Origin of the sequence: Blautia fusiformis (assembly GCF_020686995.1) — a bacterium.
Taxonomy (GTDB): Bacteria; Bacillota; Clostridia; order Lachnospirales; family Lachnospiraceae; genus Blautia_A; species Blautia_A fusiformis.
The window spans coordinates 1-230,686 of record NZ_JAJEPT010000003.1 but is presented as its reverse complement, the minus strand read 5'-3'; the positions used below and the strand labels follow the sequence as shown (position 1 = coordinate 230,686).

Here is a 230,686-nt window from a genome sequence, read left to right as displayed (position 1 = left end):
TTGCACACATAGGTACGCAGCCCCTCACTCTCCCCGTCCTGCCACTCACTGCCGGCCTCATCCGACCAGCTCATATCCTCAGGCTGCTCTTCCTCCACAGTCTGGGCATATTCCGATAACGTACCAACATCAAACTCCGTATCACAAAACGGACACTTCATCTTCTGCACAGAACTGTCAAACTCTATGGAGCCACCACAGCACGGACACTTAAACTCCTGCATCTTCGCCATATATTCACCTCACTTCATCATTCTGTATCCAACAACCGGCAGGAGTTACCCTGCATTTTGCTCCTGACCATCTCTCTTTCTGATCTATACTGCATCCTCCGGTCCGAACGGATCACCGCACTCCGGGCAGAATTTCGGTGGATTCTCCGGATCTGCCGGTTCCCATCCGCACCTGCTGCAACGATACTGCATCTTCTTCTCCGGCTTCTTCGCTCCGCAGTTCATACAGAACTTGCCTTTATTCACCGTACCGCAGGAACAGGTCCAGCTGTCCTCCACCGGACGCGATGCACCACACTCCGGACAGAATTTCCCCGAAGAAACCGCACCACAACTGCAGGTCCAGGAACCAGCCGCAGCCGCAGCCCCTGCTCCGTTCCCTGCCGGCGAAACCGGCTGCGCTGCCTGCTGCTGTACACTCTGCTGCTGCGCCTGCTGCTTCTGGCCCATCTCAAACAACTGCTGCGCATTCAGACCACCTGCATTAGCAGCCATACCCATGCCCATAAAACCAGTCATAGCCCCTGCTGAATTAGAAGCCGCAGCCTTCATAGCATCCGCCTGGGCCCCGGTCAGAGTAGCCGCAGCCATAGCAGGATCACGCATCATAGCCGTACGCTGAGCCTGCTTGATCATCTCGGCATCCTCATCCGGCAATGTCACAGAACCAAGTGCCACACTGACCACCTTAAGCCCACGAAGCTCCTCCCACTTGGCAGAAAGCACCTCATTCATGGCATTCTCCAGCTCCGTATTATGAGTCACGATCTGATTCGGACGCAACTCCAGCTCCGAAAGCCTTCCGAAAGCAGGCTGCAGCGCACTGATAAACTCCGCCTTCAGCTGTCCGTCCAGCTCCTCTCTGGTATACTCCCGCTCCACATTTCCACACACATTCGTATAAAAAAGAAGGGGATCCGCGATCCTGTAGGAATAAACACCATGACATCTCACAGCCACATCCACATCCAGCCCGATCCTGGAATCCACAACCCGGAACGGGATCGGATTAGCAGTACCAAACTTGTTATCCACAAGCTCCTTGGTATTAAAATAATACACCCTCTGATCCTTACCCGTATCACCGCCAAAAGCAAACCTCTTCCCGATCGTATCAAAGGTCTTCCTGATTCCGTCACCCAGACTACCTGAAAAAATACTCGGCTCCGTAGAAGCATCATACGTATACTCTCCCGGATCCGCACAAACCTCAACAACCTTTCCCTGCTCCACGATCATCATACACTGACCATCCGCCACAGCGATCCCGCTGCCGCTGGAAATGATATTATCACTCCCATGTTTATTGGAAGACCTGGAAGAAGACCTCTTCGTCCCCTTCACAACCATCACTTCTTTATCCATAGCCTCACAGTAAAAAAACTCCTTCCACTGATCCGCCAACGTACCACCCGCTGCACCCACAGCCGCTCTGATAAGACCCATAAATCCAACCCCTTTCTGAAAATTCATTCTTATTTACAATTTTACGATATTCCAAAGCCATCGTCACTCTCATTTCTGATAGTAACATCATTATTACACGAATTTTACCAAAAATCCACTTATTTCTATACAATATTACAATTGTTATATTCCCATCACATCCGCAATCTCAGCACATCCACACAATCCATCTGCGCTGGCATCAAAGGCTATTCTCCCATCACATCCGCAATTCTAGGCACATCCGCAACCCCAGGCTGACAGCGCAGCGCCTCAGCCGTCCCCACCCAACCAAACACAAACTCAGCCATTGCAGTCGTCCAGCGCAGCGCTGACGACCCACAACCAACCGTCAAACGACACTATTTTCTCACCGGAAGCACCAGCCGGGGAAGGGGATGCTGGATGGCTCTGCTTCTGCAGGAGGGGAGCTGATTCTTGGACGACGGGAATCTGCGTTGTTTTTCAAAAGTCCGCTGTCTGAGCGGCAGCAGGCCGCGAGTTCGGACTTTTTAAAAACGCTTTTAGCAGATTTCCGGCGTCCTAGAAGCCAGCCCCCGACGAAGCCGCAGACCAGCCAGCATCCCCTTCCCCGGCGTCCCTTCATCCGTTCGTTCGTCCGTTCGTCCACATACAAATACAAAAAAAGACACCACGTCACAAAAAACGCAGTGCCTCTCTCATATTCAAGTTATTGCGAAAAAAGCATCAAGCAGAAGCCTGATCAGCCTTCTCAACCTCAGCAATCGCCTGCTTCCTCATAGGAATACGGCAATTCTTATTATTACCAAACTCAACAATAACATCTTCCTCAGTCATATCAATAACAACACCATAAAAACCACTGGTAGTAACAACACTGTCACCAACCTCCATGCTGTTCAACATAGTCTGAGTTCTCTTCTGCTCCTTCTTCTGCGGACGGATCATCATAAAATACATAATTCCAAACAGAACTACGATCCAGACAATACCAAGACCCGCGCTAAGTCCGCCAGCTGCCGCTGTAGATGATGCGATCATTTCAAATTCCTCCTGCTAAAAACAAATAATCTGCGGTACCCCCGCCGTTACTGACCTCTAAAAGTGTCACTTCGTATTATCATACACAAAAACCAAAAAACCTTCAAGAGTTTTCTTATAAAATCAAAGTAATTTACACAAATTTTATAAATAAAACTTACCGGTTCCCGTTGATCCTGCCTTCCTCAAAGCCTTCCAGACGCATCTTCTTATAAGCCGCAAAATTCCCTGCATCCAGCGCATCCCTGATCTCTTCCATCATATGATTATAGAAATACAGATTATGCAGAACGCAAAGCCTCATGCCAAGCATCTCCTTCGCCTTCAGAAGATGACGGATATACGCTCTGCTGTAATGACGGCAGGTCGGGCACTGGCACTCCTCATCGATCGGTTTGGAATCCAGCTCATACTTTGCATTAAAAAGATTCATCTTGCCATGGTTGGTATACACGTGACCATGACGGCCGTTACGGCTGGGATATACACAGTCAAAAAAGTCAATACCACGCTCAACCCCCTCCAGGATATTGGCCGGGGTACCAACCCCCATAAGATACGTCGGCTTGTTCTGCGGCAAATGCGGAACTACCTCATCCAGGATCCGGTACATCTCCTCATGACTTTCACCAACTGCAAGGCCGCCCACTGCATAGCCGTCCAGATCCATCTCCGCGATAGCCTGGGCATGCTCAATACGGATATCTTCATAAACAGCCCCCTGGTTAATGCCAAAAAGAAGCTGGTTCTTGTTAATGGTATCCGGCAGACTGTTCAGACGAGCCATCTCATCCTTGCATCTTTTAAGCCAGCGTGTTGTACGCGCTACCGATTTCTGTACATAATCCCTGTCTGCCACACTGCTTGGGCACTCATCAAAGGCCATTGCAATGGTAGAGGCCAGATTTGACTGGATCTGCATGCTCTGCTCCGGTCCCATAAAAATCTTATGACCATCGATATGAGAGTTAAAATACACGCCCTCTTCCTTGATCTTACGAAGCTTCGCCAGCGAAAACACCTGGAATCCGCCGGAATCGGTAAGGATTGGTCTGTCCCAGTTCATAAATTCATGAAGACCTCCCAGCTGCTTTACCACCTTGTCGCCAGGGCGCACATGAAGATGATAGGTATTGGACAGCTCTACCTGTGTACCGATCTCATGAAGATCCACAGTGGAAACTGCACCTTTAATTGCTGCAATTGTTCCTACATTCATAAAAACAGGAGTCTGGATCGTTCCGTGGACCGTCTTAAACTCGCCCCTTTTCGCTCTTCCTTCTGTTGTGATCAGTTTATATTCTGCCATTTCATTTCCCTTCTAAAAACATTTTAAAGTTGTCTCTGCCCGGCATCTGCGTCGCAGATACAGCCATAACCAGCTACCGATGCAAATATCTTTCAAAACTTTTAGTCAATATCATAACACATTTTTTTCTTTACGGCTACTGATTGTTAAACTTTTACATTGCCATTTTTTAAACGATATCGTATAATATAGAATATTCGCTTAAAAATCCTTTATAATAAGAAGAAACAACTCCCATCTGACAGAAATGTCAGAGTCGGGCAACCCCTGTATAGATACAACGAGGAGGAAATCAATTTTTTATGAAGAAACACACACTTGGAATTGACATTGGTTCCACCACTGTTAAGATTGCGATCTTAGACGAAAACGATACGCTTGTCTTCTCCGACTATGAGAGACATTTTGCAAATATCCAGGAAACCCTTGCAGATCTTCTTCAGAAAGCTGAGGATCAGCTTGGTGAACTGACACTCTGTCCGGTCATTACAGGTTCCGGCGGACTGACACTTGCCAATCATCTGGAAGTACCTTTTGTACAGGAGGTTATCGCCGTATCCACTTCCCTGCAGAAGCTGGCACCAAAGACGGATGTTGCTATCGAGCTTGGAGGCGAGGATGCCAAGATCATCTATTTCGAAAACGGAAATGTAGAGCAGCGTATGAATGGCATCTGTGCCGGCGGTACCGGTTCCTTCATTGACCAGATGGCATCTCTGCTCCAGACCGATGCACCAGGTCTTAATGAATACGCCAAACATTACAAGGCACTTTATCCCATTGCGGCACGCTGCGGTGTTTTCGCAAAAACAGATATCCAGCCACTGATCAACGACGGAGCAACTAAGGAAGACCTTTCTGCCTCCATTTTCCAGGCAGTTGTCAACCAGACCATTTCCGGTCTTGCCTGCGGTAAACCGATCCGCGGACATGTTGCCTTCCTTGGCGGGCCTCTTCACTTCCTTTCTGAGCTGAAGACTGCTTTTATCCGAACCCTGAAGCTGGATGATGAACATATTATCGCACCGGACAACTCTCATCTGTTCGCAGCCATCGGCTCCGCCCTGAATGCAAAGCAGGATGTTACCGTTTCCCTGACTGAACTGAAGGAACGCATGCGGACTACCATCAAGCTGGATTTTGAGGTAGAACGTATGGAGCCGCTTTTTGCCACAGAGGACGACTACCAGGCTTTCCATAACCGTCAGAGTGCCTACAGGGTAAAAACCGGAGATCTTTCCACCTATAAGGGAAAATGCTTCCTGGGGATCGACGCCGGCTCTACCACAACAAAAACCGCGCTGGTAAGCGAAGACGGAACTCTTCTTTATTCCTTCTACAGCAGTAACAACGGAAACCCGCTGAAAACCACCATCAACTCCATCAAAGAGATTTACAGCCTTCTTCCGGAAGATGCAGAAATTGCTTTTTCCTGCTCCACCGGTTACGGCGAAGCCCTGATCAAAGCGGCACTTCTTCTTGACGAAGGTGAAGTCGAAACCGTTTCCCATTATTACGCAGCTGCTTTCTTTGATCCTGAAGTAGACTGCATCCTGGATATCGGCGGTCAGGATATGAAATGTATCAAGATCCGTAACCAGACTGTTGACAGTGTACAGCTCAACGAAGCATGTTCCTCAGGCTGCGGTTCCTTTATCGAAACCTTTGCAAAATCTCTGAACTACACAGTACAGGACTTTGCAAAAGCAGCTCTTTTTGCAAAACATCCCATTGATCTTGGAACACGCTGTACTGTATTTATGAATTCCAAAGTTAAGCAGGCCCAGAAGGAAGGCGCTGAGGTTTCCGATATCTCCGCTGGTCTTGCCTACTCCGTTATCAAAAACGCCCTCTACAAGGTTATCAAGGTTTCCGATGCTTCCGAGCTTGGCAAGCATATCGTTGTACAGGGTGGTACCTTCTATAATGACGCAGTTCTCCGCAGCTTTGAGAAGATTGCCAACTGCCAGGCCATCCGCCCGGATATCGCCGGGATCATGGGTGCCTTCGGTGCTGCTCTGATCGCAAGGGAGCGCTATCAGGAGGGTGAAAAAACCTCCATGCTTTCCATCGATCAGATCAACAGCCTCCAGTACACCACCTCCATGGCAAACTGCCGCGGATGTACCAACAACTGCCGTCTGACCATCAACAAATTCTCCGGCGGCCGTAAATACATCAGCGGAAACCGCTGTGAGCGCGGACTTGGAAAAGAAAAGAACAAGGATCATATCCCGAACCTTTTCGATTACAAATATAAGAGGCTCTTTTCCTATGAACCACTTTCCGCAGATAAGGCTACCCGTGGACAGGTTGGTATCCCACGTGTTCTGAATATGTTTGAGAATTACCCGTTCTGGTATACCTTCTTCACAGAGTTGAAATACCAGGTGGTGCTTTCTCCTACTTCCACACGTAAGATCTACGAGCTGGGTATTGAGTCCATCCCAAGTGAATCCGAATGCTACCCGGCCAAGCTTGCTCACGGACATGTCACATGGCTGATCCGTAACGGTGTGAAATTTATCTTCTACCCATGCATCCCTTACGAACGCAACGAGTTCCCGGATGCGGTCAACCATTATAACTGCCCGATCGTTACTTCCTATGCGGAAAATATCAAGAACAATGTGGACGAGCTCAGTGATCCATCCATCACCTTCCGCAACCCGTTCCTGGCATTTACTTCCGAGGATATCCTAACAAACCGCCTTGTGGAAGAATTCCAGGATATTCCTGCCGCCGAGGTCAAAGCTGCTGCCCACAAGGCCTGGGAAGAACTTGCAGCTGTACATACGGATATCCAGAAAAAGGGTGAGGAAACCCTGCAGTACCTGAAAGAAACCGGCCGCCGCGGAATCGTTCTTGCAGGCCGTCCATACCATATTGACCCGGAAATCCACCACGGTATCCCGGATATGATCAACAGCTACGGAATCGCCGTATTTACCGAAGACTCCGTTGCACACCTTGGACATCTGGAGCGTCCCATCCGTGTCAACGACCAGTGGATGTATCACTCCCGTCTCTACTCTGCCGCAAATTTTGTAAAAACAAGAGAGGATCTGGATCTGATCCAGTTGAATTCCTTCGGATGCGGACTTGATGCCGTTACCACCGATGAGGTTTATGAGATCCTGGATGGAAGTGACAAGATCTACACCTGCCTGAAGATCGATGAGGTCAACAACCTGGGTGCGGCAAGGATCCGTATCCGTTCCCTGATCGCTGCTATCCGTGCAAAACAGGCACAGAATAAAAAAAGGAACATCAATCCGGCTTCCATTGAGAAAATATCCTTTACCAAGCAGATGCGTAAGGAGTACACCATTCTCTGCCCGCAGATGTCTCCATTCCACTTCGGAATCTTTGAGGCTGCTTTTAAAGCATCCGGCTATAACCTGGAAGTCCTCCCCAACGACAACAAGCATGCTGTTGATGTGGGTCTTAAATATGTAAACAACGATGCCTGCTATCCGTCCCTGATGGTTGTGGGACAGATCATGGATGCTCTTCTTTCCGGCAAATATGACCTGAACAAAACTGCAGTCATCATGTCTCAGACAGGCGGCGGCTGCCGTGCCTCCAACTATATCGCATTCATCCGCCGCGCCCTGAAAAAAGCCGGTATGGAGCAGATTCCGGTTATCTCCCTCAACTTAAGCGGACTGGAGAGCAACCCTGGCTTTAAGCTGACACTGCCGCTGATCAAGCGTATCGTTTACGGTGCCGTATTCGGTGATATCCTGATGAAATGCGTATATCGCATGCGTCCTTACGAGCTGGAAAAGGGTATCGTAAACCGTAAGCACAAGATCTGGGAGCAGCGCGTCATTGCCTTCGTAACAGGCAGCAGCGTCAGCCATGGTACCTTCAAAAAAATGTGCCGTGAGATGGTCCATGATTTTGATACGATCCCGATCTCCGATGAGAAAAAGCCTCGCGTTGGTATCGTAGGTGAGATCCTTGTCAAGTTCCTGCCTGCTGCCAACAATCACCTGGCAGATCTTCTGGAGGCAGAAGGGGCAGAACCGGTTGTTCCGGATCTTATCGACTTTATCTGCTACTGCTTCTACAACCAGAATTTCAAGGTTGAAAAGCTTGGATTCAAGAAATCCAAGGCAACCATCGCAAATCTTGGTCTCAGAGCCATCGACTGGCTGAGAAAAACAGCAAATGAAGCCCTGGAGCAGAGCCGCCACTTTACACCGGCCGCAGATATCCGTGATCTTGCAAAAATGGCTGCGCCCATCGTTTCTGCCGGAAATCAGACCGGTGAAGGATGGTTCCTGACCGGAGAGATGATGGAACTCATCCACGGCGGTGTCCCGAACATCGTCTGCATCCAGCCTTTTGGATGCCTGCCGAACCACATCGTAGGAAAAGGTGTCATCAAGGAAGTTCGCCGTGAGCATCCGGAAGCCAACATTGTTGCCATCGACTACGATCCAGGTGCCAGCGAAGTAAATCAGCTGAACAGGATCAAACTTATGCTTTCCACAGCACAGAAGAATCTGCATAAAGACGATAAAAAAGACGCATAACAAGAAATGTAGGTTACAAACATCTTTTTCCCAAAAAACAAATTCAAAGCTGCACAGCCGCAGGATTCCTGCCGGCTGTGCAGCTCTTTTTATTTCAGATATGATTCCTGTCAGACAGATTTTTTCTCTGATCCATCACTCTTCACAGGAGGCTTTGCACGGAGCATCAAAGCTCGGGTTAAAGGCATAGAAATTTTTGGCATCCAGCTGCTCCTGCACGGATCTCAGTGCTTCACCGAAACGCTGGAAATGGACTACCTCTCTTGCCCGAAGGAAACGGATGGGATCTGCAACCTCCGGGATATTTTTCACCACCCGGAGGATATTATCGTAGGTGGAGCGTGCCTTCTGTTCTGCCGCCAGATCTTCAAACAGATCCGTGATCGGATCACCCTTACTCTGGAATTCGCAGGCATTAAAGGGCACTCCACCTGCAGCCTGCGGCCAGATTCCCACCGTGTGGTCAATATAATACGGCCCAAGTCCGCTGTTCTCGATTTCTTCCATAGAAAGATCCTTTGTCAGCTGATGGACAATGGTGGACACGATTTCCAAATGTGCCAGTTCTTCTGTTCCCACATCATTGAGCACTGCCGCGACCATCCGGTTCGGTGCGGTAAAACGCTGGGAAAGATACCGCATGGAAGCTCCTATTTCTCCGTCCGGTCCGCCATACTGGCTGGATATAAACTGTGCCAGCTTTGCGTTAGACGTCTTGATATTTACAGGATACTGGAGTCTTTTTTCATAATTCCACATACCTTATCTGCACCCTCCTTCCTGTTCCCATGGAAACGGCTGTTCCATCCACTGCCATGACTTAAGATTGCTGTCGTTTCCGGTATCAATGGTCAGCGGTCCATAAAATTTTGCATATTTTTCCAGAAGCTCATTTCTTCTTGCTGAAAGCTCACTGTAATATTCAAGAGCTCTTTTTTCTTTTGGATGCGTATCCAGAAAAAGGAGAAGATCGTCAATGGCAAAGCTTACCTGGTCAATAAACTGCAGCAGTTCTTTTTTGGAAGTACAATTTCCATACATCATCGACTTCCTCCTCTCCTGCCGCAGAACGGCTTGCAAAGCTCAGGGAAAATAGTTCCGACCTGAAGAGCTTTTTTCAGCTCAAAGGTAGGCGCAAATTCCTGGTATGGCACATACGCCATTGCAGGAACCTGTTTTGCCATATCAGAAAATGATCGATCCGTCCGGCCTGCCATCCCGCTATTCATCCCACAGGTATACTGATATGGCCGGCAGCCCGAACGATTCATCTGAAATCGGTCCATAATCGAAATCCTTTCATTCATGATCACGCTATATTTTATGACCGTTTTTTAAACTTGTGAAAACAGGAATGTTCACTTTCCTTCATATATATCTATCTTTCTGCCATTTTTTTCTATATATACAGGAAAATATTACTGTTTAAAAATCAGATATACAGTGCTATAATATCCTTGCCTATCTTTACACGGATGGGCGCTTTTACTTATGATTTGTAGCCCTGACCGGCTATTGAAGGAGGAAATTATGCAGGTAATTATTGTAGGCTGCGGAAAAGTCGGTAGAAATCTTGCAGAGCAGCTTCAGGCAGAGGATATTGATATCACTCTTGTCGACGTTATTGCCGACAAGATCAATGATCTCTGCGAAAATATCGACGCTATGGGAATCGTCGGTAATGGTGCCAGCATCAATACTTTAATGGAGGCAGGTGTTGATACTGCAGATATTCTGATCGCAGTTACCGCTTCTGACGAGTTGAACCTTCTCTGCTGTCTGATCGCGCAGAAGGCCAACCACTGTCAGACCATCGCCCGCGTCCGTAACCCCATTTATGAAAAAGAAATCGGATTCATCAAAGAACGTCTTGGTGTTACCATGATCATTAACCCGGAGTTTGCCGCTGCCCAGGAAATTTCACGGCTTCTCCGTTTTCCATCTGCGATCAAGATTGACACCTTTGCACGTGGTCGTGTAGAACTTCTCAAGTTTAAAGTTCTCCCGGAATTCAAGCTGGACGGAATGAGCGTTTCCCAGATCTCAGATGCTTTCCGAAGTGATATTCTGGTCTGCGCGATCGAGAGCCGTGACAATGTATCCATTCCTGGTGGTGATCACATTATACACGACGGAGATATGGTTTCCATTCTGGCCTCTCCGCTTAATGCAGCGGCATTTTTCCGTAAGATCGGTCTCAAGACCAATCAGGTCAAAAACTGTATCATCGTAGGTGGCGGAACCATTTCCTATTATCTTGCCCATGCACTTCTGGGTATGAAGATCAGTGTCAAGATCATCGAGCAGAACAAAAACCGCTGTGAGCACTTAAGCGAACTGCTTCCAGATGCGACTATCATCAATGGTGACGGAACGAACCGTTCTCTTCTGCTAGAAGAAGGACTTTCCGAGTCCGAATCCTTTGTCACTCTGACAAATCTGGATGAGGAGAATGTATTTCTTGCTCTCTTTGCCAAAAGCATCTCCGATGCCAAGCTGGTTGCCAAGGTCAACCGTCTGGAATTTGATGATGTCATCGACTCCCTGGATATCGGAAGTGTCATCTACCCGAAAAATATCACTGCTGATTATATCCTGCAGTATGTCCGTGCCACTCAGAACAGCATCGGCAGCAATGTAGAAACCCTTTATCATATTCTGGATGGCAATGCAGAAGCACTGGAATTTGCGATCCGTGAGGAATCTGCCGTAACTTATATCCCTCTTGCAGAGCTGAATCTCCGCAAGAATCTTCTGGTGGGATGCCTGAACCGCAACGGCCGCATCCGCATTCCCCGTGGTCAGGATATGATCCAGGTGGGAGATACCGTGATCATCGTAACCACTCACAAGGGGCTTCGCGACATCACAGATATACTTGAAAAATAGAGGTACTGCCAAATGAATTATTCGATTATTATTTATATCCTGGGATGGATCATGAATGTGGAGGCTGTCTGTATGCTGGTTCCCGGCATCACTGCCCTTATCTACCGCGAAAAATCCGGTATTGCCTTCCTGATCACGATTCTGGCATGTCTGGCCATCGGTGTTCCACTGGTCAGCCGCAAACCGTCCAAGAAAGCGTTTTACGCCCGTGAAGGCCTTGTGACTACTGCTTTAAGCTGGATCGTCCTCAGTATTGTCGGTGCTGTGCCGTTTGTGCTCAGCGGGGCTATCCCGAATCCCATTGATGCTTTTTTTGAGATTGTTTCCGGTTTCACTACAACCGGTTCCAGTATTCTCTCCGATCCATCACAGATGCCTTACAGCATCAATATCTGGAGATGCTTTTCCCACTGGATCGGTGGTATGGGTGTTCTGGTATTTATCCTGACACTGCTTCCGCTTGCAGGTGGCTATCATATGAACCTTATGAAGGCAGAAAGCCCCGGTCCTTCCGTAGGAAAGCTTCTTCCAAAAGTCCAGTCAACTGCCAAGATCCTGTACAAGATCTACATTGCACTCACTGTTGCACTGATCATCCTCCTGCTTCTTGGGGGGATGCCTCTTTACGACAGTCTCTGTGCAGCATTTGGAACTGCCGGAACCGGTGGGTTCGGAATCAAATCCGACAGTATGGGAAGCTACAGCTTATATATTCAGATCGTCATCACCATCTTTATGATCCTGTTTGGCGTAAACTTCAATGTCTATTTTCTTCTTCTCACCAGGAAGTTTTCTCAAGCATTGAAATCTGAAGAGGTCCGCTGCTACTTCTTTGTGATCATCGCTTCTGCCCTGATGATCACATTCAATGTCCGACATCTGTTTGACAATGTGTGGGAAGCACTTCAACAGGCATTTTTCCAGGTTGGTTCTATTATCACCACCACCGGTTATGCCACTACGGATTTTAACCAGTGGCCTGCGGTATCCAGAACGATCCTGGTACTGCTTACCTTCTGTGGTGCCTGTGCCGGCAGTACAGGCGGCGGAATCAAGATTTCCCGTCTTCTGCTTCTTGCAAAATCCGTCCGCAAGGAACTGCATCTTTATCTGCATCCCAATGCAGTAAAAAAGATCAAAATGGACGGAAAAGCGGTGTCTCACGAAGTTATGCGTGCCACCAATATTTATATGATCGTTTATCTGATGATCGTGGCTACATCTATCTTTATCATCAGTTTTGATGAATTTGATCTTGTAACAAATTTCACAGCCGTAGTCACCACTTTAAACAATGTGGGTCCCGGTCTTTCCCTGATCGGTCCTACCGGAAACTTCGGGATCTTTTCTCCGCTGTCCAAGCTGGTCCTTTCTTTCGATATGCTGGCCGGCCGACTGGAGCTATTTCCGATTCTGATCCTTTTCCTTCGTGAAACCTGGAAGAAATTCTGATAAATATTCGTCATATTTTGCTATGTTTGTGGCATAAATTGTTCTTTTCACATTTATTTCAAATGTTAGACACACTTTCTTCACATTTTTACTGTATATTATAAACCATAGAAGGTGATGAACTTTCTATAATATTTTTCTTTTTCATACGCGCCGGTACGAAAGTACCGGCCTCCTTCCATTTATGGAGTATTTTTTTCCACTCCCTCATAATCGAAATCCGGAATAAAGCTTTCTGAAGCAGTTTCTCCTTCCTGTATAAATCCATTCTGAATCCCCATATCCACAGCAGCATCCAGAACTTTTTCATACTCTCTTTTTGTAACTTTCCGGTTTAATTCCTTAAATTCCACAAATTTTCTCACCGGCGTATACTGATTCATAATACTGATATAAATATCTTCCCCATAGGTTTCATGAAGATACCTCAGAGCCTTTATGGAATTTCCTGTATGTCCCGGCAGGATCAGATGACGGACAATAGTTCCTTTCCGGATGTATCCATCCTCTCCAAACTCACATTTCCCGGTCTGACGCACCATCTCTCCAATTGCAGCCTTTGCAGCCTGCACATAATCCGGCGCATAAGAAAATTTCTGTGCAAGCTCCGGATCCAGATATTTCAGATCCGGAAGATAAATGTCCACATATCCTTCCAGAAGCTTCAGGGTTTCTGTTTTTTCATACCCGCTGGAATTATACACCACCGGAATATCCAGACCATTCCTTCGGGCCATATCCAGTGCCTCTATGATCTGTGGTACATAGTGTGCACCTGTTACCAGATTGATGTTTGCAGCTCCTTTTTCCTTCAGTTCCAGAAAAATCTCTCCAAGCCGTTCCACACTTACAGCCCGTCCCCTGCTCCCGATGGCAATATCATGATTCTGGCAGAAACAGCAGCGCAGCCCGCATCCGGAAAAGAACACCGCTCCGGAACCTTTTGTTCCGGAAATGCAGGGTTCCTCCCACATATGCAGTGCTGCTCTTGCCAGATAAATTCTCTCATCCATGCCACAGAAGCCTTTTTTCCCTGCACCCCGGTCTGCCAGGCATTCTCTTGGACAAAGAGCACAAGCTGACATAATTTCTTCCGTACAGTGCGCGCTCCCTGCCATACTGCTGATTTTATTTTCATTCTCCACTTTCACTTTTCTCCTGATCTTTCTTCCACTATCGTTATTTTCTGTTATCTAGTACTAGTTTAGCACATCACGTCTGCTGCCAACAAGGCTTTCTCTGTTTACACTATATCCTTAATATAGTACAATGGATTTCATGGAATCTTAAGAATTTACCCCTTTCGTCTTAATTTCCGGCTGCTATTCTAATAACATCAGGGAGGTACAAAAAAGTGGCTAACATACTTGTTTGCGATGACGACAAAGACATCGTGGAAGCTATCGAAATCTATCTTACGCAGGAAGGCTATCACATTCTGAAAGCCTATGACGGACAGGAAGCACTGGATATCCTGAACAGCGAAACTGTAGATCTGCTGATCATCGATGTGATGATGCCCCGTCTCGACGGGATCCGGGCAACGGTCAAGATCCGGGAATGCAATCCTCTGCCCATCATCATCCTGTCCGCAAAATCTGAAGACACGGACAAAATCCTTGGCCTTAACATCGGTGCAGATGACTATATCACCAAACCTTTCAATCCTCTGGAGCTGATCGCCAGGGTAAAATCCCAGCTGCGCCGGTACACACAGCTTGGCTCCGCTGCACCGGCAGCATCGGAACACATCTACACAACCGGAGGTCTTACGGTAAACGATGACAAAAAAGAGGTGCTGGTAGATGGAGAAGCGGTACGGATGACGCCCATCGAATATAATATCCTGCTTCTTCTTATGAAAAATCCCGGACGTGTTTTTTCCACCACGCAGATCTACGAGAGCATCTGGAATGAAGATGCTCTGGCCGCGGATAACACGGTAGCTGTCCACGTCCGTCACATTCGCGAAAAGATTGAGATCAACCCCAGGGATCCCCGCTATCTGAAAGTTGTCTGGGGCCTGGGCTATAAAATCGAAAAACTGAGCCGGTGAGCCAGCCGGCCATGAAGTATCTGTGCTTCAGAAAGGGGTATTATGAATAAAAATAAACATACGGAAAAAAAACGTTCATTTATGCGCATTCCTGCTCTTGTCCTTGCACTTATCCTGCCTCTGATCATGGTCTTTTCAGCGGCACTGGTGATCCAGGCAGGTATCCGGATGGACTCTGCCGAGGATCTTAAAACAAAGGATTATTTCCAGACCTCTGCTTTTGCTGACAGCTTTTACTCAAAAGCTTCCACGATCCTGTCCGGAATCTCAGCCAGAGAAATCCTGGATAAAACAAACGAAGCTGCATACATTGATCTCGGAGAGCTTTATAACGGAGATTCTCTCTCCTTCAAAAACACCTCCGGACTAGCCTATTCCTTCAATGATCTTAAGGAATGGAGCTCACAGACGATCCATTCCAATGATAGCTGGATCGTCCTGAGCCTTACCACCCCGGAGGGTGAAACAAAATATATGTACTATTCCGATTTCAAAAAAGCTCTGGAAGACGGAACCCTGCAGCTAAATGCCAACTCCGGTGCCCTGAAATACGAGGGAATTTCCCAGAAAGACTGGACTGAGCGTATTCTTTCCTCTCTGAGCGCCGAATATGCAGACGGCGGCATCCAGTCACAGGAACCTCTGAAAAACATCACAGACAAAAACGGAAACGTGGTTTACACAGATGTGGCAAATATGCTCACTCCGATCCTTGAAATCCCCTGTGCACCGGAAGGTTACGACAGTCTCCTGGATTACATGAATTCCACCTCATCCAAAACCAGGAATTTCAAAGGGAACCTGAACGATGCCTTTGAGCAGCTGGATAATGCCCGGGATCTTTTTTCCAGCTGGACAGAAGCTGCTCAGACACTGGAGGAGTACAGCAGTGATAATTCCAATATCCATTATGCCTATACGGATAACACCTCACAGAAAATCTTCACAAATACAGATGCAGCCTATACTTCCGACCTGACTGATATTTCCGGTTTTTCAGACAAAAAGCCTTACGTGTTCCTAAGTGTCAACGAAGCTGCCACAGATGAGAAAAATGCCCGGAATGGTCTTATGAATCTGAACCTTTCCGCTGCTGCAAACTCTTCTGTAGGAAGCTGGATCGATCTCCTTCGAAACTCCACATACGATGAAAACTGCAGTTTTCTTGCCTGGATCGATGATACCAGCCTTCCTGTACAGGATTCCATTAAAACTGACAGACAGCATTTCCTGACTTACCGTACTTTATTTATCCCGGCTGCTGTGATCACCATGATCAGTTTTCTGCTCTTTATCATAGATTTTATCTGGCTTACTGTCCACACCGGAAGAAGAAATTCCGCTAGCGGTAATACAGACACTGCTCAACCAGAACTGAACTTTTTTGACAGGATCTATACGGAAGCAGCAGCAGGACTTGTGTGTATCCCGGCACTTGGTGTATTGACCGCAGGACTGAGCGTGCAAGCTTCCACCTATAACCTTGTCTCCTCCCTGATCATCCTGGGTATCACGATTTTCCTGATCACGTGCCTGTTCTGGATCGGCTATTTAAGCCTGATCCGCAGGATCAAAGCTCGCACCCTGTGGAAAAACAGCCTGCTTCGCAAATGCCTGAAGCTTCCCCGTCTGTGTCTTTGCAAAGCCGGTAAGCTGATCGATTTTTTCTCCAGGAATACCATCAGCAGAATACGCATGATAGTGGGACTTGGCGTATTTCTATTCCTTGAATTTTTCTTCAGTGCCCTGCTCGCGGCATCTGATGGATGGTTCCTGATGTTTTTGCTTCTATTCCTTCTGGATCTGGGTGCGCTTTTCTGCGTCTACAAAATTGCTCTTGGGCGTGAACTCCTCCTTGATGGCCTGAAACGGATCACCAATGGAGAGCTCACTTACAAGATCCCGGAAAAGGAACTCCGTGGTGATCAGAAGGCAATGGCACAGTATATCAACCGCATTGGTGACGGGCTGGACGCTGCCGTGGAAAAAAGCCTCAAAGATGAGCGTATGAAAACCGAATTGATCACCAATGTCTCCCATGATCTGAAAACGCCGCTGACTTCCATCATCAATTACATTGATCTGTTGAAAAGGCTGAACCTCAAAGATCCGGAAGCACTGAAATATCTTGAGATCCTGGACTCAAAGGCACATCGTCTGAAAAGTCTGACCGAAGATGTAGTGGAAGCTTCCAAAGCCAGTACCGGAAATCTTTCTCTGGAAATGACGGAACTGAACTTTGTGGAAATGCTTTACCAGGTGATGGGTGAATTCGAAGAACGGATGGAAAACAGACATCTGACCCTGATGACACATCTGCCTGATTCTCCTGCCATGATCTATGCCGATGGCAGACGGATGTGGCGTATCCTTGAAAATCTTTTCGGCAATATTCTGAAATATGCCATGGAGAACACAAGGGTCTATGCAGAAGTTCTTCTGGAAAAAGATCAAGTCATCTTTACCCTGAAAAATATTTCCGCACAGCCTCTGAACATTCCGGCTGAAGAACTGACCGAACGTTTCATCCGCGGCGATGTTGCCAGAAATACAGAAGGCAGCGGACTTGGATTATCCATCGCACAGAGCCTTACCCAGCTTCAAGGTGGCACCTTTAAACTTTATCTGGACGGTGACCTTTTCAAAGTCTGCTTAAGGTTTCCACAGAAGATCTCTCCCACAGCCTTATCCGCACCGGAAGATCCACATTCCGAAACACCTTCTTAACCATTCATAAAAAAACAGCAGCGGAAGCCCTGATGATATGATGAATCAGGAGCCAGGCTGCTGTTTTTCTCTTATTTTTGTTCTCTTTTACACTTTAATGGTGATCTCACGGTCTGTCCGGTTATATTTATAATACCGGACTCCGGCTGCATCCAGCATTTTTTTGGATGCGATCACCGACGGAGTATCTGCATATTTATCACAGTCGTATACGATAGTCCTGATCCCTGCCTGGATAATAGCCTTGGCACATTCGTTGCAAGGAAACAGGGACACATAAAGCTTGGCACCTTCCAGACTTCCTCCTCGGTAGTTCAGGATGGCATTGAGCTCACTGTGTGTCACATAAAGATATTTGGTATCCAGCGGATCTCCTTCTCTTCCCCAGGGAAACTCATCATCGGAACATCCATTTGGAAATCCATTGTACCCCATTGACAGGATCTTGTTATCTTCACTTACGATACAGGCACCAACCTGTGAATGCGGGTCCTTGGAACGCATGCCGGAAAGCATGGCAACACCCATAAAATACTCATCCCAGGAAAGATATCCCTGTCGTTTCTGTCCTTTTTTATCCATACAGAATCCTCTTTTTCTATTGGTTTCTTACTGATCGATCAATCCTCGATCATGTTGATCCTTCTGATATGACGCTCATCCCCGGAAAATGGTGTATCCAGGAATGTATCCACGATCTTCAGAGCAAGTCCCGGTCCTACTACACGACCGCCCATGGCCAGAATGTTGGCATCGTTATGAAGTCTTGTTGCCTCTGCAGTAAAGCAATCTGTACAAAGTGCAGCACGGATTCCCCTGAATTTATTAGCAGTGATAGAAATTCCGATACCTGTTCCGCAGATCAGGATTCCTTTCTCACACTCACCGTCCACGATCGCCTGTGCTACTTTCTTTCCATAAACAGGATAGTCTACAGATTCCGGACCATTGCATCCAAAATCTTTGTACTCCAGTCCTCTCTCTTCCAGATGCTTCTTTACCTCCTGCATCAGCTCATAGCCGCCATGATCACATCCCAGTGCTATCATTTTCTTTCTCCTCCTCAACGTTGATAATTTTATGACCAGCCGCTTTCAGTAAGCGGTTCATGATCGCCTGTCCCATTCTTGGTGTAAAAAATGCCTCTGAATAAATGGCACTTACATTACAGCTGTCAAAATCACGCAGGACCTCGTACAGATGATGCGCGATGGTTTCTTCCTGCTCCCGGCTTCCGATACTCTTTACGATTCCATGTGAATATCGGCCTTTTGTTTCATCTGTTGCGATGATCCCCACCGTCAGTCCCTTCTCCTCAGCCTCTCCGGCTCTTTTTTCAATCTCCGCGATCACACCCTCTGTGGACCCCTCCACAATGGCAAGATCTGCCTTTGGTGCATAATGACGGTATTTCATTCCCGGTGCTTTTGGATGGACCTTGCTGTCCGGTTTGATCAGCCCCTTATCCATCCTTACATCTCCAAGTGTTTCCCGGAGCATTTCCAGGGAAATATATCCCGGCCGCAGGACTACCGGTATGTCTTCTGTAAAATCTACGATCGTAGATTCCAGACCGATATTTACCTGTCCTCCATCAATGATCATATCAATGGCTTCTCCCAGATCCTCTGCCACATGTCCCGCTGTCGTAGGACTTGGTCTTCCGGAAGTATTGGCACTTGGCGCTGCCACATATCCGCCAGCCGCAAGAATCAGCTCCTGTGCGATAGGATCACTTGGAAAACGTACTGCCACACTGTCCAGTCCTCCGGTTGTTTCCTTTGGCACGATATCTGCCTTGGGAAGGATCATTGTCAGCGGACCCGGCCAGTATTTCTCAGCCAGTATTCTGGCTTTTTCAGGAACCTCCGTAACGATCTTATCCAGGTCACGGATATCTGCGATATGTACGATCAGCGGATTGTCCGAAGGTCTTCCCTTGGCTGCATAGATCTTCATCGATGCTTTCGGATCCAGGGCATTTCCTCCAAGGCCATATACAGTCTCTGTGGGAAATGCCACAAGCCCGCCGTTTTTCAGGATCTCGCCACCTCTGGCAATTGCCTTTCTGTCTATATTCTCCGCTGTCATAACTGCTATTTCTGCTTTCATTTTACGCTCCATTTACTGTCTGATATAAATCCCCTGCTCTTCAATAAAATCTTCCAGATCCTGAAGGGCATCCTGTGCCCAGGTTTCGGATTTCTGAAAAGTCTCCGGGAAAAACATGTCTTTTACTATTTTTTTACCTGTTTCTGTTTTAAAGATCTTCTCTGCACTTTTCTTTATATGTTCTTTATCCAGTCCATCTTCAAAATAATTAACCAGAAAATCAGCTTCCACAAGGATCTGATAATCCAGCCCGTCAATATCCTTATAGGTATGATGATGTCCTACCAGATATTCCACTCTGCGGATCACCCTCTCCTGAAAGCCCAGTGCGGTAAGCATCTCTCTGGCAGCTGCCGGACCTTCTGCTTCCTGCGTCTTTCCATCAGAGCGTCCGTATTTTTCCATACCGACTTTGATCCCGATATCATGAACGAGAGCCGCAGCTTCCAGAACATGCATCGTATCTTCATCCAGACCTTCACTCTGGCCGATCAGCCTTGAAAGATCATGCACCTTCACAAAATGCTGGATATGCTTCGGATCCCCCTGATAATAATGGATCATTTCCATATAAAGTCTGTCGATTCTGTTCATAATATCCTCCTCTCTGCTGCCATCCTGCAACTGTCACTTTTTTCTGTATACTGCTCAGCAGAAATCTCCTGCTGAGCATATCCGTTAACAGATAGCTACATAATAGTTACATTATAGCGTTATTATGGAAAAAATGTCAATCCTGCTCCACTTTCACAATGTAGGTTCCTGACATATCATCTTCAAAGACAATGCTTCCCAGACTCTGAAGAACACGGTCATTAAGCTCTGTTCCGTATTTTTCTTTTTCCTGTCCTCCTACAAAGATATAGGAAATATCATAACGGCTGATCAGTTTTTTTACCGTCTCTGCATCTGTAGATGTATAAATAGTCTGGATGTCCGCACTTTTTTCATTGAGGTCAGGTACATTATTTCTCCAGAGCCATTCATGCACATACCATCCCAGTACGGTCGGAAGCCCCGTAGATGCAGAAACTCTCTCATATCCGGTATAGCTGTCCCCGTTAGCCTCGAGCACCACAGGAGAGCCTTTGATATTCTGCTTCAGCCAGCGGATTGCCGACGCATCCTGAGGAAAATCCTGCTCAAGAAATGTAGTTGCATCCAGTCCCTGATACTCCGAAACCTTCCAGACATCCCCAAACCAGGAATGTACGGAATTTCCGAAATAGCCCACGGTCCAGAGCAGTACAAAAAGCCCCACACCTGAAAGGATCCGGATGATCTTCTGTCTGGATATCACCAGCATACGATAAATCCCATATCCCATTGTCATTCCGAAAAGTATATATGCCTGATACGTCAGCTTGAACATAGTATTGGCTCTGGCATTTCCATTTTCATAAATATCCCGCACATATACAAGCTCCGGGATCAAAACCAGTCCGATAGCACATAAGCCCATGATCACTGCAAAAAGATCCGGAACTGTGATCGCCTCCAGCAGCCTGTAAAGACTTTTATGCTTCAGTCCCTTCATTTTTTCTGTGATGACAGACAGGATCAGCAAAACAGTAAGGAGCACCGGAAGTCCCCAGAGGATCAGAAGCTGATACCACAGTGAATGATGCTGTGCCAGTGCCACCCCCTGTACCATCGTATCAAATTTCAATGTAAAGGGCAGGATCACCAGATAAGAGAGACCTATGATCTCCACTGCCTGTACGATCGTCACTGCCAGGATCCTGATTATCTTTCCCTCAAATCGTATGATATTTGCGATCAGGACAACTCCACCGGTCACTACAAAATAGATCACAAAATCCCAGTAATTGGTCCACTGGAACATGCCAAGAAAAACGGACGCCAAAAGGATATGCGGCATCAGAAGCTGTCTCAGCCAGAAAACACTGCGTTCCTGTTTTTCAGGCTCAGGCCCTCTTTTTCGGATCATTTTCAGCCATGCATAGAGCATTCCCACCAGAAATGTCACAAACATCACATTTACCACATGGGCATGAAGATCTCCCAGAACAAAGGAATAGCATGGGAATTCATGTATGGTCTTATCACTGTCATTCACCGGATTATACCCTATGTAACGAGTTGCATCCGGGAACCAGTAGCTGGCTGTTTCTGCCACTCCCTGTATCTTCCGGATCAGCGGCAGTACACAACGGTAGACGATATAATGTACATTTCCCGCGATAGATACTGCAATACTTGCAGTAACTCCTGCTAGTGAAGGAATATATTTCTTCTTTCCATCCAGTCGTCCATACAGCCTGTCCTTCGTCATCTGACGGACCAGGGAAAACGGATATACAAAGGCAAACGCTGCCACAAAGGTACGCATCAGATTATAAGTCACTTCCACTCTGCTTCCTGTAAGCTTCGTAAGAAATACTGCAAAATACTGCCCGCCATAGTAATAATTGATGGTTCCCTGTGAATACCAGAGATCACGTGCAGGAAGAGTTTTGCTCCGCATCATGGCCTCCATGAAGCCATAATCCATAAATTTCTCTGTTCCATATGCCTGCGGCCGGAATCCTGCCAGATAAGTCCACAGCAGAAAGATTCCAAAAAACAAAAGCTCCTCCCGAAAGATCAGCTGCATCTTTCCTGACGGATAACATTCAATGCCATGCTTCAGCTGAACATGAAAAAGTACTGCACATAAAATGCCAACAGCCACAGATACTCCTACACACACTGCTGCTGTAAAAGGAAGGATTTCCACCGCTACCAGAAGCCAGGTGAGAAATCCGGTAACCGCAATGGCAAGTACCTTTGAAAAAAGCCAGCCCCGGTCTTCAAAGCCACCAAAAAGCCTTCCTGTGACCGGCATTGCCACCATTCCCATGAACAGTGCAAGCAGCCACCAGGTCCAGAATGTCCATACATCTCCTCCCAGGAGATACGCAGAAAGTACTGTCAGGAGCACTGCTGCAGTCAGCTCCGGAAATAATTCTCTGATCTTTTTTTTCATCTTTTTTCTGTTCCTCCTGTATCAGATCCTGCCCCGCAGACGGATAAAGTCCGCAAATGCCTGTCTTCCGATCTTTATGATCCGTTTCATGTTGATAGAGTTTTTTCCGGCCTGTCTCGGTCGGAATGTGATGGGGATATATTCCACATAAAGATGATGTTTTTCATAGATCACGGTCATCAGCACATTGGAAAGGAAAAATCCGCCTGGGATACGCTTCAGTACTTTGGCGAGCTGTTTTCCCTCCATCAGCCGATATGGCGTATTTGCATCTTTTACCCAGGTTCCAAAAATAAGGAAAAGCACAAGCCGCAGTATTCTTGTCACAAAAATCCTGGAAAGCCCATCCTCTCTCTTCTGCCGGTAACCGATAAGAAGCCCGCACTTTTGACGTTTTTCCCAGAACTGCCAGAATTCCTCCGGAAGTGTCTGGCCGTCTGAATCCGTCTGAAAAATATAATCGGCACCTTTTTCTACTGCGTAACGATATCCCCTGAGTATTGTTCCTCCATGTCCTTCATTCGGTTTATCGATTCCGATAAGACGGTCATGATTTTTCTGATAATTCTGTATTTTTTGGTAGGTCGCATCTTTGCTGCCATCATTCAGGATCACCAGGCGGCTGTCCCCGCCGATCCTCTCCACTACCGGATACCATTGCTCGATCACGGTCCCGATATTTTTTTCTTCATTATATGCCGGCATAATGATATATACGCTGTCATGTTTCATAGATTCTTATTCTCCCATCCTCTGAGGTATACACCAGTGGATATGTCTCCCTGATGATATCCTCACGACATTCCTGCTGTTCAAATTCCATATCCTCCTCAAACAGGATATATGTGATCTTTTCCTGTTTTACGGTAGCTTTCAGTAGCTCCGGATCATCCGTGGTATATATGAGCACTGCCTGGCCGGCACGATAGCCCGTATCGTACCCTGCAGACCATGCATAATAAGGCCATCCGCAATACAGCATGGCACCGGACATAGTGACCTCGTTCATGGTATATTCCGGTGTCAGCAGAAGATCATTTTTCTTAAGATTTGCACTGAGCCAGTCCGTCAGGCTGCTTTCCATATTTACAGTCATCCTGTGTGCGGAATCGTTGTCTCTTAAGATGATCACGTAATCATAGATCCCCGTTGCACTAAGACAGATACAAAGGACCGCTGCCGCTGCGCGACCGGCCCATTTCTTCCAGCTGTTTTTCCCTGCAAGGAAAACACATCTTACGATCCATCCCCAGAAAACTGTCACAAAGGCATAGGAAATCATCACATATTTATGATTGACATTGATGTCCGGAGTCAGAGATACCAGAAATGCAAATGCCATTGGAAGCAAACAGCCCATCAGCACTGCCCGCTGACCTCTCTTCAGAAATACTGCTGCCACGATCATTCCCACAAAGAAAAATCCACTGATCTCCACCAGATACCAGAGTACACCGGAAATGCTTTTATTGTCTGCCAGAAAGCCCCAATAAAAGGATGGACTCATAACACTTCCCGACACAAAGATCTTCGACTGCAGTTCCGAAAAAAGCACCGCCAATCCGGCACAGATCACATAATCTAGCTTACCGTCAGAAAACACTGCCAATCCGGCAAGGATCAGAAGTCCGCCGATCAGCGCAGCTCCGTTCCAGAAGGCAGTTAATCCCAGAAACAGTCCCAGAAGGATCGCCGTATCCACATTTCTGCAGATCCAGGCTTTTTTTGTAAAAAAACGGTTACGGACCCACAAAAATCCCTGCTCCTTGTGACTACATCCGGCTTCCACCCAATCCATAAAGGTCCATACCGCTACAGCTGCCATCAGAAGGCCGAAAGCCAGATGACGCTGGTTCAGATATACATTGAAATTCCATAATCCCCAGTTTTCATTGGTAGTATAACCGATAAACGCCGTATTTTCTTCCAGAGTCCGTACAAGGTCCCCCGCCTGAAGATGTTCCCACAGATAACGCCAGAACGCTGTTCCGCTGCGGAAAAAAAAGAAAACAATGGCAGCTACCCCTGCCCAGAAGCTTTTGAACATCCGGTAGCTGATCCCGTAAAGCACCATAAGAAATCCCGCCAAAGACAGGATGCTTACCAGATTATATCCCAGATCAAGACGAAGGCCCAGATACTCCAGATTTCCCACAAGGAACTGGAACATAAAATGATATTTCACATCCTGCCCGCCATAATGCGGATACTGGGTAGGAAAATTATTTCCCCGTGAAAAAGATCGCATCATTGCCGTGTGGGGTGCATAATCTCCGTATACCGAAAAGCCGGAGTACAGAATGCCGTCTTTCATATGAAAAACGTAAAACATCATCCAAGTCACAAAAACCGTCAAAATGCCAAAAAGCAGAAGCTCTTTTTTCAGGATCCATTTTCTGCTGATCATCCGTTCGGATATCACAAACATTTTTTGCTGTTTTTTCTTTTTCCACCGGAAGATTCCCGAAAGCAGCAGGATATCTACCAGAAATACGATCAGATTTCCATAAAAAAGAGGATGCTCTGCCCCCGCGCATATGCTGAACATCCAGGAAAGAATATAGACTGCCCAGGTCAGCATCAGGATTCCCATCCCAAACGCTGCCGGCAGGACCACCCATATCCTGTTTCCTCTTTCAGTTGTTTGACGCGGAAACAGACATCCTGCCATTTCCATTCCTGTTAACATACATAATATAAGATAAATGATTCCAAGCATAGGATTCTCCTTAATTCACGTAAAGTATAGCAGAATCACCTTCCTATGAAAAGGCTATTCACATTTTTTTCAATTATTTTCGTTTTCCTTCTGTTTTTTCAGATATGTAACGATTCCATCAGCCACAGCCTCTGCTACCCTTCTCTGATACTTCTCTGTCTGAAGCAGGGCGGCTTCCTCCGGATTTGTAAGAAATCCACATTCTACGATATTGATCACACCCGGACTTCTCTTCAGAAGATAATAGGTTCTGTTTCCTTTTGCCACCCGCGGCCGTGCAATGGAAAGCTTCCGGTTCATGTTTTCCTGGATCGCAAGTGCCAGTTCTTTTCCGCCTTCTGAATCCTCATAATAAAATACCTGCGGGCCTTTTACTCCGGGATCACTGTAGCTGTTCTGGTGGATACTCACAGAAAGCACCGGTTCATATTTCCGGATCTGTTCAATACGATTCTGCAGATCCTGTGCTTTCATATTTTTTGTACCATTTTCATAAAGACCTTTATCTTCTTCCCGGGTCATTACTACGGCAAGGCCTTTTTTTTCCAGGATCGTTTTTAGCTTCAGGGCAATATCCAGATTGATTCCTTTTTCCTTCAGTCCACCGATTCCCACCATTCCGGAATCCACACCGCCATGACCGGCATCCACCAGGATCACCTGATCTGCTTTTATATTTCCAGATACATCTATAAGTCTGCCTGCAGTTTCTGCCGCTTCCCATGACAGAATATAAAAACAGACCAGCATAAGAACTGCCATTGCCAATTCTATGAAATGTTTTTTCAACACAAAACACCCCCGGCATATTTATTTTAATATATGTTGCCGGGAGTGTTTTTAGCATTGTGAAGATCACAATGTTTTCTTCTGTTTATGACAGGTTTTCTGTGATCACGCTCCAGATCCCGCTGTTCTCGAATCCAAGCTTCCACTCTGCCACACCTGCCAGTTTGTATTTTTTGATCAGTTTAACCTTTTCCGCAATAGACTTAGAGTCCTCCAGCCAGATCTGGTATGTGGCACCGTCTCCTTCATAGGTTCCATAATTCTGACTTGTCTTCTTGTCCCAGTATGTTTCTGCTCCGTTATCACTGATCGTCTGCTGTGCCTGATCCATACCGATGGCCTCACTTGTCAGTGCACCGCCATCTGTAGTCTTCCAGAGCCTTGTGTAGAACGGAATCGCAAGGATCGTCCGTTGAGCCGCTACTTCTGAAAGCGTATCCTTAACCCCCTGTTCTACCCATGGCAGAGATGCCACAGAACCGGCATCGGAGCCTACGTAATGCTCATCATAGCCCATAATGATCACATAATCCACAACCTTGCCCTGCTCCGCACGGTCATAATGACTGGTAAAATCTTCCGGAACCGGATTATCTACAGACAGTACCAAATTATTGGCGTGACACTGGATAGAAAGCTCTCTTAAAAACTGAAGGAAATGGATTCCTACTCCTTCGCTCAAAGATTCAAAATCAACATTGATTCCATCCAGTCCTGCTTTCAGTGCATAAGTGATCAGCTGATTCTCCAGATTCTGCCTTGAACTGGTTTTTGAAAGAACTTCTGTGGTACTCATGTTCTCATTAAAATTATCCACCAGTCCCCATACCTTCAGTCCTTTTTCATGTGCCTGCATCACATACTCCCCAGATGCAAGACTTGAAATATTTCCGGAGTTATCTGTTACAGAAAACCAGGTTGGAGAGATCACATTCACGCCTGTCATATTCTGTACCGCATCTGCGAAATAGCTGTTTGCATCTGTGCTGGTAACCTGGTGCCATGCCAGGTTCACCGGCTCATCCATGGTAAGATATGTATAGGACTCTGTTTTAAAATCCCTTTCATAATCCGTTGTATCCACAGCACTTACTTTTTTCTTCTGAATATAACCGATGTAACCGTCATCGGTTGCCACCTGATCCCAGTCCTCTCCTTCATTCATCAGCCGGAGAACTGTATTCTTCGCCAGTTTGGAAAGGATCGGCGCCTTGATCCCGCCCCGGTAACGGATCACGGTATCTTTCTTCGTGGTCACGGTCTCCACATTGGTAAATTTGTACTGTATCGCAACCCTTGCAGGATCCTGCTCTATATAAGAATCGATATCTGTATACTTTTTTACATAATCCAGTTTCAGATAAACCGTGTCATCCTTCAGCCACACGTTTCCGTCTGCCTTATCTGAAGCCGGTTCCTCCGTGAGACTGGATGGTGTTGCATACAGTATCTTCTTGTTTTCGCTATCCCAGTAATATCTCTGATTCAAATATCCGTTCACTACATCCAGCGGAAGATATACATCTTCTCCTAAGATAAGTGCCTTCTCTTCCAGTTTCTCAGTTCCAAGTATCAACGCAGCCTCACCGTCTGCATTCTGGCCGTAGTATTCTGTCAGATCCATCTGTTTCCTGCTTGGTATAAGCTTATTGATCCCGTAAACAGCCCCTCCGGCAAGAGCGACCAGAACGATCAGCAGACCTACCACAAGGACCGGTATGTGTTTTTTTATCATGTTTTTTTCCTTTCGGTATAAAATGTCATAATTTGTTTCATTATAACATATCTTGTCTACATTTCGTTATAAAAATCGACTTTTAATAATTTTTCACAATTTCTTTAGAATTTCGGTTCCCCGTATGGTATGCATGAGTGCAGGGGATGATCGTTATCCGGGGAACCGTTTTTTCTTATGTACGGTCATTCTTTGCGAATAAGATCAAAGCTTACACAGGCGATATGGCCGTCTTCATCTTCCGTATAATCCCGCATATAGACCCCGTTTTCCGCAATCTGACAGGCTTTTGCGATTTTTTTCGGAGTGCTTGGTGCTCCATCGAGATAAAGAGAAACTCCGTTCTCACGATAAAGCTCCAGCTCCCTTCGAAGGGGTTTTGCGGATTTCTTTTTTTCCTGTGATATATTTGGCGTATCCCGACCTCCTTTCCTGGTTAGATTTTCAGAAAACACCAGCAATGGTTCTCGAAAAGCTGCAACTTCCCTGTTAGGATGATACTTGTAATAAAATATAAATAATAAAATGGGGGAAAATTTCTCTGTGTACCGACAGACTCGCCGATGAATTTCACACAGAATCCTTATCTTCAGAAAAATATGACTTTAAGTTATCGTTACTGTCTTCTTGCTTCCGGGAGGAGACAGCTTTTCTGCTTTTCATTATACCTGATTTCCCTTCAGATGCAAGTCTTTTATAAAAGAATCAGAAATTTTCTTTTTTCTCCGGTTTCTACATCTTTACATCTTGTGTATAACTGTTATATAATACAGTATGTAAAAGATTAAATTTATTTACCTATAGGATGTGATCATATGAAAATAGAAAAAATCAATGAAAATCAGATCCGCTGTACCCTGACGAAAGAAGATCTGGACAGTCATCAGATCCGTATCAGCGAACTTGCATACGGTACCGAAAAAGCCAAACGTCTCTTTCGTGATATGATGCAGCAGGCACAGATACAATTTGGTTTTGAAGCAGATAATATTCCTCTGATGATTGAGGCTATTCCTGTCAATGCCGAAAGTATTATCCTCATTATCACTAAAGTGGAAGATCCTGAAGAACTGGATACACGTTTTTCCAAATTTGCACCCTTCAAGGGCAACAAACCTTCCGATACCGTAGAGATCGATGGCGCTGACAATATCATCGATATCTTCCAGAAGCTCTGTGAATCCAAGCTTAAGGATCTTTCACAGAAACCGGAAGAAAAAAGGGCGGAAACTTCCGCCCCTCAGGCAACAGAAACTCCGGATGCATCACAGCAGCCGGCTGAGAGTTCTGTAAAGCTTATACGCCTGTACTCTTTCCCGGGGCTGGATGATGTTATTGCCGCATCTCATGGTATGAATGGTTTCTTTACCGGTGATAATACTCTCTATCGTGAAGGAGAAGACGGTGTCTATCAGCTGGTACTTCATCAGTCAGACTGTACACCTGAAGAATTTAACAAGGTCTGCAATATCCTTTCCGAGTATGGCATCGGCCGCGCATTCACACCAGCCGGTGAAGCCTACCTCAGAGAGCACTGTGCACTGATCGCTGATCATGCACTTCAGAAGCTTCTGAATATCTGACAAACCAAATATCCTACAGACAAACAAACCGCTGTCGGAATGCGATCCATATGATCTGCATTTCCCGACAGCGGTCCTTTTGTTTCAGCAAAAAAGCTTCTGTTTATTACTCACCAAGAAAATCATTGATCTGAGCTACGAGGACATCTGCGTCCAGGCCATGGACCATTGCTGCTTCTTCCAGAGATTCCATCTGTGAAGACGGGCAGCCAAGACAATGCATTCCTGCTCTCATCAGGATCGGTGCGATATTCGGGTCTACAGTGAGCAGTTCTCCGATCAGCATGCTCTTTGTAACTTTTGCCATGATTGTATTCTCCTTTACTGTTTTATCGAAATATTTCATTCCGTTCTGCTATTATAATACGAATCCGGAATGGAATCAACGGGTTACGAATTTTCAGTTTTGTTTATAAATTTATACTTGTATTCTTTATGCAGATATATTAGAATGGGAATAGAATCCCTGGTAGGGGATACATACAATACACAATTTAAAAGGAGGATATCAATTATGGCATATGTAATTTCTGACGAGTGCGTTAGCTGTGGAACATGTGAGGGTGAGTGCCCGAACGAGGCTATTTCTCAGGGAGACGAGCATTATGTAATCGACGCAGACGCTTGTGTTGACTGCGGAACATGCGCTGAGGCCTGTCCAGTTGGTGCTATCTCTGCTGAGTAATGCATCATTAGCTTGATAAGCTGCTATAATGAATGAGGCTGCCGGTTTACCGGCAGCCTTTTCTGTTTTTTTTATTCTTTTTTCCCTCACAGGAAGCTGCCGCTTCTCTTCTTGCCTGCTGCTGCCTGCGGATCGCTTCATCCAGAGAACGACACCGGTACTCTCCTTCTTTCTTTCTCTGCATTTCCTCACGGATCAGGCGTTCCATGATTTCCTGAAACTCCAGTATCTTATCGTTATCTGCTCCGCACTTCTCTGTATTCCCGGATTCCGTTTTTTCCATGAACTCCTTTTCAGATCCCGTTTTTTTCATTGGGATATCTTCAAGCTCAACAGCTTCTCCATCCAGGATCCTGATACCAGATTCTGAAAAATCCGGTGTATCTGCCTTTCTTGCCTCCGGTGGGATCAGTGTACGGATTGCTTTCAACTGAAGTCCTTTACTTTTCAGCTCATTTATTTTAAGAAAAAGCTGGATATCAAACGGTGTATAATAGCGATGTCCCAGTTCATTGCGTCCGATCCGAAGCTCCAGTTCTTCCTCCCAGTAACGCAGGACATAAGATTTCACTCCGGTCAGTGTTACGGCCTGTCTGACTGTATATCTTTTTTCCATTGTGAACGCCCCCTTATATAGAGATTCACTGCTGCTGTCTACAGTATAACCCCTGAGATCAAGAAATAGCAAGAATAATCGGTTGACATAATTTTACCAAATATGACTCTTTGCCTATATCCATAGCATCCCGAACTCCACGATCACACAGACAAAAATACAAAAGGCCATCAGGATAACTATAAGCTTTCATCCTGACAGCCTTTCATTTACCGTCTGCACGGCTCTATTTTTTCATATTTACAAACTGGGTATATCTCGGCAACCATACCAGCTCCACAGTTCCGATCGGACCGTTTCTCTGCTTGGCTATGATAATTTCCGCAATGTCTTTCTTCTCGGTATCTTTGTGATAATAATCATCTCGATAGATAAACATGACCACATCCGCATCCTGTTCAATAGCTCCGGACTCTCGAAGATCCGAAAGCATCGGCCTGTGATCCGGTCTCTGTTCCACTGCACGGCTAAGCTGTGATAACGCAATTACCGGTACATCGATCTCTCTTGCCAACGCTTTCAGCGATCGTGAAATATCTGAAATTTCCTGCTGTCTGGAATCCGATTTTCCACTTCCGCTCATCAGCTGAAGATAATCGATCATGATGATCCCTAGATTATGCTCAAGCTTATATTTTCTGCATTTGGAACGAAGCTCCGCAATGGAGATTCCAGGTGTATCATCAATAATAAGATTGGAGCCACCGATAATATCCGCTCCTTCTACCAGCTTCGTCCAGTCCTCATCTTTCAGATTTCCGGTACGGAGATTCTGGGAATCCACGTGAGATTCCATAGCAAGAAGACGATTTACCAGCTGCTCCTTGGACATCTCCAGACTGAAAATAGCCACGGTCACATCTTTACGAAACGCCATATACTGGGCAATATTCAATACAAAGGCAGTTTTTCCCATGGAAGGTCGAGCTGCGATCAGTACAAGATCGGACGCGTGCATACCGGAAGTCTTATAATCCAGATCCACAAATCCGGTCGGGATCCCGGTAACGGAGCCCTTCAGCTTGGAAGCCTTCTCAATATTGCTGACTGCATTCAACACAACCTGCTGGATTGGCACATAATCGCTGCCATTTGTTCTCTGCAAAATATTAAACAGCTTTTTCTCGGATTCCTCAAGTATGGTTTCCGTACTGTCCTTTTCCAGATAACAGGCATTGGCAACTTCTTCCGTAGTCCGTATCAGCCGACGGAGAACTGCCTTTTCGCTTACGATATTGGCATAGTATTTCACATTGGCTGATGTAGGAACTGCTGCGATCAGATCACGGACATATTCCATACTGCTGATGTCCGGCGGAAGCTCTTTCTCCTTGAGACGATTCTGCAGAGTGATCAGATCTACCGGCTGTCCTTCATTACAGAGCTCCACCATAGCATCAAAAATGATGCCGTATTGTTTTTGATAAAAATCATCACTGGTCAGGATCTCGGAAGCCACCAGGATCGCATCACGATCCAGGATCATGGATCCGATCACTGACTGCTCTGCCTCAATACTGTGAGGCAGAATCCTCTTGATCAGTGCTTCTTCCATTGATTACGCCTCTTTTACCCAGACTTTGAGACTTCCGGTTACCTTCGGATGAAGTCGTACCGGAACATTGGTAACACCCAGGTTACGGATCGGATTCTCCAGCTGGAGCTTTTTCTTATCGATATCAAGATTCAGCTGTTTTTTGGCTGCCTCTGAGATTTCTTTTGAGGATACAGAACCGAATGTTCTTCCGCCTTCACCTACCTTCAGAGTAAGGATAACCTCCTTTGTGGAAAGCTCCTCTGCAAATGCCTTGGCAGCGTCCAGGTTTTCCTGTGCAACCTTTTCTTCATTTGCCTTACGGAGTTTCAGGTCATTGAGATTCTTGGATGTAGCTTCAACACCAAGCTTTTTTGGCAGGATCATGTTTCTTGCATATCCGTCACTTACATTTACGATCTGTCCCTTTTTACCCAGGGATTTAACATCTTCCAGAAGAATTACTTTCATTTCTATTTGTCCCCTTCCTGATATAACTGGTCTATAATTTCTTTCAGCATTCTTTCGGTCTCATCCATGGTGTCTTTCACCTGTGCACCGGCAATATTCAGATGTCCGCCGCCGCCCATCCGTTCCATCATGACCTGTACATTCACTTCATCAATGGCTCTGGCACTGATGTAAACCTCATTATTATAGCTGGTAAGAACAAAAGATGCCTTGACTCCTGCGATATTGAGCAGCTCATTGGCCGCCTGTGCTCCTACAACGGTAGGACTTTCCAGACCTTCACTCGGACATCTTGCAATGGCAAAATAATCTCTGTAGATCTCCGCAGTACGAACTGCCTCCGCTCTCGCCTTATAGGAATCAATATTATCCCGGAGCATCTTACGTACACGTGTCACATCTGCTCCGCATCTGCGCAGGAATGCTGCTGCCTCAAAGGTACGCACACCCGCTCTTGTTGTAAAGTTGTTGGTATCGATCATGATACCCGCATAAATACAGTCCGCCTCAATACTTCGAAGCTTCAGCCCGTCTGCAAAATACTGCAGGATCTCTGCGATCATCTCGCAGCTTGAGGATGCATATGGCTCCACATAGGACAGAACTGCATTCTGGATCACCTCGCTGCCACGGCGGTGATGATCCAATACCACAATGGTCTTTGTCATATAGAGAAGATCCTGGCATTCGGTATAGCTTGGCTTGTTGGTATCCACCACAATTACTACCGTATTGTTATCCACCAGTTCTTTGGCCTGATTACTGTCCACAAACATGGACGGCTCATAATCCGGATTCTCCATAAATCCACTCATCAGCGGCCGAATGGATGTGGTCGGATCATTGATCACAATATGCACCGGCTTACCAAGAGTCTTACCGGCACGGTAAATACCGATCCCAGCTCCCAGAGCATCCACATCTGTGATCTTGTGTCCCATAACCACCACTCGATCCTTGGTGCTCATAAATTCCTTCAGAGCCTGAGCCTTCACTCGTGCCTTCACTCGAGTTGATTTCTCCATCTGCTGTGCCTTGCCGCCAATGTAGGTAATATTATTTTCATTTTTGATCACTACCTGATCACCGCCACGGCCCAGTGCCATCTCAATGGCAATTCTGGCATATTCATAATTCTGGATATACGTAGAAGCATTCAGACCGATTCCGATACTTAATGTCACAGCCATTTCATTTCCGATGTTAACCGTCTTAACCTCATCCAGGATATGAAAACGCTGTTCCTTTAGTGTTTCCAGTGAACTCTGGCGCATGATCAGAAGATATTTATCTTTCTCCAGTTTCTTCACAAGGCCGTCAAAGTTGGAAAAATACTTGGTGATCTTTCGGTCGATCAGTGCGATAAGCAGAGATCTTCTCACATCCTCCACGCTCTCCAGTGCTTCTTCATAATTATCCAGATAAGCCAGTGCTACAACAAGCTTGTTATCCTCATTTTTCTGGATGTATTCCTTAAGCTCTGTTTCATCATAAAGATACATGGCGATCAGACTGACATTCTGGGACATATTCTCCAGAATATCCGCATGGCTGACTACTTCACCCATAGTCACCCGCTGCATGGAAACCCGATAGATCCGATCCCCGAAATGTATACTCATCTCGGAAATTTCCGGTTCATCGGCTACAGGAAGCTTGTCCGGAGTAATATCCGGGAAAACTGTGCTGATATTTTTTTTATAAAACTGATCTCTCCCCGTGATCTCCGAAAAAATACGGTTGGACCAGATCATGCGGCCTTCCATATCCATAATGGCATAAGGAAGCGCCAGTTCTTCCAGCATCCGCTTTTCTACCACATCATACTGATTGGCAAATGCGATCATATCATTGACGATCAGCGGTTTGTGATATCGAAAAAGCTGTACTGCAATAAAAATATAGATCACAGTACCTGCAGACACCAGAATTCCGGCCTTTACACTTACAATAAACACCAGCAGATCCAGCAGCACAACCAGGACCGAAAGGTACAGCGGCCAGCGCATGAAGTGTTTCATAGGCCCCTTGAATTTAACTTTGTTGTTCATTGCTTTTTCCTGTTCTTAATGTAATTTAACCCACAAGTTATTTAACATTATACCAGATTCCTTATTATAATTCCATAGCAATGATAAAATCTGTTTCGCTCATAAGAAAGAATCCTGCATATAAAAAAACAAGGCCGCTGCCTTCAGATGACTGCTCATCTGTTTCGCAACGACCCTGTATAAGATCAGAATTAGTCCTGAACGTATGGCATCAGGGACATATGACGTGCTCTCTTAACAGCAACTGTCAGTGCTCTCTGATGTTTCGCACAGTTACCTGTAATTCTTCTCGGGAGAATTTTACCTCTCTCGGAAACATACTTTCTTAACTTTGCTACATCCTTGTAATCGATCTCGTTATTCTCTTTACCGCAGAATACACAAACTTTTTTTCTTCTGCGTCCGCCTCTTCTCTTCATCGGAGAATCTGGTCTCTCGCCTCTATTGTAAGCCATGATTGTTTCCTCCTATCTTATTCGTCTCATCTGTCTTGATCAGATGTTCTAATTGAACGGCAGCTCCTCATCAATTCCGTCCGGAATGTTCATGAAGCCGTCGGCGCTTGCTGCGCTCGGACTCGGCATAGACGGTGCAGGTGCTGCCTCTGTTCTCGGATGAGATGCTGCATAGCTGTCGCTTGATGCTTTGCTCTCAGCAAATTCCTGATCCTCAACAACAACCTCAGTCGTATAAACCTTCTGTCCCTCACGGTTCGTATAGCTTCCTGTCTGGATACGTCCCGTAACTGCAATTTTCAGTCCCTGTCTGAAATACTTTTCCGCAAATTCTGCTGTACGTCCGAAAGAAACACAGCTGATAAAATCAGCACTTGCCTCTCCGTCACGACGGAATCTGCGATCAACTGCCAGTGTATATCTGGCGATTGCCAGGGCATTTTCTCCTGCGGAATATCTTACCTCAGGATCTCTTGTCAAGCGTCCCATTAATATTACTTTGTTCATCGTTCTACCTCTCTTATGATTTCACTTAACTGAACAGGTTCTTAATGGTGTTTTCGAAAATCCGCTGCAAAAATTATGCCTCTTTCTTGACAACCAGGTATCTTAATACATTGTCCATGATGCGGACATGTCTCTCGATCTCCGCCGGGCACTGAGAATCTGCTTCAAACTGAATAAAATAGTAGAAGCCTTCATGCATTTTCTGAATCTCGTAAGCTAATTTCTTCTTACCCCATTCTTCAACTTCTGTGATCACGCCGTTGTAACGTGTGATGTAGCTTTTTGCTTTCTCAACTACAGCGTCACGTGCTTCATCCTCAAGCTTAGCGCTCACAACTAATGCTAACTCGTACTTGTTCATGCTTGTCTTAACCTCCTTATGGTCTTTTGGCCCTTTGCCTGTCAAAGAGCAAGGATATGAAATATATCACGATTGTTGATTTTATCACATCTCTCCCGTGATGTAAAGCATAATTTTATTTTTTTTCGAATTTTTTCAAATCTCGTGTATTTTTCTCAACCAGCTTACGTGCCACCATGATCTGATGTCCGCAGCCCTTGCATTTCAGGCGGAAATCCGCTCCTACGCGAAGGATCTCCCATTCTTTACTGCCACAGGGATGTGCCTTCTTCAGTGTGACAATATCTCCAACTTCATAATTTAATCCCATTTGATACTCCTCATTTTTATTTTTGCAGATCATCCCGGGTTCCCATATTTTCAGACTCTTATCTGAGAAAACACCTGCCCGATCGGTTCTTTAATAAGAAGATCCGCATATTTATCCCTCGGTGTCGGTGCCTTGTTGATCACTACCAGATGATCTCCCCGGAAATAATCGATCAGGCCTGCTGCCGGATATACTGCCAGAGAAGTTCCCCCGATGATCAGCACCTCCGCCTCTGAGATCACTCTTACTGATTCCTGGATCGTATAGTCATCCAGCCCTTCCTCATAAAGGACCACATCCGGCTTGATCATGCCACCGCAGCTACACCGCGGAACACCTTCAGATTCCTTCATATATTTAAAATCATAGAATTTCCCGCATTTCACACAATGATTTCGGTAAACGCTTCCGTGAAGCTCCAGGACCTTTTTACTTCCTGCCATCTGGTGAAGATTATCGATATTCTGAGTGATCACAGCCTTCAGCTTTCCTGTTTGCTCCATCTCCGCCAGCTTCAGATGTGCTGCATTCGGTTTTGCAGTATCACAAAGCATCTTATCTCTGTAAAATTTAAAGAATTCCTCAGGTTTTCGCATAAAAAATGTATGGCTTAAGATTGTTTCCGGCGGGTAATCATATTTCTGGTTATACAGTCCGTCCTGGCTTCGAAAATCCGGGATCCCGCTTTCTGTTGAAACACCTGCACCGCCGAAAAATACAATATTTCTGCTCTCATCAATGATCTTTTGTAATTTTTCTATCTCATTTCCCATATCATTTCCTCCCAAACTTATCCGCAAAAGCTCTACTGTGGGTTCACCGCATTCACTCTTTTTCCCTGTACCACAAAACGTGTTGCCTGATTGCCGGTACAGGTTGATAATGTAACGATCTTATCCTTCACATTGGCTTCACTTGCAGTGGCATCTGTTCTGATCTCCGAATTCTGGAACATTTTTTTCTCATATTCCAGAAACTCTTTGCCAGGTCCCTTAAATAAGGTATACGTATCGCTGTTCACAGAAGTCGTATACGCTGCAATGATCTCATACCGGTAATCTTTTTCCGGTGTGAGGATCCAGAAATATTTGCTGGCATTGTAAAGCGTCTCATCAGCTCTGTATTTTTTCAGCATTCCAAACATGGAACCATTCTTCATATTATGTCCGTACACCAGGGTATTACAATCGCTGAAATCCCTTTTGTTCTCATAATCAATAAAGATCGTTCCCGCAAAATTATAATTTTTCTCATATGTCTGGTGCAGATAAAAATTATTATCCTCTCCCTGTACCACCGGATAACTGATCTCAGGCAATGCCTCCATATAGATCCAGCCGATCACATCCTCATTGATACTCCTGAGAGAATCAAAATCAACACTCACAGGTGCTACAGGCTGTTCATCCGGCTGATTCATCTCTTCCACCTGGTCCGGATCACGTTCTGTCACTGCCATTTCGGAAATGCTGTTATATTCATCGGTTCCTTTTTTATATTCTGTATAAATATGATAAAGGTTAAAAGCTGCATAACAGAAAATACAGATTGCCACGATCAGAACGATCGTCAGAATATGATCTCCCACTGTTTTTTTCTTTTTCACCTTGTTTTTCCTGCTCATAATCACACTCCTTTAAATCTGTCAGGATCATCTGGTTTCTGTATTTATTATAAATATCCCTCCGTTTTCTTGCAACCGTTTTGTTTTTGTCCTGTTTTATAAAGAAAGAAGCCGCCTCGGAATGGGCGTCCGAAGCGGCTTGTAAGGTATGTTCTATTTCAGAACTGCTGTTATTTTCAGGCCAGTTCTTTTCCTGTAAGCATTTTGTATGCCTGGAGATATTTTTCAATAGTCTTGTCAACGATTTCCTGAGGAAGTGTCCAGTCGTTATCCGGATTGGCTTTCAGCCAGTCACGTGCAAACTGTTTGTCAAAGGATGGCTGACCATGTCCTGGTTCATAGCCTTCTGCCGGCCAGAAACGGGAGCTGTCCGGTGTCAGCATCTCATCACCGATGACCATGTTTCCGTCCTCATCAAGACCAAACTCGAATTTTGTATCTGCAATGATGATTCCCTTGCTGAGTGCATACTCTGCACATTTTTTGTAAAGAGCAATTGTATTGTCACGAAGCTTTTCTGCATACTCGCGTCCTTTTCCCGGGAAGTATTTCTCAAGATGATCGATACTCTGCTCAAAGGAAATATTCTCATCGTGATCACCGATCTCAGCCTTGGTAGATGGTGTGTAGATCGGCTCAGGCAGCTTGTCGGATTCCTTCAGTCCCTCCGGAAGCTTGATGCCACATACAGTGCCGTTCTCCTTGTAGCTTGCCCATCCACTTCCTGTGATGTATCCACGTACGATACACTCGATCGGCAGCATGTTCAGTTTACGGCACATCATGGATTTTCCTTCGAATTTCTCCTGCTGGAAAAACTCCGGCATATCCTTGGTATCTACAGAGATCATGTGGTTCGGAAGAATGTCCTCAGTCATGTCAAACCAGAATTTGGACATCTGGGTCAGTACAGCACCTTTCTTTGTAACTTCGTTATTCAGAATTACGTCAAAGCAGCTGATACGGTCTGTTGCAACCATGATCAGACTGTCTCCATTGTCATAGATCTCACGTACTTTACCTTCTTTGATTGGTTTTAATTCCTGCATGTTCTCACACCTCATCATTCGGTTATTTGATTTTTGTTTTCGACACCGTTACCGTATCACCTCACAAGCCCTCCTGTCAAGATGTCAGGCCCCTTTCAGTCATAAGTATTCGTTAAGGGATCATTCATATTTCTAATAGTGACGCACATTCCTCCTGAAGCTTTTTCTCCTGTTTCCGGTAAAGAAGCTTCTCACTGCAGGCAAAATAAGGATCACAGCCATACTCCCGGATAAAGGCCGCCGCATGGGTGTTCCGGGTCAATCCGGTAACAAAAAGCACCGTTTCCTGTCCGTCCCCGAAGCATTCCTTCATAAATGCAAATGCCTGTTCCAGCTCCCCGGTGATCTTTTTCGCACAGGCCTTTCTCTTCTCCGCCATTTCCGTAAAAAGCTGCCGGATCCGTTCAAAGCCAGCCTCTGTTTCTGTGATATGCTCCTTGCGGATAGTAAGGCTGAATTCCTCCAGAATGCGGATCACAAGCTCTTCCGTAGTCTGCTGATCTGCGGTAAGAAGCTCCGCCTCCAGACGGACAGCCAGACTTTTCTTCTTCATATCTGTAAATTCATCCAGCGCCGTCATGTCCTTTTTATCCTGGAGAAAAGCTTTCAGATGCAGAAGTTCCTGATAAACAGCACCTGTCTCACCATCCATCTTCTCATAGGTCAGAAAACTTCCGTTCAGGCCGTCAAGCAGAAGCCCTGTCACAAGGAAGCGTTCCTCAAAGGAAGCATCCTTCGCCATTTTTACCTTTTTCTGCTGCTCTTCCTCCGGCATCTCTCCGGAAAGCAGGCGTTCCAGTCCATAGTCCTCTCCGTACTTCCGGTACAGCTGATAGCTGGCAAAAAAGCTTCTTGCGATCTCATCTCTGCATAAATACTCCCCGACCAGATTCTCCGTGATCTCCACGCCCAGTTCCTCATAAGCCTTCAGGATCTCAGACAGGTCTTCCCAGCCTCTTGCTGTCACGAAGAATTTCCCGTCCACTGTATTCTCCACAGAATAAAAATGATCCTTTTTCATGCCGAGATAAGCCAGGATCGATCCGTGGATCTCCTTTTTCCAGGCATACTCCATCCACACATCAAGATCTGCCTCGATATCCATCCTCCGCACACGATCCAGTGTTACAATATCAAACTCCCGGACCGATTTATTATATTCCGGAGGATTTCCTGCTGCCGCGATCAGCCATCCTTCCGGCACGCTGTGACTTCCGAAGGTCTTGTTCTGAAGGAACTGCAGCATAGTGGGTGCAAGTGTCTCGGAGACACAGTTGATCTCATCAATAAAAAGGATTCCCTCCTTTTTCCCGGTACGTTCCATACAATCATACACAGAAGCAATGATCTCACTTAAAGTATACTCTGTGATGCTGATCTCTTTTCCGTTGTAGCACCGGGTCACGATCCTTGGCAGTCCTACCGCACTCTGTCTTGTATGGTGGGTGATAGTATAGGATACCAGACCTACCCCGCATTCCTCTGCCACCTGCTCCATGATCGCTGTTTTTCCGATTCCGGGAGGTCCCATAAGCAGGATAGGACGCTGCCGGAGTCTGGGAAATGTATAGCGCCCGGCTGCATCCTTCCGGTTGTAAGCCAGTAAGGTATGTTTGATCTCTTCTTTTGCCTCTTTTATATTCATGTTCTGTAACGCACTCCTTCCTGCTCTGCCACAAGCCGGATCGCCCAGGGCGGAACAAGCTCCATTTTTTCTGTTTTATGCAAAAATACAAAGGCCGTTTCATAATCCGGTTTGCTTCCGGGATATATCCCGTCCCCGTCTGTAAAATAGATCAGAGCCTTAAGACTGCGGATTTCTTTTTTCTCCTGCTGCTCCTTCACATACCGGAACACCGGCCGGAAATCTGTTCCGCCCCGGCCCTGTATGGTGATATTTTTGCTGTATTCCTTCCATTCTTCCTCGGAATGGATCACCTTAACATCCTGGATACAGCAGTCACACTGGATCAGGTACACCTTCATTTTATGGAAAAAATTCTCTTTTTCACTGAGAATGGAATACGTTTCTCCAAGGAATCTCCGCACAGTCTCTCCATCACAGGAGCCGGAAGTATCAATGGCGATCACCAGCTCCTCCAGACGGTTCACTTCCTTATATTCCAGTGGCTCGATCAGCGGAAGATTTCCATAATGCTCCATCCCGTAATTATAAAAAATATAATCAAAGCTTTCCGTATCCAGTTCCACCTCTTCCCGCAGCACAGAAAACTGACGGAGAAATTTTTTGTAATCGTACCTTCCGGATCTTACCGTTCCTGTTTCTTCCTTCTGGTCCCCTTTCTGGCTTCCCCGCCGTTTCCGGTGATCCTGACGGTTAGCGGCAGTATAAGAAAGAAGCTTGTTCCATTTTTCCTTTGTTCTTTTTCCTTTTTCTCCTGTGCAGATGTCCCACAAGGTGTGATCGTCAAAATGAAAGGCTTCTTCCAGTTCTTCCAGGTGAAACGGAAAAGCCTGTTCCTTCAGCTTCCGGCAGATCTTTTCTGCGGAATCCGACCTGTCTCCCAGAATATGAAAAACCTTTTCACGGATTTTTTTCGCATCGCCGCCTGTCTCCAGAATCGGAATCTTTTCCCTGGAAATGATCTGTTCTACTGCAATATCACAGGCCAGGTTCCATAAGCGTCTGTCCTCCTGATCTTCCCGAAAAAGATGCAGATACAGGCAGTGCAGCAGCATGTGCAGATAACCTCTTCGTACTGCCTCCGGCCTTTTTACATAAAGCTCCAGCAGATATTCCGGGGAAAAAAGGAAGAAAGCTCCGTCTGTTCCAATGGTTCCGGTCTGCTCTGAGCCCTTCCCGGAAATACAGGCAAAAGCACCGTCCAGATATGGAAAATAGTAGTACAGCTCGTTCCTTATATTTTCCAGGATATGTATTCCAAGCTCTTCCTGCCTCCGGTCCACCGAATGCCTCCTTTCCTGATTTCCTGAAAAAAAATCACAACTCGAATTTTTTCTCTTTAAATCCATAATTTGCTTTTTTCAAATGGAGAAGTCCCATCAGCGCCGCAGGTCTCCTCCACTCTTCGGCCAGTTTCAGGAACACTTCCAGTTCCTGTTCCCCAAACCATTCGTTCTCATAAAGCTTCTCGATCTTTTCCCAGTCATCTTCCAGGATCAGACGTTCCACAGCCGGACGGATCCTTTTCTTAAGATATGCTCCATAATGCGCGCGTTCCTCTTCCTCCACACCTTCCTCCAGAAAATATCCCCGCAGGGCAACTGCCAGCCGCAGCGGCTCCTGCTTGGTACTTCCGAATTTCCGGTAAAGATGAATGGCCTCTTCTTTGGCATCCTCGTTCTCTGCCCGCATTTCAAGAGCATTGGCAGCAACTTCCACATCTTTTTGAAAACGGCTTAATTCTGTCATAGTGATCCCTCCTGTCTGCTGTCGGTTTATAGTGTTCGAGAAAATGCTTTTGTATGACATTATCATATCACGTACCGTTTTGTTTGAACATTATTTTTTGGTAAAAAAGAAGCCGCCACTGCCTTTTTACGACAATGACGGTCTGAAGATTTTTCTCAGATTCCCTTTTTATAAAGAATAAATGAATAGATCATTGGCACAAGGATGACCAGCAAAATTACCGCAAAAACAATTTCCGTTTTCAGGAGCAGCGAATTCATAAGAAAAAGCAGCCCTGACAGGATCAGTATCCAGCCTGTCATACGGTTGGTACGGTTCCAGTTCTCCTCGCTGTTCAAAGTCCAGGGAAGCTTCATTCCCACTGTATAATTCTGTTTCACCTTATGAACGTAATTTCCGAGAATGATAAACATGATACCTACCATGATATTCACGATCACACCTATATCAAGTTCCATTCCCAGAGCAAGTCCGTAGATCGTCATGCAGGTGATCACAGACACCACCGGAACCAGCCACAGAATCATGGTAAAAATACGCCTGTTGATATTTTTTCTCTTTGGATCATTGGCTGTAAAAAACACGCAAAACAGATGGATCAGCAAAAGCAGAAACGGAATTCCAAAAACTGCCAACGGCTTGCTGCTCCAGCCGTTGGCCACATTGTGCTGATCAAAATGTGTTGCGATCTTCTCCGGCAGACGGTCCCACAGCAGGATCCCTGCCAGTGACGGTGAGATCGTAAGGATACTCCCGAAGATCAGGGACATTTTATATTCCTTCAGAAACTCTTTTCTTTCTTCACCTTTCATCATTCTTTCCCCCTTTCAGATCACTGAGCCACAGAAGCAGCTCCTCTACAACTGTGGTATTCAGTTCGTAATACACGAAATTCTTTACCTTCGTTTCCCACACAAGATCTGCTTTCTTCAAAATTTTCAGATGATAGGATATGGTTGCACCTGTCATGTCAAAATGTCCTCCGATCTCACCGGCTGACATTTTCCCGTTTTTCAGAAGCTGCAGGATTTCTCTCCGCACAGGATCCGAAAGTGCCTTGAAGGTTTCTGCAAACGCCATCGTGTATGGCTTCCTCCTTTCGGATGGTATTTAGAAATATTTCTAAATAGAATATATCATTTTCGGCTTTTCCAGTCAATAACTATTTAGATTTTTTTCTAAATAGTTGTATTTGTCATATATCAAAAATGAGGATACCGAGCATCGCCTCTGCGACCTTACGATATCCTCATTCACCATCGATCAACCATTATTTATTTTTTCTCCTCTTAAACCTACCTCATGCAAAAACCAAGACTGGATGTGATCTCCGGCGCAAGCTCCGGCACATGTGCACAAAAGTCCATCTCTCTTCCAAGGCCAATGGATGCAACTCCAAGAATGGATTTGCCATTTACTGTTCTGCTTCCCCTTTTCAGATCCACTGCAAACGGAAAATGCTCCGTCACATCAAGAAAACGGTTCACTTCATCCATGCTCTCAAACTGTACTTTTCTTACTGTCATCGTTTTTTCACCTCTTTTCTCTGTTTATACTATTATATTACTATGATATAACCATTTGCTAGAGTAATTTTTTTATAAAAAAGGTGATTTTTTTAGATGTTATCTTCTCCTATTTCTGTTACAATATAAAAAACAACACCCAGGAGGTATCAAAATGTCAAAAAAGAACCTTATCGCAGGACAATCCGGCGGACCAACCGCAGCTATCAACAGCAGTCTTTACGGTGTGGTATCTGAAGCACTTAAACATACAGAGGAGATCGACCATGTTTATGGTATGGTCAACGGCATTGAGGGATTTTTAAACGGAACAGTCCTTGATTTCCAGGAAGCACTTCCGGGAGAGCAGCTTCTCGCTCTTACCTGGACACCCGGCGCCTATCTCGGTTCCTGCCGTTACAAGCTTCCGGAATCCCTGGAGGATCCGGTTTATCCGAAGCTTTTTCAGAAATTCGAGGAGATGAACATCGGCTGGTTCTTTTATATCGGCGGCAATGATTCCATGGATACCGTCAGCAAGCTTTCCCGCTATGCCGAAAAGATTGGCAGTGACATCCGTATCCTCGGTGAGCCGAAGACCATTGATAACGACCTTGTAAACACCGACCATACTCCCGGATTCGGAAGTGCTGCCCGCTACGTAGCCTCCACCGTCCGTGAGATCACCCTGGACGCCTGTGTCTACGAGAAAAAATCCGTCACTATCATCGAGATCATGGGACGTCACGCAGGCTGGCTCACCGGAGCTGCTGCCCTTGCCCGGAAATACGTCGGAGACAATCCGCTTCTCATTTATCTTCCGGAAACCGATTTCGATGTAGAAGAATTTCTCCTGAAAGTTAATGCTGCCTTTGAGAAAAACTGCAACGTCGTAGTCTGTGTATCTGAGGGAATCCACGATAAAGACGGCACATTCATCTGCGAATACGACAGCGCTGCCGGAACCGACGCCTTCGGTCACAAGATGCTTGCTGGCTGCGGTAAATATCTTGAGAATCTTGTACGCAGCCGTCTTGGTGTCAAAGCCCGCTCCGTAGAGCTCAATGTAAGCCAGCGCTGCTCTGTCTCCATGCTCTCTGAGACAGACCAGCAGGAAGCAATTCTCGCCGGTGAATTTGGTGTACAGGCCGCCCTGAACGGCGAAACCGGAAAGATGATCGCATTTAAACGTCAGAGTGATTCTCCATACTCCATGAAATGCACACTGGAGGATGTCAACGTTATCTGCAACGAAGAAAAGACTGTCCCTGTAGAATGGATCACAGAAGACGGCTCCGATGTCACCGAAGACTTTATCCGCTATGCCCGCCCTCTGATCCAGGGAACTGTAAATGTTCCGGTTGGCGAGGACGGACTGCCGGCGTTCGTGTATCGGAAATAAGATTTGTGGTAATGCGGATAAAAATATCCACATTTGCTGCGTAACTCTGTCCTGAACAGATGTATCCGTCATTCGATAAAAATGCACCGGGAATTTCTTAACAGTTCCCGGCGCATTTTCTTTATTTCTCTATATATTTTTCTTTTTTATTTCTTACTGCGGTATGCTTCTGCTTCCCAGTGTGTGATAAAATATGTGATCTCATCGGTCATCTGCAGCGGGCCGCCAAAGCTCTCCGCATACACTGCAAGCTTGATCGCATCCTTTACCAGAAGCTGTGCCTTTGCTGCCTTTCCTTTGTCATCTTCCATGATAAATGCGCCAACGCCCTGTACCAGGATCAGTCTTGGCTCTTTATCATGCTCTGTCATAAATGCATCCATCGCATTTTTCGCCTCATCAATATTTTCTACAAATAACGGATAAGGTCCGCAATATACAATATGATCTGGAGTAAACGGCTTCAGAAGAGGTGCTGCAGCAGTTTTGTCTTTTACAAAATTATCAGCCTCCGCAGCCGGTACGACTTCCACCGCATGTCCAAGCAGACTGGAAAGCTTCTGTGCTGCCTGCTCTTTTTCAGGTGTAACTGCATCACTTACATCCGCAGTTCTCTTTACCTGCTTTTCCAGCTTTCCGATCACACCATCGAATAAAACGCCAATCTCCTCTACAGTATCAGCCGCAACAAAAATTCCGTGATTCTGAAGCAGAAGGATCTGCACGTCTTTTCCTGTTTCTTCTTTATAGGCATTCATTTTCTCGAAGCAGATGCGGGCAAGTGTGTATCCCGGTTTGCAGATATCGATCCAGAGTACATCTTTTCCAAGAAGCTCTTCGCAAAGAGCCTTTGCGCCCTTTCCGCAGGTCAGTCCATTGATAAGTGTCGGATGAACATGCAGGACATACGTATAGGCAAACAGATTGTGGAGCAGCGCTTCCACGCTGGGACGCTTGGTTTTATCCTCATCGGTCACTGCCGCCATTACATCTGCAAGATATGCCGATTCACGCTTCACATCATCCGCCGGATATTCCGTTTTCATGATCTCATTCAGACGGGCTCTGTCCATTTTGACAAATTCCTCTGCCTTAATGGTAGCAAGCTGTGTACCGGATCCCTTTACATACAGTGTTGTATCGTCTTTTACAGAAGTATTACCGCCTCCTGCCAGAACATAAGCCGGATTGCTTCCGTAAGTGTTTGACATTTTTACCAAAGTTGAAAGCTCCATAGTAAAATCCTCCCTTTTGTATCATTATATATTTTTTCCATATATTTATAGTACACGATACAAAGTGAATTATCTATATGAATATTTTTTCCAAAATTAGTACTTTCGTATCCTTTTATTACTTTTCCAAATGTAATATCTATACATCTTTCCATTGAGTTTCTTCTGCGATCCGGGAAATCGTTTTTTCTTTATATATAAATAATAAGCAGCATACATGATCAAAAAAACAGATCATCTCACGTCAGCAACTCAAAGGTATGATACAGATCCACCCTCCCATACCCCCACTCCGGGTTTGGGTACTGCATGTTTTCTTCTCTTCTTGCGCCTCTCTGCAGATAATATTTCACGCTGCTCCCGGTAAAAAACGGCTGATTATTCCGTATGATCGCCCATTCAAACAGAAGTGCCGCGATGCCGGCGGTCTGTGCAGCGGATATACTGGTTCCGGAGCGGGTTCCAAATCCGCCTCGTACCAGCGGCACTTTTACGTTAACGCCAGGAGCTGCAAGATGTGGAGTTATCATGCCATCTGGCGTATAGCCTCTGCCTGCTGCAATGTAGATGCTTCCGTCACGGTGCTGGTAGGCGGTTGCCGTGATGCTGTTCCTGGCATCTCCCGGCGCTGTCACCGTAGTATAGGGGGATGGTTCCAGAAAATAAGTATCCTGGGAGATCAGCCCTTCCACAGGAAGCCACATATGGAACTTTACGTTCTGCTGATTTCTTGCCTTGGTAAAAATTTTCCAGATACCGGACGCCGGATGGAAAAATCGAATATACACCAGCGAATATCCGGTCTGACGCTCGATCAGGATATAATTCACATACACCTTTGTTTCCACAAAAACAAATGACAGCTCCTGAGTCCTGAAACCGATGGAGCTGCTTACCTCCAGTATCTCTCCTGTAGGTGACTGAATGGAAAGCCCGTAGATTTCCGGCGGCTCACCCCAGAATTCCATGGTAAAGCCCTGCTCTCCTTCCGCCACACGAAGCTCCGTCACGATCTGCTCCCTTCCCTGAGAAAAAAAGCCTGCACTGTGGTTTCTGGTATTTCCTTCGTTTCCTGCTGCCACAGATACGGATACTTGGGAAAAATTTGCCACATAGTCCACATACTGGCTTAACGCATTGGTCCCCAGATGTGCGCCCTGGCTGCTTCCGATTCCCAGACAGATAGAAAGTGGCATCTTCAGCTTTTTGGCCTGGGTAATCGCAAAAGCAATGGCCATCATCACATCATTTTCCTGAAAAGCTTCTGCCTCCGGAGGATAAAGATAAAAATTCCGGAGATATTGTTTTGCCGGCTTTACCTTGATGATGATCAGGGTTGCCTCCGGCGCTGCTCCGGTAAAATTTTCTCCGGGTACCATATTTCCGGCAGCAATACCTGCCAGTGCCGTGCCATGGCCGTTGGTATCTCTGGATGGCACGATGGCAAACGGATCCTCGGAATCCAGTGCCCGGTCAATATCCTTTTTCCGGAATAATTTGCCATATGGAACTTCTGTATCTGTTATATCATCCCCCTCTTCCGGCAAATTATCTGCATCTCCATTTTCAGCTTCCGATTCCCGCCCAGACTGATTTTGTTCTTCATCTTCTATGGACTGATCCCATAAATAAGCGATTCTGGAGCCGCCTGCATTTCGAAACACTTCATTCTGATAATCAATCCCCGAATCGATCACCGCCACCGCAGTACCTTTTCCACGCAGCTTCAGATAGGGGTGATCGTGCAGCCTGTTGATTCCTGATTTCCCTGCTGCCTCCATATCCATGTAGGTATAGCATTTCGGGATTGAATTATAGGAGATTCCCGTGACCTCGATCTCTCCCATACTTTCCAGCGGAACATAAAGAACACCGAAAATTTCATTGATTGCCTGAAAAGATGTCCCCGGGAAAAGTTCCATAGTATCCTGGACATCCTGCATATATTTCACGATAAAATCCCCGAAGCGCTGACTCTGTGCCGGATTTTCCGTCTGCGCTCCGGGGATCTTATCCTCTGTTTTCATATTTGGTTCAAAATCTTCTTTTCTGAGCATGACAGGCCTGCTTTCGCCTTTTTCATAGATGTATGCAGCGAAAGCCTGTCCTTATACCACTATTGTCCAACTTTTTCCTGATACATGGAACTTCCCTGATTCATTTAAACGCAGCTCTTGCTGTCTCTTTTTTTCCTGATCAATGTCAGCAGCACGATTCCCGCAATCCCGGTAAAAATACTGATAAACTGGGATGTCGACAAAATCCCCACACTTCCACGGATAATATCCCCACGGAAAAACTCGATTACAAACCGTCCAATGCTATAAAAGATCAGATAACAGGCAGTGACCTGACCATCTTCTTTTTTGTTCCGTGCGATCAGCAACAACAGAAGAAAATGCAGAAAATCCAGTCCGCTGGAATACAACTGCGTCGGGATCAGCGCCACGTGATTGGGCGCATATTCAGAATTCTGAAATATCACAGAAAAAATACTCTCTGTCTCTTTTCCATAACAGCAGCCCGCCAGGAAACATCCGATCCGTCCAAATCCCTGGGCCAATGCCACAGATGGCAGGATCACATCTGCATATTTAAAAAATACAAGCTTTCTGATCCTGCAGTACAAAAGCCCCGTCAGTATCCCGCCGATGATACCGCCAAACACCACAAAACCAGAGCTTAAAGTTTCCATTATAAATTTCGGATCCTGAACAATTGATTTCCACTCTGTGATCCAGAAGAGAAGCTTTGCACAGAAAAATCCCCCTACCAGGCACCACAGGATCATTGGAAAGATCTGTTCACTGTCAAGCTTCTGTTTTCCGGCTCTGTATTCTGCAGTCAGGCAGCCTGCCACAATTCCAATGGCGATCATCAGACCATAACCGTATACCGTAAATGGCCCGATGGTAAGAAGTTCATTTTTCATCGGTTTCCTCCTGTTATCTCATTCTTATTTCCGTCATGATCTTCGCTCCCGTATGCGGACAGAAAACACTCCAGCAAAGCAGCATTGGCCCGGTCATTCAAGGCGCTGTTTCCAGATTCTGCCACATCACATTCACCACAGATATCCACGCCCCGGATTCCCTCTGCACATATTTCTCTGACCCTCTTCAGACATTCCAGCAGAGTATTCAGGCGCATGTCTCCCTGGCTCCAGTTCGTGTCCGCATCATTCTTGCAGAGAACATCTTTATCCACAGAAATGTACAGCGGCAGCTTTCCCACATGCTCACTTACAAACGCACACATTTGCGCTTCTTCCATTTCCAGAAGCTTCTCTCTGCTCAAGAACTCCACCTTTTCCTGAATCTCCGATTCCACTCTGGAAAAAGCCTCCTCATCCGGGCCGATCAGGATCACTCTTTTAAGCAATGGAAGTTCCATGACAGAATCGTAGATCCATCCTCCGCAGGAAAGCAGACCTCCGAATGCCGGCGGCTGCATATCCGTGTGATTGTCAAATACAAGAAGCGAGAAAGGCTCCGATATCTTTTCCAGCCAGATCCTTGTCATATAGTGATAGTTTCCGGAATCAATAAAATGGATCCCTCCGGAAGAATAAGGGGCAATACGGCTGCGAATGGTATTCATCGCATCCTCATCGCAGTAGCAGTTGGTTCCGGGAATGTCCCTGGCCTCCACCCGGGATACTTCTTTTCCCCTCCAGAACTGCTGATCCTCATATATTCCGGAAAAATCCATCATCAGTATCTTTATGTTTTTATCTGTATTTTTCATGTGCACATCTTACCACGGAATGACAGATGATGCAAGAGAAGGGTCAGTCCTTCCACTCTTCCAGGTCTTCATCGGAACCATCCAGAAGATTCTTCAGGCTGCCGGTTTCCGCCTGGTCTTTGCCTACATCCCAGAGCTTCATCTCCACATCCTCCGGTTCTTTTTCCCAGCGGGAATTCTCCTGCTTTTGCTCTTCTTCCGGTTCTGTCGATTCTTCTGTCTCTTTTCTGTCCGCAGAATATCCGTCTGTGTCTGTTGGATATTCTGTTTCATTCCCGCTCTGCTGCTCACCTGGCGCGTTTTCATCCTGGGTTTTTGTATCATTTGGCATATCCATATCTGCCGTTTCATTTACAGCATCTGAACTGTCTGCACCAGAATCTTCCTTCTCTGTCTCTGCTTTTTTTGCAATCTTCCGAAGCCCCAGCTTCATAATAGTATAGAATACGATATCCGCAGCTCCGTCACACACCAGCACCCAGCCGGAAAAGATCAGCAGAGTCATGATCTTCGGAAATCTTCCAAACAGCATCACGATTCCAAGTACAATGAAAACAAGACTTCCGATCAAAAGCACGCTCCATGCGCCGTTTCCTCCTTTTTTCAGAAGGAAAGCTCCTTTAAACTTCCACAGACTGTCAACCAGTACAAATGCGCTGAGCATCCATGGAAGCAATTTGATCACGATGGACGGTGTCATAAAAAGAAACACACCCAGTACAAAAACAACCACACCACTTAGAAGATCCATGATCGTAGCTTTCGCTTTTCCACGTATGTAAATATAAATATGATAAATGCCAACTCCGATGAGGATCAGCCCGAATACTACTTTGCAGATCACATCCACCGTCTGCGTGGGGATCAGGATCAGGCAAAGTCCAAGCAGTATATAAAATACTGAGGAGATGATCTCACCCTTTAGAATGTTATTAATTTTTTCACCCATGTTCATTCATACCTCCTCTGTTATTCCAACAGTATAGCTCTTTTCCACTGGTCAGTCCACCCTGAACCGTCAAAAAAATTTCTTTTTTTCAGAAAAATTTTCTTATAATTCAATACAGCCCGAAGGACTTTTCCGGCGTCATTTCGCCTTGTTCCTTCAGGCTGTATTTTACTTTTTATGTTTCTTCTTTTTTGTCATAAGACCACCGATCCGTCCGGTTTCTTTTGCAGAAAGGCTTTTCCACCCGTCTTTGATCACTTTATCCAGAACTCCCATCTCATCGGCAATCTCGTATTTCAGTTTTTCCGCCTGGGAAAGCTTTCCCTCAAGATATGCCTTTACTTCTTTCTCCCTGTTCATCTTCCACACTCCTCATCTTTTTTATGGAGTATGAACAATTTTCGGAGAAATTATGCATTCTGAAAAATATGTCCGTCCTTTACAGATACTGTCATTTTTAATCCGGGATAATGATCGCTGCAATGATATACGCCAGGATTCCGGCTCCGCCCATCAGCGTGATGATCACCCATACCAGCCTGACAAGAGTCGGATCGATATCAAAGTATTCTGCAATTCCGCCACAGACACCACATAACATACGGTTTACTGATGATTTGTAAAGTTTTTTGTTGCTCATAATGCTTTCTCCTTTAATCTTCTTCAAATTCAACCTGAACGTTTCCCATTCCGCAATCCAGTTTTATATTTTTCGCAGCACCTTCATTTGTGATCTGTTTATTTCCGGAAGTGATGGAGGTTTCCAGAGAATCATCCACCTCCAGATTTCCAAGACCACATTTCAGCTCATAATTATAATCAGCTGCTTTTCCTGTAAGTGTAAGCTCCATATTTCCCATGCCACAGCTGCCATTTAATTTTTCCACCTGAATTTCACTGATGTCGGCAGTTCCCACTCCGACTGTAAAGTCTGCTTCCTTTATATCTAGGCTGCCGGAATTTTCAATGGTTCCGGCTCCCACATTTACTTCCATCTGCTCCGCTTTAAAATCACCATCCAGTTCGATGGTTCCGGCTCCCATCTGAAGTTTTATCTTCTGAAAGCTTAAGTTTTCCGGGCAAAAAATTTCTATGGAACGGTTTCTCACTTTTTGATTGCTTGCAATTCTCAGACTACCGTTGTTATTGCTGATCTGAATGCGATTGTGATCCTTCCCTGAAACTTTCACCTGGACTTTATCCTCATTCCATGTTTTCAAAACCAGTTCTTCGTATCTCAGATCACAGAAAAGGTCTGACACAGCCGAGGCCTCATATACTTTCGTATATGCGGAACTGTCTGCACTGTCTGCCAGAACGCCCTTCTCAGTTACCGCGCTCTCTGCAGCTGCCTGAAAATCGTCCTCCTGCTCATCCATATCTTCCTCGGAATCTTCCACTTCCCAGCTGTCTTCATGATCCAGAACACGAAGCACCTGCGTGATTCCTTGATCCAGAACACTCACATCTCCCATAGTCGCTCCCATGGCAGCTCCGCCGGCAGTAAGTCCCAGGCCTGCCACACCGAATACTGCTGCAAGGATCAGAATTACCTTCAGAAAACGTTTCATACTTTTTCCGCCTTTCTTCCATTCAGGAGATTGCTGCAGAATCCCGTAAATTTCCGCAGGATCGCAGGCAATATCTTACCTGTAAACCACACCGTCAGTAACAGTAACAAAAGTCCAAGTGCCATCATCAGGCATCCGATACCGATAGTCAGGATCCCGGCCGGCGGAAGAGACACCGTCATGGCAATCCCAACAACAATGCACGCAGCTGCACCGATCACAAGGATGATCGATCCCGCTCCTGCAAAAAATGTCAGCAGGAAAGGCAGCAATGCCAGTGTCACCAAAATCCCCAGTACTCCGCCAAATAATCCTTTTATCAGAGGAGCCGCAAAAACAAGAACGATCAGCGCAAGAATGATTCCTGCCTTATTCTGCTTTTTCTCTGCGTGATAGCCGCGCTGGGCACGTCTTTTCCTGCGGTCTTCGAAATTTTCTGTATTTCCCGTATCACGATGGGCCTCTCCCTGTCCATTTCCGTATACGGTTACTTCTGTATAATGGTCCGGCATTTCCCCGTTCTCTTTCACACGGGTATCCTGATATCCGTTCTCTGTGTATTCCCCGTAATCTTCACTGTTCTCCTGAAGATCTGCCTTAATGATCGCAGCAACTTTCCCCGGATTTCCCAGTTCCCGGATCACTTCTCCTTCATTCTCAGGACCTGCATCATCAAAATATCCTTCATAATATTCCAGTGCTTCCTGTCTCTCTGCCTCTGAAATATCGGAAAGCAGCCGTTCAAGCTGTTCCATAAACTGCTTTCTGTTCATAATCAAACTCCCTCCTCAAACATCCTGGTGATCTTGGATGAATAGATCTCCCATTCACTTCTGTAAAGATTCAGCTGCGCTGCGCCCTTATCTGTCAGCTTATAATATTTCCGGTTTCTGCCTGCATATTCCATATTGTAGGCTTCCAGACATTCATCCTTCTGAAGCCTGCGAAGGACCGGATACAGCGTAGATTCTGAAACCTCCAGAACACTTCGCACATCCTGGGTGATCTTGTACCCGTAGGTACCGTCCTTCTCTCTGGAAATAACAGCTAGGACGATCGCATCCAGGAGGGCTGCTCCTGTATTAAATACCATCTGCTCACCTCTCTATGACCTGTAAAACGGACATTCACATTCCGTCTTACTACATGCTGATGAACGCGATCACTTCACGATCCAACGCTCACATGATAAGTCATGTAATATTGTTCTGTGAATAATACTATATATCGTATAATATAGTTTTGTCAATAGTATTTAGAAAAATCCCTCTATACTTTATAATATTTTTCGGAAACCACTCTTTTCACACAATATCCGAGAGAGTCAAGTTTATATTATGGAGGAAATTATGACAGATTCAGATAAAATACAGACATTACCGCTTCCTTTTCTGGAGCGTATGAAAGAAATGCTGGGAGATGATTATGATGCTTTCCTGAAAAGCTACAAAAATCCCCGCACCTACGGTCTACGTGTAAACACCGCCAAGCTCTCCTGCCAGGATTTTCAGGCGCTTTCCCCTTTCCCTATCCGGCCGATCCCGTGGATCAATACCGGATACTTCTACGAGGAGGAAAGCCGCCCTGCACGATGTCCTTACTACCAGGCGGGCCTTTATTATCTTCAGGAACCAAGTGCCATGACACCAGCTTCCAGGCTTCCTATCGAACCTGGAGATTTTGTCCTGGATCTCTGTGCAGCTCCCGGAGGAAAAGCCACTGCCCTGGGTGCAGCCTTAAATGACACCGGATTTCTCCTTGCCAACGATATCAGTACTTCCAGAGCCAGAGCCCTTCTTAGGAATCTGGAGCTTTTTGGCATGAAAAATATGCTCGTCACCGACGAAAAGCCCGCCAAACTTGCCCAGCGTTTTCCTGCTTTCTTCAATAAGATCCTTCTGGACGCTCCATGCTCCGGGGAAGGCATGTTCCGAAAAGAGGAAGCCCTTGCCCGCGACTGGACACCGGAAAAATCTGCTGAGCTTTCTGATATCCAGAAAGACCTGGTCTTAAAAGCTGCCGATATGCTCCGTCCGGGCGGAATGCTGCTTTATTCCACCTGCACTTTTTCCCCATGTGAAGACGAAGAAGTGGTAGCCTATCTTCTCAGACAACGCCCGGATATGGAACTTATGGAAATGCCAGGATATGAAGGCTTCTCCAGCGGCCGCCCGGAATATGCCGGCACAGCAGACACTTACGATTCCGAAATCGCGTTAAGCTTAAATGCATTTAATCCGGAAGAACTTCAAAAATGCGTCCGAATCTTTCCACACAAAATGGATGGCGAAGGTCATTTTCTCGCCCTGTTCTGCAAAAAAGGTGACTCTCTTCCACCTGTTTTCCGCTTTTCCGCAAAAGGACCGGACAAAAATACCCGGAAATGGCTGGAGGAATTTTTCTCTGAGATCGGCCTGAAAACCATTGGCGGTCAGGAATTTGACTGGAACCGTGTGGAAGTCCGCAAAGATAAAGTATACTATCAGCTGCCCTTCCCGCTGGATCTCCGCGGAATCTCCTTTCTTCGAAACGGCCTCTACCTGGGTGATCTGAAGAAAAACCGTTTTGAGCCGTCTCAGCCTCTGGCGCTGGCGCTTCACAAAGGAGATGTGGAAGCAGTTATCTCCCTGCCGGTTTCTGATGAACGGCTTACCCGTTATCTGAAAGGCGAAACTCTTATGATCGAGCCAGAAGAGGCCGCTCACAAAAAAGGCTGGCATCTTCTCTGCGTGGACGGTTATCCTCTCGGCTTCGGAAAGCTTGTAAACGGAATCCTGAAAAACAAATATCCTGCGGGCTGGAGAGTATAACCTCTCCGCCGCAGGATATCTGCCCACATTAACATATCTTTTCATTTTCAGATCAGAGACTGAACGCTTCTCCAAGAGTAAACGAATAAATATACCGTTCCTTCACCTTCCGGCCTGTCATCCGTTCCAATGCCTGGGCGTAATCCTCCAGCTGTACATGATAACGGTCGATCAGCTTCTTTTCTTCTCCACGTCTCACAAAGTCCGTTTTATAGTCCACCAGAACGATTTCTTCATCCTCTATAAAATACGCATCAATGATTCCCTGTACCAGAACATTTTCCTCACACTGCCACTGCGGATCAAGCTCCGAAGCTTTTCTTGCGATCACAAAAGGCTGCTCCCTGAACAGAAGTCTCTTCTCTGAAGCTGCTTTCATCCGCTGTCCGAGAGGTGTTTCCACAAAATTCCAGACATCTTTTACCCGGACCGACTCAGCCTCTTTTCTTTCCATCTTCCTGGCGTCAACCCATTCTCTCAGCTGTCTGCGGATCTCATCCCTGTTTGCTGTCTTCTGATAGTCCAGGCATTCCATTACACGATGATAAGCGGTTCCACGAAGTGCCCCTGTATATCCTTCCTCTTTCTTCTCCTCGATAAATCGGGGAACCAGCGGCTGGATCTCTTCTTCCGTCTCATAATCCACCGTTTCTTCCAGATCCTGCTCACTGTGGTAGCTTCGCTTTTTCAGTTCTGATACACTGACCTTCACAGGAAGATCTTCCAGATATTGATATGGATATACAAAGGAAAAACGTCTCTGGATCTCCTCCCGGATCTCACTGTCAAAAACTCTACCCGTATCCCAGTTCTCCAGTGTTTCCTTCTTCATTTCCCGCTCCGCCTGTTCCATAACCTCACTTTCTGTCAGTTCCCGTGCTGTGACCCTTGTAACTATGAATTCTGCCGGATCTTTGTACAGAGGATTTGCGGTATTCATAAAGATGCCATATTCATGAAATAATGGTGCCATGCAACGATGTCTTACCAGTGCCGGAAGCACATAATCCCAGTAAGTCTTCCCGCAAAGCCTTCTTCCCAGAGAAAGCAATGGTTCCTCACTATCCCTTAATGCGGACAATTCTTCCAATTCCGGACGCAAGGCTCCAATAGTTCCACTGAGGATCAGTTTTTCCTTTGCACGTGTAAGCGCTACATAAAGTACCCTCAGCTCCTCTCCGAGGCTTTCCATCAGGAGCGTTCTCCGTATGATCTGCTTGCACAGGGATGGAGCGATGATTCTCTTCTCCGGCAGGATCGCATCCGCACCGATCCCCAGCTCCGGATGGATCAGGATACTTGCGTTCATATCCCGGAAATTAAAACGTTTTCCCATTCCTGCTGCAAACACTACCGGAAACTCCAGTCCCTTACTCTTGTGGATCGTCATGATCTGTACCGCACTTTCCCCGGTTCCGGAAAGATTTACCTCCCCGTAATCCACCTGATACTGCTGGAGCTTCTGGATATATCTTACAAAATTAAAAAGACCTCGATAGCTTGTCTTCTCATATTCCATTGCTTTTTCCACAAGCATGTTCAGGTTTGCATTCCTCTGTTCACCATTTGGCATTGCCTTTGCATGGTCTCCATATCCGGTGCGTGCAAGTACCTCCAGGATCAGCTGATGGACCGGCGTGTAAGCCGCCTTATCACGAAGTGCATTCATAGTGTCCATAAAACAGGACAGCTTCTCCCCGAGGATTTTTTTGTTTTCCTCAAAGCTCCCATGCTCTCTGTAATCCTCCACAAACCTGCACACACATTCATAGATCATTCCTTCCGGATATGCGATCCGAAGCTCAGCCAGCTCTTCTGTGGTACATCCAACGATCGGTGAACGCAGTACGCCGGTCATGGGAATATCCTGCAGCGGATTATCCAGGATCCGGAGATAATTCAGCAGTGTCACAACCTCTGTTGCAGAAAAATATCCGGTTCTGGATGCCGTATATACCGGTATCCCTCTTGCACTCAATACCTCCCCAAAGGTTTCTGCCCAGCCTGAAGCAGATCGGAGCAGAATCACGATATCTCCATATTGAAGAGGTCGATACTCTCCCGTTTCCTTATCCAGCACCCGTTCATGCCCTACCATAGATCGGATCCTTCCTGCAATGGCAAGAGCCTCCAGCTCTCTCTCATTCTCCGTTACTTCTTCATCCTCATCTTCCAGCAGCGGACTGTATTTATCCACAAGAAGGATCTCTGTTTTTACAAATTCCTGATCCTGGCCTTCCGGAAAAGAAGCTCCAGGATACAGAGCTGCCGCCTCGTCGTAGGCAATTCCTCCCAGATCTTCCCCCATGATCTGCCGGAAAATAAAGTTGACACTTTCAAGGACTTCCGGTCTGCTTCGGAAATTTTTGTGCAGGTCGATCCGCTGTTCCTGACTGTCTTCCAGCGAATAGCTCTTATATTTTTCCATGAACAGTTCCGGACGGGCCAGACGAAAACGGTAGATGCTCTGCTTTACATCTCCTACCATAAAGATATTTTTACGTTCATTGACCCAGCCGGAAACTGTCTGCATCAGGATCTCCTGGACCAGATTACTGTCCTGATACTCATCCAGCAGGACCTCATCATATTTTTCAGAAAGCTCTCTTGCCGCCTGGCTGGGCACATAGTTTTCTCCTTCCTTTTTCAGAAGGATATCCAGGGCAAAATGTTCCATATCTGAAAAATCCAGAACATTTTTTTCACGCTTCTTTGCCTGGAAACGCTCTGCAAAATCCTTTGTCAGCTTCACCAGCATCTCCAGCGGTGGTGCAGATGCTTCTGTCAGTTCCGTCAGCTCATCCAGATTTCCGTAAAAATATCGGATTCCCAGTTCCTTCAGATTATCTTTTGCATCTTCGCGAAGAGCTTTTACCAGATTTTTCAGCTGCTCCGATACTCCCTCCATTTTTTTTGAGGAAAGTCTTGCAAACTTCAAATTCCGGAGATTTTGCGCTATCTCATCATAATCCCTTTTAACGGACAGTTGTTTTAACTGCCGGATCAGTATCATATCTTTTTCCAGAGCCTCCAGATAAAGCTCCGGTCCATCCTGGAGCTGACAGGTCTTCATTGCGGTTTCTGTAAGCTCTTCCGCTTCTTTCAGTGCGCAGTCTGCAGCCTCCCACAGATATCGGAACCATCGCGTTCCCTCAAGACCTTTTTCCGGATCCAGATGATAATTCTCCACACAGCTGTCCAGCCATTTTTCGGGCCATGGATTACTCATCGCAGCATTATAAAGCTCCAGCACATGTTCCTTCAGTCCTTCATCCGTTTTTCCTGGCGCATAGCATTCCACAAATGCAGTAAAATCTGCCTCTCTTTCTGCATAATGATCTTCAAAAAGCTCCTTCAGCACATCTTCCTGCAAAAGCTTCAGTTCACCCTCATCTGCAGTCCGGTAACCCGGATCCAGTCCGATCAGATGAAAATAATTTCGGATCACATAGGCGCAAAAGCCGTCAATGGTAGTGATCTGTGCCGTATGGATCAACGTCATCTGTCTCTGCAGATGCTCATTATCCGGATCTTCAGCCAGTGCCTGATCCAGTCCACGTTCGATACGTTCCCGCATCTCTCCCGCTGCCGCCCTTGTAAATGTCATGATCAGAAGACGGTCAATGTCCACCGGTTTCAAAGGATCCATGATCTTACTTAAGATCCTCTGCACCAGCACTGCAGTTTTACCGGAACCGGCTGCTGCGCTGACCAGAATATTCCGGTCGCGGAGCGTGATGACCTTTTTCTGCTCTTCAGTCCATTTCACTGCCATTCTCTTCCTCTCCCTTCATGATCTTTTTCCACAGTGCATCTTCTTCTATGGACGACAGCCTGTGAAACTCATATCCCGGTATCTTCCTGTCGAAGCCGCACACAGTAAGATACGGACAATATGTGCAGGCATTCTTTTTTCCAAGTTCATAGGGTTCCACTGCCGCATTTCCATCCAGGATCGATTCCCTGATGTCACAGATCTTTCTCCGCACATACGCTCCCAGAGCATCAAACTGCTTCCTTGAGGCAACAGAAGATCTTTTGCTGAAGCTTCCGTCCCGGTTCAGGGATACCGGTATGGAGGCCATAGTGCTGTCGATTTTGGTACTCATATTATCATCTGCCTGTACAAGCCCGTTCATTTTCATTTTCTTCAGCATCTGCTCATTGATGCTTTCCATATCCGCATGGATCTTCTCCTGTATCATAGGATCCTTCACATTATAATAAAACACACCGGCCGGAACGATCTCGCGATCCGGATACTTCCTTTTTTCCACCTGTAATGCTCCATCCAGATAGACCATCAGCTGAAGCTGAAGGCCATGATACAACGCCAGCAGATCAAACGAAGTATTTCCGGTTTTATAATCGATCACCTTCACATAGACCCGGTTGTTCTCCGGCTCTTCCATGATATCCACACGGTCGATCCTTCCGCCCTGAAACCTCACCTCAAATCCTTCCGGCCGGAATGCTCCATGCTTCAGCTGTTCCTGCAAAGCCCACACGGTACGCCGCAAAATACGTCTGGTCCGTTCGATCATATATTCATTTCTCGCACTGCTTTTAAGGATCGTATTTCCGTAATCTGCGGAAACCTGATCCAGACAGCTGTCTATGATACGGTTTCGCTCTTCCTCCGTAAGCTCTGCCCAGTCCAGTCCCTCTTTTCGGACTTCCGCCGCAAATTTTTCCAGTGCCATATGCATGACATTTCCCATATCCATAGCCCGGAACTCATACTCTGCACGTTCTGTAATCTTCAGTCCATACTGCAGAAAATGTGCAAATGCACAGGCCGCAAAACGCTCCAGCCGGGTAGCACTGTACGGGGAAATTTCTCCATAGAGGATCTTTGCCACTGTTTTTCCGATCTTATCTGACGGTCGTTCTGAAAAAGATGCCTCTGTAAGTTTTTTTACAAGGATCCGGTATTCCGGGCTCTGAAGATACCAGCTGTACAGTTCCTGGAAGACCGCATTATCCTGGTAAGCTTCTCCTGCAAGCCCTCTCAGGAAATAATCCAGGCTGATTCCCGGAAGCTCCAGTAATTCCATAGGTTCCTGCATATCTCCGCACTGCCGGATCTCCATTTCCGGAAACATCTCCCGGATATTACTGACAAGAAAGGCCGGACTCAGGGCTTTTCCCTGGCTGTCGGACTGACAGAAGGACAGACAGAGCAGTTCTCTTGGCTTGGTCATGTTCAGATACAGATAAAATCGCTGCATGTTCATCAGTTCCTTTGGCCCCGGTGCAAGCTGGATCCCCTGATCTTTAAAAAATTCTCTGTCAATCTCCGTAAGCATTCCTCCACCGGATGTATTCTTCGGAATATTCCCTTCATTTACTCCCACAAAAAACAGTGCACGGATATCCTTTAGCCTGGTTCTCTCCATATCTCCCACAAGTACCTGGTCCATACTTGGCGGGATCAGCGCCACCTTGGCCTGGTTCAGTCCTGTTTCCAGAAGCTGACGGAAATCCTGGCGGTTCACGGTTTCCTCTCCAAGGATCTCCACCATATTATCCAGAAGTTCCATAACAATTCCGTAAATCTGGGCATATTCCTTTTCCATGGCCTTGTCGCCCTGTTCCTTGAATTTCAGTTCCTGATGCTTCAGTTTCTGCTGCACCTGGCTCCGCACTGCAAACTCGTAGAGAAAAGTACAGTATTCCCGCACCGTCTTTTTCCCACCTTTAAAGCTTAGCGCAAGCTCTCTGGTCTCATCTGCGAACCGCTGCCGGATCTCATTAAGCCTCTGAATGCTTTCCGGCGGCATTCCCCGGTAAATACGCACCCACACTTCATCCCATTTCTTAAATCCACGGATACCAAGAGCTAGCACATAATTCTCCAGAAGGTCTGCTTCCTCCCTGGTCACACAGGACATTCCGCACCGGAGATAACGGAATACACTCTCATAGGAAAAATCCTGCACTGCCATCTCAAGTGCTGCCCGGAAATATTCTACAAACGGATTCATCAGGACCGTATGCTTCTCATCAATGAAATACGGGATCCCTGCTGCTGTAAATACCTGCTTTGCAAGATTTCCATACTCCTCCAGGTTACCTGTGATCACGGCGATCTCACCGTAACGGCAGCCCTTTTCCCTTACAAGTCTGGCGATCCGGCGGGCAGCTTCTTCCATTTCCTTCTGCGGGTTCACTGCCGAAAACATGCAGATCTCATCCTGCGCTTTTTTATATATATTTTTTCGGTAACGGAAGATATTTTTTTCAAGGAAATGAAGGGCAGGTGCCTGGGAAAAGCGGGATTTTCCCACATCCTTCAAAAGAACCGGTGTCTCGATCTCCCTGGTCAGCTCCGAAAGCCCGTGGATCATCTGACGGCTCATATAAAAAAGCTGATAAGGTTTTCCTCTCATGCTCAGATTCTCATCCGCATCCATGGTCACCGTTACCATCACCTTCTCACAGACAGCAAGAAGTTCTCCCACAACACGCATCTGAATAGGCGTAAAACCGGTGTAACCATCCAGAAGGAGTACACTGTTTTTCATTTTTTCAGAAAACGGAAGAGCTTTTTCCAGCGCATCCATTACTTCTTCTCCTGTCATATAATGATCCTTCAGATATCCGGTAAATGCCTGGTAAAGAACAGCTACGTCTTTCAGCTTCATCTGAAGTAACGCTCTGTCACCGGAATCCTCGATCATCTCCTGGATCTCACTGTCCCGGATATCGTACTGCATAAACTCCGACAGGATAGACTTCACTTCATCCAGGTATCCCGCTTTACGCATCTGACCTCCCAGATAGGAAAGCTCCTTTCCATGCTGCTGTACCATCTTCTGCAGCACCATACTCTTACCGGTTTCTTCCAGAAGGATGCGGCTGTCTCCTCCAACTTCCTCCAGAACACGGTATGCAAGACGCTCAAAGCTCAGGATATCAATATTCAGGATTCCCCTGCCCGGACTCATCTCCACCAGTGTCTTCTGGGTCTGCATGGTAAACTGCTCCGGCACGATCACATAAAAAAGCTTCTCAGGATGCAGCCCCGCCTGTTCTATGATATTCTGATAAGCATAACAGGATTTTCCGCTTCCGGAACTTCCTATGATAAACTGTAATGACATCTTCATCCTCCCGATCACTTGCAGATTTTCAGTCATTCCGGCGCCATCCTGCGCCTGAAGTATTCCTATCATACCACAAATTCTGCTCCTATAGAACGGTCGTTCTCTATATTCTGAAATATCTGCCTGCTCTTTTCCTTATTTTTCCAGGCACAGTATCGGATAACCTGCGCACAGCTATGGCATAAATCCTACATCCCGATAATAAACTATATAAAAAGCTTTGGGAGGCGTGCGCCATGAGTTCCAAAACCAGGATCATCGTCCTACATATGAAAGAGATCATTTACACAGCTGTCTTTCTGGCTCTTGCTGTCGTTCTGGCTGTCGTTCTTTTCTTCATGTTCGGTCCCGGAAAAAAAGCCAGTCATACAGCCAGCGAAAAATCCCGCTATAAGCCGGGCGTCTATACCTCTTCCATCACCCTGAACGAGAATACCTTCGATGTGGAAGTTACTGTAAATGCTGACAGGATCAAGGCCATCCGTCTGGTGAATTTAAATGAAACCACAAAAGCTTCCTATCCTCTTATGGAACCGGTTCTGGATTCTTTGGCAAGTCAGATCTATTCCAGTCAGTCCCTGGAAGACATTCAGTATGCAGGAGACCGGAAATATACCTCCCAGGTACTCCTTTCAGCTATCACGGACGCAGTAAAAAAAGCGGAGAACACTTAAGCTCTCCGCTCTGCGATCTGCGTTCAGATTTCAATCTTCTCCAGCACATCCTGCCAGATCCTTACACTTGCATCACTTGGCATTCTGAGATCTCCTCTTGGAGAAAGTGCCACACTACCTACCTTCGGGCCATCCGGCAGACAGGAACGCTTGAACTGCTGGGCAAAAAATCTCCGATAGAAGGTTTTCAGCCATTTCAGGATTGTCTCTTTATCATAAATTCCATCAAAGGTCAGGCAGGCAAGCCTGTAGATCTTATCCGGTGTAAATCCTGCACGCAGCATGTAATACAGATAAAAATCATGAAGCTCATAAGGTCCTACCAGATCCTCAGTCTTCTGGGCGATCTTGCCATCCTTAGGAGGAAGAAGCTCCGGGCTTACCGGAGTATCCAGGATATCCAGAAGAACCTCCTTCAGTTCCTCATCTCCGCAGGTATCCGCATAATAACGTACCAGATGACGTACCAGTGTCTTCGGGACAGAAGCATTTACACCATACATGGACATGTGATCGCCATTATAGGTTGCCCAGCCAAGAGCCAGCTCGGAAAGGTCTCCGGTTCCCACAAGAACGCCGCCTTCCTTGTTTGCCGTATCCATCAGGATCTGGGTACGCTCACGTGCCTGGCTGTTCTCATACGTCACATCGTGGATCTCCGGATCATGTCCGATATCCCGGAAATGGATATTTACCGCCTCTTTAATATTTACCTCGGTAAGCCTTGCACCAAGGCAGCGGCTTAACTTGCAGGCATTCTGATAGGTTCTGTCTGTGGTTCCAAAGCATGGCATGGTCACACAGTGGATCTGTTCTCTCGGCATTCCCATCCTGTCAAAGGCACGTGCCATTACAAGAAGCGCCAGGGTAGAATCCAGTCCTCCGGAAAGTCCTACTACCGCACTCCTGCTGTGGATATGCTCCATACGTTTCTTAAGTCCCATAGCCTGGATGTTCAGGATCTCCTCGCAGCGCTCATCACGCTCTTCCTTCACAGACGGAACGAAGGGATACTGTGGATATTTTCTGGTAAGTCTTGTTTCCTCCTCTGCTACAGAAAAATCAACTCTTGTATGACTGCATGTAGAAACTGCCGGATACGTGGACATTCTTCTTCTCTCATCAGCCAGTCTCTGCACATCGATCTCACTGTAAATGATGCCGTTCTCAAAGCGTCTGCTTTCCGCAAGCATGGAACCGTTCTCTGCGATCATATTCTGTCCGCCAAACACGAGATCCTGGGTAGACTCCCCTTCCCCTGCACTGGCATAAATATATCCGCAGATCAGTCGTGCTGACTGCCCGCTTATCAGAGTTCTCCGGTAGGAATCCTTACCTACCATCTCATCACTGGCAGAAAGATTAACGATGATATGCGCACCGTTGACGGCATGACGGATACTTGGCGGCGCAGGGACCCAGAGATCCTCACAAAGCTCTGCTGCAACAGTGAATTCCGGAAATTCCTTACATTCAAAGATCAGCTCTGTTCCAAAAGGAATTTCATCCCAGAACTCATCCTCCTCATTTTTCTCGCACTTCAGGAAGTCCACAAATTCCACATCTTCTTCCTCTGCACCTGCAAACTGTCTCTGCTCATAAAACTCATTATAATTCGGAATATGAGTCTTCGGCACAAATCCCACGATACGACCATGATTCAGAGCTGCTGCCACATTATAGAGCTTGCCTCTGTGACGCAGCGGGAGTCCCACAAAGATCAGGGCGTCCGTCTCCCTTGTCTCCTCCGCAATATGCAGAAGCTCATCCCACGCACTGTCCAGAAGACATCTCTGGAGAAAAAGATCGTGACAGGTATATCCTGTGATACAAAATTCCGGAAATACCATCAGCTTGACATGCTCCTTTTCCATTTCATGAATGGCCTTCAGGATTTCCTCTCCGTTTGCCTTGCAGTCTGCAACGGTAACTCTCGGCGTTGCCGCTGCCACCTTGATAAAACCATGCTTCATTTTTTCTTCCTCCCGAGTTTTATCGCTTGCACTCTCTTATGATCCTCTTAAGATCTTCCACAGTAAAATTATAATTCTTATTGCAGAAATGACAGTTCATCTCAATGTCCTTGCCTTCCTGGATCATCTCATTAAGTTCTTTTCTTCCGATGCTGATCAGCGCTTTTTCCACACGCTCTCTGCAGCAGTTGCAATGGAACTGTGTGGGCAGTGTATCATTGATCTCTATGTCAAAGCCTTCCAGTACTCTTTCAAGAAGACTTTCCGGTGTATGTCCCTGCTCCAGAAGATTGGTAACAGAATCGATCTTTGATACGTTTTCCTCAAGCTTTGCGATCACTTCTTCCTCTGCAAAAGGCATCAGCTGTACAATAAAGCCTCCCGCCTGACGGACTGTATTATCCTTATTCATCAGCACACCCAGTCCTACCGCAGACGGAACCTGCTCGCTGGTTGCAAAATAATAGGTGAGATCTTCTGCGATCTCGCTGGTCTGAAGAGCAACCTGTCCCACATATGGCTCTTTCAGTCCCATATCCTTGATCACATCCATAAAGCCTACGCCGACAGCTCCCGCAACATCCAGCTTGCCTTTACTGTTTGCCGGGATACATACATCCGGATTTCCCACATAACCCTTTACATTTCCGTGAGAATCTGCAGTTACTGTGATTCCCTGCAGTGGTCCGCCTGCATGGATCCGAAGTGTAAGGAGATCCTTTTCTCCTTTCATCATAGCTCCCATCATAGCACCGCCGGTAAGGAGACGTCCCAGTGCTGCTGTTGCCACCGGACTGGTGTTATGATTCTTTCTCGCTGTCTCCACCATATCGGTTGTAACAGCCGCAAATGCACGGATCTGGCTGTTTGCCGCTGTTGCTCTTACAATATAATCACTCATATAAAAAAATTTCCTCCTTTATTTCTCTTCTGACGGAATTTCCTTTCCATGTTCTCTGGCCACAAAAGTCAGTCTTCCGCTGTCCGGCTTCGGTGCATCCTTGGTGTATGCGTCATAAACCGCCAGCGGGATCAGGCCTGCCTTTTCAAGAAGTTCCCTTACTTTCTCCGGATCATAGGCCTTCTGGTAATGAATTTCCTCGTCTCTCTCATAAAGACCATCTTCTCTCGGAAGAAACAGAGTCAGATCATACACATTGATCCCGGTCTCCTCATCAAATTCATTTTCCCAGATAAAGCTTCCCTCTTCCCGATTCTCTGCAATAGTCGTATTTCCAAGCATTTCCCGGTATTTATACGGGGTGTTCATATCAAATATGAAAATTCCATCCGGGTCAAGATAATTGTTCACCAGTTTAAATACAGTAAGCAGATCATCCTCCTCTGTGATGTAATTCATACAGTCACAGACGCTGACGACAGCACGTACCGTTCCATAAAGTTCAAACTCCCGCATATCCTGTTCCAGATAAAGGATCTCATGACCGGATTCTGCACGTTTTTCCATGGCTTCGCCAAGCATTTCCTCAGAGTTATCCACACCGATCATATCATAACCGGACTCAGCCAGAAGCTCTGTCATCACTCCGGTCCCACAGCCAAGTTCCAGCACGATCCCGTCTTCAATTCCGTATTCTTTAAGACTTCCTATAAGATATTCCGCCCATTTTTCATATTCCACATTGTCCATGAAAATGTCATAAACTCTGGCGAAATCACTGTATGCTTCCATAAAAACCTCCAAATATTTTCCGGGCGTTCCATCGCCCGCAGCGTTCACATTATACCATGTCTTCCTGTATAAGTATACGCCTCTGACATAATATGACACAAAAAATCCGGGACCGCAGCCACAAAAGCTGTGATCCCGGAATTCTTATCTAACCGAATCTCCTGCTACTCCAGGCTTTACTGTACAGGCATATAGTATACGTCTGCAGCCTCACCGTGCCAGTAGAAGCTTGTTCCATCCTCTTCATATACATCACAGTCATACTGAGAAGAGAAGGTGAAACGGTTTCCTTCGTTATCCATCCATGCACCGTTTCCGTCCGGAACGATAACACGTGGTTTACCATCGGAGTTTCTGTAAATAGTTCTTGTCTCATCTGTGTTGCCAAGCTGCTCATCTGTAAATCCGCCATTTACGATAGCACCGGAGGAGCTGCTGTCAGTGGATGCAGTTCCATTGGAAGAACCATCAGATGTACTGCTTCCGTCTGTAGATGTTCCGTCAGATGCTGCACTTCCGTCTGTAGATGTGCTTCCGTCGGCAGCTGTAGTTCCATCTGCTGCTCCGTCAGAAGAAGCTGCTGCATTACCATCTGCAGATGCACTTCCGTCAGAGGAAGCTGCTGCATTACCTTTACCGGCAGTCTTGGCTGCGGAACCATTTGCCGCACTCTTCAGAGTGGAATCACCAAGGATCGCAAAGCTGTCGACAGACTCCTGAACCTTTTTCAGAGCATCCTCTTTTTTAACAGAGGCCACAATGCTGTAATACTCGCTGTCACTTACAAAGTATTTATTGATAGCATATACATAACCGTCACTCTTGGTCGTATCCTTATATTTCACAGTATAAGAATAAATGTTGATTCCGTCTTTCTGATCTGCCTTGTAATCCTGGATCTCAAAATCGGTTCCATTTACCATGTTCTCTGCCTGTGTCATGGAAACTGCCATATCCTGGGAGTTCGGGATCACTGCAGATTCCAGATCTGCACCGGAGCCGTGAAGGATCAGGATCCTGCCCTGGTCCGGAGACTCGAAGCTTACCATATCTGTCTCATCGGACTTGTTGGCCCAGGTTGCATCTGGAAGCTTGATCGCTACGGATTTATCCTTGGATGTATAGGTTGTATTCTGTGCGTCTGCTGCAACAGTCGGTGTAACCTTCGCTTTTTTCGCCGGTGTCGGAGTAGGAGTAGACTCCACAACCACGCTGTCCTCTTTTCCTCCTCCGAAACTACATGCCGTCATGACACCAGAAAGAGCAACAGTCATAGCTAAAAGTGCAATAAATTTTTTATTCTTCATAGTATCCTCCTCATAATCATCATCAGTCACAAAGTGTGTCCGGAACATTCACTCCTGAACACACTCTTTGCTATAGTTTACGATTTTATTACAGCTTTGTCAATTGATTTCTCCCTGTACTTTATGAATATGTCTCGGGTTTTCTGTGACCTTCACTCACAAAAACATCTCGCGGGACATTGCCAGTGAACCGTAAGCAGACATCCTGCTCCGTACAGGATTTTTCTAACATTATAATCTTCCCAGATATACCTATCTTATTCTCTTCCTATGCTGACCCTGTATTTCCCGTTTTACGCCTTCATTATGAAAACTCTGTTTTATTCCCCACCAGGTAAACCTCCTGTTTTAATGACAAATATCTCCTTGAATCTGTCCCCTCTTTTTTTTCTATAATTGTGTCTTTATTCATGTACACTCATGTTGTAAAGTATACCCAACCAAAAATATATGAAAAGAGGACATCCATACATCGATGTTTTCGGGAAAGGATCTATCACTATGGAAAAAGCAGTTCAGACATCTCAGAGAACTGACCAGGAGCTTTCATCTGTTCAGTTTCTCACCATTACAGCCGCATTTGTTGCACTGACTTATATCTTCACCGCATTTATTAATGTTAAACTTCCGATCGCAGCCAACGGCGGACTGATCCACCTTGGAAATGTGCCGTTATTCATCGGTGCCATTTTATTTGGAAAGAAAACCGGAGCCATTGCCGGTGGGATCGGAATGGGGCTCTTTGACCTTCTCTCCGGCTGGACCCTGTGGGCACCATTTACTCTTATTATTGTAGGGATCATGGGCTTCACAGTAGGTAAGCTCACAGAGGATCACCGGCACCAGAACATGAAATGGTATGTGATCGCCATTGCCGCAGCCTGTGTGATCAAGGTTGCAGGATACTACATTGCAGAGATTATCATCTATGGAAATCCACTGGCACCGGTATCTTCCATCCCGGGAAACCTGGTCCAGATCGGTGTTGCAGCTGTCATCGTTCTCGTAGTGATCACACCATTAAACCTTGCAGCAAGAAAAACCGGATTAAAAAAACAGCTGTAACAGCTGCCGTAATTTGCGGAAATAATATAAAGATCAAGAGGTGAGCTTATGTATAAGATCATGACACCGGGACCTACACAGGTCGCAGAAAATGTCCGTCTGGCAAGAAGCATGGAATGCACAAATCCGGATCTGGACGAAGATTTTGTCGAATTTTATAAAGAAACCTGCGAGAAGATCAGTTCTCTTCTCCATACCTCCAACGAAACCCTCATCTTAAGCGGTGAGGGTATCCTTGGACTGGAGGCTGCCATTGCTTCCATGACTGAGCCCGGAGATAAGGTTCTTGTTCTGGACAATGGTATCTACGGAAAAGGCTTTGCCGATTTTGTTTCCATGTACGGAGGCAGACCGGAGCTTTATACCAGAGATTATCAGAACACTCTCGATGTAAAGGAACTGGAAGCCTTCCTTGCGGATAATCATGACTACAAATACGCAACCGTAGTACACGGCGATACTCCAAGTGGCATGCTTAACGATGTAGCTGCCATCTGCCCGCTTCTTAAAAAATACGGGATCCTTACCGTTGTAGATTCTGTCTCCGCTTCCTTCGGCGAGCCTCTGAACATTGATGCATGCCAGATCGATATCATGTGCGGCGGATCACAGAAGGTGGTATCTGCACCTCCGGGACTTACCTTTGTTGTAGTCAGCAGCGATGCAAAGAAGGCAATGACTGAAAGAAAGGCACCCATCGCTTCTTTCTACGCAAACCTCACAACCTTCGCACATTATTATGAAGAAAAATGGTTTCCATATACCATGCCGATCAGCGATATCTATGGTCTGCGGGCTGCTATTGACAACATTGCCGATGATCCCGGGATCCTTACACGCCACGCCAAAATCGCCGCAGCCTCCCGAAAGGCCATTACAGGAGCCGGACTTAAGCTGTATCTCCACAGCGGCTATTCCAACACGGTAACTGTTTTTGAAGTCCCGGAAGGCACCACTGCCGCTGCGATCCTGGACGGAGTCAGAAAAGACTATAACATCATGCTGGCAGGCTCCTTCGATGTCCTTGCCGGAAAGGTTATCCGCATCGGTCACATGGGAAATAATGCAGCTTTCTACAATGTACGTGAAGTTTTCCATGCTCTGGACGGAACCCTGCAGAAGCTTGGCGTTCCTCTTACCGGATCCATGGAAGAAATCTTCTGCGAAAATATGAAATAAACAAAAAAACGCTGTAAAAGGAAATTTATCACTGCTGTTTCTCCATTTTGCTGGTATAGCCGGTAAGATGAAGAGACAGCTCACATTTCCATTTACAGCGTTTTGTAATGTTATTTATTCTGTTATTTCATACATATACAATTCATGCAGCGCCCTGGTTGCCGCAATATATCTGGCTCTCTGCACGATCGGACTTCTGTCAGTCCCCGGAAATACAGAAAATACCTGATCAAATTCCAGTCCCTTTGCCATATAAAACGTGGTAACAGTAAGACCTTTTTTGAAATTTGTGCTGTCCCTGTGAAGCAGTGACAGCCTTTCCTTTGTGTCAAAGCCCTCTGCTTCCAGTTTTTTCTGAAGAATATAATATGCCTCTCTCGCTTCATCTGCAGTTCTGGTGATCACCGCTGCTGTCTCGTAAGAAAGCTCCTCCCCGGTCTCAGTCCCATCTGTCTCCGAAGCCGCATTTTCCGGCATGTCTTCGTCGGCTTCCGCCACTGTCTGCTTCTCCAGTCTCAGTTCCTTTACCACACGCTCCAGTGCCTCGGTAAGCCCCGTAAATTCTTTCTCTTCCACCGGTTTTCCATGGCGTTCAAAAAGCTCCACCTCTGTGATCCCCGCAAGCTTATTCGCATAGGAAGCAATCTCAATGGTATTACGGTAACTCTTATTCATCACGATCCTTCTGATATCCTTGCCAAAGATCTTCGGAAGGAATGTAAGCACATCCTGCTGGTCCCCATCCATGGTCTGCTCCCGATCTCCCAGGATCGTCATTTTGCATTTAAAAAGCCTCTGGATGATGAGATACTGGATCATGGAATAATCCTGCATCTCATCCACGATCAGATGGCGGACACCGCTGTCTTCCTGCTGGGTCTCCAGACGGTATTTCAGATACAGAACCGGATACACATCCTCATAACGAAGCTTTCTTTTTTCGTACTGTACCTGTGGAAGCGCCGGAAATCCCTCCTGCCTCAGGAAACGATTGTATAACACATAAAGATCTCTTGTCTCATACATCCGGTAAAAACGACTCTTCACAGCATCCCTTTCTTCCTCCGGAAGGTCAAAGCCCTTCAGCGTTTCCACCTCATCAATGAAATACTCTGCCACTGCATCCATTCTGGAAAGCAGCGGGATATCCATGAATTTAAAATAAAACAGTTCAATAATTTCCTGTTCTTTTTTTACTACGCCACGATGTTCTATATCCCGGAAATTCATAAGACTGTCTTCCAGTTCTGCCAGATACCCTTCCATACGGTCCAGAAAATCCCGGGACTGTTTTTCCTTCAGAAGCTCCTCATCACATAAGCCTGAAATCTGCCGCTCGATCAGATCATAACGATCCTCGCAGTCAGACACTGTATTTTTCAGTCTCTTATAGGCAAAAAGATCAAAGCTCATCTCCCGGATGTTCTCCTCACCAAGCTCCGGCAGGATATGGGAAATATAATCCGAAAATACTCCGTTGGGCGAAAGTACCAGCACTGAAGAGGATTTCAGATTCTTTCTGTCATGATAAAGGAGATATGCGATCCTGTGCAGGGCAATGGAAGTCTTTCCGCTTCCTGCAGCCCCCTGAATCACCATGATCCTGTCCGAGGTGTTTCGGATAATAGCATTCTGCTCCTTCTGAATGGTTCGGATAATGTTTTTCAGCTGTACATCTCCGTTGCTTCCAAGCTCTGCCTTCAGGATCTCATCATCAATTTTCACATCGCTCTCGAACTCGTAAATCATTTTTCCGCCACGGATCTTATACTGCCACTTTGCCGCAATATCTCCATGGATCTCACCCAGCGGGGCCTGATAGGAGGCCGGTCCTTTGTCAAAATCATAGAACAATCCGGACACCGGTGCCCTCCAGTCATAGATCAGAGGCAGACCACCGTTTTCCTCCGCAAGGTTTGCGATACCTATATAAAAGATCTCCGGCTCATCATCACCTTCATAGCAGAAATCCACTCTACCAAAGAATGGTGAATCCATCATCTTACGGAATCTGCGGCGCAGCTCGATCTTTTCATTGCTGGCATTGATCTCATGGAAAAGTGCCTGCTGGTTATCGAAATTTTCGTAGCCATACTGGTCCATCTCTGTGTAGTTTTCCCAGTAATACTCGTGCATTCCTTCGATTTCTTTCTGACCGGCCTCTATGGAATCATCCAGCTGTGTGATCCGGTGACGCAGAGTTCCTGTTACATGTGCAAGATATTTCCGTCCGTTTTTTACTGCTGCCATACGCCTTAATCCACCACTACCGCTGTTCCGCTTGCTGTAACCATCAGCATGCCATTATCCGCGCCAAGTACCTCATAATCAATGTCCACGCCAATCACTGCATTGGCGCCCATTGCTCCTGCCCGCTGTTCCAGTTCTTCCAGTGCCTCTTCCCTGGCCTTCTGAAGCTCTTCCTCATAACAGGCACTTCTGCCGCCAAAGAAATTCCGAAGACCCGCGCCAAGATCTTTCATAAAATTAACTCCTGAGATCACCTCTCCAAATACGATTCCTTTATATTCACGGATTGCTCTTCCCTCTACCGATGGTGTTGTTGTTATGATCATGGTAAAATCCTCCCGTTTCTGTCATTTTTCATGGACACTCCAGGATTATTTCCGAAAACATGCTCCGGAGTGTTTATTACAGAATTATACCCGAAAGCGGAACAGATGTATAGAGTAAAAAAGCGAAGCGGACATTCGAAATCCGCTTCGCACCTTTTAAATAATAACGATCGATCTCAGTCTCACGCCTGAGCCTCTTTTTTCTCAAACTGACTGTTATACAGATCCGCATAGAAGCCCTTCCGTGCCAGCAGCTCTTCATGATCTCCCTGCTCAATGATATCTCCGTCCTTCATCACCAGGATCAGATCTGCATCCTTAATGGTAGAAAGTCTGTGGGCGATAACAAAGCTGGTTCTGCCCTTCATCAGGTTATCCATAGCCTTCTGGATCTGCATTTCTGTTCTTGTATCAACGGAAGATGTGGCCTCATCCAGGATCAGGATCTTATTGTCTGCCAGGATCGCTCTTGCAATGGTAAGCAGCTGCTTCTGCCCCTGGGAAACATTACTGGTTTCCTCATCCAGGACCATCTGATAGCCGCCGGGCTGCTGCATGATAAAGTTGTGGATATGGGCCGCTTTTGCTGCTGCGATCACCTCTTCATCCGTTGCGTCCAGTCTTCCGTAGCGGATATTTTCCATAATGGTTCCGGAAAACAGCCAGGTGTCCTGCAGCACCATTCCAAACATCTCACGGAGATTGCTGCGGTTGAAGTTCCGGATATCATGTCCGTCAACCTTGATGCTTCCGCCATTTACATCATAAAAACGCATCAGCAGCTTTACGATCGTCGTTTTTCCTGCGCCTGTAGGTCCTACAATGGCGATCTTCTGACCGTCATGCACATCTGCGGAAAAATCATTAACAATGATCTTATCCGGATTATAACCGAATTTCACATGCTCAAACTGTACATTTCCTTCCAGTCCCTCAATGGAATCCGGGTTCTCCGGCTGAAGCTCTTCCTCCGGCTCCTCAAGAAATTCAAATACCCGCTCAGAAGCTGCCGCCGAGGACTGCAGAAGGTTTGTAACCTGGGCGATCTGCTGGATCGGCTGTGTAAAGTTACGGATATACTGGAAGAAGGACTGGATATCTCCAACCTCGATAGTTCCTTTGATGGCAAAAAGCCCTCCGAGAAGTGCCACCATCACATATCCCAGATTTCCCACAAACTGCATGATCGGCATCATCATTCCGGAAAAGAACTGTGACTTCCATGCAGACTCATAAAGCTTCTGGTTGTCATGCTCAAATTCCTTCAGCACATCCTGCTCTTTGTTGAATACTCTTACCACATCATGGCCGCCGAAATTCTCTTCCACCTGACCATTTACTTTTCCCAGATACTCCTGCTGTGCCTGGAAATATTTCTGGGAGTGTTTCATTACTTTATTAATGATAAACATGGAAACCGGCAGGATCAGCACTGCTGCCAGTGTCATCCACACGTTGATGGAAAGCATCATGATAAATACACCGATCAGTGTTGTTACGGATGTGATCAGCTGTGTCATACTCTGATTGATGCTCATCTGCAGGGTATCCACATCATTTGTCACCCTGGAAAGGATCTCACCGTTTGTTCTGCTTTCAAAATAATTCATTGGCAGACGGTTGATCTTCTTTGAAATATCCTTTCGGAGATTGTATGTGACATCATTTGAAATCCCCGTCATGACAAAGCCCTGGATTAGGGAAAAACATGCACTTGCCACATACAGTCCCAAAGTCCACAAAAGGATCATTCCGATCTTACCGAAATCAATACCGCCTGTGCCGTTTACCTTGGCAACCAGACCATTGAACAGCTCTGTGGTAGCTTTTCCAAGTATCTTCGGGCCTGCAATATTAAACGCTGTACCTGCCACTGCAAAGATAAACATCAGGATAAAACGGAATTTATATCTGCCCATATAGCCAAAGAGCTTTTTCATGGAGCCTTTGAAGTCCTTGGCCTTCTCTGTTGGCTGCATTCCGTGTCCGCCCATCGGGCCTCTTCTTCTCTGCTGACTCATGCCAATTCCTCCTCTGATAACTGACTCATGGCAATCTGGCGATATACCTCGCAGGACTTCATCAGCTCCTTATGGCTTCCGATCCCTGCCATATGTCCGTCGTCCAGTACAAGGATCTTATCTGCATTTAAGATCGTACTGATACGCTGTGCCACGATAATGGTTGTTGCTTCTTTTGTATGTTCTTTCAGCGCTTTTCGAAGTGTGCTGTCTGTTTTGAAATCCAGTGCGGAAAAGCTGTCATCAAAGATAAATATCTCCGGATCTTTTGCGATAGCTCTGGCGATGGAAAGCCTCTGCTTCTGTCCACCGGAAACATTGCTTCCTCCCTGTGCGATCGGAGTCTTATATCGCTCCGGCTTGGTGTCGATAAATTCCGTAGCCTGTGCAACCCCTGCTGCTTTTTTCACTGCATCTTCCGAAATCTCTGTCTTTCCGTAACGGATATTGGAATCAATGGTTCCTGAGAAAAGTACACCCTTCTGTGGAACGTAACCGATCCTGTCACGGACATCCTTCTGTGTCATTTCCCGGACATCCACGCCATCCACTTTCACAGATCCTTCTGTTGCATCATAGAAACGCGGGATCAGATTGATCAGTGTACTCTTACCGCTTCCTGTACTTCCGATGATCGCTACTGTCTCACCTTTTTCTGCCTTGAAAGAAATGTCTGTGATAACATTCTCTCCTGCCTCCGGATATGCGAAGCTTACATGATCAAATTCTACAGTACCCTTCAAATCCTGGGAAGGCTGTACCGGATCCTCCGGATCCTGGACACTGACTTCTGTCTCAAGCACCTCGTTGATACGGCGTGCAGATACATTTGCTCTCGGCAGCATGATAGACATTGCTGTGATCATCAAAAATGACATGATGATCTGCATTGCATACTGGATAAACGCCATAACATCACCAACCTGCATGCTTCCGCTGTCTACTGCATAAGAACCGCTGTAGATGGTCAGTACGGAAACTGCGTTCATGATCAGCATCATCACCGGCATCATAAATGTCATACAACGGTTTACAAAGAGGTTTGTCTTCGTCAGAGTGATATTTGCATCCTCAAAACGCTCCTCCTCGTGTTTCTCCCGGCTGAATGCACGGATAACCGGAATACCGGTAAGGATTTCTCTTGTTACCAGGTTCAGCTTATCTACCATGGTCTGCAGGGCTGTAAATTTCGGCATTGCGATCCTGAACAGCATTGCCATAAATGCCATGATCAGTACAATGGCCACCCCAAGGATCCATGTCATGGAGGAATCTCTCTGAAGCACGCGGATCACACCACCGATTCCAAGGATCGGCGCGTAAAGCACGATACGGAACATCATAGCCATTACCTGCTGGATCTGCTGGATATCGTTCGTGCATCGTGTAATCAGGGATGCTGTTGAAAACTTATGGTACTCTCTGCTGGAAAAACCTATGACTTTGTTATAAACCAGCCCACGGAGATCATGTCCCATAGATGCAGCAACTCTGGATGAAAGAAATACCACACATACTGCAGCCATCATGGTGACCAGTGCCATCAGCACCATGCGGATACCTGTTGCTTTCATGTAATCCATCTGTATGGCATCCACATCTTCACCCATAGCTTCATATTCTGCACGAACATAGGAAACACCTGCCTGTGTGATGATGGATTCCTGCATCTTGTCGATCTTTTCTCCGACCTGCTCCTTCATAGCAGCCAGAGCCTCTGCAGGCATCTGAGAAAGAGCCGCCAGTGGATCCGTCCCTTCCGGGATTCCCATTTTTGCAAGAGCTGCCTTTGATTCTTCACTGTCAGACGTCAGAGTAGAAACGATCACCATCGGTTTGCCGAAGATATCGTTAAGCGTTTCTCTGTCTTTTTTGGAGATTTTATCCTTTAATACCAGATCATCTCCCTCTTCCTCATAAAATCCATCCACAGTTTTCGCATCATCCTCTTCCATAAACAGCTTCAGACTGTCCATGGACGTCTTTCTGATCTTCTCAGGAACACTGTCTTCAATACCGTTCTGCTGAATTCCCACATTAATGATATTTGATGTGTAATTCGGCAGGGACAGATCACAGTATGCCTGAAGAAAAAGAAGCGCAATGATGAGTACGATGTAACCTGCAGATCGTTTCAGATATTTCATCAGTTTAATCACGTTTCTGTTCCTTCCTTTCTGTCATTTCATCCGGCTGGAGCTTTTCTATGGCTTCCTCCGGCTGGATCTTTTCGATATTTACAAGGATCTGCTCCAGAAATCTCCGAAGCAGGCACTGTTCCGCCTCACTGAAGCCTTCCATCATTACAGCCTCATTTTTATGGATCCGTTCCAGTGCTTTTGCCTTGATTTCCTTTCCCTTTTCTGTCATGTAGATCCTGGTCACACGCTGGTCCTTTTCATCCGGTTTCTTATAAAGAAAGCCTGCTTTCTCCAGTCTCTGTATAGATACATTTACCGTAGGCGGCTTGATATGCAGGATCTTTGCAATTTCCCGCTGACTCAGGCCATCCCGTCCGGACACAAGCCCCAGAACCGGGATCTGTCCCGGATAAATCCCAAGCTCCTGCATCTGACTAAAGCATTTCGTCATAAAATGACGGTCTACCTTCATAAACAGAGATAAAAAACTGCTCTGCTTTTCTTTCTCATCTTCCTCCTTACAAAACACGCTGTCACTCCTCTCTCATCCGATCAAACACCTGCTCCCTGTTAATGATATACGAAGCAGTGATCTTCTTTTTTAATTAGTCGGCTAACTATATATAATATACATCTGCACAAAAAATGCAATTGGTTTTTGTGAATTTTACACTTTTTTAAGATTTACAGCTTCTTTAATTTCCACCTGAAATCTATTAATTAATTTGTCAAGCTAATTTATTTTCTGCTGTTTTTCCTATTTTTTTCGCAAAAAAAATACCCGCTTCGTTTTTTTATTCGAAACGGGTACTTCTTTCTGTTCCTGATTTTCTTATACAAACTGATTCACAGCCGGATCATAAGCATAATCGATCATGTCAAGCTTATCCTCCAGTTCTTTCCGGTTAAGTCCTCTGTCCTCACAGAAGGCATCCAGGGATCTGTAAAAATCCCGCAGCTGTGTATTTACGTAACTTAAAAGCATTACCGGGTCCTTTGGTATCATAATCTGTTTCCATCCTTTTATCTGATATTTATCCAATATCCCAGATGCTGCTGGATAGCTGTCTGATCTGAAATATCAGATTTACTATCTTACCAATTTTATTTTTTGTCAAGAGCCAGTAAAAAAATTTTTCAGGATTTTTTATTTCTTCAGTATCTGATAAAAATATTCCATTCCTTGTCCAAAAAAAGAACTGCCTGGTTCCGATTTTCATCCTGAAATGGATTTCTATCAGAACCGACAGTTCTTTTTCTTGTCAATCTATCATAACTTTATGGAGTTATTTTTTACTTCGTGCTGACGGTAAACGCTCCGTCCTTCACATCCAGCACAATGGTATCTCCGGCATGCACATCACCGGAAAGGATCTTCTTGGCTGTCAGTGTCTCCACATAATTCTGGAGATAACGCTTCAGAGGACGTGCGCCGTAAACCGGATCATAACCGTTATCCACTACCATCTGTTTGGCAGCATCTGTAAGCTCCAGAGAAAGCTCCTGGTCAGCCAGACGGTCGCTGAGCTCTTTGACCATAAGATCTACGATCTTACCTACATTATCCTTGGTCAGCGGCTTGAACATGATGATCTCATCCAGACGGTTCAGAAATTCCGGACGGAAGTGACCACGAAGATCATTCATAACCTGTTCCTGTGCTTCCGGTTTGATATCTCCCTTCTCGTCGATACCGTCAAGAAGGTATGGAGAACCAATGTTGGAGGTCATGATCAGGATCGTGTTCTTAAAATCAACCGTACGTCCCTGTGAATCCGTGATACGTCCATCGTCCAGTACCTGCAGAAGTACATTGAATACATCCGGGTGAGCCTTCTCGATCTCATCAAAAAGAACAACACTGTACGGTTTTCTTCGAACGGCCTCTGTCAGCTGTCCGCCTTCCTCATATCCGACATATCCTGGAGGCGCTCCGATCAGACGGGACACGGAATATTTCTCCATGTATTCACTCATATCGATACGGACCATATTCTGCTCATCGTCAAACAGTGTGGCAGCCAGAGTCTTGGCAAGCTCTGTTTTACCAACACCGGTTGGTCCGAGGAACAGGAATGAACCGATTGGCTTTGTGGGATCCTTGATTCCGGCTTTGGAACGAAGGATCGCATCTGTTACAAGACGAACACCCTCATCCTGTCCTACTACACGTTTGTGCAGCTCATCCTCAAGGCCCAGCAGCTTGGTTCTCTCACCTTCTGTCAGCTTGGTTACCGGAATACCGGTCCATCTGGAAATGATACGTGCGATCTCATCATCCGTAACAGCCTCATGTACCAGGCTTCTGTCACTCTCCTTAACCTGCTTTTCCTCAATCTCCAGCTGCTGCTGAAGCTTCGGCAGCTCACCATACTGCAGCTCTGCTGCTTTCTCCAGATCGTAATTCTGTTTTGCTTTCTGGATCTGTTTATTGATATCCTCGATCTGCTCACGTAATTTCTGAAGCTTCTCTACAGAATGCTTCTCATTATCCCACTGAGCTTTCTGGGTATTAAAAGTATCTCTCAGCTCTGCAAGTTCTTTCTGCAGATCAGCCAGACGCTCTTTACTTAAGTTATCAGTTTCTTTTTTCAGGGCAGACTCTTCAATCTCCAGCTGCATGATCTTACGTCTCTGCTCATCCAACTCTGTCGGCATGGAATCCAGCTCCGTCTTGATCAGCGCACAGGCTTCATCAACAAGGTCGATGGCCTTATCCGGGAGAAAACGGTCTGTAATGTATCTGTGTGAAAGTGTGGCAGCTGCAACCAATGCACTATCTGTGATCTTAACACCGTGGAATACCTCATATCTTTCCTTCAGGCCACGGAGAATGGAAATGGTATCTTCCACTGTCGGCTCATTTACCATAACCGGCTGGAAACGACGAGCAAGTGCAGCATCCTTCTCAATGTACTGTCGGTACTCATCCAGAGTTGTTGCACCGATACAGTGCAGCTCACCTCTGGCAAGCATAGGCTTCAGCATGTTTCCTGCGTCCATGGCACCGTCTGTCTTACCTGCACCCACGATCAGATGAAGCTCATCGATAAACAGAATGATCTGCCCTTCGCTCTTCTTCACTTCCTCAAGTACTGCTTTCAGACGTTCCTCAAACTCGCCACGATACTTGGCACCTGCAACCAGCGCACCCATATCCAGGGCAAAAATCTTCTTATTCTTAAGGCCTTCCGGTACATCTCCTGCCACAATACGCTGTGCCAGTCCCTCAATGGCAGCTGTCTTACCGACACCAGGCTCACCGATCAGAACCGGATTGTTCTTGGTCTTACGGGAAAGAATACGGATAATATTCCGGATCTCCATATCACGGCCGATCACCGGATCAAGCTTCTGGTTCTTCGCCTTCTCTACCAGATCCTCACCGTATTTATTCAGGGTATCATAGGTTGCCTCCGGGTTGTCACTGACAACTCTCTGGTTTCCTCTGACTGTAGATAATGCCTGAAGGAAACGCTCTCTGGTAATCCCAAATTCATTGAACAGCTTCTTCATGCTCGGGCTTGGATTTTTCAGCATGGAGAGAAACAGATGCTCAACCGATACATACTCATCTCCCATAGCCTTCGCTTCATCCTCTGCACTGACCAGTGCCTTGTTCAGATACTGACCAAATCGAAGCTCTCCACCGGAAACCTTAACTCTGGCATCCAGTGCCCTCTTAACTGTATCAATAAAATATTCCTTCTGGATTTCCATCTTCTCGATCAGCTTGAGGATCAGGCTGTCCTCCTGTGTCAGCAAGGCATACAGAAGGTGTTCCTCTTCGATCTCCTGATTGCCATATTCATAAGCAATCTTCTCAAGATCCTGGACAGCCTGTACGGATTTCTGTGTAAATTTACTGATATTCATAGGCTTTCCTCCTATTCTATGAAAAGCATTTCCGACATTCGCATACCGGAAATGCTGTGCTTTTTTCTTGTTCTAGGAGAACTATAACACTATTTGTTAGCACTGTCAAGAGGTGAGTGCTAATTATTTCATAAAAATTTGTGACCCGTAAAATAAAAAAATAATTTCCGTCTTCAGCCCTTTATGTTCTTTTGTTGGAAGGTGTTTCTTTACGAGCTCAAGTTTCAACTCCTTACTATACTGTTTCCTAGACATAAAAATATGCTCCTCATATGATAGATTTTTGGATATTTCCATTGTCTACCATATGGGGAGCATATCAATCCAACGGTTTTCAGTGCTTTTTTCATATTACTTTATTGAATATCCCTCATTCTGCCTATATAAGTGAAACTTAGCGAAACTTAAATTAAATCTCTTTCAGACAATTCAATTTGGATATTCACCAACTGTGGATTATTTCTCAGTGCACCAGTTTCCAACTTACCGCCTGCTGCCTTGCATCCACAAATCTCTTATAAATACCTTCCTGTTTCATTAATTGCTCATGTGTTCCCTGCTGTGCAATTCTTCCTTTTTCAACAACCACAATCTGGTCTGCATGTCTGACTGTTTTTAATCTGTGGGCAATCATAATAATCGTTTTTTCCTTTGTAAGTGCATCTACTGCATCCATCAGCTCCTTTTCATTCTCCGGATCAACATTTGCCGTTGCTTCATCCAATATGACGATTGGCGCATCCTTCATAATCGCTCTGGCTATCGAAATACGCTGCTTCTCACCACCGGAAAGTGTGGCTCCTCCTTCTCCGATCACTGTGTCATATCCATTCGGAAGTTTGCTGATGAAATCATGACAACATGCTTTCTTCGCCGCTTCCACCACTTCCTCATGGCTTGCATCCTGACGTCCGAATTTAATATTATTCTCAATGGTATCTGCAAACAAATACACAGACTGAAATACAAATGAAAAATTACGCATCAGACTGTTCATACTATAGTCTTTTACATTCACGCCTCCAAGTGTCACTTCCCCGGAATCCACATCCCAGAATCTGGCAATCAGATTGCAAAGTGTTGATTTTCCTCCACCAGACGGTCCAACGATTGCTGTCGTCGTTTTCTGCGGAATAGAGAGCGATATATCATCAATGATCTTCCGTTTGTCATAAGAAAACGAAACATTAGAAAGTCTGATATCGTAATTTTCCGGCTGTATTTCTTTACCGTCGATATCCATGGTATCCAGCTCCAATATTGCATTTGCTTTATCTACACATACGCTTACCACATGTAAAAGAGATGAATAATTTCCTGCACATTCCAGACTGGCATAAAGCATAAATGCTGAAATTGTCATACCGATCGCATAGACCGCACTCATAGTTCCATTAATATAAAAATATGCACTGCAAGCCACGATCACAGCACCTGTAATTTTGGTTATCACACTTTGCAGAAAATGATAGGGCACAAACAGCATTTCCATCTTTGTATTGATCTTTTCACATGCTTCATTTGCATCATTTAATCTTTTCGCCTGTTTCCCAAGCAAGTTATATGATTTAACTTCTGATATTCCCTGCAGATACTCCATGATCTGGTTTACAAGCTCCGTATCGCATACCACTTTTTGCTCTGAATCTTTTTTACCCGCATTCTGCATCACAGAATTGACCCCAAAGAAAATAAGTACTCCTGCTGCAGCGATCAGTCCGATTCTCCAGTCAAAAAGAAACAGCATAAGAATGATCATGGATGTTTCCAGAATTCCCTGCATTGTCAGCATAACCACTCTCGCAGCCACATCGCCAAGTATTTCCATTGTATTCGTCGTAATAGAAGAAATTTCCCCGATGCTGTTGGCATTAAAATATCCCATCGGCAGATAACGCAGATGCTCTGCAATCTTGATTCTCATAAAAGCACTTGCATTATATCCTCCCTCTGTCTGAAGCACTGTAGAGTATCTCTTGCAGATTACGTCGACTACAATTGCAAGAACCATAATCGCAACGGAGCCTCCAATATATTTTCCTGTCGGTTTCCCACTCAGCAGACCAATCAGTATGTACATAATAGCCGGAATCTTCATTGCTGAAGCAAGAGCCTCTATGAGTCCGATCACTATCGACAGTTTAAATTTATTGCCATTTTCCCTGCCTGAAAAACGAAAGAATTTTGCCAGAATCCCAAACATATCATTCTCCCTCCTTCACCGTATCTTTTACAGAAATATGGGCATTCCACATTTCCTTATAAAGCGGGCATGACACCAGAAGTTCCTCATGTGTGCCATGTGCTGTTACATTTCCATCATTTACAACAAAGATCTGGTCACTGTCCTTAACAGTAGAAAGTCTGTGTGCTATTACGATCAGGGTCTTCCCTGCTACCAGTTTTGCGATAGAATTCTGCAGAATTGCCTCATTTTCCGGATCTGTGTAAGCAGTTGCCTCATCAAGGATCACGATCGGAGCATCCTTTAACATTGCTCTTGCAATGGAGATACGCTGTCTCTCGCCTCCTGACAGATGTCCTCCTGCACCCCCTACAACCGTATCAAATCCGTTCTCAAGCTGCATGATAAATTCATAGCATCCGCTTTTCTTTGTCACCTCGATGATCTGTTCATCTGTAGCCTCCGGATTTCCCTGTCTGATATTTTCACGTACCGTTTCATTGAACAAATAATTATCCTGTGCAACATATGCAATTTTCCGATTAAAATCTGCAAGCGACATTTCTTTGACATCAACTCCACCGATTTTAATACTTCCGGAATCCACATCCCACAAGGACGCAATCAGCTTTGCGATGGTCGACTTGCCGCTTCCGGAAGGTCCTACGATTGCATTTACCGTTCCTGCTTTCAGCTCCATAGTTACTCCATGCAGAATCTCTTTGTCGTGATAACCAAATCTGACTTTTTCAAGCGTAACGGAATTATCTTTGGGAGCTCTTTCACTTTTCTCCGGACGTTCAAGCTCCGGCTGTTCCAGAATTCCTGCCACTTCACCGACGATTACTCCAATTTTTCCAAGATCATCTGTGTAAGATCCCACTGTAATCAACGGTCCAACGATTCCAAGTGATAAAATAATACAGATGACAAAATCTGAAATCGCAAGTGTTCCATTGGCTACATAATGTGCCCCAAACGGCAATACCGTAAGAAGCGTATAAGGTGTGACCACCATCATCAGTCCATGAAAGATCGAGCACCGTTTCATCCAGGAAATAAAGGAATCTGCATAAGCCATAGCCGCCTTTGTAAATTTTGCATAAGAACTTTCTGTCTTTCCAAATGCCTTGATCACTTCGATTCCGTCAATATATTCCACTGCCGCGTCATTCAGATCTTTTGTTGTCTGAACCGTTCTCTCGAAGCTTGGTTTATAATCCAGCATCATTCCAAAATAGGAAAGAAATCCCACTATAACCGGCACCAATGACCAGAGTGCCAGTCTCCAGTCTGTCAGGAAGAAATAAATCAAAATCACAACCGGCGCCAGCAGATTTGACGTGAATTCCGGGACAATATGCGCCAGTGTTGTCTCGATACTGTCGATTCTTTCCACCATGATATTCTTAAATGTGCCGGAGGATGTATCCTTTACATAACCAAGAGGTACCCGTGCCAGTTTGTCACAGCAGGATTTTCTTATATTTGCGAGTACTGCAAACGTCGCTTTATGCGACAATGCTGTCGAGAGTGAATGAAGCAATTCTGCAATGATAAACGACAATGCGATCAGAACCGCTTTTGCAAGATATGTTTTAAACTCCTTTTCACCATTTAAAAACAGCTTTACTACATCTGCAATAATAAAATACGGCAAAATCTTAAAAATCACATTTCCTATTGCAAGTAACACACTCCATACATAGGCAATTCTTTTTTGTCCGGCCCATGTCAGGATCCAGCTGACTGCCGACTTCTTTTTTTCTTTCACATCCATTCACTCCTTACTTTCGTTTTATTGTTATTTTTGTTAGTTCTATCTAACTTATGTATGATAAAACATGCGGCCTATTGGCACCAGCCACCTGATATTATTATCCTGTCGGATTCTCGTTCAGAAATCCAGAACATGCAACACATACATTCTATTCCGGATTCTTACATCAGTTATACCGGAAACTCAATATTCCACAATCGTTCCCAGCCACCTGTATTGAATTCTTTCAGCTGATGCACATTTTTCTTTGCAGTCTCTCTATCTATATCATGCTCAATGATCTGAAATACTGATGAAAAAAATCCCGTATAGATCATATGCATAAGGCTTTCCTCTACAATCGGTATTTTCACACCGTTCTCTTTCATCTTTTCCATATAATTCAAGCTGGACTTCATTTCCCGCTCTACCATATTGTGTATGAATAGTTCAAATTTTCCACTGTCTCCGCATTTCAACAATAATCTGAAATTATCATAATGATCATAGATATAATCAACCATCTTCTCCATCCCATCACTGGATGTATCCGACATATTCCTTGTCTGATCACTGGCAGAAAGCTTTTCAAACTCCTCAACGATCTGGTCATAAATCTGATAAATATGTTCCATATAAGGATCCGTCAGTGCATCAAAAAGTGCCTCTTTCGTCGGATAATATTTGTAAAATGCGCCAGTAGTAAGCCCTGCATCTTTTACAATATTTCTTAAAGATGCTCCTGTCAAACCATCTTTCAGAAAATGTTTTCTGGCTGTATTTAATATATTTTTTTGTGTATCTTCTGCTTTCGTCGACATGCTTTTTGTATCCTCAAAATTTTCTTTTCATAAATATAACAGTGTTATATATCACTGTTATATTTTAACTCATTACAGGAATTTGTCAAGTCTGCTGTTTAGATTTTCTTTATCTTTTATCTATCTACTCTTTTCCATTTTGCAACAGCATTTCTTACCCGCCAGTCAATATCCAGACGTGCTCTGCGACATTCTTTCGGATGTTTTCTTGCTGCCTGAAATGCCAGTTTCACAAAGAGTCCGGATCCAACCGGGAGCATTGTCTTTAGCATGCTCTCCGGAAAAACGAAATGGGTTCCATGCTCATAAATGACATAATCCAATCTGCATGTGTGTGAATGTTCTTTCATACGCTGCTTCATACGGCGGATATATTTTGCAGTATCCCACAACACATCATCTTCCGCACCAATCAGCAATAACGTTCCATGGATTTTTTCAATCTTGATCATCTCGTCTTCTGTGATTGGGTGAGCCTTTTCCGAGTCATCAAACAGTTTTCTTGAATTAATCATATCACCGGTCCGTTTTGTTTCTTTCTTAATCACATGCCAGTAATCCGGATGTTTGTAGCAAAATGGCATATACGGAAGGGGTTCTCCTTTGTAAGAAAAAAGAGATTCTCCTTCAATCGGCCATTCCTTACAACCATCTTTTTTGCCCTGCATAAATCCCTGCCAGATAAAATCACTCGGTGTCAGACCTATCGTTAATATAATATCCTCAAAATAAGAAGCGGCAGTCAATGCAAGTGTTCCTGTAGTAGATGCCCCGACAATTCCTATCTTCTGATCACCATGTGCTTTTAACCAATTGATTGCTTTCTCTATACGTTCCAATGGATAATTATGATGTCCATAATCTTTTTTTCCAGGTGACATTGTCATCACATTCACACCGAGTTTATGTAGCCATTTCACGGATGTACGCGCCAGATAATCCTCTGGATCATCCCCGATCATGGCAATCATTGCACAGTCTGATCCTGTTTTGCATTTCCAGTATGCACCATAAAATCCATCTGTTTCCACATCAAAATGTCTTTTCTTCATTTGTATCATCTCCTTAATATCGGCCACGTTTCTCCAAAACTATTATTTTGTTTGAGATATTCCGAACGATTTGAATCTTTCCTATCACACGATAAATCGGCATAAGCTTTTTCATTCCTTCAACCAGACTGACTTCCTGTTGAACAGAAAATCCCGGCACAATTCTTTGCAGTTCTGTTCCGTTCTTAACTCCCCATGTGAATTTTGCATTGCTTCCCTCTATGGATTTTTCTTTCACATGGTTTACAACAAAAGGTGACATGGTTTCGACCATTACGGTTACTTCCTGAAATGATTTTTCAATAATAAAAAACATCTTTCTGATATCTTTTTCACACAAATACATTGTAAGCCCTTCGATTATTACCAGAACATTCTCACAGTGATAATCTATATCATCTACATAGGAATCATCCATTGCAGACTTTGCAATCTGATATATCGGACCTGTTTCTGGAAGAAATTGCCGCCTTATCTTCATAGTCTCCGGCAAATCTATATTGTACCAATGCAGATATTTCCCTTTCATTCGATAACATCTGGTATCCAGTCCACATGCAATATTTATAACAATTGTATTTGCATTTTTCTCCAAATATTGCTCAACCATCCGGTCTAATACAATTGTTCTTGCAATCACGCCATAGTTCATGGTTTTATCTTTATCCGCTTTAGAAAAGTCATAATCAAGATTTTTCACAAGTTCTACTGCAATTTCGTCGTTTATTTTAGCATTTTTCTTTCTTGTTTCTTTTGCTCTTGCATACAGAGTCTGTACCATCGTTTCCGGCACACCTGTCACATTCACTTTTTCTTTCATTATCTGTCGCCTTCCACTGCCTTTCTTACTTCTTCCACCCACTCTGCACTATGACAGCAAAACAGTTCTTCATGCTGCATGTTATGTCTCCGAATATCCGGATTTTTAAAATAAGTACAATATCTCTTTTCATATTTTCTGCCCATCTTTGTTGCGTAAAACACGTGTATCGTAGTTCCCGGCACATCAATTCCATGCTGGACTTTCGTAACCAGATCAGAATAAAACTGATTATAAACACTCTGTTTCGTAATCCATGGATTTCCTCCCTGCTCAATGCCGAACATATTTAAAAATCCATCAATCATTTCTTTCTTTGATTTATCTGCTTCATTTATTTTCTTTTGCATAAATTTAGGCAATTTACCAGTATGTACCATTTTATACATAATCGGCACAACTACAGATGACTGAATTTTCGCCATAAACTGACCAGCTTCATCCATATCACTGCTCCCAATGATGCCATGATCTATATGAATTCTTTTTCGCTGAATCAAAAGGGATACAAAACTTCCTCCAAGGGAACACCCATACGCTGCTTTAATTCTTCCATCATACTTTTTCTTGATTTCCTGCTCAATCTTTTCGCATTCATCTTCCATTGAATAAAATTCTGTTTTCTCATTTGGATCAAATCCATCATAAGAAACTGTTACCGTGTAAAAATAAGAATGTAATCTATCCAGTATATGATCAAAGCTACTATACAGGCAACAGGTACCAGGAAATAAAAATATCACTGGTTTACTACTGTCTCCACTTTCATAAAATTTCATATCTGGCCTCCTTTAGTTTTTTCATATAAGCATAAAATTGCTTATGCAGCTCCCTCATTTCATCTGGTGCCTGCCCGCCTTATGTTCTGGTTTTTCTTATAAAGCAGTCCATTTTTCTTTAAAAACTCAAGTCTTTTACCTCTGGCATAAATACTCGTATCATAACCAGTTTCTGCAAATAAGACCGCATACAAGGATCCAATCACACCTGCACCATAAATCAATATTCTCATAGAAATCCGTCCTCTTTTTCATTTTCAAAAAAACTGCCAGTGTTTATGTTAGCAATATCTAACTCTCGTTTTCTAAAAAACCGCGTGAAAACAAAACTGTAATTCCACACGGTTTCTTTTCTTATGCATTCAGTATATCACTTTTACCTGGTTAATCAACCAAATTTTGTCTTCATAATATTTAAAATTTCATGTTCATGCGCATTATATTCACTGCACTTGGAATGCAATTTATACCCTCATCTGGTCATTAAAATAATAATTTACATGCTCCCCCACTTCCTTTCCAGACAGAAAAAGACGCAAGCCATATTCTTATGACTCACGCCTTTCTGCATAACTTACTTTTCTATTCTTCTGTTTCTAATTCCACTCTCTTTAAAATATCTCTTACAATACCTGCATCTTCAATCAGATTAATTCCAAAACATTTTTTACCTACGTCCTTCAAAGACGCACCAACATGATATACTTGCCAAGTTGCTCCATCTGCTCACCGGATTTATAGGTGAGATTCAGGATCAGATATCCATTTACATTCGTGTACGTTATATAAATAGGACATTCGCAATCCGCTTTCGCTACTTACTCATGAATGCTCTCATCACATTTTCTTTAATCCACTTTCACCATGAGGATTTCATTATTTACTACATTCCATAACAAGCTTCTCACATCTGCCATATCCAAGCTGTGAACTATTCAGACACAACGTATAATTACTGGCCTTTCCCCATTTCTGATCGGTGTAAAAATTATAATTCGTCATACGCCTTTTATCTGTATCTGCCATCATTTTGACAGCTTCCTTCTCTCCTACATTATACAAACCCATAATACGCTGTGTTTTTTCCGGCATATTCCCATGGATAAATACATTCAGTACATCATCCCTATCTTTCAGAATATAATCTGCATTTCTTCCGATAATTACACAAGATTCCTTATCAGCCAGTTCTAAGATAACCTTTCTCTGTGCCTCATACACCATGTCTTCTACTGATTTTCCTGTGATATCACGTCCGGCAAATGCATATGCAAACAAACCTTTTTTCGGAGACAGTTCCGCACTTTCCTGAATATATTCCGGAGATAAACCAGACTTTTCTGCGATCTCATTGATAATGTTTTTATCATAATAAGCAAGTCCCAATTTCTTCGCTAATTCTTCTCCGATAAAGCGTCCGCCGCTTCCAAATTCTCTACTGATCGTAATGATTCTTTTTGCCATTTCCAATTCCTCCTTAATTCAAAACATCTACTTTATTTTTTCTGATTCTCTTTAAAAACACATATCCTACAAAACAGGAAACTATTTCCGTGATCGGAAATGCCCACCAGATCAGTGAAACTCCCATCTGATCATTTCTGACAAACATAGAAAAGATTCCAGCCAGCGGCAGGATAATAATAAACTGTCTCAAAAGCGAAATAACCAGCGATTCCACACCACCATCCAGTGCCTGATAAATGCCCTGATAAGCAACATTGATTCCTGCGAACAGGAAACTTATAGAGATCACTCTCATTGCTCCGATAAAATATTCTCTCGACTGTCCCGCATTAAACAGCGTTGCAAATGCCCCAGGGAAAATCTCTGTGATTGCAATTCCCAGAATCATTAACACAATTGTATAGATCAGACCATATTTGATCCCATCCTGAATTCTCTTCTTACTTCTCATTCCATAAGCAAATGCAATGATTGGGGTGATTGCATCTCGCAGACCAAAAGCAAGAAACAAAACAAACTGCTGTACCTTATAGAACAGACCATAGGCCGTCTGTGCTGACGGATCGAACTTCAGGATCAGGTTCATTACATAAACCATAATGGACATCAGCGCCTGAGCAATGATTGCCGGAAGTCCGATTGCATAGATCTCCTTGATAATTTCGCCATCCGGCTTCATATATTTCGCCCCATGCTCGAATTCCTTATTTAATTTGATATGAAAAATGAGCAGTAATACTGCTGATGCTACCTGTCCAATTACAGTTGCGTAGGCTGCGCCATTCACTCCCATTTCCGGGCAAGGTCCAATACCGTAGATCATGATCGGATCAAGGATGATATTTACAACCGCTCCAACCACCTGACCAATTGTGGAATAAAGAGAACGGCCTGTTGCCTGGAGTAACTTTTCAAATAGAGAAAAGAAAATAATACCAAAAGAAATTACGCAACATATCCTCAGATAGCTGACCCCCATCTCAAGTACTTCTGTATCTACTGTCTGCGATGAAATATATGCTTTCACCCCAAAGATACCAAACAATAAGCAAACCGCATAAATGATCACTCCCAGAAACAGACTGTTTCCTGCTACCTTTGCAGCTTTTTTACTGTTTCCCTGTCCAAGTGTCCTTGCAAGAAGTGCATTGGTTCCTACACCGGTTCCAATCCCCACTGCCACCATAAGCATCTGCACCGGAAATACCAGTGTCAAAGCATTTAGTGCTGCCTCACTGCCTGCTTTCATATTTCCCACAAATGCACTGTCTACAATGTTATAGACTGCCTGCAATGCCATAGATAGGATCATCGGGATTCCCATCTGGATCATCAGCTTATTTACCGGCATCTCCTTCATCTTGTTGCTTTCCGCCATTTTGTTTTAACTCCTCTCTTCTTTTTGTCACAAAAAAAGTGCGCACCCTGTCATATAAGCTGGACTTACGCTGACACGCTACACACTTTTTCATGGCGATATTCATTTTTGTAAAATGAAAACGAGTAGCCGGTAAACTGGATTTACGCTTACTTGCTACTCGTTTCTTGTAATTATATTGCCTCTTTTTCAAAAAGTCAAACAAAATTTTTCTTACATTGCCGCAACCAACTTTCCCGCAGTAAGTGCAGCTCCATATGCAGCCTCTTCTTCATATTCAGGAATCTCCATCGGCATTTTGAACATTTCTTCTGCCAGTCTTCTCATCAGCGGGTTTCGGCGAATTCCGTTTCCGGAGCCAGTCAGGCGTGTGGCCTTTTTTCCGGTGAGCTGACACATCTGCTCATACTGCTCATGCAGTTCGTTAAGGATCCCACAGATCACACCGACCGTCAGTGCACCAGGATGAAAATTCTCTACACCGATTCCTGCGATCATGCCCGTGTGAGACGGATCACTTCTTGTCCCTGAAAAAGCTGTATCTACTTTCCATGCAGCTTCTTTTCCGTATGTTTCAATAAATTTTTCTGCCTGCTCCTGCATCCGGGAATACAGTCTTTCTTCAGTTTCTGCAGTTTCTCTGTAAAACTGTTCCAGCATCGCATACGCACGACCACCGCACAGGGAAGCTCCCACGAGGATATAGCTGTTTTCGGTACAGGGGCGAAGCTCCACACTGCCGCTGCATTCTATAAACTTCTCTGTCACTAAGGAAACCTGGCTGCCGGTTCCCACATTCAGGAGTACGGTATCTTTAAGATCCCGGACGGAACCAAACAGACTCGCCTGATTGTCACCGATCGATCCCATTACCGGCACACCGGCTCTTGTTTCTCCGACTAAAAAATGTCCCTTTCTTACTTCCGGCAGATAAAAAGTATCTACGCCGGCCTGCTCCAGGGCTTCATACAGAAACTCCTGTTTTCGCAGGTCAAAGCAGCCCCAGCTTGCCGCCATGTCAAGTCCGATAACAGGGACAGTATTTTCACACAGCCGCATAGCAATATAATCACTGATCGTCGTCATCCTTACAGCATCCTTCGGGATCTGATCTTTCTTCTGAAGATAAAAATGTGTCACTACACCATATCCGGACGCTGCCGCACCTACTCCCTGCAAAAGCTCTGCACAGGTTTTTCCGTTTTCCAGCGGAATCTCTCCGCTTCCATCCTGCCAGGTATAGAGAGGACTCACTGCCTTGCCGGAAGCATCCACATACAGCATTCCATGCATCTGCCCTGTAAACCCTATTCCATCTGGCAAACCATTCTCCTTCTGCTGCTTTATAAGAAGCTCCCGGACGATTTCATAGATCCGTTCCGGATCCTGCAGCTTCTGTTCCGGCTTACTGCTCCGCAGAAAAGAATTATGCTCCACTGTTTCCTTTGCAAGCAGCTTTCCCGTTTCTGTATCTGTCATTACGACACTGACTGTTGTTGTGCCGATATCAATCCCCATGATCTTCATCGTCTGTTTCCGTCCTTTTCTGTGATCTTTACTATAGAAAAAAACTGTCATCATATGAGATGATTATATTATCGTTTGAGGATTAATGCTATCTTTTTTGGTTTCCTGCTCAGTTTTCTCGATTCTGAGCATGCGATATCCGATTCCTATGTGCGTCTGGATATATTGTACACCGTTTTTTTCAGGCTCCAGTTTTTTCCGCAGTGTTGCCATAAAGACCCTGAGAGAAGCAACATCGTTTTCCGAGCAGCGTCCCCAGATCTGCTGAGTAATATATGTATGTGTCAATACTTTTCCAATATTACGGGATAAAAGACAGAGCAGCTTATACTCAATGGGCGTCAGATGCAGTTCTCTATCCTTCAGGAATGTGCAGCCAGCCGTATAATCTATCTTTAATCCTCCATTTTCAAAAACAGAGGTTTCCGGCTGTTTTCCTGCCTGCGTTATGGCAAGCCGCCTTTGACTGACACGGATACGCGCAAGTAATTCTTCTACTGAAAATGGTTTTGTGATATAATCATCTGCACCCGCATCCAGTGCCTCTATTTTGTCCATATCTTCACTTCTGGCACTGATCACGATGATCGGCATATTCGACCAGGTACGGATTTTCTTTATTACCTCTACTCCTTCCATATCAGGAAGGCCCAGATCCAGAAGAACGATATCCGGATTGTGTGATGAAGCCTCCAAAATGGCTGAAGCTCCATTTTCTGCAGCCAGATATTTATAGTCATGTGTTTTTAATGTGGTAACGATCAGGTTCCGTATGGGTCTGTCATCCTCAACCACCAGAATTAATGTCTTATTCATTTAATGTCACCTCGCTTAATGGTAAAGTAAAAGTAAAATTACATCCATGCGGAGCATGATCTGAAAGAACCAGTGTTCCATCGTGAGCTTCTATGATAGAGCGGCAAAGTGCCAGGCCAAGCCCCAGACTCCGTTGGCTGTCTGCAACGGTTGTTTTCCCTGTATAAAACATCTCAAAAATATGTGGCTTCATTTCATCCGGGATCCCGGGGCCGTTATCTTCCACGCTTACCTGTGCTTTCCCGGCTTTTTTGAACCCCCGAATGCTGATGACAGAGCCTGACGGCGTATATTTTATCGCATTATCGATCAAATTTACCAGAACCTGTATAATAAGATGCACGTCCATACGTGTAAGAACAAGTTCTTCACAGTCCGCCACGATCTTATACTCATCATGCTTCCGGCTGATATGTCGGAGTGACTCTGCTATTACCTCATCCAAAAGCTGATCCGTAAATTTAAACTTCAATCTTCCATCATTGAGCCTGGTAATGGAAAGCAGATTTTCCACAACTCCGATCAGCCACTCTGAATCCTCATGAATGTCCGTGTAGATCTGATACCTTGTAGCTTCATCCAGACGGTCACTGTTACTGAGAAGCATATCTGCATTTCCGGAAATAGAACAAAGCGGAGTACGCAGGTCATGGGAGATTGCCCGAAGAAGATCGCCACGCAGCTGCTCATTTTTTGCTAAAACCGCATTTTTTTCTTTTTCTATGGCATTTTGTACATTCTCCATTGCAAGTGCACATTCATTTATTACAGACAGCAGGATGCTGTATTCATAAGAGTCCAGTGTTTCTTTCTGCAGAGGGATCCCGATTACGCCATAAACATTATTCCCGCTTCGAATTGCCAGATATAAGCATTTTGCCTGTGAGAAATACTGTGTGGATGCGCCGGCACGCTGTCTGTTTTCATAAGTCCATCTGGCCGCCTGTTGTTCTTCCTGTGTCAGAAAATCCTCTGTGCTCTCTTTTTCCCCGGAAAAAAGCTTTCCTTCTGATAAAGTTCCATTTTCCACAACATATGCCGTGATGCTGCGGTTTAACAGGCGTATCAGCTGTGTACAGGTAACTCCGAGGATTTCTGTCTCACTTTTTGCCTTTTGCAGCAGACGATCCGTATCAAACAGAACCTGTGTGCGAAAGGCAATCTGTGAAGACAGCTTTGCATGCATTTTCAGCTTTGCCGCAAGGGTTCCTGTAAGTACGGACGAAATAAGCATTATGAAAAATGTCACCGGATATCCCACCGCATATGTCTCAAAAGACATCCTTGGCTCCATCAGGAAAAAGCAAAATAAGAATACACTTAAAAAGGAGCCGGCTACACTGCAAAGATAACCATCTGTCACGATCGAAGTGATCAATACGCCCAAAATGTATATCGTTACAATATTTGTATCTGTAAGATCCAGTTTCTGAAACAGCAGGCCGATCAAAGTGCATACTGCAAATATAAAAACCGTCAGCAAGTAATCTTTTGCAGACGGTTTTTCCACATACCATGCAAATGGCCGTTTCGGATAGGTTCTGTTTTTTACTGTATCCTCCATTTTCAAGCTCATTCTGTCATTCTCCTTCTACTGCTGTTTTCTGGAATTATATCACGCAGCTGTTCTGTGGTCAAAATTTTTTCTTCATGGCAATGAGCTATATGCGGAAGCACTTCTGAAGAGCTCTGTATTCTCCTAATACCAGTAATTTATCATTCTCTGCAAAATATGTTTCCGGTGAAATTGCAATACTGAATTCCTCTTCATTTTTTACTGCCAGGATATTAATATTGTAGCGTTTTCTGATGTCAAGTCCGCCCACTGTTTTTCCAACCCATTCTTCCGGCACTTCCACTTCAAAAATTGCATGGGAAGCGTCCACCTCCATATAATCCAGGATATGATCATCTGTATAACGGATGGAGGCCCATTTTGCCACCTGCTTTTCCGGATAAACTACCTTATCGGCACCATTGCGTAAAAGAAATTTTTCCTGAACATCACGTTCAGCTCTGGATATCACCAATTTTGCGCCCAGTTCTTTTAGAAGGGATGTTGTTTCAAGAGAATTTTGAAAGCTGTCTCCAATGGTCACAAAACAAATGTCGTAGTTTCCAATTCCAAGGGACTGTAAAAATTCAGCATTGGTACTGTCACCAATCTGAGCATTCGTCACAAACGACAGTACTTTGTCCACTCTTTCTTCCTTCCAGTCAACTGCCATAACTTCATGTCCCAGCTGATTGAGCTGCATGGCAATATGTATTCCAAACCTTCCAAGTCCAATAATCAATACATTTTTCATAATATTATTTTTCTCCTTCTTATCCAACTGTGATTTTTTCCAGAGGAAGCTTTGCATTTCCCTTATTTCTTCCGGAAAATACCGCATAGATCAGGGTCAGACCACCTACACGTCCCAAGTACATCAGTATGATCAACACGACTTGTGAAAAAATATGAAGTTCCGGTGTAATTCCCAGAGTCAGACCTACCGTACCAACAGCTGAAGCAGCTTCGTACAGACAATCTAAAAGTGGAAGGCCTTCGTACACACTGATCGCTATTCCGCCGCCAAAGAACAAGGCAAAATATAACATGGCTATTGTCGCTGCATTTTTTATCACATGATATTCAAGTCTTCGCCCAAAAGCTCCTGCATTTTCCTGACTTCGAAATGTCGCAATTGCATTTAAAATAAGTACTGAAAAAGTTGTTGTTTTCATTCCACCTGCTGTAGATCCCGGTGAACCACCAATTAGCATTAACAATATCATAACTGCTTTTGATGCCTCACTCATCTCTGAAATGTTTATAGTATTAAATCCGGCAGTTCTTGTCGTTACCGATTGAAACGTTGCTGCTAACAGGCGTTTTCCCATGGGTAATTTTGTCAGATCACAGATATAGAAAAAGACTGCCGGAAATAAGATCAGACATGCGGTAGTCATGAGAATGATCTTGCTTTGCATGCGGTAGCGTTTAAAGTTCAGTTTGTTTGTATAAATATCATCCCATGTGAGGAAACCGATTCCTCCTGTAATGATCAACAGCATAATTACCAGATTTATAAGTATATTTCCTGAATACCCAGTCAGCGATGGAAACATACTGGAATCTGTCCCCAGAATATCAAAGCCGGCATTACAAAAAGCAGAGATTGAATGAAAAACTGACATCCAGATTCCCTTTTTTCCATAATCTCCCATAAAAACCGGCAGCAGCAACACCGTCCCTGCAGCTTCGATCAAAAATGTTCCCCTCAAAATAAACCTTGTCAGTCTGACGATTCCTCCAACTTTAGGTGCTGAAATTGCATCCTGCATGGTGCTTCTTTGCATGAGGGATATTTTCTTTCCGGAAAGAAGGGAAACAGACGCAGCCACAGTCACTACTCCAAGCCCACCTGTTTGTATGAGTGCAAGAATGATCGTCTGGCCTGCCAGGGACCAGTAGCTTCCAGTGTCCTTTACCACAAGACCTGTAACACATACCGCCGAAGTGGCTGTAAAAAGTGCCTCATGAAATGGTGTGATCACTTTCTCCGCAGAAGAAAATGGAAGCATCAGCAGAACGGTTCCCAAAAGGATCACTCCTGCAAACCCCATGATAATCAGCTGAAAAGATGTCATATGTTTTTTCTTATATGATTTTTCCGGCATAAATGATCAGAACTCCTTATCAATACTTTTAACAGTGCTATCCTCGTAATGCATTTTATTATATATAACTACTTTCAAAGATAGTATAAAAGTCTCTGCTTTCGTATTAAGATTTTATAAAGATATGATATTGAATTGAGAATTATTTTAACCGAATCAAGGAAATTACCTGCTTTGATAAGTCTAAGCAATACCTTAATACTACAGTTTTTAATTGTAAACTCATTTTATATTTATGGTTGACAATAGATATTTCTATGTGATAAAGTGATACCCGTACAAAAAAATCAAAAGGAAGGTATTGACATGAACACTGCAGCATGCGAAAAAGAAGCTCCATCGCTTTCCAGAGATGAAGCCATTGCAATTTTAGATACTCCGGACGAAAAACTTGAGGCACTGATCGACCGTGCCAGCAGTTTACGTTACAAATATAAGGGAAACCGGGTAAGCATCCACATCCTTACCAATGCCCGCAGCGGTAACTGTTCCCAGGATTGTGCCTACTGTGCCCAGTCATGTCGTTCCACTGCCGATATTGATAAATACAAATGGGTAGATGAAGACAAATTATATCAGGACAATGATTTCGTAAATGATTATCATTTATCCAGACATTGTATCGGACTGAGTGGTATGAAATTTACAGATAAAGAAATCGAGGAGCTGGCCCGCAGGATCCGCAAAATGAAAGAACACGGAACTCATCTCTGCTGCTCCATAGGCTTTCTCACAGAGCACCAGGCAAAAATGCTCAAAGAGGCTGGTCTTGACCGGATCAATCATAACCTGAACAGCAGCCGTTCCTTTTATCATAATATCTGCAGTACACATACCTTTGACCAGCGTGTACGGAATATCCATATGCTTCAGGGACTTGGTTTCGAGATCTGCAGCGGCGGTATCATTGGCATGGGTGAAAGTAAGGAAGACGTTGTTGACATGCTTCTGGAATTACGTGAGATCCAGCCGGAAGCACTGCCGATCAACTTTCTTCTTCCGATCAAGGGAACTCCTCTCGGAAATGCAGATATTTCCCAGCTGACAACAGAATACTGTATGAAGGTCCTCTGCCTGGCAAGACTTCTTGTACCTAAAGCAGATATCCGATGTGCTGCCGGAAGAGAAATTTATTTTAAAGGCGAAGAAAAAAAACTGCTCAGTGTTGTAGACTCTATTTTTGCTTCCGGTTATCTTACAGAAGGTGGTCAGGGAATCGAAGACACTCTGAAAACCATTACGGATGCAGGATTTACCTATGAGATTGAATCTGCGTAAGCATCCTTATAGACATATGACCTGTCATACACACTTACAGCATTTCATTGCTTACCCGAACCAGTAAATATATTACCTTTTTCAAAGGAGGCTCTTTTAATATGAACCAGACAAATACTGTCTCTGCACCACGTACAAAAACCTACGAGATCACCATGACCGCTCTTATGGCAGCTGTCACCTGTATTCTTGCGCCGCTGTCCATTCCAATCGGTCCGGTTCCGATCTCATTTACCAATCTTGCCATTTATCTGTCCCTGTATCTTCTCGGATGGAAAAAAGGAACCATCAGCTATCTGATCTATCTTCTGCTTGGACTTGTAGGTCTTCCGGTATTTTCCGGATTTACCGGCGGCCCTGCAAAGCTGGCCGGTCCTACAGGCGGATACATCATCGGCTTTATCGTTATGGCTGTTATTGCCGGACTGGTAATTGACAACTGCCATAAACCTCTGATCCAGCTCGTTGGTATGATCGCAGGAACAATTGTATGCTATCTTTTCGGAACTGTATGGTTCTGCATCGTTGCAGATTCCACTTTCAAAGCAGCTCTTGGAATCTGTGTAATTCCGTTTATCCCGGCAGATCTCATAAAAATGATCATCGCCATGATCATCGGACCAATGATAAAGAAACGAATCCGATAAGCAGAAATTTTGATACTCCAAAAGAGGCAGCAGGAAATTTCCAACATTTCCTGCTGCCTCTTTATCGCGTTTCATTTTTCTTATCTGAGTTTTTTCTTCAGTTCCTGGATCAGTTCAAAATAATCTCTGTGCTTCATCTCCGGGAAAGCCTTAATGATTCTTCCCTGACCGAATACCGTATGGTTTGTGATAGAGCTTGACAGCTCATCAAACTGTGCCTGAAGCTCCGCTTTCTTCATCCGAAGCATTTCGGCAGATCTTTCTTTCTGAGCCACAGTCGCATCTCTGAGCTCTGCCTTAGCAAGAGCAACCTGAACCTTTCCTTCTCCCACCTTCTGTGCTGTATCAATGGTAGTTGTTGCCAGAGTATCACTGAGCTTATCACTCACGATCCGCAGATCCGCACGTACCTTATCCAGTCGGGTAAGCTTCTTATTCAGTCCGCGGATCACCGCCACTGTTACAATAAGATCAGCCAGATACACCGCATACAGAATTGCCATAACAACCCATTCCAGTGTGGAAGGTGTATGAGAAGCCTGACGCTCCACATACTTCTGAAAAACCTTTACGACCATCACAATGGCAAGTCCCCATATCAGGGAAAACTCAAGACAGATATAGCCGTGAAAATTCAGCGGCTTATTTGAATAATCCCACCATCTTGCATGGAAGCATACATCCAGAAGCCATCCGGCAACCAGCTCCACCGCAGTTGCAAGAACGATTCCAAACAGAAAGATCATTCCCTCACTCATCTGATGTCCGCCGCTCTGAAGCGTATTAAGCAATGCAAACACGGAAAGTACACCAAATCCATACACCGGGCATACCGGACCGTTGAGAAATCCCCGGTTTATAACCTTTCCTAAGGTTACTGCATGGAAGATAACTTCAACGACCCATCCTCCAAAAGAATAAAACAAAAAATACAGACATATCTGAAAATACGTCATCCCGCAAATCATCCTGTCCTCCTCCTTTACAGCTGTCAAGATTCCGGCAGCTATTTCAGGGTCAGTACCATCACCTCTGCCGGGGTGATTCTGATTATATCATATCACCCCTCTCATTTACATCCCTTTATCCGGTCATTCTTCCGAAACAATTTCTTTTTTCACACGGGTAAAGTACAGAAAGAATCCGATGTTCAGAATGATTCCCACTGTGGTAGATACCGGTGCTGCAAGACCGATCTTTGTCAGGCTGGCATCCGGCTGGATACTCATAAAGTACGCCATTGGAAGTCGTACCAGAAGCGTCTGGATCAGGCCCTGGACCATAACCCATATGGTCTGGTTGTTTCCGTTGAAATAGCCTATCATACTGAACAGAACAGCCGTTACCAGTGTCTCCGGAGCAAACCCCTTCAGATAATCAAAGCCCTTTTGGATAACGCCGGCATCTGTTGAAAAGAATCCTGCCAGCACATCACCCTTCAGCAGGATCAGGATAAATACCAGGCATCCCACAAACAGGCCAACTCCAATTCCCGTAAGCATGGATTTTCTCGCACGTTTCGGCTTTCCGGCTCCTACGTTCTGTGAAACAAAGGAAGCCATGGACTGCATCAGAGAGCTTGGAACCAGCATGGCAAAGTTTACGATCTTACATGCAACTCCGTAACCGGAGGATGCTTCCAGACCCAGGCGGTTGACAAATGCGCACAAGGCCAGGAATGAAATCTGCGTCAGGAATTCCTGAAGTGCCAGCGGCAGTCCGATCTTTAGAAAACGTCTGCACTGGGGATTCAACCGGAAATCTTTCTTTGTGATGGTAAAAGGAAGCTCCTTCTTTATCAACAGAACTACTGCAAATACAACACTTAAGGCCTGAGCAGAAACCGTAGCAATAGCTGCTCCTGCTGCATCCATATGTAACCCGGCTACCAGTACCAGATCTCCGATCACATTTACAATACATGCCACCAGCACAAACAGCAACGGAGATTTGCTGTCACCAAGGCCACGGAAAATAGCAGACAGTAGGTTATACGCGACAATAAAGAAAATTCCGCTGCCACAGATCCGTACATAAGATGCAGTCAGCACTACCGCTTCGTCTGGTGCCTGCATCAGCACGGAGATCGGATGTGCAAAGCCTACCATAACAATAAACAGCACGACAGATATCATGGTAAAAACGATCGCAGCCCCACCGATAACAGAGCCGATCTGCTCCGGTCTTTTTTCTCCAAGATAACGTGCGATCAGAACTGTGATACCCATAGCAAACTGGATCACTACAAAGGTAACAAGATTCAGTACCTGACTTCCGGTGGAAACCGCTGACAGTCCGGATGTGGAACCGAATCTTCCAACTACAAGAAGATCGACCGCACCATAGGCAGCCTGCAGGATCAGCGCACCGAGTACCGGCATCATAAATGCAACCAGCTTCTTCAGAATATTTCCCTGGGTAAAATCTGCCTTATCACTTGTCATAATGTTCCCTCCTGTCACACATGATCTGATAAAATTTCCCGATGGTCCGGATCATACTGTCTGCTTCTTCTTCGGAAATCTCTGAAAGATAGGGTGCCAGACTGCTGAAATAATCCTGGTCATACTTTCTGGAAAGATTCTCTCCTTTTTCTGTTATAGAGATGTAAGTAACGCGCCCGTCATCCGGAGACATGAGCTTCTGAAGATATCCCTTTGCCTCCATTTCTTTCACTGTTCTGGTGACACCGGGACGCGGCAGGTTCATGGCGTCACTGAGATCGGAAATCCTGATATCTTTTTTTTCCTTCTGCAGAGAGTGGATCACATCCAGATATTGAATATAGGACGGCATCACCCCTTGCGGCAGTGGCGGAAGCATATCCCGGATCCGCTTCGCCTGATAAAACGCATCAAACATCCGCTTGATCTTTTCATTTGTCATAAAAAAACTCCTTATATAATTATCTTAGTTAATTACTATTGATAATTATATGAGGAATTTATGGTTTGTCAAGTATGTTTTATTTTTCTGTTGCAGAGTAACGTTCTATTAATCTATGCTTCCAATGCCTCTTTCAGAGAGTCTTCAAAGATCTCAAGACCTTTCTCCATCTGCTCATCGGTCATGGTAAGCGGTGCAAGGTTCAGATATCTGGCCTGTGCCATCACACGCTCTCGGCTTAAATGTTCTGCATCCAGAATAGAGGAAGACAGCTGCTCTGCGGCGTTTCTGTCCTTTTCCTCCAGCACGAGTTTCCGGCTGTCGTCGGTGACACTGGGATTTGTCAGAACTACGAATTCTCCTCCATGGATATAGTTATTCAATCCTGTATTCACTTTTGATGCACTGCAGGCAGTCTGCAAAATAGCACCATCGGACAAACTACTCCAGACCATTTTCCCCTGCTTTCAGCTTCAGAACTTCTGTAAGCTCCGGGATCTGCATCATATTTCTACAATTCATAAAACACTACTCCTCCCACTGATACTGCTTCATATCTACACATCCATTTGCCTTAAACTCCACACCCTCGTCTTCCAGAAGCATCTTCTGCTCTCTCCAGCCTGGTGCAGTACGCCCTGCATGGTTCACAACTCTGTGGCAGGGATACTTCCCGTAAAATTCTGCCATACCTAAGACTTTTCCTACAAGACGTGAATTTTTATCCCGCCCGATCAGCCGTGCGATCTGTCCGTAGGAGGCCACTTTTCCCTCAGGTATCTCTTCCACCACGGACAGTATCTCGTAGATTAAATCTTCATCCAGTATTTTTCCCATAATTATTCCTCCGAAATCCTGCTGGCAATTTTCATAGCATGCTTTCATAAATAAAATATCTGTCTTTTCGTGGACGCCTGTACCAGACCGTCCTCTCAGCCTGAGTTTTACAGTGCAGTTCCTTTCTTTGGAATAAACAAACGGCTCATATCTGTATGTTCCAGCTTAAGAAGTGAAATTTTTTTGTCAATTCCTCCGGCATAGCCCGTCAAGCTTCCATTTGTTCCTATGACTCGATGGCAGGGAATGATAATGGAAATTTCATTATGTCCAACCGCACCGCCTACTGCCTGGGCGGACATATGGGAAGTGTTTTTCATCACTGCAATTCTGCGCGCAATTTCTCCATATGTAATCGTCTGTCCATAGGGAATATCCAGTAAAATCTGCCACACTGCCTTTCTGAATGTTGAACCGTTCGGATGAAGTGGTGGAGTAAAGTTCGGTTCTTCACCGGAGAAATATACATCCAGCCATTTTTTTGCTTCTGTGAGAATTTTCGTTTCCTGTGGAACATAATCTTCCGGAAGTGTATTTGCAAAATATTTCTGTCCTTCAAACCACAAACCGGTAAGTCCGATTTCATCTGCAGCAAGTAAAATATCTCCGATTAGCGATTTATATTTGCATGTGTATACCATATTTTTCCCCCCCCACATTCATTTATCTCTACAATATTTTCTATAGCATTCCTCTTAATTAACACAAATGTCACATGCGCGTCCCCTCTGCGATTTCCTCGACATTGTGAGTTTTATCCCAACAAGCAGCAGGAGATTGCTGATATTCTTGACAATTTATAATATTATACCATTTTTGTTTTGAACATGCTATAATGCTGTTGCTGCCGAACCTCCAGCTGAAAGGATGTAAAGTCCTATGACAAGTTCTATAATTACTTTCTTTGTTTCTGTTATGGCAACTGTGGCTAGGCTGGACAGAAACGACAGGCAGTAACAGCCTAAAGGATTAAACCACCTTACATAAACGGAACAAGAACCCCCGGAAGTCTCGACCACTTCCGGGGATTTTCGTATCAAATTCGTATCACGGGATCGTCAAACCCAGTGTTTTTCCTGCTTTTAAAAGTTTTTCAATACTCTCTCCACAACAATATAAAAAGCGGCAGAGCCTCTATTTTTGCAGGCTCTACCGCTTTCTATCTGAATTCCCCTCAAAAAATCTTTATATCAGAACAGTCCTGTGATCTTACCGCTCTCGTCTACGTCGATCTTGGTTGCTGCCGGTACTTTCGGAAGTCCTGGCATGGTCATGATCTCACCTGTCAGTGCAACAATAAATCCTGCACCTGCGGAAATCTTAAGATTTCTTACTGTTACCTCGAAATCTGTCGGAGCACCAAGCTTTGTCTGGTCGTCTGTTAAGCTGTACTGGGTCTTAGCTACACAGATCGGGCAGTTGCCAAATCCAAGTGCCTCCAGCTGTTTCGCCTGCTTCTGGGCATTTGCTGTAAGAACCACTTTCTTTCCACCATAAACCTTCTGTACGATCTGGTTCAGTTTGTCCTCGATGGAGCCTTCCAGCTCATAAGCATATGTGAAGTCATTCGGCTCTTCAACAAGACGGATTACTTCCTCAGCGAGCTTGATTCCGCCTTCGCCACCTTTTGCCCATACCTCTGAAAGTGCTACGTTTACGCCAAGCTCCTTGCATTTTGCTTCCACAAAATCAAGCTCTGCCTTGGTATCGGTCGGGAATGCGTTAATAGCTACCACACATGGGAGCTTATATACATTTTTGATATTGCTTACATGCTTCAGAAGGTTCGGGATACCTTTTTCAAGAGCCTCGAGGTTCTCATTGTTAAGATCCGCTTTTGCAACACCGCCATTATATTTCAGAGCACGTACGGTTGCTACGATAACAACGGCACTTGGTGTAAGACCTGCCATACGGCACTTGATATCCAGGAATTTCTCAGCTCCAAGATCAGCACCGAATCCAGCCTCTGTGATGGCATAATCAGCAAGCTTCATAGCCATCTTTGTAGCTGTTACGGAGTTACATCCGTGAGCGATGTTTGCGAATGGTCCGCCGTGAACGATTGCCGGAACATGCTCCAGTGTCTGAACAAGGTTTGGTTTCAGGGCATCCTTCAGAAGTGCTGTCATAGCACCCTCTGCGTGAAGATCTCCTGCTGTTACCGGTTTCTGCTCAGCAACCTTGCCATAAGTGTATCCGATGATGATTCTGGAAAGTCTCTCTTTCAGATCTTTGATATCACTTGCCAGACAGAGAACTGCCATGATCTCAGATGCTACGGTAATGTCATATCCGTCCTCACGCGGCATACCGTTTGTTCTTCCGCCAAGTCCATCTACTACATTACGAAGCTGACGGTCGTTCATATCCACGCAACGTCTCCAGGTGATCTTTCTTGGGTCGATGTTCAGCTCATTTCCCTGGAAAATATGGTTGTCGATCATTGCTGCAAGAAGGTTGTTTGCCGCACCGATTGCATGGAAATCACCGGTAAAATGAAGGTTGATATCCTCCATCGGAACTACCTGTGCATAGCCGCCGCCTGCCGCACCACCTTTGACACCGAATACCGGTCCCAGGGATGGCTCACGAAGAGCTACCATAACATTTTTTCCAAGTCTCTGCATTCCATCTGCAAGACCTACCGTTGTAGTTGTTTTTCCTTCCCCGGCCGGTGTCGGGTTGATAGCTGTCACAAGAATCAGTTTGCCGTCTTTTTTGTCTGTTTCTTTCAGGAGATTATAGTCGATCTTTGCTTTGTATTTACCATACTGCTCCAGATATTTGTCATCAATACCTGCTTTCTCTGCAATCTTGGTAATTGGCTCCATTGTGCACTCCTGTGCAATCTCGATGTCACTTTTAAATCCCATAATGTTCTCCTTTCTCCGCTGCAACCGTCTGCATCTTTTATCCCATAAAAAAGAGCAGTATCTGAAGTTTTTCAAATACTGCCCAGACGGTCGACTCATCGAATCTCCGGCTCCCTCGTGGTTATCCCACAACTCCGTCAGTCACCGAAGACTTTATTAATTTGATGATTGAATACTAACATATTTATTAGTACTTGTCAAGAAATTATCAAATTATTTTTTCACTTTTAAAGTGAGCTAAGTCTAATTTTCTGAATCATTTCCGTTCTATGTATTAGTTTTCTCTCCAACATTCGTACATATCTTTTTTCATCAAATCCTCTGTTATTTAATCGTATCTTGTACTGGTCATCCGTTAATGCGACTGTCCAGACGCCATAAACATATTACCACACTTATGAAATCAAATCTGCAAATCCTGTAGATACCAGGAATAATATCAGCATTACAACCGGCACTACATAACGGATCATAAAGCGATATAACCCTGCCCGTTTGAAGTGTTCCCCATTTCGTTCCACTTCTCCTATGATCCAGTCAGGGCCGATCACCCAGCCGATCAGAATACTTGTCAAAAGTGAGATAAACGGCATCAGAAAACTGTTGCTGATATAATCCATCACATCCAGCAGCTGTCCAACGGAACCATTTGGCAGTTTAAGTTCAAAATACAGTTTGTTATAACCAAGGCAGATCAGCACTGCTGTAACAAGAGAATAGATTCCGACAGCACCACACATTTTCTTACGGGGTTTGTGATAGAGTTCCATGCAGTTTGCAACCAGTGTCTCCATGACAGACACGCAGGAAGTCAGTGCCGCAAATCCCATCATCAGGAAAAATGCAATTGCCACCGGACGGCCAAATACTCCCATGGCATCAAAAACCTTTGGCAGTGAGATAAATATCAGGCTTGGGCCGGAAGCCATTCCATCCTTTCCGAGAAATACAAAAACAGCCGGTATGATCATCATTCCTGCAAGAAACGCAACGCCGGTATCAAAGATCTCAATCTGATTTGTTGCTTTATTTAAATTAACTTCATTTTTCACATAAGAACCATATGTGATCATGATTCCCATAGATACACTTAAGGAAAAGAATAACTGGCTCATCGCATCCAGAAGGATCTCCAGGAAGCGTTTTACCGTCAATCCATGAAAATCCGGTTTGAGGTAAACAGCCAGCCCCTGCATACCGGTGCGGACAGTTCCATCCGTATCAGTATGGGACAGTGTCAGTGAAAAAATCGCAATGATCACAATCAGAAGAATCAGCCCCGGCATAATGATCCTGGAAAACTTTTCGATTCCCTTTTCCACACCACGAAATACGATCCAGGCAGTCAGTGCCAGAAAGATCAGCATAAATACAACGGGTGCAATATCTGATGTAATAAATGATGTAAAGTATACATCTGAAGCCGCATCTTTCCCATCAGAAATAATATAAGTAAAAAAATATTTTACAATCCATCCACCGATAACAGAATAATAGGTCATGATCAATGCCGGAACCATAAACGTTAAATGTCCTAAAAATTTCCACTTTGGATCAAGAGATTCAAAAGCCCTCAATGCATTTTTCTTTGTCTTTCTCCCAAGTGCTACATCCGTTGTCAACAGTACAAATCCAAAAGTCAGTACCAGTACCAGATAAACCAGCAGGAAAAGTCCTCCGCCATCTTTGGCACAGAGATATGGAAATCTCCAGATATTTCCAACTCCTACTGCACTTCCGGCTGCCGCCAGGACAAAGCCTATTGAGCCGGAAAAGCTACTTCCTTTTTCTTTCATTTCAATTTCCCCTCTTCAAGTATATATTTGATATAGGCTGAAACCTTCAGCCTAACAGCCATATCTTACCTTAAATAAAGATAAGTGCAAATGGCAGAAGTTTCTTTTTACGAAATTTTATCTCAAAAAAGTTTCTTACTACTTTACAAAATACCGGTTTTTCCGATATAATCGTATACAATAAAAATTAATAAGAAAAATAGATAGTATGAGGAAACAAAATGAGTAATTTTACCTGTTATGTAGGTGAACAAATAAGAAAATACCGAAAAGCCGGAAAGATGACTCTGCAGGATCTGGCAGATGCCATCCATAAAAGTCGAGCTACCGTATGCAAATATGAAAATGGAGATATCTCCGTTGATATCGAAACTTTGTATGATATCAGCCAGATTCTCCAGGTATCTATGTCCCAGCTTACCACTGGTCTTCCTGAAACAGCCAGTAAACCGTCCAATGCACCGGGAAAAGGACAAAAAAGCCCATTTTTTCAGGCACAGCGGCTATATTTTTACTTTTACGATGGACGCTATCAGCGTACGAAGGATGGCGTCATCGATATTTATGAAAAAAAAGGCGAATCCGGAAAATACGAAGCAACCTTAACGATCTGTTCTGTTTCTGCCAACGGAAGAAGCAGTGAGATTTTTTACACCGGAAAAGTTCTTTACAGTGATATGCTGATCCGTTTTTCCTTTGTAAATCAGTATAACCCACTGGAAGAAGATCTCCTGTACATTTTTAATCCTCTGGAGCTTCGAGATTTTACAACAGGACTTTTGTGTGGGATTTCCAGTGCGGATCTGATGCCCTGCGCATTCAAATGTGTGATCACTTTAAAACCACAAGAGCTTACCGAAGCGTTCCGCCACCAGCTGCTTTTTACAAAAAAAGATCTGAAGCGCTGGGAACAGCTGAATATGTTACTGATAGATAATATGGAAAAGTAGTTTTCTGCAAAAAACGGTACACCTTATATTTTATAAGCTGTACCGTTTTCGTATTTTTCTGTATCAGGGTTTGCCTGCAAACCCACACCGGATCGCCTGTGTCGGACATATCTTTTTACATCTTCCACATCGGATACATTCTGTACTGTTTGGATTTTCCGTCGGATCGACCTCCATCTGGCAGATATTCCTGCATTTTCCGCAGTGAACACATTTTTCTTTATCTACTCTGTAACGAAAAACGGAAACTTTATTAAATACCGAATAAAAAGCTCCCAGCGGACAGATATACTTACAGAATGGCCGGTATATCATAATTGATAAGATAATGGTGATCACCAGGATTGTATTTTTCCACATGTACAGCCAGCCTACTGCACTTCGCATGGATTTGTTCAGCAGCACCAGAGGGATACCTCCTTCCAGTGTTCCTGCCGGGCAGATCAGCTTGCAGAAATATGGTGCTCCCTGGCCCATGATATCTACTACAAACATGGGAAGTATGATCACAAATACAAGAAAGATCACATATTTCAGTTTTCGCAGAAGCTTATCTCCCCGAAATGTCCGGATCTTCTTTGGAAAAGGAATCTTGTTCAACAGATCCTGGATCAGTCCAAAGGGGCAGAGAAATCCGCACACCAGTCTTCCAAGCAACGCTCCTACAAAGATCAGAAATCCAGCTACATAATATGCCATCTTGAAGTTCCAGCTTCCGATCACAGCCTGAAGGGAACCAATGGGACAGGCCCCTCTTGCCCCGGGGCAGGAATAACAGTTCAGCCCCGGAACACAGACATTTTTCAGTTTTCCGGTATAGATCTTTCCAGTCACAAAGCCTGATATGTGACTGTTTGTAAGGGCCGCCCACAATGCCTGGATCCCATGCCGCGGCCATTCATTTATTTTCATCTTCTTATTATCCAATGCCAATACACTCCATACAGATGTTGATCGCTTTTGTAAAAACTACAGACACTTCGCCCCTGCAGATTCCCAGTATCATCAGTAAAATTCCCAAAACCGCCAGAGCAGGTCCGATCCACCTGGATTCTGTTATTTTCCGAATCATTTTTCCACTCTCCATAATGATCATCTTTTACTTTGAAACGTTTTTAAGCTCTTTTTCCACGATTTCCTTCCATTCGTCCAGTGTATGGCTTCCTGTATAGGTATCGCCTACAATGTTTCCATCTTTGTCAACAAAAAATGTTTCAGGAAATGCGGAAATCCCCTGCAGACGGCCGTTCATCATAGTAGTATCCGGTATCAGGAACGGATATTTTGCTTTTGTTTTTTCCTGAAGAATGCCTGCTTTTTTTACAGCCTCTTCGTCCTGATTTCCCTTTTCATCTGTAGTATCAAGCACCACGCCTGCTACTCCGACGCCTTTATCTTTCATTTCTTTATAGAGCTCCTGAAGTTCCGGGATTTCTTTTACGCATGGTGAGCACCAGGTTGTAAAAACATTTACCAGCGTCAGGTCATAGTCACTGAATACTTTTTCTGTATATGTTTTTCCATCTATTCCTGTTGTTTCAAATTTTCCTACAGATTTTACATCCTCCGGGTTGACGCTGGTATCCTGTGGCTGGTCAAACACAGAAATATTCTGATACGGTGTCATTTCCGTAATGTCGGTTTTGATCTTTTCCAGCTCCTTTGTCAGCTTTTCATCTGCATCTTTGTTGGTGCTCAGATAATATTTGTATTTCCCGTCACTGCTGCTTCCAAGCTCTTTATGCTCTGTACAGCCAGTGATCTCATCCAGCTTTTTCTGTGAAGCTTCGTCATAAACGCCAATTGTGCCAATTCTGTCCAGACCTGCCACCCAGTCGTCATATCCGGTTCCCATCTTCTGTATTTCGGCATTTTTCTGTTCCTCTGTCATTTTGCTCCAGCTTACATAGGCATATGTCACTGCGTTGGTCTGATTCTCAAAATCTTCCGTGGTAAGCATTGCAATGCTCTGGTCCTTGATCTGCTTTAACAGCTCCTTCGAAAGCGAAAGCTTCAGTCCCAGAAACGGATATTCATAAGAATCCTGTGCCTTGCAGGTTACGTCGGAAGGCTTAAATGTACCTGCTACCAGATCTGATGAAACTGCCTCTCCATCCACCGCCATTGCCTCTCCGATCTCTGCTGTTTCCGTGCTTTCTGCCGCTGTTACCGGTACGCTTCCAAATGCAGATATTCCTAATACCGCTGCTGCCATAAGTGCTGTTATTTTCTGTGTTCTTAATTTCATTGTTTATATTCTCCCTTCTGATATCACCGGCCCATATCCGGAACCGGCGTATATTTTATATGTTAATTTTGTTCTCTGTAGCCTTACTATATCATCCCCTGTATAAAATCTCTGTTAAGAAATAAAAAAATTTACAGGAATTTTATGCTATACATGATATGATAGATAACAAAGCAAAATCAACTGTTTTTTAGGAGAATTTATTATGCATATATTGATAATCGAAGATGAAAAGCAGCTCTGCCAGTCTATTGCGGAGGGACTTCGCATGGATGGCTATGAAGCGGACACATGTTTTGACGGGGATGAAGGACTGGAATTATGTCTGGTGGAAAATTATGATCTCATCCTTCTTGATCTGAACCTTCCAGGCGTTGATGGTCTGGAAATCCTGCGCCAGTTTCGGGAATCCGATACTTCCACTCCCGTTTTGATCCTCTCTGCCAGAGGACAGATCCAGGACAAGGTTGAAGGGCTTGATCTCGGTGCCAATGACTATCTCACAAAGCCTTTTCATTTTGAAGAGCTGGAGGCACGGATCCGAAGTCTGACACGAAGGAAATTTATCCAGCAGGATGTATGTCTGCAATGCGGACGTATCAGCTTTGATACCCGTACAAGAAAGGCCAGTATCGATGGACTTCCTCTTTCTCTGACCCGAAAGGAAAGTTCTCTTCTGGAATATTTCCTTCTTCATCAGAACCGTATCATAAGCCCAGAAGAAATGATCGAGCATATCTGGGACGGAAGCGTCAACAGTCTCAGCAATTCCATTCGTGTCCACATTTCTTCTCTTCGAAAAAAGCTGCGCACGGCTCTCGGCTTTGATCCAATACAGAATAAGATCGGCCAGGGTTACATTTTAACGGAGGATATACAATGAAAAAAATAACCGGAAAGCTTTCTCTTCAATGGCGTCTGACACTGATCACCGCACTGCTTATGACAGTCACCTGCATTCTGATGTATTTTTTTATCAGCCAGTCTGCAGTTGCCGGAATGGAGGATCTGGGAGATTACATGATACGGATCGATAACACAGATTCTACTCCCATCACCTTTAATATGAATCCCTCCGTCTTATTTCCGGAGCTTTCCGATCAGCTGCAGCTGACCAAAAAACTTTTTCTCACCAAAGGACTCATGGTAACAGGGATCATCATCCTTCTCAGCAGCATCTGCACTTATTTTATCAGCCGTCAGGCATTACTTCCGCTTCGCAGACTCAGCCAGGAGGTAAACCAAATAGAGGTCCAGAACCTTTCAGAGGCTCTTGAAGTTCCTGCTACCAATGACGAAATTTCCCGCCTGACAATTTCATTTAACAAAATGCTCGCACGCCTGGATGAGGCCTTTACTGCCCAGAAGCAGTTTTCTGCCAATGCAGCCCATGAGCTGAGGACTCCTCTTGCCGTTATCCAGACAAATCTGGAGGTCTTTGCCCGCAGGGAAGCACCTGCTTTAAAAGATTATCAGGAGATTTTTGCCATGCTCCAGGAACAGACCGGGCGACTTTCCCATCTGGCTGAAATCCTCCTGGATATGACCGGTGTACAGACTGTTGAACGTTCCGAAAGGATCTCTCTGGCAGCACTGACGGATGAGGTTTTCTGCGACCTGGCTTCTGTAGCGGAACAGAAGGATGTTGAACTGATCCAGCAGGAGGGGGACTGCATTATTACCGGAAGCTATCTGCTGCTGTATCGCGCTGTGTACAATCTTGTGGAAAATGCGATCAAATACAATCACTCCGGTGGAAAAGTAACCGTAAATATCCATCTTTCCGAAGAAATAACAGATACATCCACGTCGGTCAATTATGTCTTTCTTGAAGTCTCCGACACCGGGATCGGCATTCCTCCCGAATATCAAGAAAAAATCTTCACCCCGTTTTTCCGTGTAGATAAATCAAGAAGCCGCGCTATGGGAGGTGCCGGCCTGGGGCTTGCACTTGTCAGTGAAATTGTCCGACAGCATAACGGACAGGTAAAAGTACTGGAAAGCAGCAAAAAAGGCAGCATGATTGCAATTATTCTGCCAGTCTGAACATGTTTGTATTACATTTACTTTATATGCTCATGAACGCAATCGCTTTGCGATCTGCGTTCAAATCCGAGTATATTTTCTCAACAATACTGTCTGTATCCATTTCGCAGGTAATAGCCTGTTCCCTGAGAACTGAAGAAAAATCTTTTTCTCTCCACCATCTGCGCATATCTTTTTCACCAAATTCTCTGTTTCTTGTATTATGTCGTCTCACGGTTTCTTCGAACGACAGATCAAAATAAACAGTCAAAAACAATATCTGATTTTCTCATCCTTTCGTTATCCTAGCAGAAATATCTGATTCCGGCAACTCAAAAAAAGCCTGGAAGAAATCAGCCACAGGCATTTTATTTCTTCCAGGTTTTTCTGTTTTCTGATTCTCAGTCAGCTGTCTTTGATCCGGCAGCTGATACAGCTCTGCATCCAGTTACATTCAGACTTATTCTGCCTGTGGTTTGCTTACCTGTGCTGTATCATTCTTTACTCCGGCAGATTTTTCGGCATGCTCTTTCACAAGATTCCGTCCAAGTAGAGTCAGGCATACCAATGCGATCACTGCAAAAACAGCTCCGATTCCAAATACCACGTTCATCTCATAGCCTTTGCTGCTCACCAGGCCGGAGATCGCCGGTGCGCCAAAGGTTGCAAATACGATGCCGAACATGACGAATCCGTAATTTTCCCCGGTATGCTTCATTCCGAAAATAGAGCTTGTCAGAGACGGGAAGCTTCCCATGATGCCTCCGTAGCAGCCGTACATCAGAACAATGGCAACCGTTACTGCCAGGGAGCTTGATACAGCGAGAACTCCCATAGCGATTACTGCCACGATCAGCACTCCTTTGATGCAGACGATCCTTCCCACTTTATCTGCCAGTGTCGGAAGCACCAGTCTTGCTCCCGCATTGACAATGGATCCAAGCATAACGGCGCTGACTGCCACTGCAGACGGGATCCCAAGGTCGATCTGGTAGGTCTGGGATACCGGTGAAACCATAAAATAAGAAATCAGTCCAAAGAACATGGTCGCAAGAAGAAGATAAAAATTTCTTGTACGCATCATCTCTCCGGATGTATACTGCTTCATCTCCGATGTCCCGGACTTTGCCGCAGAGCCACCTGCGTTCACCAGTCGCTTATCGGGTGCCTGAAAAAAGATGCCGCACAGGATCCAGGAAACTGCGATGGCTGCCCCAATGATCAAAAAGGTTTTCTGCACGCCCTCTGCCTCCAGCAGCTTTCGACTCAGCGGCGCCAGGAAAAATCCACAAAGTCCGTTGGCAGTTACCACAACGCCGGAAGCAAATCCGGTACGGTCCGGGAACCATCTCTGCACGGTTGCCAGGATCACCGTGTAGATCATTCCCTGTCCGAATCCCTGCATCACTCCATAAGAGAGATACATAGGAAGCGGTGTGGGAACGATCAGAAATGCGGATGCCAGGATTCCTGCCGCAAAGATCCCGCCTCCGATCCATACGATCGTCTTTTCCTTAAAGCGGTTCTGCATCCTTCCGCCTACGATATTTCCGAATACAAAGGTGCTCAGTGCCAGATAAAAGCACATGGATGCCTGTCCCTGACTCCAGCCTGCCTGCTCCATCACATAGGGCTGGTAAATAGACCATACATGGGGATATCCGGTAAAAAAGATCGCGAAAGCTCCGAATATCATAGTCAGCAAACGCTGTTTTTTCTGTATTCCTGTCATAATTTCCTCCTCTGAAAAAGATTTCCGGCCTGCTCTGTACTCTCTGCTCACAGAATGCAGCCTGTTTCTGTACTCACGATCTGCACGTTTTCATGCACATTAGCTCTGCTTATCCCTGATATTCTTTTATTTGCGTGCCATTACTCTTCATTTGCGTGTCAAATGCGTGTTAATTATGTTGTGTGTATGTTATCACACGCAATCTTATTATGCAATATAAATTTACAGCTTTTTCTGTTTTCTCGTTTTTGTCCAAATTTTCCTGTTATTTCTTTGTATATTATTCACAATGCTCGTCTTTTAGGCACGCATATACACGCATATATTTTTTATTTAAAATACCGTTTTTTCTATTTTATATTTCTTAATTCGCATAAAAAAGCACGCCATGTTACAGGCGTGCTTTCGTGATTTTATATAATTTCTGTTGCTTATTTGATTATCTTCAGCTCATATTCCCTGGTTCCCAGGCCGATCTTTTCTGCCTGATCCAGAGTTGCCTTCCACTCAATATTCGGATTGGAATCCTTAAAGTGGTCATGATGACAGTGCCATCCCGGCTCTGCCAGATGCTCTCCAAGCTGGCTATTGGCAATCGGTGTTGCCTTCAGGCAGGCATCTGCACAGGCCTGATCCAATGCAACCGGGTCAAAGCTTGCGAACATTCCGATATCAGGAAGGATCGGCGCATCATTTTCACCATGGCAGTCACAGTTCGGGCTGATATCCTGTACCAGTGCAATATGGAAATGAGGACGTCCGTGACAGACAGCCTGTGCATACTCTGCCATCTTGCGGTCAAGAAGCTCGTTTGCACTGCTGTTCGGATTGTATACGGCATCATAGCTGCAGGCACCGATACAGCGGCCACAGCCTTTGCATTTATCGTAATCGATAACTGCTTTCTTGTTTACATATGTAATCGCGTCACTTCCGCACTCTTTCGCACAGCGGCGGCAGCCACGACAGACATCTTCATGGATGGCCGGCTTTCCGCTGGCATGCTGCTGCATTTTTCCGGCACGGCTTCCGCAGCCCATACCGATATTTTTCAGGGCGCCGCCAAAGCCGGTTGCCTCATGTCCCTTGAAATGGCTGAGACTGATAAAAATATCTGCGTCCATGATAGCATGTCCGATCAGGGCAGTTTTGCAGTATTCTCCGTTTACTACCGGAACTTCTACTTCATCGGTTCCTCGAACTCCGTCACCGATGATGATCTGACATCCGGTTGTGATCGTATTAAATCCGTTAAGATTTGCACAGTCCAGATGCTCCAGTGCATTCTTTCTGCTTCCCGGATAAAGAGTATTACAATCTGTCAGGAACGGCATTCCGCCCTGCTCCTTACAAAGATCTGCGACTACCTTTGCATAGTTCGGACGAAGGAATGCCATATTTCCAAGCTCTCCGAAATGCATCTTGATGGCTACGAATTTTCCATCCATATCGATATCTTTGATTCCTGCGGCAACGCAGAGTTTTTTCAGTTTGTCCAGCTGGCTGGTTCCCACCGGACAACGAAAATCAGTGAAATAAACTGTTGATTTCTCCATTCTGGTTTCCCTCCTGTTTGATCATTTCAAAATAAATTTACCCTTTCCCTGACAATATGTCTAGTTTTTATACAAAAAATGTATAAAAAGATGCGCTACTCTACTCTCGAAAAAGAATCTGCGAAAAATACCGGAACTTTCCATCATTGGTCCAGCACTGCATTCCCACAGCATCTGCCATCTTCTGCGCATCCACACAATAGGCAGACATACAGGAATTATGCTTGTACGGTCCGGCGCTCATGATCAGAATATCTGTTTTTCCGCACTCTTTCATCTTCTCTGAGAGCTGCTCTGTCAGCTTATTATGTGCAAGCTTGGCTTTTTTGTAATCCATGAGTCTGTCCTGCGTCGTCTGGAGCACCAGGGTGTTCTCATAATCCAGGGCACGTTCCTTCATTTCTTCCACAGTCCCGCTTTCCGGTGGACATGCAGGGTTTTTATCATAATTACCACAGGCATTTTCTTCACAGAAAACACGGTATTCCGGCACAAACACCAGCTTATCGGTTTTCATGACCGCAGCATCGGAAAAGCCAAGCTTCTTTGCTTCTTCAATAAAATCCATTTTTCTCTCCTGTACTTTTTTTCTTTTATAGTGCCACATTTTATTTGTTTTTACAAGTTCTGACTTTTACTCTGCAGCCAGACGGATAAACTCCTCCATCTCTCTCGTCTTAAACTTATTTTTGTGGTAAAAGATCTGCCGGTACATGGATATCTCCACATCTTCCACATGTAAAAGGGCAATTCTTCCTTTCCGGATATCCCGCTCCACAGCCAGATAGGGAAGAAAGGAAAGTCCGTGGTTCTTTTCCAGCATGCGGATGATAAAAGCGGTATCGCTGATCTCCAGCACCGGTGACAGGGCCTGCTTCTTAAGTGCCAGCTGCTGATCCAGAGCCTGTCGATAATTGGCATTCTTTTCCGTGAGAAAAAAAGGTTCTTCCAGAATATCCTCCATCTTCAGCGTCTTTCCCGCAAACTCCGAATCTGCAGAGGCCACAAATACTACCGGCTCCGCCTTCTCCATGACCTTCATCCAGTTCTGCTCCCACCTTGGGGTATCCAGTATGTAAATCAGATCCAGCCCGTTATGCTCCATCATTCGTATCAGCTGTTCCGGCGTATCAATAGTCACCTGCATATTTACTTTCGGGTGAAGCTCACGAAATTTGCTGAGAACAGCCGGAAGCTTTGCTGTGCAGAGAGATTCAATAGTCCCGATATGTAATGGATTTTTCAGTTCCGCATCATCATTCATTGACTTTTTTGCTTTATTTACGTCATATAAGATCCGGCTTGCATGCCCCATAAACTCTTTTCCGGACGGAGTAAGCACCACACGCTTTCCGGTTCTGTCAAAAAGTCTTGTTTCCAGCTCATTTTCCAAAAGACGGATCTGGACAGTGATAGCTGACTGGGTGTATCCCAGAACCTCTGCTGCCCTGGAAAAACTCTGAAGCTGTGCTACATGTACAAACGTCTCCAACTGACGGATTTCCATTATTTTCTCCCTTTTTCTATGAAATTTTTTCATCGTGATGATGAAATCTGTGAATTTGCTTTATTTTTATGTCAATGTTACAATACAATCACGAGGACGTCAATCGTATTTTTGTGCAAAATGAATAAATTCATACTTAGGAGGAAAGAATCCAAATGGAAAAGAAAAAAATCAAGATCGGACTTGTGCCGAAGCTGATCATTGCCATCATCATAGGTATCCTGTTCGGCCAGTTCCTTCCGGAAGGCTTCTGTCGCTTTGTTGTAACCCTTTCCGGATTTTTCAGTACCTTTCTGAAATTCGTCATCCCGCTGATGATCCTTGCCTATGTAACCATGGGTATTGCGGATCTTTCACAGGGTGCAGGGAAGCTTCTCCTGATCACAGTGGCCCTGGCTTATGGCTCCACTCTGATCGCAGGTTCCGCATCCTATCTGGTATCATCCAGCCTGTTCCCGCACTTTATGAGTGAAGGTGCACTGGATCAGATCGCAGCTACCGCAGACGCATCCCTGACACCGTTTTTCTCCATCACACTGGAGCCGGTCATGGATACTCTTTCTGCTGTTGCCCTTGCCTTTGTCATGGGACTGTGCCTCTCTTCCATGCGTGGAAAAGAAATGGGAAACAGCCTTTATAACGGAATGAGCGACTTTTCCAAGATCATTGACAAAGTCCTTCATACCATTATCATCCCGCTGCTTCCACTTTACATCTGCGGAACCTTCACAGATATGACTATTTCCGGAAAAACCTTTGCCATCTTAAGCATCCTCTGGAAGGTATTCCTTGTTGTTATCATCATGCACCTGATCTGCATTACGATCCAGTTTCTGGTCGCAGGTACAGTAAGCAAGAGAAATCCTCTTACTCTGATCAAAAATCAGATTCCAGGATACACAACAGCACTTGGTACCCAGTCTTCTGCTGCTACCATTCCTGTTAATCTTGAATGTGCAAAAAAAGACGGTGTATGCGAGCAGATCCGTAACTTTGTAGTTCCGCTCTGTGCCAATATCCATATGGCAGGTTCCATGATCACCATCACAGCCTGCGCAACTGCAGTCTGCCTTATGAACCAGCTGCCGATCAGTCTCGGTACTGTTGTTCCGTTTATCATGACTCTTGGTGTTGCCATGGTTGCATCTCCCGGCGCTCCTGGCGGTTCCATCATGACTGCTCTTCCATTCCTTTACATGGTATTCGGAGCTGAAGCCGGTGATCCGGACGGTGCAATCTGCGCGATCATGGTTGCCCTTTACATTACCCAGGATTCCTTTGGAACAGCCTGCAATGTATCCGGTGACAATGCTATCGGCGTGATCGTTGACACTATTTATAAGAAATTTATTGCAAAAACACCACAGGAGATTTAAGTAAAATGTCTTTTATCAGTGTATTTGACGTTATGGGGCCCAACATGATCGGCCCTTCCAGTTCTCATACCGCAGGGGCTGCGCGCATTGCTTTCCTCGCCCAGAAGATGATCACGCCACCCCTGAAAAAAGTGGAATTCATCCTTTACGGTTCCTTCGCCAGAACATACAAGGGACACGGTACAGACCGTGCCCTCCTTGGCGGGATCATGGGCTTTTCCACAGATGACATGCGTATACGGAATTCTTTTGATATTGCCAGGGAACAGGGGATCGACTTTTCCTTTACTCCAAATGAAGCGGAAACCGATGTCCATCCCAACACTGTAGATATCCATATGGTCAATGAACAGGAACAGGAAATGACAGTCCGGGGAGAATCGCTGGGCGGCGGCAAGGTCCGTATTGTGGAGATCAACCACGTAAAAGTGGATTTCACCGGCGAATACAGCGCCATTATCGTGATCCATCAGGATACTCCTGGTGTTGTGGCCTACATCACCAGATGCTTAAGTGAACGTAACATTAACATTGCCTTCATGCGCCTCTTCCGTGAATCCAAAGGAACCACAGCCTATACTATCGTGGAATCCGACGGTCATCTCCCGGAAGATATCGTAGAAAGCATTCACCAGAACACCAACATCCATGATGTCATGGTTGTTCAGATGTAGGGAAAGGGAGGATGTGTTTTATGGATTTCAAAAATGCCAAGGAACTCCTTGCTCTCTGCCAGGAAAAAAAGCTTCCGATTTCCGAAGTAATGCGCCAGCGTGAGATCCTTCTCGGTGAAACCACTGCTGAAATCGTGGACCAGCGCATGGACCGTGTTCTGGAGATCATGAAGGACGCTGCATTTTCCCCCATCAAAGATCCCGTGATATCTATGGGCGGACTGATCGGCGGTGAAGCCCGAAGACTCTGTGAATTTCATGACCTGGGAAAAAGCCTGTGCGGAAATGTTCTCGGAAAGGGTATCACCTACGCTATGGCAACCCTTGAGACCAACGCTTCCATGGGACTTATCGTTGCCTCTCCTACTGCCGGCAGTGCCGGGATCGTTCCCGGAATGATGCTTGCTCTTCAGGAGGTCTACGGCTTTTCCGATAAAAAAATCCGCCAGGCACTATTTAATGCAGGCGCTATCGGCTATCTTGCCATGCGTAATGCAACAGTTGCAGGTGCTGTTGGCGGATGTCAGGCTGAGGTCGGAATTGCTTCCGCAATGGCTGCTTCTGCTGCTGTGGAACTTCTTGGCGGTACACCTCTTCAGTGTACTTATGCTGCTTCCACGGTTCTCATGAACATGCTTGGACTTGTGTGCGATCCTGTAGGCGGCCTGGTGGAATATCCCTGCCAGAACCGTAACGCAGCCGGTGTTTCCAATGCCCTGATCGCAGCGGAAATGTCACTGGCCGGTATCCCCCAGTTCATCCCTCTGGATGAGATGATCGATGCCATGTATACCGTAGGCAAAAAGCTCCCTGCAGAGCTTCGTGAGACTGCTCTTGGCGGATGCGCAGCCACGCCGTCTGCCTGTGAGAAATGTCATCTTTGCAGTTGATGAGCAGAGTATAACACATAATAAACAGGGTCCCGACTGAAATGACTCAAACAACAAAACGGAGAATTCCTGAACTTCTTTTTTAGGGAATTCTCCGTTTTCTTTTTTATAACAGGCATTCTAATCTCACACTCGCTGATTGTTCAGATTTTTTCAATTTTATTTCGTAATTCCAGCATTCTGTAGTCCAGATTCGCAATTTCTTCTGCATATTTTTTTTATTCTGCTTCAATTTCCGCATTGTCTCTTTTTTTATAATACAACTCATATTCTAACACAGACCAGTAATCCATCGCAATGGTCCGAAGCTGTATTTCCACCAGTTCTTTCTGTTCACCTTCCGCAGAATAGATGGGGACTTTCACAATGAGATGCAGGCTTTTGCAGCCGTTTTTCTTTGGATTTTTGAAAGAGTTTTCTCGCTATTTTTCTGTTTTCTTACAGAATTACTATGTTTTATGTGGATATGAAATTTATTTTCGGCAATCTATCCGGTTATAAATATTGGAGAGATTTTATTTTATCTCTTACTATATTATAACGCGGACTATACTCAGTACCAGCAGATGTGCCGGATAAAAAACATAGAAAAACCATTTGGAAAACTTCGGTGCTTTTTCGGATTTTTTGCCATTATAGAAGCATAGGATGATGATTCCTGATGCCACGATCCCTAATGCCGAAAGCAGAGCATGGATCATTGCCGGTCCGGCTGCCATTTTTTCCACGTAGGAGCTGTAGTTAAACAGCACAAAAAGGACAGCACCGACTCCGTACGCTGTTATCATCCTCTTCCTGTTCCCCCAGCCTTCATGGAACCAGATGGTAAAAACCGGTGCCAGAATCGCCCAGTCCGAACAAATGGATAGCAAAAGGAGCAGGATCAGAAGTGGAATTCTCCATTTACTTGCCATCATCCTTTCCTGAACAACCAGGATCATAAAACAGATAAACAGAGTAAAGATCATATTCAGCTGTGAATTCCCAAAAGCCATCATATAGGGAACCTGGGAGATCCCGGCAAAGATCAGAAGTCTTTCACCGTATTTTCTCCGGGAATGTGTATAGTAAAAACCTTCCACAAGAAAATAGCACATGGTAATGGCTGTGAAGTAGCCAATGTCTATAAACGCTTCCCACAGGATCGTGTTTTCCGGCAAAAGCACGTTGGCGATATGATTCAGAAGCATGGTAAAAATTGCCAGATATTTAATGGCATCTCGGGTCAGTCCCGGCTTTTCTGTTGTTGACATGATCTCCTCCTTCTATGCAGAAAAATTTTCAGACCTTTCACATCTTCTGCACAATATAATACATTTATCTTACACTGATTTTCTGACTCATACAACTTTTTTTGTTATTTCTGGTCACCAAAAGGACAGTTGCCGTTACTGTTCACTTGTAATGTCCCGCGAGGTGTTTTTTGTGAGCGAAGGTCACAGAAAAGGACAGTTGCCTTTTTCTCAAGGTAAGCTTATACTGTAGAAAACGTGCTGTATTTATATGGCAAAACTTCTCAGCAAACGCTGCAAAACAATAAATTCGGAAAGGAATTATCAATCATGATCCAGGATATCGCACCACATACCTATCACAATGAGTACAAACCTGTGGCTCCGGATAAAGAAAGCCACATCCTCGCCTATGGAAAAGGAAAGATCCTTATGAAAAAAGATGGCGAGACTATGACTCTTCCAAGCTTCGGAGAGCTGGAAGGAAAAGTTGAAAATCTCTATGAAAATTATATCTATCTCTTCTCTGTTGATGAAGAACATTTTTATCTGATCCCGGATCTGGATACCAGCCTTCTTCCCGGATATCAGTTTGAGATCATCCGTGTGCTTCGCACAGCAGAGCCTCAGTATCTGGCTTTTGCCGGAATCACCGGATACCAGCTTTTTCAGTGGTACAGCAAGCGTCGTTTCTGTGGCTGCTGCGGCCAGCCAATGGTACACGATAAGACAGAGCGCAAAATGATTTGTCCTTCCTGCGGAAACGGAGAATATCCGGTACTTTCCCCGGCTGTGATCGTTGGCGTTACCAATGGCGATAAGCTGATCCTTTCCAAATATGAGGGACGAAGCCACACACGTTATGCCATGATCGCCGGTTTTGCCGAGATTGGCGAGACTATTGAAGAAACTGTACACCGCGAAGTTATGGAGGAGATCGGCGTAAAGGTCAAAAATCTCCGCTACTACAAGAGCCAGCCATGGTCTTTCTCCGGCACTCTCCTGTTCGGCTTCTACTGTGACCTGGACGGCGACGACACTCTCACTGTAGACCACAACGAACTCTCCATGGCCTCCTGGTTCAACCGCGAGGAAATCCCGGATGAGGGTGATAATATCAGTCTTACCAAGGAAATGATGATGGCATTTAAGCATGGAAAGGCCTGAAGTATCGCTTGCCTGATTCCGTAAACAATTTTTCGTAACCAATTTCACAAAAAAACACCGACCATTCATCTGTACCATGTTCTGTCCAGGCTGCCAGATCATCTCTGACAGCTCAGACCCGGTACATATTTCCGATGAATGCCGGTGTTTTTATTTTCTATTTTTCTATTTTCTTCCGTACCGGAGTAAGCTGGCTAAAACCAGTTTATTTCTCCGCCGTCAGATGCCAGATATCTCTGTTGTATTCCTCGATAGTTCTGTCTGAAGAAAAGTATCCTGCTTTTCCGATGTTTACAAGCATTTTTTCTGCCCATGCGGTTCTGTCCTCATAATCGGACAGTGCCTGATCTTTCACCTTCGCATAATCCTCGAAGTCAAGAAGAGTCATGAACCAGTCTTTGCTTACGATCTCATGATGCAGTCTTCTTAAATGCTCTTCACTTCCAATAGAAAGAAGCTCGTTTCCTACGATAAAGTCTACTGCACGACGGATGCGCTCATCTTTCTCATAGAAATCTCTGGAGCAGTAATCTGCCTTTTCATAGTGTTCGATAACCTGCTCACTGGACTCACCGAAGATATAGATATTATCCTTACCTACCAGCTGGCTGATCTCCACATTTGCACCATCCATAGTACCAAGTGTCACAGCACCGTTAAGCATAAATTTCATGTTTCCTGTTCCGCTGGCCTCCTTGGAAGCAAGAGAGATCTGCTCGGAGATATCGCAGGCAGGGATCAGCTTCTCTGCTGCACTTACGTTGTAGTTTTCCACCATAACAACTTTCATGTACGGAGAAACCTCCGGATCATTGTTGATAAGCTCCTGTAAGCAGAGGAGAAGGTGGATAATATCCTTTGCGATAACGTATGCAGGAGCTGCCTTTGCACCGAAGATAAAGGTTACCGGGCGCTGCGGCTTCTCGCCTGCCTTGATCTTCAGGTAACGGTCAATGATGTAAAGTGCATTCAGCTGCTGACGTTTGTACTCATGAAGACGTTTGATCTGGATATCATAAACACTGTGTGTATTGATCTCTTCACCTGTGTTGGCTTTGATAAACTCCGCACATCTCTTCTTTGCATCCTGCTTGATCTTAAGGATATTTGCAAGAACGTCCTGATTTCCCTTGAAGCCAAGCATCTTGTCAAGCTCAAAGGAATCCTTGCGGAAGCCGTCACCGATCATGGATGTGATGTACTCTGTCAGCGGATGGTTGCAGTGAAGGAGCCATCTGCGGAAGGTAATTCCGTTTGTCTTGTTATTGAATTTCTCCGGATAGATCTCATAGAACTGATGAAGCTCTGTCTCCTTCAGGATATCGGTATGAAGGGATGCAACACCGTTGATGGAAAATCCGTAGTGGATGTCCATATGTGCCATGTGTACCAGGTCGTTCTTGTCGATGATGGCAAGATTTTCCTGCGGATATTTTGCTTTGATACGCTCGTCCAGCTTGCGGATGATCGGCATCAGATCCGGAACAACCTCCTCAAGATAGGAGATCGGCCATTTCTCAAGTGCCTCTGCAAGAATGGTATGGTTGGTATAAGCGCATACATGAGATACGATCTCGCATGCCTCCTCGAACTCGATTCCACGCTCTGTAAGGAGACGGATAAGCTCCGGAATTACCATACTCGGATGTGTATCGTTGATCTGGATCACTGCGTAATCGGCAAGGTCATGAAGATTGCAGCCTTTTGCTGTTGCCTCATCCAGGATCAGCTGTGCCGCATTGCTTACCATGAAGTACTGCTGATAGATACGAAGCTTTCTTCCTGCATCATCGCTGTCATCCGGATAAAGGAACAGTGTCAGATTGTGGAGCAGATCCTTCTTATCAAAGGAGATTCCCTCGCCCACAATGCTCTCATCTGCAATATCAATATCAAAAAGGCGAAGCTTGATCGCTTTGTTCTCATAGCCTGCAACATCAATATCATACAGTGTGGATTTCAGCATAAAGCCCTTAAATGGGACATAATAGGAAACGCCTGCATCTGTAAGCCAGCTCTCCGGCTGGATCCAAGGATTCGGTGTCTCAAACTGAAGATGATCCTTAAACTCCTGTTTGAAAAGTCCGAGGTGATAATTAAGTCCGATTCCTTCTCCCGGAAGTCCCAGAGTTGCAATGGAATCCAGGAAGCATGCTGCCAGACGGCCAAGTCCGCCGTTTCCGAGAGATGGCTCCGGCTCGATCTCCTCGATCATGGAAAGCTCTTTTCCGTTTTCTTTAAGATATTTCGCAACTTCATCATAAACGCCCAGATTGATCAGGTTGTTGGAAAGAAGCTTACCGATAAGAAACTCTGCGGAAATATAATAAATTTTCTTTTTTCCTTCCTGGTAGCCGCGGCCCTTCAGCTGCTCCTTTGTCCAGGAGAGAAGTCCGTGATAGATTTCCTCGTTTGTACAATCTTTTACATTTTTGTTATATTTGTCTTCAAATACTTTGCTTAATGTTTCCATTTTGATCTCCTTTCATGGATCTTGATGGGATGAAATATGTTTTTACAAGGTTGTTTGCTTTGTTTTGATGATATTAGGATATCACGCATTTCTTTTCAAAAATATAACAATCCTGTCATGATATGCAAGATATTTGTCAGACTGTTTTTCACTTTTTACGGTAGCTCTGCATAAAAACATAACCGATACATATGCGGTTGCTTCGGGAGCTTTCTCAGATCTGTCTCATACTCTTCCTGTATTTATGCGGTGAAACCTTATTGGACTGCTGAAATTTCTTTATAAAATAACTTGTACTGTTAAATCCCACCTGCATGGCGATCTCCGTCACAGGTGCATCGGAATGCGTAAGAAGATACTTCGCCTTCTCCATACGGAAGTCATTGATGTATTCCACCAGGGTTTTTCCCGTATACTGGCGGAAAAGCTTCATAAAATAATACTCACTGTAATTGGAAAGTCCGGAAAGCTCTGAAACGGTAAGATTCTCCTGGTAGTGAAGGCTGATATGATCCAGCACTTCCTTTACTGCTGCAAGGCTCTTGTTCTGCTCTGTGCTTACCGGGATAATATAATGCTTCGTCAGCATCTCATAAAAGAAATCAAAAAACAGCATTTTCAGCTTCACATAGAAATATGGCTTCTTCTCCGTATGACAGTCATGGATCTCCAGAAAAATTTCCCGTAGCTTCTCATATCCGGAATCTCCCTCTTCTATATGATGGCAGAATTCTGCCTTGTTTTCTATTAATGGTGATACCACACATTCCTGGCAGATATCTCCCGGCTGACCTGCAAGGAAGCCCAGGCTGAAAACCACACTCTTATAATAAAGAGGCTTCTTAAGATCCGTGCGCATACTATGGAGAACTCCGCAGTTCACAATCAGGATATCCCCCTTTTTCAGGCGGATGCTCTCCCGGTTCAGTCTGGCAAAGCCACTGCCTTTTTCAATATACATGATCTCCATCTCACTGTGCCAGTGGTCATACAGTGCATGAAAGATTTCACAGTTCGCCATATAGGTTTCCACCGGCAGCTCAAAGGAACCGTGAGGGCTTAATTCTTTTAAATTATCATCCACTTCGGATACGTGAAGAGGATTTTTTGCGGATGTGTCTGTTTCTGGCATGATTTCCTCCGTGATCAATATCTATCCTGCGGACATTTGCCTTCCGCTGGATATCCAATCCTTACATAATGATTCTGTTTGACTCCCTTAGTGTAAAGGATATTTACAACCATGACAATATTATATTTCCTGTTTTCTTTTTTATGACGTTACGGTTACTCTGTTCTCAGCAACACGCTTCGCGATACACTTCCATAAACGGCAATCTTGACTTTTCCCCTTCCAACTGCTATATATAATATTTAGAATAAAATAATTTGACTTTAAAAGGAAAGAAAACTACCATGAATCCATTAAAAAAAGCTTACTGCCGGGTTTTCCAGAATGTCTTTAAATTCGCCCTTCCACTGCTTCCTTACCGCAATCCGAAGATCATCGGAAGCGTCAAAGGTATTCCGGAAGTTCTGGAAAAAAGAAACTATAACAATGTACTCATCATCACAGATGCAGGGATCCGAAGCCTTGGCCTTACAGAAAGACTGGAGCAGACACTGAAGCGAAGCTGCATCTCTTACCACATCTACGACAAAACCGTTGCCAATCCAACAACCGTCAATGTGGACGAAGCCCTTCACATGTATCTGGACAATGACTGCCAGGCGATCATCGGCTTCGGCGGAGGTTCCAGTATGGACTGTGCAAAAGCCACAGCAGCCCGCATTGCCAAGCCACACCAGTCTCTTGCTCAGATGAAGGGAATCCTGAAGATCCACAAAAAGCTTCCTCTTCTCATCGCCATCCCCACGACTGCAGGAACAGGAAGTGAAACAACACTTGCTGCTGTCATTACCGATGCAGAAACACGGCACAAATATGCCATCAACGATTTTCCGCTGATCCCACGCTACGCAGTCCTTGACCCGAAAGTGACTTTAAGCCTTCCGCCGTTTATCACAGCTACCACCGGCATGGATGCCCTGACTCACGCAGTGGAAGCCTACATTGGAAATTCCACTACACCTGGCACAAGAAAAAATGCCCTGGATGCTGTCAGACTGATCTTTGAAAATCTGGATACCGCCTACACAGACGGCAATAATATTGAAGCAAGACGAAATATGCTCCGCGCCTCCTATTTCGCAGGCTGTGCCTTCACCAAATCCTACGTTGGATATGTCCACGCAATTGCACATTCCCTCGGCGGAAAATATAATGTTCCACATGGGCTTGCCAATGCAGTGATCCTTCCTATGGTACTGGAAACATACGGAGATTCCATCACTCACAAACTCCGCAACCTTGCCGTAACTGCCGGTCTCTGCGATAAACATGAGGACGATAAAACTGCTGCCCGGATGTTTATTGATGCAATAAAAGATATGAAAAAACGCTATGGCATCGGAGACTATATCCCGGAAATCCAGGAAACAGACATCCCGGAGCTTGCCCATTACGCAGATAAAGAAGCCAATCCTCTGTACCCGGTTCCTGTGCTGATGGATGCCGGCGAACTTGAGACACTGTATTACAGACTGATGCCTCCGGCAGGCAATTGCTAAAACAGCCATTGGCATAGAAAGATTTTTTCGATATTTCGAATACAGTTTTTTCAGAAAGGACTACAATTCCATGGAAAAAGAACAGATCAACCAGCTTTTAGATAAACAGCGCCAGTACTTCTACTCCGGCGCAACTCTTGACCTTGATTTTCGCATCAGCGCCCTGAAACGTCTCCGCGCTTCCATCCGGAAACACGAAGATCAGATCCACGCCGCGCTGAAAAAGGATCTTGGAAAAAGTAATTTCGAAAGCTATATGTGTGAGACCGGACTGGTGCTCTCCGAGATCACACATATGCTGAAAAATATCCGCTCCTACGCAAAAGAACAGACCGTTCCAACTCCACTGGCACAGTTCCATTCCCACAGTTTCCGCAAACCATCCCCCTACGGTGTTGTTCTCATTATGAGTCCGTGGAACTATCCGTTTCTTCTCACTATAGAACCACTGGTAGACGCCATTGCAGCCGGAAACACAGTCATCCTGAAACCAAGCGCCTACTCACCGGCAACAAGTGAAGTGATCCGTCTTCTCATCCATGAATGTTTCGATGAAAAATACGTTGCAACTGTCACAGGCGGACGTGCGGAAAACACACATCTTCTCAGTCTGCACTTTGATTACATCTTCTTCACGGGAAGCCAGTCTGTGGGAAAAGAGGTCATGAGAAAGGCTTCCGAACACCTCACACCAGTCACTCTGGAGCTGGGTGGAAAAAGCCCCTGCATCGTGGACAAAACAGCCAATCTCCGCCTTGCGGCAAAACGTATCGTATTCGGCAAGTTCCTGAACTGTGGCCAGACCTGCGTGGCTCCGGACTACATCTACTGTGATCCGGAGATCAAAGAAGCCCTGGTCGCAGAGCTTCGCAGACAGATCACACGCCAGTATGGAAAAGAAGCACTGAAGAACCGGAATTATGGAAAGATCATCAACGAAAAGCATTTCGACCGTATCAACAGTCTGATCGATCCTTCCAAAACTGTCTGCGGCGGTGGTTCCAACCGTGAAACACTTCAGATCGAGCCGACGGTTCTTGATAACGTAACCTTCGAAGATCCGGTCATGCAGCAGGAAATCTTCGGTCCGGTACTTCCGGTCCTCACCTATGACTCTCTCGGAGGTGCCGTAACAAAGATCAATTCCATGGCACATCCGCTGGCTCTTTATATCTTCACCGAAGATGAAAAAAATGCCCGGGAAGTTACTTCCCGATGTGGTTTCGGCGGTGGCTGTATCAACGATGTCCTCATACATCTGGCAACCAGCAATATGGGCTTCGGCGGCTTTGGTGAAAGCGGCATGGGATCCTATCATGGCATCGACGGCTTCCGGACATTCTCTCATTATAAGAGTATTGTAGATAAAAAGACCTGGATCGATCTTCCTATGCGGTATCAGAAATATCGGAAGATTTATGAGAAAATGGTACGGTTGTTTATGCGTTAGATATAAAGGGAGGGCGCTACCTGATGCATCGCCCTCCTGTTACTTTAGATTTTCTTATTATTTTTCCCAGATGATCTTTACCGGCATGATCCCGGTCAGTTCTTTGCTTTTTTCATCCGGCTGGCTGCAGCCTGCATAAATTTCAAATTTCTTTCCTTCTTCCATCCGTTTTCCTGTTTCATCTACTACGGTGAATGCTTTTTCCCATATTGGGATTTCTATTTTTCGGCATTCTCCCGCCTTCAGGAATATCCGATGAAAACCGGCCAGCATCGGATTTGGAATGGCATTTTTGCTGTCGATATTTTTTACATAAATCTGAACAACATCCTCTGTATCATATGCGCCGTTATTCTGCACTTCTACCTCCACGTTTATCTTCTGTCCACATGTTTTGACCTCTGCTTTATCTACTGCCACCTTACTGTACGTCAGACCATATCCAAAAGGAAACTGTGCTTTTCGTTCCATATAGCGATATGTTCTGCCTTTCATGGAATAATCGGTAAAATCCGGAAGTTCTTCCAGGTTTTCATAAAATGTCACCGGAAGTTTTCCTGATGGCGAGATTTCTCCAAACAGTACCTTTGCCGCTGCCTTCCCGCCCTGGCATCCAGGGTACCACAGCATCATGACTGCATCAAATTTCTCTGCCGCATATTTCAGATTAAGGTCACTTCCTGCCAGCAGACAGAATACTACCGGTTTTCCGGTATCTGCGATCGCTTCCATCAGTTCTCGCTGTACTCCGGGAAGTTCAATATCTTCTTTATCTCCCGATACATAGCTGTTTCCGGTGTCTCCCTCTTCCCCTTCCAGTGTCTCATCCAGTCCCATACATAAGATCACCACATCGCTGTTTTCCGCAACCACCTTGGCTTCCGCAATACGATCTCTGGTAAACGCAAGGTGCTCCGTCCGGTCTCGGAACAGATCACAGCCTCTGGAAGTAAGGATCCTTACATCGTCTCCCACATAATCCTGGATGCCTTCCTGTATGGTAATATACCTGGAAGCTGTCCCGTGATAATTGCCGATCAGCGCCTGCCTGCTGTCCGCATTTGGTCCGATGATCCCTATTGTTTTCAGTTTTTCTTTATCAAGCGGAAGAATCCCGTTATTTTTCAGCAGAACAAAGCTTTTTTCCGCTGCTTTCTCCGCTGCATCCAGATGCCTGGGAGATTCCACCTCCAGATAGGAGATATTGTCATATTCGCTTCCATCAAACAACCCCAGCAGATACCTTGTGGTAAAAAGCCGCACTGCTGCCCGGGTTATGGTTTCTTCTGTGACAAGCCCCTTTTCGTATGCCTTCATAATGTGAAGATAAGTATTTCCACAATTCAGGTCACAGCCATTATTAATAGCCAGTGCTGCAGATTCAACGGCTGTATCCGTTACCATATGGTGTTCATGAAAATCACGGATTGCCCAGCAGTCTGATACAAAATGCCCCTGAAATTTCCATTCGCCTCTGAGTTTTTTCTGTAATGTGGGACTTCCGCAGCAGGGTTCCCCGTTTGTCCGGTTATAAGCTCCCATAACCGCTTCTACTTTCGCTTCTTTTACCAGACCTTCGAATGCCGGCAGATACGTTTCTTCCATATCTTTTGCGGATGCTTCCGCATCAAATTCATGACGGAGTGCCTCCGGCCCGGAATGTACTGCAAAATGTTTGGCACAGGCTGCTGCCTTCATTGTATCCCCATTTCCCTGAAGTGCTTTTACAAAGGAAACTCCCAGTTCTTTTGTAAGATACGGATCTTCCCCATAAGTTTCATGGCCTCTACCCCATCGTGGATCACGGAAAATATTGACATTAGGAGACCAGAACGTCAATCCCTTATAAATATCTCTGTCACCGTTTACGGAATATGCATTATACTTTGCTCTGCCCTCTGTTGCCACGATACCGGCCATCTCTGCCACACTTTTCCGGTCAAAAGCTGCCGCCATTCCGATCGCCTGTGGAAAAACCGTTGCCTGCCCTGCTCTGGCAACACCGTGAAGTCCCTCATTCCACCAGTTATACGCCGGAATTCCCAATCTTTTTATTGCAGGTGCATCGTACCTTAACTGACTGGCCTTTTCCTCCAGAGTCATCCTGGCAACCAGCGCTTCTGCTTTCTTCTTTGCTTCTTCCCGATTCATCCCCAATTTCCTCCTCACCTTTTTTTATATCATCTATCATTTGGTCTCTGACTGTCAAGTAGATATTTCCTGCAATTTTTCCGGCCTCTGTTCAGAGCAGAAAAAAATCTGCTTTACCCTTTCTTTGGGATAAAGCAGATTTTTATTACACTTTGTGATCTGTGTTCCAATTTCAGCCGGGAACTTATCTGATCGCATCCTTCATCTCTTTCACATAAGCCTTCACCTTCGGCACGCAGTCTTTGCCGTAGGCACCACAGAGCTTCACGATCGCAGATCCTACAATGGCACCGTCTGACTGATCTGCCATTTTTTTTGCCTGCTCCGGTGTGGAGATTCCGAATCCTACTGCACATGGAATGTCTTTCTGAGCTTTTACTAATTTCACCATAGCTCCGATATCTGTGGTAATGCTGGTACGCATTCCTGTTACACCAAGGGAAGATACGCAGTAAACAAAGCCTTCCGCCTCTTTTGCGATCATGGCAATCCGCTCATGGGAGGTCGGTGCGATCAGGGAGATCAGGTCAAGGCCGTACTGTTTGCACACAACATCAAACTCTTCTTTTTCCTCAAACGGAACATCCGGAAGAATCAGTCCATCCATTCCAACTTCCGCTGCTTTCTTGATAAAACGCTCTGTTCCGTAAGAAAATACTACGTTTGCATAGGTCATGAATACCATTGGGATTTTTGTATTTTTACGGATTTTTTCTACCATTGAAAAAACTTTATCTGTAGTCACGCCGCCTGCAAATGCCCGGACATTGGCTTCCTGGATCACAGGTCCCTCTGCGGTAGGATCTGAGAACGGGATCCCAAGCTCGATCAGATCTGCTCCTGCTTCTTCCATTGCATAAACCAGCTGCTCTGTTACCTCCAGAGACGGATCTCCGCAGGTCAAAAAAGGAATAAATGCTTTTCCGTTTGCAAATGCCTCTGTAATTCTCTTATTCATGAATATCCTCCCCTCTGTAGCGGGCGATTGCCGCACAGTCCTTATCTCCACGTCCTGAAATGGTAACTACCATGATCTTGTCCTTTCCAAGTGTCGGTGCGATCTTTTTCGCATAGGCCACTGCGTGGGCACTTTCGATCGCAGGAATGATTCCTTCTGTTCTGGAAAGATATTCAAAAGCCTCTACTGCTTCGTCATCTGTAACAGGAACGTACTCTGCTCTTCCGATATCATAAAGGTGTGCATGCTCCGGACCTACACCCGGGTAATCAAGACCTGCGGAGATGGAGTATACCGGTGCGATCTGTCCGTATTCATCCTGGCAGAAGTAAGATTTCATACCATGGAAGATTCCGAGACGACCAGTTGCGATGGTTGCCGCAGTCTCCGCAGTATTCACGCCACGTCCTGCTGCCTCACAGCCGATGAGACGAACGTCTTTGTCCTCAATGAAATTGTAGAAAGTTCCGATAGCATTGGAGCCGCCGCCCACACAGGCCAGGACAACATCCGGAAGTCTGCCCTCTTTTTCCAGCATCTGCTCTTTGATCTCCTTGGAGATCACGGCCTGGAAATCACGTACGATGGTCGGGAACGGGTGCGGGCCCATAACAGATCCCAGTACATAATGGGTATCTGCAATACGGTTTGTCCACTCACGCATGGTCTCGGAAACGGCATCCTTTAAGGTTGCGGTTCCGCTTGTGACTGCATGGACTTTTGCTCCGAGAAGACGCATTTTGTAAACATTCAGTGCCTGACGTTCCGTGTCTTCTTTTCCCATGAATACCTCACATTCCATTCCCATCAGTGCTGCTGCGGTTGCAGTTGCAACACCGTGCTGGCCGGCTCCTGTCTCTGCGATGACACGGGTCTTGCCCATTTTTTTTGCCAGGAGCACCTGACCAAGTACGTTGTTGATCTTGTGGGCTCCTGTGTGGTTTAAGTCTTCTCTTTTCAGATAGATCTTGGCTCCGCCAAGGTCCTCGGTCATATGTGCCGCATAGTAAAGACGGGATGGTCTTCCTGCGTATTCATTGAGAAGCTCTGTGAGCTCACGGTTGAATTCCGGGTCGTTTTTGTAATGGTTGTATGCTTCCTCAAGCTCCAGAACGGCGTTCATCAGTGTTTCCGGGATGTACTGTCCGCCATGGATGCCGAATCTTCCTTTTAACATGTTATATTTCCTCCTTTATGTTCCTTACTGCGTATACTGCTTCTAATATTTTATCCGGGTCTTTGTGACCGTCGGTTTCTACACTGCTGCTTAAATCTACTGCCCAGGGGTGAAGCAGATGTATGGCCGATTCCAGATTTTCACAGCCCAGACCTCCTGCCAGAAACCAGGGACGTTTGATCGCCGGTACCAGACTCCAGTCGAAAGTTTCTCCTGTTCCTCCTGCGCCCTGATCCAGCAGAATATAGTCTGCTTCCGAACGGACCGCTTTCTTTATATCTGCTTCTGTTTTTATGGAAAAAGCCTTTATCAGAATCTGGTCTGTCATGGTCTTAAGCTGTCTGATATAATTCTCGTCCTCCTGGCCGTGAAGCTGTGCCAGTGCGATGGTTTCTTCGTTTAAAAGCTGTGCGGGAAGCTCCACCGGTGCATTGACGAATACGCCTACCGGCAAAATGCTATCATCCAGTTCTTCCCGGAGAGCCTTCAATTGCTCCACGGTGACGTTTCTTCTGCTTTTTGGGAATTCTACAATGAATCCTGCAAAGTCCGGTTTAGCCTGGTTAACTGCCTGGATATCTTCCGGGCGGGTCAGGCCGCAGATCTTGATCCTGATTCTGCTCCCATGTTTCAACGGTTGTTCTCTCATATTCAGCCAATCCTGCCCTTTCTGTCTGACCCTGCCCCTTCCTGTTTCGTTACTATTTGCTGCTGGTCAGCTCTGTTACTTATTTGCTCTATTCTTTCGTTTGGCCTTTATACAAGCGCTCCACCATTCAGATTTTCCAATGCTGCTTTCTTATCCGGGCTTCGCATCAGGGTCTCACCGATCAGGACTGCACCTACCCGGTTTCTTTCCAGGATAGCGATATCACCTGCGTTTTTGATTCCGCTCTCAGACACAAATACCACATTGTCCGATGCCAGGTTTCGAAGACGGATGCTGTTATTCATATCAACCTTAAAGGTTTTCAGATCACGGTTGTTTACACCGACGATCTTTGCACCTGTCTTTAATGCTCTTGCCACTTCATTCTCGTCATGAGCTTCCACCAGTGCATCCATTCCCAGAGTTTCTGCAAGCTCTCGGTATTCCAGGAGTTCCTGGTCATTTAAGATAGCACAGATCAGAAGTAAAGCCGATGCACCGAATGCTTTTGCCTGATAGATCATGTACTTATCCACCGTGAAGTCCTTCCGAAGAACCGGAATATCCACTGTTTCTGTGATCTCACGGAGATAAGTGTCACTTCCCATGAAATAAAATGGCTCTGTGAGGCAGGAGATCGCAGATGCACCTGCTGCCTCGTATTCTTTCGCAATTTCCAGATACGGAAATTCCGGTGCGATCAGCCCCTTGGAGGGGGAAGCTTTTTTTACTTCACAGATGTAGGACATACCCGGCTTTTTCAACGCTTCCAGAAAGGACGGCTGCTGTGGTGCTTTTTCTGCCAGGGTTTTCAGCTGATCCAGGGGAAACTGAAGTTTTTCCTTCCGGATACGTTCTCTTGTTTTTTCTGCGATTTCCTCCAGAATGTTTTTTTCGCTCATTCTTTGTTTGTCTCCTTGATATTTCAGTTCAACTCTCATTCGGCAATTTCAAGAAGTCTGACAGATTAATGTTTCCGTTCGTATCTCTTCCGATAGGGATTGCCGATTTCTCTTCTGCCGCTATTATTTTCAAATCTCGTTACTTAATTTGATAAATTCCGCAAGCTTGGCAGCAGCTGCACCACTGTCGATCAGGTTTTCAGCCTTTCTTACGCCGGCTTCCAGGCTCTCTGCCTTTCCGGCGATATAAAGTGCTGCACCTGCGTTCATGCAGACCGCCTGACGCTTCGGGCCTTTTTCGTTTCCGTTTACAATGGCTTTTGTGATCTCTGCGTTCTCTGCCGGTGTGCCGCCTGCCAGATCTTCTTTGCTGCAGCGTGTATAGCCGAACTGCTCCGGTGTGATCTCATAGGACTGGAACCATCCGTCCTTGATCTCGCACACAGAAGTCGGTGCGCTCATGGAGATCTCATCCAGCTTATCCTGCCCGAAAACTACCATTCCGCGGTTCACGCCAAGCTTCATCATAACCTGTGCCAGCGGCTCTACCAGAGACTGGTCAAAGACTCCCATCAGCTCCATGTTTGCGCCTGCCGGGTTGCTTAATGGTCCGAGGATATTAAATACCGTGCGGATTCCCAGCTCTTTACGGATCGGTGCCACATATTTCATGGCAATATGATAATTCTGAGCGAACAGGAAACAGATGTTGATCTTTTTCAGGATCTCTGCACTTTTTTCCGGCGGGATGGTGATCTTTACGCCAAGTGCTTCCAGAACATCTGCTGCACCGCTCTTGGAAGATGCTGCACGGTTTCCGTGTTTTGCTACCGGAACGCCACCTGCTGCGATCACAAGAGAAGATGTTGTGGAAATGTTAAAGGAGTTTGCTCCGTCACCACCGGTTCCTACGATCTCCAGAACATTCATATCGTGGAGAAGCTTGATGCAGTGTGCACGCATTCCGGCTGCTGATGCAGTGATCTCATCAATAGTCTCTCCTTTCAGGGAAAGTGCAGTAAGGTAGGATGCCATCTGTACCGGTGTTGCCGCTCCGTCCATGATCTCATTCATTACGGCTTCTGCTTCGTCATATGTAAGATCTTCTTTTTTTGAAAGCTTGATGATTGCTTCTTTGATCATTGTTGTTTCCTCCTGTTCTGTAACGATTCTATCTTTTATGGATTGCTGTTCTCTGTCTTATCTGTCTCTGATAACCTTCATAAAGTTCTCGATCATTGTTTTTCCATCCGGTGTCATAACAGATTCCGGATGGAACTGTAATCCGAATATCGGATATTCTTTATGCTCCAGTGCCATCACCTCTCCGTCCTCAGACTCAGCGGTAACAACCAATTCCTCCGGTAAGGTATCCCGGATAGCTGCCAGTGAGTGATATCTGGCTGCCGGAAAAGTTTCCGGAAGTCCTTCAAACATCCGGCTCTTTCCAACTTTATGTATCTCTTTCTGCTTTCCGTGCATCAGCTCTTTTGCGTAGGATACTGTCCCTCCGAAGGCTTCACAGATGGACTGATGTCCAAGGCAGATACCCAGGATCGGCAGCTTGTCTTTGAAATATTTTATGGATTCAATGCAGATTCCCGCATCCTCCGGTTTTCCCGGACCAGGGGAAAGGATCAATGCCTCCGGCTTCATGGCCTCCAGCTCTTTGATGGTCACTTCATCATTTCTTACCACTTTGATATCCGGCTTCACAGAACCGATCAGCTGGTAAACATTGTAGGAAAAGCTATCATAATTATCGATCAGTACTATCATTCCAGTCCCTCCTGTGCAGTTTCAATTGCCTGTACAACGGCTCTTGCCTTGTTGCAGCACTCCTGAAATTCACTTTCCGGAATACTGTCTGCTACGATCCCTGCTCCTGACCGGATACAGATCTCACCGTTTTTCTTATAAACCAGGCGAATGGCAATACATGTATCCAGGTTTCCGGCAAAATCCAGATATCCGATAGCACCTCCGTAAATGCCTCGCTTGCTCTGTTCCAGTTCCTGGATGATCTGGCAGGCACGGAATTTCGGTGCTCCGGAAAGTGTTCCTGCCGGAAGGATGGCATCCACTGCATCCACCGCATCCCTGTCATCCCGGATCTGGCCGGTAACTGTGGAACCAATATGCATCACATGAGAAAAACGCTCGATGCACATATATTTTTCTACGTTCACGGTACCGATCTTACTGATCTTTCCGATATCATTTCGACCAAGATCCACCAGCATGTTATGCTCGGCACGTTCCTTCTCATCAGCCAGGAGTCCTTTTTCCAGCGCCAGGTCTTCTTCTTTTGTCTTGCCTCTTGGTCTTGTTCCTGCAAGCGGGAAGGTACTTAATTCTGTTCCTGCAAGCCTGGCAAGTGTTTCCGGGGAGGCTCCTGCAATCTCAATATCATCACTGGAAAAATAAAACATATACGGCGAAGGATTGGTAGCCCTGAGAACACGGTATGTATCAAACAGACTTCCCTCTGCTTTCGCTCGCATCGGATTGGAGAGCACCACCTGGAAAATATCTCCTTCGTGGATGTAATGCTTCGCTTTCTCAACCATCTCACAGTATTTTGCTTTCGGGAACTGCGGCTCAATGGAAGATTTCAGTTTCAAAGACGGAAATTCCTTCTGTTTTCCGTTTCGGATCAGATCTGCCATCTCTTTTAATTTTGCTTCCGCCTTCTGATAGGAATTTTCCGGATCATCCGTCATCACACCGGTGATCAGAAACACCTTCTGTCTGTAATGGTCAAAGGCGATCACCTGGTCAAAAAACATCAGATCCATGTCCCGGAAATCCTGTACTGTCTCGTCGGTAAGCTCCAGCTTCGGCTCGCTGTACTTAATATAATCGTAGGAAAAATATCCTACCAGACCTCCGGTAAAGGTCGGCATATTTTCCAGCACTGGGCTTTTGTATTCTTTCAGGATCTCCCGAATAGCATCTCCCGGATGCTTCACCTGCTGTACGGTTTTTTCTTCAGTTCCGTCCTCATGGATCCTGCGGATCTGAAGCTTTCCGTCTGTACAGGTGATCTCCATGGATGGCTCATATCCCAGGAAGGAATAGCGTCCCCATACCTCTGTCTGGCTGGCACTTTCCAGAAGATAGCAATGTCTGCTGGCTGTGCGTAAGGTCCTCATGACTTCTACGGGTGTATAGCGGTCGGAATACAGCTCTCTGCATACAGGGATTCGCCGGTATTCGCCTGACTGTGCGAGTTCTTTGATTTTTTCTAATGTTGGATACATATACAGGCCCTCCTGAGTTTTTCATTCCTTACCGGAGGACGGGACATTCGTGATCTGCATTCGCTGCTTGCTCATGAAATCAAAGAAAAGCCCGTCTCCGACAGAATCTGGTTCTGTCAGGGACGAGCTCTAAATTCAAAATCACCCGCGGTGCCACCCTGATTCACGGTCTGACCCGTGCACTTGGCGGAATACCTTCATATTCCCGGCAACTGACGTATGCCCTCACGTCACAGAATACTTGATACCCGAAAATATCTTTCCCTGTGCCCTCTGCGGTCCATTTGATAAACTGCCTCTCGACCCGGCTCTCACCCTCCCGGACTCTCTGTGCGCGCATGAATATCTTTATCTCCGCTTCAACGGTTTAGTGGTTTACTTAATTAAACTTTTTCTATAAAATAGCACAGCTTTTCTGATATGTCAATACAAATGTTGAAAAAAATATCATTTTGTTCTATAATTGTATGAAAGTAATTGTTATAAATATTACATAAGAAAGGAGTTTCACCAGAAAAACACTATGGCTGAAAGAAATACAAACACCTGGCTGGATACCCCTGATCCACAGGTTTTTATCAAAAATTCCGCAAAATTTAATGATCTGATGATGATGTATCGATGTACGGTCCGTGAGGTACGCACCAAGCTGGAAGTCCTCAACGATGAATTTTCATTGGAATATAAACGTAACCCGATCTCCTTCATCAAAACAAGGATCAAAAAGCCGGAAAGCATTTACAAAAAGCTCAAAAAGCTCGGCTATGAGTTTACTGCGGAGAATATTCAGAATCAGCTGAATGACGTGGCAGGCATCCGTGTTGTCTGTGCCTTTATCGATGATATCTACACTATTGCAGACCTGATCACCAGGCAGGATGACATTACCGTCATCCAGGTAAAGGACTATATCAAAAATCCAAAGCCAAACGGCTACCGCAGTTATCACATGATCGTGGAAATCCCCGTATTCTTCTCCAAGGGAAAAACTCCCATGCGTGCAGAGATCCAGATCCGTACCAACGGTATGGATTTCTGGGCAACTCTGGAGCATCAGCTGCGTTACAAGCAGAATATCGAAGAAATGGACGGTTATGAGGATGTCAGCAATGAACTGCTGAACTGCGCCCGCACTGTGATCGATATGGATAACGAAATGCAGCGGATCAAAAACAAGATCGGACAATTCCATGATATTTAAAAAAACAGTTGAGGCTGTTACAGCCTCAACTGTTCTTTCTCACTGTTTTTCACCCGGAACGCCCGCGGTGTCATGTGATAATGTTCCTTGAATACCCGATGAAAATAACTGTTATTTTCATAGCCTACAGCCGCAATGATGTCACTGACAGGCAGATCTGTTTCACACATCAGCTCTACAGCCTTGTTCAGACGTTTTCTCTGAAGAAGTTCCTTGAAATTAAACCCTGTGCTTTTCTTGATCATCTTACTGAGGACATGCATGGGAAGATGCAGACGACCACAAAGCTCCGTCAGCGTAGCAGTCCGGTATTTCTGTTCAATATAATCCAGTGTTGTCATAGAGATCATATTTTCGTACTGATTGGGCAGACGCATCTCCACATACTGCACCGATTCTATCAGATACATGAATATCAGGCCCATTGTGGTCTGATTGATCCGCTCTCTGTTCTCCTCACCGTTTACAAGAGAATAGATGATATTTTCCAGAAGATTCTGGATCTGCAGCACTTCCGCAACCTTAAAATGAAGATATTCCCCACGCTCTTCATCCTGTCGCAGGACATTCACCAGAAAATCTGCCAGCATATTGTCATTGCCCGCCATGGAATAGGCCACATCAAAAAACTCCGGCAGCACCATAAAATTGATCGCAATATCATTCTGCCCCGCTTTCAGAATCTCATGCTTCGTAAACTGATTGAGAAAAAGCAGCTCGCCTTTGTTAACTATGACTTTTTTTCCGTCAATGATATTAGTCAGAGATCCCTCACACACATACAGCACTTCCACAAAATTATGCCTGTGAGCCGGAAAATACACAAAACGGGTGTGTGTACGCACAGCGATCAGCCTGCCTTCTTTCAGCATTTTACGGCTGTCCACAGTAAAGTCCCGACCGGATGTGTAGAGATCTCTATCCACCTCTGCTTCTCCATCCAGGATTTTTCTCTCTTCCTCTGTGATCTTTCTCAGCTGATCCAGTAATGCCTGCTGCATGTGTTTTGCTCCTTCATCTGTTCATGGTTTTCTATTCTGCTGTCCTCATTTTAACACCGCAGCCATAAGAGTACAACCAGAATCAAAAGACTGAAATTTTTTCGGAAACCTTCTATACACCAAATTCAAATATACGAAACAAGGCGGAGTCCGAAGACTCCGCCTTGTCCCAAAAGGATTTATCATATGATTATACAGTCAATCTGAGGATTGATTAGTACAGCTTAGCCATCTCCTCGATGTTGCTTGTATCGAATTTCAGAGGTGCACCAAGAACAACCTCTGTACCGCCGTCATCTGCCTCTGTTACTGTGTAGTCACCAAGGTCACCAGCTGTGAATTTGTCATCTTTAGCACCTGTGATGTCTTCGTTGATCAGGGCGATTGTTGTGTAAGCGCTGAGTTTTCCAAGGCCCTGCATATCCCACAGGTAGAAGTATGGGCAGGAATGAGAATCATCATCACCTGTGTACTCCTGCATCTCAGATGGAAGTCCAAGTCCTGTCAGTTTACACTCAGAACCGTTATCCTGAAGATATTTAGCTGCTGCTGCGATACCAACTGTTGTAGGTGCGCAGATAACCTTCAGATCCTTGTAGTTCTGAAGAAGAGCTGCTGTCTGGTCTGTGGATTTCTGCGGCTCATCATCACCGTATACAACGTCTACAAGCTCAAGCTTGCTGTATTTGTCATCGCCTTCCATGATGGTCTTCATTGCATCGATCCATGCATTCTGGTTAGCGGACTGAGATGTAGCGGAAAGGATAGCGAACTGTCCTTCACCACCGGAAATATCAAGAACTGCATCCATAAGTGCCTGAGCAACTTCTTTTGTACCAGCCTGGTTTACGAAAATCTCACGGCTGTCTTTGTTCGGTGCAGAATCGAAGGAAGATACCTTGATTCCCTCATCCATAGCTTCCTCAAGCTTAGCCTGAAGAGCGTTAACATCGTTAGCGGAAATACAGATTGCATCAAAGTCCTGGGAAATCAGGTTGTCAAGAACCTTGATCTGTGCATCAGCTGTAGCTGTCTCAGGATAAACGACCTGAACCTCGCCGCCTTCAGCCTCTACTGTCTCCTGGAAAGATTTCGCTGCGATCTCGAAGAATGCATTACCAGCTGCTTTACCAACCAGAGCGATCTTTTTGTCTTTTGCGGAATCGCCAGCTGCTGCTTCTGTCTTAGTATCATCTTTTTTGTCATCTGCTGCAAGAACCGGGCAAACTGTACCAAGAACCATTGCTCCACAAAGGATTGCGCTAATTACCTTTTTTTTCATTGTTGTTCCTCCCTACAAGAATATAATTTTTTTATATGCTGCTGCCTCCGCTACACCAATGGAGGCAGCTAACAATCATATGGGTTTCAAAAGTGATATTAGTTTTTCTTCATTGCGACTGCTTTTTTCACATCGCCGATGATATTCGGAAGAGCTACTGCTGCTACCAGAAGTACACCGATGATGAGAAGGATCACCTGAGCATTTACGTTCTTCTGTCCAAGGCCAACTCGTAAGCATACGATGATGAATGCAGAAATGATACCGCCGGCCAGGTTACCTTTACCACCTGTGGAGGAGATACCTCCGAATACTGCCATTGCAATGGCATCCATCTCAAATCCGTTACCGGTTGTTGTATTTGCACCGTAGGAAGAGGATACCAGGAATACTGCGCAAAGTCCGGACATAAGTCCCATAACTGTGTAGATGATGAAACGGATCTTCTCTACGTGAACACCTGCGTAATAAGCTGCCACACGGTTTGTTCCGATCGCATATGTACGGCGTCCGAATGTGCTCTTTCCAAGAAAGATCGCAAAAAGTACACCAAGGATCAGCACCAGGAAAAGAATATATGGAATATTTCCAACCTTTCCACCGATAGCACGGAAGCCATCTGTGTTTGTGATCGCAATACTTCCGCCGGCTCCAAGTGTTACCTCAGCGATACCACGGAAGATGATCTGTGTTGCCAGTGTTACGATCATTGGAGGCAGCTCCTTGAAACGGGTAAGGATAAATCCGTTAACCGCACCACAGAGGGCACCAACAACCAGTGCTGTAAGTACTACTACAATGAACGGAGCGTTTGTGTTGCAGACCATACAGCTTAAGGTAGCGGAGAGACACACGATCGCACCTACGGAAATATCAATCTCGCCTAATACCAGGATGTACGCCATTGGAAACATCATGAATACCTCTGCAAGGTAAACCGGCATCTGACGAAGAACACTCTTCATATTATAAAACTCAGAAAATGATGCGCAGAAAATATTTACCAGGATAAAGAGAATGACCAGGATGCCTTCCCAACTGAATATGATGTGTTTCATCGGATTTTCCGGCACATTGTTAATACTTCTTCCAGATTTTCCAGCCATGATTTACATCTCCCTTCCCTTTAATGCGTTTTTATCTGCGATTCTCTGCAGAACAACGTTGATCACAACTACTACCAGGATGATAACACCCTTGATCATGTTCTGCCACAGTGAACTGATACCTACAAGCGGAAGAGCTTTTGCGATCGTTGCAAGGATAATGGAACCGAGGAATGCACCTACTACGGTTCCACGTCCACCGCTCATGCTTACACCACCGATAACGCAGGCTGCGATAACATCCATCTCACCACCGTACTGCATATCAGGCATTGCAGAAGCATAAACAGATACCTGAAGTGCTCCGCCAAGACCTGCGAGGAATCCCATGATCACATATACAAGAAGGTTGATATTCTTTGCATTGATACCGGAAACCTGTGCTGCACTTGCGTTACTTCCTACTGCGTAGATCCTACGACCGGTTCTTGTCCATTTCATAAAGAAGAAGAATACTACGTAGCATACGATGATCACCCAGATTACCTTGTTGATTCCAAGGAAATTTGTGGTGGCAAAATTCTTAAAATCACCGAGAGCTGCGGCACTTGCCCACTCACCACCGTGAGAAACAAGATATCCCATTGCTCTGTAGATGTACATAAAGCCCATGGTTGCAATGATCGGCGGAACGTTTGCTCTTGAAATTACAAGACCTACAACCAGTCCGCAGGCAATACCGATTGCCATTGCAATGATGAAAGCAAGTAATGTGCTTGTGATATGTCCGTATTTCAGAAGCATACCGATGGACATACCGGAAAGTGCCAGAGTTGACATAATGGAAATATCAATTCCGCCTACCAGCATGACACATAACATACCAAGTGACATTACCATTGTTACTGCATTATTTTTCAGCATCTCCATGAGTGACTTCGGCGTAAGGAATGACGGGCTGATCACTGTGACAACGGCAAACAGCACGACCACGATAATTGCCAGCAGAGCCTCTCGGGAGCCTGTAATCTTCTTGATAACAGATTTCTTTTCCATTATTTAGTCCCCTTTCCAGTGCTCTTTTCCATGGACAGCTCAAGGATTCCTTCCTGTGTTGCCTCTCCCCTGTTCAGTTCACCTGTCTTACGGCCGTTGCACATAACAATGATACGGTCAGACATTCCAAGGATCTCAGGCATCTCGGAAGAGATCAGGATGATGGCATAGCCCTTCTTCGCAAGATCTCCCATGATCGCATAGATCTCGGCTTTTGCACCAACATCGACACCCTTTGTCGGCTCATCCATGATAACGACCTTCATTTCCTGAGCAAGTGCCTTGGCAACAACAACCTTCTGCTGGTTACCACCGGACAGTGAGCTTGCAGGCTGGAAAATATCAACAGCCTTGGTATCTACTTCTTCAAGAAGCTTCTTGGAAAGCTCTCTTTCTGCTTTCTCGTCATTGAATCCGGATTTTGCATATTTGCTGATGATCGGAAGGGTTACGTTTCTTCCAAGGCCCCAGCTCATGACAAGGCCCTGCTTCTGTCTGTCTTCAGGAAGAAGGATGATACCTTTTTCCATTGCTTCGGAAGGAGTCTTGATATAAACCTCTTTTCCCTCAAGGAAAACCTTTCCTTCGTCCGGATGGGTGATTCCGCTGACAGCTTCCATAACCTCTGTACGTCCTGCACCGACCAAACCGGTAAGACCTACGATCTCACCTGCACGTACATTGAAGGAAACATCCTTGAAAAATCCTGTTCTGGAAAGATGTTCAATACGAAGCATCTCATCTCCCAGCTTAACCTCCGGCTTCGGGAACAGATCATTGATCTCACGTCCAACCATTGCCTTGATCAGATCTGCGTTTGTGATCCCGTTCACATCATAGGTTCCGATATACTGAGAATCACGGAATACGGTAACTCTGGAAGCCAGACGGTACATATCCTCGAAACGGTGGGAAATAAAGATAATGGAAACGCCATTCTCTTTCAGCTTATCAACCAGTGTGTAAAGCTTCTCCGACTCGTTTCTGGTAAGTGCTGCTGTAGGCTCATCCAGAATGATGATCTTTGCATTTGTGGAAAGCGCTTTGGCGATCTCAACCATCTGCTGCTGTGCAACAGAAAGAGTTCCCATCTCAGCGGTTGCATCAAAATCTGCATCCAGCTCACCTAAGTACTTGTTCGCCTCCTGATTCATCTCTTTCCACTGGATCATATGATGTTTGATGATCTCGTGACCCATAAAAATATTTTCTGCAACTGTAAGGTGCGGATATGATGTCGGATGCTGATATACGGCTGCAATACCTGCCTCCTGGGCATCCTTCGGACCCTTGAAGTCAACCTTCTGTCCGTTCAGGAACATCTCACCTTCTTCTGCTTTATGTACTCCGGTAATAACCTTGATAAACGTAGATTTACCAGCACCGTTCTCACCCATCAGTGCGTGAACCTCACCAGGCTTGAGCTGGAACTGTACATTATTCAGAGCTTTGACACCGGGGAATATCTTCGTAATACCTTTTAATTCAAGAACATATTCTGACACGGCTCTTTCTCCTCCCTTTCCTTTAATCTGATTATATTCTATCATCCGGCCCACAGGTTGATAATGGGAATATTTTTGGATAAGGGTAAAATATTCTTCTTTTCCCTTTAAAATATTACTCATAAACCATTGTCCCATTCTCGTATTTCTATATACTTTATGCTATAATGATAACGCTGACGTTACAGTTTTCTGGGAATATAAACAGAGCTGTAAACGTCCGATTTACGAAGCTATAAAGCTATGCTCGATTGGAGAATTGTATATGAAATTACTGATCGTCGATGACGAAGAACTTACGCGTACCGGACTGATCTCATCTATCGACTGGGATTCTCTGGGGATCACCGAGATCCTTCAGGCAGATGATGGTGTGAACGGACTGGAAATGGCCAGACTGTATAAACCTGAGATCATTCTCTGCGATGTACGGATGCCGCGGATGACAGGCATTGCCATGCTGGAGCGTCTGGAGAAATTCCTGCCGGACAGTATCCCTATCTTTATGAGCGGATATTCTGACAAAGAGTATCTGAAAGCTGCCATCAAACTAAAAGCCATCAATTACATCGAAAAGCCTCTGCATCCCGAGGAAGTACAGGCGGCAGTTCTGGAAGCGCAGACTCTTTACAAACAAAAGCTCCGCTCCCATCGTGGCGAAGCGATCCATTCTCAGGAAATCGCTACCCGGCTGGCACAACAGCTGACTCTTCCACCTTCCGATAACAACAAAATTGCAGATCTCTGTCTGGAGCTGGGACAGCCGGAGCTTCTTGAGAACGGCATGAATTTTACCTCTGTGATCGTAAAGCTTAATGAATCTGTGGAGGCTTCCGGTATTTTCCTGGAAGATCTCCAGAACGACATTTCCTGTTTTCTGGAGCATTACCATCTGAAATGTCTTTTTGTGGAAAAAAGGGTTCAGTATCTGGTCCACCATATATATGGAAGGAATGCCCTTTCCCCGACTACCCTTTCCGCAGTGGGAAGCTATATTTCCAGACAATATGACACCTGCGGAAAGCATCTGATCGCAGCCGGAAATACCGTAACGGATATTTTCAGGGTTTATCAGTCCTACGCTTCTGCCGTGATCCTTCTGCAGAACTGTTTTTTCTTTCCGGAAAAAACATTTCTAACGGAAAATGCCATCCGCCTGCTTTCACCGAAGGGACCGGTTCCGGATTCCCTGCATTCACCGGAAAATACTTTTTCCAAATATCTCCTGGCCGGAGAAGAAGAACCCTGTTTTCAGTTTCTTGATGAGCTTTTCCGGTATTATAGCTGCAATCACACATTTATGCCTAACCAGATCCGTGATCTTTATTACCAGCTATTTAATACACTTTCGGCTTCCCGTAAAAAAAATCAGCTGGAAACCGAACTTCATGAAAAGCAGGATCTGATCGTAGATACGTTAAACAACGCCTTCACCTACGAAGAGCTTCACAAAGCTCTGAAAGAAAAAACCGCCCAGTATTTTGAAGATGCGAAAAATTCCCAGCCGGAAAATTCCACGATCTTTATGATCAAGGATTATATCAGCCGGAACTATATGAACGATACACTTTCCGTAAAAGATATCAGCGGCCATGTATACCTTTCCGCATCTTATGTATGCACTTTTTTCAAAAGTGAGACCGGACAGACTCTCAATCAATATCTGACAGAATACCGAATGGAAAAGGCCAAGCAGCTGCTTTCCGATCCCAAATACAAGATTTCCGAGATTTCTTCCAAGGTAGGCTATACGGATGGCAATTACTTCGGAAAAAGCTTCAAAAAATACTCCGGCTTTTCCCCGTCTGAATACCGGGAGAAAATGTCATGAGGGCCCTCTGGCGCCGTTTCAAAAACGGCTACCTGAATTTAAACCTGCAGACAAAATTCACCATTGCCCTGATCAGCATTGTGGTAATTCCTGCCTGTCTTACCGCCTTTCTTTTTTATGGACGACTTTATAGCATGGTGGTTTCCAATACCATCCGGCAGGAACAGGACGCCTCCGCAAAAACTGCACCTCTGATCGAACGGACTATGGATACGATCCTCGCTACTACCCGGAATATTACAGGACAGAATTTTTTTCAGGAACTTTTTTATATGCCGGTCAGCGATTCAGCAGAACAGCTTGCAACATCTAACCATGCCACTGATTTTAAAAATGCCGTTCAGCGTCTGACCACAGATTCCATTGTTACCGATGTACAGATCTATGTGGATTTTCCTGATGATCTGAAGACACTGGATACTTATCCCAACACTAAGAATATCCTTGCTCCCTTAAGTCAGGCGAAAGGTACCTACTGGTACGGTATCTTTCAGGGAAACCGGAACACCCAGGAAATGTTCTGTCCTTCCTTCTATCTTGGTCCCAGGGAAAAAAAGAATTATGGTGATATGGCATATATCTGCCCTTTAAGCCTTTATTATCACTCCACTGCCTATAAGGCTTATCTGGCAGTGTATTATTCCGATGACAAGCTTACTTCCATTCTTTCCGACAATCTATCTCTGGAAGGAAGTGTTTCATATATTGTAAACGAACGTGATGCCATTGTTGCTACCTCAGATTTGTCATTATCCGGAATCTACCAACTGGATTACGACACCATCAAGGCTTCCTTTATGTCTTCCAATAACTTCATTGAGCGGAACATTCTGGACACAAAGGTTTATGCCGGTTTTTACAGCATTTCCAATACGGACTGGTTTATGGTAACGGTCCTTCCTTCCCCGCCGCTGATCCATGCAAGCAACCGACTGATGGTCCAGATCGTACTGATCTATGCAGTTTTTCTGGTTCTGGCTCTGATTTTTGCCAATGTACTGGCTCATTCCATTACCGGAAGACTTTCTTCTGTGATCCGGCAGATGCAGACCGTCCGCCACGGCCCGCCTACTCCTATGGAAAGTCCACAGGCACATGATGAGATCGGTAATCTTATCGATACCTACAACTATATGACTCGAAAAATGGAGGAACTGATGGAGAAGCAGGCTAAGGCTGCAGAAGATCTCCGGATCGCAGAATTCAATTCCCTCCAGGCACAGATCAATCCGCATTTTCTTTATAATACCATGGATATGATCAACTGGATGGCACTGCAGGGACAGACCGATGAGATCAGTCACGCAGTGCAAAGTCTTTCCCGTTTTTATAAGCTGACTCTGAGCCGCAAAAAAGGAATCTCTACCATTGCAAGGGAGCTGGAGCATGTAACCATCTACGTGCAGCTTCAGAATATGCGCTACCACGACAGCATTGAGCTGATCACGGATATCCCGGATGAGCTTTCAGAATACCAGATCCCGAAGCTGACTCTTCAGCCTGTTGTGGAAAATTCCATTCTTCACGGGATCCTGGAAAAAGAATCAAAATCCGGAACTATTGTTATTACCGGATGGATGGAAAATGAGGATATTGTTCTTCTGATTTCCGATGACGGTGTTGGGATTTCGCCGGAAATCCTGTCAACTATCCTTTCCGGAAAGGGAAAAAGCCAGTCCGGCGGCACCAATATCGCAGTTTATAATACCCACCGGAGACTCCAAATTCTCTATGGAAATAATTACGGACTCACTTATTCCAGCAAGCCTGGAGAGGGGACGGATGTTGAGATCCGGTTCCCTGCACATCGTGAAAAGTAACTTACGTTCCACAAAAATCTTTATTCAGAAATGAGGTATGACACTATATGAATACACAGCCAGAAGCTCTTTTATATAATTTTAGCGACCCGGAACGGTTTCGCCAGATCCGCCGCTATCTGAACCGTCAGAAGGTTAAGACACGGATCGTCACTGCTCCGGAATTTCTTCATCCGCTGGGATATCTTTTTGAGATTCCGGGATTTCATCCCTCATCCCAGTTTAATCTGGGAAGCAATTTCAACGATGAGATGATCGTGCTGAAGGATTTTTCCAGTGCACAGATGGATGGTTTTCTTGCTTTTTTCCGTGAAAACCAGCTCCCGCCTGTTGCACTGAAGGCCATGCTCACACCGGTAACTCAGCACTGGTCTTCCGTCCAGCTGCACGATGAGCTTCTCAAGGAGCACACACTTATGCATAAAAAATAAATAAAAATCCAAAGCTTTGATCTGCCGAATCTGCCTGCTGCATTTCCGGCAGATCTTTTTTATCTTATTTTTCCCACTGAAAAAGGAGACCGCTCCGCGCAGTCTCCTTTTTTGAATATGTTTTAGGTTGAATACATAAGAAAGAATTTATCTTGTCACGATATCTACCGGTACGTTAAAGATTTTTGCAACCTTCAGGATCGTATCGATGTGTCTTCCTGTAGCAGCTGCCATATGATGTGTCGGGCCAGCCTCGCTCCAGCGGTTAACGAACTCTCTTGCTCCGCATGTGAAGCGTGTTCTCATGTTTGTATCACCGAAGGAAAGGATCGGTCCCTCCTCGTTTACGCCCTCAGCTACAACGAATTTGAAGTTTCCGTCTTTATCCTGAGTGATCGCAAGGTAGGTCACCGGACCTGTGTACGGATAGAACTGTGTCAGATATCCGCCGCCTGTTTTGCCATGGAATACTTTTACGATCTTCATGGTTGGCTTCTTGTCAGAGATGTCCGCGTCACCGCTTCCGGAATGTCCGATGATGCAGATGTCATCATTGAAGTCGATGGAGTACATCTCAGAAAGCTGACCTGTACCGGAAATTGTCTTTAAGATACTCATTGCCATGGCAACCTTCATGTCACCCTCTACCGCACATGCAGTACCCTGTTTGATCAGCATGGAGAATGCCGGGATCAGCATACTGTCAAGGACACCTGCTTTACCCTGTGCAAATCCGTCGTAATGGGAAGCGATCATTCCAAGATGCTCGTCTTTTACCCATTTCTCAAAAGCAACAACGTATTTGGCCATATCCCATACTTTCTCAATGGTGCCGCCGCCCTCAATATCGAATGTATCAAGGATATCCTGTGCTTTTGCACGGATTGCCTCCTCATCTGTAATATCATCAGCGATCGCCCACATCTTCTCCCAGTCGAACTGTTTTGTGTAGAGGAACATTCTGTTATAGAGGTTTGTCTCATCAATATACAGATCCATCATACCCGGATATGGTCTTCCGATCTGCGCAATGTTAGTCTCACGGAATCTTCTTCTTACCTGAGCAGCCTTGCACCAGCCTTCGATCTCAGCCTGAACTGCAGGATCTCCGCCTTCTACAACGCCTGTGATAACCGCATGTCTCTTGCCTGCTCTCTCAAGGTCAGCAACTGCCTCGCCTACAGCACCGCATGCATAGCCTTCACCCAGCCAGGAGGCAATGTCAGTGTGCTCATAATCCAGCGCTTTGATCTTCTGAACGTTTACAAGAACAACCGGAACATCCAGATCACGGATCGCCGGAAGCATGTTGTAGGATGTTGCGTATGTCAGCATCTGAAGAAATACAAGGTCAACATCTGCTGCACGGAACTTATCTCCTGCCACCATTGCCTGCTCTTTTGTTGTCACCATTCCGCCGTCAACGATCTCTACTGTATCCGGGATCGTTTTCTTGAATGCGTCGTACTGTGCCTCAAATTCCGGCACCAGTGACGGAAACTGCGGAAGATATGCGCCTAAAGCAATTGAAAATACACCAACTTTTGCCTTTGTGTTAACTAACATAATAAGACCTCCAATTATTTATGCTTTGTATACTTTAATACCGAAGGACTCATGGATGGTTGTACGAGCCTCCTCGATCGTTTTAAACTCCTCGGCCTTCAGCATCTGTGCTGTGATATTACCGATTGCAGTAGCCTCACCAGGGCCTGCATGGATTTCTTTCTTTGTAGCTTTTGCAGTCAGCTCATTTAAGTATCCTGCATTGGAACCACCGCCTACGATATGGATACGGCTGTAGGTTCTTCCTGTCATCTCCTCGATTTCTTTTGCGATCTTAGCGTAGCAATCTGCAAGGCTTGTATAGATAACGGTTGCAATCTCGCCAAGAGTTTCCGGAACCTGCTGTCCTGTTCTGCGGCAGTAGTCCTGAACCTCTTTTGTCATGTTCTCAGGAGAAAGGAAGCACTCATCGTTTGCGTTTACTCTTGACGGGAAGTCTTTTGCCTCCTCAGCCATCTCGCAGATCTGTGCAAAGCTGTACGCATCATCAAACTCATGACGTACAGACTGGATCATCCAGAGACCCATGATGTTCTTCAGATAACGGAAACGTCCTGCATATCCACCCTCGTTTGTGAAGTTCATCTCACAGCTCTTCTCAGAGCAGTCTGCTTCTTTTCTCTCGATTCCCATCAGAGACCATGTTCCGGAACTGATATAAATGAAATCATCATCATTTGCAGGCACAGCCAGAACTGCAGACCCTGTATCATGTGTAGCCGGTGCTACAACCTCAAGATCAAAGCCAACTGCTTCCTTCACTGCGTCTGTTAAATGTCCGATGCTTGTGCTAGGCATGATCAGCTTCTGGAATATCTTTCTTGGATATCCCAGCATATCGATCAGCTCATAATCCCAGTCCTTGGTTGTCGGGCATACAAGCTGTCCTGTGGTTGCCTCTGTGTACTCGCAAGTTTTTTCGCCTGTAAGAAGAAAATGGAAGTAGTCCGGTACATGAAGAAGTGTCTCAGCCTGCTCCAGATACTCAGGATGTTTCTTCTTCACTGCCATCAGCTGATATACTGTATTGTAGATCGCTTTCTGGATACCGGTTCTTGCATACAGATCCTTCAGGGAAATTGTCTTATAAACTTCCTCGTCCATTCCCTCTGTACGATGATCACGGTAGCCTACCGTGTTGCCAAGAACCTTGTCATCCTTGTCAAGAAGTACGAAGTCAACACCCCAGGTATCAACACCCATGCTTACCGGGATCTTGCCGATCTCTTTACATTTTTTAAGACCGTTTACGATCTCGGTGAAAAGACGGTCAAACTCCCAGCAGAGCTCTCCATCCTTCTTAACCATACCGTTCTCAAAACGATAGATTTCTTCCAGGATCATTTTTCCGTTTTCCATATGTCCCAGAATGTGACGTCCGCTGGATGCTCCGATATCTACTGCTAAATAATATGTTGCCATTTTTAAATCCTCCTCAATATGTAAGCTTCTGATCACTTTCATATCTGATGTTGTATTTATCATACATCAGGATCCTTCCGGTGATAAGAACCTCTTTTGTCAAAAAAAGTGTCTTTATTTGCCAATAATACAGCGATTATTTATGAACTACTACATTATTTGTTTAAAAAATCCGCTGACTGAATCAGCCAGCGGATCTCTTATTTCATACGTCCGTGAACGCAATCCGCGTTCATTATAACTTCACGATCTGATCGATTATATGATTAGTCATAAAGGTTAGGAGCGATATCCTCGTCTTCCATATTTGTTGCATCATACCAGTAACCGTCTGTAGGAACATCCTGAAGCTCCTGGCCGTTTGCTGCTGCTGTCAGAGCGTAGATTGCATAGTATCCCATCATAAGAGGAGACTGTGTAACAGCACCGATGAATGTGCCATCTTTAACAGCTGCTTTGATGATAGAACCAGCATCGAAACCAACACCAACTACATCACCGTTTGCCGGGTCAGAACCAAGAACGTTAAGGTTAGCATTTGCTGCAAGAACACCCTCTGCGGAAACCTGGTTAGAACCGAATACTGCGATACAGTTCTCCTGGGAAAGGATTGCCTGTGCCTCTGTGGAGCAGAGCTCTACAGTTGTCTGTGCAGGTACAGCTACCTGGATAACAACGTCTGCGTCTTTAGCATCTGCGTCAGCACCCTCTGCTGCGTTTACATAGAACTCGTTACCGCTTACTGCTACAGTCTTGCCATCAGCCTGAAGAAGCTCGATCATCTTGTTGATGAATCCTGTACCACGCTGCTGGATGTTCTGAGCTGTTGCATCCTGGTTAACCTCACCGATGATAACCTGTCCGTCAGCATCTTTAACAACGTCTTTAATGCTGTTGTACATATTCTCAGCTGCTACTGCACCAGCCTGTGCGTTGTCTGTACAAACCTCGCATACTACAGATCCTTCCGGAGCATCAGCGATACCTGTATCGAATGTTACAACCGGGATTCCTTTTTCTGCACATGTCTTAAGTGCATCTGTAACAGAAGATGTATCACAAGCTGCAAGTCCTAATCCAACAGGATTGGAAGCGATAGCTGTGTTGATCATGTTAACCTGGTCAGGGATATCGGACTCACTGTTCGGTCCCTGTGGTTTATAAGTAACGCCCAGCTCCTCAGATGCTTTTTTCATACCTTCCTGAGCTGCATCCCAGTATGTGGACTGGAAAGATTTAACCATCATCGGGAACTCATAAGCTTCGTTTGCTTTCAGTCCGTCGAACTGTGCGGTAGGATCCTCAGCTGCTGTGGAATCTGCGGATTCCTCTGTTGCTGCATCTTCTTTCTCCTCAGCTGCAAAAGCTGCTGTTGCGCTCATGCTTGTTACCATTGCTGCACAGAGCATTAATGCCATAACCTTTTTTGCTTTCATATAATATTTCCTCCTTAAAATATATTATATAGTTTTTTTATGTTCATACGCCGTTGCTACCCCTTGGCGTTTCACATCTTTGATTATCGGGTGCTGTTCACATTTCTCTGTAAACAGCACCCTTACTTATTATACACACTTCTTAATATCAATGTGCTGCTTTTTTCTCTTTCAGGATATCGATCAGAACGGCTACGATCAGAACGATACCTGTGATGATCTGCTGCCAGTTTGCCTGCAGACCGATGTATGGAAGACCTGTTTTCAGAAGCATGATGACGAAGATACCAACGAATGTACCGATTACGGAACCATATCCACCGGTAGCTGCTACACCACCAACGAATACACCACCGATAGCATCCATCTCAAGTCCGGCACCAGTACCAGGCTGTACAGTAGGTGTTACTGCTGCGTATGCGATTGCTGCAAGACCTGTAAACAGACCGCAGACAACGTATACCATTACGTGATAGAACTTTGTATTGATTCCAGAAAGGGCTGCTGCCTCTTTGTTGGAACCGATTGCAATTGTGTAACGACCGAATTTGGTGTGGTTCAGGATGTACTCCATAAGAAGAACCAGAATGATCATCCACAGGAAACCGAGCGGATAACGTGAAGCACTTCTTCCTGTACCAACGGTTACTTTAAAGATTGTGTGGAACCATCCACCGTCCTGTGTAAGTCCCGGCCAAGGTGTCGCACTGCAGAGAGATCCGGCACCACGGGTAATCATACAGGTACAAAGTGTTGCCAAAAATGGCGGCAGGTTCATAACACCGATCAGTACACCGTTCAGTGCACCGACTGCGATACCAAGAACAATACAGATCAGCATTGCCAGAGCTACCGGGCAATTGTTGTTTCTGATCAGTGTTCCGCCGATCAGTGCGTATGCTACCATACCAGTTCCGATTGACAGGTCAACACCACCAGTGATAAGCGGGAATGTAACTCCGATCGCCATAAGAAGATCGTAATATGAGAAATCCAGCATACTCAGGATCGTGGTGTACTGTCTGAATTCTTTACTCAAGCCTGAGAATATTGCACACAGGACAATGATAACGAGCAAAACAATAAATCTCTGATCACTTAAAATACTTTTTTTCTTCTTAGTCATGACTTTCCTCCTTAATCGATATTCCGTGTGGCCTTGTCCATGATGTTTTCCTGGGTTGCCTCGGAGATATCAATACATCCGGTAACTTTACCCTCACACATGATGATGATACGGTCACTCATTCGGAGAACTTCCGTCATCTCAGAAGAAATCATGATAATGGATTTTCCTTCTGCTGCCAGTCTGTTCATTAATTTGTAGATTTCGTTCTTGGCACCAACATCGATACCTCTTGTCGGCTCATCGAAAATAAGGATATCACTGTCTCGTGTCAGCCATTTAGCAATAACAACCTTCTGCTGGTTACCACCGGAAAGGTTTACTACCAGCTGATCTGTTGTAGGTGTCTTTGTTGCAAGCTCTTTTACATATTTCTCAGTAACTTCTTTTTCTTTTGCTTTATTAATGAAGAGACCGTTTGTAAAGTTTTCCATTGTAGCAAGTGTTGTATTCTCTGTTACAGATTTCTGTACAACAACACCGTATCTTCTTCTGTCCTCTGACAGATAACCGATATCACATTTAACAGCATCCTGCGGGCTGTTGATAGTCACCTCATGAAGCTGACCGTCTTTACCCATAACGGAGATTTTACCACTCTGCTTCGGATCTGCTCCGAACAGTGCTCTGGCTGTTTCGGTACGTCCTGCACCCATCAGTCCTGAGAAGCCAAGGATCTCGCCTTTTCTCAGCTCAAAGCTTACATCCTGGACCATCTTACCTGCGTTCAGATGCTCAACCTTAAGAACTACCGGTGCATCTGCCGGAACCGCACTCTCCTGCTTCGGATCCTCATAAATAACACGACCAACCATCATGTTGATGATATCTTCTTTTGTACTGTCTTTTGTGATGAGGGTTCCTACGTAACCACCATCTCGCATGACTGTTACACGGTCTGTGATGGTTTTGATCTCATCCATACGGTGTGAGATATACACGATACCAAGATTTTTCTTACGAAGGTCACGGATGATCTCAAACAGATCCGCGATCTCTTTCTCGGTAAGTGCTGCGGAAGGCTCATCGAAGATGATAACCTCAGCTTTATGAGAGATTGCTTTTGCGATCTCACACATCTGCTGTTTTCCGACTGTCAGGTTTTTCATCTTTTCCTTCGGATTGATCTCAATGTTCAGATCCTGGAAAAGCTTCTTTGAATCCTCGATCATCTTTTTGTCATCAATGCGGAAACCTTTTTTCGGCTCACGTCCGATGAAGATGTTCTGAGCAACGGTAAGATCACCTACCATGTTCAGCTCCTGATGTACGATTACAACGCCGGCATCCTGTGCCTCACGTGTATTGTGGAATTCTGTTTCCTGTCCTTTGTAAACGATGGAACCTGAATCCTTCTGATAAATACCGGTAAGAACCTTCATCAGTGTTGATTTACCGGCACCGTTTTCTCCCATAAGTGCATGTACTTCGCCGCGTTTTACTTCGAAATTAACGTGATCCAGAGCATGAACTCCAGGAAAGGACTTATCAATGTCCTTCATAGTTAAAATAACTTCACCCATTGTCGCATCCTCCCTCTAAGATCAGTTCTTTCTGCGTCTTGCAGAAACGTCGATATAAACTGCAACGATAACGATGATACCTGTGATGATCATCTGCTGTCCTTTACCAAGGCCAAATGCCATGATGCCCTGCTGAAGAAGAGAGATGATAAATACGCCGATTACAGTACCGCCGATGGAAGCAAGTCCACCAACCATGGATGTACCACCCATAACGCAGCCTGCAATAGCCTCATTGTTGTACTGATCGCCATAACCAGGCTGAACAGTTGTGTATGTAGCTACAAAGAAGAGTGCTGCAATACCTACCAGAAATCCGCAGATCATATAAGCAAGCATTTCCCATTTCTTTGTGTTGACACCGGAAAGACGGACAGCCTCTTTGTTAGATCCAAGGCAGAGGATGTAACGTCCTGGTTTTGTGTTGTAAAGAACGATACCGCAGATAACTGCCATTACCAGGAAAATAATAATTCCTACAGGGAAGCCGTTTACGGAAACGATATTACGGAACCAGCCGTTTGCATCGCCAGCTGCCGGCCAGCTTACGGACTGTGTTTTTGTGAATACAGAAGCAATACCTTTTGCAATGTTCATGGATGCCATGGAAATAATGAATGGTGGCACTGACATGTAAGAAACCATCCAGCCATTGAAAATACCAAAGCAGAGACCGATCAGAATGCAAAGGATCATGGCAACTGCACATGGAACCTTGTAAGATGTCATGCAGTAACCGGATACCAGTGCACAGCAGAACATTACAGGTCCGATGGAGAAATCAATTCCTCCTGTAGCGATTACGAATGTAACGCCAAGTGACAAAAAGCCCAGGAAATACACATAGTTCAAAGTAGACTTGATACTATCAACAGTCGGAAACTTGTTTCCAAGAACTACTTTAAAAACCAGGAACATAAGAATCAGAACACAGACAAGAAGTATTCTGTTCAATCCGAGCTTCTTAACGATTGGATTTTGTTTTAAGTTTTCCAATTTTTACCCTCCTCACGTTTTGCACGTATCTTGTGTTTTCTTGGTTATTATAATACCGTCAAAAATCAATAATTGTAATAGAATATCTTTCAAAAAAAGGTTAAATATTTACTGTCTGGTAAATATTTAACCCTTTTCTTTGTGCATTTATGACTATTTACGGTGTAAGATCACCATATGTTTTTAACGTATTAAACGGGAAAAGCAGTTTTTCGATCTCACTGGTATACATATTGTCAGGAGTTACCAGCTGGCACCCGGAATTAATATTCTTTTTATAGTTTTCTCCACGCAGCATCTTAACTGTTTCCCGAACACCCACATACCCCATTTTAAATGCCTTCTGTACAACGATTCCCTGGAAGATTCCGTGTTCCATCAGCTGGACGGCCTCCTGTGAGCTGTCTACTCCCACCACCCTGATCCGGTTCTCTGCTTTTGCTGCCTTTACTGCTCTTGCAGCACCTACAGAGGAATATTCATTCATCCCCGCGATCATCTTGAGATCCGGATATTTTTTCATCAGCTCTTTTGTAAGCTCATAGGACTTATCATACTGAGAATCACAGTATACCACATCCACGATATTATCCTTCAGACTGCCAAGTCCTGTCCGGAAACCTTTTTCTCTTTCAACTGCCGTAGATACACCCTTTACATGTGAAACGATCGCGATCTGATCATCCGCTCCCACAAGATCCTTCGCAAACCTGCCAAGGATCTGCCCCGCTTCCAGATTATCGGTCGCAACGGTAAGATCCTGGACCTCTTCCTGTGTGTAAGAATCAATAAATGCGATATGTATTCCCTGTTCCTTTGCCTTCTTCAAAAGCTGGTCGGATTCAGTGAAGCTGGACGGCGAGATCAGGATCGCGTCCGGTTTTTCTTCTGTTGCCCTTTCGATCAGCTTGTTCTGACCATCCACATCATTCTCTTCCTCAGGTGCCCATACGCGGATATCTGCATTATATTCCTTTGCAGCCATCTCCGCCCCCTGGATCAGTGATGTCCAGAAATCGTTGGTACCGTCCACAACCTTCGGAATATAGATCAGCGATAGTTTTCTCTCTTCTTCTACCTGTTTATAATAGAATATTCCGGCTACAAGCCCCGCCACAAGGCAGATGACCACTCCAAAAGTCAGGAGTTTTCTATGTTTTTTCATATTGATTCCTCCTGTATTCCCGGAATGGTGATCGTGGCAGTGGTTCCGACACCTTTTTCACTTTCATAGGTGATCCCGTAATTTTCTCCATAATAAAGCTTCAGACGTTTCTGTACATTGTAAACACCCACACCATTGGAATGATAATTCACCTTATGCTTATCATAAATATGTGACAATGTTTCCTCATCCATACCTACACCATTGTCGATCACCTGAAGAACTGCATTTCCGTCCTTCATAAAGCCTTTTACCTGCAAAAGTCCCTTACTCTCTTTATATTTCAGTCCATGATAGATGGCATTTTCAATGATCGGCTGGAGAACCAGCTTGATCAGAGGGATATTTAATATAGAAGGTTCTACATCAATCTCGAATTCCAGCTTGTCCTTGTAACGCATCTTCTGGATTGTAAGATAACCCTTGGCATACTCCACTTCCCTTGCAAGAGGAACCACTTCATCTTCATTACTGATGCTCTGACGAAGAAGACGTGCCAGGGATGCTGTCATCAGAACAACCTCTTCGTACTTTCTGCCCTCTGCCATCCAGATGATCGAATCCAGGGTATTGTAGAGAAAATGAGGATTGATCTGGGACTGAAGGGCCTTAAGCTCACTTTTTCTCTTTGCTTCCTGTTCCTTCACATTCTGCTCCATAAGATCCTGTATCCTATGTGTCATCACATTGAAAGATTTCGTCAGGCTTCCGATCTCATTCTCTGAATCGATTTCCACATCTGCTCCGTCAAAATGCCCTTCCTGTACTCTGGACATGGAATCTCTGAGACGCTGAAGAGGATATGTAAGACTCTTTGCCAGAAATCTGGAAAAAAGCAGTGCCACGATCATCAGAAGTGCGGAAATAAGCACATAAATACTCTGTGCCTGATTGCTTTTGCGCAGGAGTTCGCTGACGCTCATACAGCCCACAACGGTCCATCCGGTTTTATTTGATCTGGAAATGGAATACAGCTTTCCTCTGTTTCCCTTTTCGGTACGCACCGTATCTTCTTTTGATTTCACGATCAGGTCGATATTCTCAGTCTGCAATTCATTATAAAGCTGCTGCTGTTGGGGATGGTATACAATATTTCCGCTTTCATCCAGAATGAATGCGTATCCCTTTTTCCCGATCGTATTCTGATCACAAAGTTCACTGATGGCACTGTAATTCAGATCAATAAAAAAGACTCCCTCTTTCTCACCGCTGTTGGAAAAATTACGGATTCCCCTGCTTAAAGTGATCACCCACGGACGCTCTCCGCTGATGATGTGCTGTACATGAGAAGATGTAAGAAGCGGGCCTTCCGGCTTCTGTAAAGCTTCCAGATACCACTCCTGGGTGGAAAGCTTCAGATCCGGATTCACAGACTGTTTGCCGTCGTTGATCAGCTTCCGTCCATTACTTCCAATGATCCCAAGATTTCGGATATCACTTCGTCCATCCAGAATAGTCTTGAACTGATTGATCAGACGCTCTCTTGTTCCATTGTCCACATTTTCACCAAAAAGATATTGCTGTACATCCTCGTTACTGGAGATCATATAGGCTATATTTTCCATGTAATCAATATAGGAATCAATATTCTGATTCATCTGCTGCACGATATTCTGGGTGTAGACAGCAGAATTTTCAAAAATAGAATTGCGGGTATATCTCATGGAAACACCTGTTATGACCAGCACCGCACTTAAAAGCAGCACCGTCACTACCGCAAAGATCGCACTCTGGATACTCTTAAATTTTCCTATGATCTTTGCCGCAAACCGGATATCTCTCATTTACGTTTCTCCCTTGCATATTCTGTTGGTGTGCAGCCGGTCATTTTTTTGAAGGAGATCCCAAAATAATGGGGATCTGCAAATCCGACTTTCTCGGCAATTTCATAATTCTTCATAGTTGTATTCTCCAGAAGTTCCTTCGCTTTCTCCATGCGGGTACGGATCAGAACCTCTGTAAAAGTCTCTCCCGTAAGATCCTTAAAGATCGTACTGAAATAGCTTGTACTGATATTCAGATAGGAACAGATACTGTTCAGGCTTAAATCCGGATCCACATAATTCTTCTGGATATAATCCAGGGCAAGTCTGGCCTGACGCTGTCCGCTGGAGCTGTTTGCATCGGAAAGTGTCTGGAAAATCTCTCCGATATGATTCCTGACCAGTTCAACAGCACTGTCAAAAGAATTCTGCTCCGTAACCTGCTGCAGAAGTGCTTCTCTTTTGGAAAAAAGCCTGTTGTCCGGAACCATATCCTCACAGGTCTCATCTGCTGCACGGATGATCTGCTGAAGATACACGCAGGCACGACTCTTATCCACCCGCGCTTCCTTGATCTCAGAAGAGATCTGTTCCAGAATATGCTCTGCGTTTTCCTTTTTACCCGCTTTCAGAGCAGCTGGCAGCTTCTCTACATAAACTTTAATGGAAAGATTTTTTTCCTCCGGCTGTTCTTCCATATCAATAAGAAGGCTTCCGCCAAGAAGATAACGATATTCAATAGCTTTCTCTGCAAGTTCATGGGATGCACGAAGCTCCTGCTGAGTTCTGGCCCAGCTTCCCACACCAATAGAAATATCCAGCGACATCAGTTCCTTCAGCTTATCCTGGATCGTCCTGCAGATCTCCATGATCTTGTGTTCAAACTCTCTGGTACGGTTTCCCATGAAAAGAGCACCGACCTTGTTATTTCCGGCCTGATATGCCACTCCTGCTTTTTCTTTGCTGATGATCTCATCACTGATATTAAAAAGGACAAAAGACATCAGTGCACTCTCCTGGCGTTTCTCCGCAGTAAGCTGACTGCCGTCCGAATACAGATCCAGATCAAAGACAGCCACACGATAGCATGCTGCCTCAAGATCGATTCCCAGTGCTGCAAGCTCTTCCAGACTTTCCTGCCGTGTCTTGATATTATCCACAAAGCCCTGCAGCGCTCTGGAACGGATCACAATGGCGTTTTTCTGATAATTCTCGGAAGTCTGTGTCAGACGTTCCAGCTTCTCTTTTTCTTTTCTTTGCTGGTCCACCTTCTCCTTCATTTTTCCGATAACATTTCTGAGTTCCATGGCTGTCACCGGCTTCAGCATATATTCACTGACACCATACTGGATCGCCTTCTTGGCATACTCGAATTCTCCGAATCCGCTGAAGATCACGATCACGATGTCCGGATAATTATCATGGAGAAAACGGCTCAGTTCCATACCATCCATATATGGCATAAGGATATCTGTAAGCACGATATCCACCGGATGGTTCTGTACAAATTCCGCTGCTGCTTTCCCGTTATCACAGTCTCCTACCAGCTCACAGTCCATTGCTTTCCAGTCAATATTCTCCCGGATCGCATCTCGAACAAGTATCTCATCATCTACCAGTAAAATACGATACATAATTTCTGTTGTCCCCCTCTGATCAGTTTCTGTTGTTTTTATTGCACATCCCCCTGACAGATCCTTCCCCCCGTCTCTGTCATTTTCATTGGTAAGATTACTGTCCTTTCTGTGAACAATAACTGTTAATTCTTTTTATATGTTAACATGTTTGGTTAAAATTTACAACGGAGTTTCTTAGTCCAAATTAAATACAAAGAAATCCCGCATCCAATATATGGGACACGGGATTTTCCTACATATTTTTATTATTTTACGATAACGCCATCCTCGTCCCAGAGGTCATGCCAGTCCCTGGCACCATGCCACAGAAATACCTGTCCTTTTACAAGACGATTGCCTTTTTCCAGAGTTGCGATGGTTGCCATTTCTTTCTCTGTAAGGGGATCCTCTGTGACACATTTCAGGTTGCTTGCATAGTTGTGCACAGAGAACGGAATGGAGATTTCTCCTCTCTGATGTGCCCATTTCAGAGCGATCAGAGCCGGATGAACACCATGTGCTTTTGCGATTGCCTGCATTTCCGGTACTTCCAGATCTGCAACATCCTCCGGGCAGATATCTCTCTCCGGTCTGCGTGGAGAACCGATTGGCATATAGCCTACCGGCTGGATGTTATGCTCTACCAGATAATCATAAAGCTCCTGCTGCTGGAAGCATACATGAAGCTCAAGCTCACAGGTTGCAGGTTTGATCTTCATAAGCGGAAGAACTGCCTCAAGCTTCGGAATGGTCATATTGGAAATACCAATGTAACGGATCTTTCCTTTTTCTACCAACGCCTCACACTGGCGGTATGTATCCATAAACTCCTCCACACTGAAGGGTTTGGAATCCGGATTTCTGGAATCCACATCACATCCCGGTGCATGATAATTCGGGAATGGCCAGTGGATGAAATACATATCCACATAATCGCACTGAAGATCCTTAATGCTCTTATCACAGGCTTCCTCTACTCTTCTGTGCATGTCGTTCCATACCTTTGTCATGATAAAAAGATCCTTACGCTCTACAACACCTTCGTCAAAAGCGTCCTTAAATACCTGGCCAATCTCATGCTCGTTTCCGTAACATGCGGCACAGTCAAACATACGGTAGCCACTGCGGATCGCGCCTGCAACAGCTGCAGATACATCCTCTGCGGATACACGGTCGGAACCGAATGTTCCCATTCCGACACACGGAACCTGCTCGCCGGAAGGAAGTGTCACTTTCGGCACAATTGCCGGATTGATAACTTCTGCCATCTTTACATCTCCTTTTTTATAAAAATTTTTTTATTATAAGCTTATCTTATAAACGCCTGATTTCGATCTTCGGAAGAAGAGCCTCCATATCCTCCATCACAAAGAATCCCGTTTCCTCACGCATGGCTGCCGCCGCTGAGATCGCACTGGCTCTTTGCAGAGTCTCTTCCAGGGAAAGTCCCTCACTTAATCCAAGGGCAAAGCCTGCGATCATGGAATCTCCGCAGCCTACGGTATTTACCGCATCGATCTTCGGAACCACCGCACGGAAAATCCCTTCCTCTCCGACTGCCAGGGAACCATCTGCACCAAGCGAGACCGCCACGATCTCCACACCACCGGCATGGATGGCTTTCGCTGCTTCAATGATATCGTTGATATCGTCACAATGCTTGCCTGTCAGCATACGGATCTCATCAATATTAGGCTTAATCAGTGTCGGTGCTGCCTTGATCCCCTCTTCCAGAAGCTTGCCGCTGGTATCCAGGATCACCGGTTTTCCGGCGTCTTTCACAATCTTCACGAGGCGCTGGTAGGCACTTCCGTCAAGTCCCTTCGGCACGCTGCCGGACATCGCCACAACAGAAGCGTCTTTTACAAGCTGGCGGAATTTTTTCTCAAAGCCCTCAAAATCTGCCTCTGTCAGTGTAAATCCCGGCTCCAGGAATTCGGTCTGTACATGATTCACCTCATCCCAGATGTTGATACAGGAGCGGCTCTCCGCATCCACATGGTAAAAAGCACTCTTAATGCCAAAAGGCTTCAGGGCAGCTTCTATATAATTGCCTGCGTGGCCGCCTACAAAGCCGGTGGCAACCACTTCAGCACCATAAATGGACGCCGGCTTGGAAACATTCAGTCCCTTTCCGCCGGGAACGTAGGTACATTCACGCACACGGTTCACTTCGCCCACTTTAAAATCATCCACTACATAACGCTTGTCAATGGCAGCGTTTAAGGTTACTGTCAGGATCATATCAGTCTTCCTCATTGGAAAGAAGGATCTTTCCTTTTACAAGGCCCGGCGTCTTGAACAGCTGGAATGCCTCCTGTGCCTGGCTCATCGGGATTTTCTTATAGATGAAGCCCGGGTCAAACTTCAGCTGGCCGGTTGCAAAATAATGCGCCGTCAGCTCCCACTCACGTCCCGGATACGGGGCACTGTAGGACATCCAGGAACCGGTAAGCTTGAACTCCTTACGGTTCATGTTCTCCCACTCCTTCGGTGTAAAGGTAAGGTTTTCATGAGGAGTACCAATGAAGCATACATGTGCCTTGTTTGCCGCAAGCTCAAATGCCATATGCATGGTGGGAACCTGTCCGGCTGTCTCAAATACGAAGCCGTAGCCCTTTCCACCTGTAATGGCCATGGCTTTTTCCATATATCCCTCTTCCTTTGTGTTGATGATCTCATCTGCGCCGAGACGCTTTGCAAGAGCAAGTCTCTCATCGCTGATATCAAAGACCACTACCTTCTTGGAGCCGAAGATCTTTGTCCACTGCATGGTGAACATACCAACTGTACCGCCGCCAAGGATCGCCACATACTCACCGCCGTGGTAATCGTTCTGGAATACACCGTGGATAGCTACGGTTGCAGGCTCAAACATGGCTCCCTGCTCATATGGAACATTGTCTGCGAATGGTACTGCATTCTGCTCAGGAACCACTACATAATCTGAGTTTGCTCCCTGCTCTCTGGAACCGATGAAGCTGTAATGCTTGCAGAGAGAGAAATTACCCTTCTGACAGTCGTCACATTTCATACAGGGAAGAAGTGGTGCACCGGATACACGGTCGCCGACCTTCACCTTGGTAACGCCTTCTCCCACTTCCACCACATCGCCGGAAAATTCATGTCCAAGCACGATGGGATAAAAATGTACGCCGTGATTTAATACACGCGGGATATCAGATCCGCAGATCCCGGAATATCTTACCTTGATCTTCACATGGCCCGGTGTTACCTGAGGTTCTTCCACTTCCTGATACTGAACATCCTCATTTGCTACTACTACTGCTGCTTTCATGATCACTTTTCCTCCTCATTTCTCATCATAGGTTCAAGAGATTTATAGAGATTTAAATAGGTTTTATAGGTTTTCTCATAAACGTCCCGGGTTTCCGGGTTCGGTTCATGTCTTCTTGTTTCCTTTACCGTAAGACGGATGGCCTCATCATAATCCTGATACATTCCAACACCAACACCTGCCAGAATCGCTGCACCAAGTGTTGTTGCCGTATCAGAGGACGGCACTACGATGGGTTTTCCTGTGATATCGGATTTGATCTGTGTCCAGAGAAGAGAATTTGCAGAGCCTCCCATTGCACGGAGAACTTCCACATCTGCTCCTGCTTCCTTTGCCACCTCAAGGTTGTGTTTCAGAGAAAGTGCTACGCCTTCCATACAGGCACGTACCATATGTCCCTTGGTCTTGGCAAAATCCAGTCCGTAGAATACGCCCTTCGCATTGGGATTCCAGATCGGGGAACGCTCACCGGACATATATGGAAGAAATACCACTCCGTCACTGCCTGGTGCGACCCTTTCCGCGATCTCATTGAGCTGGTTCAGAGAAGAGCCTTTTTCCCTTGCTACAGAGCGCTCATAATCTGCAAACTCACGTTCAAACCAGCGCATGACACCACCACCTCCGGTGGTTCCTCCCTGAAGGAGCCACTGTCCCGGAACCACGTGATAGCCAAGGATCAGTCTGGGATCTGCCTTGTACGCATCCATGCAGATGCTCATTCCGCCGGCCTGTCCTCCCTGCTCCTGTGTCTCACCCGGATGGATCACTCCAGCCCCCAGTGTTCCGCATGCTGCATCCAGACCACCGGCAACAACCGGTGTTCCCACAGCAAGGCCGGATTCCTTCGCCGCCTTCTCTGTAACTGTTCCCACAACATGATCACAGGCACAGATCTCAGGAAGAAATTCCATGGGAATCCCAAGCTTTCTGCACATATCCTCATCCCAGGTTGCCTTTCTCATGTCAAAGCAATGCAGGCCATAGCCCTGGGAAACATCCTGGCTCATCACACCCGTCAGCTTATATGCAATGTAGCTGTTAGACTGCAGGATCTTGTGGATCCTTTGGTACACCTCCGGGAGATTTTCTTTATACCAGAGGATCTTTGCAGTTGTGTAGGACGGCTGAAGGGAATTACCGGATACTTCAAAAATCTGCTCTGCCCCGATCTCTTCATTCAATCTGTCACAGATAGACTGTGCTCTGGTATCCATCCAGATCGGAGTGTTTGTCAGTACATTTCCGTCCTTATCCATGGCAATGGCTGACCAGCTCTGGCCGTCAATACCGATGCCTGCGATCTCCTCAGGTGCTATCCCCGCTTTTTGGATGGCCTTCTTTACCGCCTGACAGACAGCACTCCACCATTCTTCCGGATTCTGTTCTGCCCAGCCCTCCTTCGGATAGTAAACCGGATAATCGCCGTTGGCCGCAGCCACAACCGTTCCCGATTTTTCAAAAACCGCAACCTTACAGGCACTGGTGCCGATATCAATACCTAATAAATATGGTTTCATTATAGCTTCTCCTTCTCGTCCAGCACACGGACGGATTTTCCCATGATGATCTCTGCGCCAAGCTTCTCCGTGATCGGTTCTGTTTCTTCACTTGCAGCCCCTTCCAGCCGTTTCAGCATGATTCCCGCCACTTCTCCGGCAATCCCCTGTGTAGGCTGTGCCACAATGGTAAGCTTGGGATTGCATGCTCTGGCAAACTGCAGATTGTCAAAACCAATCATAGACAGCTGTTCCGGGATCTTAAGACCCAGCTCATTCATCCCGATCACCGCCCCCATGGTCATCTCATAGTTGGTAACAAACACAGCCGTCATATCCGGATTGTCCGCAACAAGCTTCTCAATTCCCTGCACACCGCCCTGAATGGTATAATCGCCGTGATAGATCAGAGATTCCCGTACCGGTATATTTTCTTTTTCATATGCATTGCGGTACCCCTGGAGACGTTCCTGAGCTGTGGAAATTTCCTCCGGTCCGCCAATGATCCCGATCTTACGGTGTCCTGCCTGAAAAAAAACTCTCATTGCGTCCTCAGCCGCCTTCTCGTTGTCTACAAGAACACTGTCACAGAAAAGCTCCCTGATCCTGCGGTCAATGAGTACGATGGGCTTTCCGGTTTTCTGAAATTTTTTCAGATGATTACCTTCCGCATCCACCGGCATGCTGATGATCCCGTCCACACGCTTCCGGCTCAAAAACTCCACTGCATCCCGCTCCAGCTTCTTATCAGTACGGCAGTCACAGACAATAGTCGCATATCCGTGACTCCTTAAGACATCCTCCATTCCTGTGATGATCTCCGCGCAAAAGGTATTGTTAAGCTCCGGGATCACCACGCCGATGGTCTTGGTAGCATTGGTCTTAAGCCCTCTGGCCACCTCATTGACCTCATAATGCAGCTCCTGAATGGCCTCCTCGATCTTTACTCTGTTTTTTTCTCTTACGTTTCCGCCGTTAAAATAAGAAGAAATCGTTGCGAGCCCAAGTCCGGTCCGCCTGGCAATATCTTTCATGGTTGCTGCCATACTGATCACTCCGTTTCTGTTTTTTTACAGAAGATCATTCTGCCTTTCCATCACAGCCGCAAACCTTCATACGCGCCTCAACCAGCTCCTTCACTGCCTGGATTGCTTTCTTTCCGTAGGCCTTCGGATCGATGGTGTTCTCATTCTCTGCAAAGGTCTCCTTCACTGCCCTGGAATATGCAGCACGAAGCTCTGTTGCAAAGTTAACCTTGCAGATACCACGTTTTACACAGTCGCTGACATCCTCATCACTGAGTCCGGATGCCCCGTGAAGAACAAGTGGGATATCTACGACTTCACGGATCTCGCTTAAGCGTTCCTTGTCAAGAACCGGTGTTCCCACATAGAAACCATGTGCGGTTCCGATGGCAACTGCCAGGGAAGTAACACCTGTACGCTCCACGAATTCCTTCGCCTCCTGCGGGTCGGTATTAGTGTCTGCCTCAGCCTCAAGATCATCCTCTTTACCACCGACCTTACCGAGCTCAGCCTCACATGGGATATCCAGGGCTGCTGCCACATCCGCAACTCTCCTGGTCTCTCTGATATTATCCTCGAAATCCAGCTTGGAACCATCGATCATCACAGAGGTATAGCCTGCATGCATTGCCTGCATCGCAAGCTCAAAGCTGCTGCCGTGGTCAAGATGAAGGCATACCGGAACGGAAGCCTTGGCTGCCTCTGCTGCTACGATCGCAGCGTAAGTCTCAACCGTACCATATTTAACAGTAGAAGGTGTTGTCTGGATCATAACCGGTGCTTTCAGCTCCTCAGCTGCCTGGATGATCGCCTTCACCATCTCCATATTCTCTGCGTTGAATGCTCCTACTGCATATCCGCCCTTCTGTGCCTTTAACAGCATTTCCTTCGATGTAACCAGTGGCATAATCTTCTCCTCCTTGGAATCATAATCATTGTGTTTGTTTTGTATTATTTTCTCATTTGGTTCAGAAACCGAAACGTTTCCGTTTGAGTTCATCATAGCGCTCCATACCTTTTCTGTCAACCATAAAATTTTCATCATTTACAGGAAAATATTCCCTTGAAAAGGAGACCAAATACCGTTAGATTAATTAATAAGAGTTCTAAAGCCTGTGGCCGGGCAGGTCTGTCTGATACTACCGGCGTCATAACAGTTTCGGAAATCCATGTATCCTGTTCTGATCACCTGAGCCTGATGCTGTAATTTCCGAAAATACTGTAAGTACACAATGATCTTAGGAGGATATAAACTATGTTAAAAGGAATTCCAGAAATCTTATCACCAGAATTACTGAAGGTTTTATGTGAGATGGGACACAGTGACCGTCTTGTTATCGCTGACGGAAACTTCCCTGTAGAATCCATGGGAAAAAATGCCATCACCATCCGTTGTGACGGACATGGCGTTCCGGAGATCCTGGATGCCATCCTGAAGCTCTTCCCGCTGGATACCTATGTAGAGCATCCGGTAAACCTGATGGAAGTAATGCCTGGCGATAATGTGGAGACACCGATCTGGGATACATATAAAGAAATCGTTTCCAAGCATGACGAGCGTGGCGAAAAAGCCGTCGGAAACATCGAGCGTTTCGCATTCTATGACGAAGCAAAAACTGCATACTGCATCATCTCCACAAGTGAGAAAGCACTTTATGCCAACATCATGCTTCAGAAAGGCGTTGTGATCAACAACGACTGATCTTTCTTTTGAACTGCCTGATATAATCATATATAATACACATATTCAACCAAAACATAAAACGCCCGGATCTGGAATGTTTCAAGCCAGATCCGGGCGTTTTATATTTTAACACTTTTATCTCTTTGCTGCTTTTGCGGCGTATCCTCCGCAGAGTACTTTTCCACCGGAGGTTTTTATCCCTGCACGCACCGCATAGTAATACGTTGTTCCCTTCTTTGCGGTCTTATCCTCAAAGGAGGAACGGCTGCCTCCGGAAACTGTACTGATCTTTTTCCATGAACCCTTTCCAGTCTTACGGTAGATCTGATAGCAATCTGCTTTCTTCTGCGCTTTCCAGCAGATCTTCAGCCCCCTGGAGGTCTTCCTAACACTGGATATCTTCTGAAGTTCCGGATAGGACAGGATATAGCTGCTTGCCTGATATCCTCCTAAAACTTTTTTCCCGTCTACATTCTTATAGGGCCTCACAGCATAAGCGTAGGAGGTGATTCCCTCAATCTTCGTGTCCTGCCAAGACAATACTTTGTTGTTCACGGTTCCAATCCGAACCCAGCTTTTCCCCTGGAGTTTCCGGTAGATATGATAGCCACTTGCTCCGGAAACTTTCTTCCAGGATACCCTGTTACATGGTCCGCTGACAGCTTCAGCCACTGCACGGGCCTTCCCCAGCTCCGCTTTTGCTGATAACGACGAAGATGCGGCTCCATAAACAGTCTTCTTTCCGGAACGTACATAAGAAGCCCGGATCCGATACGTATAAGTGCTTCCTGTTTTCACTGCAGTATCCTGCCAGGTTACTACATCTGCTGTCACGGTTGCCATTTTTTTTGAATTTCCGCTTTCATCCCAGCGATAGATAGCATAACGATTGCAGCCGGGAACTGCTTTCCAGGAGATCCGTATCCTGTTAAATGCCTTGGAAACCAGTTTTACACCTGTGGTCTGACGAAGCTTCACCGTAACCTTACAGGTAGCTCGGATTCCCCTGGCATTTTTTCCGTAGCAGGTTATGGTTGCTGTTCCCGGATTTTTTGCAGTAACAATGCCGCTTCCATTTACAGCAGCCACACTGGTATCTGAGCTTTCCCAGACAATGCCGGAAGCATCCATCTCGGATCTGGTAGCTGAAGCATTCAGTGTTTTCTGATCTCCGGAATATAGACTTATCTCAGAGGAAGAAAGCTGCATCCTGGCCGCACTGCTCAGAGTCCTGGTATGCGCCTTGATCCTCGGAGTTACCGATGGATTAAATTCAACCGCATCCATCCAGGTATCCTCCGCGTTATATCGCAGAAAGCTCTGACCGGATACGATAGACGGAGAAAAGCTACACCAGCCATAACTGACCTCTGCCTCCACACAGTATTTTATATATGTGCTTCCTGCATTTGTCACCACAATAGAATACAGACCGTTCTGGCTGAGCAGGACCTCCGGGATCTGAAAGGTCATAACCCCAGCCATCGGCTGACTGCAGGAAACCGGTGTTGAATATGCCGGTGTTCCACTGGTAGGATCACTGGCATCCTTCAGATTTGTGTATACCTGCACAGTATAGGAATTATTGGCAGACATGGAGCTAAGAGTCACCTCACCAAGCGATTCCGCTTTTCCGTTTCCTGCACTGGCACGAAAAACCGTGGACAGCTGTTCTCCCGCATACATGCGGATGGAGCCAAGCCCTGACGTTCCGTCATAAAAATAATTGTTGCTATATTTCGGTGTATTGACAGCCGTAGCCGCAACCAGCTCACTGACAGACTTATCCTCATAAGACATATAAAAATATCCGGATTTTCCCCAGCCTGTACCCCAGCTGTTCTTGACGATCCAGGCTCCGTCTCCCTTTACCTTGGAAGATGCCCGGAAATTCTTCGCAGAATAATTGTCATCCCACCCCACCACTGTAACTACATGATTCACGTTCTTGGTGCTAGTAGGATAGGAATAGGCCGCTGTACTTGCATTGTAATAGGCATTCTGTGCATTATACATCACAGTGACCGAATTATTTGCAACCAGAAGCTTCTTCATGGCATTTACGGAATAATCGGAAAAATAGGCATTTTTCAGATAAGCAGCTGCATTGTACGCCTTGGATGCCGCCGGAGTCACACCGGTTTTCTGTGTATGCGTGGAATCTGTTGCCAGCGGCACATCCCCTTCTGTTGTCATTCCGGACCAGGTACTCAGAAACATGGAAGCCAGAAGATCATTTCCGCCCTCATGATAATCTGCGTTTCCTTTATCATCTGTCCCCATATGCTTATTGACATCCCCGTAGGTATTTCCAAGCGGGTCATTCTTTCTGTTTGCAAAAAAATACGCCAGATGCTCTTCCGACAGATCATAAGTTCCAAAGCCCTGGGTCAGAAACGAAGTTTCCAGAAGAGAGGCCATTCCAAATGCCCAGCACATACCGTAGGGCTCCTGATTCTTTACGGAAGTAACATATCCCTGATCCGCTGCATTATAATAGGACGGATAGGCCGCAGCTCTTCCCATCGGTACCTCATCCACATCATTTCCGATCTCCACGGCGGTGGAATAAGAGGTCAGATTATCAAAGGGTGCCAGCTGTTCCTGCTCCTCTTCCTCCGTAAGCGGGCGGCCCTTGATATATTCGATGCCGGACTCACCACTGTCTGAGGCATCCCCGAAGCTCTCCTCACCATCGCCAAAGGTATCCTCCTGGGAATCAGAAGACAATCCTTCTGATGTTTCGGGAGTCTCTGTATCCTCCTCGGAACTCTGCAAGGCTATATCCTCTGTCTGTTCATCCGGGATACCGGTGTTCTCTGTGGTATTCCCTTCTGCGGTCTCCGTTGTATCCTCTGCTTCCGACGACTGCGTCTGTGTATCTTCTGACCATTCTTCATTGAAGCCTTCCGCAGAATCACTGAAACCTTCCACATCGGCTGCCATGACCGGAACCTGGCTGCCCGCAACTGCCACACACAGAAGAAGCGGCAGTAATTTCTTCCTGACAAGCTGTAATCTCTTCACAAAATTCTCCACTTTTCTTATATTGATCTGGTTTATCTGTTAACGTTTCTTCAAATGATAACCCAGAATTCCGATTACTGCAAGTACTGTTGCGATCCCGATCCAGATAAACGGACTTTTATACCAGGAATTTTCTTCTTTAAAGGATGTCGCAGCTGTGCCATTGACCGGCTTGGTGACAGCTTCATCCGCAGATTCCCCACCTTCTGTTGTTCCATCCGCTGCAGGCGGTCCCTGGACCTCGCCGCTCTGAGCCTGAGAACTACCTGTGCTGGCCGTCCCTGCAGGTGGCCCCTGAACCTCGCCTCTCTGAGTCTGAGATTCATCTGTGCTGGCCGTCCCTGCAGACGTTCCCTGTCCTTCGCCATTCTGAGCCTGAGAGCTGCCTGTGCTGGCCGTCCCTGCAGACGCTCCCTGTCCTTCGTCATTCTGAGCCTGAGAACTGCCTGTGCTGGCCGTCCCTGCAGACGTTCCCTGTCCTTCGCCGGCTGCGGAATCCTGCGTATCGGATGCGTCTCCCTGATTCACTGCAGAAGTCTCTTTCTCCGTGCCCCCTGCGATTCCGGCCTTCGCCAGCTCCGCATCCTTTGAAGGCCGCAGCTCCTCCAGCGGCACATAACCGTATCTGCCATTATACTTTGTATATCCCCAGGTCTCACCATTCTTCTCTGTCTCCCCTTCGATATGCAGGACAGTCCCATCCCTTACCGTCTTATCATTGAGCTTTTCACCTTTTCCGTCGGTGGACGGATAGATATCCACACCAACTCCACCGGAATCCACAGTCATATAATAATCTGTGGTATCTGCCGGAGCTTCCACCTTCACCACAACCGACTTGTCCGCATACACCGGAACACTCATACTCAGCACCAGCATTCCTGCCAGAAGCACACCTTTGCACCTTTTCATTGCTCTTTCCTCCCTCAAAAAATCTCACTGCCATTCTATGCATAAAATCCCCTTATATTTCTCTTTTGCCTTGGCTCCGAAATATAAGAGGATCTTATCATTAGTTATATCCAGTATCTTTTTTATGCAAGCTCCCGCTCACACATATCCAGCGCAGAAGCGATCACCGCATCCATGTCATAATATTTATATTCACCAAGACGGCCGCCGAAGATCACCTTCGGTTCCTTCTCTGCAAGCTCCTTATATTGTCCGTAAAGCGCTCCGTTCTTCTCATCATTGACCGGATAATACGGCTCATCTCCAGGCTTCCACTCGGAACTGTATTCCCGGCTGATCACCGTTTTCGGAAGATCATTACCCTCCTCATCCTTTCCGAACTCAAACCATTTATGCTCGATGATACGGGTCCATGGAGTCTCCACATCCGTATAATTCACTGCTGCATTTCCCTGGAAATTGGGTTTATCCAGTGTTTCATTCTCAAAACGCACAGAACGATACTCCAGAGTTCCCAGCTTATAGTCAAAATACGCGTCGATGGCACCTGTGTAGATCACCTTCTCCGCCATTGCATCGTACTGCTCTTTTTTCTCCAGATAATCCTCATTCAGCCGTACCTCGATACCGTCCAGCAGATTGGCAACCATCTTCGTATAACCACCCACCGGGATTCCCTGGTACAACGCATTGAAATAGTTATTGTCAAAGGTCAGACGCACCGGAAGCCTCTTGATGATAAAAGCAGGAAGCTCCGTACATGGACGTCCCCACTGCTTCTCCGTATAGCCCTTGATCAGCTTCTCATAAATATCCGTACCTACAAGGCTGATAGCCTGTTCCTCCAGATTCGAAGGTTCCGTAATCCCTGCAGCCTGCCGCTGCTCCTCGATCTTTGCCGCAGCCTCCTCCGGAGTCACCACGCCCCACATCCTGTTAAAGGTATACATATTAAACGGAAGACTGTACAGCTCCCCGTGATAATTGGCAACCGGACTGTTGGTAAAACGATTGAAGGTGGCAAACCGGGTGATATAATCCCAGACCTTCTTATTATTGGTATGGAAAATATGTGCACCGTATTTATGCACGTTGATTCCTTCCACCTTCTCTGTATATACATTTCCCGCAATATGCGGACGCTTGTCGATCACAAGCACTGACTTCCCGGCACGCTTCGCCTCCTGTGCAAAAACCGCACCGTAAAGACCGGCACCTACGATAAGATAATCGTACATTGATTTCATTCTCCCTGTTCTTTCATTGATGCTGTTATTTTAACACCGGAAAAGGGTAGCTGGCAAGAAGCCACTGTAAAATCCCGATAAAATATCAGATATCCGCTTCTCAAACACCAAAATGTATGATACCCTGTAACTGGATCAGATAATAAACTACTCTGATCACATAAACAGATCGAAGGTGGTGAAACCTATGGGTACAAAGGATACCATCACCAAAGATTACATGGCTGACAACCGCGTTTTTGCGGATGTGTTCAACCATATGCTGTACAAAGGAAAAAACATCATAGACCCTGACACTCTTCATCCACTGGATACTACAGCTCTCGCTGTCCCCTACGGATCCGGCACTTCAGAAGTTCCCGTCCAGAAATTCCGGGACGAATTCAAATCTCTTAATGTTATGCACGATGATTCAAGGATCTATCTTCTCCTGGGGATTGAAAATCAATCGGAAACACACTATGCAATGCCGGTCAAAAACATGGTCTATGATGCATTAGAATACGCAGGGCAGGTAGAAAATTCCGCCAGATCACACAGAGAAGCAAAGCAATGGCCTTCCACATCCGGAGAATATCTTACCGGCTTCTACAAGGATGACCGGCTCATCCCGGTCATAACCACGGTCGTGTACTTCGGTTCCGACACCTGGAACGCTCCCAGGAGCCTCCACGAAATGCTCTCTGTCCAGGCCCCCGAAATTCTTTCCATGGTCCCGGATTACCGGATCAATCTCTTCTCACCTGCCGAGATAAAGGATGAAGAACTTGACAAACTCCAGAGCAATCTCAAAGAAGTCATGCTCTTCATCAAATATTCCAAAGATAAACGGAAGCTTCAGGAGCTTACCTCACAGACCCCCGGCTTCCGCTCACTCGAGCTCAAAGCAGCCCGGGTCATTGACTCCATAACTGGTATCAACTTACGTTTCACAGAAACAGAAGGGAGTGTTAATATGTGTCAGGCTGTTCAGGAAATGTGCGATAATGCGCGTGCCGAAGGCCATCAGGAACAAGCTATGCTGACAGCACAGCGTATGCTTCAGGATCCAAGATTCTCCCCTGAAGACATCTCCAGATTTTCAGGACTTTCTCTTGAGGACGTGCTGAAATTACAGAAGAAATAGTTCGTATTGGAAATGCTCAGATCCTTTACAGAGGATCTGAGCATTTTGCTATTCTTCTGACCAAGGCAGAAGCCGATTGTTATCTATTACCCTAAATCAGCTTTTTTTGTAATTTTACAATTGTGTATGTCAAAAACAAACTTATCAAAATACAAAAAACATAATTTTGAAAATAAAATGTCTTTATCCCTATAACATTCATAAGTGCTCTAATTGCAACATGAGTCAAATATAATTCATAAGACATTTTTCCAAACTGCTCCAATATCTTTACAATTCTTTTAGGCATCTTTCGCATACTTACAGCAATACAATACAGCAAAAAAATCCCCCAAAAACACATCAAAATCCTAAATCCTAGTTTTGACACAACTATTTTGGTTACCGGTAAAAAGCCGCACAGCATTATCATTACTCCAAATAAAATTCCCATTTTATCTATATTATTAATACAAGCATTCTGGTAAACTTTTTTTCCACACCAACACCCTATGAAAAAAACAAGAAATCTTCCCAATAGAATTTCTATATTTAAATTCAATACAGGATCTACAATTCTCGGTAAAAATTGAATAACTAAAGCTATAATAAGAAGAATTAACAGTTGCCCCCAATCTGACCACTTTACATGCAATATCTTATAAACAAATGGATAAATTAAATATGCAAAAACAATAAATAACACATACCAAAAGGTTCTTGTCCCTTGTGTAAAAAATGTAACAAAGCCAAAATCAAATGCAAACATCTTGACACCTTTTTGCATGATAATAAGATCAATCACAATCCAATATGGAATAGCAACCATAAGATAAACTGGCAAAATTCTCTTTATTCTCTTCTGAAAAAAATGCAAAATATTGGAATCTTTTGACATCGAAAAATATAATCCAACGCCGGACAGAAAAACAAAGAACTCAACTCCAACACTACCAATGAATGTGTTATACAACTTGCCTAAAAATCCCAATCCCCCTCCGGATAAATTTGAATTTGCTATATCTTCAAAAAAATGAAATATCATAATTGAAATTATCGCCACACCATAAATTGCATTACGATTTTTGCTAAATATATTCCAATTATCCTTCGAATTCATCACCGATATATTCATCACAATGTTCCTTTATTTCTTTATATATTGGGGCCATTTGCAAATGATTCTATATTCTTATATGCCTTCTATATAAAATAATAGTAACATTATCCCCATTTACTGACGGCCTCGCTTTTATACAAAAAAACTCTTATAAATCAGCAAAAAGCTCTTCTCTGTAAATTCCTTTTTCCAACATCTCTCTGAAACTATCCTTCACTGCAGCAACATCCTCTTTATAAGTCATACCATACCAAGTATCATTGGTACGAAGAACCTTTACGGATATCCTTCCTTCTGCCAGAAGTTCTCCAATAAATGTTGGAATCAAAAATTCCTCCTTTATAAGATTCTCCGGGACCACTTTTTCAAAAAAATATTGAAAACCACTTTCCAGCGTTTTCAGGAACTCCGGTGCCAATCCCCACATATTCATAGAAACAAGTGATTCTGTATCCAGCTTTACGCCGTCCGCCTCGGCACCTTCTGCATTCTTTACAATATTGGAAGTCTCCACAATCTCCGTCAGATTATTATACTCATCCATTTTGCAGATACCACGTGTCACACCACCATTATCAGACAACGTATTCTTCAACACAAAACCAGCCATGCAGGACTGGCCTCCTTTTACAAGATAATCATGAATCTCACGGAATCCTTCTTTTCCATAATAATCATCTGCATTGATCACAACAAAAGGCGTTGTCAAAACATCCTTTGCAGCCAGAACCGCCTGTCCGGTACCCCAAGGCTTCGTACGGCCTTCCGGAAGTTCTCCCGGAATATCGTTGATATCCTGGAAAACATACTCCACAGTAACAGAATGCGCCTTGCAGACCGCCTCGATCCGATTCCCGATCACATCCTTAAATTCATTTTCAATATCCTTTCGGATAATAAAAACCACCTTGTTAAAACCTGCTTCGATTGCGTCATGAATCGAATAATCCATGATGATATGGCCCTGTTCATCAACCGGCTCCAGCTGTTTGATACCACCGCCAAAACGGGAACCGATACCAGCAGCCATGATAAGTAATGTTGTTTGCATTTAATTTCCCCTCATTTCCTGATCTTAATGCAATTCTTTTTCACAGCGGTCTAATGCAGCCGCAATAACCTGATCCATGTCATAATATTTATATTCACCAAGACGTCCGCCAAAAATCACATTTGTCTCAGCTTCTGCCAGCTTTTTATACTCTGCGTAAAGAGCTCCATTCTTTTCATCGTTAACAGGATAATACGGCTCATCCCCCGGCTTCCACTCAGAACTGAATTCTCGGCTGATCACTGTCTTAGGAAGATCGTTACCTTCCTCATCCTTACCAAATTCAAACCATTTATGCTCAATGATACGCGTCCATGGAGTTTCCCGATCCGTATAATTCACAGCTGCATTTCCCTGGAAATTCGGTTTATCCAGAGTTTCTGTTTCAAAACGCACGGAACGATATTCCAGTGTACCAAGCTTATAATCAAAATATGCATCGATCGGACCTGTGTAAACTACTTTTTCAGCCATCGCATCTAATTCATCTTTGTTTTCCAGATAATCTGTACTCAAACGAACCTCAATACCTTCCAGAAGATTTGCTACCATCTTCGTGTAACCTCCAACTGGGATACCCTGATACAAAGCATTAAAATAGTTATTATCAAATGTCAGACGAACCGGCAGACGTTTAATAATAAACGAAGGAAGATCCTTACAGTCACGTCCCCACTGTTTCTCGGTATAACCCTTGATCAACTTTTCATAAATGTCACGTCCGACCAGTGAAATTGCCTGCTCTTCCAGATTCTTTGGTTCTGTAATTCCAGCTTCTTTTCTCTGCTCCTCAATCTTCGCTGCAGCTTCCTCCGGTGTTACCACACCCCACATTTTATTAAATGTATACATATTAAAAGGAAGACTGTAAAGTTCCCCTTTATAATTAGCGACCGGGCTGTTTGTAAACCTGTTGAACTCTGCAAACTGAGTGATATAATTCCATACTTTCTTGTTGTTAGTATGGAAAATATGTGCTCCATATTTATGTACGTTAATACCTTCTGTTTTCTCTGTGTAAACATTTCCAGCAATATTCGGTCGCTTGTCTACTACAAGAACTGTCTTTCCTGATTTTTTTGCTTCGTGCGCGAAGATTGCTCCGTATAAGCCGGAACCTACTACTAAATAATTGTACATCATTTTAATTTCTCCCTGTTATCAATTTCTTTAGTTACATCTTTAACTTTCTATCTGCCTTATTAATATAAATATTTCAAATTAAATTTTTTTAATATCCATGTAATACCTATTGCTATTATTGGTGTTATAACAATTCTTGAAAAATATATTATTGCTGCCCCGAACTCTGAACCAAAAAATTCAATTCCACAAAAACGATAAAACCAAAATAAAAATAAATAATTTAATGGTTCTGCATACAAATATATTCCCATTCCATAGTCACTCAATGACTTTATTGCTCTACCATTTATTTTTATATGCCTTACTATATAGTTTAAAACTATCAACATAAAAAATGGACATACAATATACGAACTCAAAAAATGGAAAAAATGAATCTTTACTATTTTATCGACAATAAAAGATAAACATACCAGCCCAAACAAACATAATATCGATGAATCTTTCCAAATATTATGTTTTTTCAACCACTCAATCATATTTTCCAATCTATATCCCAGATAAAACCATAAAAGATAATATAAAGGATCTCCCAAAACGTGATATTGATCCAATCCTTTATATAAGATTACTCCTATGCACCAACAAAAGCTAACTATAACTATTTGCTTTTTTGTTTCTAATTTACAAACAAAACTTGCAATGACAAACACAAAAAACAAACATTCTAAATACCATAAATATACACATGAAGGAAAAATCAACTGCAATAGCATTCCCTTTATACTAACACCATGGTAATAACCCGAAAAATATTTAACAGGTAAATTCCAGAAAATCCATACAGCAATAAATGGAACCAGTAACCTTTTTGTCTTTTTTATAATAGTTCCCCTGGTATTAATATTCTTTTTCAATGAAAAAAGACTTCCAGATAGCGCTATAAATGCTGGCATATGAAATGTATAAATAAAATTTGTTAAAATGCTTGTAATTTTATGAAACATTGTATCAGATATAGACGCATCTGACATCATAGTTCCGTAATTAATGCCTCCAAATTTTGTAGTTATATTATAATATGTCCCGTGACCTATAACTACCAAAGCTACCAATATAATTCTTAATATATCCTTATCTTCTTGCCGATATATGTTGTTTTTGTTTACATTTTCCATTCTTTTTATTTAATCTCTCCCTTTCATCATTTAATGCAACAGATATTATATTATTTTATTTTTTATTGTATTAAAAATTTCAAGAAACAGTTCTTCTTTCAAAATCAGTAATACAAATCCATATGCACCAAAAAAAAGAAGTGATGATATTACTAATGAAAAAAAACATTCTAAATTTAATATTTTCACCCACAAAGATACAATACTACCGACAGACAATGCAATTAATATTTTTATATAATGTATCTGTCGAAAAGTATTCAAAATTTCATCTTTTAACGCATAAAACTGGACAACAAAAACTGCAAACTCAGCAACCAATGTACCTATTGCAGCTCCCGTTGACGCATAAACCGGGATCAATAGTGCATTGATAATGACATCCACGACAGCACCAACAATCTCAGAATATAATACAATTTTCTCTCGTCCTGTTGGTACAAGTATCTGAATTCCAAGTATATTTGTAATACCAATTAATAAAAGAGTTGGCATAATCACCTGCATGGGTATAATAGAGCCAACATAATTATTACCTGACAAAAAGAAAATCCCTTCTTTTGCAAAATAAATAAAATATACAAACAAAGGTGTTGCCATTAAAAAGACAAAATTCAATGCCTTTCTTGTAATTCTATGAAACTCTTTCAATTCTCCTCTTTGTATATAATAAGATGCTCTAGGCAACAATACTGTCCCTAATGATGTTACAACACTCACAAGGATTACTTTAATTTTTACTGCTGCATTATAATATCCCACATCTGTATCTGTTGTCATAAATCCCAACATTACCGTATCAAGATTTGTATATATTGTTGTTGCACATGACATAGCAAAGAATATCAATACTGGTTTTAGATGTCGTCCAAAATTGTAATTTCCAACAGGCTTCGGATTTATAAATTTATGTGCATTAATCAAATTTAAAATATTCGATGCAGAAGCTGCAAAAATTGTTATTCCACCATAAATAACATAATCCGTCTGTTTATGTACGAGAAAGAACATAAAAATCAGTGCGATAAATTTGAAAATAACTGATCGTACTGTGATATAAGTATACTGTTCCAAGGCTTTATATAACCATTCCATGCCGATAGATGTCAAAATAATGTTAAAACTCAATATTACATACAATTCTTTTTCACATCTAAATTTAGGTACATAAAACAACAATATAATCAATACCATATAAGAAATCATACTCATGATTATATTAATGATCAAAAGTTCCTGTGCCACCTTGGAAAGTTTCTCACGATTATCCCTAACTTTTGCACACGCCCGAATTCCATATGTAGGAATACCTAATTGAGCAAACATAGAAAAATATGTAATAACAGATGTTGCCATCGACACTTTTCCTGTTCCAACTGGCAATAAAACTCTTGATACATACGGAAAAGTTATCAATGGAAAAATGAAAGAAGACATTGTCAGAATTATATTCATAACAAAATTTAGTTTTATTGATTTCTTTTTCATTTATTTTTTCTACTCTCTTACTTATAAGATTTTCGTACTTACTCTATATTTCCTCAATCTTCATCTGTTCAATCATTCTCTTATATGCATCCTCTAAGCCTATTTCTGGTGTCCACCCTAAAGCTTGTAATTTATCAGAATTTAACTTCATTTTCGTATCTTCTGCATAACCAAATACATTATCTTTAGGAATATCGTATATTACTTTAATTTTCCCATTTGAAATTTTATCCGCAACCATATGCGCCATTTCTGCAATTGTAGTATGTGATTTTGGATTTGCCACATTATATGCTTCACCATTTTCTCCGTAAAGTAAAATTATAAATAATCCTAAAACACAATCTCGAGTATAACAATAATTTCCTTCCGATAATCCTCTCGTATGCAATACTATATCTCTTCCTGAAATTACGCTTTTAGCAAATTGAGCAAATACACGATTCTCCCCTGGCAAAATTCCTGCGCCAAACGTTTGTGCTAACCTAGCAATCTTGACTTTAACTCCGTATTCTCTCATATATGCAACACACATATTTTCGCATAACCGCTTACTTTCAGGATAATTACTACGTACTTTCAATGGATTAATGTAACCAATCTTATCTTCTGTTATCTCTGTATCAGAATTATTAAATGTTCCATACATTTCCATTGATGAAATATATACCATTGATTTACATTCATTTTTACAAGCAAGTTCTAAAATATTTTTTGTACCTTCTATTGCTGTAGATAATGTCTCTACTGGTTTTTCAATCATTAATTTAGATGTTGTTACAGCAGCACAATGAAAGATCCAGTCAACTTTTTTATTAACATTAATAGGAAATGTGATATCACCAACAATAAGCTCAATATTGTCCAACTCATGTCTACTATATAATTTATTTGCTTTTTCAATATTTCTCACTAATGCAATAATATGAATACCTTCTACTGCTATAAGTGCTCTTACTATTGAAGCTCCGATAAGCCCAGTTGCCCCAGTTACCAGAACAGTGGTTTCCTTCAGCTGCTCATACTGTAACGGATATTTTGCGATATATTGCAAATCATCCTCTAGCGGTCCTTTTCTCATCCAGCATCTCCTCCTTTAATTTATTTTTCTTTATAAGCTTTTTATTATCCTTATTCAAGCCCATATATTTGCTCATTTTCTTTTGCTTCAAGAATAGCTCGCATAGTATAAAAATCTTCTGGTGTTGTAATTTTAATATTTTCTCCTGGTCCATCAATCAGATAAAGATCATATCCATATCTTTGCATCATTGTGCAAGAATCAATACAATTCTTTTCACCTTCTGAAAGTGCTTTTTCATGAGCTTTCAAAATATCATCTAGCCAAAAACTTTGTGGAGCTTTGGCAACTCTTGAATTGTTCCGACTTGGGACATAATCAATTGTTGCTGTTCCCTCATTAACAACAAGTATTGTCTCTTTTACTTTAGCTGTTGTGATTGCAGAACCATATTTAATCACCGATTGAATATTATCACTAATTACTTTCTCATTAATCAATGGTCTAACGCCATCATGAATTAAAACAATGCTTTTTTCATCTTTTGCAATCTGTTTTGCAGATTTAAGACCATTGTATATGGATAATTGACCTGTTTCCCCTCCAGGAACTACAGATTTTACTTTTTCAATACGAAATTTATAAAGAAGTTTATTTAAATATGGAAACATCGGTGTACAAGGGGTACAAACAAGATAAAATAGAAATGAGGGGCGATAGAGCGGAAATGTCAGATTTTCCACTCTATCTGAACACGGTCGCTGGTGGCCTTGATCGTAGAGATCAAACCATCGGCGGCTTTTCTTTTGTCGTCAAAATCTATGCTGTCCCAGTTGTCGAGATAATAGGATAACTTCTTTATCTGCTGGGGCGATATGGTTTCAACACTCAATTCGGCGATTGCCTTTGAAATGGTCTGGCGTCGGGTGTCCAGTTCTTCAATTTTTTTGTTAGCGTAGGCAAGCAAGGTCGCATTGGCTCCGGTCAGCGTGTCCAGCAGCTTTTCAATTTCTGCCTCCACCTGTGCCAGTTCCACTTGATAGGCTGTCAGTTTCGGATTGACTTTTTCCTCCCTGCCGTGGAGTATCTGAAAGTCTTTGAATTTCTCCTGCATGGCCGAGAAAATGAATTGCTCAAATTCTTCTTTGCGGATTTTCCCACAGCCCGGACAGCCTTTGTTTTCCGTCCGTTTGGTACAGCGGAAATATCCGGTGCTGTTTGGTACATGGGTGGCTTTCAGAGCATACCCACAATGCCCGCATTTGATTTTTCCGGCCAGCCAAGTGTTCTTCGGTTTCCGTCCCTGCTGGAAGGTGGTATTTGCCATAAGTTTTTTCCGGCATTTCAGCCATGTGTCAGAGGAAATGAGTGCTTCATGGGGAGCGATAACAAGTATCTGGTCTTTTAAGCACCTGTCCTTGTCCTCCTTCACATCCCGCCCCTGATAGAGATAGCAGCCGTTTGTTCCGGCAAAGTCAGAAGCGTCATTGACAATCGCTGCACCCTGACTCTTGAAAAATTCGTACAGCTCCAAATCGGCCTGTGCGTAAACGGGGTTTCTTAAAAGCTGGGAAAGAAATGTACGGAACATGGATTTTCCATAAATTTTTATGTCATGTTCCTCGAAGTATCGGGTAATATCTCCGAAGGAGGTTTCCGGTTCAGCGTACATTTCAAACATCAGCCGAACATGGTCGGCGGCTACGGGGTCGGCAACCATTTTCTTTGTACGGATACCCTCTACCACAGTAGGCTCTAACTGATAACCGTATGGTGCCTGTCCGCTCATGTGGAAACCTTTCAGACACCGGGAATAGTAGGCGTCTGTGACACGCTTCTGAATTGTCTCCCGTTCAAGCTGGGCGAATACAATGCAGATATTCAGCATGGCCCGGCCCATCGGGGTCGAAGTATCAAACTTTTCTGTGGATGATACAAACTCCACATCATACTCTTGAAACAGCTCCATCATCGTTGCAAAGTCCAGAATAGAGCGGCTTATACGGTCCAGTTTATACACGATGACCCGCCTGACCTTTCCCTTGCGGATCTCGCCCAACAGCTTTTGAAACTCCGGCCTATCCGTATTTTTACCGGAATAGCCTTTGTCCTTGAATACCCGGCAGCTCCCACCTTTCAATTCATACTTGCAAAAGTCAATCTGACTTTCAATGCTGATACTGTCCTTGCGGTCTACTGACTGTCTTGCGTAAATACAATCTTCTCTGATAAATTCCATATTGGGCTCCTTTCCTTGTTGGAATGGAGCTACCAACCTTACAACTATATTATACCATCAGCAGCCCCGGACAACAATGTTGCGAATGATTAGGGAAATCTGTCTCCATATTTGCGGAACACCTCATAAAGACAACGCTCAATTTCTTTTTTGCGCTGTGCTTTCTCCTTCGGGGGAAGTACCGGCGTGAGGCTTTCCAGCACAATGATCTTCCCTTGAAATGCGACAGACTTTGTTTCTCGTTCATAAGTGACAGCTTGCGTCATTGAAAACCTCCTTTGCGAAAGTGCGTGTATATGCCTGCCTTTCCCACTTGTCCCGTGGGGAAATGTCAAAAGACGGCACCCAGCAGGTGCCGCCCTTTGAGCTTTCTCCACTTCGGGTCGATGTGACCCGAGGTCAGTAAGGACTGGAATGGTACTTTTCTTTGGCATCCTCCACGCTGTTGAGGTCAAATACTTCATAAAGCTGCCCCACAACACGCCGTATATCCTTCTTTGAAAATCCGCAGTCCTCCATTGCCATAATGACATAACCACGGCAGGCGTCATTGCTCCATTCGTCCGGTTCCAAGCCGGGGATCATTCCAAACGCATTTCCCATAAAGTGCTCCTTTTTTTGAAAAGATGGGGAGCCACGCCGGATTGGTTGGCCTATCATCAGACAGCATTGCCGGGGGCTCCCCATAGGTTTTCACTTCATTTCAGACACACCGGACGGGCATAGGCTTCATGCCCCATAGTATTTCAACTCTCCCCATTCTGATGGCAAGGCGTTCTCATTGCCTGCGACGGCTCACGGCTTACAAGGCCGCTTCAACGCTCGGACTGTGACTAAACGCAAGTATCCGGGTTCTGCGCCTGTTCCGGTGGAGCCAGCCTTGCCCCACCTATGGCATGGACCTGTTCGCTCGCTCAGTTTTACAAAGACTGTATTCTCTGAAATCCGAGGTCATGGCGGGTCTGTCACACAGCGCGTTTCCCTTCGTATCCGGGTGTCTTTTTATTCAATTTTCAATCTGCATGAGGCTTGTCTGAACCTCGGGCCATTGTGACCCGAAGTGTTTTGCCTCTCATAAGCCATTTCATTTTCCGGCCTAAATCGGTACGCCTTACAAAGAATTTTTCAAAATTTTTTCTAAGTGCCGCAGACCTCGCTCGATTGCGACACGAACCACTTTTTCATGGACGCCCTCTGCCCGGGCAATATCCTGTTTGGTCATGCCGAGAATGAAATGAGCGTAAATCCGTTTTGCCTGTTTGTTCGGCAGACTGGCAATCGCCGCATGAAGCTCCTGCATGGTCACTTTCCGCTCATACAGTTCATGGGGAGATAAGGCGACAAAGACAGCTTCATGCTCCAGCCCGTCATCCCGATCAAGGGAATAGTAGGCTTTGTGGCGGTATGTACGCAGCCGGTAGGCAGCCTCTTTACGATCAAACTCTTTGAACATTTCTGCAACTTCTTCCGATACTTCCATGAAGCAATCTGATGTATAGAATGGGTAATAGTCCCGCAAATTGATAATAGCCATATTGACCTCCGTTTCGGTTGTTGGTTGACGAGCGACCGAAGCGGAGGGCGGCGGAGAGCGACACCGGGGTTGGACTTCGGGCCAAGTTGGCCCGGGGCAAAGCAAAAGAAATGCGCCCGCACAGCAAGACACTATGCAGACGCATGAAATTACATTATCATAATTGTACTGATATATTGTACCTTCATAGCCAGACTGTCCCGGAGGGGGAGCTACGCTTTTTTTAGCTGGTGAAGGTCATGGGAATTGTGAGAAAGTAAGATGGACACGGCGACACCCTCCTATGGGCCGCCGTGGGGTTACTGAATATCCAAAGAGAAACGGCGGCTCTGAAAATTGAGCCGCCGTTTCAAATAGACGTATTGATAGGCTGCTGTACGACGGCTTTTTTTCTTTTGCCGTCGTGCGGCAGATAGATGGTTTATTTAGTTATGGCTTGCATTACCTATGGGCTGATTTCCAGACATTCCGGCCTGTGTATGCTCGTCAAATTCCTCTTGACTGTATTTCTCGATGCCAGTTAATGTTCCGTGATGTTCGCTGTTCAAGTGGCCGTAATCACGAACGGTATAAATGTCTATTGTGCCAACACCACTTCCAAGCGTTCTCATTTCGCCTTGGAATTTTCCGCTGGTGAGGCTTTCACCATTAGAAGTGAGAACATCCCGGAAATAGCGGACTTCCTCACCATTGAAATACCACTGATCTTTTTCGGCATCATAGGTTACTCCAAATGCCTCATACTCTGCAACGAGCTTTGCAGTTTCGCTATCTTCAAGCGGCGTTCCTGCCATAGCAACGGATGTGCTGTTTTTCAACGCCTCAATATCCCGTGCGTCAAATTCCTGCTGGGTAAACTCTTTTAAGCCAATCAGTTTACCCGCCGGATCAACGGAGCCGTCAGCCGCTTTTGAAAAGCTCTCTAAATCCCGTACAGCATACACATCTACTGTGCCGTTCTCATTTAGAAAATCAATACCGGCGGTTTCGTTGTTACTGATGGGATAATAGTCCTCAAACCAGCGAACCAAATTCCCGTTATAGGTAAGTTCATCTTTGACCGCGTCATAGGTCATCCCGTATTGTTCATAAGGTGCAAACATTTTTTCTTTGTCTGCGGCGGAGAGTGCCGAGCTGTCCTCGCTGTTTCCCAGCGCCTCAGAACCGCCAAGAGGTTGACTGATTTCTTCCTTGATAACGGGATTACCTTGTTCCTGGCTGTTCTGTGGTGTCGTACTGCATCCAGCCAAACAGCCTAACAAGAGCATGGACGCAGCGCATAATGCCATTCTTCTCATAGTGTTTACCAATCCTTTCTTTGAATGTACCCCAAGTATAGCAAAGCATTTTGGGATACCTTTGGGATTAGTTTGTGATTTATGTGTAGTTAAAAAAAGCGGCAGGTTGTTCACCTGCCGCTGATTGTCCGCTAAATCGTGAAGAAGAATTTAACACCGTTTTCTGTGTTGCAAGCCTCACAATAGCTGTTATGTTGTTGTAAAATTCTTTGAACCATATAAAGCCCTAAGCCGCTGCCGCCTGTTCTTCTACTGCGGGATTGCTCCATACGATAAAAAGCGTCAAACAATTTGGGAATATCATCTTCTGGTATATGTGTACCTGTGTTCTCTACGGAGAACAAAAAGCGTCCGTTGGTATTTTGTAAAATAATATCAACGCTTGCTCCATGCGGCGAATACTTTACAGCATTTGAAATCAAATTGGAGAACACCTTTTCAATCAGTAATTTGTTCCCATTGATAAAAGCGGGAGACTGTATAGCAAGATGTATTTGTAGCTCTTTTGTTGCCACTAAATCATCAATCTCCCTCAAATAGCCATGTATCATGGGAGCGCAATCAAAATGCTCCATTTTGAAATCGACATTGGTTTCCAGCCTTGAAATCGTTAATATTTCCTGCACCATCGTTTCAAGCGTAGCTGCAACTTCCAAGGATCGGGCAAGATACTTTTCGTGGTCTTTATATGCCCCTATACCCAATAGCATCCCCTCTAATTGACCCTTGATAATAGTGATAGGGGTTTTCAGTTCATGGGAAGCGGAAGAAAAGAAATCCTGTTGTGCCCGTTCCAGCGCCTTTTGATGTTCAATATCCTTTTGGAGCTGGAGATTTGCACTTTGCAACTCCTCCAAGGTAGCAGATAGTTTCCGGGACAGCGTATTCAAGCTATTCTCCAGTACACCCAGCTCGTCAGAACGGCGTTCCTCAAGTTGCCATTCCAGCCGCATATCAGACATCTCTTTAGAAATCCGACTGATTTTTAATACCGGGTTTGTAATGATACGAGAATACACCCAAGCAGTTGCCAACGATACAAGGAGAATAACGCAAAACAAAATCGGTAATACGCTTACAAATGATTGCCGCAGTTCTGCGATTTGAGAGGCTTCTCCATAAACTGTTAAAATATATTGGCTATTATCATCTGCAAATGAGAAGTAATAGCTGTTGGATATAATCGGCGCACTTTCATAAGATGCTCCGCCAAGAGCCTCCCCGGTGATCCCATCGTTAAAGCTATTTTGGTTAGACGGTGTTTCCACCAGAACACCATCAGCAGTATAAAGCTCCACCATGCTAATTGTCGTGTTTTGAAGAAACTGATCAAAAAGTCCGCCGCTATCCTGCATACGGATATGTTCTAATTCATAAATAAAGTCGCTTGTCTGTTCATCTAATGCCGCATTGAGATTGTTAGAATAGGTTTGAGGCATATACCAAGCCAAAACGCCATAGACAAGAAAGCTCACGCAGAGCAAAACTGCCACAGTCAGAATAAAGACTTTAGCAAACAGACTGCCTTTAATTCTCTTTATCAACTTTATATCCCACCCCTCTGATTGTTTGAATGAAATCTATTCCCAATTTTTTTCGTAGATTTTTGATATGGGTATCAACAACACGCTCGTCCCCATAAAAATCATATCGCCACAGCTTATCCAACAAGTTCTGCCGGGTCAATATCCGGCCCTGATGGGTCAGCAGTTCCCGCAGTATTTCAAATTCCTTTTGTGTCAGTTCAAAATTAGCTCCGTCCACGGTGGCGGTGTAGCTGTCACAGTTCAAAAGCAAATTGCCATAAGTAATGATTTGATACTTTTCATCTGTTTCCCGGTTACTGCGCCGAAGTACAGCCGCAATTTTGCGGAGCAGGACAGGCATAGAAAACGGTTTTGTGATGTAGTCATCCACCTGCAAATCCAATCCTTTAATCTGATCTTCTTCTCCGCTTAATGCGGTTAGCATAATGATAGGAACATCAGATTGCTTGCGTATCAATTCACAGACACCGTAACCGTCAATTTTGGGGAGCATAATGTCCAACACAATCAAGTCATATCGTTCTCCCGCAAATAAAGATAGTGCCTCGACACCATCATTTGCAACAGCTACTTCATATCCTGCTTCTTGTAAAAAATTCTGTAAAAGTTCTTGAATATCAAAATCGTCCTCAACGACTAAAATCCTTTGCATAATAACACCTCCAAAGATAGCGTATCATAGATTTTTGTGATTAAAGTGTAGTTTTCAAATTTTCTTTCTGTTATTATACCTTGTCCGTGTAACATCGGCAACCTTGCCGACGGGCAATAAAATACTACTAAAACATAAAATCGTGTTTCGTTCTCATAGTCAAACCCGAAATGTAAAATAATATAGGGGTGATATGAGAATGTACCAAGACACCAGACGGCTTGACTTCCACGCATTAGGCCGGGAGATCAAGCGCAAGAGAGAGGCAAAAGGTTGGACGCAGGAATATCTTGCACAGCTTGTAGACCGTACCCCACGCTCTATCATGTATTTTGAAAACCGGGGTCAGCATCCAAGCCTGAATACCTTTTACCAAATCGTCACCTTGCTGGATATTTCCGTAGACCAATTCTTTTATCCTGACAGGCAAAATAGCGAAAGCGACTGCCGCCAGCACATTGATAGACTGCTCAACTCAATGGACGAAAAGGAATTGACGGTCATGGAGGCCACAGCAGAGGGACTACAAAAAGCCAGAGAAACGGAGGTCATGTAAAAGGGCCTTCGTTTTTCTTGTTTTTGGAGTACTTTTCGGGGGTTCCGCTAAATGGCAAGCAATGCCTCTGTGGCCACAAGTGGCACAAAGGCGGCTTGTTGGGGCTCGCCCCAAACCCGTATCTTCGGGCCAACATGGCCCGAAGTGTCAGCGTCGCTTTGCACCTTGTTTTCATAACCTTAACGCTCCTTTTCCTGCTTTCTTCCCGGTTCGGTGTAGCCCATCAGAGTGTCAATGTTCGCCTTGATCGTGACGATCTCCTGCATATCCCGTCGTGCCTTCTGGTATTCTCCATAGAGCTGTTTTTTCTTTGCTGTGAGCTTGCGGCCTTCCTCCTTCAGCACATCCATTTTAGGGAGCTTCGCCCCGCCCAGCAGAGAGCGCATTTCCGCTTGTGCAGCCCGGTACAGTTCAAGGTCGGCCTCATGCTCCGCAAGGAATTTCCGGCTGTACTTCGTCGCCTTATACTGCTCAAAGACTGGGCGGGTTTTGGCATACTGAACCGTTGCGGCCTTTAGCCCGGCATTGGTTTTCATGGCCTGTTCCGTCTGCTTGACCTGTTCGGAAATAACATGGAAACGGTCTGCCGCCTCGGTGGCTTTCTTCGCCAACTGCTCATAATCGGTCAGGTTATTGTCCTGTATATAGGCAAGAGCGGCGGCCATCTGCTTAATGTTAAATACCTTCGCCCAGCGTTCATATCCCGGCCCCTTACCGGCAGCCAGCTTTGCTTGAATATCCACCGCCAGACTGATTTTCCGCTCCGAGCGCCCGGGGTGTTTTTCTTTGCCCTCAATGGCGGACAGAACATCTTGCAAGTCGTAGCCGTCCCCCAGCGTGGAGGCACGCAGACGGGTGAAGCGTTCCTGTCCCTGCCCGGTCAGCCGGAAGCTGATACCGCCGCCCCGAACCGTCTTGACCTCATACCCGGCCCGCTTCATCAAATTGAGAAATTCGTCCAGATCAGCGGGGCGTTCCGCCAGCGCAGTATCAATGGCAAGGCGCAGTCGGTCCTGATAGGAAAGCGGCCCTTTCCGGTCTTTCTGCCACTCCCCATAGTTCCGATACTTGCTCTTGCTCCGGGGCTTCGGGTTCTCCACGATGGACAGCCCGTTTTCAAGGCACAGCCTGTCAGAGAGCCGCCGAAGGGCGAAGCTGGAGCCCCAAAAATTTCGGAATTTCCGGGTGCAGTCAAGGGTGGTGGAGTTGTAATAAATGTGACAATGGATGTGCTGCTTATCGGTGTGCGTGGTAACGATAAAAGCGTGCCGCCCCTTTGTCCAGCGCATAGCCAGCTCATAGCCGATACGGTTCGCCTCCTTCGGGGTGATCTCGCCCGGATAGAAGGATTGTCGTATCTGATAGCACAGCACATCATTGGCCTTTTTCTGTTCCCGGCCTGTCATGGCGGCATAGCTGGCCTTTGCCAAAAGGAACTCGTCCGCCACAGTGACCGGATCACATTCATAAGCGGAGATGTACTTTCCGCTTTCTGTTTTTTCCGGGTTCTTGCCATAGTCCAGACAATCCCGGATAGCCTCAGCAATCGTTTCGCCTTCGCCCGCATGGCGCTGCAACAAAGTTGTGGTAGCCAAAAATCATTCCTCCTTTCCATGAGAAAGGGGCGGCCCATTCAGACCGCCCCGACTTCGGGTCAGTATGGCCCGAGGCTGCTTAACTTGCAAGAAACCGGTACAGAGCGGATTTGCCTCCGTCCAGCGCCCAAAGAAGGGAGCCCACCGCCGCTTGCAGTCCATACGGCGAAAGAAGGAAGGCAAGAAACAGAAATACAATCCCGCCTATGGGCGTCGGCGTGAAAAAAAGAGCGACACCCAGCACCGCCAGGATCACAGAGGCAATCGTCAGCAGGACGGCACAAATATCAAATAGGAACACCAGCAGAGCCGCCAGAAGGGACAACGCTAAAGCAAAGGGAGCAACCAATATTTTCAGCAGTATCTTCATCTTCAAAACCTCCTTTATCTATCCTTCCTACCTCTATTTTATCATGCTTGCCCGGGGACATAAATGTTGCGAAAGATTAGTAAATCCTGTCCCAAACTTTTGGGTCATACTGGCCCGAAGTGGTAAAAAAAGAGCAGGGCGGCAAGCCCCGCAACGGAAGCCTGCCGCCCTCGTCTTACTTTGCCACCAGCTCGGAAAGCTCCCGCAGCACCTTTGACACCTCGCCCCACAGCTTTTCATAGTCCCGCTTCAATCCGTCGATTTCCTCCGGGTACACGCCGTAGGTATGCGCGTGTACGGCGACCTGATTGAGATTGTTGGAACAGCGTCTTTGCAGAGAGATCAGCTCTTTTATGGGCGCAAGGTCAACGTGCAGGATATACCCGTTCAGAGCCATCTTCCGCACATAAGCCCCGGCATTGGAAATGCCCGCCTCGGCCATCCGTTCATGGATAGCCGCCAGCTCGTCCGGCGTTACCATGACGTGCAGATGGACATTCCGCTTGCGGTTCTCCATCAGCGTTCCAGCTCCCGGCCTTTCCGGCGCTCTTTGGGTTCCTTTACCTTATCCAGCGGCTTTGCGTCCAGCTCCGGGGGCGTGGGTTGGATGGGCGTGTTGTTGGGTACGCCGTCGATCATGTTGCAGTTCTGCTCCGTGGAGAGCTCGGCGGTTTTCAGATAGTTGTCTTTTTCGTGCATGGCGTTCCTCCTTTATCGTTCCTCATGGTTTTTATGGCTCCGCTTCTGGCCGGGCTCCTTTTGGGGTTCCTGCCCTCTGGTTCCTTCTTTGAGCCGGGCGGTAATGGATGGGCGCACCCGGTCAGGATTGCCCGGTGCTGGTTTCAGTTCATAATCCTCCATCTGCTTTTCGGTCAGCGACTTTGCGTAGGTCAGTTCGCCCCATGCCATCAGCCTGCCGTCTGCCACCGGACGCCGCCTGTCGTCATCATAGTTGACGATGGAAAGGGGCTGGTTATCCGGCGGCTTCGGGTAAGTTCCTATGTCCACGGGCCGCTGGGTGGAATAATAGCGGTAAACGCCCTCCGGTCCCAGCTCGGTATGCTTGACCGCCGCATGGTAAAGCTGCTGATAGTCGTCCACCCGGCGGTCAAAGTCCCTCTGCGCCCACGCCTGACTGGTTCCATAGCGGCCCCAGTAGTAATCCCGATGGCCGTTTTCCCCCTCGGTAAACTGCCAGGTCACAAAAGGGCTCGGCGCTCCCGGATTATGCCCCAGCGCAAAGCCGTGTCCGGTTTCAAAGGTGGCAGCTTTCAAAATCACATATCCTTGTACTGTCTCCAAGAGATCCCTCCTTTCTGTGCCTCGGGCCAACATGACCCGAAGTGCTGGATGTTACGAAATAAGAGGGCAGACCGGGGAGGAATGTAATAAGATATTCCCACCCCGGAAACACCCTCCAAAAAGCCCGGAATGTCAAGCCTTTGGAGGCGGCAAATCGTAACAGCCGCCCGGCCTTTTCTCCCGCATTTTCCTCATGCGTTCCCGGCTTTTCCGTCGGTTCCCTTCGGTCTTGCAGGCGTCGGAGCAGTAGGCTTGACGCCCCTCGGGCAAAAATGCCTTTCCGCAGACTGCACAGGCCCGAAGCTCCGGGGAGATGCCTTCCGTTGTCAGCGCCGCTTGAAGCTCCGGGTCAAGGGGCAGGACAGCCTCACGGAAGTAACGGCAGTACGCCCCTGTCCAGCATTTGTGCAGCATATAGCAGGCACAGTCCAGCGGCAGGCACAGGCCCGTTTCCCGGTCATAGTTGGCGCACATTCCCGTGACAAGGGAACGGATTTTCTTCTTCTCGTCACGGGTCAGCTCCCGGGAGTCCATTCAGGACTTCGGGCCACGATGGCCCGAAGGGCAGGGCTCCACGATCAGCGCCCGGAACTTCTTCCGGCACTGTTTTTTCTTTCCTTTGCACTCCGTGTAGTAACGGCATCCCTTACAAGGGTTGTCATTGTCCCAGCCGGGGTGCGGTACTTCCTTCATCATTCGTTCAAAAGGGCTGCTTGTAAAATTCATTCTCATTCCTCCGTATCTTCCTCCCACGGCGGGGTATCTTCGTCCTCGGGTTCCTCTGCGATCTCCTCCAGCTCCCCGTCCTCATATTCGCAGTAATCATCTTCCAAATCCGGGGCTTCATGCTTCGGCTTGTAAATCTTGAAATAGTAACCAATCCCACCGCCGGCCAGCACCACCGCACCGATCAGGAGCAGAGAGAGAAGGGGGCTGTCCTTTTTCTCCGGCTCGGGTTCCGGTACTTCCTCCACCGGTTCGGTGGGCTTTGGCTCTGGCTCCGGGGTCACTTCTTTGGGCGGTTCCTTACCTTGTTCGGCAAGAGGCAGAAGGTCGTCTGTGGTAACGGTATTGAGGAAATAGACGTTCTCGCTGGTTTTCTGTTTGTCGATCACCAGATAAAACACGCTCTCGTCTGCTGTGGTAATGGTGTAAAACTCTTTACCGTCCTCGTCGGTGGCGTTGTCCACCACGGTTCCCGTCCCGTCCGGGGTAAAGGGGTTCTGTGTTTCCGGCTCCGCTTCGGTTTCCGCCGGGGCGGGAGCTGTCTCCGGCTGCGGCTCGCTGCTCTGGGCGTAGGCCGGGACCGTAAAGATCAGGCAACACAAAAGGCTGGCAGCCATCGCCGCCAGCCTGCGGTATTTAATTTTCTTCATGGGCTGTGTCCTCCTTTTCGGGTGCCTCCGGCTTCGGGTCAGTATGGCCCGAAGCGGTAAGGCTGTTTTTGGGGTCATTCAGAAAAGCCATAAGCTGGGCGGGCGTCAGTTTGAGGGAGCGCACCGCCTGCACGATCTGGCTGTTTTCTTCCTCCTGTTTCTGCTTTTCCAGCTCCCGGATTTTGGCCTGCCACTCGGCAGCCTTCTCCCGGGCTTTTTCCAGTTCCTTATCGAGCTTGTCGATCTTGTTCATGCAAGGACTCCTTTCCTCTGGCTCACAAACGCCCGAAGGCATAGAAATGTGTCTGCCAGTAGCTTGAATTGATGTTTGCGTATTGGATGGGCGAACCACAATGGAGCATCATCCCGTCGCCCACATAAATCCCCACATGGGACACAGGGCCGGGGCTGTCATAGGTTCCCGTGAAAAAGATAATGTCGCCGGGCTTTGCCTCGGAGGGGGAAATGATAGCGCACTGGTTATAAATGCCCTGCGCCGTGGTACGGGGCAGGTTGTGGACGCCGCTGGCCGTGTACACCCAGCAGACAAAGCCCGAACAGTCAAAAGAGGTGGACGGGCTGGAGCCGCCCCACACATAGGGCCAGCCGATGTACTTTGTGGCTTCTTCCATGAGCGCCGCAAAAGCCGGGTCATCCAGCGCCTCGCCGGGTATCTCATAGCTGGGGCCGGTATCTTCGCCACCGTTGTAAATCCCTTCCCACAGATAGGGTTTGTTGCCTTTGAGCTGCTGCATAACGGTGTAGATTTCCCGCTGCTGTTCGTTAAGCCTCGGCAGGATCACGGCGGGCAGCGTCTTGTTTGTGAGGGTCACATTGAGAATGTAATACTCATAGGGGACTTCCTCGGTGGTGGTTTCCCCGGTCTCCGGGTCGGTGCTGGTTTCGGTGCGGTAGCGTATCTCGACTTCCTCCGTCAAGGTCAGCTCATACTGTGCCTCGAAGATCTCCCGCAGTTCGTCCTGCACCTGTTCCCGGAAATACACATGGTACTTTGCCGAGAGATAGGATGCCAGCTCATAGGGGTTATGGCCGATCTCGTCCACGGAATAGCGGTACTCGTCATAGCCGGGATGGGTGCTTTCGATGTTCGCTACCGTCTGCGCCAGCTCGTTTTCCAGTGCCGTGTAGTCCTCGTCCACGCCCAGCAGGTCCGTATCCTCCGAGGCGTAGGAGGTGCCGGATAACGCATTGGCAAGGCCGCTGCCAAGCGTGGGAAAGATGGAGCTTACCGCCGACACAAGAAAACAGAGCAGCAACAGCAGGAGCAGGACCAGCACCGCCACGGGATGACGGGTCACAAACTGCGCCGCCCGACGGGTCGCAGTTCCCGAAGCGGCAGCGGTTTTCTTTGCGGCCTTTGCGCCCTGTTTTGCAGCCGCCTTTGCTTCTTTGGAATACCGGCGTTTCAGTTTCCATTTCTGCTGCACACGGGAAAGCGGATTGCTGGCAAGCTCCGGGTGCTCGGAGGCCATCTTTTGAAAATCCACATTGGCCCGGGCTTTTATGTCCTTCCGTTCCCACTTTGCCACCTTCCGGGCCGGGTGTTCCCGGTATCTCCGTTTGGCATACCGGGTCAGTTTCCGGGCTCCGGCCTCGGCCACAAGTTCCGACTTATGGGCTCCTTCCACACCCACATTTTCATGCTCAACTTCGTGGATTTTGTTGTGGAGATAAAACCATGCTTCGGTGCGGGCTCCCCGGACAGCTTTCTTCGCAAGCCCCGGCGGCTTCTTCGCTGCCCGTTTTGCCTCGGTCTTGTCCAGTTTCTCCCGGGCCTTTCCCAGCTTTTCCCCGGCGTGTTCCGCTTTTGCCTGTGCTTTCTGGTACTTGTCCTTTTTGCTCCCGGCCTTCTCGGCGGAGCCCTCCGGCTCCTGTGCCTTGCCGGTATCCTGCGGCCCGTCCGCTTCATCTTCCTGCCTCATGCGGTCAGAGGGACGGCTTTTCCGTCTGTCCTCTTGAAACTTGCCGCTTTTGGACTTCGGGCCATCATGGCCCGAAGGACTGTCCTGCCCGGTATCCTCGTCCTTAAACCGCAGGCGTCGGGATGGTGCGGGGGAAGGCCCTTCCCGTTCAGCCGGTCCGGGGCGATTGCTCCCGGTATCCTCCGTCGGCCCCGGCCTTTGAAAATTCCGTTTATCCGGTTTCTTTCCGATGATGTATCCCTCCTTTCCAAACCTCGGGCCATCATGGCCCGAAGTGTGTTATGCCCAGTTCATTTCCTGTTTTTTGTCCTCCGGGCGGGTGGTCATAATGGCGTACAGCTCTGTGTTCTGCGGGAAGCGGTCAACAAACGGGATGGTGGTGTTCCCGAAGAACAGCAGCCCTTCGCCGGAATTGGTATGGGTCACATAGGAAAGCTGGTGGGGGCTGATCCCAAGCTGTTTGGCTAAAATCTGCCGGTCCCCCTGTGCCTGCGAGAGCAGCACAAGGAAGTCCGAGTTTTCAAAGATGTTCTCAATCTCCGGGCTGGCAAGGAAATCCTTCACGTTCTGCGTTAAGGCGCTGGGTACGCAGCCCTTCTTACGGAGCATTTTCCAGATCGCCACACAGTAGCTTGCCGTCAGTCGGTCACGGAGCAGCACATGAAATTCGTCGAAGTAGCACCATGTAGCGATACCGCGCAGGAAATTCATGGACACCTGCGAGTTTACCAAGTCCTGCATAATGAGCATGGCAATCGTCCGAAGTCCGGCCCCCAGCTTTTTTAAGTCAAGGCATACCAGACGGCGGTTCAGATCCACATTGGTTTCATGGTTGAACACGTTAAGGGAACCCGACACATAGATTTCAAGGGCAGTTGCCAGCCGTACCGCCTCGCCCTCCGGCTGGCAACAGAGCAGGTCATACAGGGTTTGGAGGGTCGGCATTTTGCTTGTTTCCGGGTCCTGCAAATGTTCCCGGTACATCTGGCGCACACAGCGGTCAATGACGGTCCGCTCCACCGGCTGCAAGCCGTCCTTGCCGCCAACGATCAGCTCCATCAGCGACAGGATAAAGTCGGCTTTCAGCGCCATCGGGTTTTCCTCGTCAAAGCTCAAATCAATGTCCATCGGATTGATGTGGTGGGGGCTGTCCGGGGCGATCTCGATGACCTGTCCGCCCAGCCGCTTGATAAGGGGCGAGTATTCGCCCATCGGGTCCACCACAATGATCCGGTCACGGGTGGCAAGGAACACGTTCACAAGCTCCCGCTTTGCGGCAAAGGATTTGCCGGAACCCGGCACACCGAGGAACAGGCCGTTGGGGTTTTTGAGCTTCTTCCGGTTTGCCATGATGACGTTATGGGAAAGTGCGTTGAGCCCGTAATAGACGGCTTCGCCATCCATGCGGAGCTCCTGCGTCATAAAGGGAACGAAAATGGCCGTGGAGCTGGTCGTCATGCCACGCTTGATCTCAATGCCGTTATGGCCCAGCGGAAGGCTGGAAAGAAAACCATCCTCCTGCTGGAAGTCCAGCCGCTTCAAGGTGCAGTTGTATTTCTGGACGATACCCGACACCGTGAACAGGTCATTGTCCAGCTCCCGGCGGGTCGGGGCCATGTTTACCACAAGGAAGGTCAGCAGGAACATTCTTTCATTCCGGCTCTGTAAATCTTCCAGAAGGGTCTTTGCGTCGTTGCTGTACGTTACAAGGTCGGGCGGAAGTATGTCCATGTCGTACCCTGACCGGGCTGCCTTCTTTTGTTCCTCCACCTTCATCTTGTCAATGTCGGAGACTTTGGCCTTGATAGATTTCACGGCGGCGGCCTGATCGACGGTTTGGATATGGAGAGTGATGGTCATTTCCGCGTCCATTTCCAAAAGCTCCGCCAGCAGCTTGTCCGAGAGCTCCGAGGCCAAAATCTGCAAGTAGGAGGCAGCGCCCCAAGTCGTCCCCACCCGGAACAGACGGCTGAAACGAAAATCGAAGCTGTCCGGGGCGATAAAGTCTTTGGTGGAAAGCCCGGTTTTGGGGATCATATCCCATGAAAACCGGAAGGGGGAGCCGCTGCCGGGGTGGAGCTGCCCGTGAAGAAGCTCCAGCCGTTCCAGCCCCGAAAGGGAGCGGCACTTGACGCCCAGCTTTTTGAAGTTCCCGCAAATGTCCGCCTCTACACGTTCCAGCCTTGCCCTGGCGGTGGAAAGGTCGTCCACGTTCACGCCGAAGGTCAGGAGCTTTGTGCGAACAATGCCGTTGTTGCTTTTGGCGATCTGGTTTTCCAGCATTTCCACATACTCACACCGGACGCTGTTGTAATCGTCATCCTGCATGGGGATGTTCACGCTGTACCGGCTGCCCGGGCGGCTCCGGTGGTTGAGGAAGGAAAGCTGGAACGGAAGGCTGCTGTCAAAGTAGTTGAGGCAGGCGCTCCACCCGTCAAAGATGGCCGCCTGATCTTCGGACTGTGCGAGCTGATAGTTGATGTCCTCGTATTCAATGGTTTTGGTGTAATAGCGGTCCGCTACCCGGCACACCCCGTCCCGGTACATTTCCCGGTAAGGGAGGGTCTGCTGGGCGGTGGTGGGAATGTTCTTTCCTTTCGTGAACAGGCCGGTAAGGCCATGTTTTTCAGGCTTTCTGCCTGCGGGCTTTCCGGCCCTTCTGTTGTTTTGCAATCGGCTGCGCCTCCTTTCTGGCGCCAAGCAGCGCATAGAAGTTTTCGGTTTTGTAAGGCCGCACCCGGGGATAGAGGAACCGGGTGCGGATGATGTTTTTCAGCACCTTTTCCAGCGGCAGGCCGTCCCGCTCATACATAGCCAGAAAGAAGAACGGGAGCATGAGGCCAATCATCAGGAACATGGCGGCACTGTTCCCGATACTGCCACGGGAAAACAGGTAAGCCGGGAGGCCCACCGCCGCCGCACCGGAAAAACAAACAAGCTGGCGCTTCGTCAGATTGAAGGCCAGCTTTGTCTTGATTTTGGAAAGGTCTTTTGGTACTGGCACATAGGCCATTTAAGTACACCTCCTTAATTGCTTCGGGCCAGCATGACCCGAGGTTATCTTGCGGCCTCTTTGGCCGGGGCTGTGCTGCGGGCAGCTTCGGCGGCCTCTCGTCCGCTCTGCCTTGCCCGCCAGTATTCGGGATTATGCTGCCGGATGGACTGATTGAGTTTTTCTTCAAACTGTCCTTTGTCCTTAATGCGGTCAGGGATTTTCCACAGCTTTTTGTCCAGCAGCTCCCGGAGCACTACGCTTTCCTGTGCGTCCTCCTCATAGCAGATATAGCCCTTGTCCTTGAAGCCGCATTTTTTGGCCGCTGGGGAGAGAACGGCGGCTACCTCGTTTGCCACCATCGTTCCGCCGTGGCTGGCGGTAGATACCAAAAACACCCCCGGACAGAGGGTTTCACAATTCTGCACCTCGCCCCACGGGGAGCTTTTCGGCGCATGGAACATTCCGCCCGTCCGGCTCCGGTCCGCCTGCATGAGCGCCGCCTTTTCCAAGATGGCTTTCAGTTCTGGGGAAAAATAGGCATATTCCCGAAGAACACGGGCAGCCTCCCCGTCGCAGGCGTTCATCAACAGGGTATAGGCGTCGCTGTCCGCTTTGGTACAGCGGCCCAGCAGTTTTCCGTCGTAATAGCAGGCCGCGTCATAGCCCGTCCGTTTGCGTGGCATGGTTCCCGCCTCCTTTCTGCTTCGTGCCAGCATGGCCCGAGGTCAACGCTCTGCACTGCGGCTGGGCTTTTCCTTCGGAGGCCGCTCTGCCTTTGCCTGTTCGGCAGCCGCTTTTCCGGCTTTGAGCTGGTCGCTGATGGACGCACGCCCCACAGAGCCGCGCTCCGCCATCTGTTCCAGCTTTGCCTCATAGGCTTGCAGAACAGCGGTATTGAGCTGTTCCCGGAACTCCTTTGTGACAGGGTAGGCCATATCCCGATAGCCGCCTTTGCCGTCCGGCTGGCTGGGCATCCCAAGAAAGAGGCCCTTGCTGCCCTGTACGATTTTCAGATTTTCCACCACAAAACAGTCATTGAATTTCACGCTGGCAAAGCCCATGAGATTTTTCACAGGTTCGATGACCCGCACGCTTACATCCAGCTTCAACGGTGCGGCCGGGGTGGTGTTTGCAACCTTTTCCTGCATGGTTTCCTCCTTTCCGGCGGGAACAAGGTTCCCGTCCTTGTAGTCATAGCCTTCCGCCCGGAGTGCCGCCAGCGTGTCCGCCGATACGCACCCGGACAGTTTCAGATCGGTTTCCACCATAAAGCGCATGGTGTCTGCTTTAGAAAATTCTTCGGGGAGCTTTCCATAGAAAGCCGGGTGCGGCTGTCCGTCCGCACCCTGTTTGTAACGCCGAGGCATACCGCCTCCTTTCCGCTTCGGGTCAGCATGGCCCGAAGTCTCTTAATGGCAGCCGAAGATGGATTTTGCAAGACTGCCTGTTTTGAATAAGGTAAAACACAGCAGCACCGTATATCCCACGCAGCCCCAGATCGCCCCGATGGGGTCGCCGTCGGTGGCGATACTCTGGATCAGCACCGCATAGATGGCGACACAGACTAAGATCAATAGACCTTGAAAGCCCACCGCAAAGAGGGAGCGGAAATAGTTCTGCCCCATGTGTCCGGTTTCCCTGTTGGGGACTGTGGCAAACGGGATAGGCGCTAAACTTGTGAGTAAATAAATTTCAATCATACGGCCATATACGATGACGAAAATCACGATGTTTAAGGCAATCATGGTAAGCTGGATCAGGAAGGACTGGAGCCAGAGTCCGAACAGAGGGCCTAACTCCATCGCCTCAAGCTCTGTCCGCAGACTGTCCAGCACATCCGGCGTGATCTCTGTCCCGTTCTGGATAATGCCCGCTGACTGCTGGATCACATGCTGGCTCACATCAAAGACCGCCAGCACGATATTGAAGGTATTCGTCAGGATCATCACAGCCACAAAGGTTTTGAACACCCACTTAAAAAACATCCATGTGTCAACTTCATGGAGGTTGTTGCGTTCTATGAGCATCTGTATCAGTTCATAGGTCATAACAAAAGTGAGGATGACCCCGGCGATTGGCAGAATGGCAGTTTCGGAGATCTGTCGTATCATGGAAAAGACCCCGGCGTTCCAGTCCGCCGGGGTCGTGCCTACCTGTGTGGCGATCTCGCCAACGCTCTGATTGACGTTATCGAAAAGGCCATCCAGATTTCCCATGATACCATCGACGAGCAGACCTTTCAGCCATTCAACGATTGCGTCGATGATAAAGTCCATACATCAGCTCCTTTTCTGGAAAAAGGGACAACGGGTGACACTTAGCTGAACAGGCCGGACAGCAGAGGGATAAGCTGAAGGCCGATCAGAACGACACCGCCGCCCGCCATGAGCTGTTTTATCCCCAATTAGGTGTAAAACTCTGCTCGATGGCGGGCGGCGGCGTACAAAAAATCTATATGGTATTTTTTAAGAGAACCGTCCCGGCGGGACAGGTCAGGCAGTGACCTGTTCCACCTCCGGGATGGGTTTGAGATTAAAATGAATTTCGATAGAAATGTGTCTTGTTTTATCTTCGTCAATGCGCTCATGCACGACGATTTCTTTGATTAAGCGGTTGAGGGTGGCTGCGTCCAGCTCTGTGATATTGGCGTATTCCTGAATGGCTTCCACCCATTGTTTTGCGTCATTGGCAAGCTGGACTTCATCGGACAGCCGCTTCCTGCCCTCGGACACTTTTGCTTTAAGCTCCGCTTGCTCGGTCTGTGTCTTTTCCAGCATGGTGTTGAAATTCTGTTCACTGATACGCCCTGCAATCATATCCTCATAAAGCCGCATTACCATTTTGTCCAGAACCTCAATCCGTTCCTCGTCCCTTGTGAGGGAGCGTTCCATTGCTTCCCGCTGTTCCCGCTGCTCGGTTTCACAGGTATTGGTCAGGCGGTCGGCAACCGCTTCCCCGTCCATCAGGGCAGCTCTGGCACATTCCCTGATTTTCCGCAGCACATGGCTGCAAAGGGTGTCATAGTCAATCCGGTGCTGGGTGCAGTGGTTCTTTCCAAAGGCATTGTAGGTCTTGCAGGAATAAATCTGCTGGGGATGTTTTGCGTTTGTGTAGCGTATCGTCAGTGACTTCCCACACTCGCCGCATTTTATCAATCCGGCAAACAGGCTGATTTCATTGGTCTGCCCCGGACGCTGGCGAGATTTCAGCTTGTTCTGCACAATGTCAAAGCTCATGCGGTCAATCAGCGGTTCATGCTGTCCCTCCACCACAATCCAGTCCTCCGGCTTCTTTTCCCCAATCGTGCCGATTTTGAAACGGTAGTCTTTTTTCTGGGAAGCAATCGCCCCGGTGTAGACGGGATTCATCAAAAGGTCTTTGATAACGGAGAAGTCCCACATATACCGCCCGTTTTCCGGGTCTTTCTTTTCCCATTTGGTGCGGGTATTGCGAAGCCCCCGTTCCCGGTTCCACCATGTGGGGCAGGGGATTTTTTCTTCCTCCAGCCGTCTGCGGATATAGTTCGGACCATGACCGTTCAGGGCATATCCGAAAATCAGCCGCACAATCGGGGCGGTTTCCTCGTCAATGAGCAGATGGTTTTTGTCCTCTGGGTCTTTCCGATATCCAAACGGGGCAAGACACCCGGTAAACTGTCCTTTCTGCGCTTTCAGAAGATAAGAGGAATGGACTTTCTTGGAAATATCCTTGCTGTACATCTCGTTCAGGATATTCTTGAACGGGGCAATATCGTTGTTATCCCGCAGGGTGTCGATACCGTCATTCATGGCGATATAGCGGACACCGTTTCTTGGGAAAAAGTCCTCAATCAAATGCCCGGTTTGCAGATAGTTACGCCCCAGTCGGCTGAGGTCTTTCGTGATGACAAGGTTGATCTGCCTGCGCTCAATGGCTCTCAACATTCTCTGTAAATCAGGACGCTCCATGTTAAGACCTGTGAAGCCATCATCCTGATAGACTGCCACAACCTCCCATCCCTGCTTTTCGCAGTATTTTTCCAGCATATCACGCTGGTTTGCGATACTGGCACTTTCGCCTTGCAGGTCATCGTCCTTTGACAGCCTGCAATAGACCGCTGCACGATACCCTCCGGCAAGTGCCGAACCGATTGTTCTGTATTCCATTTCGTTCATCATAGCCATTTACCCACACAATCCAGACGGTATCTGGCTCTTTTGAACCTCATCTTCATTATACTTCATATCTTTCTTTTTAGCAAGATATTCTTTCGTATTTGTTTTGCCGTATTTCTGGGAAATCAGGCTGACGAACACATCGGTTGCGTCCAGTTCCCCGTCAAACACAGTAGTCACATGAATCTCTGTTTTGTTTTTTGCCATAGGCAGTTATCCTCCATACATGAAAATAGCCAGACAGAGGGTGTCGGCAACGAAGTCCGGCAACGGGCTTCAAAAGACCTTGCAAACAATCTCAATCTGGCGATGGTTACTATTTATACTTTTCTTTTATTTTTCTGTTGTTTTGGTTGTCATAGGGGAGAAAAGCCCGGAAATAAGGGGTTTTCCCCGGCAACCGGCTCGGCAACGGGATAGCAACAGGGGGTGCAACGGGCGGTCATTTTCAGAATGGAAGCTCCATCTGTTCTGTGACCTCCACAAAACCATCCATCGTTTTTTCAGACGGGTTGCATAAGTCCGTTGCCGGGTTTTCACGCTCCCAGCCCTTTTGTCTGCCATATTCGGAAAACATTCTTGGGTTCGGGAAGTACCGCCAGCCGGTAATGCACTGGTTCATAATCTCGTTGATTTCCCGGATTTCCCATTGCTTCGGCTCGTCAAAGGTATGGTTCAAGGCTTCCTTGTAAAGCTGCTTGGAACAGACCATGCTCCCGGTGTACTTATCAAGATACGCCTGTATCATTCCGGCTTTGGTGTCCTCCGGCATAAAATCCCGCTGGTGTTCTTTGAGATACCGTTGCATGGTGGGGCTGAAAGCCAGCTTGAACCTGCCGCTTCGGTAAATCTCCATAGCTTCTGCCCACATCTGCTCGATATAGGCTCTGGAAGCAGCTTCGTCCTCCAAAATGTGAACCTCGGCTTGCTCCGGGTACACCATGACCGGGATAAAGCGGCGGTTGCCGGAACGGTCAAGAGGCAGGAAGTCAAGGGCATTGGAAGTGCCGCCAAACACGCACTGACGGGGGCGGTCTGCCGGGTGGGTTTCATAAGGTATCTTGTAGACCTCTTTCTGTCGGCTTAAAAATGACTTGATTTCCTCAATGCTCTTGGCGTTGGCGGTTGCCATCATTTCCGACATTTCGATAATCCAGTGACCTTGCAGCTTGCGGTACACATTGTCATCGTCCAGCTTCCGCAAATCATCGGAGAACCACTCGTCCCGGACTGCCAGCAGACGGAAGAAGGTGGACTTGCCAGCCCCCTGACCGCCTACCAGACAGAGCATGATTTCAAACTTACACCCCGGCTGAAAGGCTCGTGAGATTGCACCCAGCAGGAACAGCTTCAACGCTTCATAGGTGTAATCGTCTGCGTCAGCCCCCAGAAAGTGCCGCAGGCAGAAACGGATTCGCTCTGTCCCGTCCCACACAAGGGTATTGAGATAGTCCCGGATGGGATGGTACTTGTTTTCATTCGCCACAATCCCGATGGCGTTATCAATCTTTTTCTCATTGGTAAGCCCATAGGTTTCTTCCAGATAGAGAAGCAGATACTTCATATCCGTATCGTTTAAGGCGGTGCTTTCTCTGTGGAAGCCAATGGGCTTTATGATGTCCTTGCGGTCAGTCAGGATGTTGTATGCGATAGCCCTGGAGAGCAGCGGGTCACGCTGGAATACGGTCAGGCAGTTCCGTATGCTCTGACGCACACCGCCTTTCTCGGTAGTTTCCAGCCCCGCCTTGATTTCCTCAATGCTCTGGGGCGGCTGCATGGCGTTCATGGTGTTTTTTAGTTCTTGCTGCGTCTGCGGCTGCAAGCTCTGCCATTCGCTGTTCAAGCTGTATCACATCCTTTCCGTAGTCCGTAATCAAAGCCGCTTTTTCCTCTGTTTCCCCGAACAGAAGCACATCCAGCAGATATTCCACTTGGGCTTGCTTCTGTAAGGCTTCCACAAACCGGGGATGAAAGGCTTCCTCCGGGGAGTGCGGGGCATATTCCTTTCTCCACACTCGAAGTAGGTGGAGATAATCGGCAAGAATACGGAAGCAGCGGCTCTTTGCTTCCTGAAACTGTTCCTCCTGGGATTTCTGCCGGGGCTTGGGCTTTTTCGCCTTTCCCGGCGGCTTCCAGTCCTCATAGGAAAGCCCGAAGTCCTGTGCCAGTTGTACGGCGGCTTCTTTCTTTCCCAGCCCATACAGAGCGGCGGCAAAATCAATCACATCCCCATCCGCACCGCAGCCGAAGCAGTGGTAACGCCGATCCAGCTTCATGCTTGGGGTTTTATCGTTATGGAACGGGCAACAAGCCATCCCGTTCCGGCCTACACGGATTCCATAATGCTCCGCAGCCTGTCTTGTTGTGACGGACTGCTTCACAGCTTCAAATACATTCAAATCTATCCCTCCTTGAAAAAAAGAAAAGCACCTGACATTCTCAATCTGAAAATGGCAAGTGCCTGTTAAAGTTCCATATCCTGTTGTTTGTGTTTTGTCTGCACCGGGGCAGTTCTTTGTGCTTTTTTCTCGTCCGCCTTATCCTGCAAGACTTCTTTGAGGGGCTGCTTCTTGGGCGGCTCTTTGCTTTCTTCTGTGCCGGGGGTGGCTTTCCGTACCCAGTAGCGGATGTCCCGCAGCTTCTTCAAATCCTCCTGTACCTCGGTCAACGGTATTTTCAGGGCTGCAATTTCTTCCAGAAGCGTTTCCTGCTCCTCTTGCAGTTCCTTTTGGGTGCTGTCCTTATCGTCCGGGTGCTTGGCAAGGTAGGCGGTGGCTTTCGCATACCGGGCAACCTCCGGGTGTTCCTGTTTGAATTTTTCCTTTGTTTTCTTAAAAAATATCTTCTGGTACTTCTCATAGACAGCCTTACATTCTTTGCAGTCTGTCCGGCTGGCAAGAATCCCGTCAATCACTTTGCTTCGGGCTTCCTTTGGCTTCATCTGATTGCGGTAATCTGCGGCTGATTTCCCGGAGGATTCCAGAAATGCTTCTAAGTCCTCCACAGTGGAAAGCCCCTTTTGCCGGAGATAGGACAGGGCTTCGCTGACTGCCTTTAAGTCCTGTGAAGTCCCCCGGTTCTGTCCAGCCCTTGTCCAGTCCTTCCGTTCTTCTTTTCGTATCGCCATATACTTCATCAGCAGATTGGGAAGAAGTGTTGCTTCCTCCGCCGCCTTTTGTGCAAGCAGCTCTTTCCGTTTTTCGCCCAGCTCGGTAATCCAGCCTTTGAGGTTTTGGATAAGCTGCCGGATGGACTTCATCAGATTGTTGGCAGCTCTGATTTCCCGGTTCAGGTTTCCGATATTCGTCTGGATACCCCGCTTTTCCATCTGCCGGACAGCAGCTCCCTCATGGACAGTAGGGACTATATCAAGCCCCTGTCTGGCATAGGAACGCAAGTCCACACGCTCCGGGCGGTCATTGGCTTCCAGATAGCGGTTCTGGATGACCTCCCATTCATGCCGCCAGATTTCACAATACTTCTGGTCGTTCCAGTCAACCGTATCCTCCTTGTGGCTTTTCCATCTTCCGGACGGAAGTTTGATCCGTTCCCCATTCTCGTCAAGGTCATAAACCTTGCGGCTCTTGGGAAGCCATTTCCCATGTTCGTCCATTGCCCTCATAGTGAGCAGGACATGGGCGTGGGGATTGTGTCCCGGCGGATGGGGGTCATGGATTGCAAAATCAGCAATCATGCCTTTGGAAACAAACTGCTGCTCACAAAACTCCCGTACAAGGACAGCGTACTGGTCAGGCGGTATCTCTCTGGGGATGGTAAGCACCCACCGCCTTGCAAGCTGGGAGTTCCATTGTTTCTCCACCGCTTCGGCGGCGTTCCATAGGGTATTGCGGTCTGCATATTTCTGTGTGGCATTTGCCGGAAGAAGGATTTCATTGTGGACGATACCACGCTTTTCCGGGTAGTGCTTCACTTCCTGGTCGTATTCACAGAACAGCTTTTCGCCGCTCTGGTAGGCAGCGGCGGCAACCGCAGACTGCTGTTGGCTTCGCTGTACAATCGTGATTTCGTTGTGTGGACATGGCATTTTGTGTCCCTCCTTTCTATGCTTGGTGGATGGGGTGGAGTTTTACCACCTCATTTTTGGCAGAAAAAAAGCAGGAGATCTTTTTTAGATTTCCTGCTCGGTGTGCCGCTTTGTAGGTGGCGGGTATTTAGTTGTGAAAGTTCGGGACAAGTTGACCCGATGTATAAGAAATAATAAACCAGAAGTTTACAAGCTAAATTTGTTACAACAAAAATGTAAATACTCTTTAACCGATATTTCTTTGCTATTCAAAATTCCAATAACAACAAATATAACTTCTGCAACTGTAAGATAGCAGTCTTTCAAATCAAAAATAAAAAGGGTAGGTATCTGCAAAAAATCTAAACTTCCACCCCAAAACACCTTATCAATCAAGCTACATAAACATCCCGATATGCCACAAATCATTATCATTTTTACCCAAAAACTTGTATGTGCTCTTTTTGCCTGATATAGCATATATCCTGATAAAAAGAGGAACAAAACAAACACATTCAATAAAATGGTAACAAACGGACTTGATAATAATTCGAAGAAATTGCCAGCATAAGATAAACGAGTATTTAGTTCTGGATTAAATCTTAAAACTTTGGCTATTATATCAAATTCGTATTTCATAAATACTTTTGAAATTACTATTTTAACCATCTGGTCAATTAGAACCAATAATGCCACAGGTATAATAAACGGCTTAAACTTTTCCATCAGTAATACTTCCTCTCAAATTATTATTTTATTATTTCTTCTTTTTCGATTTAGGGGTAGGCAATTCTTCATACATAGCATTAAACAATCCTGTCAAAAACTCTTTATTATCAACTTCATCTACCAACAACATTTCTTTTGCTCCCTCGTAAGGTAACTCATACGAAACCGTTGGCATATAACTTATTGCTGATTTTACTGGTTTGACAAGTAATCTATCATCATAGATACCGCCTACAATCTTACCACAATAATAAATGACAAATTCGCCCATCATAGCTCGATAGGTAATTTCATTCAAGTCAGATAACTGACCTAAAATAAATTCTAAATATTCTTTGCTGGATGCCATAACTTTACCTCAATTTCTAAATTTATTACTGACTTCATTATACTTTATTGCTTATCGAAAAGATAGCATATTTTATGAAACTTGTCGGCTGGGAACAGCTTGCAACGCAAGGTGTCCCCAGATGGCAAGTCCACAAAAGGGTAGCTGGCGGCAGCCAGCGCAGGGGAAGCGTAGCGTCCCCTGTTTGATTTGGAGCAGACCATGACTGCGGAAAATCACAGCCCTCCGGCGAGGAGCCTTCGGAGAACGCAATGCACCAACCTCTGGGTGGTGTATAATTGCGCCCTTAGTAAACTAAGGGGTTTCCGGCTTCTCCCGTTCCAGCATTTTTTTCAATAGTTCCTGCGTGTCCTGCCTGTGAAAAATGAGTTTCAACAACAGCATGACATCATCATCTGTTAGGCGTTCCGGCTCTTGCAGAAAACTTTCCAGCATACCGCCACGAGTGCAGAGCCGGTGCGTCCGTTCCTTTCGGGTAAGCTGCTTTAACTGGTGCTGCAATGCCTTTTCATCATTGATGGCTTTCCGCAGTTTCTTTTCGCTTTTCTCCAGCTCCCGGTTGAGCTTTTCCAGCTTCGAGGTATCAGGCAAGGGCAGCGTCCTCCTTTCCCGGTATCAGCACATAAATCCTATTCGGTTCTCCCACGCCCTGACGCACCCGCATGATAAGTCCGGCGTTTTCCAGTTCATTCAGAGAACGCTTGACCGTCATGGGACTGCGGGACAGGACTGCGGCAATGGCTGTGACAGGGAAGCAGACAAACAGGATTCCGTTCTCGTCCTCCTGCTCTTTGGATAGCATAGCGTCCAGCATCCGGCAGTACATGACCTTTGCGGTGCTGCTGACTGGAAATCCTGTCAACGCTCTGGGAAATGGCATACAGGGCGGCAATGGTGTGTCTATCGTCATAAATTCAAAATTCATTCGGTGTGTTCCTCCTTTTTCTTTGATCGTTTGGATAAATAACGGGGGCAGTCAATCACAACCGCCCGGAAGCTCTGCTTGCACCCATGCTGGCATTTCCGGCATAATTCGTTGTAAGTGACACGCCCCCGGTCATTGAGGTAAAAGGAAAGCTCATGCTTCCTCTTTTTGCTCATTCTCGGCATATTGTATTTCCTCCCGTTTTAGTGTATGGTTTCGGGGCGATTTTCGGCAAAATTACGGTCATAGAGCCGATTAAAATCTCCCGAAGTATCAGCGATAGGGTAGACTATCCCCCTATCAGATTGTCGTGTTTCGGTATCATTTCGGTGTCAGTTCGCCAGTTCTCCCCGGTGTCGTTCCTCCCCTGAATCTCACAGCGGCGTATCGCTCCCTTTGGTACGCTCGTTTCGGTCAGGGTTCCTCCACATCCCTGCCAAAAGTCATGGCGCTACATCGCCGGGGAAGCATATCCCACACAGGCTGGTCATTCGATTGGAATAATCCATCGATGAACTACCTGTATCATAGAACATTTTTGTGCCCTGTGCCGTATGTCCACAAAGTAGGAATTAGGGGTAAAAATCAGAAATTTCCACGATTGCGGAAAGTGTGATATAATCCAGATAAGCGGCAGCAATGAAACCATTGGAAAGGAGCGTGCGCCCATGAAAGGAGCAACAAGCATACAGGAACGCCTTTGGGAACTCCGCAAGGACAAAGGCTTAAATCTGGAAGAACTATCAAAGCTGACAGGCATTTCCAAATCAGCTCTTGGAAGTTATGAAAAAGAGGATTTTAAGGAAATCAATCATGGCAACCTTATCACGCTGGCAGACTTCTATGGGGTCTCTGTTGATTATCTACTGTGCCGGATAGAGAACAGGGAGCAGATCAACACACCATTGACGGAGTTGCATTTGAATGATGAGATGGTGGCACTGCTGAAAAGCGGTCGGATTAACAACCGTCTGCTCTGTGAGCTTGCTACACATAAAGATTTTATCAAGTTTCTTGCAGATATTGAGATTTATGTGGACGGGATTGCTACCATGCAGATTCAAAACCTCAATGCACTTGTCGATACCGTCCGGCATGAAATCATTGAACGGTATCGCCCAGGCGAAGATGACCCGCATTTGAAAGTGCTGCAAGCCGCCCATATCAGTGATGATGAGTATTTCAGTCACATGGTTCTGGATGACCTCAACCTGATTATCCGGGATATTCGGGAAGCCCACAAAAAGGACAGTGAGAGTGCGCCCCAGACCACCGTTGCCGATGAATTGAAAGAAAATCTCGAAGCAGTCGAAAATTTCAAGGGCAGCCGGGATGAAAAGCTGGTTGTCCTTTACTGCAAGCAGCTCGGTATCAACTATAAAAATCTGTCAGACGAAGAATTTCGCTGGCTGATTCGGATTCTCAAAAAATCAAAGAAAATGGGAACGCCTATCAGCCAGAGGAAAAAACGGTAAAAAAAACCGCTGTTGCATGGTTGGGGTGCCTTCCATGTAGCAGCGGTTCTTGCTGTGGTTATTATTTCATTCGTTTTCTTAATATCCGGCGATAATTTGTTTCTCCCTTTGGTGCGTCCTGTATAATTTCCAACACACCATCTTCAAGCATTTTATCAATGCGATTAGAAATCCATACATCACTAATTCCAAGTTGATATTTTCCTAAAACATTACCTATAACAATAGCCATTTTGAATTGCTCTGGCTGTTCCGCAATTTCACGAAGAATGAAACTATCATATATATCTTCTGAAACACTTTGCAATTTACCATTTAGCATTGCACGCAAAGGTGCATTTTCATTTTGAAGTTGATTCCATTTCATAGCACAAGCTGAAAGAAATACAGGCTTAGCTTTTTCTTGTAGAGTTATATATTTTCCCCATTCGCCAGGAGAAACCTCACCCCATGCTATTTTGGATGTCATAGTATTTTCTTTTCCATATTCCCAGGCAGGTAACTTAACCAAATAAATTGTTGTCTGACAGTTTAATGGTCGAAGTTGTTTCATAAGCCAGTACATACCGCAAAGTTCATCCGGATTATAGCTATACCAAATACGAACTTCTTCCCCAGCTACATATCGTTCAATAACCGAAGACAATGTAGTTTTAATTTTCTGTATTTTTTCTTCAACCTGATAGTCTAAATCCTCTACAAACCAGACAGACAGCATTTTCTTGAGAACATTTTTCCGCTGTTCGCCAATTCCATTATCAGAAATATCTCCCACACTAAGAGCCATATCAAAACAATAAACATCACTGCTCTTGCCTCCCAATGGAATAGCATTCTCCCAAGCAATATGTTCTTGTTCCTGTGCTTGAATTTGTGCTTCTTTCATTTCATCTGAAGATGGAACACTCCCATCTTCGTGCCTCATAAAGACCGAAACTGCACTTCCTCTATACTTTCCCTTACCGTAAGTTTGGGCAATTTTCAAACTTCCACAGGCACTTTCACCAAATACAATTTCAATCATCTTATATACCTCCGATTTAATTACTCCCGTATGAATAAATTATATCATGCAAAACAATTTCTTCTGCCCGGTTGTGAATGTTATTACAACGCTGCACCCATTCCATTTGTTGAGTTCGCTTCAATTCCTCTGTCACGCCCTCGGTGGCTTTCATCTGCTCCATGATAGTGTCTAACCGTTCCTGTGCCTGTTCGTTCAGGTCTGCAAGATATGTCCACAATTCTCCGGTCAGTATCAATGTATTCAATCTGGCTGGGTGGACTTCCCTTAAATATTCCCGGTGCATCCGTCCGTACTTTCCGATAGGGCGGTGTTCCTCCGGCAGTTTCAAGTCCGGGATGTAGTAATCTCCGACAAGGATATAATCAATTCCGTTTTCCGTTATTCTTGGTTTCAATTCTCTCATGTTCCTTACCTCCTGTGGAAGCAGGCTCGTCTGGTACTAACTCAATCACATCGGTAATCTCACAATTCAGCGTTTCGCAGATACGGGCTAATGTATCCATGCTGATGTGCTTTCCCTCTTTGCTCATGTTGGCAATCATATTTGTTGTCATACCAGCAGCAAGCCTTAAATCCTCTTTCCTCATATCACGCTCTAACAGTGTGTGCCAGAGTGGTTTATAGCTGATGTGCATATTGTTTTCCTGCCTTTCTATCCATACCACCGGGGCGGCTGCCCCGGCAGGAACTTTTCTCTTATTATAGCACCAATCTTGTGAAATCAAAATTTATTCTTGTATCCTGCCGCTGATACCGTCTGGATTGGTTTTCCTTTCTTTTTTGTTCCCTTTAATTAGCCATGAACTGCTTAATGCCCTGGCTTTTTGCTGATGTGTGATAAAGAAGTAGTAGAAGTGTAAAAAATTTTGCCGTTCCTATCCGGCGTTTGCGCATTGCGCCGGATAGGTCGGGCGGTCATTCGGGCAGGTCTACCTTGCCAACGAAAGAGTAATAAATATCAATGTCCTGTCTGCGTGTGCCGTTCTCGTCATAGCTGCACTCATGCACAACGATTTTCTCCACAAACTCACGCAAAAGGGTAGGGGTAAGTTCTTCAAAGCTGGTGTACTTGCGGACAACATTCATAAACTTTTCTGCGTTTACCGTGGCTTCCTGCGCTTTGGAAAGCTCTGCCCGGATAGCGGCGGCTCTCTCTTTCAGTTCTTTCTGCTCGGCTTCATAGTCTGCCGACAGCTCCGTGAAACGCTCGTCTGAAATGCGCCCGGTCACGCTGTCCTCATACAGCCGCTTGAAGATAGCGGATAACTCGCTGATACGCTTCTCGGCGGCTTCCAGCTCCTTTTTCCTTGCGGCGTTCCTGCGCTTGCCCCCGTCCTCGTTCTGCTCGATCAGCAGCTTCATAAACCGGGCTTCGTGCTTCGCTGCATAGCTGGTGACTTTCCGCAGATTGTCGGTCACTCCGGCGGTCAACAGGTCGGTGCGGATAAAGTGCGCCGTACAGTCACGGGTACGCTTCTTGTAGCTCCCGCAGATATAACAATCCTGCTTGCGGGTGGCGTTCTGGTAACGCTGCTGGTAAAGGACGCTGCCGCAGTCGGCACAAAAGAGTATGCCGGAGAATAAGCCCACTTCATCATAGCGGTTCGGGCGTTTGCGCTGCTTGCGTAACTCCTGCACACGCTCCCACATCTGGGTGTCAATGATAGGCTCATGGTGGTTCTCGAAAATCGCCTGTTTCTCAATGGGGTTCTCTACGCTGTGCTTGGTCTTGTAGGACGGCTTCTCCGTCTTGAAGTTTACCAGACAGCCCGTGTACTCCCTGTTTTCAAGGATATGTACCACGGTATTGGTCGCCCACTTGCACTCATAGCCGGGGTGGTAGCGGCGGGTGCTTCCCGTCCGACGGTATTCCAGCGTTCCCGGCGTGGGGATCTCCTGCTCTGTGAGCATACGGGCTATCTTGGTCGGCCCGTTCCCGGCAAGGCACAAGCTGTAAATCTGCCGCACAACAGGGGCGGCTTCCCCGTCAATGATAAAATTTTCGTCCTCGTCCATAAAGTAGCCGTATACGGGTTTGCTCGTGACGGGCTTCCCGCTCATACCCTTAGACCGTTTTACTGCTTTGATTTTCTTGCTCGTATCTCTCACCAGCCATTCGTTAAAAATGTTCCGCAGAGGGGCAAAATCATTGTCGCCCTGTGCGCTGTCCACTCCGTCATTGATAGCGATAAAGCGGACGCCTTTCTGTGGGAAAATCATTTCCGTATACATTCCCACTTGCAGATAGTTTCGCCCTAACCGTGACATATCCTTGACGATAACGGTGCCGACTTTTCCGGCTTCAATGTCCGCAAGCATGGCTTGAAAACCGGGTCTTTGGAAGTTCGCCCCAGAATAACCGTCATCTGTGTACCATTGCAGATTGGAAAAGCCGTTCTGCTTCGCATAGGTTTCAAGAATACGCTTCTGGTTTGAAATAGAATTGCTCTCACCTTGCAGCTCGTCCTCGTGGGATAATCTCGGATAAAGGGCGGTAATAAGGTTTCGGGTGGTCTGTCTTAACATAGTGTCCTCCATTTCCGACAGCCAGCCCCACTATTCCGTATGACTATCATACCACACGCCGGGGCTGGCTGTACAGTCCTTTCTGCTTCTTTACGTCCCGTCAAATTGCCGATTTTTGTGTAGCAGCTTCCGCTTCCAGCACTTTCAGCATTTTATCGGCGGCGGTGGCGGTGGTGTCCTGCTTGAAATAGCCGGAAACGACAAGGACAGAATTACCTATGCGGATTTCCGTCACGCAATCCGGGCGGCGGGTGCTGCGGTCATTCTTTGGGGTGTTGGTCATAGGCGGCTCTCCTTTCTGTTCATCAGCTTTTTCAGTTGTCCCATTTTCTCCTGCGCCGTGGCTTTTCGGAAGTTGCTCCCGGTAAAGCGGACAGGAGAACACATTTCAATCAGACGGTCATAAATGCGGGCGTGGGCGGTGTCCTCCGGGTGCTGCAAGTCCTCCAGCGTGAGATTAGTCGTGACGATCAGCGGCCTGCCGCTGCGGTAACGGCTGTCAATCACGTTGTAGACCTGCTCTAAGCCGTATTCCGTTCCCCGTTCCATTCCAAAATCGTCAAGGATAAGCAGCGGGAAGCTGCAAAGTCGGGAGATATATTCATTCCTGCCCTCAAAGCTGGCGGCAAGGTCACCCAATATCAATGCAAAGTTTGTCATGCACACGGGGATTTCACGCTCCATAAGGGCATTTGCGATACAGCCCGCAAAATAGCTCTTGCCTGTGCCAACGCCGCCCCATAGCAGATAGCCAATGTTGCGCTCTTTCATGGTTTCCCAGTTCTCCACATAGAAATGGGCGTGTTCCATTTGCGGGCACTTGCCGTTGTCGTTCTCAAACGTCCAGCCCTGCATAGCCGGGTCTGTAAAGCCCCGCCGCTTCAACCGCTCGACAGTTTCAAGGTGACTGCGCTGTTTCTCTGCGGCTTCCCGTTCCTCACGCTCTGCCCGCTGGCAGTCACATTCTGCCGGGTGGCGGTCACGCCCCAGCCATGCGGCGGTTTCTTTGGGGAAATAGCCCTCTTTGGGCTTGTGGCACTTCCCGCAGTATAAAAGCCCGTCCTCGCCGGTGTAGTCCTCCGGCTCCGGCGTGGTGTCGGTCATATTCAAAATCATTTCATCAAATCCATTCGTCATAAGCTCTCGCCCTCCTTACAGGTATAATCGGGTATGCCCTTTTTCGGGGCTTTCTTGGCTGCGTCCTCCTGCGCCCACTTGAAAATCGTGGCTGCATGGCTCTTGTATTTCCTCCCGCTGGAAGCGATATGGCAGGATAGGCGGTCAATGTAATACTCCCACTTGCCGGGAAGCTCTGTTTTCAGCCCGTCAAGCTCCGTATCGGAAAGAATGACATTGTGGTATCTGCCATAGGCGGCGGGGGCGGGGTGTCCCGTTTCTAACTCTCTCTCTTTTTCTATTTCTATATCTATCTCTTTCTCTATCTCTATCTCTGGTGGACAAATGTCCGCTCGATATGGTGGACATTTGTCCGCCCCTGTCTGCGGCAGGGCTTTTTGTTCCTGCAAAGCCAGCCGCGCCCTGCGCTTGCGCTCCCCCTCGGTAGAGGACTGGCCGATTAAAAGCTCAATGTTGCTCATGTAGAGTGCGCCGCTTGGCAAAGGCTCCACAAGCCCCAGCTTCATAAAGATTTTCAAAGCTCTCTCTACGGTACCTACCTGCTGGCGGGTAATGGTCGCAATCATCTGGGCGGTGTAGGGGATATTCTCGTCAAGCTGCAATTTCCCGCCGTTTTTCAGCGATTTCAAGTACAGCTTCAAGAGAATGTTGGAATAGATAACGCCGTCCTGCATACTTTCCAGCAGAACGATTGCATCATCGTCAAAATAGCTCTCTTTCAGCTTGAGGTAGTAATATTTGCGGTTATCTGCCATAGGCTGCGTCCTCCTTTTTCCAGCGTTTGGAATAATAGCGAGGGCATAGTATGATAACCGCCCGGAAGCTCTGTTTGCAGTCACGGGTGCAGCCCCGGCATAGGTCGTTGTAAGTGATACGGTTGCGGTGGTTGAGGAAGAAAGACCATTCCAGCCGCCGCTTCTTGCTCATTCTCGGCAATGGTAAGCTCCTTTCTGCCGTTCCTATCGGTGTAGCGGGATAGGGGGCATTTTCTGTATGTTCTCGGTATCATTTTCGGGCTTTTTCTGCCCTGTAAGCCCCGTTTGGAAGTCGGGGAGTATTGCGGTAAGGGTTCATATCATACCTGTATTTTTGTAGGGTTTCGGTATCATTTCGGGGCGGTCTTTAACGCTCCTGTTCACGCTTTTTCTGCTGGCTCGGTGCGCCCCTTAAAATCTGGTCGATATTGCGTCTGACTGTCTGAAGCTCCTGCGCCCGCTGGCGTTTCTCCCGGTAGTCGTTATATCCGGCGTTCTTCTGGACGGTAAGCTGCTCAATCTCCCTTTGCAGGGCTTTGCTGGCTGGCAGCTTGGTTATTCCATGCTCCCGGAAATAACGGGCGGCTGTGTCCGCTATGATAAAATCGCTTTCGTGCTGTTCCCGGTAGGCTCTCCGGGCTTTCTCCGATTTCTGCGCTTTCAGACCGTCACGGGCGGGCTTCGTGCCGATATAGCCCAAAAGGTTGCGCTGCAATTCCTTTTTCTCCCGGATAGCGGCTTCCAGCCCTTTCAGTCCGGCAAGGCTCTCCTGCGTGGCGGTGTTGGCTGCGGAAATGGCAGCGTCCAGCTCGTCCGGGGAAGAAAAGCCATACTGCTGGTAGAGCATGAGGGTAGCCGACATCTGTTTGAGGTTGTGCATGGTCGCCCACTTCTCATAGCCCCGTCCTTTCCCCTCGGCTCGCTTGGCGGCTATGTCTACCATGCGCTGTACAGCGTCATTGTTCGGGGCGTTTTTCGCTTCTTTTTTCGTCCGTAAGCGGTCTTTGATACTGCCGGGGTATTCCGCTATGGCTGCGGGTTTTTCGGCGGCTCTGGCGGCGTTCTGCTCCAAAACGGAGAGGACAGCAGCCCGGTCAAAATCGTCCCCCAGCTTCCGGGCGGTAATTGGCTTCGTCCTGTCCGGCGTGAGGTAACTTAGCCGCCCCCGGCTCTCCTTGACGGTCACACCATGCCGGAGAAGCAGGGCGGCAAACTCATCAAAGCCGGAAGCAGCGGCAAGGGCTTCCCGGATAGTCCGGCGCAGCTTCGCCTTATCCGTTTCAAACTTGGTCTGCCGGGGCGCGATACCGTCCGCAGCAATAGGGGCGTTGGCTCTGTCAAGGGCAGCCTGTCCTTTCTTCTGCGCCCAATACTCACGCTCGGTAATGCGTTCTTTGCTGCCGTTCAAAAGGTCTATCTGGTAAAGCCCCTCGCTGTGGCACATCTCCATGACTTCGGCTTTCAGATAGTTCATAGCTGCGTCCGTACAGCGGTGCTTGCAGCCTGCTTTCCTGTCCGCTGGCCTGTCCATGTGGGGCAGCATGGGAACCTCCGCAATCCGCAGACTGTTAATGACGATATGCACATGGATATTTTCGGTGTGGCTGTGTCCGTCCGGGTGGGTGCAGACAAGGGCCTGGTGTCCGGGGAAATGCTCGGCGCAGAACTTCTCGCCCAGCTCCTGCGCCCGATCAACGGTCAAGCCGTTGTCCGGGCCGTCCCGTGGGTCAAAGCTGATGATGTAGTGGTGGCTCTTTACGTCCTCCCGTTTCTGGTTCTTGCCGTAGCGGAGATTGGAGCGCATACAGGCAACGGCAAAATCCTCCCCGCCACAATTCAGAGAGGATATGCGGTAGTCTACCCTCGGTATGAGCCGCCCGTCTGCGTCAAGGGTGGGCTTCATGGTAAACTCGTCATGCTCGAATGTGAGGTATTTTTCAGCGTCCCCGTAGTTGGCATTTTTAGAGCTGATATGTTTGAGTATCGCCAACGGCTTCACCTACTTTCTGCAAGACTTCAAACTTCAAGGCGGCAAGGTCGGCGGCGGCTCCCCGCACTTCCTTTTCCAGCCCCCGGTAGGGGCTTCCGTATTCGTTCAGGCTCCGGGCAATCTGGTTTAAGTTGCCGCCGATTTTCCCGTACTCTGCCGTGAGCTTGGAGAGGGCGGCAAGCAGCCCGTCATTGACCGGGGAAACGGTGACAATGGGGCGTATGGTCGCTTTCCGTATGGCTTGCCGGATAAACTCGGACTGGCTGATTTCATAAGCCGCCAGCCGCCCGGTGAAGTCGGCGTATTCTTCATCGGTCATGCGGGTCTTTACCACATGACGGCGGTGGGGCGTATTGTATTTCTTTCGCATGGTCTGTGACCTCCTTTCTCGCCCGACAGGGCGCATAGCAGGGTTTGGGGAAGGCACTCCCCAACAAGATTCCCGCAGGGGCAAAAATAAGCGGAGAGCGAATTTTGGCACCTCGGTAGAATCTTGCTCTAAGAAAGTGACGGCTTCCTCTGTGTGGGCTTTTGCTGATACCTCCGGTGGGCGGGGCGTGGATTCTGCCAGCTATGCGGCGGGATTTCTCCCTCTATTACTTACTACGCACGGCAAGGCAAATCTGGCAAAGTTCCCCGGAATTTCTTTTCGTGTTTTCGTAACAGAATTTGACAAAAACGGAAGAATCAGTTCCGTTTTGCAGTGATATACGGACGGTTTCAAAAAATGCCAAACTTTCCGGCAATTATTTTTCCCCTTACTACCTACTACGGGAAAAAAGAAAATTTAGGCAATGTTTTCCAAAAGTATTTGAATTATTTTATTGCGGTGCAAAATCCGGCTTGGTTTTGGGCGCAAAAAAACAGGAAACCTTTTCTTGATTTCCTGTCTTTGGCTGCCGCTGATGGGCGGCGGTTATTCTGTTATCATTCCCCGGAAGCAAACTTGTAGCCCACGCCTAAAACGGTCTTTATGTAAGTGGGCTTGCCGCTGTCCGGCTCTATCTTTTTCCGTAGATTGCATATCACATTTGCCACGTTTGACTGGCAGCTTTCGCTTTCCAGGCTCCACACGGCTTCAAAGATTTGCGCCTTTGTGAATACCCTCCCCGGACTGGTGGCAAGGCAGCAGAGTGCGCCGTACTCTAAACGTGTGAGGGGAATGTCTGTGCCGTTTTTTAATACCCGGCGTTGGTGCAATTTTATTTCCAATCCCGGAAAAGTAAGTACGGGGGAGTGGGGCGGCTGCATGGCTTCCAGCGGTATCATATCAGCAAGGGCGGCTATGGCTTTCTCAACCGCTTTTTCTTCTGTGTCGTTAAATATAAGCATGACTATTTTTGCGACAAATCTCACCTCCTGTTAGGTAGGCTGTCCGTCAAAGCGGAACTGGAACAGGGCAGCGATAAGCCGCCGTTTAATGTTGTCCTCTGTGTCCTTGTTGACCTGTCCGTTTTCAAGGGAAGCAAGCCGGATTCGCTTGCTGTAATGCCGCAAAACCTCGTCAATGGCTTCCGGCTCTCCGCTGGTCGCCCGGACAATGGTTTCATACGGTACAAGTTTAGGATTCCTCATGGAAAAGCACCTCCATTTCTTCATGCAGCATTTGCAAGGCACTGTGTATGTGATGCCACGCCGTACTCCGGCAGCGTCCGTACAGTTCCCCGATTTCCTGCTGTGTGTAACGCCCGAAAAAATAAAGGTAAATGATTTCCCTCTTTTTCTCTGGCAGAGAGGACAGGGCTTCGGCAAGATTTCCATTTGTGAGGATAACCCTCTGACCGCATATCGTAACAGGGTATTGCTTGTAAGGGTCTATGAAATATGTGTCTGACGTACAAAATGGATAAAACTTTTCTTCTGTGAGATATTCAAAGGATATTTCCCTTTGCCGCCGTTTATCCCTGTCACGCCATGCGTTGATTGCTGCATAGTGTATGACAACTCTGCAAAAGGCATTAAAGGTGTACTCGATATGCTCCTTATATGCTTCTGTGCAAGGCATAAATAGTTCCCCCTTTCTCCCACATAATACGGCGTATGGTTTATAAGACACTTGTTATTTCAAGGTTTCTACTGTGAATGAAGCAGAATTGCCCGAATTATTATCCCGTAAAAGTTTTTGTGCTTCCGCTTCGGAAATTTCCTTAATCTCCATAACTCCATTTTCACTATTTTCAGCAATGGAAAGATATATACTGCCACTGTTATTAAAATAGATGATGGGTTTTTTAGTATCAATGAATATACCAATTATCTGGTCGTTGTAGTACCAATACCCATCTTTTGGGTGATAAACTATGCCATAGGATTCATAATCTTGGAGCGTATTCATGTTTTCTGTCTTATCTCCAGATTCCATGCTGTAAGATTCATGATTTCTAATCATATCTCCATTTTCTGTAGAAGTGCCAGCGGGCATTGATTTAAGTCCTGAATTTTCATACTTTTCTGTATGCCTGTCATAAACTTCTTTTGTGCATTCCCGAATACCAATAAGTTTATCGTTTGTATCCCGTTCCGCTTCAATATCCACTGTTCCCGTAAAGAAATTGGTAAAACTTGCGCCGCCCACTGGGTCATTAAAAAATCGGACAACATTTCCCTTGTAAGTGTAGCACTTGCTATTCTTATCATAAATCAATCCATATTCTTCATATATCCCATAGTCAATATTACCGCCGGGCAGTTCTGCCGCCGTATCGTAATCTGAAGCATTCTCGGAAGCATGTATTGGTTTGTACTCCTGTTCTTCAAAAATTGGATTATTATTAGCTTGGGCGGAAGTTGCAAATGCTGTAGCTACCCCGACAACAATCAGACACGCCAGTACCAGCGAAAAAATAGTTGTTTTTTTTGTTTTCATAATAGCAGTTATCCTTTCTTCGATAGCATTTTTACTAAAGCTGTTACAAAATGGCAATAGCCCACTTTTCGTTGCTTCCATGTTGATAAGCATTAGCGAATAGGCAGATTTTGATTTTTCTCCAAATTGTCGTATGACGCTTTCATCACAAGCCAGTTCTATATCACGGTTAAAAAGAATATACATCACCCACACAAAGGGGTTGAACCAATGAATACAAAGGGCAAGTGTCGCAATCAGCTTTGTTACAGTATCATAGCGATAAATATGCACATATTCATGTGAGAGGACATATTGCAGTTGTTTTTCATTTTTCCAGTCCATTTTTTTCGGCACCAAAATAACAGGACGGAAAATGCCATAAGTTAATGGGGCGGAAATCCTATCAGATTGCTTTACCAAAATTGGACGTTTCAATGGGCGTTCCGCCAGCCACTTTTCTACATAATGGTTGTGGACGGGTAAAGCTGTCCGAAATTCAATCAGACAACGCAAATAGGATATTACAAAAAACAATGCGATAAGTATTATTCCTGCACACCATACAATAAACCACATGGAAACAGATGATAAAATATTCTCTGGCGGCTGTTCTGCTCCCTGTGTCGTAACAAACAGCCCTTGCATAGTGGGAATGTTGTAATCTGTTCCAGCTTCCGGCAATGTTGTAGAAGATATGCTATGAGTTACCAACGTATAAACACTAAACATTGACGGAATCGAAAACGGGATAAGCAGTCTTAATATCACCAATTCCCATAAAACAAGAAAAGTCTTTTTCGGCAGTTTATTGATTGCCACCGCACGGATAATCACTACCGCAGTAATGAAAGCAGCCCCCGAAAAGCTCATTTGCAGTAAATTCATTTACACCACCTCATTCCAAATCTTCCACAATCTGCTTGAGCTTCTGAATCTGTTCAGCGGAAAGCTTTTTTCTGCCTAACAGGGCTGCAAACAGTTTGTCAACTGAACCGTCATAAATCTTGTCAACCAATTCTTTTGTTTCCGCTTCCTGTACTTCTTCTTTGGGAATAAGGGCATGGCACATGAAATTAGGCTCGGAACGTTCAATCGCCCCTTTTTTGATACACCTTTTTATCAGTGTGTAGGTAGTATTCATGTTCCAGCCAATTTCTTTTTTCAGAACGTCGGATATGTGTTTTGCAGTGGTGTCGCCCTCGTTCCAAAGCACACACATTACTTTCAATTCTGAATCGAAAAGTTTAATATCCATTTGTTTCCTCCTTTCCACAAGACCGCAGTAGTTTCTGCTTGATTACACATTACACCTTTCTTAATCGGTTGTCAACACTACCGCAGTAGTGTTAAGAAAAAATTCATAATTTATTTTCTTGAATAGATAATGAAATGAGAGGGCTTCCGCAGCAGTCGGCACTGTGCGTAATGTGCATAACTTGCTATCTTATGGAGTTGTGGGAAAGTCCGTTTGCAGAATGTGGGAAAGCTGCTCTTTAGCTTTTCCATGTTCTGTGAACGGACTTTTCCATAACGGAATAGCAAGTTATACACATTTCCATGGTGCTTGTCGTTTGCTCTTTGGTTCGGAATAGTGTGGTGCTGGCGGTCTATCTCTTGTTTTCGGTTGTTTGCTTCTTTACTGTACATGAGCATTTGCCGCAGGGTTGTCCGACCCGTAACCTTCCAGAAGGTTGATGACGCCCCATACCGCCAGACCAGCGCCAAGAGCCATGACCAGAATTTTAAGAATGTCGATTGCCTGATTGAAAAATTCCATATACGTTCCTCCATTTTGTTTGTTTGATGGTTTTGGGTACAAAAAAAGCCGCCCACATCGGCGGCGCTTCGGGTCATCATGGCCCGAAGTTACACAAACTCGTCGCTGTCCAGATCATCGAAATTCAACAGGTCAGCTTCTTCGTCCGTGTCGGAGCCGTCCACTTTGTACACCGTGTATTCGTCCTCCGGCTTTAGTCTCAATGGCCGGTGGCGGAACAGGCTTTCCAAGCGGAAGGCGTTTTTCTTTTTATCAAATTCGGCTGTGTACTTGTAATTCGGGTGCTTTTTCAAGTCATACTTCGGGGACAGGAAGGGCGGGAGCCCCCGAAGCTGCAAGATACATTTATCCCCGGGCATGGTGGTGATCTCGCTGGTGGTCATCAGTTCCCGGCCAAGCCGCTGCATATTTTGGCTGTAACTTTCAGACTGTCCCCGGCTTCGGCCCTCGGTCTGCATAGAGATGGTGGCCTTGCCCAGCCAGTTTTCCGAAATATCCTTTAGGGTGGAAGCCTCCCGGCCTCCGAGGAACACGATACTGTCCATGTTTCCCATGATGGTTTCGGAATGGTCTTTGTACAATGCCTTGCACTGGCTCATAGCCTGATAAAAGAGCGTCAGGCTGATCTCCCGGGAACGAATGACGGCCACAATCTTTTCCAGCCCCGGCACCTGCCCGGTGTTGGCAGCCTCGTCCCATAGCACCCGCACATGGTAGGGCAGACGCCCGCCATAGGTGTTATCAGCCCGTTCACACAGAAGGTTGAACATCTGCGAGAAAGCAAGGGCAACCAAAAAGTTGTAGGTGGTGTCCGTGTCGCTGATAAGGAAGAACAGCGCCGATTTTTCGTCCCCCAGCTTATCAAGCTCCAGCTCGTCATAAGACATGATCTCCCGAAGCTGGGGAATATCAAAGGGAGCCAGTCTTGCACCGCAGGAAATCAAAATGCTTTTGGCTGTCTTGCCGCTGGCGAGCTTGTATTTCTTATACTGCCTCACGGCGAAGTGCTGGGGGCTGCGGCGTTCCAGCCCGTCAAACATATAGTCCACCGCATTTTTGAAGGTTTCGTCATCCTCCCGGACTTCCATGCTGTTTATCATTTCCACCAGCGTATTCATGTTGCGTTCTTCTTCCGGCCCCTCAAAGACGATGTAGGCCACAAGGGCGCAGTACAAGAGGGTTTCGGCTTTGGTCCAGAACTCGTCGCCCTCCTTGCCGTCGCCTTTGGTGTTGGCAATCAAGGCGGTAACGAATTTCAAAACATCGCTTTCCGTCTTGATATAGGCCAGCGGATTGTAGTGCATGGATTTTGAAAAGTCGATACTGTTGAACACCCGCACCCTGTATTTCTCCCGTTGCAGAAACCGCCCGCACTGGTCGAGGGTGCCGCCCTTCGGGTCTACCACCACATACGAGGAATGGGCTTGAAGGAGCTGCGGGGTCAGCCAGAACCTTGTCTTTCCCGAGCCGGACGAGCCGATGACACAGGCGTTTAGGTTCCGGGCATTGGCGGGTATCTTCGGACGGGTGTTCATGGTAAGGAACTCCGTCCCGGTCAGAATGACATTGTTCTGAAATTTTGGGTCAACAAACGGCTTTATATCCTCCTTTGTTCCAAAGCGGGCGGTGCCGTATTCCGCATCCCGCCGGAATTTTTTCGCCTGCCTGATCTTTGACTGTATCAGCAGATACACCCCAGCCGCACCGGCAAGGCCCACCAGCAGGTCAATACCTCCCAGCCCCGGCCAGTAGGTTTCAAAGGCTTTGGGGAAGGTATCGAGCATCCCCATGAGCTTTGTCCCGAAGTCTGTGCCGGGGGCGATCCGGTAGGCCGTCCCGATTTTGGAGAAGAACCAGAACACAAAGAGGTACGGCAGGTTTGGGAGTACATATTTTCTGATTTTGTCACTCAACGTCCGTCCTTCACCGCCTCTCTGGTTCGCTGCTTTTCCTTTGCCTGTGTCCTGATCTGCTCCGTGAATTTCCGAAGCTGGCCGAGGATGGAAGCCTTGTCCTGCTCTTTATTCAGCACCTTTGCGCTGTACTTCTGGAAGGCCGCCGTGATAGCGTCCGCCTGATTGGCTTTGAAAAACAGCAGGTAATGACCGGGGCTCACTTTATGGAAAGCGTAGTCCACATGGAACTCCTTCGCGATCCGGTCAAAATCCTTTGGAGCTCCCACATAGGGCATGGCACTTTTGCCGCCATAGTGGTTCATCAGCTTTTTCACGCTCTGGCGTCCCTGCGGGGTCAGCGCCTTCCGGTGGTGCTTTTGCAGCGCCCGAACCACCTTGCCAAGAGCGGCAGCCAGCACTTTTCCTGTGAGCTTCGTTGTCCTGATTGAAAGGGCAACCGTTTTTTGGTTTACTTCTTCCTGCATAAAACCTCCTTTCCGTCGGGGTTCCCGCTATCCGGGAGGCCCCCGTACAGTCTCGGGGAACAGAAAACCTCGGGCCAATGTGGCCCGAGGCTTACCGCTCGGCATCCCTGCCGGACGGAGCTTTCTTTTCCGGCTCCGTCTGGACTTTTTCGCCCTGTTCCCGCATGGTTTGCAAGATAGAGGGCCTCTTTTGAAGCTGGGAGGGCTTTTCGCTGGACAGCGGCTTGATACATTCCAAGCGGTCAGCCGCCCGGATGGCGTTGTCCGTGAGCTGCCTCTGCCATGCGCCCACGCTGGGAGCCCAGCGGAAACCGTTGCTTTTCAGCTCGGCCCGGGTGTCCGCGTCAGGCTTTCCGTCAAAGAACACCTGCAAGCGGTTGTCCTCCCGGTTCATTTCCACACGGCCCCCATCGAACTCCCAGCCGGAAAATTCCTGCTGTGCCTGTTTGGAAAGCTGTTCGATACGGGCCTTTACCCGGCGGATTTCCGCATTGTTGTTGGTAAGCTGGTAGCTTTCAAAGGGCCTCGGATCGCTCCGCCAGCTTGACGCCATGCTTGCTTTCAGCTTTTCGATCTGATCCGGCGACAGCAGCGCACAGCCGTCCAGCTTGCCATGCTTGCGGTAATAGGCGTTGACCTCCTTCATAATGAGCTGGGAGCGTTCCAGCCCGTCCAGCTTCTTCTGGAGCTTTTCAATCGCTGCCGGGTCATCGGCGCTGATCCCGCCCATGCCGGTACTGCGTATCTTATCCAGCAGCCCTTGAATATACCGCCATTCCTCCATGTTGCTGTCCCGGGCCCGGTTCTGTTTTTCCTTCTTTCCCACCGGGAAATTGGCAGGTCCGGCGATCATCACAGAGGGAACCCTTGCGTCAATGGCAAAGCCCTGGTTCATGTTTTCGGCCAGCTTGCGGGCGTAGGTGTCTAACAGATGGTCAATCTTCTCATGGTACATGGGGTCCACCCGGGATTTCTGCTGTTCCGCTATGGCGGCGGCCTTGTCCACCATTGCCCGGTATTCCGCCGTTGCGCTCCCTTCCTTGTAGTCGGAAAAGCTGTTCATTTCCTTTGCCCGGCGGGCGGCTCCTTCATTGATAGTGTAATAGTTGATGGTATGCACCTCCTTCATGCTTCGGGCCATGCTGGCCCGAAGTCTTACCGTTCTTCATGGGAAGGCCCCGCCTTGTCCTTTTTCGGAGCGGGCGGGGCTTCTTGAAACCGTTTGAGTGCAGCGAGAATGGAGTGGACAGGCTCGGCCTTTTCAGGATAGGCAAATATCCGGTGTTCCGGCGGAATGTCCTGCGGCCCGTGGTAATACTCCTTGAAGCCCTCCGGGACTGCCGACACGTACCCACCGGGAGCGAATACGCCGCCCTCGTTGATACGCACATCCCGCCCGTATGCCTCATAATCGAAGTAGTTCTGAATGTGCTCCGGTATGTCGATGGTCCCAAGCTCGTCGGCGTAAAGACGGCCCAGCCCTTCATCATCAGAAATATCCGGGTAAAAGCGGTACAGGTCAAGGTTCTGGGTCAGGTTTATCAAATCCTTCACGCTCCGTATGTGGTTTCCCAAGACAAGAGCGGCTTCAAAGGTTTCCAGTCCGCCCTTATCCCGTACTTCCAGCAGGGCGTGGCCCAGCTCGTTCAGCTCGTCGATGTTCTCACATTCGTAGAGATGATCGTAGAGCCCCAGCACATCACTGTCAAAGCTGGTAAAGAACACTTCGCTGTACCGTTTCCCGTCTATCCCGATTTTGGCAAGGGCGGCCTGCAACTCCTGTGTCGTCATGGGGAAATGTACCGTTGTCCCTACCTCGATCCCCATCAAGGGGTACAGGGCTGTATTGGTTATATAGGCTTCAAACATGGGCTCATTCCTCCTTTTCGGCCCGGTCAGCCAGCACCTCATAAATCCCGGCCATAATGTAATCGGCGCAAGGGAGGGCAATCGCGTTTCCCAGCGCCTTGTAGCGTTGCAGAGGCCGGATCTCCACGCCGTCCGCCCCGTACTTTGTCCAGCCCTCCGGCAGCCCCATCAGCCGTTCGCTTTCCGTTTCCGTCAGAAAACGGATACAGCCGCCCTCATACCAGAAGGCAAAGGGCGTTACATCACTGGCTAAAAGAGTGGGAAAAGGGTCAGTTGGTAATCCGAAGCTGTTTCGGAAGGCCGTTTCTTCCTGCCTTTTTGCCGCTCCCCGCATACGAAAGCACTGAAAGGGGTGGATGACTGGTATCTGCCGCCCTGTTTCAAAAGAAGCTGTTCGATCTCCTTCGGCGGCGGCCCGCCCTCTCCGCAAGGCGGAGGAAGTGGGAGCATTGGACGGGGCTTAAATAGTATGTCTGCGGCACGTCTGCCTCCAAAATCCGCCACGACGAAAATCCGCTGCCTTCGTGCCAGCCTTCGGGAGCCTGCCCAATACTGGGCGTCCATGAGCCGCCAGCACACATCAGGCGTTCCCCCTCGCACCATTCCGGCGTTTCCCCATCTTCCCGAAGGAGGCATTGGAACTTCGGTGTCCGAGAAGGCGGATAGGACGGCTCTAAAGTCCATCCGGTCATTTGTAGAAAACGCTCCCATGACGTTTTCCCAAACAGCGATAGCTGGATATAGGTTATCAGTAGCATCCCTCATTTCCTGTATGATACGAAACGCCTGATAGAACAGGCTTGATTTTGCCCCGGCAAGGCCGGAGCGGTTGCCGATCAGAGAAAGGTTCTGACAGGGGGAACCGAAGGTAATTATATGGACAGGTGGGATTTTCCCGCCGTCCACCTTCGTAATATCCCCCAAATGCACCATGTCGGGAAAGTGCCTTTTGGTTATGGAGATGGGCGCTTTTTCAATCTCACTGGCCCATACCGGACGGATACCGCACCGGGAAGCAGCCAGAGGGAACACGCCAATCCCGTCGAAAAGGCTTCCCAGCTTAATGTCCGGCATGGCCCGGGGTACCATGTCCCTTCACGGCAAGCACCCCTTCCAGTGTGGTCGCCGCAATGCCCAGCCGCCCGGCAACCGCAATATCGTTTTTTACATCCTCGTCCACAACGCTGCCACAGACGATCAGGGTATGGGAGCGCCGCAGCATATCCCGGCGCATATCAATCCCGGCCTTATGTTCCTCGGGAACGCTGTCATTCAAAAACAGCGGCAGGTACAAGAGCGGGCAGATTGGGGAAAAGCCCGCCTCATAAGCAAGGCGGCAGTAGTGGGCCGCCAGCTCCATATCAACATCCGGCTCGCCGCTCCATGCGGCGGTCAGGTATGCTAAAGGTCGTTTCATTGGTTGAGCCTCCATTTCTGTTTTGGTTTAGGGAAAAGCAAGAGTTCGCCCAACCCCTCCGCCCCTTCCCCCGGGAAGGGGAACGGCTCTGGAGAATTTATATCCCCGTCGCTTGACCGGGAAAAAGCATAACCGGGAGAAATCCGTCAAGGGTGCCTCTGGCACCGCCTGCGGCGGCGCTGCCCTTGACTGATTTTCCCGGCTATGCTACGGAATAACTGGCGACGGGGAATAATTTATATCTCCAGAGCTTCGGGGCGCGGGGCAGAGCCC

General features: G+C 46.1%; 214 protein-coding genes, 5 pseudogenes and 1 riboswitch (1 of these 220 cut by a window edge). Of the genes and pseudogenes, 31 read left to right on the top strand and 188 right to left on the bottom strand.

Annotated features, from left to right (window positions below):
* The 4 genes from LKD46_RS04580 to tgt all read right to left on the bottom strand — a co-directional run.
* Positions 1 to 233: the beginning of a TFIIB-type zinc ribbon-containing protein gene (locus tag LKD46_RS04580; protein ID WP_022426084.1), read on the bottom strand. It extends 853 nt beyond the left edge of the window; the window shows 233 of its 1,086 coding nt (coding positions 1–233); the start codon lies at positions 231 to 233; its stop codon lies beyond the left edge, outside the window.
* Between the two features lie 84 nt (positions 234 to 317).
* Positions 318 to 1,679, bottom strand: a complete 1,362-nt coding sequence (locus LKD46_RS04575; protein WP_114002139.1) for an SPFH domain-containing protein — start codon at positions 1,677 to 1,679, stop codon at positions 318 to 320.
* Between the two features lie 708 nt (positions 1,680 to 2,387).
* The gene (gene yajC, locus LKD46_RS04570) at positions 2,388 to 2,702 is read right to left on the bottom strand and encodes a preprotein translocase subunit YajC (protein WP_015527154.1); all 315 of its coding nucleotides are present in this window, start codon (positions 2,700 to 2,702) and stop codon (positions 2,388 to 2,390) included.
* A gap of 157 nt (positions 2,703 to 2,859) precedes the next feature.
* Positions 2,860 to 4,011, bottom strand: a complete 1,152-nt coding sequence (gene tgt, locus LKD46_RS04565) for a tRNA guanosine(34) transglycosylase Tgt (protein ID WP_015527155.1) — start codon at positions 4,009 to 4,011, stop codon at positions 2,860 to 2,862.
* 302 nt (positions 4,012 to 4,313) lie between these two features.
* Between tgt and LKD46_RS04560 the strand changes: the two genes are divergently transcribed.
* On the top strand, positions 4,314 to 8,555 hold the full coding sequence (locus LKD46_RS04560; RefSeq protein WP_118369015.1) for a 2-hydroxyacyl-CoA dehydratase: 4,242 nt from the start codon (positions 4,314 to 4,316) through the stop codon (positions 8,553 to 8,555).
* 135 nt (positions 8,556 to 8,690) lie between these two features.
* Here LKD46_RS04560 and LKD46_RS04555 read toward each other — a convergent pair whose 3' ends face one another.
* The 3 genes from LKD46_RS04555 to LKD46_RS04545 are packed head-to-tail and all read right to left on the bottom strand — an operon-like array spanning position 8,691 to position 9,841.
* Positions 8,691 to 9,314 (bottom strand): manganese catalase family protein, encoded by a 624-nt coding sequence (locus LKD46_RS04555; protein ID WP_114002142.1) that lies wholly within the window; start codon positions 9,312 to 9,314, stop codon positions 8,691 to 8,693.
* Positions 9,315 to 9,317: 3 nt separating this feature from the next.
* Positions 9,318 to 9,596: a spore coat protein CotJB gene (locus tag LKD46_RS04550; protein ID WP_015527158.1), complete on the bottom strand. Its 279-nt coding sequence runs from the start codon at positions 9,594 to 9,596 to the stop codon at positions 9,318 to 9,320.
* Entirely contained in the window at positions 9,596 to 9,841 is a 246-nt protein-coding gene (locus tag LKD46_RS04545; protein WP_015527159.1) for a spore coat associated protein CotJA, read from the bottom strand. The genes LKD46_RS04550 and LKD46_RS04545 overlap by 1 nt, the downstream gene beginning before the upstream one ends.
* Positions 9,842 to 10,085: 244 nt before the next feature.
* Between LKD46_RS04545 and trkA the strand changes: the two genes are divergently transcribed.
* Together trkA and LKD46_RS04535 are read left to right on the top strand one after the other, a co-directional pair.
* Positions 10,086 to 11,444 carry a Trk system potassium transporter TrkA gene (gene trkA / locus LKD46_RS04540; RefSeq protein ID WP_015527160.1) on the top strand — a complete coding sequence of 453 codons (1,359 nt, stop codon included), beginning with the start codon at positions 10,086 to 10,088 and terminating at the stop codon, positions 11,442 to 11,444.
* Positions 11,445 to 11,456: 12 nt separating this feature from the next.
* Positions 11,457 to 12,896, top strand: a complete 1,440-nt coding sequence (locus LKD46_RS04535; protein ID WP_021651380.1) for a TrkH family potassium uptake protein — start codon at positions 11,457 to 11,459, stop codon at positions 12,894 to 12,896.
* Between the two features lie 182 nt (positions 12,897 to 13,078).
* Here LKD46_RS04535 and LKD46_RS04530 read toward each other — a convergent pair whose 3' ends face one another.
* Positions 13,079 to 14,014, bottom strand: coding sequence for a radical SAM protein (locus LKD46_RS04530; RefSeq protein WP_227573884.1), 936 nt, complete (start codon positions 14,012 to 14,014; stop codon positions 13,079 to 13,081).
* Positions 14,015 to 14,250: 236 nt separating this feature from the next.
* On the opposite strand from LKD46_RS04530, the gene LKD46_RS04525 reads away from it, so the two are divergent.
* Together LKD46_RS04525 and LKD46_RS04520 are read left to right on the top strand one after the other, a co-directional pair.
* A complete protein-coding gene (locus tag LKD46_RS04525) occupies positions 14,251 to 14,952 on the top strand; it encodes a response regulator transcription factor (protein WP_148444806.1) in 702 nt (233 codons plus the stop codon).
* 42 nt (positions 14,953 to 14,994) lie between these two features.
* Positions 14,995 to 17,679, top strand: a complete 2,685-nt coding sequence (locus tag LKD46_RS04520) for a sensor histidine kinase (protein ID WP_227573874.1) — start codon at positions 14,995 to 14,997, stop codon at positions 17,677 to 17,679.
* 87 nt (positions 17,680 to 17,766) lie between these two features.
* On the opposite strand, the gene LKD46_RS04515 is transcribed toward LKD46_RS04520, so the two are convergent.
* The 10 genes from LKD46_RS04515 to LKD46_RS04470 form a co-directional block, all read right to left on the bottom strand.
* Positions 17,767 to 18,261, bottom strand: coding sequence for a deoxycytidylate deaminase (locus tag LKD46_RS04515; protein ID WP_173746039.1), 495 nt, complete (start codon positions 18,259 to 18,261; stop codon positions 17,767 to 17,769).
* A gap of 38 nt (positions 18,262 to 18,299) precedes the next feature.
* On the bottom strand, positions 18,300 to 18,728 hold the full coding sequence (gene rpiB, locus LKD46_RS04510) for a ribose 5-phosphate isomerase B (protein WP_227573873.1): 429 nt from the start codon (positions 18,726 to 18,728) through the stop codon (positions 18,300 to 18,302).
* Positions 18,709 to 19,791 carry an L-threonylcarbamoyladenylate synthase gene (locus tag LKD46_RS04505; RefSeq protein ID WP_044961499.1) on the bottom strand — a complete coding sequence of 361 codons (1,083 nt, stop codon included), beginning with the start codon at positions 19,789 to 19,791 and terminating at the stop codon, positions 18,709 to 18,711. The genes rpiB and LKD46_RS04505 overlap by 20 nt, the downstream gene beginning before the upstream one ends.
* Before the next feature lie 12 nt (positions 19,792 to 19,803).
* On the bottom strand, positions 19,804 to 20,385 hold the full coding sequence (locus LKD46_RS04500) for an HD domain-containing protein (protein WP_015527168.1): 582 nt from the start codon (positions 20,383 to 20,385) through the stop codon (positions 19,804 to 19,806).
* 136 nt (positions 20,386 to 20,521) lie between these two features.
* Complete coding sequence (locus LKD46_RS04495; protein ID WP_227573872.1) at positions 20,522 to 22,780, bottom strand: DUF2298 domain-containing protein; 2,259 nt, start codon at positions 22,778 to 22,780, stop codon at positions 20,522 to 20,524.
* A 21-nt stretch (positions 22,781 to 22,801) separates the two neighbouring features.
* Entirely contained in the window at positions 22,802 to 23,512 is a 711-nt protein-coding gene (locus LKD46_RS04490; protein ID WP_114002145.1) for a glycosyltransferase family 2 protein, read from the bottom strand.
* A complete protein-coding gene (locus LKD46_RS04485; RefSeq protein ID WP_227573871.1) occupies positions 23,502 to 25,499 on the bottom strand; it encodes a hypothetical protein in 1,998 nt (665 codons plus the stop codon). Before LKD46_RS04485 ends, LKD46_RS04490 begins: the two co-directional genes overlap by 11 nt.
* 69 nt (positions 25,500 to 25,568) lie before the next feature.
* A complete protein-coding gene (locus tag LKD46_RS04480; RefSeq protein WP_227573870.1) occupies positions 25,569 to 26,291 on the bottom strand; it encodes an N-acetylmuramoyl-L-alanine amidase in 723 nt (240 codons plus the stop codon).
* A gap of 82 nt (positions 26,292 to 26,373) precedes the next feature.
* Positions 26,374 to 28,023, bottom strand: coding sequence for a glycosyl hydrolase family 18 protein (locus LKD46_RS04475; protein WP_118608330.1), 1,650 nt, complete (start codon positions 28,021 to 28,023; stop codon positions 26,374 to 26,376).
* Between the two features lie 185 nt (positions 28,024 to 28,208).
* Positions 28,209 to 28,478 (bottom strand): hypothetical protein, encoded by a 270-nt coding sequence (locus LKD46_RS04470; RefSeq protein ID WP_227573883.1) that lies wholly within the window; start codon positions 28,476 to 28,478, stop codon positions 28,209 to 28,211.
* Between the two features lie 360 nt (positions 28,479 to 28,838).
* Between LKD46_RS04470 and LKD46_RS04465 the strand changes: the two genes are divergently transcribed.
* Positions 28,839 to 29,606, top strand: a complete 768-nt coding sequence (locus LKD46_RS04465; protein ID WP_015527178.1) for an adaptor protein MecA — start codon at positions 28,839 to 28,841, stop codon at positions 29,604 to 29,606.
* A 106-nt stretch (positions 29,607 to 29,712) separates the two neighbouring features.
* Here the strand turns inward: LKD46_RS04465 and LKD46_RS04460 are convergent, their stop codons facing one another.
* Positions 29,713 to 29,913, bottom strand: coding sequence for a DUF1858 domain-containing protein (locus LKD46_RS04460; RefSeq protein WP_015527179.1), 201 nt, complete (start codon positions 29,911 to 29,913; stop codon positions 29,713 to 29,715).
* A gap of 207 nt (positions 29,914 to 30,120) precedes the next feature.
* Here LKD46_RS04460 and LKD46_RS04455 point away from each other — a divergent pair, with 207 nt between their 5' ends.
* Positions 30,121 to 30,291 (top strand): 4Fe-4S ferredoxin, encoded by a 171-nt coding sequence (locus tag LKD46_RS04455; protein ID WP_015527180.1) that lies wholly within the window; start codon positions 30,121 to 30,123, stop codon positions 30,289 to 30,291.
* A gap of 46 nt (positions 30,292 to 30,337) precedes the next feature.
* Here LKD46_RS04455 and LKD46_RS04450 read toward each other — a convergent pair whose 3' ends face one another.
* The 17 genes from LKD46_RS04450 to LKD46_RS04370 form a co-directional block, all read right to left on the bottom strand.
* Positions 30,338 to 30,907 carry a MerR family transcriptional regulator gene (locus tag LKD46_RS04450; RefSeq protein WP_022426424.1) on the bottom strand — a complete coding sequence of 190 codons (570 nt, stop codon included), beginning with the start codon at positions 30,905 to 30,907 and terminating at the stop codon, positions 30,338 to 30,340.
* Positions 30,908 to 31,133: 226 nt separating this feature from the next.
* Positions 31,134 to 32,462, bottom strand: a complete 1,329-nt coding sequence (gene dnaB / locus LKD46_RS04445; protein WP_015527183.1) for a replicative DNA helicase — start codon at positions 32,460 to 32,462, stop codon at positions 31,134 to 31,136.
* 3 nt (positions 32,463 to 32,465) lie between these two features.
* Entirely contained in the window at positions 32,466 to 32,912 is a 447-nt protein-coding gene (gene rplI, locus LKD46_RS04440) for a 50S ribosomal protein L9 (protein ID WP_015527184.1), read from the bottom strand.
* A gap of 2 nt (positions 32,913 to 32,914) precedes the next feature.
* On the bottom strand, positions 32,915 to 34,963 hold the full coding sequence (locus tag LKD46_RS04435; RefSeq protein WP_227573869.1) for a DHH family phosphoesterase: 2,049 nt from the start codon (positions 34,961 to 34,963) through the stop codon (positions 32,915 to 32,917).
* 191 nt (positions 34,964 to 35,154) lie between these two features.
* On the bottom strand, positions 35,155 to 35,418 hold the full coding sequence (gene rpsR, locus LKD46_RS04430) for a 30S ribosomal protein S18 (protein ID WP_021651398.1): 264 nt from the start codon (positions 35,416 to 35,418) through the stop codon (positions 35,155 to 35,157).
* A 48-nt stretch (positions 35,419 to 35,466) separates the two neighbouring features.
* On the bottom strand, positions 35,467 to 35,925 hold the full coding sequence (locus LKD46_RS04425) for a single-stranded DNA-binding protein (protein ID WP_118626153.1): 459 nt from the start codon (positions 35,923 to 35,925) through the stop codon (positions 35,467 to 35,469).
* 73 nt (positions 35,926 to 35,998) lie between these two features.
* Positions 35,999 to 36,286 (bottom strand): 30S ribosomal protein S6, encoded by a 288-nt coding sequence (gene rpsF / locus LKD46_RS04420; RefSeq protein ID WP_021977097.1) that lies wholly within the window; start codon positions 36,284 to 36,286, stop codon positions 35,999 to 36,001.
* 115 nt (positions 36,287 to 36,401) lie between these two features.
* Positions 36,402 to 36,596: a DUF951 domain-containing protein gene (locus LKD46_RS04415; RefSeq protein ID WP_227573868.1), complete on the bottom strand. Its 195-nt coding sequence runs from the start codon at positions 36,594 to 36,596 to the stop codon at positions 36,402 to 36,404.
* 50 nt (positions 36,597 to 36,646) lie between these two features.
* Positions 36,647 to 37,369 (bottom strand): NAD-dependent protein deacylase, encoded by a 723-nt coding sequence (locus LKD46_RS04410; protein WP_118626151.1) that lies wholly within the window; start codon positions 37,367 to 37,369, stop codon positions 36,647 to 36,649.
* Positions 37,370 to 37,401: 32 nt separating this feature from the next.
* A complete protein-coding gene (srtB, locus tag LKD46_RS04405) occupies positions 37,402 to 38,220 on the bottom strand; it encodes a class B sortase (protein WP_118514296.1) in 819 nt (272 codons plus the stop codon).
* 176 nt (positions 38,221 to 38,396) lie between these two features.
* Positions 38,397 to 39,269: a phosphoribosylaminoimidazolesuccinocarboxamide synthase gene (locus tag LKD46_RS04400; RefSeq protein ID WP_015527192.1), complete on the bottom strand. Its 873-nt coding sequence runs from the start codon at positions 39,267 to 39,269 to the stop codon at positions 38,397 to 38,399.
* Positions 39,270 to 39,393: 124 nt separating this feature from the next.
* The gene (locus LKD46_RS04395) at positions 39,394 to 40,914 is read right to left on the bottom strand and encodes an ATP-binding protein (protein ID WP_227573867.1); all 1,521 of its coding nucleotides are present in this window, start codon (positions 40,912 to 40,914) and stop codon (positions 39,394 to 39,396) included.
* Positions 40,911 to 42,197, bottom strand: a complete 1,287-nt coding sequence (locus LKD46_RS04390; protein WP_227573866.1) for a vWA domain-containing protein — start codon at positions 42,195 to 42,197, stop codon at positions 40,911 to 40,913. The genes LKD46_RS04395 and LKD46_RS04390 overlap by 4 nt, the downstream gene beginning before the upstream one ends.
* A 34-nt stretch (positions 42,198 to 42,231) precedes the next feature.
* Positions 42,232 to 42,663 (bottom strand): hypothetical protein, encoded by a 432-nt coding sequence (locus LKD46_RS04385; RefSeq protein ID WP_118626141.1) that lies wholly within the window; start codon positions 42,661 to 42,663, stop codon positions 42,232 to 42,234.
* A gap of 155 nt (positions 42,664 to 42,818) precedes the next feature.
* Entirely contained in the window at positions 42,819 to 43,478 is a 660-nt protein-coding gene (locus tag LKD46_RS04380; protein WP_331465962.1) for an SdpI family protein, read from the bottom strand.
* Positions 43,465 to 43,743 (bottom strand): autorepressor SdpR family transcription factor, encoded by a 279-nt coding sequence (locus LKD46_RS04375; RefSeq protein ID WP_015527197.1) that lies wholly within the window; start codon positions 43,741 to 43,743, stop codon positions 43,465 to 43,467. Before LKD46_RS04375 ends, LKD46_RS04380 begins: the two co-directional genes overlap by 14 nt.
* Before the next feature lie 215 nt (positions 43,744 to 43,958).
* The gene (locus LKD46_RS04370) at positions 43,959 to 44,189 is read right to left on the bottom strand and encodes an HPr family phosphocarrier protein (RefSeq protein ID WP_110103223.1); all 231 of its coding nucleotides are present in this window, start codon (positions 44,187 to 44,189) and stop codon (positions 43,959 to 43,961) included.
* Between the two features lie 154 nt (positions 44,190 to 44,343).
* Between LKD46_RS04370 and LKD46_RS04365 the strand changes: the two genes are divergently transcribed.
* Complete coding sequence (locus LKD46_RS04365) at positions 44,344 to 45,570, top strand: 6-phosphofructokinase (protein WP_227573865.1); 1,227 nt, start codon at positions 44,344 to 44,346, stop codon at positions 45,568 to 45,570.
* A gap of 146 nt (positions 45,571 to 45,716) precedes the next feature.
* Here the strand turns inward: LKD46_RS04365 and LKD46_RS04360 are convergent, their stop codons facing one another.
* From LKD46_RS04360 to LKD46_RS04315, 10 genes are all read right to left on the bottom strand, one after another.
* Positions 45,717 to 46,805 (bottom strand): class II aldolase/adducin family protein, encoded by a 1,089-nt coding sequence (locus tag LKD46_RS04360; protein ID WP_110103225.1) that lies wholly within the window; start codon positions 46,803 to 46,805, stop codon positions 45,717 to 45,719.
* A gap of 239 nt (positions 46,806 to 47,044) precedes the next feature.
* Positions 47,045 to 48,862, bottom strand: a complete 1,818-nt coding sequence (locus LKD46_RS04355; RefSeq protein WP_227573864.1) for a S8 family peptidase — start codon at positions 48,860 to 48,862, stop codon at positions 47,045 to 47,047.
* Between the two features lie 104 nt (positions 48,863 to 48,966).
* Positions 48,967 to 49,737 (bottom strand): prolipoprotein diacylglyceryl transferase, encoded by a 771-nt coding sequence (locus LKD46_RS04350; RefSeq protein ID WP_227573863.1) that lies wholly within the window; start codon positions 49,735 to 49,737, stop codon positions 48,967 to 48,969.
* Positions 49,734 to 50,552 (bottom strand): arginase family protein, encoded by an 819-nt coding sequence (locus LKD46_RS04345; RefSeq protein ID WP_227573862.1) that lies wholly within the window; start codon positions 50,550 to 50,552, stop codon positions 49,734 to 49,736. Before LKD46_RS04345 ends, LKD46_RS04350 begins: the two co-directional genes overlap by 4 nt.
* 43 nt (positions 50,553 to 50,595) lie before the next feature.
* Entirely contained in the window at positions 50,596 to 51,501 is a 906-nt protein-coding gene (locus LKD46_RS04340) for a DUF308 domain-containing protein (RefSeq protein ID WP_227573861.1), read from the bottom strand.
* A 168-nt stretch (positions 51,502 to 51,669) separates the two neighbouring features.
* Positions 51,670 to 51,861, bottom strand: coding sequence for an alpha/beta-type small acid-soluble spore protein (locus LKD46_RS04335; protein ID WP_015527205.1), 192 nt, complete (start codon positions 51,859 to 51,861; stop codon positions 51,670 to 51,672).
* Positions 51,862 to 51,958: 97 nt separating this feature from the next.
* The gene (locus LKD46_RS04330; protein ID WP_021977077.1) at positions 51,959 to 52,141 is read right to left on the bottom strand and encodes a PspC domain-containing protein; all 183 of its coding nucleotides are present in this window, start codon (positions 52,139 to 52,141) and stop codon (positions 51,959 to 51,961) included.
* Positions 52,142 to 52,154: 13 nt separating this feature from the next.
* Positions 52,155 to 53,072: a DUF4097 family beta strand repeat-containing protein gene (locus tag LKD46_RS04325; RefSeq protein ID WP_227573860.1), complete on the bottom strand. Its 918-nt coding sequence runs from the start codon at positions 53,070 to 53,072 to the stop codon at positions 52,155 to 52,157.
* Positions 53,069 to 53,845, bottom strand: coding sequence for a DUF1700 domain-containing protein (locus tag LKD46_RS04320; protein WP_227573859.1), 777 nt, complete (start codon positions 53,843 to 53,845; stop codon positions 53,069 to 53,071). The genes LKD46_RS04325 and LKD46_RS04320 overlap by 4 nt, the downstream gene beginning before the upstream one ends.
* A gap of 2 nt (positions 53,846 to 53,847) precedes the next feature.
* The gene (locus tag LKD46_RS04315) at positions 53,848 to 54,165 is read right to left on the bottom strand and encodes a PadR family transcriptional regulator (protein ID WP_015527209.1); all 318 of its coding nucleotides are present in this window, start codon (positions 54,163 to 54,165) and stop codon (positions 53,848 to 53,850) included.
* Between the two features lie 256 nt (positions 54,166 to 54,421).
* Between LKD46_RS04315 and LKD46_RS04310 the strand changes: the two genes are divergently transcribed.
* Positions 54,422 to 55,882 (top strand): RsmF rRNA methyltransferase first C-terminal domain-containing protein, encoded by a 1,461-nt coding sequence (locus LKD46_RS04310; protein WP_227573858.1) that lies wholly within the window; start codon positions 54,422 to 54,424, stop codon positions 55,880 to 55,882.
* A gap of 52 nt (positions 55,883 to 55,934) precedes the next feature.
* Here the strand turns inward: LKD46_RS04310 and addA are convergent, their stop codons facing one another.
* Together addA and addB are read right to left on the bottom strand one after the other, a co-directional pair.
* On the bottom strand, positions 55,935 to 59,657 hold the full coding sequence (addA, locus tag LKD46_RS04305; protein ID WP_227573857.1) for a helicase-exonuclease AddAB subunit AddA: 3,723 nt from the start codon (positions 59,655 to 59,657) through the stop codon (positions 55,935 to 55,937).
* Positions 59,638 to 63,060: a helicase-exonuclease AddAB subunit AddB gene (gene addB / locus LKD46_RS04300; protein ID WP_330639276.1), complete on the bottom strand. Its 3,423-nt coding sequence runs from the start codon at positions 63,058 to 63,060 to the stop codon at positions 59,638 to 59,640. Before addB ends, addA begins: the two co-directional genes overlap by 20 nt.
* Before the next feature lie 167 nt (positions 63,061 to 63,227).
* On the opposite strand from addB, the gene LKD46_RS04295 reads away from it, so the two are divergent.
* On the top strand, positions 63,228 to 63,665 hold the full coding sequence (locus tag LKD46_RS04295; protein WP_227573856.1) for an FMN-binding protein: 438 nt from the start codon (positions 63,228 to 63,230) through the stop codon (positions 63,663 to 63,665).
* Positions 63,666 to 63,688: 23 nt separating this feature from the next.
* Here LKD46_RS04295 and LKD46_RS04290 read toward each other — a convergent pair whose 3' ends face one another.
* From LKD46_RS04290 to LKD46_RS04275, 4 genes are all read right to left on the bottom strand, one after another.
* The gene (locus LKD46_RS04290; protein WP_227573855.1) at positions 63,689 to 65,638 is read right to left on the bottom strand and encodes an NAD(+) synthase; all 1,950 of its coding nucleotides are present in this window, start codon (positions 65,636 to 65,638) and stop codon (positions 63,689 to 63,691) included.
* A 19-nt stretch (positions 65,639 to 65,657) separates the two neighbouring features.
* A complete protein-coding gene (gene hslO, locus LKD46_RS04285) occupies positions 65,658 to 66,539 on the bottom strand; it encodes an Hsp33 family molecular chaperone HslO (RefSeq protein ID WP_227573854.1) in 882 nt (293 codons plus the stop codon).
* Positions 66,540 to 66,557: 18 nt separating this feature from the next.
* On the bottom strand, positions 66,558 to 67,331 hold the full coding sequence (locus LKD46_RS04280; RefSeq protein ID WP_227573853.1) for a class I SAM-dependent DNA methyltransferase: 774 nt from the start codon (positions 67,329 to 67,331) through the stop codon (positions 66,558 to 66,560).
* Between the two features lie 176 nt (positions 67,332 to 67,507).
* Positions 67,508 to 68,638, bottom strand: a complete 1,131-nt coding sequence (locus LKD46_RS04275; RefSeq protein ID WP_227573852.1) for a hypothetical protein — start codon at positions 68,636 to 68,638, stop codon at positions 67,508 to 67,510.
* A 501-nt stretch (positions 68,639 to 69,139) separates the two neighbouring features.
* On the opposite strand from LKD46_RS04275, the gene LKD46_RS04270 reads away from it, so the two are divergent.
* Together LKD46_RS04270 and LKD46_RS04265 are read left to right on the top strand one after the other, a co-directional pair.
* The gene (locus LKD46_RS04270) at positions 69,140 to 69,703 is read left to right on the top strand and encodes an ECF transporter S component (RefSeq protein WP_227573851.1); all 564 of its coding nucleotides are present in this window, start codon (positions 69,140 to 69,142) and stop codon (positions 69,701 to 69,703) included.
* A gap of 48 nt (positions 69,704 to 69,751) precedes the next feature.
* Positions 69,752 to 70,882 carry a pyridoxal-phosphate-dependent aminotransferase family protein gene (locus LKD46_RS04265; protein WP_227573850.1) on the top strand — a complete coding sequence of 377 codons (1,131 nt, stop codon included), beginning with the start codon at positions 69,752 to 69,754 and terminating at the stop codon, positions 70,880 to 70,882.
* 114 nt (positions 70,883 to 70,996) lie between these two features.
* Here the strand turns inward: LKD46_RS04265 and LKD46_RS04260 are convergent, their stop codons facing one another.
* The 22 genes and pseudogenes from LKD46_RS04260 to LKD46_RS04155 all read right to left on the bottom strand — a co-directional run bounded on the left by LKD46_RS04260 (position 70,997) and on the right by LKD46_RS04155 (position 97,766).
* Positions 70,997 to 73,132: a HelD family protein gene (locus tag LKD46_RS04260; protein ID WP_118608391.1), complete on the bottom strand. Its 2,136-nt coding sequence runs from the start codon at positions 73,130 to 73,132 to the stop codon at positions 70,997 to 70,999.
* Positions 73,133 to 73,137: 5 nt separating this feature from the next.
* Positions 73,138 to 73,458, bottom strand: a complete 321-nt coding sequence (locus LKD46_RS04255) for a putative heavy metal-binding protein (protein WP_118608392.1) — start codon at positions 73,456 to 73,458, stop codon at positions 73,138 to 73,140.
* A gap of 182 nt (positions 73,459 to 73,640) precedes the next feature.
* Entirely contained in the window at positions 73,641 to 75,479 is a 1,839-nt protein-coding gene (locus tag LKD46_RS04250; RefSeq protein WP_227573849.1) for an ABC transporter ATP-binding protein, read from the bottom strand.
* A complete protein-coding gene (locus tag LKD46_RS04245) occupies positions 75,476 to 77,638 on the bottom strand; it encodes an ABC transporter ATP-binding protein (protein ID WP_227573848.1) in 2,163 nt (720 codons plus the stop codon). Before LKD46_RS04245 ends, LKD46_RS04250 begins: the two co-directional genes overlap by 4 nt.
* Positions 77,631 to 78,149 (bottom strand): MarR family winged helix-turn-helix transcriptional regulator, encoded by a 519-nt coding sequence (locus tag LKD46_RS04240; RefSeq protein WP_227573847.1) that lies wholly within the window; start codon positions 78,147 to 78,149, stop codon positions 77,631 to 77,633. Before LKD46_RS04240 ends, LKD46_RS04245 begins: the two co-directional genes overlap by 8 nt.
* A 303-nt stretch (positions 78,150 to 78,452) precedes the next feature.
* The gene (locus tag LKD46_RS04235; RefSeq protein ID WP_044961487.1) at positions 78,453 to 78,626 is read right to left on the bottom strand and encodes a DUF4250 domain-containing protein; all 174 of its coding nucleotides are present in this window, start codon (positions 78,624 to 78,626) and stop codon (positions 78,453 to 78,455) included.
* Between the two features lie 287 nt (positions 78,627 to 78,913).
* Positions 78,914 to 81,496, bottom strand: coding sequence for an ATP-dependent chaperone ClpB (gene clpB / locus LKD46_RS04230; protein WP_092068413.1), 2,583 nt, complete (start codon positions 81,494 to 81,496; stop codon positions 78,914 to 78,916).
* Positions 81,497 to 81,959: 463 nt separating this feature from the next.
* Positions 81,960 to 83,699 carry an ABC transporter ATP-binding protein gene (locus tag LKD46_RS04225; protein WP_227573846.1) on the bottom strand — a complete coding sequence of 580 codons (1,740 nt, stop codon included), beginning with the start codon at positions 83,697 to 83,699 and terminating at the stop codon, positions 81,960 to 81,962.
* Position 83,700: 1 nt separating this feature from the next.
* A complete protein-coding gene (locus LKD46_RS04220; RefSeq protein WP_227573845.1) occupies positions 83,701 to 85,455 on the bottom strand; it encodes an ABC transporter ATP-binding protein in 1,755 nt (584 codons plus the stop codon).
* Positions 85,456 to 85,631: 176 nt separating this feature from the next.
* A complete protein-coding gene (locus tag LKD46_RS04215; protein ID WP_227573844.1) occupies positions 85,632 to 86,261 on the bottom strand; it encodes a TetR/AcrR family transcriptional regulator in 630 nt (209 codons plus the stop codon).
* A 116-nt stretch (positions 86,262 to 86,377) separates the two neighbouring features.
* Positions 86,378 to 87,313, bottom strand: coding sequence for an acyl-CoA thioester hydrolase/BAAT C-terminal domain-containing protein (locus LKD46_RS04210; RefSeq protein WP_227573843.1), 936 nt, complete (start codon positions 87,311 to 87,313; stop codon positions 86,378 to 86,380).
* Between the two features lie 13 nt (positions 87,314 to 87,326).
* Positions 87,327 to 88,133: a class I SAM-dependent methyltransferase gene (locus tag LKD46_RS04205; protein ID WP_227573842.1), complete on the bottom strand. Its 807-nt coding sequence runs from the start codon at positions 88,131 to 88,133 to the stop codon at positions 87,327 to 87,329.
* Complete coding sequence (locus tag LKD46_RS04200; protein WP_119234210.1) at positions 88,133 to 88,912, bottom strand: alpha/beta fold hydrolase; 780 nt, start codon at positions 88,910 to 88,912, stop codon at positions 88,133 to 88,135. Before LKD46_RS04200 ends, LKD46_RS04205 begins: the two co-directional genes overlap by 1 nt.
* Positions 88,913 to 88,983: 71 nt before the next feature.
* A pseudogene (locus LKD46_RS04195) lies at positions 88,984 to 89,145 on the bottom strand (ketopantoate reductase family protein); the annotation flags it as partial.
* 453 nt (positions 89,146 to 89,598) lie between these two features.
* Positions 89,599 to 89,703: pseudogene (locus tag LKD46_RS16850) on the bottom strand (TnpV protein); the annotation flags it as partial.
* An 85-nt stretch (positions 89,704 to 89,788) separates the two neighbouring features.
* A complete protein-coding gene (locus LKD46_RS04185; RefSeq protein ID WP_015527242.1) occupies positions 89,789 to 90,376 on the bottom strand; it encodes a cytidylate kinase-like family protein in 588 nt (195 codons plus the stop codon).
* Positions 90,377 to 90,389: 13 nt separating this feature from the next.
* Entirely contained in the window at positions 90,390 to 91,757 is a 1,368-nt protein-coding gene (locus LKD46_RS04180) for an MATE family efflux transporter (protein WP_227573841.1), read from the bottom strand.
* 213 nt (positions 91,758 to 91,970) lie between these two features.
* The gene (locus LKD46_RS04175; RefSeq protein WP_227573840.1) at positions 91,971 to 93,284 is read right to left on the bottom strand and encodes a sedoheptulokinase; all 1,314 of its coding nucleotides are present in this window, start codon (positions 93,282 to 93,284) and stop codon (positions 91,971 to 91,973) included.
* Between the two features lie 63 nt (positions 93,285 to 93,347).
* The gene (locus LKD46_RS04170; protein WP_227573839.1) at positions 93,348 to 94,100 is read right to left on the bottom strand and encodes a response regulator; all 753 of its coding nucleotides are present in this window, start codon (positions 94,098 to 94,100) and stop codon (positions 93,348 to 93,350) included.
* Entirely contained in the window at positions 94,093 to 95,676 is a 1,584-nt protein-coding gene (locus LKD46_RS04165) for an ATP-binding protein (RefSeq protein WP_227573838.1), read from the bottom strand. The genes LKD46_RS04170 and LKD46_RS04165 overlap by 8 nt, the downstream gene beginning before the upstream one ends.
* An 85-nt stretch (positions 95,677 to 95,761) precedes the next feature.
* On the bottom strand, positions 95,762 to 96,409 hold the full coding sequence (locus LKD46_RS04160; protein ID WP_118063961.1) for a potassium channel family protein: 648 nt from the start codon (positions 96,407 to 96,409) through the stop codon (positions 95,762 to 95,764).
* A gap of 19 nt (positions 96,410 to 96,428) precedes the next feature.
* Positions 96,429 to 97,766, bottom strand: a complete 1,338-nt coding sequence (locus LKD46_RS04155) for a TrkH family potassium uptake protein (protein WP_227573837.1) — start codon at positions 97,764 to 97,766, stop codon at positions 96,429 to 96,431.
* Positions 97,767 to 98,072: 306 nt separating this feature from the next.
* Between LKD46_RS04155 and bioB the strand changes: the two genes are divergently transcribed.
* Both bioB and LKD46_RS04145 read left to right on the top strand, forming a co-directional pair.
* Complete coding sequence (gene bioB / locus LKD46_RS04150) at positions 98,073 to 99,044, top strand: biotin synthase BioB (protein ID WP_227573836.1); 972 nt, start codon at positions 98,073 to 98,075, stop codon at positions 99,042 to 99,044.
* Between the two features lie 101 nt (positions 99,045 to 99,145).
* Positions 99,146 to 99,691, top strand: a complete 546-nt coding sequence (locus LKD46_RS04145; protein ID WP_015527251.1) for a biotin transporter BioY — start codon at positions 99,146 to 99,148, stop codon at positions 99,689 to 99,691.
* An 80-nt stretch (positions 99,692 to 99,771) separates the two neighbouring features.
* Here the strand turns inward: LKD46_RS04145 and LKD46_RS04140 are convergent, their stop codons facing one another.
* From LKD46_RS04140 to LKD46_RS04105, 8 genes are all read right to left on the bottom strand, one after another.
* Positions 99,772 to 100,659 (bottom strand): putative ABC transporter permease, encoded by an 888-nt coding sequence (locus LKD46_RS04140; protein WP_118753015.1) that lies wholly within the window; start codon positions 100,657 to 100,659, stop codon positions 99,772 to 99,774.
* A gap of 123 nt (positions 100,660 to 100,782) precedes the next feature.
* A complete protein-coding gene (locus LKD46_RS04135) occupies positions 100,783 to 102,135 on the bottom strand; it encodes an MATE family efflux transporter (RefSeq protein ID WP_227573835.1) in 1,353 nt (450 codons plus the stop codon).
* Positions 102,125 to 102,577 carry a MarR family winged helix-turn-helix transcriptional regulator gene (locus LKD46_RS04130; protein ID WP_173739032.1) on the bottom strand — a complete coding sequence of 151 codons (453 nt, stop codon included), beginning with the start codon at positions 102,575 to 102,577 and terminating at the stop codon, positions 102,125 to 102,127. Before LKD46_RS04130 ends, LKD46_RS04135 begins: the two co-directional genes overlap by 11 nt.
* 113 nt (positions 102,578 to 102,690) lie before the next feature.
* Positions 102,691 to 103,032, bottom strand: coding sequence for a hypothetical protein (locus LKD46_RS04125; RefSeq protein WP_227573834.1), 342 nt, complete (start codon positions 103,030 to 103,032; stop codon positions 102,691 to 102,693).
* Between the two features lie 73 nt (positions 103,033 to 103,105).
* Positions 103,106 to 103,414 (bottom strand): MGMT family protein, encoded by a 309-nt coding sequence (locus tag LKD46_RS04120; protein ID WP_015527257.1) that lies wholly within the window; start codon positions 103,412 to 103,414, stop codon positions 103,106 to 103,108.
* 107 nt (positions 103,415 to 103,521) lie between these two features.
* Positions 103,522 to 104,055 carry a methylated-DNA--[protein]-cysteine S-methyltransferase gene (locus LKD46_RS04115; RefSeq protein ID WP_110102908.1) on the bottom strand — a complete coding sequence of 178 codons (534 nt, stop codon included), beginning with the start codon at positions 104,053 to 104,055 and terminating at the stop codon, positions 103,522 to 103,524.
* Positions 104,056 to 104,604: 549 nt separating this feature from the next.
* Complete coding sequence (locus LKD46_RS04110; RefSeq protein WP_092068491.1) at positions 104,605 to 106,290, bottom strand: formate--tetrahydrofolate ligase; 1,686 nt, start codon at positions 106,288 to 106,290, stop codon at positions 104,605 to 104,607.
* A 73-nt stretch (positions 106,291 to 106,363) separates the two neighbouring features.
* Positions 106,364 to 106,445: riboswitch (ZMP/ZTP riboswitch) on the bottom strand.
* 240 nt (positions 106,446 to 106,685) lie between these two features.
* Complete coding sequence (locus LKD46_RS04105; protein ID WP_021652983.1) at positions 106,686 to 108,086, bottom strand: sodium-dependent transporter; 1,401 nt, start codon at positions 108,084 to 108,086, stop codon at positions 106,686 to 106,688.
* A 221-nt stretch (positions 108,087 to 108,307) separates the two neighbouring features.
* On the opposite strand from LKD46_RS04105, the gene LKD46_RS04100 reads away from it, so the two are divergent.
* A complete protein-coding gene (locus LKD46_RS04100) occupies positions 108,308 to 109,036 on the top strand; it encodes a helix-turn-helix domain-containing protein (RefSeq protein ID WP_110102907.1) in 729 nt (242 codons plus the stop codon).
* A 63-nt stretch (positions 109,037 to 109,099) separates the two neighbouring features.
* On the opposite strand, the gene LKD46_RS04095 is transcribed toward LKD46_RS04100, so the two are convergent.
* From LKD46_RS04095 to LKD46_RS04085, 3 genes are read right to left on the bottom strand one after another with little or no spacing between them, the layout of a single operon-like run.
* A complete protein-coding gene (locus tag LKD46_RS04095) occupies positions 109,100 to 109,948 on the bottom strand; it encodes a 4Fe-4S binding protein (protein WP_110102924.1) in 849 nt (282 codons plus the stop codon).
* Positions 109,949 to 109,955: 7 nt separating this feature from the next.
* Complete coding sequence (locus LKD46_RS04090; protein ID WP_092068499.1) at positions 109,956 to 110,108, bottom strand: CD1871A family CXXC motif-containing protein; 153 nt, start codon at positions 110,106 to 110,108, stop codon at positions 109,956 to 109,958.
* A gap of 27 nt (positions 110,109 to 110,135) precedes the next feature.
* Positions 110,136 to 111,284, bottom strand: coding sequence for a TlpA family protein disulfide reductase (locus LKD46_RS04085; protein ID WP_021652979.1), 1,149 nt, complete (start codon positions 111,282 to 111,284; stop codon positions 110,136 to 110,138).
* 205 nt (positions 111,285 to 111,489) lie between these two features.
* Here LKD46_RS04085 and LKD46_RS04080 point away from each other — a divergent pair, with 205 nt between their 5' ends.
* Entirely contained in the window at positions 111,490 to 112,167 is a 678-nt protein-coding gene (locus LKD46_RS04080) for a response regulator transcription factor (RefSeq protein ID WP_015527267.1), read from the top strand.
* Positions 112,164 to 113,330 carry a sensor histidine kinase gene (locus tag LKD46_RS04075; RefSeq protein WP_110102906.1) on the top strand — a complete coding sequence of 389 codons (1,167 nt, stop codon included), beginning with the start codon at positions 112,164 to 112,166 and terminating at the stop codon, positions 113,328 to 113,330. The genes LKD46_RS04080 and LKD46_RS04075 overlap by 4 nt, the downstream gene beginning before the upstream one ends.
* 439 nt (positions 113,331 to 113,769) lie before the next feature.
* Here LKD46_RS04075 and LKD46_RS04070 read toward each other — a convergent pair whose 3' ends face one another.
* The 4 genes from LKD46_RS04070 to LKD46_RS04055 all read right to left on the bottom strand — a co-directional run bounded on the left by LKD46_RS04070 (position 113,770) and on the right by LKD46_RS04055 (position 118,104).
* Positions 113,770 to 115,041 carry an MFS transporter gene (locus LKD46_RS04070; protein ID WP_227573833.1) on the bottom strand — a complete coding sequence of 424 codons (1,272 nt, stop codon included), beginning with the start codon at positions 115,039 to 115,041 and terminating at the stop codon, positions 113,770 to 113,772.
* A gap of 431 nt (positions 115,042 to 115,472) precedes the next feature.
* Entirely contained in the window at positions 115,473 to 116,597 is a 1,125-nt protein-coding gene (locus LKD46_RS04065; protein ID WP_118512822.1) for a DUF362 domain-containing protein, read from the bottom strand.
* Between the two features lie 100 nt (positions 116,598 to 116,697).
* Positions 116,698 to 117,165, bottom strand: coding sequence for a DUF2284 domain-containing protein (locus tag LKD46_RS04060; RefSeq protein WP_118512823.1), 468 nt, complete (start codon positions 117,163 to 117,165; stop codon positions 116,698 to 116,700).
* 66 nt (positions 117,166 to 117,231) lie between these two features.
* Positions 117,232 to 118,104 (bottom strand): LysR family transcriptional regulator, encoded by an 873-nt coding sequence (locus tag LKD46_RS04055; RefSeq protein WP_227573832.1) that lies wholly within the window; start codon positions 118,102 to 118,104, stop codon positions 117,232 to 117,234.
* Between the two features lie 155 nt (positions 118,105 to 118,259).
* Here LKD46_RS04055 and LKD46_RS04050 point away from each other — a divergent pair, with 155 nt between their 5' ends.
* Genes LKD46_RS04050 through sdaAA form a run of 3 tightly spaced genes read left to right on the top strand, consistent with a single transcriptional unit; the run spans position 118,260 to position 121,044 of the window.
* The gene (locus tag LKD46_RS04050; RefSeq protein ID WP_227573831.1) at positions 118,260 to 119,480 is read left to right on the top strand and encodes a dicarboxylate/amino acid:cation symporter; all 1,221 of its coding nucleotides are present in this window, start codon (positions 118,260 to 118,262) and stop codon (positions 119,478 to 119,480) included.
* 5 nt (positions 119,481 to 119,485) lie between these two features.
* The gene (gene sdaAB, locus LKD46_RS04045) at positions 119,486 to 120,154 is read left to right on the top strand and encodes an L-serine ammonia-lyase, iron-sulfur-dependent subunit beta (RefSeq protein WP_118624983.1); all 669 of its coding nucleotides are present in this window, start codon (positions 119,486 to 119,488) and stop codon (positions 120,152 to 120,154) included.
* Positions 120,155 to 120,174: 20 nt separating this feature from the next.
* Entirely contained in the window at positions 120,175 to 121,044 is an 870-nt protein-coding gene (gene sdaAA / locus LKD46_RS04040) for an L-serine ammonia-lyase, iron-sulfur-dependent, subunit alpha (protein ID WP_118512827.1), read from the top strand.
* A 218-nt stretch (positions 121,045 to 121,262) separates the two neighbouring features.
* Here sdaAA and LKD46_RS16715 read toward each other — a convergent pair.
* Both LKD46_RS16715 and LKD46_RS04030 read right to left on the bottom strand, forming a co-directional pair.
* Positions 121,263 to 121,442, bottom strand: a pseudogene (locus tag LKD46_RS16715) (GTP pyrophosphokinase); the annotation flags it as partial.
* A gap of 132 nt (positions 121,443 to 121,574) precedes the next feature.
* Positions 121,575 to 122,297, bottom strand: a complete 723-nt coding sequence (locus LKD46_RS04030; protein WP_227573830.1) for a TraX family protein — start codon at positions 122,295 to 122,297, stop codon at positions 121,575 to 121,577.
* Positions 122,298 to 122,606: 309 nt separating this feature from the next.
* On the opposite strand from LKD46_RS04030, the gene nudC reads away from it, so the two are divergent.
* Entirely contained in the window at positions 122,607 to 123,443 is an 837-nt protein-coding gene (gene nudC, locus LKD46_RS04025) for an NAD(+) diphosphatase (RefSeq protein ID WP_227573829.1), read from the top strand.
* A gap of 205 nt (positions 123,444 to 123,648) precedes the next feature.
* On the opposite strand, the gene glgP is transcribed toward nudC, so the two are convergent.
* Both glgP and LKD46_RS04015 read right to left on the bottom strand, forming a co-directional pair.
* Positions 123,649 to 125,916 (bottom strand): glycogen/starch/alpha-glucan family phosphorylase, encoded by a 2,268-nt coding sequence (glgP, locus tag LKD46_RS04020; RefSeq protein WP_227573828.1) that lies wholly within the window; start codon positions 125,914 to 125,916, stop codon positions 123,649 to 123,651.
* Positions 125,917 to 126,130: 214 nt separating this feature from the next.
* Positions 126,131 to 127,048, bottom strand: coding sequence for an AraC family transcriptional regulator (locus LKD46_RS04015; RefSeq protein WP_015527280.1), 918 nt, complete (start codon positions 127,046 to 127,048; stop codon positions 126,131 to 126,133).
* A 284-nt stretch (positions 127,049 to 127,332) separates the two neighbouring features.
* Between LKD46_RS04015 and LKD46_RS04010 the strand changes: the two genes are divergently transcribed.
* Positions 127,333 to 128,547 carry an iron-containing alcohol dehydrogenase gene (locus tag LKD46_RS04010; protein ID WP_092068531.1) on the top strand — a complete coding sequence of 405 codons (1,215 nt, stop codon included), beginning with the start codon at positions 127,333 to 127,335 and terminating at the stop codon, positions 128,545 to 128,547.
* Positions 128,548 to 128,617: 70 nt separating this feature from the next.
* Positions 128,618 to 129,997, top strand: coding sequence for an aldehyde dehydrogenase (locus LKD46_RS04005; RefSeq protein WP_110102901.1), 1,380 nt, complete (start codon positions 128,618 to 128,620; stop codon positions 129,995 to 129,997).
* Positions 129,998 to 130,054: 57 nt separating this feature from the next.
* On the opposite strand, the gene LKD46_RS04000 is transcribed toward LKD46_RS04005, so the two are convergent.
* The 8 genes from LKD46_RS04000 to trpE form a co-directional block, all read right to left on the bottom strand.
* Positions 130,055 to 132,148 carry a glycoside hydrolase family 3 C-terminal domain-containing protein gene (locus LKD46_RS04000; protein WP_118368709.1) on the bottom strand — a complete coding sequence of 698 codons (2,094 nt, stop codon included), beginning with the start codon at positions 132,146 to 132,148 and terminating at the stop codon, positions 130,055 to 130,057.
* A gap of 184 nt (positions 132,149 to 132,332) precedes the next feature.
* Positions 132,333 to 133,106 carry a tryptophan synthase subunit alpha gene (trpA, locus tag LKD46_RS03995; RefSeq protein ID WP_110102899.1) on the bottom strand — a complete coding sequence of 258 codons (774 nt, stop codon included), beginning with the start codon at positions 133,104 to 133,106 and terminating at the stop codon, positions 132,333 to 132,335.
* Positions 133,099 to 134,283: a tryptophan synthase subunit beta gene (gene trpB, locus LKD46_RS03990; RefSeq protein ID WP_110102898.1), complete on the bottom strand. Its 1,185-nt coding sequence runs from the start codon at positions 134,281 to 134,283 to the stop codon at positions 133,099 to 133,101. The genes trpA and trpB overlap by 8 nt, the downstream gene beginning before the upstream one ends.
* A 1-nt stretch (position 134,284) precedes the next feature.
* Positions 134,285 to 134,932, bottom strand: a complete 648-nt coding sequence (locus LKD46_RS03985; protein WP_015527287.1) for a phosphoribosylanthranilate isomerase — start codon at positions 134,930 to 134,932, stop codon at positions 134,285 to 134,287.
* Positions 134,933 to 135,039: 107 nt separating this feature from the next.
* Entirely contained in the window at positions 135,040 to 135,834 is a 795-nt protein-coding gene (gene trpC, locus LKD46_RS03980; protein ID WP_118368708.1) for an indole-3-glycerol phosphate synthase TrpC, read from the bottom strand.
* Positions 135,835 to 135,963: 129 nt separating this feature from the next.
* The gene (gene trpD, locus LKD46_RS03975) at positions 135,964 to 136,977 is read right to left on the bottom strand and encodes an anthranilate phosphoribosyltransferase (RefSeq protein ID WP_118368707.1); all 1,014 of its coding nucleotides are present in this window, start codon (positions 136,975 to 136,977) and stop codon (positions 135,964 to 135,966) included.
* Positions 136,978 to 137,034: 57 nt separating this feature from the next.
* Positions 137,035 to 137,613, bottom strand: coding sequence for an anthranilate synthase component II (locus LKD46_RS03970; RefSeq protein ID WP_114002277.1), 579 nt, complete (start codon positions 137,611 to 137,613; stop codon positions 137,035 to 137,037).
* Positions 137,610 to 139,097, bottom strand: coding sequence for an anthranilate synthase component I (gene trpE / locus LKD46_RS03965; protein ID WP_118368706.1), 1,488 nt, complete (start codon positions 139,095 to 139,097; stop codon positions 137,610 to 137,612). Before trpE ends, LKD46_RS03970 begins: the two co-directional genes overlap by 4 nt.
* A gap of 523 nt (positions 139,098 to 139,620) precedes the next feature.
* Here trpE and LKD46_RS03960 point away from each other — a divergent pair.
* Positions 139,621 to 140,298 carry a GTP pyrophosphokinase gene (locus LKD46_RS03960; RefSeq protein ID WP_015527292.1) on the top strand — a complete coding sequence of 226 codons (678 nt, stop codon included), beginning with the start codon at positions 139,621 to 139,623 and terminating at the stop codon, positions 140,296 to 140,298.
* 17 nt (positions 140,299 to 140,315) lie between these two features.
* Here LKD46_RS03960 and LKD46_RS03955 read toward each other — a convergent pair whose 3' ends face one another.
* From LKD46_RS03955 to LKD46_RS03935, 5 genes are all read right to left on the bottom strand, one after another.
* Positions 140,316 to 141,299: an AraC family transcriptional regulator gene (locus LKD46_RS03955; protein WP_118368705.1), complete on the bottom strand. Its 984-nt coding sequence runs from the start codon at positions 141,297 to 141,299 to the stop codon at positions 140,316 to 140,318.
* Between the two features lie 214 nt (positions 141,300 to 141,513).
* On the bottom strand, positions 141,514 to 142,581 hold the full coding sequence (locus LKD46_RS03950; protein ID WP_118368704.1) for a substrate-binding domain-containing protein: 1,068 nt from the start codon (positions 142,579 to 142,581) through the stop codon (positions 141,514 to 141,516).
* Between the two features lie 98 nt (positions 142,582 to 142,679).
* A complete protein-coding gene (locus LKD46_RS03945; protein WP_092068559.1) occupies positions 142,680 to 143,687 on the bottom strand; it encodes an ABC transporter permease in 1,008 nt (335 codons plus the stop codon).
* Positions 143,688 to 143,690: 3 nt separating this feature from the next.
* Positions 143,691 to 144,683: an ABC transporter permease gene (locus tag LKD46_RS03940; RefSeq protein ID WP_118368703.1), complete on the bottom strand. Its 993-nt coding sequence runs from the start codon at positions 144,681 to 144,683 to the stop codon at positions 143,691 to 143,693.
* Positions 144,683 to 146,188, bottom strand: coding sequence for a sugar ABC transporter ATP-binding protein (locus LKD46_RS03935; RefSeq protein WP_059086913.1), 1,506 nt, complete (start codon positions 146,186 to 146,188; stop codon positions 144,683 to 144,685). Before LKD46_RS03935 ends, LKD46_RS03940 begins: the two co-directional genes overlap by 1 nt.
* A gap of 265 nt (positions 146,189 to 146,453) precedes the next feature.
* Here LKD46_RS03935 and LKD46_RS03930 point away from each other — a divergent pair, with 265 nt between their 5' ends.
* Genes LKD46_RS03930 through LKD46_RS03920 form a run of 3 tightly spaced genes read left to right on the top strand, consistent with a single transcriptional unit; the run spans position 146,454 to position 150,270 of the window.
* Positions 146,454 to 148,019, top strand: a complete 1,566-nt coding sequence (locus LKD46_RS03930) for a response regulator transcription factor (RefSeq protein ID WP_059086066.1) — start codon at positions 146,454 to 146,456, stop codon at positions 148,017 to 148,019.
* Positions 148,016 to 149,839: a sensor histidine kinase gene (locus tag LKD46_RS03925; protein WP_118368702.1), complete on the top strand. Its 1,824-nt coding sequence runs from the start codon at positions 148,016 to 148,018 to the stop codon at positions 149,837 to 149,839. Before LKD46_RS03930 ends, LKD46_RS03925 begins: the two co-directional genes overlap by 4 nt.
* 47 nt (positions 149,840 to 149,886) lie before the next feature.
* Complete coding sequence (locus LKD46_RS03920; RefSeq protein WP_092068568.1) at positions 149,887 to 150,270, top strand: DUF3783 domain-containing protein; 384 nt, start codon at positions 149,887 to 149,889, stop codon at positions 150,268 to 150,270.
* Between the two features lie 147 nt (positions 150,271 to 150,417).
* Here the strand turns inward: LKD46_RS03920 and LKD46_RS03915 are convergent, their stop codons facing one another.
* From LKD46_RS03915 to LKD46_RS03845, 15 genes are all read right to left on the bottom strand, one after another.
* Positions 150,418 to 151,836: an arabinose isomerase gene (locus tag LKD46_RS03915; RefSeq protein WP_227573827.1), complete on the bottom strand. Its 1,419-nt coding sequence runs from the start codon at positions 151,834 to 151,836 to the stop codon at positions 150,418 to 150,420.
* Between the two features lie 18 nt (positions 151,837 to 151,854).
* Positions 151,855 to 153,258 carry a rhamnulokinase gene (gene rhaB / locus LKD46_RS03910; RefSeq protein WP_044961882.1) on the bottom strand — a complete coding sequence of 468 codons (1,404 nt, stop codon included), beginning with the start codon at positions 153,256 to 153,258 and terminating at the stop codon, positions 151,855 to 151,857.
* Positions 153,259 to 153,524: 266 nt separating this feature from the next.
* On the bottom strand, positions 153,525 to 154,694 hold the full coding sequence (locus LKD46_RS03905; RefSeq protein ID WP_227573826.1) for a substrate-binding domain-containing protein: 1,170 nt from the start codon (positions 154,692 to 154,694) through the stop codon (positions 153,525 to 153,527).
* 148 nt (positions 154,695 to 154,842) lie between these two features.
* A complete protein-coding gene (locus LKD46_RS03900; protein ID WP_059086070.1) occupies positions 154,843 to 155,820 on the bottom strand; it encodes an ABC transporter permease in 978 nt (325 codons plus the stop codon).
* Between the two features lie 11 nt (positions 155,821 to 155,831).
* A complete protein-coding gene (locus LKD46_RS03895; protein WP_227573825.1) occupies positions 155,832 to 157,343 on the bottom strand; it encodes a sugar ABC transporter ATP-binding protein in 1,512 nt (503 codons plus the stop codon).
* Positions 157,344 to 157,364: 21 nt separating this feature from the next.
* Positions 157,365 to 158,339 (bottom strand): ABC transporter permease, encoded by a 975-nt coding sequence (locus LKD46_RS03890; RefSeq protein ID WP_059086072.1) that lies wholly within the window; start codon positions 158,337 to 158,339, stop codon positions 157,365 to 157,367.
* Between the two features lie 157 nt (positions 158,340 to 158,496).
* Complete coding sequence (locus tag LKD46_RS03885) at positions 158,497 to 159,504, bottom strand: substrate-binding domain-containing protein (protein WP_059086073.1); 1,008 nt, start codon at positions 159,502 to 159,504, stop codon at positions 158,497 to 158,499.
* Entirely contained in the window at positions 159,501 to 161,288 is a 1,788-nt protein-coding gene (locus LKD46_RS03880) for a cache domain-containing sensor histidine kinase (protein WP_015527303.1), read from the bottom strand. The genes LKD46_RS03885 and LKD46_RS03880 overlap by 4 nt, the downstream gene beginning before the upstream one ends.
* A complete protein-coding gene (locus LKD46_RS03875) occupies positions 161,285 to 162,901 on the bottom strand; it encodes a response regulator (protein ID WP_059086074.1) in 1,617 nt (538 codons plus the stop codon). The genes LKD46_RS03880 and LKD46_RS03875 overlap by 4 nt, the downstream gene beginning before the upstream one ends.
* Before the next feature lie 248 nt (positions 162,902 to 163,149).
* Positions 163,150 to 164,151, bottom strand: coding sequence for an aldo/keto reductase (locus LKD46_RS03870; protein ID WP_015527305.1), 1,002 nt, complete (start codon positions 164,149 to 164,151; stop codon positions 163,150 to 163,152).
* A gap of 46 nt (positions 164,152 to 164,197) precedes the next feature.
* On the bottom strand, positions 164,198 to 165,127 hold the full coding sequence (pfkB, locus tag LKD46_RS03865) for a 1-phosphofructokinase (RefSeq protein WP_022427200.1): 930 nt from the start codon (positions 165,125 to 165,127) through the stop codon (positions 164,198 to 164,200).
* 1 nt (position 165,128) lies between these two features.
* Positions 165,129 to 166,181, bottom strand: a complete 1,053-nt coding sequence (locus LKD46_RS03860; RefSeq protein ID WP_118368700.1) for a galactitol-1-phosphate 5-dehydrogenase — start codon at positions 166,179 to 166,181, stop codon at positions 165,129 to 165,131.
* A 2-nt stretch (positions 166,182 to 166,183) separates the two neighbouring features.
* Complete coding sequence (xylB, locus tag LKD46_RS03855) at positions 166,184 to 167,701, bottom strand: xylulokinase (protein WP_118368699.1); 1,518 nt, start codon at positions 167,699 to 167,701, stop codon at positions 166,184 to 166,186.
* Positions 167,701 to 168,726 (bottom strand): LacI family DNA-binding transcriptional regulator, encoded by a 1,026-nt coding sequence (locus tag LKD46_RS03850; RefSeq protein ID WP_118368698.1) that lies wholly within the window; start codon positions 168,724 to 168,726, stop codon positions 167,701 to 167,703. Before LKD46_RS03850 ends, xylB begins: the two co-directional genes overlap by 1 nt.
* Positions 168,727 to 168,760: 34 nt before the next feature.
* The gene (locus LKD46_RS03845; protein WP_015527310.1) at positions 168,761 to 169,612 is read right to left on the bottom strand and encodes a class II fructose-bisphosphate aldolase; all 852 of its coding nucleotides are present in this window, start codon (positions 169,610 to 169,612) and stop codon (positions 168,761 to 168,763) included.
* Positions 169,613 to 169,960: 348 nt separating this feature from the next.
* Here LKD46_RS03845 and LKD46_RS03840 point away from each other — a divergent pair, with 348 nt between their 5' ends.
* On the top strand, positions 169,961 to 170,407 hold the full coding sequence (locus LKD46_RS03840; protein WP_015527311.1) for an RbsD/FucU family protein: 447 nt from the start codon (positions 169,961 to 169,963) through the stop codon (positions 170,405 to 170,407).
* A 117-nt stretch (positions 170,408 to 170,524) separates the two neighbouring features.
* On the opposite strand, the gene LKD46_RS03835 is transcribed toward LKD46_RS03840, so the two are convergent.
* The 3 genes from LKD46_RS03835 to glf (LKD46_RS03825) all read right to left on the bottom strand — a co-directional run bounded on the left by LKD46_RS03835 (position 170,525) and on the right by glf (LKD46_RS03825) (position 175,566).
* Complete coding sequence (locus tag LKD46_RS03835; protein ID WP_118368697.1) at positions 170,525 to 173,416, bottom strand: C1 family peptidase; 2,892 nt, start codon at positions 173,414 to 173,416, stop codon at positions 170,525 to 170,527.
* 39 nt (positions 173,417 to 173,455) lie between these two features.
* Complete coding sequence (locus LKD46_RS03830; protein ID WP_118368696.1) at positions 173,456 to 174,328, bottom strand: hypothetical protein; 873 nt, start codon at positions 174,326 to 174,328, stop codon at positions 173,456 to 173,458.
* Positions 174,329 to 174,450: 122 nt separating this feature from the next.
* Positions 174,451 to 175,566 (bottom strand): UDP-galactopyranose mutase, encoded by a 1,116-nt coding sequence (glf, locus tag LKD46_RS03825; protein WP_059086081.1) that lies wholly within the window; start codon positions 175,564 to 175,566, stop codon positions 174,451 to 174,453.
* Positions 175,567 to 175,762: 196 nt separating this feature from the next.
* Between glf (LKD46_RS03825) and LKD46_RS03820 the strand changes: the two genes are divergently transcribed.
* A complete protein-coding gene (locus tag LKD46_RS03820) occupies positions 175,763 to 176,701 on the top strand; it encodes an Rpn family recombination-promoting nuclease/putative transposase (RefSeq protein ID WP_227573824.1) in 939 nt (312 codons plus the stop codon).
* Between the two features lie 91 nt (positions 176,702 to 176,792).
* On the opposite strand, the gene LKD46_RS03815 is transcribed toward LKD46_RS03820, so the two are convergent.
* The 14 genes from LKD46_RS03815 to LKD46_RS03750 all read right to left on the bottom strand — a co-directional run bounded on the left by LKD46_RS03815 (position 176,793) and on the right by LKD46_RS03750 (position 190,894).
* On the bottom strand, positions 176,793 to 177,815 hold the full coding sequence (locus LKD46_RS03815) for an acyltransferase family protein (protein ID WP_118368694.1): 1,023 nt from the start codon (positions 177,813 to 177,815) through the stop codon (positions 176,793 to 176,795).
* 133 nt (positions 177,816 to 177,948) lie between these two features.
* Positions 177,949 to 178,851 (bottom strand): sugar phosphate nucleotidyltransferase, encoded by a 903-nt coding sequence (locus tag LKD46_RS03810; RefSeq protein WP_118368693.1) that lies wholly within the window; start codon positions 178,849 to 178,851, stop codon positions 177,949 to 177,951.
* Between the two features lie 24 nt (positions 178,852 to 178,875).
* Positions 178,876 to 179,991 carry a UDP-galactopyranose mutase gene (glf, locus tag LKD46_RS03805; RefSeq protein ID WP_334297696.1) on the bottom strand — a complete coding sequence of 372 codons (1,116 nt, stop codon included), beginning with the start codon at positions 179,989 to 179,991 and terminating at the stop codon, positions 178,876 to 178,878.
* Between the two features lie 62 nt (positions 179,992 to 180,053).
* Positions 180,054 to 181,115 carry an acyltransferase family protein gene (locus LKD46_RS03800; RefSeq protein WP_118368691.1) on the bottom strand — a complete coding sequence of 354 codons (1,062 nt, stop codon included), beginning with the start codon at positions 181,113 to 181,115 and terminating at the stop codon, positions 180,054 to 180,056.
* Between the two features lie 45 nt (positions 181,116 to 181,160).
* On the bottom strand, positions 181,161 to 182,603 hold the full coding sequence (locus tag LKD46_RS03795; RefSeq protein ID WP_118368690.1) for a flippase: 1,443 nt from the start codon (positions 182,601 to 182,603) through the stop codon (positions 181,161 to 181,163).
* A gap of 43 nt (positions 182,604 to 182,646) precedes the next feature.
* The gene (locus tag LKD46_RS03790) at positions 182,647 to 183,684 is read right to left on the bottom strand and encodes an NAD-dependent epimerase/dehydratase family protein (protein ID WP_118368689.1); all 1,038 of its coding nucleotides are present in this window, start codon (positions 183,682 to 183,684) and stop codon (positions 182,647 to 182,649) included.
* 50 nt (positions 183,685 to 183,734) lie between these two features.
* The gene (locus tag LKD46_RS03785; RefSeq protein ID WP_227573823.1) at positions 183,735 to 184,367 is read right to left on the bottom strand and encodes an IspD/TarI family cytidylyltransferase; all 633 of its coding nucleotides are present in this window, start codon (positions 184,365 to 184,367) and stop codon (positions 183,735 to 183,737) included.
* Positions 184,355 to 185,863 carry a recombinase family protein gene (locus LKD46_RS03780; protein WP_005927564.1) on the bottom strand — a complete coding sequence of 503 codons (1,509 nt, stop codon included), beginning with the start codon at positions 185,861 to 185,863 and terminating at the stop codon, positions 184,355 to 184,357. Before LKD46_RS03780 ends, LKD46_RS03785 begins: the two co-directional genes overlap by 13 nt.
* Before the next feature lie 89 nt (positions 185,864 to 185,952).
* Complete coding sequence (locus tag LKD46_RS03775) at positions 185,953 to 186,129, bottom strand: hypothetical protein (RefSeq protein ID WP_165483719.1); 177 nt, start codon at positions 186,127 to 186,129, stop codon at positions 185,953 to 185,955.
* 133 nt (positions 186,130 to 186,262) lie between these two features.
* Complete coding sequence (locus LKD46_RS03770) at positions 186,263 to 186,466, bottom strand: hypothetical protein (protein ID WP_044927990.1); 204 nt, start codon at positions 186,464 to 186,466, stop codon at positions 186,263 to 186,265.
* 508 nt (positions 186,467 to 186,974) lie between these two features.
* Positions 186,975 to 187,397, bottom strand: coding sequence for an RNA polymerase sigma factor (locus LKD46_RS03765; RefSeq protein ID WP_044927992.1), 423 nt, complete (start codon positions 187,395 to 187,397; stop codon positions 186,975 to 186,977).
* A gap of 425 nt (positions 187,398 to 187,822) precedes the next feature.
* Entirely contained in the window at positions 187,823 to 188,695 is an 873-nt protein-coding gene (locus tag LKD46_RS03760) for a hypothetical protein (protein WP_227573822.1), read from the bottom strand.
* Between the two features lie 131 nt (positions 188,696 to 188,826).
* Positions 188,827 to 190,239 carry a sensor histidine kinase gene (locus LKD46_RS03755; protein ID WP_195522533.1) on the bottom strand — a complete coding sequence of 471 codons (1,413 nt, stop codon included), beginning with the start codon at positions 190,237 to 190,239 and terminating at the stop codon, positions 188,827 to 188,829.
* On the bottom strand, positions 190,223 to 190,894 hold the full coding sequence (locus LKD46_RS03750) for a response regulator transcription factor (RefSeq protein ID WP_007887836.1): 672 nt from the start codon (positions 190,892 to 190,894) through the stop codon (positions 190,223 to 190,225). The genes LKD46_RS03755 and LKD46_RS03750 overlap by 17 nt, the downstream gene beginning before the upstream one ends.
* Positions 190,895 to 191,093: 199 nt before the next feature.
* On the opposite strand from LKD46_RS03750, the gene LKD46_RS03745 reads away from it, so the two are divergent.
* Positions 191,094 to 191,450, top strand: a complete 357-nt coding sequence (locus LKD46_RS03745; RefSeq protein WP_007887838.1) for a helix-turn-helix transcriptional regulator — start codon at positions 191,094 to 191,096, stop codon at positions 191,448 to 191,450.
* Between the two features lie 179 nt (positions 191,451 to 191,629).
* On the opposite strand, the gene LKD46_RS03740 is transcribed toward LKD46_RS03745, so the two are convergent.
* From LKD46_RS03740 to LKD46_RS03615, 26 genes and pseudogenes are all read right to left on the bottom strand, one after another.
* A complete protein-coding gene (locus LKD46_RS03740) occupies positions 191,630 to 193,045 on the bottom strand; it encodes a relaxase/mobilization nuclease domain-containing protein (protein ID WP_227573821.1) in 1,416 nt (471 codons plus the stop codon).
* Positions 193,046 to 193,124: 79 nt separating this feature from the next.
* On the bottom strand, positions 193,125 to 193,415 hold the full coding sequence (locus tag LKD46_RS03735) for a CD1845 family protein (protein WP_158398577.1): 291 nt from the start codon (positions 193,413 to 193,415) through the stop codon (positions 193,125 to 193,127).
* Between the two features lie 175 nt (positions 193,416 to 193,590).
* The gene (locus tag LKD46_RS03730; protein ID WP_021419845.1) at positions 193,591 to 193,932 is read right to left on the bottom strand and encodes a plasmid mobilization protein; all 342 of its coding nucleotides are present in this window, start codon (positions 193,930 to 193,932) and stop codon (positions 193,591 to 193,593) included.
* Entirely contained in the window at positions 193,932 to 194,114 is a 183-nt protein-coding gene (locus tag LKD46_RS03725; RefSeq protein ID WP_023042373.1) for a DUF4316 domain-containing protein, read from the bottom strand. The genes LKD46_RS03730 and LKD46_RS03725 overlap by 1 nt, the downstream gene beginning before the upstream one ends.
* A 12-nt stretch (positions 194,115 to 194,126) precedes the next feature.
* Positions 194,127 to 194,717, bottom strand: coding sequence for a defense against restriction DarA-related protein (locus LKD46_RS03720; protein WP_227573820.1), 591 nt, complete (start codon positions 194,715 to 194,717; stop codon positions 194,127 to 194,129).
* Between the two features lie 132 nt (positions 194,718 to 194,849).
* Positions 194,850 to 195,251 (bottom strand): cysteine-rich VLP domain-containing protein, encoded by a 402-nt coding sequence (locus tag LKD46_RS03715; protein WP_227573819.1) that lies wholly within the window; start codon positions 195,249 to 195,251, stop codon positions 194,850 to 194,852.
* Positions 195,252 to 195,443, bottom strand: coding sequence for a hypothetical protein (locus LKD46_RS03710; protein ID WP_227573818.1), 192 nt, complete (start codon positions 195,441 to 195,443; stop codon positions 195,252 to 195,254).
* A 2-nt stretch (positions 195,444 to 195,445) separates the two neighbouring features.
* A complete protein-coding gene (locus LKD46_RS03705; RefSeq protein ID WP_118280946.1) occupies positions 195,446 to 196,093 on the bottom strand; it encodes a DUF4366 domain-containing protein in 648 nt (215 codons plus the stop codon).
* Positions 196,080 to 196,346, bottom strand: coding sequence for a DUF4315 family protein (locus LKD46_RS03700; RefSeq protein ID WP_005927622.1), 267 nt, complete (start codon positions 196,344 to 196,346; stop codon positions 196,080 to 196,082). The genes LKD46_RS03705 and LKD46_RS03700 overlap by 14 nt, the downstream gene beginning before the upstream one ends.
* Positions 196,347 to 196,368: 22 nt before the next feature.
* A complete protein-coding gene (locus LKD46_RS03695) occupies positions 196,369 to 198,036 on the bottom strand; it encodes a C40 family peptidase (RefSeq protein WP_005927625.1) in 1,668 nt (555 codons plus the stop codon).
* Between the two features lie 279 nt (positions 198,037 to 198,315).
* Positions 198,316 to 200,745 carry a VirB4-like conjugal transfer ATPase, CD1110 family gene (locus tag LKD46_RS03690; RefSeq protein WP_408611426.1) on the bottom strand — a complete coding sequence of 810 codons (2,430 nt, stop codon included), beginning with the start codon at positions 200,743 to 200,745 and terminating at the stop codon, positions 198,316 to 198,318.
* Complete coding sequence (locus tag LKD46_RS03685; RefSeq protein ID WP_195656529.1) at positions 200,663 to 201,049, bottom strand: PrgI family protein; 387 nt, start codon at positions 201,047 to 201,049, stop codon at positions 200,663 to 200,665. Before LKD46_RS03685 ends, LKD46_RS03690 begins: the two co-directional genes overlap by 83 nt.
* A gap of 44 nt (positions 201,050 to 201,093) precedes the next feature.
* Positions 201,094 to 201,747 (bottom strand): DUF7007 domain-containing protein, encoded by a 654-nt coding sequence (locus LKD46_RS03680; protein WP_227573817.1) that lies wholly within the window; start codon positions 201,745 to 201,747, stop codon positions 201,094 to 201,096.
* A gap of 9 nt (positions 201,748 to 201,756) precedes the next feature.
* Positions 201,757 to 202,398, bottom strand: a complete 642-nt coding sequence (locus tag LKD46_RS03675; RefSeq protein ID WP_015567066.1) for a septation protein SpoVG family protein — start codon at positions 202,396 to 202,398, stop codon at positions 201,757 to 201,759.
* 42 nt (positions 202,399 to 202,440) lie between these two features.
* Positions 202,441 to 203,307 (bottom strand): VirB6/TrbL-like conjugal transfer protein, CD1112 family, encoded by an 867-nt coding sequence (locus LKD46_RS03670; protein ID WP_005927637.1) that lies wholly within the window; start codon positions 203,305 to 203,307, stop codon positions 202,441 to 202,443.
* Positions 203,308 to 203,348: 41 nt separating this feature from the next.
* Positions 203,349 to 203,432, bottom strand: a pseudogene (locus tag LKD46_RS03665) (Maff2 family mobile element protein); the annotation flags it as partial.
* 91 nt (positions 203,433 to 203,523) lie between these two features.
* A complete protein-coding gene (locus LKD46_RS03660; protein ID WP_227573816.1) occupies positions 203,524 to 205,194 on the bottom strand; it encodes a recombinase family protein in 1,671 nt (556 codons plus the stop codon).
* Entirely contained in the window at positions 205,195 to 205,392 is a 198-nt protein-coding gene (locus LKD46_RS03655; protein WP_054328110.1) for a hypothetical protein, read from the bottom strand.
* Between the two features lie 241 nt (positions 205,393 to 205,633).
* Positions 205,634 to 206,971 (bottom strand): virulence-associated E family protein, encoded by a 1,338-nt coding sequence (locus tag LKD46_RS03650; protein ID WP_151165356.1) that lies wholly within the window; start codon positions 206,969 to 206,971, stop codon positions 205,634 to 205,636.
* Positions 206,940 to 207,584 carry a CHC2 zinc finger domain-containing protein gene (locus LKD46_RS03645; RefSeq protein ID WP_227573815.1) on the bottom strand — a complete coding sequence of 215 codons (645 nt, stop codon included), beginning with the start codon at positions 207,582 to 207,584 and terminating at the stop codon, positions 206,940 to 206,942. Before LKD46_RS03645 ends, LKD46_RS03650 begins: the two co-directional genes overlap by 32 nt.
* A 65-nt stretch (positions 207,585 to 207,649) precedes the next feature.
* Positions 207,650 to 209,230 (bottom strand): MobQ family relaxase, encoded by a 1,581-nt coding sequence (mobQ, locus tag LKD46_RS03640; protein ID WP_227573814.1) that lies wholly within the window; start codon positions 209,228 to 209,230, stop codon positions 207,650 to 207,652.
* Between the two features lie 186 nt (positions 209,231 to 209,416).
* On the bottom strand, positions 209,417 to 209,935 hold the full coding sequence (locus LKD46_RS03635) for a signal peptidase II (protein WP_109258347.1): 519 nt from the start codon (positions 209,933 to 209,935) through the stop codon (positions 209,417 to 209,419).
* Between the two features lie 31 nt (positions 209,936 to 209,966).
* The gene (locus tag LKD46_RS03630) at positions 209,967 to 210,287 is read right to left on the bottom strand and encodes a TfoX/Sxy family protein (protein ID WP_109258346.1); all 321 of its coding nucleotides are present in this window, start codon (positions 210,285 to 210,287) and stop codon (positions 209,967 to 209,969) included.
* 294 nt (positions 210,288 to 210,581) lie between these two features.
* Positions 210,582 to 210,878, bottom strand: a complete 297-nt coding sequence (locus LKD46_RS03625; protein WP_009296086.1) for a DUF3847 domain-containing protein — start codon at positions 210,876 to 210,878, stop codon at positions 210,582 to 210,584.
* Entirely contained in the window at positions 210,871 to 211,212 is a 342-nt protein-coding gene (locus LKD46_RS03620; protein WP_054328106.1) for a replication initiator protein A, read from the bottom strand. Before LKD46_RS03620 ends, LKD46_RS03625 begins: the two co-directional genes overlap by 8 nt.
* A complete protein-coding gene (locus tag LKD46_RS03615; RefSeq protein ID WP_054328105.1) occupies positions 211,209 to 211,397 on the bottom strand; it encodes a hypothetical protein in 189 nt (62 codons plus the stop codon). The genes LKD46_RS03620 and LKD46_RS03615 overlap by 4 nt, the downstream gene beginning before the upstream one ends.
* A gap of 483 nt (positions 211,398 to 211,880) precedes the next feature.
* On the opposite strand from LKD46_RS03615, the gene LKD46_RS03610 reads away from it, so the two are divergent.
* Positions 211,881 to 212,687, top strand: a complete 807-nt coding sequence (locus LKD46_RS03610) for a helix-turn-helix domain-containing protein (protein ID WP_006873172.1) — start codon at positions 211,881 to 211,883, stop codon at positions 212,685 to 212,687.
* Between the two features lie 61 nt (positions 212,688 to 212,748).
* Here the strand turns inward: LKD46_RS03610 and LKD46_RS03605 are convergent, their stop codons facing one another.
* From LKD46_RS03605 to LKD46_RS03495, 24 genes and pseudogenes are all read right to left on the bottom strand, one after another.
* Complete coding sequence (locus LKD46_RS03605) at positions 212,749 to 213,711, bottom strand: DUF3658 domain-containing protein (RefSeq protein WP_014078537.1); 963 nt, start codon at positions 213,709 to 213,711, stop codon at positions 212,749 to 212,751.
* A 16-nt stretch (positions 213,712 to 213,727) separates the two neighbouring features.
* Positions 213,728 to 214,117, bottom strand: a complete 390-nt coding sequence (locus LKD46_RS03600) for a TnpV protein (RefSeq protein WP_009296082.1) — start codon at positions 214,115 to 214,117, stop codon at positions 213,728 to 213,730.
* Complete coding sequence (locus tag LKD46_RS03595) at positions 214,077 to 214,349, bottom strand: helix-turn-helix domain-containing protein (RefSeq protein WP_002593556.1); 273 nt, start codon at positions 214,347 to 214,349, stop codon at positions 214,077 to 214,079. Before LKD46_RS03595 ends, LKD46_RS03600 begins: the two co-directional genes overlap by 41 nt.
* A 160-nt stretch (positions 214,350 to 214,509) precedes the next feature.
* A pseudogene (locus tag LKD46_RS16895) lies at positions 214,510 to 214,608 on the bottom strand (Maff2 family mobile element protein); the annotation flags it as partial.
* 21 nt (positions 214,609 to 214,629) lie between these two features.
* The gene (locus LKD46_RS03590) at positions 214,630 to 216,240 is read right to left on the bottom strand and encodes a recombinase family protein (protein WP_002605633.1); all 1,611 of its coding nucleotides are present in this window, start codon (positions 216,238 to 216,240) and stop codon (positions 214,630 to 214,632) included.
* 100 nt (positions 216,241 to 216,340) lie between these two features.
* Positions 216,341 to 216,523 (bottom strand): transposon-encoded TnpW family protein, encoded by a 183-nt coding sequence (locus LKD46_RS03585; protein WP_002605634.1) that lies wholly within the window; start codon positions 216,521 to 216,523, stop codon positions 216,341 to 216,343.
* Positions 216,520 to 217,377, bottom strand: a complete 858-nt coding sequence (locus LKD46_RS03580; RefSeq protein WP_002605635.1) for an ATP-binding protein — start codon at positions 217,375 to 217,377, stop codon at positions 216,520 to 216,522. The genes LKD46_RS03585 and LKD46_RS03580 overlap by 4 nt, the downstream gene beginning before the upstream one ends.
* Entirely contained in the window at positions 217,374 to 218,132 is a 759-nt protein-coding gene (locus LKD46_RS03575; protein ID WP_002605636.1) for a phage replisome organizer N-terminal domain-containing protein, read from the bottom strand. The genes LKD46_RS03580 and LKD46_RS03575 overlap by 4 nt, the downstream gene beginning before the upstream one ends.
* The gene (locus LKD46_RS03570) at positions 218,122 to 218,313 is read right to left on the bottom strand and encodes a hypothetical protein (RefSeq protein WP_006058351.1); all 192 of its coding nucleotides are present in this window, start codon (positions 218,311 to 218,313) and stop codon (positions 218,122 to 218,124) included. The genes LKD46_RS03575 and LKD46_RS03570 overlap by 11 nt, the downstream gene beginning before the upstream one ends.
* A 186-nt stretch (positions 218,314 to 218,499) precedes the next feature.
* Positions 218,500 to 220,122 (bottom strand): relaxase/mobilization nuclease domain-containing protein, encoded by a 1,623-nt coding sequence (locus LKD46_RS03565; protein ID WP_002602093.1) that lies wholly within the window; start codon positions 220,120 to 220,122, stop codon positions 218,500 to 218,502.
* Positions 220,094 to 220,492, bottom strand: coding sequence for a plasmid mobilization protein (locus LKD46_RS03560; RefSeq protein ID WP_002602094.1), 399 nt, complete (start codon positions 220,490 to 220,492; stop codon positions 220,094 to 220,096). The genes LKD46_RS03565 and LKD46_RS03560 overlap by 29 nt, the downstream gene beginning before the upstream one ends.
* A gap of 557 nt (positions 220,493 to 221,049) precedes the next feature.
* Complete coding sequence (locus LKD46_RS03555; protein ID WP_044952027.1) at positions 221,050 to 221,454, bottom strand: winged helix-turn-helix domain-containing protein; 405 nt, start codon at positions 221,452 to 221,454, stop codon at positions 221,050 to 221,052.
* Between the two features lie 30 nt (positions 221,455 to 221,484).
* The gene (locus LKD46_RS03550) at positions 221,485 to 221,697 is read right to left on the bottom strand and encodes a helix-turn-helix domain-containing protein (RefSeq protein ID WP_004056518.1); all 213 of its coding nucleotides are present in this window, start codon (positions 221,695 to 221,697) and stop codon (positions 221,485 to 221,487) included.
* On the bottom strand, positions 221,684 to 222,127 hold the full coding sequence (locus LKD46_RS03545) for an RNA polymerase sigma factor (RefSeq protein WP_008704783.1): 444 nt from the start codon (positions 222,125 to 222,127) through the stop codon (positions 221,684 to 221,686). The genes LKD46_RS03550 and LKD46_RS03545 overlap by 14 nt, the downstream gene beginning before the upstream one ends.
* Positions 222,128 to 222,181: 54 nt before the next feature.
* Positions 222,182 to 223,855 (bottom strand): M56 family metallopeptidase, encoded by a 1,674-nt coding sequence (locus LKD46_RS03540; protein WP_020993729.1) that lies wholly within the window; start codon positions 223,853 to 223,855, stop codon positions 222,182 to 222,184.
* A gap of 10 nt (positions 223,856 to 223,865) precedes the next feature.
* The gene (locus LKD46_RS03535) at positions 223,866 to 224,225 is read right to left on the bottom strand and encodes a BlaI/MecI/CopY family transcriptional regulator (RefSeq protein ID WP_008704785.1); all 360 of its coding nucleotides are present in this window, start codon (positions 224,223 to 224,225) and stop codon (positions 223,866 to 223,868) included.
* 381 nt (positions 224,226 to 224,606) lie between these two features.
* Positions 224,607 to 224,747, bottom strand: a complete 141-nt coding sequence (locus tag LKD46_RS03530; protein ID WP_117854421.1) for a Maff2 family mobile element protein — start codon at positions 224,745 to 224,747, stop codon at positions 224,607 to 224,609.
* An 89-nt stretch (positions 224,748 to 224,836) separates the two neighbouring features.
* Positions 224,837 to 226,660, bottom strand: a complete 1,824-nt coding sequence (locus LKD46_RS03525) for a VirD4-like conjugal transfer protein, CD1115 family (protein WP_227573813.1) — start codon at positions 226,658 to 226,660, stop codon at positions 224,837 to 224,839.
* Entirely contained in the window at positions 226,657 to 227,127 is a 471-nt protein-coding gene (locus tag LKD46_RS03520) for a PcfB family protein (protein ID WP_012741698.1), read from the bottom strand. Before LKD46_RS03520 ends, LKD46_RS03525 begins: the two co-directional genes overlap by 4 nt.
* Before the next feature lie 91 nt (positions 227,128 to 227,218).
* On the bottom strand, positions 227,219 to 228,268 hold the full coding sequence (locus LKD46_RS03515) for a DUF8626 domain-containing protein (RefSeq protein WP_110102413.1): 1,050 nt from the start codon (positions 228,266 to 228,268) through the stop codon (positions 227,219 to 227,221).
* 14 nt (positions 228,269 to 228,282) lie between these two features.
* Positions 228,283 to 228,996, bottom strand: a complete 714-nt coding sequence (locus LKD46_RS03510) for an antirestriction protein ArdA (RefSeq protein WP_110102411.1) — start codon at positions 228,994 to 228,996, stop codon at positions 228,283 to 228,285.
* Between the two features lie 4 nt (positions 228,997 to 229,000).
* Positions 229,001 to 229,330 carry a DNA cytosine methyltransferase gene (locus tag LKD46_RS03505; protein ID WP_227573811.1) on the bottom strand — a complete coding sequence of 110 codons (330 nt, stop codon included), beginning with the start codon at positions 229,328 to 229,330 and terminating at the stop codon, positions 229,001 to 229,003.
* Complete coding sequence (locus LKD46_RS03500; protein ID WP_227573810.1) at positions 229,246 to 230,070, bottom strand: DNA cytosine methyltransferase; 825 nt, start codon at positions 230,068 to 230,070, stop codon at positions 229,246 to 229,248. Before LKD46_RS03500 ends, LKD46_RS03505 begins: the two co-directional genes overlap by 85 nt.
* The gene (locus tag LKD46_RS03495; RefSeq protein WP_009901612.1) at positions 230,057 to 230,413 is read right to left on the bottom strand and encodes a DUF7768 domain-containing protein; all 357 of its coding nucleotides are present in this window, start codon (positions 230,411 to 230,413) and stop codon (positions 230,057 to 230,059) included. The genes LKD46_RS03500 and LKD46_RS03495 overlap by 14 nt, the downstream gene beginning before the upstream one ends.
* Positions 230,414 to 230,686: the final 273 nt, after the last annotated feature.

Coding starts and splice junctions, on each gene's coding strand:
- LKD46_RS04575 (WP_114002139.1), bottom strand. CDS start 1,679: ATGGGTCTTATCAGAGCGGCTGTGGGTGCAGCGGGTGGTACGTTGGCG.
- yajC (WP_015527154.1), bottom strand. CDS start 2,702: ATGATCGCATCATCTACAGCGGCAGCTGGCGGACTTAGCGCGGGTCTT.
- tgt (WP_015527155.1), bottom strand. CDS start 4,011: ATGGCAGAATATAAACTGATCACAACAGAAGGAAGAGCGAAAAGGGGC.
- LKD46_RS04560 (WP_118369015.1), top strand. CDS start 4,314: ATGAAGAAACACACACTTGGAATTGACATTGGTTCCACCACTGTTAAG.
- LKD46_RS04555 (WP_114002142.1), bottom strand. CDS start 9,314: ATGTGGAATTATGAAAAAAGACTCCAGTATCCTGTAAATATCAAGACG.
- LKD46_RS04550 (WP_015527158.1), bottom strand. CDS start 9,596: ATGTATGGAAATTGTACTTCCAAAAAAGAACTGCTGCAGTTTATTGAC.
- LKD46_RS04545 (WP_015527159.1), bottom strand. CDS start 9,841: ATGGACCGATTTCAGATGAATCGTTCGGGCTGCCGGCCATATCAGTAT.
- trkA (WP_015527160.1), top strand. CDS start 10,086: ATGCAGGTAATTATTGTAGGCTGCGGAAAAGTCGGTAGAAATCTTGCA.
- LKD46_RS04535 (WP_021651380.1), top strand. CDS start 11,457: ATGAATTATTCGATTATTATTTATATCCTGGGATGGATCATGAATGTG.
- LKD46_RS04530 (WP_227573884.1), bottom strand. CDS start 14,014: ATGGCAGGGAGCGCGCACTGTACGGAAGAAATTATGTCAGCTTGTGCT.
- LKD46_RS04520 (WP_227573874.1), top strand. CDS start 14,995: ATGAATAAAAATAAACATACGGAAAAAAAACGTTCATTTATGCGCATT.
- LKD46_RS04515 (WP_173746039.1), bottom strand. CDS start 18,261: ATGGATAAAAAAGGACAGAAACGACAGGGATATCTTTCCTGGGATGAG.
- rpiB (WP_227573873.1), bottom strand. CDS start 18,728: ATGATAGCACTGGGATGTGATCATGGCGGCTATGAGCTGATGCAGGAG.
- LKD46_RS04505 (WP_044961499.1), bottom strand. CDS start 19,791: ATGAAAGCAGAAATAGCAGTTATGACAGCGGAGAATATAGACAGAAAG.
- LKD46_RS04500 (WP_015527168.1), bottom strand. CDS start 20,385: ATGAACAGAATCGACAGACTTTATATGGAAATGATCCATTATTATCAG.
- LKD46_RS04495 (WP_227573872.1), bottom strand. CDS start 22,780: ATGAAAAAAAAGATCAGAGAATTATTTCCGGAGCTGACTGCAGCAGTG.
- LKD46_RS04490 (WP_114002145.1), bottom strand. CDS start 23,512: ATGAAACATGACAGCGTATATATCATTATGCCGGCATATAATGAAGAA.
- LKD46_RS04485 (WP_227573871.1), bottom strand. CDS start 25,499: ATGCTTGGAATCATTTATCTTATATTATGTATGTTAACAGGAATGGAA.
- LKD46_RS04475 (WP_118608330.1), bottom strand. CDS start 28,023: ATGATAAAAAAACACATACCGGTCCTTGTGGTAGGTCTGCTGATCGTT.
- LKD46_RS04465 (WP_015527178.1), top strand. CDS start 28,839: ATGAAAATAGAAAAAATCAATGAAAATCAGATCCGCTGTACCCTGACG.
- LKD46_RS04460 (WP_015527179.1), bottom strand. CDS start 29,913: ATGGCAAAAGTTACAAAGAGCATGCTGATCGGAGAACTGCTCACTGTA.
- LKD46_RS04455 (WP_015527180.1), top strand. CDS start 30,121: ATGGCATATGTAATTTCTGACGAGTGCGTTAGCTGTGGAACATGTGAG.
- LKD46_RS04450 (WP_022426424.1), bottom strand. CDS start 30,907: ATGGAAAAAAGATATACAGTCAGACAGGCCGTAACACTGACCGGAGTG.
- dnaB (WP_015527183.1), bottom strand. CDS start 32,462: ATGGAAGAAGCACTGATCAAGAGGATTCTGCCTCACAGTATTGAGGCA.
- rplI (WP_015527184.1), bottom strand. CDS start 32,912: ATGAAAGTAATTCTTCTGGAAGATGTTAAATCCCTGGGTAAAAAGGGA.
- LKD46_RS04435 (WP_227573869.1), bottom strand. CDS start 34,963: ATGAACAACAAAGTTAAATTCAAGGGGCCTATGAAACACTTCATGCGC.
- rpsR (WP_021651398.1), bottom strand. CDS start 35,418: ATGGCTTACAATAGAGGCGAGAGACCAGATTCTCCGATGAAGAGAAGA.
- LKD46_RS04425 (WP_118626153.1), bottom strand. CDS start 35,925: ATGAACAAAGTAATATTAATGGGACGCTTGACAAGAGATCCTGAGGTA.
- rpsF (WP_021977097.1), bottom strand. CDS start 36,286: ATGAACAAGTACGAGTTAGCATTAGTTGTGAGCGCTAAGCTTGAGGAT.
- LKD46_RS04415 (WP_227573868.1), bottom strand. CDS start 36,596: ATGGGATTAAATTATGAAGTTGGAGATATTGTCACACTGAAGAAGGCA.
- LKD46_RS04410 (WP_118626151.1), bottom strand. CDS start 37,369: ATGGGAAATGAGATAGAAAAATTACAAAAGATCATTGATGAGAGCAGA.
- srtB (WP_118514296.1), bottom strand. CDS start 38,220: ATGAGCAGGAAAAACAAGGTGAAAAAGAAAAAAACAGTGGGAGATCAT.
- LKD46_RS04400 (WP_015527192.1), bottom strand. CDS start 39,269: ATGCAGGAATTAAAACCAATCAAAGAAGGTAAAGTACGTGAGATCTAT.
- LKD46_RS04395 (WP_227573867.1), bottom strand. CDS start 40,914: ATGAATATAAAAGAGGCAAAAGAAGAGATCAAACATACCTTACTGGCT.
- LKD46_RS04385 (WP_118626141.1), bottom strand. CDS start 42,663: ATGACAGAATTAAGCCGTTTTCAAAAAGATGTGGAAGTTGCTGCCAAT.
- LKD46_RS04380 (WP_331465962.1), bottom strand. CDS start 43,478: ATGATGAAAGGTGAAGAAAGAAAAGAGTTTCTGAAGGAATATAAAATG.
- LKD46_RS04375 (WP_015527197.1), bottom strand. CDS start 43,743: ATGGCGTTTGCAGAAACCTTCAAGGCACTTTCGGATCCTGTGCGGAGA.
- LKD46_RS04370 (WP_110103223.1), bottom strand. CDS start 44,189: ATGACAGTAAGAAAAGTACAGTTTGAGAGCATGGATGAAGTGAACCGT.
- LKD46_RS04365 (WP_227573865.1), top strand. CDS start 44,344: ATGTCAAAAAAGAACCTTATCGCAGGACAATCCGGCGGACCAACCGCA.
- LKD46_RS04360 (WP_110103225.1), bottom strand. CDS start 46,805: ATGGAGCTTTCAACTTTGGTAAAAATGTCAAACACTTACGGAAGCAAT.
- LKD46_RS04355 (WP_227573864.1), bottom strand. CDS start 48,862: ATGCTCAGAAAAGAAGATTTTGAACCAAATATGAAAACAGAGGATAAG.
- LKD46_RS04350 (WP_227573863.1), bottom strand. CDS start 49,737: ATGAAAAATGAACTTCTTACCATCGGGCCATTTACGGTATACGGTTAT.
- LKD46_RS04345 (WP_227573862.1), bottom strand. CDS start 50,552: ATGAAAAATACAGATAAAAACATAAAGATACTGATGATGGATTTTTCC.
- LKD46_RS04340 (WP_227573861.1), bottom strand. CDS start 51,501: ATGGGTGAAAAAATTAATAACATTCTAAAGGGTGAGATCATCTCCTCA.
- LKD46_RS04335 (WP_015527205.1), bottom strand. CDS start 51,861: ATGAACAGGGAGAAAGAAGTAAAGGCATATCTTGAGGGAAAGCTTTCC.
- LKD46_RS04330 (WP_021977077.1), bottom strand. CDS start 52,141: ATGAGCAACAAAAAACTTTACAAATCATCAGTAAACCGTATGTTATGT.
- LKD46_RS04325 (WP_227573860.1), bottom strand. CDS start 53,072: ATGAAACGTTTTCTGAAGGTAATTCTGATCCTTGCAGCAGTATTCGGT.
- LKD46_RS04320 (WP_227573859.1), bottom strand. CDS start 53,845: ATGAACAGAAAGCAGTTTATGGAACAGCTTGAACGGCTGCTTTCCGAT.
- LKD46_RS04315 (WP_015527209.1), bottom strand. CDS start 54,165: ATGGTATTTAATACAGGAGCAGCCCTCCTGGATGCGATCGTCCTAGCT.
- LKD46_RS04310 (WP_227573858.1), top strand. CDS start 54,422: ATGACAGATTCAGATAAAATACAGACATTACCGCTTCCTTTTCTGGAG.
- addA (WP_227573857.1), bottom strand. CDS start 59,657: ATGGCAGTGAAATGGACTGAAGAGCAGAAAAAGGTCATCACGCTCCGC.
- addB (WP_330639276.1), bottom strand. CDS start 63,060: ATGATAGGAATACTTCAGGCGCAGGATGGCGCCGGAATGACTGAAAAT.
- LKD46_RS04295 (WP_227573856.1), top strand. CDS start 63,228: ATGAGTTCCAAAACCAGGATCATCGTCCTACATATGAAAGAGATCATT.
- LKD46_RS04290 (WP_227573855.1), bottom strand. CDS start 65,638: ATGAAGCATGGTTTTATCAAGGTGGCAGCGGCAACGCCGAGAGTTACC.
- hslO (WP_227573854.1), bottom strand. CDS start 66,539: ATGAGTGATTATATTGTAAGAGCAACAGCGGCAAACAGCCAGATCCGT.
- LKD46_RS04280 (WP_227573853.1), bottom strand. CDS start 67,331: ATGGAAGCATACAGTGATTTCGCCAGAGTTTATGACATTTTCATGGAC.
- LKD46_RS04275 (WP_227573852.1), bottom strand. CDS start 68,638: ATGAAGAATAAAAAATTTATTGCACTTTTAGCTATGACTGTTGCTCTT.
- LKD46_RS04270 (WP_227573851.1), top strand. CDS start 69,140: ATGGAAAAAGCAGTTCAGACATCTCAGAGAACTGACCAGGAGCTTTCA.
- LKD46_RS04265 (WP_227573850.1), top strand. CDS start 69,752: ATGTATAAGATCATGACACCGGGACCTACACAGGTCGCAGAAAATGTC.
- LKD46_RS04260 (WP_118608391.1), bottom strand. CDS start 73,132: ATGGCAGCAGTAAAAAACGGACGGAAATATCTTGCACATGTAACAGGA.
- LKD46_RS04255 (WP_118608392.1), bottom strand. CDS start 73,458: ATGATCATAACAACAACACCATCGGTAGAGGGAAGAGCAATCCGTGAA.
- LKD46_RS04250 (WP_227573849.1), bottom strand. CDS start 75,479: ATGAGTCAGCAGAGAAGAAGAGGCCCGATGGGCGGACACGGAATGCAG.
- LKD46_RS04235 (WP_044961487.1), bottom strand. CDS start 78,626: ATGATACCAAAGGACCCGGTAATGCTTTTAAGTTACGTAAATACACAG.
- clpB (WP_092068413.1), bottom strand. CDS start 81,496: ATGAATATCAGTAAATTTACACAGAAATCCGTACAGGCTGTCCAGGAT.
- LKD46_RS04225 (WP_227573846.1), bottom strand. CDS start 83,699: ATGTTTGGGATTCTGGCAAAATTCTTTCGTTTTTCAGGCAGGGAAAAT.
- LKD46_RS04215 (WP_227573844.1), bottom strand. CDS start 86,261: ATGTCGACGAAAGCAGAAGATACACAAAAAAATATATTAAATACAGCC.
- LKD46_RS04210 (WP_227573843.1), bottom strand. CDS start 87,313: ATGAAGAAAAGACATTTTGATGTGGAAACAGATGGATTTTATGGTGCA.
- LKD46_RS04205 (WP_227573842.1), bottom strand. CDS start 88,133: ATGAAAGAAAAAGTGAATGTGACAGGTGTGCCGGAAACGATGGTACAG.
- LKD46_RS04200 (WP_119234210.1), bottom strand. CDS start 88,912: ATGAAATTTTATGAAAGTGGAGACAGTAGTAAACCAGTGATATTTTTA.
- LKD46_RS04185 (WP_015527242.1), bottom strand. CDS start 90,376: ATGGCAAAAAGAATCATTACGATCAGTAGAGAATTTGGAAGCGGCGGA.
- LKD46_RS04180 (WP_227573841.1), bottom strand. CDS start 91,757: ATGGCGGAAAGCAACAAGATGAAGGAGATGCCGGTAAATAAGCTGATG.
- LKD46_RS04175 (WP_227573840.1), bottom strand. CDS start 93,284: ATGAAGATCATGGGGATTGATATCGGCACAACAACAGTCAGTGTCGTA.
- LKD46_RS04170 (WP_227573839.1), bottom strand. CDS start 94,100: ATGAATAAGACATTAATTCTGGTGGTTGAGGATGACAGACCCATACGG.
- LKD46_RS04165 (WP_227573838.1), bottom strand. CDS start 95,676: ATGAGCTTGAAAATGGAGGATACAGTAAAAAACAGAACCTATCCGAAA.
- LKD46_RS04160 (WP_118063961.1), bottom strand. CDS start 96,409: ATGAAAAATGTATTGATTATTGGACTTGGAAGGTTTGGAATACATATT.
- LKD46_RS04155 (WP_227573837.1), bottom strand. CDS start 97,766: ATGCCGGAAAAATCATATAAGAAAAAACATATGACATCTTTTCAGCTG.
- bioB (WP_227573836.1), top strand. CDS start 98,073: ATGAACACTGCAGCATGCGAAAAAGAAGCTCCATCGCTTTCCAGAGAT.
- LKD46_RS04145 (WP_015527251.1), top strand. CDS start 99,146: ATGAACCAGACAAATACTGTCTCTGCACCACGTACAAAAACCTACGAG.
- LKD46_RS04140 (WP_118753015.1), bottom strand. CDS start 100,659: ATGATTTGCGGGATGACGTATTTTCAGATATGTCTGTATTTTTTGTTT.
- LKD46_RS04135 (WP_227573835.1), bottom strand. CDS start 102,135: ATGACAAGTGATAAGGCAGATTTTACCCAGGGAAATATTCTGAAGAAG.
- LKD46_RS04130 (WP_173739032.1), bottom strand. CDS start 102,577: ATGACAAATGAAAAGATCAAGCGGATGTTTGATGCGTTTTATCAGGCG.
- LKD46_RS04125 (WP_227573834.1), bottom strand. CDS start 103,032: ATGGTCTGGAGTAGTTTGTCCGATGGTGCTATTTTGCAGACTGCCTGC.
- LKD46_RS04120 (WP_015527257.1), bottom strand. CDS start 103,414: ATGGGAAAAATACTGGATGAAGATTTAATCTACGAGATACTGTCCGTG.
- LKD46_RS04115 (WP_110102908.1), bottom strand. CDS start 104,055: ATGGTATACACATGCAAATATAAATCGCTAATCGGAGATATTTTACTT.
- LKD46_RS04110 (WP_092068491.1), bottom strand. CDS start 106,290: ATGGGATTTAAAAGTGACATCGAGATTGCACAGGAGTGCACAATGGAG.
- LKD46_RS04105 (WP_021652983.1), bottom strand. CDS start 108,086: ATGAAAGAAAAAGGAAGTAGCTTTTCCGGCTCAATAGGCTTTGTCCTG.
- LKD46_RS04100 (WP_110102907.1), top strand. CDS start 108,308: ATGAGTAATTTTACCTGTTATGTAGGTGAACAAATAAGAAAATACCGA.
- LKD46_RS04095 (WP_110102924.1), bottom strand. CDS start 109,948: ATGAAAATAAATGAATGGCCGCGGCATGGGATCCAGGCATTGTGGGCG.
- LKD46_RS04090 (WP_092068499.1), bottom strand. CDS start 110,108: ATGATTCGGAAAATAACAGAATCCAGGTGGATCGGACCTGCTCTGGCG.
- LKD46_RS04085 (WP_021652979.1), bottom strand. CDS start 111,284: ATGAAATTAAGAACACAGAAAATAACAGCACTTATGGCAGCAGCGGTA.
- LKD46_RS04080 (WP_015527267.1), top strand. CDS start 111,490: ATGCATATATTGATAATCGAAGATGAAAAGCAGCTCTGCCAGTCTATT.
- LKD46_RS04075 (WP_110102906.1), top strand. CDS start 112,164: ATGAAAAAAATAACCGGAAAGCTTTCTCTTCAATGGCGTCTGACACTG.
- LKD46_RS04070 (WP_227573833.1), bottom strand. CDS start 115,041: ATGACAGGAATACAGAAAAAACAGCGTTTGCTGACTATGATATTCGGA.
- LKD46_RS04065 (WP_118512822.1), bottom strand. CDS start 116,597: ATGGAGAAATCAACAGTTTATTTCACTGATTTTCGTTGTCCGGTGGGA.
- LKD46_RS04060 (WP_118512823.1), bottom strand. CDS start 117,165: ATGGATTTTATTGAAGAAGCAAAGAAGCTTGGCTTTTCCGATGCTGCG.
- LKD46_RS04055 (WP_227573832.1), bottom strand. CDS start 118,104: ATGGAAATCCGTCAGTTGGAGACGTTTGTACATGTAGCACAGCTTCAG.
- LKD46_RS04050 (WP_227573831.1), top strand. CDS start 118,260: ATGGAAAAGAAAAAAATCAAGATCGGACTTGTGCCGAAGCTGATCATT.
- sdaAB (WP_118624983.1), top strand. CDS start 119,486: ATGTCTTTTATCAGTGTATTTGACGTTATGGGGCCCAACATGATCGGC.
- sdaAA (WP_118512827.1), top strand. CDS start 120,175: ATGGATTTCAAAAATGCCAAGGAACTCCTTGCTCTCTGCCAGGAAAAA.
- LKD46_RS04030 (WP_227573830.1), bottom strand. CDS start 122,297: ATGTCAACAACAGAAAAGCCGGGACTGACCCGAGATGCCATTAAATAT.
- nudC (WP_227573829.1), top strand. CDS start 122,607: ATGATCCAGGATATCGCACCACATACCTATCACAATGAGTACAAACCT.
- glgP (WP_227573828.1), bottom strand. CDS start 125,916: ATGGAAACATTAAGCAAAGTATTTGAAGACAAATATAACAAAAATGTA.
- LKD46_RS04015 (WP_015527280.1), bottom strand. CDS start 127,048: ATGCCAGAAACAGACACATCCGCAAAAAATCCTCTTCACGTATCCGAA.
- LKD46_RS04010 (WP_092068531.1), top strand. CDS start 127,333: ATGAATCCATTAAAAAAAGCTTACTGCCGGGTTTTCCAGAATGTCTTT.
- LKD46_RS04005 (WP_110102901.1), top strand. CDS start 128,618: ATGGAAAAAGAACAGATCAACCAGCTTTTAGATAAACAGCGCCAGTAC.
- LKD46_RS04000 (WP_118368709.1), bottom strand. CDS start 132,148: ATGAATCGGGAAGAAGCAAAGAAGAAAGCAGAAGCGCTGGTTGCCAGG.
- trpA (WP_110102899.1), bottom strand. CDS start 133,106: ATGAATAAGAGAATTACAGAGGCATTTGCAAACGGAAAAGCATTTATT.
- trpB (WP_110102898.1), bottom strand. CDS start 134,283: ATGTTAAAAGGAAGATTCGGCATCCATGGCGGACAGTACATCCCGGAA.
- LKD46_RS03985 (WP_015527287.1), bottom strand. CDS start 134,932: ATGAGAGAACAACCGTTGAAACATGGGAGCAGAATCAGGATCAAGATC.
- trpC (WP_118368708.1), bottom strand. CDS start 135,834: ATGAGCGAAAAAAACATTCTGGAGGAAATCGCAGAAAAAACAAGAGAA.
- trpD (WP_118368707.1), bottom strand. CDS start 136,977: ATGATCAAAGAAGCAATCATCAAGCTTTCAAAAAAAGAAGATCTTACA.
- LKD46_RS03970 (WP_114002277.1), bottom strand. CDS start 137,613: ATGATAGTACTGATCGATAATTATGATAGCTTTTCCTACAATGTTTAC.
- trpE (WP_118368706.1), bottom strand. CDS start 139,097: ATGTATCCAACATTAGAAAAAATCAAAGAACTCGCACAGTCAGGCGAA.
- LKD46_RS03960 (WP_015527292.1), top strand. CDS start 139,621: ATGGCTGAAAGAAATACAAACACCTGGCTGGATACCCCTGATCCACAG.
- LKD46_RS03955 (WP_118368705.1), bottom strand. CDS start 141,299: ATGCAGCAGGCATTACTGGATCAGCTGAGAAAGATCACAGAGGAAGAG.
- LKD46_RS03950 (WP_118368704.1), bottom strand. CDS start 142,581: ATGAAAAAAAAGGTAATTAGCGCAATCCTTTGTGGAGCAATGGTTCTT.
- LKD46_RS03945 (WP_092068559.1), bottom strand. CDS start 143,687: ATGGCTGGAAAATCTGGAAGAAGTATTAACAATGTGCCGGAAAATCCG.
- LKD46_RS03940 (WP_118368703.1), bottom strand. CDS start 144,683: ATGGAAAAGAAATCTGTTATCAAGAAGATTACAGGCTCCCGAGAGGCT.
- LKD46_RS03930 (WP_059086066.1), top strand. CDS start 146,454: ATGAAATTACTGATCGTCGATGACGAAGAACTTACGCGTACCGGACTG.
- LKD46_RS03925 (WP_118368702.1), top strand. CDS start 148,016: ATGAGGGCCCTCTGGCGCCGTTTCAAAAACGGCTACCTGAATTTAAAC.
- LKD46_RS03920 (WP_092068568.1), top strand. CDS start 149,887: ATGAATACACAGCCAGAAGCTCTTTTATATAATTTTAGCGACCCGGAA.
- LKD46_RS03915 (WP_227573827.1), bottom strand. CDS start 151,836: ATGTTAGTTAACACAAAGGCAAAAGTTGGTGTATTTTCAATTGCTTTA.
- rhaB (WP_044961882.1), bottom strand. CDS start 153,258: ATGGCAACATATTATTTAGCAGTAGATATCGGAGCATCCAGCGGACGT.
- LKD46_RS03905 (WP_227573826.1), bottom strand. CDS start 154,694: ATGAAAGCAAAAAAGGTTATGGCATTAATGCTCTGTGCAGCAATGGTA.
- LKD46_RS03900 (WP_059086070.1), bottom strand. CDS start 155,820: ATGACTAAGAAGAAAAAAAGTATTTTAAGTGATCAGAGATTTATTGTT.
- LKD46_RS03895 (WP_227573825.1), bottom strand. CDS start 157,343: ATGGGTGAAGTTATTTTAACTATGAAGGACATTGATAAGTCCTTTCCT.
- LKD46_RS03885 (WP_059086073.1), bottom strand. CDS start 159,504: ATGAAAAAACATAGAAAACTCCTGACTTTTGGAGTGGTCATCTGCCTT.
- LKD46_RS03880 (WP_015527303.1), bottom strand. CDS start 161,288: ATGAGAGATATCCGGTTTGCGGCAAAGATCATAGGAAAATTTAAGAGT.
- LKD46_RS03875 (WP_059086074.1), bottom strand. CDS start 162,901: ATGTATCGTATTTTACTGGTAGATGATGAGATACTTGTTCGAGATGCG.
- LKD46_RS03870 (WP_015527305.1), bottom strand. CDS start 164,151: ATGGCAGAAGTTATCAATCCGGCAATTGTGCCGAAAGTGACACTTCCT.
- pfkB (WP_022427200.1), bottom strand. CDS start 165,127: ATGATCCTGACAGTAACCTTAAACGCTGCCATTGACAAGCGTTATGTA.
- LKD46_RS03860 (WP_118368700.1), bottom strand. CDS start 166,181: ATGAAAGCAGCAGTAGTAGTAGCAAATGAGGATGTTCAGTATCAGGAA.
- xylB (WP_118368699.1), bottom strand. CDS start 167,701: ATGAAACCATATTTATTAGGTATTGATATCGGCACCAGTGCCTGTAAG.
- LKD46_RS03850 (WP_118368698.1), bottom strand. CDS start 168,726: ATGGCAGCAACCATGAAAGATATTGCCAGGCGGACCGGACTTGGGCTC.
- LKD46_RS03845 (WP_015527310.1), bottom strand. CDS start 169,612: ATGCCACTGGTTACATCGAAGGAAATGCTGTTAAAGGCACAGAAGGGC.
- LKD46_RS03840 (WP_015527311.1), top strand. CDS start 169,961: ATGTTAAAAGGAATTCCAGAAATCTTATCACCAGAATTACTGAAGGTT.
- LKD46_RS03830 (WP_118368696.1), bottom strand. CDS start 174,328: ATGAAAAGGTGCAAAGGTGTGCTTCTGGCAGGAATGCTGGTGCTGAGT.
- glf (WP_059086081.1), bottom strand. CDS start 175,566: ATGTACGATTATCTTATCGTAGGTGCCGGTCTTTACGGTGCGGTTTTT.
- LKD46_RS03820 (WP_227573824.1), top strand. CDS start 175,763: ATGGGTACAAAGGATACCATCACCAAAGATTACATGGCTGACAACCGC.
- LKD46_RS03815 (WP_118368694.1), bottom strand. CDS start 177,815: ATGAATATATCGGTGATGAATTCGAAGGATAATTGGAATATATTTAGC.
- LKD46_RS03810 (WP_118368693.1), bottom strand. CDS start 178,851: ATGCAAACAACATTACTTATCATGGCTGCTGGTATCGGTTCCCGTTTT.
- glf (WP_334297696.1), bottom strand. CDS start 179,991: ATGTACAATTATTTAGTAGTAGGTTCCGGCTTATACGGAGCAATCTTC.
- LKD46_RS03800 (WP_118368691.1), bottom strand. CDS start 181,115: ATGGAAAATGTAAACAAAAACAACATATATCGGCAAGAAGATAAGGAT.
- LKD46_RS03795 (WP_118368690.1), bottom strand. CDS start 182,603: ATGAAAAAGAAATCAATAAAACTAAATTTTGTTATGAATATAATTCTG.
- LKD46_RS03790 (WP_118368689.1), bottom strand. CDS start 183,684: ATGAGAAAAGGACCGCTAGAGGATGATTTGCAATATATCGCAAAATAT.
- LKD46_RS03780 (WP_005927564.1), bottom strand. CDS start 185,863: ATGGAATTTATCAGAGAAGATTGTATTTACGCAAGACAGTCAGTAGAC.
- LKD46_RS03775 (WP_165483719.1), bottom strand. CDS start 186,129: ATGACGCAAGCTGTCACTTATGAACGAGAAACAAAGTCTGTCGCATTT.
- LKD46_RS03770 (WP_044927990.1), bottom strand. CDS start 186,466: ATGGGAAATGCGTTTGGAATGATCCCCGGCTTGGAACCGGACGAATGG.
- LKD46_RS03765 (WP_044927992.1), bottom strand. CDS start 187,397: ATGGCTATTATCAATTTGCGGGACTATTACCCATTCTATACATCAGAT.
- LKD46_RS03760 (WP_227573822.1), bottom strand. CDS start 188,695: ATGAGAAGAATGGCATTATGCGCTGCGTCCATGCTCTTGTTAGGCTGT.
- LKD46_RS03750 (WP_007887836.1), bottom strand. CDS start 190,894: ATGCAAAGGATTTTAGTCGTTGAGGACGATTTTGATATTCAAGAACTT.
- LKD46_RS03745 (WP_007887838.1), top strand. CDS start 191,094: ATGTACCAAGACACCAGACGGCTTGACTTCCACGCATTAGGCCGGGAG.
- LKD46_RS03735 (WP_158398577.1), bottom strand. CDS start 193,415: ATGAAGATACTGCTGAAAATATTGGTTGCTCCCTTTGCTTTAGCGTTG.
- LKD46_RS03730 (WP_021419845.1), bottom strand. CDS start 193,932: ATGGAGAACCGCAAGCGGAATGTCCATCTGCACGTCATGGTAACGCCG.
- LKD46_RS03725 (WP_023042373.1), bottom strand. CDS start 194,114: ATGCACGAAAAAGACAACTATCTGAAAACCGCCGAGCTCTCCACGGAG.
- LKD46_RS03715 (WP_227573819.1), bottom strand. CDS start 195,251: ATGGACTCCCGGGAGCTGACCCGTGACGAGAAGAAGAAAATCCGTTCC.
- LKD46_RS03710 (WP_227573818.1), bottom strand. CDS start 195,443: ATGAATTTTACAAGCAGCCCTTTTGAACGAATGATGAAGGAAGTACCG.
- LKD46_RS03705 (WP_118280946.1), bottom strand. CDS start 196,093: ATGAAGAAAATTAAATACCGCAGGCTGGCGGCGATGGCTGCCAGCCTT.
- LKD46_RS03700 (WP_005927622.1), bottom strand. CDS start 196,346: ATGAACAAGATCGACAAGCTCGATAAGGAACTGGAAAAAGCCCGGGAG.
- LKD46_RS03695 (WP_005927625.1), bottom strand. CDS start 198,036: ATGAGGCAGGAAGATGAAGCGGACGGGCCGCAGGATACCGGCAAGGCA.
- LKD46_RS03690 (WP_408611426.1), bottom strand. CDS start 200,745: ATGCGCTGCTTGGCGCCAGAAAGGAGGCGCAGCCGATTGCAAAACAAC.
- LKD46_RS03685 (WP_195656529.1), bottom strand. CDS start 201,049: ATGGCCTATGTGCCAGTACCAAAAGACCTTTCCAAAATCAAGACAAAG.
- LKD46_RS03680 (WP_227573817.1), bottom strand. CDS start 201,747: ATGCTGGCACGAAGCAGAAAGGAGGCGGGAACCATGCCACGCAAACGG.
- LKD46_RS03675 (WP_015567066.1), bottom strand. CDS start 202,398: ATGCCTCGGCGTTACAAACAGGGTGCGGACGGACAGCCGCACCCGGCT.
- LKD46_RS03670 (WP_005927637.1), bottom strand. CDS start 203,307: ATGGACTTTATCATCGACGCAATCGTTGAATGGCTGAAAGGTCTGCTC.
- LKD46_RS03660 (WP_227573816.1), bottom strand. CDS start 205,194: ATGGCTATGATGAACGAAATGGAATACAGAACAATCGGTTCGGCACTT.
- LKD46_RS03655 (WP_054328110.1), bottom strand. CDS start 205,392: ATGGCAAAAAACAAAACAGAGATTCATGTGACTACTGTGTTTGACGGG.
- LKD46_RS03650 (WP_151165356.1), bottom strand. CDS start 206,971: ATGAACGCCATGCAGCCGCCCCAGAGCATTGAGGAAATCAAGGCGGGG.
- mobQ (WP_227573814.1), bottom strand. CDS start 209,230: ATGCCATGTCCACACAACGAAATCACGATTGTACAGCGAAGCCAACAG.
- LKD46_RS03635 (WP_109258347.1), bottom strand. CDS start 209,935: ATGGAAAAGTTTAAGCCGTTTATTATACCTGTGGCATTATTGGTTCTA.
- LKD46_RS03630 (WP_109258346.1), bottom strand. CDS start 210,287: ATGGCATCCAGCAAAGAATATTTAGAATTTATTTTAGGTCAGTTATCT.
- LKD46_RS03620 (WP_054328106.1), bottom strand. CDS start 211,212: ATGAATTTTGAATTTATGACGATAGACACACCATTGCCGCCCTGTATG.
- LKD46_RS03615 (WP_054328105.1), bottom strand. CDS start 211,397: ATGCCGAGAATGAGCAAAAAGAGGAAGCATGAGCTTTCCTTTTACCTC.
- LKD46_RS03610 (WP_006873172.1), top strand. CDS start 211,881: ATGAAAGGAGCAACAAGCATACAGGAACGCCTTTGGGAACTCCGCAAG.
- LKD46_RS03605 (WP_014078537.1), bottom strand. CDS start 213,711: ATGATTGAAATTGTATTTGGTGAAAGTGCCTGTGGAAGTTTGAAAATT.
- LKD46_RS03600 (WP_009296082.1), bottom strand. CDS start 214,117: ATGAGAGAATTGAAACCAAGAATAACGGAAAACGGAATTGATTATATC.
- LKD46_RS03595 (WP_002593556.1), bottom strand. CDS start 214,349: ATGCACATCAGCTATAAACCACTCTGGCACACACTGTTAGAGCGTGAT.
- LKD46_RS03590 (WP_002605633.1), bottom strand. CDS start 216,240: ATGTTAAGACAGACCACCCGAAACCTTATTACCGCCCTTTATCCGAGA.
- LKD46_RS03585 (WP_002605634.1), bottom strand. CDS start 216,523: ATGACCAACACCCCAAAGAATGACCGCAGCACCCGCCGCCCGGATTGC.
- LKD46_RS03580 (WP_002605635.1), bottom strand. CDS start 217,377: ATGACGAATGGATTTGATGAAATGATTTTGAATATGACCGACACCACG.
- LKD46_RS03575 (WP_002605636.1), bottom strand. CDS start 218,132: ATGGCAGATAACCGCAAATATTACTACCTCAAGCTGAAAGAGAGCTAT.
- LKD46_RS03560 (WP_002602094.1), bottom strand. CDS start 220,492: ATGCGAAAGAAATACAATACGCCCCACCGCCGTCATGTGGTAAAGACC.
- LKD46_RS03555 (WP_044952027.1), bottom strand. CDS start 221,454: ATGCTTATATTTAACGACACAGAAGAAAAAGCGGTTGAGAAAGCCATA.
- LKD46_RS03550 (WP_004056518.1), bottom strand. CDS start 221,697: ATGAGGAATCCTAAACTTGTACCGTATGAAACCATTGTCCGGGCGACC.
- LKD46_RS03545 (WP_008704783.1), bottom strand. CDS start 222,127: ATGCCTTGCACAGAAGCATATAAGGAGCATATCGAGTACACCTTTAAT.
- LKD46_RS03540 (WP_020993729.1), bottom strand. CDS start 223,855: ATGAATTTACTGCAAATGAGCTTTTCGGGGGCTGCTTTCATTACTGCG.
- LKD46_RS03535 (WP_008704785.1), bottom strand. CDS start 224,225: ATGGATATTAAACTTTTCGATTCAGAATTGAAAGTAATGTGTGTGCTT.
- LKD46_RS03530 (WP_117854421.1), bottom strand. CDS start 224,747: ATGGAATTTTTCAATCAGGCAATCGACATTCTTAAAATTCTGGTCATG.
- LKD46_RS03520 (WP_012741698.1), bottom strand. CDS start 227,127: ATGCAGGAAGAAGTAAACCAAAAAACGGTTGCCCTTTCAATCAGGACA.
- LKD46_RS03515 (WP_110102413.1), bottom strand. CDS start 228,268: ATGGCCCGAAGCATGAAGGAGGTGCATACCATCAACTATTACACTATC.
- LKD46_RS03510 (WP_110102411.1), bottom strand. CDS start 228,996: ATGTTTGAAGCCTATATAACCAATACAGCCCTGTACCCCTTGATGGGG.
- LKD46_RS03505 (WP_227573811.1), bottom strand. CDS start 229,330: ATGCGGGGAGCGGCAAAAAGGCAGGAAGAAACGGCCTTCCGAAACAGC.
- LKD46_RS03500 (WP_227573810.1), bottom strand. CDS start 230,070: ATGCCGGACATTAAGCTGGGAAGCCTTTTCGACGGGATTGGCGTGTTC.
- LKD46_RS03495 (WP_009901612.1), bottom strand. CDS start 230,413: ATGAAACGACCTTTAGCATACCTGACCGCCGCATGGAGCGGCGAGCCG.